The sequence below is a fragment of the Streptomyces sp. NPDC085866 genome, assembly GCF_044541035.1.
Taxonomy (GTDB): Bacteria; Actinomycetota; Actinomycetes; order Streptomycetales; family Streptomycetaceae; genus Streptomyces.
Genome location: NZ_JBITSQ010000014.1, coordinates 57,672 through 255,236, shown reverse-complemented (window position 1 = coordinate 255,236; position 197,565 = coordinate 57,672). Strand labels below are relative to the sequence as shown.

Sequence of the window (197,565 nt, the reverse complement as noted above, 5' to 3'; positions counted from 1 at the left end):
CCTCCGTGCGGTGAAGATTCGACACCTCCACCACACACGGGGGCCTTCGCCACGATCAAGACCGGCCAGCGTTAACAACGCTCGTGATCAATACAACTAGGGCGCCAGGATGTCCAGTTCCTGGAGGGCGCCCACGGTGATCTCGCGGGTCAGCTGTTCGGCGCGGGCGGCGTCGCCCGCGCGCACCGCCTCCGCGACCTGCACGTGCAGGGTCACGGCGGCCGGGTCGGGGTCCTCGAACATCACCTCGTGATGGGTGCGCCCGGCCAGCACCTCCGCGACGACGTCGCCGAGGCGCGCGAACATCTCGTTGCCCGAGGCCGTGAGGATGACCCGGTGGAAGGCGATGTCGTGGACCAGATACTCCTCCAGCCGGTGGCCGCGCGAGTTGGACACCATGCCCAGTGCGCACTCGGTGAGTTCGGCGCACTGCTCGGCCGTGGCGTTCTTCGCGGTCAGGCCCGCCGCCACCGGCTCGATCGCCGAGCGCAGCACGGTCAGGGAACGCAGCTGGTGCGGGCGGTCGGCGCCCGCGAGGCGCCAGCGGATGACCTGCGGGTCGTAGACGTTCCACTCGGCCTTGGGACGGACCGTCACGCCCACCCGGCGACGGGACTCGACCAGGTGCATGGACTCCAGCACCCGAACTGCCTCGCGCATCACGGAACGTGACACCTCGAAGTGCTGTGCCAGCTCGTCGGTGCGCAGAACGCTGCCCGGCGGGTACTCGCCCGCGGTGATCGCGGGACCGAGGGTGTCCAGTACGTGGCCGTGCAGCCCTCGGCCCGGTGTGCTCATGCACTCAGAGTACGGCGTGGATCACAGAGCCAAAAAGTCAGACTTATATGTCACACACTCTTGAATTAGTCGTACCTAATGGGTTTCAGTGTGGCGACGCCGGACGTCGGCGTCGGATGTCGAGGAAGACAGCGAGGCAGCCATGCGCACCCCCCAGGTCGTCGTCGTCATGGGCGTCGCCGGGACGGGCAAGACCACGATCGGTCCTCTGCTCGCCGCCCGGCTGGGCGTCCCGTACGCCGAGGGCGACGACTTCCACCCCAAGGCCAACATCGACAAGATGTCGGCCGGGATCCCGCTTCAGGACGCCGACAGATGGCCGTGGCTCGACGCCATCGGTCACTGGGCGCACGGGCGGGACGGGCTCGGCGGGGTGGTCAGCAGCTCGGCGCTGAAGCGGTCGTACCGGGACCGGCTCCGGGCCGTGGCGCCCGGGATCGTGTTCGTGCACCTCACGGGCGACCGGAGGCTCATCGAGGACCGGATGTCCCACCGGCAGGGTCACTTCATGCCGACCGCCCTGCTGGACTCCCAGTTCGCCACGCTCCAGCCCCTGGAGTCCGACGAGCCGGGAGTCGCCGTGGACGTCAGCGGCAGCCCCGAGGAGATCACCGGCCGAGCCGTGAAGGCACTCGACGCGCTTTCCGAGACCTCCGCGTAACACCCCACCCCCGTCCCCCGTACCTGCAAGGGAACCCCCGTGACCAGACTCAGTGTCGAGATGCTGGCAGCGGACACCGTCCAGCCCATCACCTCGGCCGGCCACGCGCAGCTCGGCATCGCCGTCCTGGCGGGCATCGCCGTCATCGTCCTGCTCATCACCAAGTTCAAGCTCCACGCCTTCCTGGCGCTGACCATCGGGTCGCTGGTCCTCGGGGCCGTCGCCGGGGCACCGCTGGACAAGGCCATCACCAGCTTCACCACCGGGCTCGGCGCCACGGTGGCCGGCGTGGGCGTCCTGATCGCGCTCGGGGCGATCCTGGGCAAGCTCCTCGCCGACTCCGGCGGCGCCGACCAGATCGTCGACACGATCCTCGCCAAGGCGGGAGGACGTGCCATGCCCTGGGCGATGGTGCTGATCGCCTCCGTCGTCGGCCTGCCGCTGTTCTTCGAGGTCGGCATCGTGCTGCTGATCCCGGTCGTGCTGATGGTCGCCAAGCGCGGCAACTACTCCCTGATGCGCATCGGCATCCCGGCGCTGGCCGGTCTGTCCGTGATGCACGGCCTGATCCCGCCGCACCCCGGCCCACTGGTCGCGATCGACGCGGTCGGCGCCAACCTGGGCGTGACCCTGGCGCTCGGCATCGTTGTCGCCATACCGACGGTGATCATCGCCGGTCCGGTCTTCTCCCGGTTCGCCGCCCGCTGGGTGGACGTCCCGGCCCCCGACCGCATGCTCCCGCAGCGCACGACCGAGGAGTTGGAGCGCCGGCCCGGCTTCGGCGCGACGCTCGCCACCATGCTGCTGCCCGTGGTGCTGATGCTGGCCAAGGCGCTGGTGGACATCGTCGTCGACGACCCCACCGACATGACCCAGCGGGTCTTCGACGTCGTCGGCTCCCCGCTGATCGCGCTGCTCGCCGCGGTGATCGTCGGCTTCTTCACGCTGGGCCGGGCCGCCGGGTTCGGCAAGGACCGGCTCCAGCAGACGGTCGACAGGGGCCTGATGCCCATCGCGGGCATCCTGCTGATCGTCGGCGCGGGCGGCGGCTTCAAGCAGACGCTGATCGACTCCGGCGTCGGCCAGATGATCCTGGACATCTCCAAGGACTGGTCGATCCCGGCGCTGCTGCTGGCCTGGCTGATCGCGGTGGCGATCCGGCTGGCCACCGGCTCGGCGACGGTGGCGACGATCTCCGCGGCCGGTCTGGTCGCGCCGCTCGCCGCCGACATGTCGACCACCCACACCGCCCTGCTGGTCCTCGCCATCGGCGCCGGCTCGCTCTTCTTCAGCCAGGTCAACGACGCCGGCTTCTGGCTGGTGAAGGAGTACTTCGGGCTGAGCGTCGGACAGACCGTCAAGACCTGGTCGGTGATGGAGACGATCATCTCGGTGGTCGCCGGCGGCCTGGTCCTCCTGTTGTCCCTGGTGATCTAGGAGCGGTACGGCGATGACGGCTCACCCCCTCTTCGACATCGACGGCCGTACGGCCCTGGTCACCGGCTCCAGCCGCGGTATCGGCCTGGCGCTGGCCCGGGGCCTGGCGGAGGCCGGCTGCACGGTGGTCCTCAACGGGCGCGACCCGGACCGGCTGGCCGAAGCGGCCGCGGAACTCCCCGGTGACCGCATCCGCACGGCGGCCTTCGACGTGACCGACGGTCCGTCCGTGGCCGCAGGGATCGCGGACGTCGAGGAGCGGGTGGGCCCGCTCGACATCCTGGTCAACAACGCGGGCATGCAACTGCGAGCCCCGCTGCTGGAGTTCACGGACCCGGACTGGCACCGGATCCTGGACACCAACCTCACGAGCGCGTTCCTGGTCGGCCGAGAGGTGGCCCGGCGGATGACGGAACGCGGCCACGGCAAGATCATCAACATCTGCTCGCTGCAGAGCGAGGTGGTACGGGCCGGTATCGCGCCCTACGCCGCCACCAAGGGCGCGCTGAAGATGCTCACCAAGGGCATGTGCGCCGACTGGGGCCCGTACGGCGTCCAGGTCAACGGGCTCGGACCCGGCTACATCGAGACCGAGCTGACCCGACCCCTCGTCGAGGACGAGGAGTTCAGCGCCTGGGTGCGCCGCCGCACCCCGGCCGGCCGCTGGGGCCGTACCGAGGACCTGGTGGGCGGGGTGCTCTTCCTCGCCTCGCCCGCCGCGGACTTCGTCGCCGGGCAGATCCTGTATGTCGACGGCGGTATGACGAGCGTGCTCTGAGAGGGGCGGCGGACATGCTGGGTTGTGTGATCCACGGCGCGGGGGAGCTGCGCGTGGCGGAACTGCCGGACCCCGAACCCGGGCCCGGCCAGGCCCTGGTGGCCGTCCGGTACGGCGGTGTGTGCGGCTCCGACCTGCATTACTGGCGGCACGGCGGTGTCGGGGACTTCCGGCTCAGGGAGCCGATGGTGCTCGGACACGAGGTCGTGGGCACCGTGGTCTCCTACGGCTCCGGAGCCACCGGTCCGGCTCCGGGTACGGCCGTCGCCGTGAACCCCGCCACCCCCTGCGGGCGGTGCCCGGAGTGCGGTGCCGGGCGGGCGAACGTGTGCCGGGACACCCGGTACCTCGGCAGCGCCGCCCGCTTCCCGCACGTACAGGGCGGGTTCGCCGGTCAAGTCGTGGTACCGGCCGGGCAGCTGAGGCCCCTTCCGGACGGGCTCGGGCTGCGGCGAGCGGCGCTCGCCGAACCGCTCGCGGTGGCGCTGCACGCGGTGCGACGGGCCGGGGACGTGTCCGGCCGGCATGTGCTGGTCACCGGGGCCGGCCCGATCGGATGCCTGGTCGTCGCCGCGGCGAAGGCGGCCGGCGCGGCACGGGTGACGGCGACCGACCTGCTGCCCGAGGCGCTCGGGTACGCGGCCCTCGCCGGCGCCGACACCCTCGTCCGGGCCGACGACCCGGACGACACCGGGTGGCCGGCCGAGGCGGACGTGGCCGTCGAGGCGTCCGGAGTCGCGGCCGGCCTCGACACCTGTCTACGGCTGGTGCGGCGCGGCGGCGTGGTCGTCCAGCTGGGGATGCTGCCGCCGGGACGGTGCCCCTTCCCCGGGAACCTCCTGGTGAGCCGGGAGATCGAGCTGCGGGGCGCGTTCCGCTTCGACACCGAGTTCGACGAGGCGCTGCGGCTGCTCGCGGCCGGCGGGGAGTTCGACGGGCTGATCAGCGCGGTCGTTCCGGTACGGCAGGCCGAGGCGGCGTTCGACCTGGCCGCCGACCGGAGCCGGTCCTGCAAGGTGCTGCTCGACTTCGGGCACTAGACGGCCGCTCGAGCGCCCGGCATCGGCAGCGGCGGCAGCGCCGCCCCGTACACCCACGCCTCGAACAGCCCGTCCACCGGCTCGTCCGCGAACCGGGCCACGTGCGCCGTGAACGCCGACGTCGTCACCGAACCGTTCCGGTGCAGCCGCACCCAGCTGCGCACCATGAGGAAGAACGCCTCGTCGCCCAGCGCGCAGCGCACCGCGTGCAGGGTCAGCCCACCCCGCTCGTAGAGCCGGTCGTCGAACATCGACTTGCGGCCCGGGTCGGCCAGCCGGAGGTCCTGCGGCAGCGTGGACAGCAACCGGTGTGCGGCGGCGGCCAGTTGCTGGGCACTGCGACCGCCCGAACGCTCGGACCACAGCCACTCCGCATACTTGGCGAAGCCCTCGTTCAGCCAGATGTGCCGCCAGTCGGCGATGGACACGCAGTTGCCGAACCACTGGTGTGCCAGCTCGTGCGCCACCAGCCGTTCCGACCCCCGCGCCCCGTCCACGTGGTTGGAGCCGAACAGCGACAACCCCTGTGCCTCCACGGGCACATCGAGTTCCTCCTCGGTCACCGCGACCGCGTACTCGTCGAACGGGTACGGTCCGAACAGCTCCTGGAACTGCTCCATCATCGCGGGCTGCCGCGCGAAGTCCCGGGAGAACTCGGGCAGCAGATGCGCCGGGATGTGTCCGTGCTGCGGGACGCCGCCAGGTCCCGGGTCGCCCAGCAGCACCGTCTGGAACTTGCCGATCGCGAGACCGACCAGATAGCTGGACGTGGGCGCGGCCTGCTCGTACACCCAGGTGGTCGTCGAGGCCTTCGTCGTACGGGTCAGCAGACGCCCGCCCGCGACCACCGCGTACGCGGACGGCGTGGTGACCGAGATCAGGTACGACGCCTTGTCGGCGGGCCGGTCGTTGCACGGGTACCAGGACGGCGCCCCGATCGGCTGGCTCGCCACCAGCGCCCCGTCCGACAGCTCCTCCCAGCCGATCCCGCCCCAGGGGCTCGACACCGGGCTGGGGTTGCCGGACCAGTGCACCTCGACCGTGAAGGCGGCCCCGGCCCGGATCGGCTTGGCAGGGCGGATGCGCAGCCTGTCGCCACGGTGCGTGTAGTGCGGCTGCCGGCCGTCCACCCGCACCCGGCCGATCTTGAAGTCGGCCAGGTTGAGCTGGAACTCCGTGAGCGCCGTCCGTCCCGCGATCGCGTTGATCCGGGCGGTGCCCGCCAGCCGGTTCGGACCCGGGCGGTAGTCCAGCGTGAGCTCGTAGCGGTGCACCCGGTAGCGGGAGTCACCGTTGTCCGGGAAGTACGGGTCCGGGCCGACCGGCTGCTGAACTGCCACTGCTGTGTCCGCTCCCTGCGCTGTGCCACCACTCCGTGCCGGTGCACCGCCCACCGGCCCCGAAAGGGCTGCGCTCACGGACGCCATGCCTCGATCGGGTTGCCGAGCCAGCGGGTGTCGTCCGGGACGGACTCCGCGGCCATGACGAGCGACGCGGGGCCCAGGGTCGTACGGGCCCCGACCGTGCTGCCGGGCAGCACGATCCCGCCAGGGCCCAGTGTGGCGCCCTCACGGAGGACCACAGTATCCGTCCGCAAGATCCGGTCGTGGAAGAGGTGAGTCTGCAGGACGCAGCCGCGGTTCACGGTGGCCGCGTCCTCCAGGGTCACCAGGTCCGTCTCCGGCAGCCAGTAGCTCTCCACCCAGACGCCCTTGCCGATGCGGGCGCCGAGCCCGCGCAGCCACGCCGTCATCACCGGGGTCCCCGGCACGGCCCCGGCCAGCCACGGCACGGCCACAACCTCGACGAACGTGTCCGCCAGCTCGTTGCGCCACACGAAGGAACTCCACAGCGGATGCTCCCCGGTGCGGTGCCGCCCCACCAGCAGCCACTTCGCCACGACGGAGGTGAGCGCGGCCGCGGCCCCGGCCGCGAGCAGCACCAGCCCCGACAGCAGCGGCGCCCACGGCCCCAGCGCACACAGCGCCGCCACCGTCAGCGCGGCCAGCGCCGCCGAGCAGAACACCGGCACGATCCGGCACAGCTCCACCAGACCGCGCGCCCACAGCAGCCGGGCGGGCGGGTCGTAGGTGCGGCTCTGGTCCCCGCCGGCGGCACTGCGCGGCAGCTTCACCGGCGGCAGCCCCAGATACGAGGTGCCCTTCTTCGCCTTCTTGGGCGTCGCCGACAGCACGCCGACCAGGCCGCCGTCCGGCACGCTCCGCCCCGGCGCGGTCATCCCGGAGTTCCCGAGGAAGGCCCGCCGCCCGATCTCCGCGTGCCCGATCCGCACCCAGCCGCCACCCAGCTCGTACGGCGCGGTCAGCGTGTCGTCCGCCAGGAAGGCCCCGTCGCCGACCGTGGTCAGGCTCGGCAGCGCGAGCACGGTCGACACCTCGGCGCCCCGTCCGACGCGCATCCCCAGCAGCCGCAGCCACACCGGCGTGACCAGCCCGGCGTACAGCGGGAACAGCGTCTCCCGGGACCGGTCCATCAGCTGTGTCACGGTCCATGCCTGCCAGCCGACCCGGCTGTGCGTCGGGTGCGTGCCCTCGCGCAGCGCCAGGCTGAGCAGGCGTACGGCGACCAGGATCAGCAGCGCGTACGCCAGCCCGTAGGCGAGCGTGGCCGGGACGAGCCCGAGCGCGGCCCCGCGCAGGGTCCGGGCGAGGGAGGCGCCGGGCGCCACGAAGACCCGGGCGACCAGCAGTGCGGCCACGCCCGCGACGAGGGGCAGGGCATTGAGCGCGATGCCCGTCACGCCGTACATGAACCGCCAGTACGTGCCCCGCTGCGGCCGGTCCTTCGGCCAGTTGCGCTTGGCCTTGCCGAGCTTGACCGCGGGTGCGCCCGCCCACCGCTGACCGGTGGGCACCTGCCCGGTGACCGCCGACCCCGGCGCCACCTCGGCCCGCTTGCCGACCCGCGCGCCCGGGAACAGCATGCTGCGCGTCCCGACGACGGCGTGCGCGCCGACCCGCACCGGACCGACCTCCAGCCGGTCACCGTCCAGCCAGTACCCGCGCAGGTCCACCTCGGACTCCACGGCGGCCCCGCGCCCCAGCCGGAGCAGGCCGGTGACCGGCGGCAGCGAGTGCAGGTCCACCTCGGGCCCGACCCGGGCACCCAGCGCCCGCGCGTACCGCTCGAGCCACGAGCCGGTCAGCGCGGTGGCCCCGCTGAACTCGGCCAGCCGCTCGGCCGTCCACAGCCGCAGATGCAGGCTCCCGCCGCGCGGGTACCGCCCGGGCTGCAGGCCCCGCAGCAGCAGCCGCGCCCCACCCGCCGCGAGTGCGATCCGGCCGGGCGGGCTGAAGAACAGCAGGGCACCGGCCGCGAGCAGCCACCAGGGGGCGGTCGGCAGCCAGGTGTAGGCGGGCAGCAGGTTCCCGACGGCGGCCAGGACCACCGTCCAGCGCAGCCCGAGCAGGGTGAGCAGCGGGACGAGCAGCAGGAGCTGGACGGCCTGGGCGCCCAGCGGCACCGGCGCGACCGTCCGCCGCGCGCCGTCGTCCTGCGCCGAGGCCTCCAGGCGCCGGGCCAGCTTGCGCAGGGTGGGCTGCTGGTAGATGTCGAGGACGGCGGCGCTCGGGTAGCGGGTGCGCAGCCGGGTGGTGAGCTGGGCGGCGGCCAGGCTGCTGCCGCCGATCGCGAAGAAGTCGTCGCAGGCGCCGGTCACCGGGATGCCCAGCACCTCGGCCCACTGCTCGGCGAGCCAGGCCTCGGTGCCGTACAGATCGGCCTTGGGGGCCTCCACGCCCTCCAGCGGCCACGGCAGGGCGTTCCGGTCCACCTTCCCTGACGTCCGGGTCGGCAGCTCGGCGACGGGCGCGAGCAGCGGCACCAGCGCGGCGGGCAGCTCCGCGCGCAGCTTCTCGACGGCGGCCGCCCGGTCCCAGCCGTCCTGGGTGACGACGTACCCGACGAGGAGCTGGTTGCCGCTACGGGCGGTCCGCACGGCCGCCGCGGCCCCCGCCACACCGGGCAGCGCCTGCAGCGCGGCATCCACCTCGCCGAGCTCGATCCGCCGCCCGCCGAGCTTGATCTGCTCGTCGGCCCGCCCCAGGAAGATCAGTCCCTCGGGCTCGGCCTTGACCAGGTCACCACTGCGATACGCCCGCTCCCAGCCCAGCGACTCCAGCGGCGCGTACTTCTCCGCGTCCTTCTCCGGATCGAGATACCGCGCGAGCCCGACCCCGCCGATCACGAGCTGCCCGCTGCCCCCCAGGGCCACGGGCTCCCCGCTCTCGTCGACGACAGCGAGCTCCCACCCGTTCAGCGGCAGCCCGATCCGCACCGGCTCCTCACCCGTCAGGAGCGCCGCACAGGCCACGACGGTCGCCTCGGTCGGCCCGTAGGTGTTCCACACCTCGCGCCCCTCCGTGACCAGCCGCTGCGCCAGCTCGGGCGGGCAGGCCTCGCCGCCGAAGATCAGCAGCCGTACGTCGTTGAGGGTCTCGGGCTCCCACAGCGCGGCCAGCGTGGGCACGGTCGACACGACCGTGATCTCCTGCTCGACCAGCCAGGGCCCCAGATCGGCACCGCTCCTGACCTGCGACCGGGGCACGGGCACCAGACAGGCGCCGTACCGCCAGGCCAGCCACATCTCCTCGCAGGACGCGTCGAACGCGACGGACAGCCCCGCCATGACCCGGTCGCCGGGCCCGATCGGCTCGTCGGTGAGGAAGAGGGCCGCCTCCGCGTCCACGAACGCGGCGGCGCTGCGGTGCGTGACGGCCACGCCCTTCGGCTTCCCGGTGGACCCGGAGGTGAAGATGATCCAGGCGTCGTGCTCGACACCGGGCCGGGCGGCGGGGGAGCCGGTGGTGCCCTGGGTGGTGACGGTGTGACCGGCCCCGATGACGGCCCGTACGGCCGCCTCCCCGAACACCAACTCGGCCCGCTCGTCCGGATCCTCGGCGTCCACGGGGACGTAGGCGGCGCCGGCGGCGAGCACGGCGAGAATCGCCACGTACAGCTCATTGGTCCCGGAGGGAACCCGCACCCCGACCCGGTCCCCGAGCCCGACGCCCGCCTCGGCGAGCCGCCGCCGCAACCGCTCCACCTCCACGGCCAGACCGCGGTAGGTGAGGCGGTGGGTGCCGTCGTCCAGGGCGAGTTCGTCGGGGTACGACCGCACGGAGGCGTCGAAGACGTCGACCAGCGTGCGCGGTGAGGCGGCGGGCCCCGCGGAGAAGCGTGCCCTGTCGCCGAACTGCGTGCGGAACTCTTCGTCGAGCAGGCCGAGAGCACTGCTCTCGTCTATGGCTGCCATCGGTCCTCGCGTCTCGATCCCGGAAGCCTCCGGGGCGCTGGCGGGCCCGCAGGTCTGCCTGGGGTTGTCCGGCTCCAGCTCGGTAACAAGCCGGAAATATTAGTACGACGCTAGGCTTCGCCTCTTGGTCAAGCCACTCGGGAAGGCCGTCCGGGTGAGCGGGAGCGGACCGGACCGACAGCACTGACCTGCTGTTTTCATGCTCCACGAGAGATGCCCCACACGCACCGCAAGGGAGCGGACACACAGGGCAATTCGTGTCGCGCCGTTCGAAGTTCCGCACATGCAGCCGGTCGACGAAGCCGTAGCGGTGCGTCAGCTGCGCCCGCAGGAACACCTGCCCGCGCAGCACCGGCTGTACCTGCTCGGTGCGTACGTAGTCGCGCCGCGGGGCGTGCGGGACGGCGGCGGCGCAACCGGCGCTGCCCTTCAGTCACTTCCTGGTGGCCGGGTCGCCGAAGGGCGGCCGGGTGTCGCCACTCTCCGCTGCGCCGGTACTCCATGAACCAGCAGAACGGGCGGTAACAGGGAAAAGCAGAGGGCCCCTGATGAACAGGGGCCCTCACTGGTGTCCGAGGGGGGACTTGAACCCCCACGCCCGATAAAGGGCACTAGCACCTCAAGCTAGCGCGTCTGCCATTCCGCCACCCGGACAAGGTGTCTGTCGTGCGGGGTTTCCCTCGCGGCGACGAAGGAAACATTACCAGGCTTTCGGGGGTGGCTGATCACACCCCGTCCGCCGGTCCGGTTGCGCGTGAACGGCGTGTGACGGGCCGGGACCGGTCTTGGGCCCGGGGCCGGGCCGGAGGGAGGATGAGGGGGACCACCAGCAGACAGCGGAAGGACGCAGCGTGAGCGAGACGGACACGGCCAAGGGCGTCACCGGCGAGGACGAGGTCGTGGACCTCTGCCGCGAGCTGATCCGATTCGACACCAGCAACTACGGTGACCACTCGGGTCCCGGCGAGCGCAAGGCCGCCGAGTACGTCGCGGAGAAGCTCGCCGAGGTCGGGCTGGAGCCGAAGATCTTCGAGTCGCACCCGGGGCGCGCCTCCACCGTGGCCCGGATCGAGGGCGAGGACCCCTCCCGGCCCGCGCTGCTCATCCACGGCCACCTGGACGTCGTACCGGCCAACGCCGACGACTGGACCCACCACCCGTTCTCCGGTGAGGTCACCGACGGGTGCGTGTGGGGGCGCGGGGCCGTCGACATGAAGGACATGGACGCCATGACCCTCGCGGTCGTACGCGACCGGCTGCGCAGCGGGCGGCGGCCGCCGCGGGACATCGTGCTCGCCTTCCTCGCCGACGAGGAGGCCGGCGGCACGTACGGCGCCCGGCACCTGGTCGACAAGCACCCGGACCTGTTCGAGGGCGTCACCGAGGCGATCAGTGAGGTGGGCGGCTTCTCCTTCACGGTGAACGAGCAGCGGCGGCTGTACCTGATCGAGACAGCCCAGAAGGGCATGCACTGGATGAAGCTGACCGTGGCCGGCACTGCCGGACACGGGTCGATGATCCACCGGGACAACGCCATCACCGAGCTGTCCGAGGCAGTCGCCCGGGTCGGCCGGCACAAGTTCCCGGTGCGGGTCACCAAGACCACCCGGGCCTTTCTCGACGAACTCGGCGACGCGCTCGGCACCGAGCTGGACCCGGAGGACATGGAGGCCACCCTGGCCAAGCTCGGCGGGATCGCGAAGCTGATCGGCGCATCCCTGTCCAACACCGCCAACCCCACCCAGCTGAACGCCGGTTACAAGGTCAACGTCATCCCCGGCGAGGCCACCGCACACATCGACGGACGGTTCCTGCCGGGCCACGAGGAGGAGTTCCTCGCCGACATCGACCGGCTGCTCGGGCCCAACATCCGCCGCGAGGACGTGCACGCCGACAAGGCGATCGAGACCACCTTCGACGGGGCGCTCGTCGAGGCCATGCAGTCCTCGCTGCTGGCCGAGGACCCGACCGCCAAGGCGATCCCCTTCACGCTCTCCGCCGGCACCGACGCCAAGTCCTTCGACGACCTCGGCATCCGCGGCTTCGGCTTCGTGCCGCTCAAGCTGCCGCCGGAGCTGGACTTCGCCGGCATGTTCCACGGCGTGGACGAGCGGGTGCCGGTGGACGGGCTGAAGTTCGGCGTGCGGGTGCTCGACCGGTTCATCGACGCGTCGTGAAGTCTTGGGCCCAGGTAATTCGGGCGCCCGTACGAGATCGACTGAGAAGAGTGAATGCGACGATAAGCTCGTAGCTCCATTACTCCCTCCTCGTTACAGGTGATGCGATGCCGCACTGTGGATCGCATTTGCCTACAAGGAGGAATAATGATCAAGAAGGTCGTCGCTGCCGCCGCTGCCACCGGTGGTCTGGTTCTCGCCGGTGCGGGCCTGGCCGTTGCCGACTCGGGTGCCCAGGGTGCCGCCGTGCACTCGCCGGGTGTCATTTCCGGCAACGTCGTCCAGGTGCCCGTGCACGTCCCGGTGAACGTGTGCGGCAACACGATCAACGTGATCGGGCTCCTGAACCCCGCCTTCGGCAACACCTGCATCAACGACTGACGCCGACTTCCTGAGGGGCGTCTATCACGAGCCGTCGGCCTCGGGGCGCACATCATGCGCTGCGAGGCCGACCGGTCTTTTTCCGCGGAACTCCTTTTCGCGGAACGCACGGAGAATCGAAGGCAGGGGGGAATCCAGAAATGCGACAGGGCACCCGCAAGACCCTGATGACCATGGCGGCCGCCACCGGTGTGATCGCCGCCGCGAGCGGCTACGCACAGGCCGACTCGGGCGCGATCGGCTCTGCGGCCGGCTCGCCCGGCGTACTGTCCGGCAACACGGTGCAGGCACCGGTGCACGCGCCGGTGAACGTCTGCGGCAACACCGTGAACGTGGTCGGGCTCCTCAACCCGGCCGTTGGCAACAAATGCGCCAATCATGGCGGCGGCGATGCTGGGGGATACGGCGACTCGAGCGGCTCCGGCGGTTCCCACGCGGGCGGCCACACCGGTGACTCGCCGGGCGTCGGCTCGGGCAACACCGTCCAGGTGCCGATCGATGTCCCGGTGAACGTGTGCGGCAACAGCGTCGACGTCGTCGGGGCGGGCAACGCCACCACGGGCAACGACTGTGCCAACGGCGGCGGTCAGCAGAGCCTGCCGCCGGGCGGCGGGCCCGGCAACCCCGGGCATCCGGGCGAGCCGGGGCACCCCGGACATCCGGGTCAGCCCGGTCACCCCGGTACGCCGGGCCACCCCGGCACGCCCGGTCACCCGGGTACGCCCGGTCAGCCTGGGCACCCGGGGACTCCGGGCCACCCGGGGACCCCGCCCGGCAACGGCGGCCGCACCCCCCACGGCTCGTCCCAGGTCGAGCAGCAGGGCGGACACTCCAGCACGTACCTGAGCACCGCCCAGCTCGCCCACACCGGCAGTGACCTGCCGCTGGGCCTCGCACTGCCGGCGAGCGCGGGCGCGCTGCTCGCGGGCGTCGTGCTGTACCGCAAGGCCCGGGCCTCGGCGTAGCGCGACAGCACCCGGAAAACGGAGCGGGCCCTGCCAGGACGGCGGGGCCCGCTCCGTTCATGCGTGCTGTCTCACCACGTGGCCCGCACCTGGCGGATGATCCGTCGGCGCAACCGCACCCTGCGGCTGCCGTCTCGCAGCAGGCTCAGTCGGTCCAACTCCCAGTGTCCGTACTCGGCATGGTCCGTCAGCAGACGTGTCGCCTCCTTGCGGGACACCCCGCGCGGTACGTACACGTCGACAAATTCGTATTCCGGCATCGCATCTATTGTGCGGGCTGGTGCCCGGTACGGATAGCGTCTGCACTATGTCTGATGCTGCGCAGCCCACCGCTGCCGAGGTACGCGCCGCCGCCGAGGCGGTCAAGACCGCGCTCGACCGTCACCTGGCGGCGGTCGAACGCAGGTCGGGGGAGGACGACCCGGCTGTCTACGAGGCGTTCAACGAGCTGGCCGCGGCCGCCGAGGTGTACGACGAGCTGCTCTACGACCGCTACGACGAGGTCACGCCCTTCGAGATCCCCGGTGCGGACGACTCGCTGCCGCCGTACGCGGGCCCCGAGGAACCGAACGCGATCAGTGTCCTGATCCGACGCGACTACGCCGTGGCGGAGCCCCAGCGGCTGCTGGCACAGGCCCAGCGGGTCGAAGCGGTGGAGTACGAGGACGACGGCGGCGCGGGGGAGGACGCCGCCGGTACGGTCCACGGGGCGCTGGGTGTCCTGTTCGGCGAGTTCGAACCGGACGAGATCGCTTCCCGGCACAAGGAGTTCGGCCTGGAGGAGGGCGACTCCACGCTCTGGGTCACGGCCGCGGACGAGCCGGCCGAGCCCGGGGAGTGGCTGGAGGCGCCGTTCGAGCAGGTCGACCCGCAGCGGGTGGTGTGCCGGTTCGACGTCAGCGCGGTGTTCGACGAGGACGTCTCCGACGACGTCGACGAGGAGGACGACCTCGAGTTCGACGGCGAGGAGGACGAGGACCTGGAGCCGCTGGACGCCGAGCGGTGACGTGAGGCGGCGGTGCCGTGGGGCCGGACGCCCCGTACGGCACCGCCGGAATCCGCCGTTGTGGCTGATCGACCCTGCGGTTCGATCGCCGTTGCGGCGGAGAAGACGTCAGCCGGCCGACGGGACCTGCGTGCGCAGCAGCGTCTGCAGGCGCGTCGTACGGGGCTTGGCCAAGACCTCGGCGACCGCCTTCGGCAGGGCCTGCTCCACACCGTGCACCACCGACAGGTGCCGCTCCGCCCGGCCGAACGCCGTGTACACCCAGGGTCTGCTGAGCGTCTGCGCGGCGTCGCCGGGCAGCACGACCACCGCGGCCGGCCAGCGACCGCCCACCGCCTGGTGCGCGGTCAGCGCCCAGCCGTGCCGTACGCACTGCTCCACCCGCTCCCGCGGTACGACGACGGGAGCGCCCGCGCACTCCAGGTGCAGCCCGTCGGCGTCGGCGTTCACCACTCGGCCCGGCACCGTACGGCCCGGGGCGGGGGAGTAGGCGATCCGGTCGCCGGCGTCGAAGCCGCCGAAACGGCCGGGTCCCGGGTTGAGGCGTTCCTTCAAAGCGGAGTTGAGTGCCCGGGTGCCCGCAGCGCCGCCGTGGCCCGGGGTGATCACCACGGTCTGCTCGGCCGGCACACCGATGGCCCGCGGCACCGAGTCCGCGACCAGCTGCACGGTCCGGTGCACGGCCTCGCCGGCGTCCCGCACCGGGACGATCACGATCTCCTTGCCGGGCGCCTCGACCTGGTTCAGCTCGCCGACGCCGATGGCGGAGACCAGCTCGCCGAGCGGGCCGGGGTCCGGGGTCCGGGAGGCGATCTGCGGGCAGGCACGGGCCGCGAGCAGGTCGGCGAAGACCCGCCCGGGTCCGGCCGACCACAGCACCGCGGGGTCGCCGCTCAGCACCAGACGGGCGCCGTCGGACAGCGACTCCACCAGCATCGCGGCGCTCTCCACGTCGAGTTGGGGCGCGTCGAGCACGATCAGCAGGTCGAGGTCCAGGGCGCCGTCCGCATCCCGGCCGGGGCCCTCGGCGCCGGACAGGAGACCGGCGACGGTGCCCACGGCCCCCTCCGCTCCTGCGCCCACCAGCGCGGCGAGGCGACGGCTGCCGTCGGCGGTGTGGCAGACGGCGAAGGCCCGCAGACCGGCGGCGCGGGCTGCGCCGAGCAAGGCGGCCGGTTCGGCGCGGGCCGCCTCGGCGCCGGTGTGCAGCACCAGGCCGTGCCCGGCGACCGCACGGACCAGTTCGGCAGCACCGCCGGCCGCCCCGGCCGCGGCCGCCTCCCACCGCTCGGCAGCTTCCTCGGACGGCGAGTTGACCAGGCGGGCCAGGCCGTCGGCGAGGCTCTCCTCGGCGAGCGCGTACCGCTCGAGGCCGACGAGGACGCGGACCGGGCGCTCCTCCTCCTCGTCGTCCTCCTCCTGCGGGGCCGGGGCGCCGGGCTCCTCCAGGGCGTCCTGGAAGACCAGCGCCTCGCCCTCGGCGATGGTGTCCTGCACGGCCGCGTCCGCGTCGGGCACGCCCCGCTGGGCCAGGGCCGCGGTGAGCGCCGGCAGTTCCAGGGTGGTGTGCCCGGCCAGCGCCGCCTGCTCCAGCAGCCAGACGGTCACCGCGCGGACCCGCCGCTCGTCGTCCGGACCGCAGGCCGCCCCGAGCAGCGCCCGCGCGAACCCGTCGGCCTGCTCCGGCCGGACGCCGCCGATCCGCAGCAGCTGCCAGGGGTCCTCCCGGAGCGCGGTGTCGGCGCCCTCGCCGAGGGCTGTCGCCACCTGGGGCGCGAGGGCCTCGGGTGCGCCGCCCTCGCGCAGCACACGCCGCACGGTCTCGACGGCCTCGGCGGCGGGGGCGGCGGGTGCGGTGGCGGCCGGGGCGGGCTGGGGACGCCGTACGGGTTCCGGGGCGGGGCGGCGCGGGGCCGGCTCAGGCTCGGCGAAGGCCGTGGCGACCGGCTTCTCGCCGCTCTCCACCGCGCGGACCGCGGCGAGCAGGTCGGCGGCCTTGCCGCTCAGCTTGGTGCCGCTCTCGATGGGCCCCTTCTTCTCGGCCTTGCGTCGCTCGATCCGCTCCCGCTCGATCTGCTGCGCGGCCAGCTCGGCCTCGGCCTCCGACCGCCCGGGCGCGGCTTCGCCCTCGGCCGTCCCGCCGGCGGTGGTCTCGCCCTCTGCGGTCTCGGCAGCAGTGGTCTCGGCAGCGGTGGTCCCACGGCTGTCGTCGGCCGCCGTGTCCTGCTCCGGGGTTTCCGGGCTCTCCGGGTTCTCCGGGGTCCCCGGCCCGGCGTCCTCCGTGGTCTCCGGCTCCGTGCTCACAGCGTGCTCCAGTCGTGATCGGGATAGCGGTGCACGGGCGCCGACACATCGTCGAGCGCCCGGCAGATCTCGTCAGGAAGATTAAGCGCCTCCACTGACAACGCCGCCGTGAGCTGCTGCGCGTTGCGCGCGCCGACGATCGGGGCGGCCACTCCGGGCCGGTCCCGGACCCAGGCGAGGGCCACCTGGAGCGGGGTGACCGCGAGCCCGTCGGCGGCTGTCTGCACCGCGTCCACGATGCGCGTCGCGGTGTCGTCGAGATACGGCGCGACGAACGGCGCCAGGTGCTCGGAGGCGCCGCGCGAGTCCGGGGGAGTGGTGTGCCGGTACTTGGCGGTCAGCACGCCGCGGCCCAGCGGGGAGGAGGGCAGCAGGCCGACGCCCAGGTCGAGCGCGGCGGGCAGCACCTCCCGCTCGACGCCGCGCTGGAGCAGCGAGTACTCCAGCTGCGTACTGGCCAGCCGGGTCCGGGTGCCCGGTGCGGCGAGCTGCCAGGTGGCCGCCTTGGCGAGTTGCCAGCCGCAGAAGTTGGAGACGCCCGCGTACCGGGCGCGACCGCTGCTCACCGCCAGGTCGAGGGCCTGGAGCGTCTCCTCTAGCGGGGTGTCGGGGTCGAAGGCGTGGACGTGCCAGATGTCGACGTGGTCGGTGCCGAGCCGGGCCAGCGAGGCGTCCAGCGCGGCGAGCAGATGGCCGCGGGAGCCGTCGAAGCGCCGGTCGGGGTCGGGGACGCTGCCCGCCTTGGTCGAGATCACCAGGTCCCGGCGCGGTACCAGTCCGTCCATCAGCTGTCCGAGCAGATACTCCGCCTCGCCGTCGCCGTAGACGTCCGCGGTGTCGACGAGGGTTCCGCCGGCCTCCCAGAACGCCTTCAGCATGTCCGCGGCGTCGTGCTCGTCGGTGTCCCGGCCCCAGGTGAGGGTGCCGAGTCCGATCCGGGACACGCGCAGGCCTGTGCGGCCGAGATGCCTCTGCTCCATGTGCGCGAGATTACTGGCCAGAACTGGTGCGGTGGGTTGCCTGTGGACAACTCCGTCCGGTGTGATCGGCCGGGCCGGGCGGCTCCGATCCCCGGCATGCCCTGCCCGCCGGCCCCGACCCCGCGCTATGGTCTCCGCCAAGGGACGTTACTCACGGGTAAGGGGAATCGGCCATGCAGCTCGGGATCAACCTCGGCTACTGGGGTGCCGGGATGGACGCGGACAATCTGGCCGTGGCGCAGGAGGCCGAGCGGCTGCGCTACTCCGTGTGCTGGGCCGCCGAAGCGTACGGCTCGGACGCGGCCACGGTGCTCACCTGGGTCGCCGCCCAGACCGAGCGCATCGACGTCGGCTCGGCCATCTTCCAGATCCCGGCCCGGCAGCCGGCGATGACGGCGATGACCGCGGCGACGCTGGACTCGCTCTCCAAGGGCCGCTTCCGGCTCGGCCTCGGCGTCTCCGGGCCGCAGGTCTCCGAGGGCTGGTACGGCGTCAAGTTCGACAAGCCGCTGGCCCGCACGCGCGAGTACGTGGAGATCGTCCGGAAGGCGATGACGCGCGAGCGGCTGTCGTACGAGGGCGAGCACTGGACGCTGCCGCTGCCCGGCGGTCCGGGCAAGCCGATCAAGCTGACCGTGCACCCGGAGCGCGAGCACATCCCGCTGTACATCGCCGCCATCGGCCCCAAGAACCTGGAGCAGACCGGTGAGATCGCCGACGGCGCGCTGCTGATCTTCCCCTCGGCCGAACACCTCGAGGACACCGCGGTCAAGTACCTGCGGGCGGGCCGGGAGAAGGCCGGCAAGACCCTCGACGGGTTCGACATCTGCCCGACGCTGCCGCTCGCCGTCGGCGACGACAAGGACGTGCCCCGGCTGGCCGACACCTTCCGCCCCTACACGGCGCTGTACGTGGGCGGCATGGGCAGCCGCAAGCAGAACTTCTACAACCAGCTCGCCCAGCGCATGGGGTACGAGAAGGAGGCCGCCGAGATCCAGGACAAGTACCTGTCCGGGGACAAGGAGGGGGCCGCGGCGGCCATCCCGCAGGACCTCATCGACAAGACCACGCTGCTCGGCTCGGTGGAGCGCATCGCCGACCGCATGAAGGCCTACGCCGCCGCCGGGGTCACCACCCTCACCCTCGCCCCCGCCGGCTTCACGCTGGACGAGCGGCTCGCTTCCCTGCGGGCCGGCACCGAGGCCATGGAGCGCGCCGGGCTCGCCTGACAGGGGGAGTTTCCGCGGCCGTGGTGGGGGCTCGGGGGTCTTCCCCGCCACGGCCGTCACGGGGAACAACGCGCCGGGCGCCGCGCGGTTACGACCCCGGCGCTCCGCCTTTCGGCCGAGTCGACCTGCACAGCTGTTGCGGCTCCCCTCTGTCCGCATTTGACTCGTTCTTGGCGGAATCCTGCAGAGAGGTGTCTGCCATGTTCTCGGCCAAGAGTCTGTTCCAGGAGATCCTCGACGACGACGAGTCCTTCCGGCTCTTCTGTTCCATCGCCGCCAGCGGGGAGTCCCAGGGCGGCTGGGAGAACGGTCGGATCTCCGTGCTGGTACCGCAGAGCGAACAGGCGATGGCCCCCAAGATCGCCCGGCACGGCGCCGACGAGGACAAGCACGGGCGCATCTTCGACGCCCTGCTGAAGAAGCGCGGCCTCATCCCGGTCCCGGTCCCGCCCGAGACCGACTACACGATGCTCCTGGAGCGCGAGGGCATCGGTCTCGCCCACGAGAAGCTCAAGCGGGACGAGCCGCTCACCGTGCGGGACCTCATCGTCTACCTCTCGCACAGCCGGGTCACCGAACAGCGGGCCTCCGAACAGATGGAGATGCTCCGCAGGCACTTCGGCGACCATCCCGAGGTCGGCAGGGCGGTACGGATGATCTCGGGCGACGAGGACAACCACCTCGCCTACGCGCACGAGGAACTGCTCCGCTTCGCCGCCGCCGGACACGGCCGCCTCATCCAGCGCACCCTGCGCGAGTGCGCGCTCGCCGAGATCCGCGTCTACCGCGACGTCAGCCTCGCCGTGATGGCCCACATGGGCCGCGTCCTCGGCTGGCCGCGGGCCAGGTCGGCGGCTCTGGCTGCCGGTATCCACGCCGTGTACGCCTACGAGCGGCTGGCCGGCTGGCACCGCATGGTGAGCCTGCGCATGCCCGAGCGCCGCAACGCCCTCGGCGGGCCCGCCACCCCCGCCCCCGAGTACGCCTGAGTCGCGCTCACAGCCAGCCGCGCCGCTTGAAGGTCCGGTACAGCAGCACCTCCAGGGCGGCCATCAGCAGGATCACCGCCGGGTAGGACCACAGCCAGTGCAGCTCGGGCATGTGGTCGAAGTTCATGCCGTAGATCCCCGCCATCATGGTGGGAACGGCTGCCATCGCCGCCCAGGCCGAGATCTTCCGCATGTCGTCGTTCTGCCGCACGCTCATCTGCGCCAGATGTGCCGACAGGATGTCCGACACCAGCCGGTCCAGGCCCTCCACGGACTCGTTCACGCGCGCGAGGTGGTCGTTCACGTCCCGGAAGAAGGGCCGCGCCTTCTCGTGCACGAAGGGCACCGCGATGCCGAGCGTGCCGGTACCGGCCAGCCGGGTCAGCGGCACCGCCAGCGGCACGGTGGCCCGGCGGAACTCCAGGATCTGCCGCTTGAAGGTGTAGATCCGGGACGCGGTGTGGCGGGTGCCGCCGCGCTCCGGCTGGAACACCTCGGCCTCCAGCTCCTCCAGGTCCGTCTGCAGCTCCGTCGCCACTTCCAGGTAGTGGTCGACGGTGGCGTCGGCGATCGCGTACAGCACCGCTGTGGGGCCCTTGGCCAGCATCTCCGGGTCCTCCTCCAGCCGGTGCCGCACGGCCGCGAGCGGCGAGCCCTCGCCGTGCCGCACGGTCACCACGAAGCCGTCACCGACGAAGACCATGACCTCGCCGGCCGAGACGGTGTCGCTCTTGGGCTCGTACACCACCGGTTTGAGGACCATGAACAGCGAGTCGTCGTACACCTCCAGCTTGGGCCGCTGGTGCGCCTTCAGGGCGTCCTCGACCGCCAGCGGATGCAGCGCGAACTCCTGGGTGACCAGGTCGAACTCCCGCTCCGACGGCTCGTACAGCCCGATCCACACGAAGCCGCCGGCCGCCCGCGCCTCGTCCAGGGCGTCGGACAGTTCCTCCGGGCCCTCGGTACGGTGACCGTCCCGGTAGATGGCGCAGTCCACGATCACGGAGCGCATTCTCCCCTCGACCGGCCGCCTGCGCATGTCGTGATGCGCTTACGCTGGGCGGCATGCCCACGCTGATCCTCGTCAGGCACGGACGGTCGACCGCCAACACTTCGGGTGTGCTCGCCGGGTGGACGCCAGGCGTCGCCCTCGACGAGCGGGGGGCCGCACAGGCCGCCGCACTGCCCGGCCGCCTCGCGGGGCTGCCGATCTCCGAGGTCGTCGTCAGCCCCCTGGAACGCTGTCGGGAAACCGTACGGCCGCTGCTGGAAGCCCGGCCCGGGCTGCGCGCCCACACCGACGAACGGATCGGTGAGTGCCACTACGGCGACTGGTCCGGCCGCAAGCTCGCCGAGCTCAAGGACGAGCCGCTGATGGAGGTCGTCCAGGCACACCCCTCGGCCGCGGCCTTCCCCGGCGGCGAGTCGATGCGGGCCATGCAGACCCGCGCCGCCGAGGCCGTACGCGAGTGGAACGCGCGCGTGGAGCGCGACCACGGCGCCGACGCCGTCTACCTGATGTGCTCGCACGGCGACATCATCAAGTCACTGGTCGCGGACGCCCTCGGACTGCATCTCGACCTGTTCCAGCGGATCTCGGTGGAACCGTGCTCCGTCACCGCGATCCGCTACACCCGCCTCCGGCCGTTTCTCGTTCGTCTCGGCGACACCGGCGATTTCGCCTCCCTTGCCCCGCGCGAGGAACCTCCGGGGGAAGACGCACCGGTCGGGGGCGGTGCGGGCGCACCGTGATCGTCGGGCGCAGTAGGGTGAAGCGATCCGCACAGTCGTCTTCACGCACGGCCCGCACCGCACCCGCTCTCGAATCCCATGGAGACAGGACGTGTCCCGTCAGGTGTTCCTCTACGATCCGCCGGACCGCTTCGTGGCGGGCACGGTAGGACTGCCCGGACGCCGTACGTTCTTCCTCCAGGCCACCGCAGGTTCCCGGGTGACCAGCGTGGCTCTGGAGAAGACCCAGGTGGCCGCGCTCGCCGAGCGCATGGACGAGCTGCTGGACGAGGTCGTACGCCGTAGTGGCGGCAGCGCTGCCGTCCCCGCCATGGCCCCCACCGAGGTCGCCGACACCGGCCCGCTGGACACCCCCATCGAGGAGGAGTTCCGGGTCGGCACCATGGCCCTGGCCTGGGACGGCGAGGAACAGCGCATGATCGTGGAGGCCCAGGCCCTCGTGGAGCTGGACGCCGACACCGAGGAGGACCTCGCCGAGGCCGAGGAGCGGCTGCTCCAGGACGAGGAGAACGGGCCCCCGATGCTGCGGGTCCGGCTGACCGGCGCGCAGGCCAGGGCCTTCGCCAAGCGCGCCCTGGACGTCGTCAACGCCGGGCGGCCGCCGTGTCCGCTGTGCAGCCTCCCGCTCGACCCGGAAGGACACGTATGTCCGCGCCAGAACGGATACCGCCGCGGAGCGTGACCGCCGCCGAACTGCTCACCAGTGGTGAGCTGAAGGTGCGCGGCCGCATCCGCGAGGCGTCCAACGCGGCGCTGTTCTGCACGGTCGCCTACGACGGGCAGGAAGCTTCCTGCGTGTACAAGCCGGTCGCCGGCGAGCGCCCGCTGTGGGACTTCCCCGACGGCACCCTGGCCGGCCGCGAGGTGGCCGCCTACGAGGTCTCCGAGGCCACCGGCTGGGGGCTCGTCCCGGCGACCGTGCTGCGCGACGGTCCCTACGGCGAGGGCATGTGCCAGCTGTGGATCGACGTGAGCGCCGAGGCCGAGCTGCTCGCCCTGGTCGACGGCGAGGAGCCCGAGCCCGGCTGGAAGGCGATCGGGTTCGCCGAGGTCGGCGAGGGCCGCACCGCGCTGCTGGTGCACGCCGACGACGAGCGGCTGCGCCGCCTCGCCGTCCTGGACGCGGTGATCAACAACGCCGACCGCAAGGGCGGCCACCTGCTGCCCACCGTGGACGGCCGGCTCTACGGCATCGACCACGGGGTCGCCTTCAACGTCGAGAACAAGCTCCGCACGCTGCTGTGGGGCTGGGCCGGTGAGCCGCTCACCCCGGAGGCCGTCGAGGTGCTCCAAAGGCTGAGGACGACCCTTGCCGACGGCGGGGAGCTGGCCGTGCGGCTGGCCGGACTCATCACGACGGCCGAAATCGATGCCACGCGCGCGCGTGTCGAGGGGCTGCTGGCCGCCGGCCACCACCCGGAGCCGAGCGGGGAGTGGCCGGCGATCCCCTGGCCACCGGTGTAAGCACATCCGGGGCCGATGTACAAGAAGGCCCGACAGGCCATCCGGCCTGATCCCGTTCGTATCGGCAGCGCGTGGCCGGTTAGGCTCATGTACATGCATGCCTGGCCCGCTTCCGAGGTCCCCGCCCTGCCTGGTCAGGGCCGCGACCTGAGGATCCACGACACCGCGACCGGCGGCCTCGTCACCCTCGACCCCGGTCCCGTCGCCCGTATCTACGTCTGCGGCATCACGCCGTACGACGCGACCCACATGGGTCACGCGGCGACCTACAACGCGTTCGACCTCGTTCAGCGCGTGTGGCTCGACACCAAGCGGCAGGTTCACTACGTCCAGAACGTCACCGACGTCGACGATCCGCTGCTGGAGCGCGCGGAGCGGGACGGCGTCGACTGGGTCGCCCTCGCCGAGCAGGAGACGACCCTCTTCCGCGAGGACATGACGGCCCTGCGGATGCTCCCGCCCCAGCACTACATAGGCGCCGTCGAGGCGATACCCGGGATCGTCCCGCTCGTGGAGCGGCTGCGCGACCTCGGCGCGGCCTACGAGCTGGAGGGCGACGTCTACTTCTCCGTCGAGTCCGACCCGCACTTCGGCGAGGTCTCCAACCTGGACGCGGCCGCGATGCGGCTGCTGTCCGCCGAGCGCGGCGGCGACCCGGACCGCCCGGGCAAGAAGAACCCGCTCGACCCGATGCTGTGGATGGCCGCCCGTGAGGGCGAGCCCAGCTGGGACGGCGGCTCGCTCGGCCGCGGCCGCCCCGGCTGGCACATCGAGTGCGTGGCCATCGCCCTCGACCACCTCGGCATGGGCTTCGACGTCCAGGGCGGCGGCTCCGACCTGGCCTTCCCGCACCACGAGATGGGCGCCTCGCACGCCCAGGTGCTCACCGGCGAGTTCCCCATGGCCAAGGCGTACGTGCACGCCGGCATGGTCGCCCTGCACGGCGAGAAGATGTCCAAGTCCAAGGGCAACCTCGTCTTCGTCTCGAAGCTACGCCGGGACGGTGTCGACCCGGCCGCCATCCGGCTGTCCCTGCTCGCCCACCACTACCGCTCCGACTGGGAGTGGACCGACCAGGTGCTCCAGGACGCCGTGGACCGTCTCGGCCGCTGGCGCGCGGCCGTCTCCCGGCCCGACGGCCCGTCCGCCGACGCACTGGTGGAGGAGATCCGCGAGGCCCTCACGAACGACCTGGACGCCCCCGCTGCGCTCGCCGCCGTGGACCGCTGGGCGGCCCGCCAGGAGGCGGAGGGCGGCGCCGACACCGCCGCGCCCGGTCTCGTGACCCGGGCGGTGGACGCGCTGCTCGGCGTGGCCCTGTAACCGCAGATACGACGAAGGGGCGGTTCCCGGCAAGGGAACCGCCCCTCTTTCGTTGTCCCGATCCGTCGGCTCAGTCCTCCGACGTGTCCGCGTCGCCGCCCTCGGACGAACCCTCGGCGGAGCCATCGGCGGGACCGTCGGCGGAATCCTCCGAGGAGCCTTCCGTGGTCCCGGAGGCTCCCGGCCTCGGCGGCCGGGGCGGCCGGGCCTTGCCGCCGGGGCTGTCCCGCAGGTACGTGGCGTCCCCGCCGTCCGCCGTGGCGTGCCCGCCCGGCGGGCTGACGTCCCGGCGCCGCAGATACCGCTCGAACTCGCGGGCGATCGCCTCGCCGGAGGCCTCCGGCAACTCGGCGGTGTCCCGGGCCTCCTCCAGCGTCTGGACGTACTCGGCGACCTCGCTGTCCTCGGCCGCCAGCTGGTCCACGCCCACCTGCCAGGCGCGCGCGTCCTCGGGCAGCTCGCCCTGCGGGATGCGCAGGTCGAGCAGGTCCTCCAGCCGGTTCAGCAGAGCCAGCGTGGCCTTCGGGTTGGGTGGCTGGGAGACGTAGTGCGGTACGGCCGCCCAGAGCGACACCGCCGGGACGCCCGCGTGCGTGCACGCCTCCTGCAGGACACCGACGATGCCCGTCGGGCCCTCGTACTTGGTCTCCTCCAGGTCCATGCGGCGGGCCAGGTCCGGGTCGGACGTGACGCCACTGACCGGGACCGGACGCGTGTGCGGGGTGTCACCGAGCAGAGCGCCCAGGATGACCACCAACTCCACACCCAGCTCGTGCGCGAAGCCGAGCAGCTCGTTGCAGAACGAGCGCCAGCGCATGGACGGTTCGATGCCGCGGACCAGCACCAGGTCCCGCGGCTTCTCGCCGCCGACCCGAACCACCGACAACCTTGTCGTCGGCCACGTGATCTTGCGCACTCCGCCGTCCATGAACACCGTGGGGCGGTTCACCTGGAAGTCGTAGTAGTCCTCGGCGTCGAGCGCCGCGAACACCTCGCCCTTCCACTCGCGTTCCAGATGCGCGACCGCCGTGGAGGCGGCGTCGCCGGCATCGTTCCAGCCCTCGAACGCGGCCACCATGACTGGGTCGATCAGCTCGGGAACCCCCTCCAGCTCGATCACCCAGTGCCTCCTTCCGACGTGCCCTCGCCTGACGTCCCAACCTTACGGCGTCCGGCGGGGGCGTCCGCAGCCCCCCGGGCCGGGGGATGCACGGATCACTGCCCCGTTCGCCACCTCGGAACACCCCAGCGCTGTAGTCGGGCAAGTGGGCCGACCCAAGGGGCGCGGGGAACTGCGCGACCAGCCACAACGAACCGGTACCGACAAGACGGCCCGCACCTCGGCGGCGCCTCCCCCGGCCGAAGTCACAGCGTGGACCGCAGCCACTGCTCCACGCTCGCGATGTGCACGGTGGCCCAGGAGCGGGCCGCCTCCGCGTCCCGGTCGCGCAGGGCGGCGAGGATCGCCCGGTGTTCGCGCAGGGTGCGGCTGACCGCGTCCTCCTGGGTGAGCCCCCGCCAGATCCGGGCCCGGGTGGTGGGCCCCGACAGGCCGTCAAGCAACGAGCACAGCACCGAGTTGCCCGCGCTCTGCACGATGCCCCGGTGGAACTCCAGGTCGCAGGCGACCAGTTCCTCCACCGACGGCTCGGCGCCGAGCGCGTCCAACTGGGCCGAGAGCGAGTCCAGTTGCTGCTCGCTGATCCGCGAGGCCGCCATCGCGGTCGCGGCCGGCTCCAGGATCCGGCGCACGGCCAGGAACTCCAGCACCGTGTCGTCACGGTGGAAGTCCACGACGAAGCTCATCGCCTCCAGCAGCAACTGCGGATCGAGGCTGGTGACGTAGGTGCCGTCGCCCTGTCGCACGTCCAGGATCCGGATCAGCGACAGGGCCCGTACGGCCTCCCGCAGCGAGTTGCGGGACAGGCCCAGGTCGGCGGCGAGTTCGCTCTCCTTCGGCAGCCGGTCACCGGGGCGCAGGGCACCGGAGACGATCATGTCCTTGATCTTCTCGATCGCCTCGTCGGTGACTGCCATGACCGGCCTCCCAGTGGCTCAGACATCGGATGTCTCAGCACATTATGGGGGCACTGGGGGGAACGTCGGTGAGGACCGTCAGCCGAAGGCCTTCACGGCCTGGTAGTACGTCCACGCGGTGCTGGTGCAGGCGGTCTTCGTGGCGCCGCTGTAGTTGGCGCACACGCGCTTGAGGTCCTCGTACAGGGCGCTGTCGAGGCGGGCCTTGTTGGTGCTGAAGGTGCCGGCCGCCTTGTAGTTGCGGTAGCCGAAGTCGTGCCGGGCGCAGGACATGGCGAAGGGGAAGCCGAACGGGTTGTCCGGCGAGTCGGAGCAGTAGTCGGTCGACCAGTCGAACCCGTAGGCGGACCAGGCCGACTGGTTGGCGCGCGCCGCGGCCCAGGCGTTGTAGCTGGACGAGGTGGTCTGGGTGAAGTCGGTGAGCACCTGGGGCTTGTCGGCCGGAGCCGCGGTGGCCGCGGTGGCGCTGGCCGTGACGGTGATGAGGGCCAGGGCCGAGGCGGCGAGGCCGGTGGCGAGTCTGCGGTGCATCCCACACCTCCATGAAGAACCGCGATCCGTCCGTCGGATCGCGGTTCATGACCATGGAGGTGGCGGCTATAGCCCGCCTTTACCGCCACAAGAGCGCGGCTTCACTGCTCCGGGCGCAATGCGTGCATGCGAAGAGGGGCGGCTCCGTCGGCGCGGAGCCGCCCCTCTCGTCGCTACGGCTCCTCGTGCGGGAGGAGCCGTCCCTCATCCGTTCCGGCCCCGGTCAGGGGGAGGGGCCGGCCGGGGCCTACTTCTTGTCGAGCAGGCCCTGGACCTTGTCGCGGACCTCGTCCGTGGCCAGGCCACGGATGGTCAGCGTGGTGCGGCGGCGCAGCACGTCGTCCGCCGTCTCGGCCCACTCGTGGTCGCGGGCCCACACGACCTGCGCCCAGATCTCCGGGGCGTCCGGGTGGACGCGCTCGGCCAGCTCCGGGCTCTCGTTCGCCAGTCGGGCGATGTCGAAGGCCAGCGAGCCGTAGTGGGTGGCCAGGTGCTTGGCGGTGTCGGCGGCCATGCGCGGGCCGGGCGCCGGGTGGTCCACCAGGAGGCGGTGGGCGACGGCGCGCGGGTTGGCGACACCGGGCAGCGGGAGCTTCTTCGGCAGCGAGGAGATGGGCTCGAAGTCGTCGCCGAGCGGGTGGCCCGGCAGCTCCTCCAGCTTCTGCATCACCGTGCGGCCGATGTGACGGAAGGTCGTCCACTTGCCGCCGGCGACCGACAGCATGCCGGCCTTGCCCTCGGTGACGACGGTCTCGCGCTTGGCCTTGGCCGTGTCACCGGGACCGCCCGGCAGCACACGCAGGCCGGCGAAGGCGTAGGTGATCAGGTCGCGCTGCAGCTGCTGGTCCCGGACGGAGAACGCGGCCTCGTCCAGGATCTGGGCGATGTCCTTCTCGTCGACCGCGACGTCCGCCGGGTCGCCCTCGTACTCCTCGTCGGTGGTGCCGAGCAGCAGCATGTCCTCCCAGGGGAGGGCGAAGGTGATGCGGTACTTGTCGATGGGGGTCGCCAGCGCGGCCTTCCAGGGGGAGGTGCGCTTCAGGACCAGGTGCGCACCCTTGGACAGGCGGATGGACGGGGCCGCGTTCGGGTCCTCCATCCGGCGCAGGTGGTCGACCCAGGGGCCGGTCGCGTTCAGCACCAGGCGGGCGTTGGCCCCGAACTCCTCGCCGGATATGCGGTCCCGGAGGTCGGCGCCGGTGACCCGGCCCTTGGTGAAGCGCAGGCCGGTGACCTCGGCGTGGTTGAGGACGACCGCGCCCGCCTCGACGGCCGCGCGGACCGTCATCAGCGCCATGCGCGCGTCGTTCATCTGGTCGTCGCCGTACACGGCCACGGCCTTGAGGTTCTCGGTGCGCAGCTCGGGCACGTCCTGCGCCGCCTTGGCGGGGGAGAGCAGGTGGCCGACGCCGTCGCCGAACGCGGAGAGCGCGGAGTAGGCGAAGACGCCCGCGCCGAGCTTCGCCGCGCCGTGCGGCCCGCCCTTGTACACGGGGAGGTAGAAGGTGAGCGGGTTCGCCAGGTGGGGGGCCACCTGGCGGGAGACCGCACGGCGCTCGAAGTGGTTCTCCGCCACCAGCTTCACCGCGCCGGTCTGCAGGTAGCGCAGACCGCCGTGGAGCAGCTTGGAGGAGGCGGAGGAGGTGGCGCCGGCGAAGTCGCCGGCGTCGACCAGCGCCACCCTGAGTCCGGACTGCGCGGCGTGCCAGGCGGTGGAGATGCCCAGGATGCCGCCGCCGATCACAAGAAGGTCGTACGACGCCTTGGAGAGCTGCTCCCTGGTCTCGGCCCGGCTCGGGTTGGAGCCGGAGGCCGGGTGCGTCCCCAGGGCAGGCACGGACTTCAGGGTGGACTGACTGGTCATGTCGGGTACTTACTCCTCGTCAGAGCTGTCTGAGCGGTTCGGGCCGCTCAGTCCTCGTCCTCGATCCAGCCCATGGTCCGGTCGACGGCCTTGAGCCAGTTCTTGTACTCACGGTCGCGGGTGTCCGCGTCCATCTGGGGGGTCCACTCGGCGGCCCGGCGCCAGTTGGCACGCAGTTCGTCGGTGCTGGACCAGAAGCCGACGGCCAGGCCGGCGGCGTAGGCGGCGCCGAGGCAGGTGGTCTCGGCGACCATCGGGCGCACCACCGGTGCGTCCAGGACGTCCGAGAGCGTCTGCATCAGCAGGTTGTTGGAGGTCATGCCGCCGTCGACCTTCAGGGCCACCAGCTCGTCGCCGGAGTCCTTGACCATCGCGTCGGCGATCTCCCGGGTCTGCCAGGCGGTCGCCTCCAGGACCGCGCGGGCGAGGTGCGCCTTGGTGACGTACCGGGTCAGGCCGGCGATCACACCGCGGGCGTCGGAGCGCCAGTGCGGGGCGAACAGGCCGGAGAAGGCCGGTACGAAGTAGGCGCCGCCGTTGTCCTCGACCGAGAGCGCGAGCGTCTCGATCTCGGCGGCGGTGGAGATCAGGCCCATCTGGTCGCGCATCCACTGCACCAGGGAGCCGGTGACGGCGATCGAACCCTCGAGGGCGTACACGGTCGGCTGGTCGCCGATCTTGTAGCCGACCGTGGTCAGCAGGCCCGCGTAGGAGTTGATGATCTTGTCACCGGTGTTCATCACCATGAAGGTGCCGGTGCCGTAGGTGGACTTGGTCTCGCCCTCGGAGAAGCAGGTCTGGCCGAACAGGGCCGCCTGCTGGTCGCCGAGCGCGGAGGCCACCGGGATGCCGCCGAGCAGGTCGCCCAGCTTGCCGCCGGTGACCTCGCCGTAGACCTCGGCGGAGGACCGGATCTCGGGCATGATCTGCAGCGGCACGCCGATCGACTCGGCGATCTTCTCGTCCCACTGCATCGTGTGCAGGTTCATGAGAAGGGTGCGGGAGGCGTTGGTGACGTCGGTGACGTGCTTTCCGCCGTTGACACCGCCGGTCAGGTTCCAGATGACCCAGGTGTCCATCGTGCCGAAGAGGATGTCGCCCGCTTCGGCGCGCTCGCGCAGGCCCTCGACGTTGTCGAGCAGCCACCGGGCCTTCGGACCGGAGAAGTACGACGCGAGCGGCAGACCGGTCTCGCGGCGGAAGCGGTCCTGGCCGACGTTGCGGCCCAGCTCCCGGCAGAGGGAGTCGGTGCGGGTGTCCTGCCAGACGAGGGCGTTGTGGACGGGCTCACCGGTGTTCTTGTCCCACAGCACGGTGGTCTCGCGCTGGTTGGTGATGCCGATGGCCTTGATGTCGTCACGGGTGATGCCGGCCTTCTGGATGGCTCCGGCGACGACTTCCTGGACGTTGGTCCAGATCTCGTTTGCGTTGTGCTCGACCCAGCCCGGCTTCGGGAAGATCTGCTCGTGCTCCTTCTGGTCGACGGAGACGATACGGCCGTCCTTGTCGAAGACGATGCAGCGCGAGGAAGTCGTGCCCTGGTCGATGGCCGCGATGAACGGGCCTGCGGTGTGGGCGTCGGTCACTGTGTGCTCCTGAAAGATCCGTGGTGATGGGGCTGTACGTACGGCGCGTGCTGGAAGACTCGGTTCTTGTCTCGGTTCTTCTTAAGCAAAGGCGACGTTGTAGATGCCTGCAGCGATGGCGGCGCCGATCAGCGGACCGACCACCGGGATCCAGGCGTAGCTCCAGTCGGAGCCGCCCTTGTTGGGCAGGGGCAGGAGGGCGTGCACGATGCGCGGGCCGAGGTCACGGGCCGGGTTGATCGCGTAGCCGGTCGGGCCGCCGAGCGAGAGGCCGATGCCGACGACCACGAAGGCGGTGATCAGGGCGCCCAGGGTGCCCAGGCCGTTGCCCTTGTCGTTCAGGCCCTGCGTGAGAACGGCGAGCACCAGCACCACGGTGCCGATGATCTCGGTGAGGAGGTTCTGCACCGCGTTCCGGATCTCGGGACCGGTGGAGAAGACGCCCAGGACCGGGCCGGCGCCCGTCTCCTGTGCCTCGACGGCCTTGGCCGCCGTGGCCTGCGCACCCGGACCGCCGACGATCTCCTTGTCGGTGAGGTGCGCGTGGAACTGGCCGTAGTAGGCGACCCAGACCAGGGTGGCACCGATCATGGCGCCGAGCAGCTGACCGCCCCAGTAGACGGGCAGGTTGCTGAAGTCCTTGTCCTTGATCGCGAGTGCGAGCGTCACGGCCGGATTCAGGTGGGCGCCGGAGAGCGGCGCCGAGGTGTAAACGGCCGTCAGTACGGCGAAACCCCACCCGAAGGTGATGGCGAGCCAACCGGCGTTACGGGCCTTGGAGGCCTTCAGCGTGACGGCGGCGCAGACGCCGCCACCGAGCAGGATGAGTATGGCGGTACCGATGGTCTCGCCGATGAAGATGTCGGAGCTGGACACCCGCGACTCCTTTGTCCTTCGTCCAGGGAAGCCGAACCCCGGGTCCCACCGGGGGTTCTGGCGCCCTCGGGGGTGAGAGCGATTCCGGCCCTTGGCGTTGTCACACTCTAGCGCGTATTGCCGGTAGGTGTTCGACAATGCCGACCGATGGACGGGAGTCTTGCTTCGGCGTTACGTATGCGTCAAGGGTTCTGTTATCGAAAACAGGATCGTTATTGATCGCTGCCGGTTATCGCTCTTCGTGCGCTGACGTACCTTCTTGCCCTTTTTGTCCATTTCAGGGTATGGCGAGAACCGGAACGCCGCCTAGCGTCCCGGTCGTCCCCCGGTGGGTCATCCGCTGGTCAGCGGCACATCGCCCGGTCGCTCAGAACCGTCCCGCGCCCAGGTCGCGGGAGACCGCGCGGGCGCAGTCCCGTACCGCCGCGATTAGTTCGGGGCGCAGTTCGCCGTCCCGGCCGAGCCGTTCCACGGCGCCCGCGATGCCGACGGCGCCCACGGGCATCCGGCGCCGGTCGTGGATGGGCGCGGCGACCGAGGCCACGCCCTCCCAGGTCTCCTCCACGTCCGCCGCGTACCCACGCGCGCGCGTGATGTCGAGGATGTGCTCGAAGTCCGCCTGCTCGCACACCGTGCGGTCCGTGAAGGGTTTGCGGTCGGCCTCCAGGGCCTCGCTGTGCGCCACCGGGTCGTACGCCGACAACACCTTGCCCAGCGCCGTGGAGTGCAGCGGCTGCATGGCCCCTATCTCCAGCACCTGCCGGCTGTCGTCGGGCCGGAAGACGTGGTGCACGATCAGTACGCCCTGCTGGTGCAGGACACCCAGGTACACGCTCTCCCCGCTGGCCCGGGCCAGGTCGTCGGTCCACACCAGGGCCCGGGCGCGCAGCTCGTGCACGTCGAGGTAGGTGGTGCCCAGGCGCAGCAGCTCGGCGCCCAGTTGGTAGCGCCCGGAGGCGTCGTCCTGTTCGACGAAACCCTCCTGCTGGAGGGTGCGCAGGATGCCGTGGGCGGTGCCCTTGGCGAGGCCCAGCGACGAGGCGATGTCCGACAGACCGAGCCGTCGCTCGCCGCCCGCGAGCAGCCGCAGCATCGCGGCCGCCCGTTCGAGCGACTGGATGTTCCGTGCCATCGCCGTCCTGCCCTCCGTCCCCTTCGATCATCGACGAACAGCATCGACGACACCGTTCGGCAATGTCGAACACTACCGGTCCATGTCGGCCTCCCGCTAATGGTCGACCGACACCTGTTACATCTCCTGTGGCCTGCGAGCGGCGCCGCGGCCATCCAGAGTCCACCACTTGAGTCCGCCTCGTGGACGCCGCTGCCCATCCAAGCCCACTGCCGGTTACTCTGACGCCGTGCCCCTTGCCCGGCAGCGCCGGGGAAGCCGCATAGCCGACAGCCGTCGCACTCCAGGGAGCCCCTTCATGGCCTCGTTGCCAACGACCCCTTCCGCCGACAGCCGGACCCGTGCGTCCGCGCTCCGAGAGGCACTCGCCACCCGTGTGGTGGTCGCCGACGGAGCCATGGGCACGATGCTCCAGGCCCAGGAACCGACGCTCGAGGACTTCCAGAACCTCGAGGGCTGCAACGAGATTCTCAACCTCACCCGCCCCGACATCGTCCGCTCCGTCCACGAGGCGTACTTCGCCGTGGGCGTCGACTGCGTCGAGACCAACACCTTCGGTGCCAACCACTCCGCGCTCGGCGAGTACGACATCCCCGACCGCGTCCACGAGCTGTCCGAGGCCGGCGCCCGCGTGGCCCGCGAGGTCGCCGACGAGTTCACCGCCGAGGACGGCCGGCCCCGCTGGGTCCTCGGCTCCATCGGCCCCGGCACCAAGCTGCCCACCCTCGGCCACGCCCCCTACACCACCCTGCGCGACGCCTACCAGCGCAACGCCGAGGGCCTGGTCGTCGGCGGCGCCGACGCGCTGCTCGTGGAGACCACCCAGGACCTGCTGCAGACCAAGGCCGCCGTCCTCGGCGCCCGCCGGGGCCTGGACGCCCTCGGCCTGGACGTGCCGGTGATCGTGTCGGTGACCGTCGAGACCACCGGCACCATGCTGCTCGGCTCCGAGATCGGCGCGGCCCTCACCGCGCTGGAGCCGCTCGGCATCGACATGATCGGCCTGAACTGCGCCACCGGCCCGGCCGAGATGAGCGAGCACCTGCGCTACCTCGCCCGCACCGCCCGGATCCCGCTGTCCTGCATGCCCAACGCGGGCCTGCCGGTCCTCGGCAAGGACGGCGCCCACTACCCGCTGACCGCGCCGGAGCTGGCCGACGCCCAGGAGACCTTCGTCCGCGAGTACGGCCTCTCGCTGGTCGGCGGCTGCTGCGGCACCACCCCGGAGCACCTGCGCCAGGTCGTCGAGCGCGTCCGGGGCCTCACCCCGCCCGAGCGGCAGCCGCGGCCCGAGCCCGGTGCCGCCTCCCTCTACCAGAGCGTGCCGTTCCGCCAGGACACCTCCTACCTGGCCATCGGCGAGCGCACCAACGCCAACGGCTCCAAGAAGTTCCGCGAGGCCATGCTGGGCGCCCGCTGGGACGACTGCGTGGAGATGGCGCGCGAGCAGATCCGCGAGGGCGCGCACATGCTCGACCTGTGCGTCGACTACGTCGGACGCGACGGCGTCGCCGACATGGAGGAGCTGGCCGGCCGCTTCGCCACCGCGTCCACCCTGCCGATCGTCCTCGACTCCACCGAGGTCGACGTCATCCAGGCGGGCCTGGAGAAGCTCGGCGGCCGCGCGGTCATCAACTCGGTCAACTACGAGGACGGCGACGGCCCCGACTCCCGCTTCGCCAAGGTCACCCGGCTGGCCCAGGAGCACGGCGCCGCGCTGATCGCGCTGACCATCGACGAGGAGGGCCAGGCCCGCACCCCCGAGAAGAAGGTGGAGATCGCCGAACGGCTGATCGACGACCTCAGCGGGAACTGGGGCATCCGCGAGGAGGACATCCTCGTCGACACCCTGACCTTCACCATCTGCACCGGTCAGGAGGAGTCCCGCAAGGACGGCATCGCCACCATCGAGGCGATCCGCGAGCTGAAGCGGCGGCACCCGGCGGTGCAGACCACGCTGGGCCTGTCGAACATCTCCTTCGGCCTCAACCCGGCCGCCCGCATCCTGCTGAACTCCGTCTTCCTGGACGAGTGCGTCAAGGCGGGCCTGGACTCGGCGATCGTGCACGCCTCCAAGATCCTGCCGATCGCCCGCTTCGACGAGGAGCAGGTCAACACCGCCCTCGACCTCATCTACGACCGCCGCAGCGAGGGCTACGACCCGCTGCAGAAGCTCATGGCCCTGTTCGAGGGCGCCACCGCCAAGTCCCTGAAGGCCGGCAAGGCCGAGGAGCTGGCCGCCCTCCCGCTGGAGGAGCGCCTCAAGCGCCGCATCATCGACGGCGAGCGCAACGGCCTGGAGGCCGACCTGGACGAGGCCCTCCAGGACCGGCCCGCCCTGGACATCGTCAACGACACCCTCCTGGACGGCATGAAGGTCGTCGGCGACCTCTTCGGCTCCGGCCAGATGCAGCTGCCGTTCGTCCTGCAGTCCGCCGAGGTCATGAAGACGGCCGTCGCCCACCTCGAACCGCACATGGAGAAGTCGGACGCCGAGGGCAAGGGCACCATCGTCCTCGCCACGGTGCGCGGCGACGTGCACGACATCGGCAAGAACCTCGTCGACATCATCCTGTCCAACAACGGCTACAACGTCGTCAACCTGGGCATCAAGCAGCCGGTCTCCGCGATCCTGGAAGCCGCCGAGGAGCACCGGGCCGACGTCATCGGCATGTCCGGCCTCCTGGTGAAGTCCACGGTGATCATGAAGGAGAACCTGGAGGAGCTGAACCAGCGCGGCCTCGCCGCCCGCTTCCCGGTCATCCTCGGCGGCGCCGCCCTCACCCGCGCCTATGTCGAGCAGGATCTGCACGAGATCTACGAGGGCGAGGTCCGCTACGCCCGCGACGCCTTCGAGGGCCTGCACCTGATGGACGCCCTGATCGGCGTCAAGCGGGGCGTGCCCGGCGCGCAGCTGCCCGAGCTGAGGCAGCGCCGGGTCCGCGCGACGGCCGCCGTCCAGGTCGAGGAACGGCCCGAGGAGGGGCACGTCCGCTCCGACGTCGCCACCGACAACCCGGTGCCGACCCCGCCGTTCTGGGACACCCGCGTCATCAAGGGCATCCAGCTCAAGGAGTACGCGAGCTGGCTGGACGAGGGCGCGCTGTTCAAGGGCCAGTGGGGGCTGAAGCAGGCCCGCACCGGGGACGGGCCGACGTACGAGGAGCTGGCGGAGACCGAGGGCAGGCCCCGCCTGCGCGGCCTGCTCGACCGGCTCCAGACGGAGAACCTGCTGGAGGCGGCCGTGGTCTACGGCTACTTCCCGTGCGTCTCCAAGGACGACGACCTGATCATCCTGGACGAGCAGGGCAACGAGCGCACCCGGTTCACGTTCCCGCGCCAGCGCCGCGGCCGCCGGCTGTGCCTCGCCGACTTCTTCCGCCCGGAGGAGTCCGGGGAGACGGACGTCGTAGGCCTCCAGGTGGTCACCGTCGGCTCCCGCATCGGCGAGGAGACGGCGAAGCTCTTCGAGTCGAACTCCTACCGCGACTACCTCGAACTGCACGGCCTGTCCGTGCAGTTGGCGGAGGCGCTGGCCGAGTACTGGCACGCCCGCGTCCGCTCCGAACTCGGCTTCGGCGGCGAGGACCCGGCCGACATCGAGGACATGTTCGCCCTGAAGTACCGGGGCGCCCGCTTCTCCCTCGGCTACGGCGCCTGCCCCGACCTGGAGGACCGCGCCAAGATCGCCGAACTGCTCCAGCCCGAGCGGATCGGCGTCCACCTGTCCGAGGAGTTCCAGCTCCACCCCGAGCAGTCCACCGACGCGATCGTGATCCACCACCCGGAGGCGAAGTACTTCAACGCCCGGTGAGGCGCGTCGCACAGCACACTGATCGGATAAGTCGTACACTGGTCGGTCCACCGCAGGCCGGTTCCCTGTCCGGGAACCGGCCTGGTCGTCCCTCAAGGAGGTGCGCCAGGATGACCAGTACGGTCCCCGCGCTCGGAACCCGTACGGCCGAAGGCTCAGCCCTGCAGGCCGTGCTCCTCGACATGGACGGCACCCTGGTGGACACCGAGGGCTTCTGGTGGGACGTGGAGGTCGAGGTCTTCGCCGCCCTGGGCCACGCCCTGGACGAGACCTGGCGCCACGTCGTGGTCGGCGGCCCCATGACCCGCAGCGCGGGGTTCCTGATCGAGGCCACCGGCGCCGACATCACCCTCGCCGAGCTGACCACGCTGCTCAACGACGGGTTCGAGGACCGCATCGGCCGCGCCCTGCCGCTGATGCCGGGCGCCGGGCGGCTGCTCGCCGAGCTGTACGAGCAGGAGATCCCGACCGCCCTGGTCTCCGCCTCCCACCGGCGCATCATCGACCGCGTGCTGGCCGCCCTCGGTCCCCAGCACTTCGCCCTGACCGTGGCCGGCGACGAGGTGTCGCGCACCAAGCCGTACCCGGACCCGTATCTGCTCGCCGCCGCCGGGCTCGGTGCCGATCCGGCCCGGTGCGCGGTGATCGAGGACACCGCGACCGGCGTCGAGTCCGCGGAGGCCGCGGGCTGCCGGGTGGTCGCCGTTCCCTCGGTGGCCCCCATCGCACCGACCGACGGGCGCACGGTCGTGAGCTCGCTGGAAGAGGTCGACCTGGCATTTCTGCGCAGCCTGATGACGGAAATGCGCTAGCCGTTCACCCAGCGTGCGAAGTCCATTGGACGCGTTGGACAAAATTCCGGGGAAGTACACCGGGGTGGAATTCGAAGCGGGCCGCCCGACCTAATTCCGGTAACCGCCAACCCAGTTGGAAGTGTGACGTTCCCCACGCATGACGGGCTCGACAACGTTGCCCACGTGTGCTGATCGCCCCGGTTCGGGGTCGTCGGGCGTGTCCTTGTGTCCCGATTGATGGGATGCTGCACCAAACCTGCCACTGTCGGGTTTTCGGTGCGTCCACACCCGGTTTCACTGCGTGATGGGGTCTCAACTCGCGCGGCTGTGAACCCTCCTGCGGGCGCGGTCTAATCTCGTCGCGAGAACATCGCCGCAACCCCCGTGATCCGCTGCAACCACCCTTGCATGTCGGGTACACGGATTCGAACAGCCCTGGAGAAAGTCCCGCATGAACCGCAAGACTTTGGTGCTGCCGGCAGTCGCCGGCCTGCTCACGCCGGTTCTCGCCGCGTGCGGCGGATCCGACAGCGGGAGCAAGAGCGGGAACGCCATCGTCGTCGGCACCACGGACCGGTTCACCGTCACGAGCGACGCGCCAGCGCCGATCGACCCGGCCTACGCCTACGACGTCGGCACCTGGAACATCCTGCGCCAGACGGTGCAGACCCTGATGACCCAGCCCAAGGGCGAGGGCGAACCGGTGCCGGAGGCGGCCGAGAGCTGCTCCTTCACCGACAGCGGCAACGAGCGCTACGCCTGCAAGCTGCGGGACGGCCTGACCTTCGCCAACGGCGACAAGGTCACGGCCCAGGACGTCAAGTACTCCATCGATCGTGCCCTGCGCATCAACGCCGACAGCGGTGTCGCCACCCTGCTGAACACCATCGACACGATCGAGACCCAGGGCGACCGCGAGGTCATCTTCCACCTCAAGACGGCCGACGCCACCTTCCCGTACAAGCTGTCCACCCCGGTCGCGGGCATCATCGACCCCAAGGACTACGACCGGCGCAAGCTGCGCGACGGCTTCGAGGTCGACGGCTCCGGCCCGTACACCTTCAAGGCCGACGTCAAGGACAACGCGATCGTCAGCGCCACCTTCACCAAGAACCCGTCCTACAAGGGCAGCGTGCAGGTGAACAACAGCGAGGTCGTGCTGCGCACCTACGACGACGCGGACGCCATGGGCGCCGCGATCGACAAGGGCGACATCGACGTCATGACCCGCGCCATGTCGCCGGCGCAGATCACCAAGCTGGACAGCGGCTCCGACGCGAACGTCGACCTGGTCGACATGCCGGGCCTGGAGATCCGCTACCTGGCCTTCAACACCAACGCGCCGACGGTGAAGAGCAAGGCCGTCCGCCAGGCCATGGCCCAGGTCATCAACCGCGGCGAACTCGTCTCCAAGGTCTACGGCACCCAGGCCCAGCCGCTCTACTCGCTGGTCCCGGCGAGCCTCACCGGCCACTCCAACTCGTTCTTCAACAAGTACGGCGACCCCAACGTCGGCAAGGCGAAGAACCTGCTCGCCAAGGCCGGCATCACCACCCCGGTGAAGCTGACGCTGCACTACACCACCGACCACTACGGCTCGGCCACCAAGCAGGAGTTCCACATCCTGCAGCAGCAGCTCAACGGCAGCGGTCTGTTCGACGTCACCATCCAGGGCCACCCCTGGGCGTCCTTCCGGCCCGCCGAGAAGAAGGGCCAGTACGACGTCTACGGCATGGGCTGGTTCCCCGACTTCCCGGACGCCGACAACTTCATCGCGCCCTTCCTCGACAAGGGCAACTTCCTGGGCTCGCCGTACTCCAACGGCACCGTCCAGCGCACGCTGATCCCGGAGTCCCGCCGCGAGGCCGACCGGCTCAACGCCACCAAGACCCTGACCGAAATTCAGGACATCGTCGCCGAGGACGTCCCCGTGCTGCCCCTGTGGCAGGGCAAGCAGTACGTCGCCGCACGGAACGACATCACGGGCGTCTCCTACGCCCTCAACTCCTCCTCGACGCTTCAGCTGTGGGAGCTCGGCCGCGGTGTGAGCGGCTGACGTTTCTCCTTGTCCGGGGCACGGAACGGGGGCCTCGGATCGACGAACCGACGACAAGGCACACAGTGAACATGCGCAACCAGTGGCCAGTTCTTCCCATCGTGGCGGGGCTGGCCTCCGGCCTGCTGACCGGCTGCGGCACGGAAGACGGTGCATCCGGGGGTACCGGCTCCTCCGTGGTGATGGGGATGTCCGACGACGTCCTCGCCACGGACCCGGCTTCCGGTTACGACCCCGGCTCCTGGCTGTTGTTCAACAACGTCTTCCAGTCGCTGCTCAGCTTCCCCAAGGGCGGCACGGAGCCCGAGCCGGAGGCGGCGAAGCAGTGCTCCTTCACCGACACCCGGGCGATGGTGTACAGGTGCGAGCTCAAGGACGGCCTGACGTTCAGCAACGGTGACGCCCTCACCTCCGAGGACGTGAAGTTCTCCTTCGACCGCATGCTGAAGATCAACGACTCCGCCGGCCCGGCGATCATGTTCCCGATGCTCGACAAGGTCGAGGCACCGAACGCGAAGACGGTCGTCTTCCGGCTCAAGGTCCCCGACGCCACCTTCCCGAGCAAGATCGCCTCCGGTGCCGGTTCCATCGTCGACCACCGGCAGTACGACGCGAACGGCCTGCGCACCGACGACAAGGCCGTCGGTTCCGGGCCCTACAAGCTGGACTCCTTCGACAAGGACGAGGCGGTCTTCTCCGTCAACTCGAACTACAAGGGCACCGCCGAGGTCAAGAACTCCGGCGTCACCCTGAAGTTCTTCCACGGCGACCGGGCCGGCCTGAAGAAGGCCCTCGAGAGCGGTGACGTCGACATCGCCTACCGTGGTCTGTCCGCGACCGACATCGCCGACCTCGACCAGCAGGACGGCAAGAAGGGCGTCGACGTCATCGAGGGCAGCAGCGCCGAGGTCCAGCACCTGGTCTTCAACATGAAGGACCCGGTCGCCGGCAAGCTCGGCGTCCGCAAGGCCATGGCCTACCTCCTCGACCGCGACGCCCTGGTCAGGAACGTCTACCGGGGCACCGCCACCCCGCTGTACTCGATCATCCCGGCGGGCATCGCGGGCCACAACACGGCGTTCTTCGACACCTACGGCGCCCGCCCCTCCAAGGAGAAGGCCGCCGCCGCGCTGCGCGCCGACGGCATCACCGGCAAGGTGAAGCTCACCCTGTGGTCCACGCCGTCCCGTTACGGCCCCGCCACCGACGAGGAGCTGCAGGCCATCGCCGGCCAGCTCAACGCGAGCGGACTGTTCCGGGCCGACGTCAAGTCCGTCGGCTTCGACCAGTACGAGAAGGACATCGCCCAGGGCAAGTACGGCGTGTACGTGAAGGGCTGGGTGCCCGACTACCCGGACGCCGACAACTTCACGGCGCCCTTCTTCGGCAAGGGCAACGTGCTGGGCAACAACTACAGCAACACCACCATCACCGGCTCCCTCATCCCCGGCACGGCCGCGCAGAGCGACCGCTCCGCGACCGACAAGGACTTCGGGAAGCTGCAGGACATCGTCGCCGACGAGCTGCCCGTGCTGCCGGTCTGGCAGGCCAAGCAGTACGCGCTCGCCCGCGACGGCGTCTACGGCCTGGAGTACTGCCTGGACGCCTCGACGGTGTTCCGGTTCTGGGAACTGAGCAAGAGCTGACGGCTCCGGTCCCGGCCGTGCGAAAGGGCGCCCTTCCCCACGGGGAGGGCGCCCTCGGCGTTTCGTGCCGCCTGCGCGCTACTGCGCTCCGGGCCGCACCAGGCCGCTCTCGTACGCGTACACCGCGGCCTGCACCCGGTCCCTGAGGCCGAGCTTGGTCAGGACGTGCCCGACGTGCGTCTTGACCGTGGTCTCGCTGACGAACAGGTCGGCGGCGATCTCGGCGTTGGACAGCCCGCGCGCCACCAGCTTCAGCACCTCCACCTCGCGGTCGGTGAGGGTGTGCAGGGTGTCCGGCACGGGCTCCTCGCCGGAGGGAAGATGCGTGGCGTACTTGTCCAGCAGACGGCGGGTGATGCTCGGCGCCAGCATGGCCTCGCCGGCCGCCACGACCCGGATCGCCTGCACCAGCTCGTTGGCGGGCGCGTCCTTGAGCAGGAAGCCGCTCGCCCCGGCCCGCAGCGCCTCCACCACGTACTCGTCGAGGTCGAACGTGGTCAGTACGAGCACCTTCGCCGGGCCGTCCCGACCCGGCCCGGAGATCTGCCGGGTCGCCTCCACCCCGTCCATCCGCGGCATCCGGATGTCCATGAGCACGACATCGGGCTGCAGGGCGCGCACCTGGTCGAGGGCCTGCAGACCGTCACCGGCCTCGCCCACGACCGCGATGTCCTGCTCGGCCTCCAGGATCATGCGGAAACCGGTACGCAGCAGGGGCTGGTCGTCGACCAGTAGGACGCGGATGGCCACGTGACACTCCTTCGCTAGTCCCGGCCCATTCTGCCCTGCTGCCCGGCCTCCGACTCGGGCGCCCTCACGGGCAGCGGATAGGGCGGGGGAGTGCCGCCGAACTCCGGGCAGTGCGCCTGGTGGTCGCACCAGCCGCACAGCTTGGTCGGCCGGGGCCGCCACTCGCCGGTGTCGGTGGCCCGCCTGATGGCCTCCCACAGGGCGAGCAGCTTGCGCTCCACGCGCTCCAGGTCGGCGAGGACGGGGTCGTACGTCAGCACGTCGCCGCTGCCGAGATAGACCAGCTGGAGCCGGCGCGGGACCACCTGCTTCAGCCGCCACACGACGAGGGCGTAGAACTTCATCTGGAACAGCGCGCTCTCGGCGTACTCCGGCCGCGGTGCCTTGCCCGTCTTGTAGTCGACGATCCGCACCTCGCCCGTGGGCGCCACGTCCACCCGGTCGATGATCCCGCGCAGCCGCAGCCCCGACTCCAGCTCGGCCTCCACGAACAGCTCCCGCTCGGCCGGCTCCAGCCGGGACGGGTCCTCCAGCGTGAACCAGCGCTCCACGAGCTGTTCGGCCTCGCCGAGCCAGCGGGCCAGCCGCTCGCCCTCGGGGTCGTCGGCGAACAGCTCGCCGACCTCGGGCCTGCTCTCCCGCAGCCGGTCCCACTGGCCCGGGATCAGCGCCTTGGCCCGGGGCGCGGTCCGCTCCCCGGCGGGCGCGTCGAACAACCGCTCCAGCACGGCGTGCACCAGCGTGCCCCGGGTCGCCGCCTCGCTCGGCTTCTCCGGCAACCGGTCGATCACCCGGAACCGGTACAGCAGCGGACACTGCATGAAGTCACCGGCACGCGACGGGGACAACGACGTGGGCGCCATGGCGGCGCGCTCACCCACCGAACCGGTGGCGTCACCGCTGACGCCGGCTGTCCCTGTGTCCTCGACCGCGCCGGGCCGTGCCCCCGCGTCCTCGATGCTGCTGTCCATGACCCCAGACCATACGGCCCGGCACTGACAGTGACCCAGCCGCGGGCCGCGTCGAGCGCGCGACGGCGGGGCAAACACAGGGGGTGCCGGGGCGGAACGTGTCACCACGGCCGCATACCATCGACCCAGACCCTTCCGCCCGGTTGGCGCGGAAGACGCTTCGAACGAGGGGACAGCGTGGACGTGAGCGGCGGGAGCGGGCAGCCGCGGTCCGGCAACGACGAGCCGGCCGAGCACCCCGCAGGTCCTACGGCCCCGACGACCGGAACCACCGACCACTCCGGGCCGGAGCCCCACGACGCCCCGACGCCCCCGCCTCCAGCGGACCGGGACCCCCACCGGGACCCCGACACTGGCGAAGACACCCCGACCGAGCCCCCGCGCCCGACGACCGGCGAGGACGCCGGAGACACCGGGGCCGGTGAAGAGGCGCCCGCCGCGGGCACCCGTACCGGGTCCGGCGAGCACAGGACCCTCGCCCACTCCGGGATCGCCAAGGGGGAGCCGCCCCAGCCGCCGGCCAAGGAACCCGGTGGCGGCCTGCTCATGGGCCGGCCCTTCGGCGTGCCGGTGTACGTCGCGCCGAGCTGGTTCCTGGTCGCCGCGCTGATCACCTGGGTCTTCGGCGGCCAGCTGGACCGTGTGCTGCCCGAACTGGGCGCCGCCCGCTACCTGGTGTCCCTGTTCTTCGCCGTCGCCTTCTACGCCTCCGTGCTGGTCCACGAGCTGGCCCACACGGTCGCCGCGATCCGCTTCAAGCTCCCGGTCCGCCGCATCCAGCTCCAGTTCTTCGGCGGTGTATCCGAGATCGAGAAGGAGGCCGAGACCCCGGGCCGGGAGTTCGTCCTGGCCTTCGTCGGGCCGCTGCTCTCGCTCGTCCTCGCCGGGATCTTCTACCTGGCCATGAAACCGGTGGAGCCCGACACCGTCCCGGGCGTCCTGCTGGCCGGCCTGATGATCTCCAACCTCATCGTCGCCGCCTTCAACCTGCTGCCCGGCCTGCCCCTGGACGGCGGCCGCATGCTCCGCGCCGTCGTCTGGAAGATCACCGGCAAGCCCATGAGCGGCACCGTCGCCGCCGCCTGGGTCGGCCGCGCCCTCGCCATCTCGGTCCTGGTCGGTCTCCCGCTGCTCAACCAGTCCGGCGCCCTCGGCGGCGGCAGCGAGGAGATCAGCGGCATGGACACCGTCACCGACGCCCTGCTCGCCGCCATCCTCGCCGCGATCATCTGGACCGGCGCCGGCAACAGCCTGCGCATGGCCCGGCTGCGCGAGCACCTCCCCGAGCTGCGGGCCCGCACCCTGACCCGGCGGGCCGTACCGGTGGAGACCGACACCCCGCTCTCCGAGGCCCTGCGGCGCGCCAACGCCGCCGGCGCCCGCGCCCTGGTCGTCGTCGACGCCGAGGGCCACCCCCTCTCCCTCGTCCGTGAGGCCGCCATCGTCGGCGTACCCGAGCACCGCCGCCCCTGGGTCGCCGTCAGCGGCCTCGCCCAGGAGCTGAGCGACGGCATGCGGGTCTCCGCCGAGCTGTCGGGGGAGGAGCTGCTGGACGTCCTGCGGGCCACCCCGGCGACCGAGTACCTGGTGGTCGAGGAGACCGGCGAGATCTACGGCGTCCTGTCGGCAGCGGACGTCGAACGCGCCTTCGTGAAGGCCATGGCGAGGCCGTCCTAGTGGTCGGCGGCCCCCTCAGGTGCCGGTAGGCTGGTCACATGTCCGAACCGACCGGTGCCGCCCGCAGGCGCGGGCCCTTCAAGGTCGGGGACCAGGTTCAGCTGACCGACCCCAAGGGCCGCCACTACACGTTCACGCTCGAAGCCGGGAAGAACTTCCACACCCACAAGGGCTCCTTCCCGCACGACGAACTGATCGGTGCTCCCGAGGGCAGCGTTGTCCGCACCACCGGCAACGTGGCCTACCTCGCGCTGCGCCCCCTGCTCCCCGACTACGTCCTGTCCATGCCCCGCGGGGCAGCCGTCGTCTACCCCAAGGACGCGGGGCAGATCCTCGCCTTCGCCGACATCTTCCCCGGCGCCCGCGTCGTGGAGGCCGGTGTCGGCTCCGGCTCGCTCAGCAGCTTCCTGCTGCGCGCCATCGGCGACCAGGGCATGCTGCACTCCTACGAGCGCCGCGAGGACTTCGCCGAGATCGCCCAGCAGAACGTGGAGCGCTACTTCGGCGGCCCGCACCCCGCCTGGCAGCTCACCGTCGGCGACCTGCAGGACAACCTGTCCGACGCCGACGTGGACCGCGTCATCCTCGACATGCTCGCCCCCTGGGAGTGCCTGGAGGCCGTCTCCAAGGCGCTCGTGCCCGGCGGCATCCTGTGCTGCTACGTGGCCACCACCACCCAGCTCGCCCGGACCGTCGAGTCCATCCGGGAGATCGGCTGTTTCAACGAGCCGACCGCCTGGGAGACCATGATCCGCAACTGGCACATCGAGGGCCTGGCCGTCCGCCCGGACCACCGGATGATCGGCCACACCGGCTTCCTGCTCACCGCCCGCCGCCTCGCGGACGGCGTCGAGCCGCCCATGCGCCGCCGCCGCCCCGCCAAGGGCGCCTACGGCGAGGACTACGCCGGCCCCAACGCCGACGGCGGCTCCGGCCGCTGACCCGCTCCCACCGAGCACAACGCAAGGGCGCCGTGCCCGAGTTCCCGGCCGATCCGGGGAACTCGGACACGGCGCTCGTCCGTTGACACGGCACCAGGACGGGTACGGCCCCACGCGCGTGTGTGCACTTCGTCGGCGGAAATCCCGTACCGACCCCGCCGTTCCCCCGCACTGTGACGTGTGGCACCATGCAGGCCACCCCCCCCCACCGGCACAGCCCTCACAGGAGACACTCCTAGTGCAGCAATCCGCCGTTCCGGAGCTCGCCCACACGCACGCCGGGCCCATCCACTGGGTCGCCACGGCCACTGCGGTCGCCGGCGTGATCGCCCTGTCCTCCGTCGTGCAGCCCGGTTCGGCCACGGCCGCCCAGCCGGCCCCCGGCACCGAGGCCAGGTCCGCCCCCGCCGCCGTCGCACCGCCCAGTACGACGGGCGTGGACTTCCCCCTCGACTGCGGACCGGTGAAGGAGCTGGTGGTGAAGCAGGCCGCCGGTGACCTGGACGGCGACGGCAGACCGGAAACCGTCGCGGTCGTGCACTGCGACGCCCCCATGGGCACCCCGCCCGACGGCGTCTACGTCCTCACCCGGGGCGCGGACGGCGGCAAGGCCCGCGTGGTCGCCACGCTCGTCGACCCCAAGGACCGCTTCACCGTCACCGACTTCGCCCTGCGCGCGGGTGCCGTCAGCGCCACCCTGCTCGGCTACTCCTCGTCCGACGTGCCCAGTTGCTGCCCCGACGTGAAAACCCCGGCCAAGTGGCGGTGGAACGGCACCGCGTTCCTCCGCTCCACCCCGGCCGGGGCTCACAGCGTCTGACCCAGGGCCTGTCCGAGGCCCGACTCACTCCGCGTCGGGCCCGTACACCTCGACCTTGTCCGAAACCCGGCGTACGTGGATGCACTCGCCGGGGCACTCCTTCGCCGAGTCCACGACGTCCGTGAGCAGCGGCAGCGGCACCGGGGTCGTGGCCCCCTGGTGCACGAGCAGCTCGTCGTCCGCGCCCTTCACATAGGCCAGCCCGTCGATGTCCAGCTCGAACACCTCGGGGGCGTACTGGGCGCAGATCCCGTCGCCGGTACACAGGTCCTGGTCGATCCAGACCTCCAGCGCCTCGCCGCCCGGGGCCTCCTGCTGCACGGTCATCTCTCCTGCCGTCGGTTCGCCGGGCGGTGCCCTGGGCGCGAAGGCCAGCCGGGTCCGCTCCAGCGGCTGTTGAACACCTCGACCCTACCTCCGCCCGCTTTGCGCCGGTGTTCGACGGGGGCCGGGGTTTCCTCCCAGGACCCCTCGGGTACGACCGCCCGACCGGGGAAGGGAGCCCCGGTGGACCGGGGGAGCACTTCAGGCCACCCCGATGGTTACGCCGACCGTTCGCGCCATCGCTCTGCGTGATGATCGCAGGAGCGTTCACAGGCCTGCCCGCGTACCGGCCGACCGGCCCGGAAGAGACAACTCCAGCCAGTCCTGAAGGGTCTTGACCGTCCCCGACAAGGAACAACCCGCTTCTGAATCACGTTGAGTGGGTATTCCCTCCCTGCGAGAGGGAGCGCACCGGGTGACCGACGACACACCTTGACAGTCTTTGTGATCTAGGGGTTTCAATCGTCACCCACCCAGGTAGGGTCTGGAAGCGTCCAGCTCCCCTTGGAGGAGGTGAGGACCGTGGCAGCCCACGACGACGACATGAACCGCGGCATCCGCCCGGGACGAGGGTCCGACGACCCGGCCGGGCAGATCGCCTACCTTGAGCAGGAGATCGCCGTCCTGCGACGCAAGCTCGCCGACTCTCCGCGGCACACGAGGATTCTCGAAGAGCGGATCGTCGAGCTGCAGACCAACCTGGCCGGCGTCTCCGCGCAGAACGAGCGGCTGGCCAACACGCTCCGCGAGGCCCGCGACCAGATCGTGGCCCTCAAGGAGGAGGTCGACCGGCTCGCCCAGCCGCCGGCCGGCTTCGGCGTCTTCCTGCAGGCCATCGAGGACGGCACGGCCGACATCTTCACCGGCGGCCGCAAGCTGCGGGTGAATGTCAGCCCGAGCGTCGAGCTCGACGACCTCAGGCGCGGCCAGGAGGTCATGCTCAACGAGGCGCTCAACGTGGTCGAGGCCATGGAGTACGAGCGCGTCGGCGACATCGTCACCCTCAAGGAGATCCTCGAGGACGGCGAGCGCGCCCTCGTGCTGGGGCACACCGACGAGGAGCGGGTGGTGCGGCTCGCGGAGCCGCTGCTGGACGTCACCATCCGCCCCGGCGACGCCCTGCTGCTCGAGCCCCGCTCCGGCTACGTCTACGAGGTCGTGCCCAAGAGCGAGGTCGAGGAGCTCGTCCTCGAAGAGGTCCCCGACATCGGCTACGAGCAGATCGGTGGCCTGGGCAACCAGATCGAGGCGATCCGCGACGCGGTCGAGCTGCCGTACCTCTACCCGGACCTGTTCAAGGAGCACGAGCTGCGGCCGCCGAAGGGCGTCCTGCTCTACGGGCCTCCCGGCTGCGGCAAGACGCTGATCGCCAAGGCCGTGGCCAACTCTCTGGCCAAGAAGGTCGCCGAGGTGACCGGCCAGGCCGCCGGCAAGAGCTTCTTCCTCAACATCAAGGGCCCCGAGCTGCTCAACAAGTACGTCGGCGAGACCGAGCGGCAGATCCGCCTGGTCTTCCAGCGTGCGCGTGAGAAGGCCAGCGAGGGCACCCCCGTGATCGTCTTCTTCGACGAGATGGAGTCCCTCTTCCGCACCCGCGGCTCCGGTGTCAGCTCGGACGTGGAGAACACCATCGTCCCGCAGCTGCTCGCCGAGATCGACGGTGTGGAGGGCCTGCAGAACGTGGTCGTGATCGGCGCCTCCAACCGTGAGGACATGATCGACCCCGCCATCCTGCGCCCCGGCCGGCTCGACGTGAAGATCAAGATCGAGCGTCCGGACGCCGAGGCGGCGAAGGACATCTTCGGCAAGTACCTCACCGAGCGGCTCCCGCTGCACGCCGACGACCTCGGCGAGCACGGCGGCAGCAAGGAGACGACCGTCCAGAGCATGATCCAGACGGCGGTCGAGCACATGTACGCCGAATCCGAGGAGAACCGCTTCCTGGAGGTCACCTACGCCAATGGCGACAAGGAAGTCCTCTACTTCAAGGACTTCAATTCCGGCGCCATGATCGAGAACATTGTGGGCCGCGCCAAGAAGATGGCGATCAAGGACTTCCTGGAGAAGAACCAGAAGGGTCTCCGCGTCTCCCACCTCCTCCAGGCCTGTGTGGACGAGTTCAAGGAGAACGAGGACCTGCCCAACACCACCAACCCGGACGACTGGGCCCGGATCTCCGGAAAGAAGGGCGAGCGGATCGTGTACATCCGTACGCTCATCACCGGAAAGCAGGGCGCGGACACCGGCCGATCGATCGACACGGTGGCGAATACCGGTCAGTACCTGTAAAGGCAGGGCGGCTGCGGGTGCCCTCGGCGGGTGCCCGCAGCCGACTGTTTTTCTGGCCACGACCGGAGCAGGCAATGACGCAAATGATCTCCCCACCAGCGCAAAGGCGTTCTAGGCTCTTTCCTACCGCCGAGTCGCGCAGTGCGGGGACGGGCACCGCACACGCACCGGAGCTCCAGCGGTACTTGAGCGGCGCCCACGACCGAGGGTGCCGCCGGGCAAGGAGGGCCGCATGACCGTACGGCGAGTAATGGGCATCGAGACGGAGTACGGGATCTCCGTCCCCGGCCACCCGAACGCCAATGCCATGCTCACCTCGTCCCAGATCGTCAACGCCTACGCGGCGGCGATGCACCGGGCTCGCCGGGCCCGCTGGGACTTCGAGGAGGAGAACCCGCTGCGGGACGCGCGAGGCTTCGACCTGGCCCGGGAGGCCGCCGACGCCAGCCAGCTCACCGACGAGGACATCGGCCTCGCCAACGTGATCCTCACCAATGGCGCGCGCCTGTACGTGGACCATGCCCACCCCGAGTACAGCGCCCCCGAGGTGACCAATCCACGCGACGCCGTCCTCTGGGACAAGGCCGGCGAGCGGATCATGGCCGAGGCCGCGGAGCGGGCCGCCCAGCTGCCCGGCGCCCAGCCGATCCACCTCTACAAGAACAACACCGACAACAAGGGCGCCTCCTACGGCACGCACGAGAACTACCTGATGAAGCGGGAGACCCCCTTCTCGGACATCGTGCGTCACCTCACGCCCTTCTTCGTCTCCCGTCAGGTCTTCGCCGGAGCGGGCCGCGTGGGCATCGGTCAGGACGGGCACGAGCACGGCTTCCAGCTCAGTCAGCGTGCGGACTACTTCGAGGTCGAGGTGGGTCTGGAGACCACCCTCAAGCGCCCGATCATCAACACCCGGGACGAGCCCCACGCGGACGCGGAGAAGTACCGCCGCCTGCATGTGATCATCGGCGACGCCAACCTGTCCGAGATCTCCACCTACCTCAAGCTGGGCACGACCGCCCTGGTCCTGTCCATGATCGAGGACGGCTTCATCGCGGTCGACCTCGCGGTGGACCAGCCCGTGCGCACGCTCCACCAGGTCTCGCACGACCCGTCCCTCAAGCGTGTCGTCACCCTCCGCAGCGGCCGGACACTCACCGCGGTCCAGTTGCAGATGGAGTACTTCGAGCTGTCGCGCAAGTACGTGGAGGAGCGCTTCGGGGCGGACGCCGACGAGCAGACCAAGGACGTGCTCTCCCGCTGGGAGGACACGCTCAACCGGCTGGAGAACGACCCGATGAGCCTGGCCGGCGAGCTGGACTGGGTCGCCAAGCGGGAGCTGATGGAGGGCTACCGCCGTCGTGACGGCCTCGACTGGGACGCCGCCCGGCTGCACCTGGTCGACCTGCAGTACGCCGACGTACGCGCCGAGAAGGGCCTCTACAACCGTCTGGTGGCCCGCGGGCGCATGAAGCGGCTGTTGGACGAGTCCGAGGTCGACAGGGCCCGTACCAAGCCGCCGGAGGACACGCGCGCGTACTTCCGCGGCCGCTGCCTGGAGCAGTACGCGGACGACGTGGCCGCGGCCTCCTGGGACTCGGTCATCTTCGACCTGCCCGGCCGGGACTCCCTCCAGCGCGTTCCAACCCTCGAACCGCTTCGCGGAACGCGAAATCACGTCAAGGAGCTGCTGGACCGCTGCCGCACGGCGGAAGACCTGGTCAAGGTCCTGTCAGGCAGCTGATCGCGACCAGCCGGTACACGTACCGGCCCGGGCGGACAGGGTGGAAATCCCGCCGCCAGGGAATCATCGAGGTGGTCCCCGCATGTTGTCGAAACTGCGGGGCCGATGTCGGACCCGGCTTGTAGGGTCTGATCATCACCGATCGGCAGGAATGCCGACCCGTCGACCATGTCGGGCGAACTGAGCGGGGTGAGGGTTATGGCAACCAAGGACACCGGCGGCGGCCAGCAGAAGGCCACGCGCTCCACCGAGGAGGTCGAGGAGCAGGCGCAGGACGCGCAGGCTCAGGGCGACCTCAAGGAGCGGCACGAGAAGCTGTCCGACGACGTGGACTCCGTCCTGGACGAGATCGACGACGTCCTGGAGGAGAACGCAGAGGACTTCGTGCGTTCCTTCGTGCAAAAGGGCGGTCAGTAGACCGACCTTGCCTTCGAATCCAAGGTTCGAGGGTGGGGGCGTCGTGAGTGGCCGATGAGTGGACGACGAAGCGCTGCTCGCGGCCGGAGGAGTCCGGGCCGCGGGCAGTCTTCGTTCTGGGTATCGGCTCCGGCCGAGCATGTGGATCACCGTCACGAGCCGGGTAAGGTCCGTGACATACCGCTTACTTGGAAGGAAACTTGTGGAAGCCAATACTCGTGGCACCGGGCGTCTACCAGCTGCCTTCCTGACGCCGGGCTCTTCTTCGTTCATGGACTTCCTCGCCGAGCACCAGCCTGAGCTGCTGCCCGGCAAGCGGCAGCTGCCCACCCAGGGGGTGATCGAGGCGCCGCACGGAACGACCATCGTGGCCGTCACGTTCCCCGGCGGTGTGGTGCTGGCCGGTGACCGCCGCGCCACCATGGGCAACGTCATCGCCCAGCGGGACATCGAGAAGGTCTTCCCGGCGGACGAGTACTCGGCCGTCGGTATCGCCGGCACCGCCGGTCTCGCCGTCGAGATGGTCAAGCTCTTCCAGCTCGAGCTGGAGCACTTCGAGAAGGTCGAGGGCGCCCAGCTGTCGCTGGAGGGCAAGGCGAACCGGCTGTCGACCATGATCCGTTCCAACCTCGGCATGGCCATGCAGGGCCTGGCCGTGGTGCCCCTGTTCGCCGGGTTCGACCTGGACCGGGAGAGGGGGCGCATCTTCTCCTACGACGTCACGGGCGGTCGCTCCGAGGAGCACAACTTCGCCGCGACGGGCTCCGGCTCGGTCTTCGCCCGGGGTGCCATGAAGAAGCTGTTCCGTGACGACCTGACCGAGGAACAGGCCACGACCCTGGTGGTCCAGGCCCTGTACGACGCGGCAGACGACGACTCGGCGACCGGTGGTCCCGATGTCGCCCGCCGGATCTACCCGATCATCACCGTGATCACCGAGGACGGCTTCCGCCGACTCTCAGATGACGAGTCCTCCGGGCTCTCCCGCGCGGTGCTCCAGCGTCGCCTGGAGGAGCCGGACGGTCCCAAGGCCGCCCTGCTATGAGCGCGGGCCCGGTTCTTATCAAGGTGATCCAGTGAACATGACAGAAAGGGACGGATAACCGGTGTCGACGCCGTTCTATGTCTCACCCCAGCAGGCCATGGCCGACCGGGCGGAGTACGCCCGCAAGGGCATCGCCCGCGGCCGCAGCCTGGTCGTGCTGCAGTACGCCGACGGCATCGTCTTCGTCGGCGAGAACCCGTCCCGCGCGCTGCACAAGTTCAGCGAGATCTACGACCGGATCGGCTTCGCGGCCGCCGGCAAGTACAACGAGTACGAGAACCTCCGCATCGGCGGCGTGCGCTACGCCGACCTGCGCGGTTACACCTATGACCGGGACGATGTGACCGCCCGCGGTCTCGCCAACGTCTACGCCCAGACGCTGGGCACGATCTTCTCCAGCGCCGCCGAGAAGCCGTACGAGGTGGAGCTGGTCGTCGCCGAGGTCGGGGCCACCCCCGAGGGCGACCAGATCTACCGGCTGCCGCACGACGGCTCGATCGTCGACGAGCACGGCTCGGTCGCGGTCGGCGGCAACGCGGAGCTGATCAGCAACTACCTGGACCAGCGCCACCAGGACGGCATGAGCCTGGCCGAGGCGCTGAAGCTGGCCGTGCAGGCCCTGTCCCGCGAGTCGAACGGCACCCAGCGGGAGATCCCCGCCGAGCGCCTGGAGGTCGCGGTGCTGGACCGCACCCGCCCGCAGACCCGCAAGTTCAAGCGCATCGTCGGCCGCCAGCTCGCCCGCCTCCTGGAGGAGAACGGCGCGGCCACCGAGGCGGAGAGCTCCGAGGAGGAGAGTTCCGAGGAGTAGCCCCGTCCGCATCCCGCTCCCGTGTGCCCCGACCGGTCCGCCGGCCGGGGCACACGGCGTTCAGGACGCGCGAGGCGGCGCCGTGGACCCCCGTACGACCAGTTCCACCGGAATGTCCCCGCGCTCGGGCTCGCGGCCCTCCAGGACCGCCAGCAGGGCCTCCATCCCGCGTTCCCCGAACAGCTCGGCGTCCAGTCGTACCGTCGTCAGCTCGGGGTCGAGGGCCGTGGCCAGGGCCAGGTCGTCCAGGCCGGTCACCGAGACGTCGTCCGGCACGCGCAGGCCCAGGCGGCGCAGGGCCTTGTAGGCGCCGGCCGCCAGCTTGTCGTCGTCGCAGACCACCGCCGTCGGCCGGGGGCCGGGCACGGTGAACGCGGCCTCGGCGGCGGCCAGGGCGCCCTCGATGGAGATCGGCGCCGGGGCCGTACGGATCTCCGTCCCCGGCACGGCGGCCAGACGCGCCGCCAGCTCCCGCGCACGCATCTCGAACGTCCAGGAGGGCACGTCGGCGGCCAGGTGCAGGACGCGGCGGTGGCCGAGGCCCAGCAGGTGCTCGGCGACCTGCCGCACGCCGTCGGCGATGTCCAGGTTCACCGTGGCCGCGCCCAGGCTGCCCTCGGGGTCGCTGTCGAGCATGACCAGCGGCAGCTGGTCGCCGCGGATCGCGGTGAGGGCGTCCGCGGCCATCGAGGAGGCGATGACGCCGTCCAGGGCGGCCTGGGCGGAGGCGAAGGGGTCGCGGGCCGGGCCGATGCCCTCGGGGGAGGGGTACAGCACGACGCCGAAGCCGTGCCGGGCCGCCACCCGCGCCGCGCCCGTGTAGACACCGGCGAAGAACTCGGTGGTCAGCGCCGGCACCACGAGCAGGATTGTGCGGGTGCGGCCCAGGCGCAGATTGCGGGCCGCCAGGTTGGGCCGGTAGCCCAGCTCGCGCGCGGCCTCCCGGACCCGCTCGGCGGTTGCCTCCGAGACCCGGCCACGCCACTTGTCGCCCAGCACGAGCGAGACGGCCGCCTGGGAGACCCCGGCAGCCTGCGCTACGTCACGGCTGGTCGGGCGCGTACTGCTGCGTGCCACGGCGGGGGCCTGCTCCTTCATGTGGACGTGTGAACAGCGCACATGGTACGTATGAGTGGGGACGTTATACGTAACACTAGGAGGCAGGACATGGCCGCGGGATACCTGGAGATCCTCAGGGCGAAGCACGCGGCCCGTCTGCTGACCGGAACCCTGGTGGGCCGGCTGCCCAACGCGACCGCCGCGATCGCCCTGGTGCTGTTCGTCCGCGGCGAGGGCGGCACGTACAGCCTGGCGGGCGCCCTCGCGGCCGTGTACGGCGTCGCCAACGCGGTGGGCCAGCCGGTGCTGGGCCGTCTCGTGGACCTGTACGGCCAGCCGCGCGTCCAGCTGCCCGCCGCCGTCCTCTCCGCCCTCGCCATGACGGCCTTCGCCTTCTCCGGAACCGACCCGCTGCCCTTCGCCTACGCCGCCGTCGCGGCCGCCGGCCTCTTCACGCCGCCCCTGGAGGGCGGCCTGCGCGCCCTGTGGCCCTCCGTGCTGCGCCGCCAGGAGCAGGTGCACACCGCGTACGCCATGGACGCCGTCGCGCAGGAAGTGATGTTCACCGTCGGCCCGTTGCTCGTGACCCTGTGCGTGTCCCTGTGGTCGGAGCGTGCGGCCCTGCTGGTGCTCAACGCCGTCGGCGTCCTCGGCGCCCTCTCGGTGGTCGTCTCGCCGCCCTCGCGCGCATGGCGCTCGGCCCCGCGCGAGGCGCACTGGCTCGGCGCCCTGCGCTCGCCCGGCCTGCTCGTGCTCCTCGGTGCCTTCCTGTTCGTCGGCATCGCGCTCGGCTCCATCACCGTGGCCTCGGTGCCGTACGCCGACGACCACGGCGGCGACGCCGTCTACGGCTGGCTGATGGCAGCGCTCGGCCTCGGGGCCCTTCTCGGCGGCACCGTCTACGGCGCGCGCCGGTGGAGCGGCACGCCCGAGCGGCGACTGCGGACCCTGGTGGCGCTTCTGGCGGTGTGTTACCTGCCGCTGATGCTGATGCCGGGTGCGGTCGCCATGGTGCTGCTCACCGTGGTCTCCGGAGTGTTCCTCGCCCCCTGCATCGCCTGCGCGTTCATCATCGTCGACCGGCACGCGCCGAGCGGAACCGTCACCGAGGCGTTCTCCTGGCTCGTGACGACGTTCACCGTGGGTGCCTCGGTCGGAACGGGGCTGGCGGGCCCGGTGGTCCAGGCGGGTGGCGCACTGTGGGGATTCGCCCTCCCGGGTGTCGCGGGGGCCGTGTCCCTGCTGGTCCTGCTCGCCACCGGACGGGTCCTCGCAGCTCCCGCGCGGAGCGGGGTTGTTGCGGCTTCATCGGAAAATGATCCAAATCGTGCTGCCGAACCCCGTTTCAGCTCAGGGGATCGGGCGTAATGTTCAGTCATGGACCGCCGCATTTTCGGGCTGGAGAACGAGTACGGCGTCACGTGCACGTTCAGGGGACAGCGGCGCCTGTCTCCTGACGAGGTGGCGCGGTACCTCTTCCGCCGTGTCGTGTCATGGGGCCGCAGCAGCAATGTCTTTCTGCGAAACGGCGCCCGGCTCTATCTCGACGTGGGGTCACATCCGGAATACGCGACACCCGAATGTGACAACGTGATCGAACTGGTCACCCACGACAAGGCCGGCGAGCGCATTCTCGAAGGACTCCTGGTGGACGCGGAACGACGCCTGCACGAGGAGGGAATCGCGGGCGACGTCTACCTCTTCAAGAACAACACCGACTCGGCGGGCAACTCCTACGGCTGCCACGAGAACTATCTGGTGGCACGGCACGGGGAGTTCTCCCGGCTCGCGGACATCCTCATCCCCTTCCTGGTGACCAGACAGCTGCTGTGCGGCGCGGGCAAGGTCCTGCAGACCCCGCGCGGCGCCGTCTACTGCGTCAGCCAGCGCGCGGAGCACATCTGGGAGGGCGTCTCCTCGGCGACGACCCGCTCCCGGCCCATCATCAACACCCGCGACGAACCGCACGCGGACGCCGAGCGCTACCGCCGCCTGCACGTCATCGTGGGCGACTCGAACATGTCCGAGACGACCATGCTGCTCAAGGTCGGCGCCACCGACCTGGTGCTGCGCATGATCGAGGCGGGCACCGTGATGCGCGACCTCACCCTGGAGAACCCGATCCGGGCGATCCGCGAGGTCAGCCACGACATCACCGGCCGGCGCAAGGTGCGCCTGGCCAGCGGCCGGGAGGCCTCCGCGCTGGAGGTGCAGCGCGAGTACTTCGACAAGGCCGTGGACTTCTGCGACCGCCGCGGCATCCGCACCGGCACCGTCGCGCAGGTCCTGGAGCTGTGGGGCCGCACCCTCGACGCGATCGAGACCGAGGAACTCGACCGCATCGGCACCGAGATCGACTGGGTCATGAAGTACAAGCTCATCGAGCGGTACCGGGCCAAGCACAACATGACCATGTCGCACCCGCGGGTCGCCCAGATAGACCTCGCCTACCACGACATCCACCGTCGTCGTGGTCTGTACTACCTGCTGGAGAAAAGGGGCCAAGCCGCCCGGATCTGCAACGACTTGAAGATCTTCGAGGGCAAGTCGGTTCCCCCGCAGACCACTCGGGCCCGGCTGCGCGGCGACTTCATCCGCAGGGCACAGGAACAGCGCCGGGACTTCACAGTCGACTGGGTGCACCTGAAGCTCAACGACCAGGCGCAGCGCACCGTGTTGTGCAAGGACCCGTTCCGTTCGGTGGACGACCGGGTGGAGAAGCTCATCGCCGGAATGTGACAAAGGTACGTGAGTCAAGCGTTTCCGCATCGAATTGCCGGAACGCCACACGGGCGTCGTACGTTTCCCGTACGGCGCCCTTCTCGCGTCGTAGAGTTGCGCGCACGCCAATCCACAAGATCGACCGATTACGAGGCATCTCCGTGCGCCGACGCTCCCTCCTCCTCGCCGCTGTACCCGCAGGACTGGTCACGCTCGCCGCGTGCGGCGACGACAAGTCCGACTCCAGCAAGGCCAGTGCGTCGCCGTCGCCGTCGGCGTCCACGCCCCCGCCCAAGATCGTGGAGGGACCGCTGCCGGCGATCACGGCGGGCACGAAGTTCGGTGAGAAGCCCACCGTCGCCAAGGGGCCGGGCGAGCCCTCGAAGAACCTCGCGGTCAAGACGGTCATCGCGGGCAACGGCCGCACGATCGCGGAGAACGACTTCATCCAGGCGAACTACCTGGGCCAGATCTGGAGCACCGCCAAGGTCTTCGACAACTCCTACGACCGCAACCGCCCGCTGGTCATCCAGCTCGCCCAGGGCAGCATCATCGACGGCTGGCGGTACGCGATCGCGGGCAAGAAGGTGGGCAGCCGGATCGAGCTCGCCGTCCCGCCGGAGCTGGGCTACGGCAAGTCGGGCAACCCGCAGGCGGGCATCAAGGGCACCGACACCCTGGTCTTCGTCATCGACCTGATGGACTCCTTCAACTCCAAGAGTTCCGCCCAGGGCAAGCCGGTCCCACAGAACGACGCCGCCCTGCCCAAGGTCGGCACCAACACCGACGGCAAGGCGCCCGAGATCACCGTCCCGAAGTCCGAGCCGCCGAAGAAGCTGGTGTCGACCTACGTCCTGGAGGGCGACGGCGACGAGATCAAGGCGAACCAGACGATCCTGTGCCAGTTCAAGGCCGTGGTCTGGGACAGCGGCAAGACGTTCCAGCAGACGTACGGCTCCGGGCGGCTCAGCCAGTTCTCGCTGGAGCAGATGCAGCAGGCCGTCAAGGGCCTGGCCGAGGGACTGACCGGCAAGAAGGTGGGCAGCAGGGTCCTCGTCGTCATCCCGCCGGAGCTGGGTTACGGCGACAACCCGCCGAGCGGCGGTGTCGTCAAGAAGGGCTCCACGCTGGTGTTCTCGGTGGACATCCTGGCCGCGATGTAGCCGTGCCGCGCCGTGGTGGCGGCGGGCGGCAGACCAGCGGGGATGAAAGACTGTACGTGTTTCGTGTCGTACACAAGCAGGAGCTTTTGACGTGAGCATCGACAAGCCCGAGATCGACTTCCCGGGCGGCGAGCCCCCGGCGGACCTCGAGATCAAGGACATCTGGGAGGGTGACGGCCCCGTCGCGGAGGCGGGCCAGAACGTCACCGTCCACTACGTGGGTGTTGCCTTCAGCACGGGCGAGGAGTTCGACGCCAGCTGGAACCGCGGCACGCCGTTCCGCTTCCCGCTGGGTGGCGGCCGGGTCATCAAGGGCTGGGACCGCGGCGTGCAGGGCATGAAGGTCGGCGGCCGCCGCCAGCTGACCATCCCGGCGCACCTCGCCTACGGCGACCAGAGCCCGACTCCGGCGATCAAGCCCGGCGAGACGCTGATCTTCGTCGTGGACCTGCTCGCGGTCTGATCGTCGTACGGCCAGTTTTCGGGATCCGACCGGACCCGATCGACTGGGGCCCATGCCTGTCCGGGCATGGGCCCTCGGCTTTGCCAGGCCACTTCTGAGCGGTACGGTCATCGTCCGTAAGCACCCCAGGAAGGCGAAGGGCGTCGATGGCCATTGCCAAGGCAGAGCGGCTGATGAACCTCGCGCTGTGTCTGCTCGGAACACGGCGGCCGCTCAGCAAGCGGGAGCTTCGCGACTCCATCGAGGCATACGTCGAGGCCGCCAGGCCGGAAAAGGGCGCAGCCGGCTCGGACGACTCCTTCAACCGGATGTTCGAGCGGGACAAGGACGACCTGCGCGAGCTGGGCCTGGTCATCGAGACCGTCGAGAACCTCGACGGAGAGGTCGGCTACCTCGCCCGCCGCGACAGCAACCGCCTGCCCCCCATCACCCTGGACGCCGAGGAGGCCGCCGCCCTCGGCCTCGCCGCCAAGGTCTGGCAGCAGGCCCGCCTGGCCGGAGCGGCCAGCGGCGCCCTGCAGAAGCTGCGCGCGGCGGGGTTGCCCGAGGACGTCGACCCGTACGAGGCCCACGGTGCCCTGGAACCGCGCATCCCGGTGCACGAGGCCGCGTTCGAGCCGCTGATGCTGGCCTGCCGCGACCGTCGCCCGGTCGTCTTCGACTACCGCAAGGCCTCCGCCGCCCGCCCCGAGCCCCGGCATGTCGAGCCGTGGGCGCTGGAGTGCTGGCGCGGCCACTGGTACCTGGCGGGCTGGGACCGCGACCGGGGCGCCGAGCGCGTCTTCCGGCTCTCCCGGATCACCGGCCGGGTGCGCTCGCGGGGCACCGGCTTCACCGCGCCCGTTCCGGACGTCGTCACGGTGCGAGAGACCGTCGCGGGCTGGGCGGGCGAGATCGCCGACCGTTCGGCGCTGATCAGGCTGCGTTCCGGCGCCGGGTACCCCCTTCGGGCGAAGGCCGCCAGGGTCCGGGAACTCGGTGACGGCTGGGACGAGTTGGAGATTCCGTACGGGCACGGCCTGGACGCCTGGCTGGTGGAGTTCGGGCCGGACGTGATCGTCGTGGAGCCGGCCGAGCTGCGGGCCGACGTGGTGGACCGGCTGCGTGCCGTGGCCAAGGGCTGAGGGGGAGCGGAGCAGAACCATGGCAGGCAAACCGATCAGGCCCGTGAACGCCATCGACCAGACCCGGCGGATGCTCTCCCTGGTCACCTACCTCAGGGAGCGCCCCGGCGCCCGGATCGCGGACGTCGCGCGCGCCTTCGGCATCACCGAGGACGAGCTGGTCTCCGACCTCGATCTGCTGCCCATGTGCGGCACCAGCTTCCGCGGCGGCGACCTGCTGGACATCGACACCGACGGCGAGCGCATCTGGTGGCACAACGCGGCCGCGCTCGGCGAGGAGGCGGCCGAGCCGCTGCGCCTCGCCGCCGACGAGGCCACGGCCCTGCTGGTGGCCGCCCGCGCGGTGTCGACCCTGCCCGGCCTGCGGGAGGGCGACCGTCAGGCCCTGCTGCGGGCGACGGCCAAGGTGGAGGCAGCTGCCGGTGAGGCCGCCGGCGCCAGCTCCCGTCTCTCGGTGACCTTCGAGTCCGAGGGCGGTGTCTTCGCCGACGTCGACCGGGCGATCTCGGAGCGCCGCCGGCTGTGGATCCGCTACTACTCACCCGCCCGTGACGAGGTCACCGAGCGCGAGATCGACCCCATCCGCCTGGTCAGCGTCGGCCACACCTATGTGGAGGCATGGTGCCGCCGCTCCGAGGCCCGGCGCACCTTCCGGCTCGACCGGGTCGCCGAGATCAGGATCCTGGACGAGCCCTCGGCACCGCCGGAGATCGAGCTGCGGGACCTCTCCGAGGCCCTGGTGCAGCCGGCCGCCGAGGACCCGGAGGTCGTGATCGAGGTCGGGCCCGGCGGCCGCTGGGTGGCCGAGTACTACCCGCACGACAGCGCCGATGAGCTTCCCGACGGCGGGCTGCGTATCACTCTGCGCACCCCCGATCCGGCCTCCCTGCGCCGGCTGGCCCTGCGCCTGGGCCGCGACGGCAGGATCGTCTCGCCGCTCGAGCTGGCCGACAGCGCCCGCACGGCGGCCCGCGAGGCCCTGGCGGCGTACGACACACCGCCGACGGCGGCGCACGGTGGTCACGACGGTGGGAACGACGGGCAGTACGAGAGGCAGGAGCGAGGGCTTTGAACGAGTCTCCGGGGTCCGGTGCTGGGGAAATGACGGTGGCAGCCGCTTTCGCCGGGATGAAGAGAGTGGTCCCCGTGGTGTTCAAGGCCGGCTGCCCGGACTGCCGGGGCCGTTTCGAGCTCGCCGCGAGCGCCCTGCGCCTCGCCATCGGTGCCACGAGCCGGACGACGTTCTACTCCTTCACCTGCCCCGACTGCGGTTCCTCGGTGCGCAAGCCCGCCGGGGAACGCATCGTCGAGCTGCTCACCGGCGGCGGCGTCAGGACCCTGCGGCTGCACTCCACCGTGTAGGACCGTCTAGGCTCGACGTCATGTTCTGGCCGATGTTCGCGGTAGCCGTGGGTTTCCTGGGTCTCGCCGTCCTGGGGGTGCTCGCCGTCCGGGTCTTCCTGGAGGCGCGGCGCCTCGGGGAGCAGGTCTCGGCCTCCGCCCGCCGTATCAACAGGGCGGCCGAGGACCTGGAGCGGGCGGCGGTCAGCGCGGCCCGCGCCGTGGACACGCTGTGAACGACACTCCCGGAATCTGTGAGTCGCGCACGGGATGCGCTTTGGGCCACTTCGCCCTGTCATGCTGACTGCCGGGACAGGTACGCTCTGATCGCGGTGCGAAGAGCGAGGCGCGTACCGCGGACCGGGAGTACGCATGGGGATTGCCTCACGTTCACCCCTGAGCGTTACGATCGCTGCCAGCACGATGTTTCGGACAAGTGTCCGACTGGTCGGACAGGCCCGTCGCCCCGCCTCGGTGAGAAGGTGAAGATTTATGTTCCGCAACGGACTTGAGCCGTGGCACCTGCTGATCCTCGTTGTGGTCATCCTCCTCGTGTTCGGTTCCAAGAAGCTGCCGGACATGGCGCGCTCGCTCGGCAAGTCCGCCCGCATCCTGAAGAGCGAGGCGAAGGCCATGAAGGAGGAGGGCAAGCAGTCCGGCACCGCCGAGTCCGCCGAAGAGCCCGCTCCCGCTCAGCGCACGATCCAGGCCGCGCCCGGCGACGTGACCAGCTCCCGCCCGGTCAACGAGCCGACGGACACGACCCAGCGTTGACGCGAGGACCGGGGACATCCGGTCCGCTGTACGAGATGAGGATGTGGGTTGCCCAAGTCTGCCCGCAAAAAGGAGAGGGATCCCGAGGGCCGGATGCCGCTCGCGGATCACTTGCGTGAGCTGCGCAACCGGCTTGCCAAGGGTGTCCTGGCGATCCTCGCCGTCACGATCGTCGCGGCCTTCTTCTACCGGGACATCATCGATGTCATCACCAAGCCGATGCTCGACGAGATCGGCTGTGGCCAGACCTTCGGGGAACTGGCCAAAGCCAAGAACGTTCACTGCGCGCACATCACCGTCAGCGGCCTGCTGGCTCCGTTCACCCTGGCTCTGAAGGTCGCCCTGATGGCCGGTGTCGTGCTCGCGTCGCCGGTCTGGCTGTACCAGCTGTGGGCGTTCGTCGCGCCGGGCCTGCACCGCAACGAGAAGAAGTACGCCTACGCCTTCGTCGGCTTCGGCTTCCCGCTCTTCCTCACCGGTGGCTACCTCGCGTTCCACGTGCTGCCCACCACGGCCAAGGTGATGATCGGCCTCACACCCGACGGCGCCGAGAACCTGTTGCCGCTGGACGACCTGCTGGACCTGGTCACCCGCATGATCGTCGTCTTCGGTCTCGCCTTCGAGATGCCCTTGCTGCTGGTGATGCTCAACCTCACCGGCGTGCTGTCCGGGCGACGCATGCTGGGCTGGTGGCGCGGCATGGTCATCGGCATCACCGTCTTCGCGGCCGTGGCCACACCCAGCCCCGACCCGATGACGATGCTGGCGCTGGCGGCGCCGATCTGGGGGCTCTACTTCATCGCCGTGGCCATCGCGCTGCTCAACGACCGGCGCCGGGCGCGACGCGAGGCAGAGGGACCGGGCGACGACGAGGCCTCCGAGCTGGACCTCACGCCGGAGGCCATCGGCGAGGTCGAGCCGGTCTCCGCGGGCCGGGCGGTGCCTGAGCAGGCGGGCCCGGACCGGGTCAACGGATACGACGACGTGACCTGACAGGTCCTTTCATCCGGCTCACGAGCGGTGCCCGCGTCCTCGAGGACGCGGGCACCGCTCGTTGTGGTTGTCCCACGTTCCGGATAATGATCGTCCTGTTGTCAGTGCCGCCCGGTACGCTCGAAAGCACGATGACAGAGGATCTCTCACCGGCCGAGCGGTACGCGGCAGCCCGGAGGCGGGCAGTCGAGCAGGCCACCGCGCTCGCGTCCTTCCGCGAGATGTACGACTTCGGCCTCGACCCCTTCCAGATCGAGGCCTGTCAGGCCCTCGAAGAGGGGAAGGGCGTGCTGGTGGCCGCCCCCACCGGGTCGGGCAAGACGATCGTGGGCGAGTTCGCCGTCCACCTCGCCCTGCAGCAGGGCAAGAAGTGCTTCTACACGACACCCATCAAGGCGCTGTCGAACCAGAAGTACGCCGACCTGTGCCGCCGCTACGGCACGGAGAAGGTCGGCCTGCTCACCGGCGACAACAGCGTCAACTCCGATGCCCCGGTGGTCGTGATGACCACCGAGGTGCTGCGGAACATGCTGTACGCGGGCTCGCAGACCCTCCTCGGCCTCGGCTATGTGGTCATGGACGAGGTCCACTACCTCTCCGACCGCTTCCGCGGCGCCGTCTGGGAGGAAGTGATCATCCACCTGCCCGAGTCGGTGACCCTGGTGTCGCTGTCGGCGACCGTGTCCAACGCCGAGGAGTTCGGTGACTGGCTGGACACCGTCCGTGGTGACACCGAGGTGATCGTCTCCGAGCACCGGCCCGTGCCGCTGTTCCAGCACGTGCTCGCCGGCCGCCGGATGTACGACCTGTTCGAGGAGGGCGAGGGCCACAGGAAGGCCGTCAACCCCGACCTCGTCCGCCTCGCCCGCATGGAGTCGACCCGGCCGTCGTACCAGGACCGCCGGCGCGGCCGTGCGATGCGCGAGGCCGACCGCGAGCGGGAGCGCAGACAGCGCTCGCGCGTGTGGACGCCGGGCCGGCCCGAGGTCATCGAGCGCCTCGACTCCGAGGGCCTGCTGCCCGCGATCACCTTCATCTTCAGCCGCGCCGCCTGCGAGGCCGCCGTCCAGCAGTGCCTGTACGCGGGCCTGAGGCTCAACGACGAGGAGGCGCGGGAGAAAGTACGCGCGCTGGTCGAGGAGCGCACCGCCGCGATCCCGTCCGAGGACCTGCACGTCCTCGGCTACTACGAGTGGCTGGAGGGCCTGGAGCGGGGCATCGCCGCCCATCACGCGGGCATGCTGCCGACCTTCAAGGAGGTCGTCGAGGAGCTGTTCGTACGCGGACTGGTCAAGGCCGTGTTCGCGACCGAGACCCTCGCCCTGGGCATCAACATGCCCGCCCGCTCGGTGGTCCTGGAGAAGCTCGTCAAGTGGAACGGCGAGCAGCATGCCGACATCACGCCCGGTGAGTACACCCAGTTGACGGGGCGTGCGGGCCGGCGTGGCATCGACGTCGAGGGTCATGCCGTGGTGCTGTGGCAGCGCGGGATCAGCCCCGAGCACCTCGCCGGTCTCGCGGGCACCCGCACGTACCCGCTGCGCTCCAGCTTCAAGCCGTCGTACAACATGGCGGTCAACCTGGTCGAGCAGTTCGGCCGGCACCGCTCGCGCGAACTGCTGGAGACCTCGTTCGCGCAGTTCCAGGCCGACAAGTCGGTCGTCGGGATCTCCCGGCAGGTGCAGCGCAACGAGGAGGGCCTGGAGGGCTACAAGGCCTCCATGACCTGCCACCTCGGCGACTTCGAGGAGTACGCGCGGCTGCGCCGCGAACTGAAGGACCGTGAGACCGAGCTGGCCCGCCAGGGCGCCAACCAGCGGCGGGCCGAGGCGGCCGTGGCCCTGGAGAAGCTCAAGCCGGGCGACGTCATCCACGTCCCCACGGGCAAGTACGCCGGTCTGGCCCTGGTGCTGGACCCAGGCCTGCCCGCCGGCCGCTCCAACGGCCACCGCGGCTTCGACCACCACGACGGCCCGCGCCCGCTGGTGCTGACCGCCGAACGGCAGGTCAAGCGGCTGGCGTCGATGGACTTCCCGGTGCCGGTCGAGCCGCTGGACCGGATGCGGATCCCGAAGTCCTTCAATCCGCGCTCGCCGCAGTCCCGTCGGGACCTCGCCTCTGCCCTGCGCACCAAGGCCGGGCACATCCCGCCGGAGCGGGCCCGCAAGAAGCGCTCGCAGGCCGCCGACGACCGCGAGATCGCCCGGCTGCGCACGGAGATCCGGGCGCATCCGTGCCATGGGTGCAACGACCGTGAGGACCACGCCCGTTGGGCCGAGCGGTACCACCGGCTGATGCGGGACACCTCGCAGCTGGAGCGGCGCATCGAGGGCCGCACCAACACCATCGCGCGGACCTTCGACCGGATCGTCGCGCTGCTGACCGAGCTGGACTACCTGCGCGGCGACGAGGTCACCGAGCACGGCAAGCGGCTCGCCCGGCTCTACGGCGAACTCGACCTGTTGGCCAGTGAGTGCCTGCGCGAGGGCGTCTGGGAGGGCCTCGGCCCGGCCGAACTCGCCGCCTGCGTATCGGCGTTGGTGTACGAGGCCCGGGTCGGCGACGACGCCATGGCGCCCAAGCTGCCCTCCGGCAAGGCGAAGGCCGCGCTCAGCGAGATGGTCCGGATCTGGGGCCGGCTGGACGGTCTGGAGGAGGAGTTCCGGATCACCCAGAGCGAGGGTGTCGGTCAGCGCGAGCCCGACCTCGGCTTCGCCTGGGCCGCGTACATGTGGGCCTCGGGGACGGGGCTCGACGAGGTGCTGCGCGAGGCGGAGATGCCCGCGGGTGACTTCGTGCGGTGGTGCAAGCAGGTGATCGATGTGCTGGGGCAGATTTCGGCGGCTTCTCCTGTGGAGGGGTCGACCGTGGCGAAGGCCGCGCGCAAGGCGGTCGATCAGTTGCTGCGGGGTGTGGTGGCCTACTCGTCGGTGGGGTGACCTGTTCTCTGGCGGGTGCGGGTGCGGGTGCGGGTGCGGGTGCGTTGTGGCTGGTCGCGCCTGCGCGGCGGAGCCGCATATCTGCTCAGCCCCGCGCCCCTGAGCAAGTTGTCCTCAGCGGTGTTTCAAGAAGTTCCGCCAACTGCCGTAGGCGGTGATGTCCTCGGCCTCCTGCAGAGCGCTCGGTTCGCACAGGAAGCCGGGAACGTGGGTGCCGTCTGCCAAGTGCACGCTGCCCAGGGTCATCGGGCGCGGCAGCATGGTCAGGAGGCGGCCCAGGCCCTCTGCCGGGAGGCGCCAGACCTCTGTCTCGATCGAGGCGCCGCCCTCGCCCACGTGTACCAGGCCCGGCTTCGGTGGGTCGGTGGGCAATGCGTGCAGATGGTAGAGCGGGGCCGTGGTCGTCGTATGGTCCAGGCGGGCGCCCAGTGACAGGAGCTGGGGGTTCAGGGGCTGGCCCGTCAGGTGGGCGCCGACCACGGCCAGGCGGGTATCCGGCTCCAGGGTGCGGGCGAGGGCGGCCAGGCGCCCGTCGGTGAACGCCGGGCCGATCAGCATCACGCCGAAGGGGAGTCCGTCGACCTCGCCCGCGGGTACGGCGACCGCCGCCAGGTCGAAGAGGTTCGTGGAGTTGGTGAAGCGGCCCAGACGGGCGTTGGCGCCCAGGGGATCGGCGGCCACCTCGCCGAGCGTGGGGTGGCCCGGTGCGGTCGGGAGCAGCAGGGCGTCGGCGTCGGCCAGTTCGGCGAGCGCCCTGGAGCGCAGGTCGGCGAGGCGGGCCTGGTCGGTGAAGAGCTGGTGGGCCGGTATGTCACGGGCGCGGGTGATGATGCCGGCGACCGTGGGATCCAGACCGTCCCCGCCCTGGGCGATCAACTTGTCGACAAAGGTGCCCACGGCTGTGTAACGCTCGGCCACGAACGCGCCTGCGTAGAGCATCGCCGCCGCCTCGGTGAAGGGCACGAGGTCGATCTGCCGTACCGCCGCGCCCGCCTCACGGAGCCGCTCCACGGCGCGCTCGTAGGCCTCGGCCCAGCCCGCGTCCAGCTCGCCGAGCCCCTCTCGGGACGGGACCGCGATGCGCCAGGGGCCGGGGGTCCGCGGAGGGAGGGGCGGCAGGGCGCGGGCGGGTGGCGACGCCATGACGGACAGGGCCTGCTCGGCCTCCGCGAGCGTACGGGCGAACACCGTCACGCAGTCGATCGAGGCACAGGCCGGGACAACGCCCTGCGTCGGGACGAGGCCGCGGGTGGGCTTGATGCCGACGATGCCGTTGAAGGCGGCCGGCACCCGGCCCGAGCCCGCGGTGTCCGTGCCGAGCGCGAGGTCCACGATGCCGAGGGCCACCGCGACCGCCGAGCCGGAGCTGGAGCCGCCGCTGATCCTCGCCGGATCGTGGGCGTTCCGTACCGCGCCGTAGGGGGAGCGGGTGCCGACCAGGCCCGTGGCGAACTGGTCGAGGTTGGTCGTCCCGAGGACGATCGCGCCCGCCGCGCGCAGACGCGCGACGACCGGGGCGTCGGCCGCGGGGTCGTAGGCGTACGCCGGGCAACCCGCCGTCGTGGGCAGTCCGTGGACGTCGATGTTGCCCTTCGTGGCGAACAGGCGGCCGGCGAGGGGGAGGTGCTCCCCGGCGGCCGCGCGCGCGTCGAGCGCCCGCGCCTCCGCCTCGACCTCCTCGCGCGGACGCAGGTCGATCCAGATGTCGGGGCGGTCGACGGCCTCGATCCGGTCGTACGCGGCGCGCACCCGGGACACGGTAGGGGTCATGCGTGCTCCTCGACTTCCAGTGTGCGCTCTTCGACTCGGCCTGCGGCCGGTGCCAGGATGATCAAGGCCGTGCCGGCCTCGACCTGGTCGCCGGGACTCACCAGGACCTCCGCGACCACGCCGTCGGCGGGTGCGTGCACCCTGGACTCCATCTTCATCGCTTCCAGGGCGAGGAGCGGCTGTCCCGCCGCCACCGTGTCACCCGGAGCCACGTTCACCTGCCACACGGACGCGGCGAACTCGGCCTCGACCAGTCGCCCGCCCGGCGGTACGACCACCTCGGCCGGCGGTGCGGCCGGCGCGGCCGCCGCCTCGGCCCGGGCGAACTCGCCCGCCGCCTCCCAGGCGTCCCGTTCCGCCGCGAACGCGGCCCGCTGCCGGGCCCGGAACTCCGCGACGGAATCGGCGTGTTCGGCCAGGAAGGCCTCGTACCCGGCGAGCGAGAAGGTGCCCTCCTCGATGCGCGGGACGAAGCGGCCGGACGTGATGTCGGCCCGCAGGTCCAGGAGTTCGTCCGGCTGCACCGGATACCACTTGATCCGGTCGAAGAAGCGCAGCAGCCACGGCGAGCCCGGCTCGAACGCGCCCCGCTGCTGCCATCCCGACCACACCTGGGTCGTACGGCCCACGAACTGGTAGCCGCCGGGGCCTTCCATGCCGTAGATGCACAGATAGGCCCCGCCGATGCCGACCGAGTTCTCGGCGGTCCAGGTGCGCGCGGGGTTGTACTTCGTCGTCACCAGGCGGTGGCGCGGGTCCAGCGGGGTGGCCACCGGGGCGCCCAGGTACACGTCGCCCAGGCCGAGGACGAGGTACTCCGCGTCGAAGACCGTGCGGAACACGTCCTCGACCGATGCGAGGCCGTTGATCCGGCGGATGAACTCGATGTTCCACGGGCACCAGGGGGCGTCGTCGCGGACCCCCGCCATGTAGCGGGCGATGGCCTCGCGGGTGGCCGGGTCGTCCCAGGAGAGCGGGAGGTGGACCGTGCGGGAGGGGACGGTCAGTTCGGCCGTGGCGGGCAGGGCCGCCGTGATCCGCCGCACGGCGGTGAGGAGCTCGTGCTGGGGCAGGACGCCCGGGTCCGTCCGGATCTGGAGTGAGCGAATGCCCGGCGTGAGATCCGTGACCCCGTCCAGGCCGGCCGCCGTCACCGCCTCCATCAGGGCGTGCACCCGCATGCGCAGCGCCAGGTCGAGCTGCATCGGGCCGAACTCGACGAGCAGGTTGTCGTCGCCGCTGCGGCGGTAGGTGACGTCACCGTCGCGAGCCAGTACCCCGCCGTCGGTGATCTCCGGGCGACGCGTGCCCGTCACGTCCACGGGCACGAAGCGCACCGTGTCGCCAGGCCGTAGCTGCCCCAGCTTCCACCGCTCGCCGCTGAGCACGGTCGCCGGGCACACGAACCCGCCGAGCGAGGGTCCGTCCGGGCCGAGCAGCACCGGCATGTCACCGGTGTAGTCGACCGCGCCGACCGAGTACGGGGTGTCGTGGATGTTGGACGGGTGCAGTCCCGCCTCGCCGCCGTCGGTGCGGGCCCAGCGGGGCCCCGGGCCGACCAGGCGGACGCCGGTGCGCGCCGAGTTGAAGTGGACCTTCCAGTCCGCCGCGTAGAAGTCGCGGATGTCGTCCTCGGTGAAGAACTCCGGTGCCGCGTGCGGCCCTTCGACGGCGCCGATGTGCCACACCGCGGTGAACTCGGGGCGGTCCGTGACGGGCGTGCCCGGGGCGACCGCCCCGCCGTGCAGGACGTCGCCGGTGCGCAGCGCACGCCCGCCGTGGCCGCCGAACCGACCCAGCGTGAAGGTGCTCGCGCTGCCCAGGAACGGCGGCACGTCGAGACCGCCGCCCGCGAAGAGGACGTAGGTGCGCAGGCCGTGTTCGAGGGGCGCGCCGACCTCCAGGACCGCGCCCGCGGGGACCGTGACCGGCTCCCACTGCCCGACCGGTGTGCCGTCCACGGTCACCGGGGCCGGTGCACCGGTCACACAGACCGTCGTGGCGTGGCTGAACCGCAACGCCGGCCCCTGGAGCGTGCATTCGAGCCCGGGCGCGCCCTCGGAGTTGCCGAGCGCTCGGTTGCCCTGCCGGAAGGAGTGGTCGTCCATGGGTCCGCACGGCGGCACGCCCACCTGCCAGTAGCCGGTGCGGCCCGGCCAGTCCTGGACCGTGGTGAGCGTCCCGCCGGAGACCACGTCGATGCGCGGGGTGGGATCGGTGACGCCGGTGAGGGTGGCCGTGGAGTGGGCGGCGGCCCGGAAGTCCGGTGCGGTGAGTGCCGCCCGCACCAGGCCGAGGTTCGTCTCGATGCCGTCCACGCGGGTGCGGGCCAGCGCCTCGTCCAGCCGGCGCAGCGCGTGCGCGCGGTCGGGGCCGTGGGCGACGACCTTGGCGAGCATGGGGTCGTACGACGTCGTCACCTCGGTGCCGGTCTCCACCCAGCCGTCGACGCGCACGCCCGCCGGGAACTCCACCCGGGTCAGCAGCCCCGCGCTGGGCCGGTGCCCGCGCGAGGGGTCCTCGGCGTACAGGCGGGCCTCGACGGCGTGGCCGCGCGGCCGGCCGGGGTCGCGGACGACGTCCCTCTCGCCGCGCGCCAGGCGCAGCATCCACGCGACCAGATCGACGCCGTAGACCTCCTCGGTGACCGGGTGCTCCACCTGGAGGCGCGTGTTGACCTCCAGGAAGTACACCTCTTCGCGGGCCGCGTCGTACACGAACTCGACCGTGCCGGCGGACCGATAGCCCACCGATGCACACAGGTCCCGGGCGGCCTCGGCGAGCCGGGTTCGGACGTGGTCGGGCAGCCCGGGTGCCGGGGCCTCCTCGACCACCTTCTGGTTGCGGCGTTGCAGGGAGCAGTCGCGGTCTCCGAAGGTGACGACCTTCCCCGCGCCGTCGCCGAAGACCTGGACCTCGACATGGCGGGCCCGCTCGACCAGGCGCTCCAGGAACACGCCCGCGGAGGAGAAGGACGCGGCGGCCACCCGGTGCACCCGCTCCCAGGCTTCGGTCAGTTCGGCGGCGGAGCGACACGCCGACATACCGATACCGCCGCCCCCGCCGGTCGCCTTCAGCATGACGGGATAGCCGATGCGGGCGGCCTCCCGCAGGGCCTCGGGCAGGTCGGTCAGCAGCCCGGTCCCCGGCGCCAGCGGCACGCCGGCCGCCTCGGCCGCCGCGCGGGCCGTGTGCTTGGCGCCGAACAGCTCCAGTTGCTCGGGCGTCGGCCCCACGAACACGGTCCCGGCGTCCTCGCAGCGCCGGGCGAAGGCCGCGTCCTCGGACAGGAAGCCGTACCCGGGATGGATCGCGCCCGCCCCGGTGTCCTTGGCCGCCTTCAGCACCAGGTCCGCGTCGAGGTACGACTCCTTCGCGGGTGCCGGGCCGAGCCGCACCGCCTCGTCCGCCAGCCGGACGTGCGGTGCCGAGCGGTCCGGGTCGGAGTACACGGCGACGGTACGCAGGCCCAGTTCGCGGGCGGTGCGGATGATCCGGACGGCTATCTCGCCCCGGTTGGCGACCAGTACCTTCCCGAAACTCATGCTGTGCCCTCGTCTCCGACGGGCCCCGCGATCGTCATCTCCACGGCCGTCGGCCGGAAGCCGTTGCAGGGGTTGTTGATCTGGGGGCAGTTGGAGACCAGTACCAGGACGTCCCGCTCGGCCCGCAGGGTCAGGGAGAGACCGGGCGCCGAGATGCCGTCGACGATGCCGAGGGTGCCGTCCTTCTCGACCGGCACGTTCATGTACCAGTTGATGTTGGAGACCAGGTCCCGCTTGCCCAGGCCGTACTTCGCGCCCTCCGCGAGGAAGTTGTCCACGCAGGCGTGCTGGGTCCAGGTGTGGTGGCCGTAGCGGAGGGTGTTGGACTCCTTGGAGCAGGCGCCGCCGACCGTGTCGTGCCGGCCCACCTCGTCGGCGACGACCGTCATCAGCGGGGTGTGCTCGTTGGACAGCAGCACGCTGCCGGTGGTCAGGAAGATGTTGCCCTGCGCCTGGACGGTGTCGGGGGCGCTGTAGCGCACGGACGTGTCGTGGGCGTCGTAGACGAGGAAGTCGACGGCCTGGTTGCCGTGCAGGTCCGTGATGGTGAGCGTGCCGCCGGTGCGGACGACGGACGACCAGGCGGCGCGGGCCGGAACCACGGTCTTCATGCGAGCCCCCTCGCGGCGAGGAATTCGACGGTGTTGAGGAAGGCACGGCGGCCCTCGGGGGTGGCCTCCCACAGCGGGTCGCCGGGCGCGGTCGGCGCGCCCCGCCAGGCCAGCACCTCCAAGGGGGTGCTGACGTACTCGGGGCGCGGGTCCACCGGATGCGGCACGTTCGCGATCAGCACGATCACGTCCTGTTCCGCGCGGAGCGTGACGCTGCCGCCGGGTCCGGTCGAGCCGGTGAACTCCACGGCGCCGTCGTCGCGCACCTCGACGCCCTGGAAGAAGGAGAGGGAGGGCGGCAGATCGCGCGGCTCCAGGCCGTTCTTGGCGGCGGCGAGCTTCAGCAGCTCACGGCCGGCCGGGGAGGGACCCTGCGGGGTGCCGTCGCCGTACCGCGCGGTGTTGCGGACGAGGGTGGAGGTGCCGCACAGCGCGTCGTGGCGCCCGGAGGCGTCGGCGACCACGCTCGCGAGCACCCGCCCCTGGTCGGACAGGAGCAGCTGCCCCTCGCCCAGATAGGCGTTCCACTGCACCTTCACCGTGTCTGCCGTGTTCAGCCGTTCCCAGGGGCGGCCGTCCACGTACAGCAGCAGATGGGCACAGGCGTCGCCGCGCGGATCGGTCAGGCGCAGCTCGGTGCCGCGGGCCAGCACCCGGTGCGTGTAATTGCCGCCCGCGACCGTCTCGGCCCACACCAGATGGCCCGCCTCGCAGGGTGGTTCGGGCCAGTCCCGGGCCGGTACGACGGGCATGGCCTCGGCACGGGTGCCCTCCTGGGCGCGGGCGTGGGCACGGGCTCCGTGGGTGGTCGCTGTCGCCATCGCGGGACCTCTCGCCGTGAGGAGTGGATTTCTGTCGCGCGACAGAAATTAGAGGCGGGCCGGGTCACCGGCATTGCGGGTGTGTTGCCGGGCGGTTATCGAGTCCTCACCGAGATCGCCGGACCAGGGGGTGTGCGAGGATCGAACGCATGGGAACGGACAGCAGTCGCCGGGTCGGCCGGCCGCGGGCCGCGCAGCGGCCGGACAGCGGCCTCGAGCCGCGTGCCGAACTGCTCGCCGCGGCCGCCGAGCTGTTCACCACCCGCGGATACGCGGCCACCACCACCCGGGCCGTCGCCGAGCGCGCGGGCATGCGGCAGGCGTCCATGTACCACTACGTCTCCGGCAAGGAGGAGTTGCTCGCCGAGCTGCTGGAGTCCACCGTCACACCCTCGCTGGCCCGGGCCCGTGAGCTGCTCGCGGACGACTCGGCCCCGGCCGGGGACCGGCTGTGGCAGCTGTGCCGCACCGACGTGGAGCTGTTGTGCGGCGGGCCGCACAACCTCGGCGGGCTCTATCTGCTGCCCGAGGTGCGCACCGAGCGGTTCGCCGGCTTCCATGCCGTGAGGGCCGAACTCAAGGACGCCTACCGGCAGTTGCTGGCCGCCACCGCCGCGGGCGGAGCGCTCGCCAAGAGCGAGCTGGATCTGCGCACGGATCTGGTCTTCGGTCTGATCGAGGGCGTCATCCTGGTGCACCGTTCCGAACCGGAGCGCTCTGTCGAGGAGTTCGCCCACGCCACCGCCGATGCGGCGCTGCGGATCGCCGGGGTCTGAGCCGGCTTTTCACTCATCACGGTGAGTAGTTTTCGTACGCCCGAACGCCGTCACGTGTCGTGTTCGAATGATCGCCCAGCGTGCAAATGGGGACGAGCGTACTCCTGTTGTGTGGGCGATTTCAGGTGCTTGCCGAATATGACACAGCGATGATCCGGTCGGACTAAGCTCGCCCGCGGCGCACCGAGTTGCGATGAATTCGTGCGCCTGTTCCCAAACTTCCCGATGATCCCTTCGGTTCCATGACTCTTCCCCCCGCAAGCTCCCCTGACACCCAGCCGACTCGTCTCAGAAGGCATCCATGGTGAGTGTTCAAAAGCCTCCAGGCGGCCGTGAACGTCCTTATGCGCGCGTGCTGTTGCTGCCGGCCGTAGCGATGACCGCGGCGACCGCGGCGGCGGTCGCCCTGGCTCCGGCCTCGGCCCGGATCGCCGTCGGCGGGTGCGGGGCCGTGGCCCTGCTGCTGGTCCTGGCCACGGCCGCCGAAGCCGCCCGCCGCGGACGCAAACTCCGTGAGGCGCAGGCCGAGCACGCCCGTCACACCGCGTATCTGGAGCGCCGCCTCGCCGCCCACGACGCGGAGATCGTCCGCCTCGGCGGCGACGTCCTGCCCACCGCGCTTCTCCGGTTGCGCCACGGAGAACCGCTCAGAGAGGTGATGCGCAAGGTCGTCGACAACGACCCCGAACTTCGCCACATGCCCGAGTCGCAGCGCACCCTGCTGCGCACGGCGCTGAAGGGCGCCGACTTCGAGATCTCGATGCGCGACGCCACCGAGCGCTCCTACGTCAGCATCGCCCGCCGCATCCAGGCCATCGTCCACCAGCAGGCCAACGAACTGCGGGAGATGGAGGAGGACCACGGCCGCAACCCCGAGGTCTTCGACGACCTGCTGCGCATCGACCACGGCACCGCGCTGATCGGCCGCCTCGCCGACACCATCTCCGTGCTCGGCGGCGGCCGCCCCGGCCGTCAGTGGCCGCTGCCCGTCTCGCTCTACAGCGTGCTGCGCGGTGCCATGTCCCGGATCCTGGAGTACCGGCGCATCGAGCTGAACTCCATCGTCAACATCAACATCAAGGGCACGTCCGTCGAGCCGCTCCTCCACGCGGCCGCCGAACTCCTCGACAACGCCACCCGCTACTCGCCGCCGTCGACCAAGGTGCACGTCACCGCCGCCGAGGTGCAGTCCGGCCTCGTCATCGAGATCGAGGACGCCGGCGTCAGCCTCAGCGAGGAGGGCCGCGCCCGCATCGAGAAGGCGATCCACGACGCCATGGCGGGCGACGACGCGGAGAACCTGGGCTCCAACCCGCGCCTCGGCCTCGCCGTCGTCGGCCGGCTGTGCAAGGCCTTCGACATGCAGGTCTCGCTGCGCGCCTCCGCCTACGGCGGCGTCCGCGCGATCCTCGTCGTACCGCGCGTCATGACCACCACCGAACCCGGTGTCGGCGCCGCCCACGGTATCGGTGCCACCGGCGTGCCCAAGCCCGAACTCGGCGCGGTGGAGGGCCCGAAGCGCAGGCCCAAGAAGCGCCGCCCCACCAGCCCCCGCATCCCCGCCGGGATCTCGATGGAGGACGACGTCCCCGAGGTCACCGAGTGGACGGCGGGCGGTCTGCCGCAGCGCCGCAGCCGGGTGAAGACCCCGCTCAGCCAGCGGTACGCCGAACAGGCCGCCATCGAGCGCGCCGAGCGCGAGGGCAGGCCGACCATCTGGTCCCAGCACAAGCCCGAACCCGAGCCCGAGCCCGAGATCGACCCCGAGATCCAAAAGCTCCGGGACCGGCCGCCGGGCATGTGGGTCGACGACTTCTGGAACGGTCTGCGCAAGGGCATGCCCGAGGACGCCACCGCGCCCGAACTGACCGACTTCACGCGGAACCCCACCAAGTACCTGCACCTGCTCAACGATTCGGACACCGCCATCGAGGGCGCCACCGACGACGAGGGGAACCTCAAGTGATCCAGCAACGAGGCAACTTCGACTGGATGCTCAAGCAGCTCAACGACGGCGTACCGGGCGTCCAGATGATCGTGGTCCTCTCCGCCGACGGACTGCGCATCGCCCGCTACGGCGGCGACCCCGACGCGGCCGACCGGGTGGCCGCCGCCTGCGCGGGCGTTCAGAGCCTCGCCGGTGCCATCATTCAGGAGATCGACGGAGCCGGCGACATGAAGCTCGTCGTCATCGAGATCGAGGGCGGCTACTTCTACCTCATGGACGCCGGCGCCAACGCCTACCTGGCCGTGCTCGCCGACGTGACCTGCGAGCCGGGCCGGATGGCCGGCATGATGCGCGACCTCGTCGTCCGGATCGGAGCCCATCTCACCAGTCCGCCCCGGCGGAACGGGCAGACCGTATGACTCCTCCGCAACGCAAACGGCGCCTGCCGCAGCAACTGCCGCCTCCACCGCCGCTGCCCCCCGCACCGGCGGACGGCGAGGAGAAGCCCGGGAACCCCGAACGGCTGTACGCCATCGCCGACACCGCCGACGGCCGCCGGGCCGAACTCGACCTGGTCACCTTAATCGTGGCGCGATCCGCGCCACCACCGTCGGCCTCACCGGAGGAGGCGGCCGTGATCCAGCTCTGTACCGCCCCTCTGTCCGTGGCCGAGCTCTCGGCCTACCTCAACCTGCCGTTCAGCGCGATGACCGTCCTGATCACCGAGCTGATCACGAACGAACTGGTGCAGGCGCGCGCCCCGATCGCCCGCAAGGCGCTCCCGGACCGGTCTCTCCTCGAAGCGGTGATGCATGGACTTCAACGGCTCTGACACCATCCCCGGCCCACGCACCGAGGATCACCTCCCGCAGACGGCCCAGGCCGCGGTGAAGATCGTGATCGTGGGCGGCTTCGGTGTCGGCAAGACCACCATGGTCGGTTCGGTCAGCGAGATCAGGCCGCTGACCACCGAGGAGACCATGACCCAGGCCGGTATCGGGGTCGACGACAACTACGGCTCCGAGTCCAAGACCGCCACCACCGTGGCCATGGACTTCGGCCGCATCAGCATCACCGACAAGCTGGTGCTCTACCTCTTCGGCACCCCCGGCCAGGAGCGCTTCTGGTTCCTGTGGAACGGCCTGTTCGAAGGCGCGCTCGGCGCAGTCGTCCTGGTCGACACCCGCCGCCTGGAAGTCAGCTTCGACGTCATGGGACGCCTGGAGGAACGCGGCGTTCCGTTCGTCGTCGCGGTCAACTCCTTCCCCGACGCGCCTCGTTACCCGATCGAGGAACTGCGCACCGCGCTGGACCTGGCCCCGGAGATCCCGATCATCGACTGCGACGTGCGCCGCCGGGCCTCCAGCAAGGACGTGCTGATGACCCTGATGCGTTTCCTGCACTCGCTCGCCATGTCCGGCGTCCTCACCTGACCGGCATCCGACCGACCCCCACACCTTCCGCTCCGGAGCGACACTGTGACGCCTGAACCCCAATCCCTCACCGGCACCGATGCCACCGACGCCACCGCCGGCCCGCCGCCCGGCTGCCCGGCGCACGGCCTCGGTCCCGGAGGACTGCACCGGCTCTACGGCCCCGACGCGGCGGACCTGGGCGACCTCTACGAGCGGCTGCGGGAGGAGCACGGCACCGTCGCGCCCGTGCTGCTCCACGAGGACGTACCGGTGTGGGTGGTCCTCGGGCACTCCGAGAACCTGCACATGGTCCGCAGCCCCTCCCAGTACGCCCGCGACAGCCGGATCTGGACCCCGCTGCAGGAGGGCATGGTCAAGCCGGACCACCCGCTCATGCCGCACATCGCCTGGCAGCCCATCTGCGCGTTCGCCGAGGGCGACGAGCACCAGCGGCTGCGTGCGGCGGTCACCGGCGCCATGTCGACCATCGACCACCGCAGCATGCGCCGCCACATCGGCCGCTACACCCAGGAGCTGGTCAACGACTTCTGCGAACGCGGCCGGGCCGACCTGGTCGCCCAGTTCGCCGAGCACCTGCCGATGGCCGTCATGTGCGAGCTCCTCGGCATGCCCGAGGAGTACAACGACCGGATGGTGCAGGCCGCCCGCGACGCGCTCAAGGGCACCGAGACCGCCATCCAGAGCCATGGCTACGTCATGGAAGCGCTGAGCCGGCTCACCACCCGTCGCCGCGCCCGGCCCGACGACGACTTCACCAGTCACCTCATCATGCACCCCGCGGGGCTGACCGACGACGAGGTCCGCGAACACCTGCGCCTCGTCTTCTTCGCGGCCTACGAGGCCACCGCCAACCTGCTCGCCAACGCGCTGCGCATGGTCCTCACCGAGCCGGGTTTCCGCGCGCAGCTCAACGGCGGTCAGATGACCGTGCCGGAGGCGATCGAGCAGTCCCTGTGGGACGAGCCGCCCTTCAGCACCGTCCTCGGGTACTTCGCCAAGCAGGACACCGAGCTGGGCGGCCAGCGCATCCGCAAGGGCGACGGGCTGCTCTTCGCGCCCGCCCCGGGCAACGTGGACCCGCGGGTGCGGCCCGACCTGTCCGCCAACATGCAGGGCAACCGGTCCCATCTCGCCTTCGGCGGTGGCCCCCACGAGTGCCCGGGCCAGGACATCGGCCGTGCCATCGCCGACGTCGGCGTGGACGCCCTGCTGACGCGGCTCTCGGACATCCAGCTGGACTGCGCCGAGGAGGACCTGCGCTGGCGGTCGTCCATCGCCTCCCGGCACCTGGTGGCCCTGCCGGTGCGCTTCGAACCGAAGCCCCAGCAGGACGCCGGCCTCCCGCCCAGCGCGTCGCACATCCCGACCCAGCGCGCCACCTGGCAGGTCGGCTCCGTGCGCCCGGAACCGGCCCCCACGCCGGAGCCCACCCCGGCGATCCCGAGCCCCGCCCCCGAGCCGGCCCCCGCGGTACCGGTGCAGCCTCGCCGTCGGAACGTGTGGCAGCGGATGCTGCGCTGGTGGCGGGGGGAGTGAGCGCGGGGAGCTCGGTCAGGCCTCCCGGCCGGCCCACCGCTCGGGCGAGCGCCAGGCCTCCAGCGTCCGCCCGCTGACGAACGAGTGCTCCGCCCCCGTCACCGGATCGGTGAACTCCAGCCTCCGTGCCAGCAGTTGCAGCGGACGCCGGAAGTCACCGGGCGGTACGGGGGCGGTCACCTCGGGGTACAGCGGGTCGCCGAGGATGGGGATGCCCAGCGCGCTCAGGTGCACCCGCAGCTGGTGGGTCTGCCCCGTCTCCGGGACGAGCCGGTACCGGCCCAGCGCGGCCCGGTGCTCGGCCAGCTCCACTCGCGTCACGGCGTTCGGCTCGCCCTCGACCTCCCGCGCGGCCGGGATGCCGCGCTCCTTCAGGATCCGGCTGCGCACGGTCCGGGGCAGGGCGAGCGAGGGGTCGTACGGTGCGATCGCCTCGTACTCCTTGCGGACCGATCGGTCCGCGAACAGCGTCTGATAGGCGCCGCGCTCCACGGGCCGCACCGTGAACAGCACGAGGCCGGCGGTGAGCCGGTCCAGCCGGTGCGCGGCGGACAGGGTCGGGATGCCCAGCTCGGTCCGCAGCCGGGCCAGCACGGTCTGGGTGACATGCGTGCCGCGCGGGGTCGTCGCGAGGAAGTGCGGCTTGTCGGCCACGACGATGTGCGCGTCCTGGTGGACCACCTCCACCGGGAACGGCACCGGTACCTCGGCGGGCAGCTCCCGGTGGAACCACACGAACATCCCCGGCTCGTACGGCGCGTCCGGCGCCACCGCCCGCCCGTCGGCCCCGACGACCTGCCCCGCGTCCAGCATCGCCCGAACCACCCCGGGCCCGGCCCCGGACAGCCGCTCCACCAGATACTCGCCCACGCTGGCCCACGACCCGTCCATGGGCAGCCGAACCCGCACCGGGTCCACCCCGTCACGCTGGGGCAGGGGAGGGGCCGGGATACGGGTTCTGCGTCTCATCACCGCCCAGCGTAGGTGCTACACCGCGACCGCCTCCGCCGCCTCCGGCTCCACCATCGCCGTACGCGCGCGGTACCTCCGGTAGGCCGCCCCCGCCGCGACTGTCCCGCCGAGGAACAGCACCGTGAACCACTGGAAGTACCAGTGCCCGCCCGCCGGGTCGTACACCGCCGCGCGCGGCCAGGCCAGGTTGACCGTCATCGCGAGGCCGTAGAGGAGGGCCAGGGCGTTGACCGGGATCCCCCAGCGGCCGAGGGAGAAGAGAGGGGCGCCCGTCTCGTCCGTGCCGGTCGAGGAGAACCGTCCGCGCAGGCGGCTGAGCAGCAGCGGGCCCGTCACCATCGCGTAGGCCAGGTACAGCATCACGATGCAGGTCGTGCCGATGGCCAGGAACGCCTCCGGTGAGGCGAAGTTGAGCAGCAGCAGGACGGCGGCCAGGACGCCGACCACCAGGGCGGGGGCGCCGGGCATGCCGGTGCGGGGATCGACCCTGGCCAGACGGCGGGCGAAGGGCAGCTGTCCGTCGCGGGCCATGGAGAACAGCATGCGGCAGGCCGCTGTCTGGATCGCGAGCGTGGCCACGGCGATCGCCACCACCACATCGGCCAGCAGCACCCGGCCCACCCCGTCGCCGAGGCTGCTGGTGAGGACGTAACTCAGCCCGTCCACAGCCAGTTTCCCGTCGGTGAGGCTGGGCGCGGCGAGGATGCCGCCGAGGACGACGAGGCCACCGAGCAGGCCGGCCGCACCGAGGGCGGTGAGGATGGTGCGCGGTGCCGTGCGGCGTGGATGGTGGGTCTCCTCGCTCATCTCGCCCGCGCTGTCGAAGCCGATCATCACGTACGCCGCCGTGAAGGAGCCGATCAGCAGCGCCCCGGACAGGCCGGTCCCGGCACCGCCCGTGGTGTGGAAGGTGATGCCGGGGGAGCGCCGCGAGTGGGTCAGCAGGAGGACCACGATCAGCAGGGCGCCGATGATCTCGGCGGTCACGCCGACCCGGTTGACCATGGACATCACGCGGTTGTCCGCGAGGTTGACCAGTGTGGTCAGTGTCAGCAGGGCCACGCCGAGCACCGCCGCGTTGGCGGCGCCGTCGGCGGAGACGGGCGAGGAGTCGGTGCCGATCAGCTGGAAGCCGGACCAGAGCGCCGGCAGCACCATCTGCAGGGCCAGCGCGGCCGCCGCGACCACCACGATCTGCCCGATCACCATGATCCAGCCGGCGAACCAGCCGAAGGCGGGGGTCGCCAGGCGCGAGGACCACTGGTAGATCGCCCCGGAGATGGGGTAGCACGCGGCCAGTTCCGCGAAGCAGGCGGCGACCAGCAGCTGGCCGATCAGCACGGCCGGCCAGGCCCAGAAGAAGAGCGGCCCGCCGAAGGAGTAGCCGAAGGCGAAGAACTGGAAGACGGTCGTCAGGACGGAGATGAAGGAGAACCCGGCAGCGAAGGAGGCGTACCGGCCCAGGCTGCGATGCAGCTCTTGGCGGTAGCCGAACTCCTCCAGGGAACGGTCGTCGGTCGTCGTCACGGCGGCACCTGCCTAGGGGCGCGGGGAGTGAGTTCCTGTCGAGCGACAGAAATTAGGGATGCGCTGTTTCCTCCGCGTCACACGGGCGTGTCCGGGACGGGCCCAAGTCCTCACGCACCGGCGCGAGGCCGTCGGTGCGAGCATGCGAGAGCGGCGGCACCCCGTCGGGGTGCCGCCGCTCTCGAAGGGTTCAGGCCGCCGCCGCGCCGCCGCTCTCCTGCTCGGCCTCGATGCGGGCGTTCCAGTCCCGCTTGGAGGCCTGCCAGCCGTCCTCGTTGTGACCGAGGCGCCAGTAGCCGGAGATCGACAGGTCCTCGCGCGGGATCTGCAGCTCGACCCGGAGCAGCCGGCGCAGCTCCTTCACGAAGCTCGCCTCGCCGTGCACGAACGCGTGCATCCGGCCCTCGGGGAACTCCAGCGCACGCACGGCCTCCACCAGGGCCTCGCCCACCGGCCGGTCCCCGCGGTGCACCCAGACGACCTCCACCCGGGAGTCGATCTTCTGCTCCTCCTCGGGGCCGGACACCTCCACGAAGGCGTGCGTCCGGGCGTCGGAGGGCAAAGTCTCCAGGGCGCGGGCGATCGCGGGCAGCGCGCTCTCGTCGCCGGCGAGCAGATGCCAGTCGGCGCTCGGGTCGGGCGCGTACGCACCTCCGGGGCCCATGAAGCGCACGCTCTCGCCCGGCTGCACGCGGGTGGCCCACGGCCCGGCCAGACCCTCGTCGCCGTGGATCACGAAGTCCAGGGTCAGTTCGCGGTGCTCGGGATCCCAGGCGCGCACGGTGTACGTCCGCGTCACCGGCCACTGCTCACGGGGGAATTCCTCGCGGATCCGCTCCAGGTCGAAGGGCTCCGGGTAGGTCACGCCGGGAGGGCCGAACAGCAGCTTCACATAGTGGTCGGTGCAGGTGTCCGCGGCGAAATCGGCGAGGCCCTCGCCGCCGAGCACCACACGCTGCATGTGCGGGGTGAGCCGCTCGGTGCGCACCACCTGGGCGGTGCGGGGCTTGCGCGGCTTTCGTCCCGGACGCTCTGCCATCACGGCCTCCTGCTGCATTGGTTAGGTTTACCTAAGTTAGCATCTCTCTCTGGTCAACACGGCTTCCACGAGGCCTCGATGAACGCGTTTTGCCGGAATATTCCGGTCGGACTCACTCTCCCAGTGTCGTCAGCAGCCGCTGCAGGGAGCCACCCAGCCCCCAGCGCGCCGCCAGCGCCTCCAGTCCGGCCGGATCCCGCGGGGTGTGCGGCAGCGCGGTGTCGACGTCCGGCAGCGGGACGTCGTCGGCCACCCGCACCACCTTCGGCGCGACGGCGACATACGGCCGGGCCTCGGTCAGCCGCTTGCGCTGCGACGGGGTGAGCTTCGCCTTCGGGTCGTCGACCGCCGCCATGATCCCGGCCAGGTCGCCGAACTCGGCGAGCAGCTTGGCGGCCGTCTTCTCGCCGATCCCGGGCACGCCCGGCAGGCCGTCGCTCGGGTCGCCGCGCAGCAGTGCCAGATCCGCGTACCCCCGCCCGTCGACCCCGTACTTCTCGCGCAGCGCGGCCTCGTCGGTCAGCTGCAGCGTGCCGACGCCCTTCAGCGGGTACAGCACGCGGATGCCGCGCTCGTCGTCGACGAGCTGATACAGGTCGCGGTCGCCGGTGACGATGTCCACCGGTCCGTCGGCGCGTGCGGTGAACGTGCCGATCACGTCGTCGGCCTCGTAGTCCGCGACCCCGACCCGGGCGATGCCGACCGCGTCCAGCACGGCCTCGATGACCGGCACCTGCGGCGTGAGCGTGTCCGGCACCTCCTCCGCGTCCGGCGCGCCCTCGTGCTCCTCGGCGACCCGGTGCGCCTTGTAGGTGGGGATCAGGTCCACCCGCCACTGCGGCCGCCAGTCGGCGTCCATGCAGGCCACCAGCTTCGCCGGCCGGTGGTCCTGGACCAGCCGGTCGATGAAGTCCAGCAGTCCCCGCACGGCGTTCACCGGTGTGCCGTCGGGCGCCCGCACGGAGTCCGGCACGCCGAAGTAGGCGCGGAAGTACAGCGAGGCGGTGTCGAGAAGCATGAGTCGTCCGGTCACGGTCGCATCATGCCGTACGGCACTGACGGTCACCTGCCGCCACGGATCCACCCCTGTGAGCTGGGTCACTTAAAAGTTTGACCAAAGCGGTCCTGGGGAGGCGCGGCCTCTGTTGTGTCCACCGTGACGAGAGGTACGCGTGTCATCCAGGCTTGAGGCGGAACACCTGTTCAAGGTGTTCGGCAGACGACCGGACCAGGCAGTGGAACGGCTGCGCCAGGGCGCCGACCGGGAGGAGCTGCGCGCCGACGGCACCACCGCCGCCGTCATCGACGCCTCCTTCGAGGTCGAGGCCGGCGAGATCTTCGTCGTCATGGGCCTGTCCGGCTCCGGCAAGTCCACCCTGCTGCGCATGCTCAACGGCCTGCTGGAGCCGACCGCCGGCCATGTCCGCTTCGACGGCCAGGACCTGACCGCGCTCAGCGACCGCGCCCTGCGCGAGCTGCGCTCGAAGAAGATCAGCATGGTCTTCCAGCACTTCGCGCTCTTCCCGCACCGCAGCGTCCGCGACAACGCCGCCTACGGCCTGAGCGTGCAGGGCGTGCCCCGCGCCGAGCGCGAGCGCCGCGCCGACGAGGCGCTCGCCCTGTGCGGCCTGGCCGGCTGGGAGGACTCCTGGCCCGACGAGCTGTCCGGCGGCATGCAGCAGCGTGTGGGCCTGGCCCGCGCCCTCGCCACCGACGCCGACCTGCTCCTCATGGACGAGTCCTTCAGCGCCCTGGACCCGCTGATCCGCCGCGACATGCAGGACCAGCTCCTGGAGCTGCAGAAGACCCTGAAGAAGACCATCGTCTTCATCACCCACGACCTCAACGAGGCCATGCGCCTGGGCGACCGCATCGCCGTCATGCGTGACGGCCGCATCGTGCAGACCGGCACCGCCGAGGACATCCTGCTGCGCCCCGCGAACGACTACGTCGCCTCCTTCATCCAGGACGTCGACCGTTCCCGCGTGCTGACCGCCGCCGCCGTCATGGACACCGACGTCCGCGGCGACGAGGCCGACTGCGACTGCGAGACGGCCGCCCCGGGCACGCCGTTCGCGGAGCTGTGCGCGATCAGCGCCCGCCTGACCCACCCGGTCGCCGTCCTCGACGCGGAGCGCGCGCTCGTCGGCGTCGTATCCAGGCAGCGTCTCGTCGGCCTCCTCGGCGACGAACCGGCCGAGCCCACGGCGTGCGGCAGCAGCGGGAAGAAGGTGATCGCCCGTGCCTAGGCTGCACCTCGGCGACTGGGTCGACTCGGGCGTCGACTGGCTGGTCGCCCACCTCTCCTGGCTGTTCGACGCGGTCCGCGCGGTCGTGGAGGGCATGTACGACGGCATCGACGCGGTCCTCACCGCGCCCGCACCCCTGCTTCTGGCGGGCATCCTCGCGGTCGCCGCCTGGTGGCTGCGCGGACTGGCCGCGGGCGTCCTCGCCTTCGCCGGGTTCGCCCTCGTCGACTCGCTCGACCTGTGGGACCGGGCCATGTCCACCCTGGCGCTGGTCCTGGTCGCCACGGTCATCGCCCTGGTGATCTCGATCCCGCTGGGCATCTGGGCCGCCCGCTCCCGCGCGGTCAGCGCGGCCGTACGGCCCGTCCTGGACCTGCTGCAGACGATGCCCTCGATGGTCCTGCTGATCCCGGCCATCCTCTTCTTCGGCCTGGGCACCGCCGCCGGTGTCATCGCCACCCTGATCTTCGCGCTCGCCCCCGGTGTCCGCATGACCGAGCTGGGCATCCGCCAGGTCGACGCCGAACTGGTCGAGGCCGCCGAGGCGTTCGGCACACCCCCGCGCGACACCCTGCTGCGCGTCCAGCTGCCGCTCGCCCTGCCGACCATCATGGCCGGCGTCAACCAGGTGATCATGCTGGGCCTGTCCATGGTCGTCATCGCCGGCATGGTCGGCACGGGCGGCCTGGGCGGCGCCGTCAACGAGGCCATCGGGCAGCTCGACATCGGCTTCGGTTTCGAGGCGGGCGTCGGCATCGTCGTCCTCGCCATCTACCTGGACCGCATGACCGGCGCCCTCGGCACCCAGCTCTCCCCGCAGGGCCGCAGGGCCGCCGCGAAGGACCGGACGACCATGTGGTCGTACAGCCCGCGCCCGCAGGTCGCCGTCGTCGGCGTGGTCGTCCTCGCGCTCGTCGCCGCAGGCATGGGGATCTTCGGCTCCTCCTCCGGCACCTCGGAGGCCTCCGCCACGAACGTCGGCAAGGGTAGGGAGATCAGGATCGGCTACATCCCGTGGGACGAGGGCATCGCCTCCACCTACCTCTGGAAGGAGCTGCTGGAGGAGCGCGGCTTCAAGGTGACGACCACCCAGTACGCCGCCGCCCCCCTCTACACCGGCCTCGCCACCGGCCAGGTCGACTTCCAGACCGACTCCTGGCTGCCCACCACGCACGCCGAGTACTGGAAGAAGTACGGCGGCGAGCTGGACGACCTCGGCAAGTGGTACGGACCCACCTCCCTGGAGCTGACCGTCCCGTCCTATGTCAAGGACGTGAACTCCCTGGCGGACCTGAGGGACCACGCCTCCGAGTTCGGCGGGAAGATCGTCGGCATCGAGCCCAGCGCGGGCATGATGGGCCTGCTCAAGACCAAGGTCCTCAAGGAGTACGGCCTCGAGGGCACGTACGACGTCGTCGACGGTTCCACGCCCGCCATGCTCGCCGAGCTGAAGCGCGCCTACGCCAAGAAGCAGCCGGTCGTCGTCACCCTGTGGTCCCCGCACTGGGCGTACAGCGACTACGACCTGAAGAAGCTGAAGGACCCGAAGGGCGCCTGGGGCGCGGGCGACGGCGTGCACACCCTGGCCCGCAAGGGCTTCGCCGCCGACAACCCCGAGGTCGGCACCTGGTTGAAGAACTTCTCGATGACCGAGGAGCAGCTCACCGGCCTCGAGGCCCAGATCCAGAAGTCCGGCAAGGGCGGGGAACAGGACGCCGTGCGCAGCTGGCTCAGGCAGCACCCGGACCTGGTCGACCGGTGGGCGCCGGTGACCCGCAAGGGTGCCGGGAGCGGGGCGGCCGGGTGACCTGACCTCCCGGACCGCCACCCGAGCGAGGGGTGGGCGGCGCCGTACGCCTGCGGGCGGGCGCCGCTCACCCCTCGTGGCGTATCCGGGCGTCGTCCTCCGCGGGATTCCGCTACGGGAAGGATCCGGCCAACCACGGAGCGCCATGGGCCCTGCCCCGGTGGGAACACAGAGGCCCGCTCCGGCCTTGAACCAGGGGAGACCCGTCCCGCACGGCGAGCGGCCGCACTGGCGCGAACCATGGGGGTGCGGGCCCACCGGCATGTCGGGGATGTGACAGCCGCATGAAACGGTTTGCCGAACATGCGTAGGGTGCAGACAACTCTTCAGGGGTGTGTCCGGCGGTGGACACCCTGTCGGCGGCACGACGAGTGAAGGAGGGAGCCGGAGCGATGGGCGACCACAAAGAGCAAGCGCCCGTGCGGGTGGGCGCGGCCGTCCGGCGGCGTCGCCGTGCGCTGGAACTCACCCTCGCCGTCGTGGCCGAGCGCAGTGGCCTCTCGGTGCCCTTCCTCAGCCAGGTCGAGAACGACCGGGCCCGCCCGAGCCGCACGTCCCTGGAGAAGCTGGCCGACGCCCTGCGCACCACGGCCGTGGAACTCCTCGCCGCCGCCGACCCGGCCTGCAGCGTGGACGTCGTCCGCGCCGAGCCCTGCGACGAGGCCGACTTCGACCCGCGCACCCGCTCCCTGGTGCGCGGCCACCACCAGCTGCACGCCTCCGAGTTCACCGGCGACCACGACGCCGGCCGCGAGTTCCAGCACCGCAACGACGAGCTGATGTACGTCGCCGACGGCGCGGTCGAGATCGAGGCCGAGGGCCGCGCGTATCGCCTCGGGCGAGGGGACACCCTTTACCTCACCGGCGGAGTCAGGCATCGCTGGCGGGCGACCGTCCCCGACACGCGGGTCATCGTGGTCGCGGTCGCCGAACACATCGAGGCCGTGCAGGACCGGCCCCGTTAGTGCGCGTCGTCTCCCTGGTCCCGTCGCTCACCGAGGCCGTCGCCGTGACGCTGCCCGGAGTCCTCGTCGGGGCCACCGACTGGTGCAGCCGTCCCGCGGACCTCGACATCGGCCGGATCGGCGGCACGAAGAACCCGGACACGGAGCGGATCCTCGGCCTCGCCCCCGACCTGGTGATCGCCAACGAGGAGGAGAACCGCGCCCCCGACCTGGACGCGCTGCGCGCGGCGGGCCTCGAGGTGCTGGTCACCGAGGTGCGGACCGTGCCGCAGGCCTTCCGGGAGCTGGAGCGGGTGCTGACCGCGTGCGGCGCGGCGGCCCGGCCGCCCTGGCTGGACGAGGCGGAGGCCGCCTGGACGGGGCTTCCCGAGCCCGGCAGCCGTACGACGGCGGTCGTGCCGATCTGGCGCCGCCCCTGGATGGTCCTGGGCCGGGACACCTTCGCGGGTGACGTGCTGGCCCGTCTCGGCGTGCACCACCTGTACGCCACGCACCCCGACCGCTATCCCCGCGTACCCCTGGACGAACTGCGGGCGGCGGCCCCGGACGTCGTGGTGCTGCCGGACGAGCCGTACCGCTTCACCGCCGACGACGGCCCCGAGGCCTTCCCGGGCCTGCCCTGCGCCCTGGTCAGCGGACGGCATCTGACCTGGTACGGACCGTCGCTGGCAGAGGCGCCACGGGTGCTGGCCGAGGCCCTGCGAGCAGCTCACCGCTGAGCAGCCCCCGCACGGTCCCCGACGCGGCCGCGAGCCATGCGGCGACCAGGATGCCGTACAGGCCGACGGCGAGGGCCTCGTACGCGGCGAGCCCGGTGTGCCGGGCCAGGGCGGCGGCACCGGTGACACAGGTGCCCACGGGGAAGGTGAACGCCCACCAGGTCATGGCGAAGCCCATGCCCTGACGCCGGGCCCGCACCACGTGCACGGCCGCGAGCGCCAGCCACAGCAGCGCGAACCCCATGACAGGTACGCCGTAGAGCAGCGCGAACACGGCGAAACCCCGGTCGTACGGGGCCGGTACGACCCGGGGAGCCGCGTCCGCGATCAGGCCGACGGCGGTGGTGGACTGCCCGAGCGGACCGAGGACCAGGAACAGGGTCGGGGTGAGGGCGAGCGGCAGCGGGCCCGAGGTGATCAGCCGGGCGAAGACGAGCGGCAGCATCAGCAGCGTCGCCAGCAGGCTCAGCCCGAACAGCGCGAAGCACGCCAGCAGCAGCGTCTCCCGGGGCTGCCCCGGCGGCAGATGCGGCACCAGCAGCGGGCCGAGCGCGGCGGAGACCATCGGCGCGACGAGCGGCAGCAGCCAGACCGGGGTGGCCTGGGCGGCCTGGACGCGGTGGTGCACGGCCATCAGGTACGGCACGGCCACGGCGGCCGCGAGCCCGACCGCCGTACCGACGCCGAACAGGACCGTGTCGAGCGCGACGGCCGGACCGGTGCCGATCCAGTCCCGGCCGACCGTCAGGGCACCGCCGCCCACCGCAAGCAGGGCCATGGACAGGCAGCCGTAGAAGGGGACCATGGCCGGGTCGAGGAGGTGGGCGCGGGCCTGGTCGCGGTGGTGGGCCCAGTGCCGGGCGCGGGCGGTCAGCAGGGTCAGCAGCATGAGCAGGGCCAGAGCCCAGACGGCCGTGCACACCTCGCGCAGCCCAGGAAGGTGCAGGGGCAGTGCGGCACCGGCCGTGCCGACGACGGAGGTCCCCATGACGGAGGCGTACCAGTTGGGACCGAGGTGCCGGACGCGAGCGGCGGGCAGGGAATGGGCTGCGGTGACCATGACCCCACCGTCCCGCCCCCTGACGGCGCTGACCAGGGAGTTCATGTCTATGAGGGCATAAACTGGCCTTATGAGCGAGGAGTACGCGACGGACGACGGCAGGCCCGCCGGCTCACTGGCGCACCGGGTGCCGGACCTCGGCGCGCTGGAGCTGCTGCTGGCCGTGGCCCGCCTGGGCAGTCTCGGGGCGGCGGCGCGGGAGGTCGGCATCACGCAGCCGGCCGCCAGCAGCCGCATCCGCTCCATGGAACGGCAACTGGGCGTCGCCCTGGTCGACCGCTCCCCGCGCGGCTCCCGGCTCACGGACGCGGGTGCCCTGGTGACGGACTGGGCCCGCCGGGTGGTGGAGGCGGCGGCCGCCTTCGACGCGGGTGCGCGGGCGCTGCGGGACCGGCGGGACTCGCGGCTGCGGGTGGCGGCGAGCATGACCATCGCCGAGTACCTGCTCCCGGGCTGGCTCCTCGCCCTGCACGCCGAGCGCCCCGACACCGCGGTCTCGCTGCTCGCGGGCAACTCGGCGAAGGTCGCGGAACTCCTGCTGGCCGACGAGGCGGACCTGGGCTTCGTGGAGGGCCTCACGCTCCCGGCGGGCCTGGACTCCACGGTGATCGCCCGCGACCGCCTGATCGTCGTCACGGCCCCCGGCCACCCCTGGGCCCGCCGCCGGCGCCCGCTCACCCCCGAGGAGCTGGCCGCCACGCCCCTGATCCTGCGCGAACGCGGCTCCGGCACCCGCCAGGTCCTGGACACGGCCCTCGGTGGCCTGGCCCGCCCGCTGATGGAACTCTCCTCCACCACGGCCGTGAAGGCCTCGGCGGTCAGTGGCGCGGGCCCCTCGGTGCTCAGCGAACTGGCCGTGGGGGAGGAGCTGGCGATGCGACGGCTGGTGAGCATCCCGGTCGAGGGGGTGTCGTTGCGCCGGGATCTGCGCGCGGTGTGGCCGACGGGGCATCGGCCCACGGGGCCGGCGCGGGAGCTGCTGTCGCTGACGAGGGGGTGACCTCAGGACGCGGCCAGCACCAGAGCCCGCATCACCCGCAGGTCCTCGCCCATCTCCGGATGCCACTGCACCCCGAGCACCCATCCCTCGCCCGACGGCAGTTCGATCGCCTCCACGGTCCCGTCCGCCGCGTAGGCCGAGGGCGCCAGCCCCGTACCGAGCCGTTCCACCGCCTGATGGTGATACGTAGGCACCGTCGTCTCCTCGGGCACGATCCCCGCGTACAGCGTGCCCGGCACGGGCTTCACGGCATGCCCCCCGAACGCGCCGACCACCTCCGCGTGCCCGTCCATGTGCTGCACCAGCGTTCCGCCGAGCGCCACGTTCAGCAGCTGCATCCCCCGGCAGATCCCCAGCACCGGCACCCGCGCCGCCAGCGCCGCCTCGATCAGCGCGAGTTCCCACGCGTCCCGCTCCGGCGCGGGCGGCCCCGTGCGCGGCGACCGCTCGGCCCCGTACCGCGACGGATCGACGTCCGGCCCGCCCGCGATCACCAGCCCGTCCAGCCGCTCCACCGCCTCCGCGGCCCGCTCGGGCGCGTCCGGCGGGAGCATCGCGGCGAGCCCCCCGGCCCGCTGCACCAGCCTCGGATATCCGGCCGGCAGCAGCGCGGCGTCCAGCTCCCACACGCCCCAGCGCGCACCGGCCTCCAGGTACGTGCTCACACCGATCAGCGGTCGTACGGTCATGCCGCCCTCCCAGGAATTCAAAGGTTCACGTGCATACCTTTGCAGAGCGGGCTCACGCCAGGAAGCCCCGCAGCAGCGCCGCCGTGCCCGCGCAGTGCTCCCGCATCATCTCCCGCGCCCCGTCCGCGTCCCCGTCCAGTACCGCCTCCACCAGCGCGATGTGCTGCCGCTGCGAGTGCTCCAGGTTGCGCACCAGCAGCGGGATGCAGTCCAGCAGGTCGTTGACGGTCGCCCGGACCGCCGCGTACTGCGCGGTCAGCGACGGCGAACCGCACAACTCGGCCAACGTCAGGTGCAGCAGGGTGTCCAGCCGCCGGTAGTCCGCGAGCGGTGCCTCATGGGTCCGGTCCAGCGCCTCCCGCAGCCGGTCGGCCTGCTCGGCGGTCAGCCCGTGCGCCGCGCACAGCCCTGCCGCTCCCACCTCAAGGACCTCGCGGAACCGGAGTACATCTTCGATGTCGACCTCGGCGATCCGCCGCCGCAGCTCGTCCTCGCCGCCCGCGTCCGCGCGCGGCAGCACGAACGTTCCGCCGTACCGCCCGCGCCGCGCCTCCACCAGTCCCTGGTCATGCAGCACCTTCAGCACCTCGCGCAGGGTCACCCGGCTGATCCCGAGCCGCTCCGCCAGCTCCCGCTCGGCGGGCAGCCGCTCGCCGCCCGCCACCAGGCCGAGCCGTACGACCTGCAGGATCTGCTCCAGCGCCTCCTCGAAGCCGTTGCCCGCCCGCACCGGCCGCAGCACCGGGGCGAGCCGGTCGTCGACTCCCTGCGCAGGCACGCCCTGCGCGTCCGTCTCCTGCGACATCCGGCCGTACCCCCTTCCCAAGCAATGGTTCTCCGCAATACCTTATGGCTCCCGGCCCCGCCGTAAAACGCGAAGCAGCCTAAGGAGGCTCTCCCGTGGCAGACCGCACACCCCCACTGAGCGTCGAGGAGCTGCACGCCCTCGTCGCCGGTGGTGAGATCGACACTGTCGTCCTGGCGTTCCCCGACATGCAAGGGCGTCTCCAGGGCAAGCGGTTCGCCGCCCGATTCTTCCTCGACGAGGTCCTGCAGCACGGCACCGAGGGGTGCAACTACCTCCTCGCCGTCGACACCGAGATGAACACCGTCGACGGCTACGCGATGTCCTCCTGGGACCGAGGCTACGGCGACTTCGCCATGCACCCCGACCTCGCCACCCTGCGCCGCATCCCCTGGCACCCCGGCACCGCCCTGCTCGTCGCCGACCTCGCCTGGAACGACGGCGCCCCGGTCGTCGCCGCCCCGCGCCAGATCCTGCGCCGGCAGCTCGACCGGCTCGCCGAACTCGGCTACACCGCCCAGGTCGGCACCGAGCTGGAGTTCATCGTCTTCAAGGACAGCTACGAGCAGGCCTGGGACGCGAACTACCGCGACCTGACCCCGGCCAACCAGTACAACATCGACTACTCGATCCTCGGCACCGGCCGCATCGAGCCCCTGCTGCGCCGCCTGCGCAACGACATGGCCGCCGCCGGCCTCACCGTCGAGTCCGCCAAGGGCGAGTGCAACCCCGGCCAGCACGAGATCGCCTTCCGCTACGACGAGGCCCTGCGCACCTGCGACCAGCACGCCCTGTACAAGACCGGCGCCAAGGAGATCGCCGCCCAGGAGGGCGTCTCGATCACCTTCATGGCCAAATACAACGAGCGCGAGGGCAACTCCTGCCACATCCACCTCTCGCTCGCGGACGCCGACGGCGACAACGCGATGGCGCGGGACGGCGGGATGTCCGACGTCATGCGGCACTTCCTCGCCGGACAGCTCGCCGCCCTGCGCGACTTCTCCCTCCTCTACGCCCCCAACATCAACTCCTACAAGCGGTTCCAGCCCGGCTCCTTCGCGCCCACCGCGGTCGCCTGGGGTCACGACAACCGCACCTGCGCCCTGCGCGTGGTCGGCCACGGCCGCTCCCTGCGCTTCGAGAACCGCCTCCCGGGCGGTGACGTCAACCCGTACCTCGCCGTCGCCGGACTGGTCGCCGCCGGCCTGTACGGCATCGAGCAGAAGCTCGAACTCCCCGAGCCCTGCCCCGGCAACGCCTACACCGCCGACTTCGAGCACGTCCCGACCACCCTGCGCGAGGCTGCCGAACTCTGGGAGAACAGCCCGATCGCCAAGGCCGCCTTCGGCGACGAGGTCGTCGCGCACTACCGCAACATGGCACGCGTCGAGCTGGAGGCCTTCGACGCCGCGGTCACCGACTGGGAGCTGCGCCGCTCCTTCGAACGCCTGTGATTCGAACGCCTGTGAAAGGTCATCACGTGTCCGACCCGCACGAGCTGAAGGTCCTCAACCCCGCCACCGAGGAGGTCGTCGCCACCGTCCCCGCCGCCGACACGGCCGAGGTGGACGCCGCCGTCGTACGGGCCTCGCGCACCCAGGAGAAGTGGGCCGCCCTCCCGCCCGCCGACCGCGCCCGCCTGCTGCGCCGCTTCGCCGACGTCGTCGACACCCACATCGACGAACTGGCCCGGCTGGAGGTCCGCGAGGCCGGTCACACCCTCGGCAACGCCCGCTGGGAGGCCGGCAACGCCCGCGACCTGCTGCTGTACGCGGCCGGCGGCGCCGAACGCCTCCTCGGCAGGCAGATCCCCGCACCCGGCGGCTGGGACGTCACCTTTCACGAACCCCTGGGCGTCGTCGGCGTGATCGCCCCCTGGAACTTCCCCATGCCGATCGCCGCCTGGGGCTCCTTCCCGGCCCTCGCCGCGGGCAACGCGGTCGTCCTCAAGCCCGCCGAGACCACCCCGCTGACGGCGCTGCGGCTGGCCGAACTCGCCCTGGAGGCGGGCCTGCCCGAGGGGCTGTTCCAGGTGCTCCCCGGCTACGGCCACACCGCGGGCCGCGCCCTGGTCGACCACCCCGACGTCGCCAAGATCGTGTTCACCGGCTCGACCCGCACCGGCCGTGAGGTCATGGAGCGCTGCGCGAAGCTCGTCAAGCCGGTCACCCTCGAACTCGGCGGCAAGAGCCCCAACGTCGTCTTCGCCGACGCCGACCTCAAGGCCGCCCTCGACCCCTTCTCCTTCCTGGACAACTCCGGCCAGGACTGCTGCGCCCGCACCCGCATCCTCGTCCAGGAGTCGGTGTACGACGAGGCCCGCGACTTCCTCGCCCACGCGCTGGCCGGCGTCGTGGTGGGCGACCCGGCCGACGAGAAGACCCAGATGGGCCCGCTGATCTCCCGTCAGCAGCTCGACCGCGTACGGTCGTACGTCCCCGAGGACGCCCCGGCCCTGCGCGGCAGCGCCCCCGACGGACCCGGCTTCTGGTTCCCGCCGACCGTCCTCACGGGGGAGCGGCCGGGCAGCGCGGCGGCCCGCGAGGAGATCTTCGGCCCCGTCGCCGTCCTGCTCCCCTTCACCGACGAACAGGACGCGATCCGCCTCGCCAACGACACCCCCTACGGCCTCTCCGGCTCCATCTGGACCCGGGACGTCGGCCGCGCCCTGCGCGTCTCCCAGGCCGTCCGCGCGGGCAACCTGTCCGTCAACTCCCACTCCAGTGTCCGCTACTGGACCCCGTTCGGCGGCTTCAAGCAGTCCGGCCTCGGCCGTGAGCTGGGCCCGGACGCCCTGACCGCCTTCACCGAAACCAAGAACGTATTCATCAGCACGGAGGGCCCCGCACTGTGACCGACAACACCGTTTGCCGCCGCCTGGTCGGCCGTACCGCCGTCGTCACCGGAGCCGGCAGCGGCATCGGCCTCGCCGCCGCCCGCCGTCTCGCCTCCGAGGGCGCGCACGTGGTCTGCGGCGACGTCGACGAGGCCCGCGGCAAGGCCGCCGCCGACGAGGTCGGCGGGATCTTCGTCAAGGTCGACGTCACCGACCCCGAGCAGGTCGAGGCGCTGTTCAAGACCGCCTACGACACCTACGGCAGCGTCGACGTCGCCTTCAACAACGCCGGCATCTCCCCGCCCGACGACGACTCCATCCTGGAGACCGGCCTAGAGGCCTGGAAGCGGGTCCAGGAGGTCAACCTCACCTCCGTCTACCTGTGCTGCAAGGCCGCCATCCCGTACATGCGCCGCCAGGGCAGGGGCTCCATCATCAACACGGCGTCCTTCGTGGCCCGGATGGGCGCGGCGACCTCGCAGATCTCGTACACGGCCTCCAAGGGCGGCGTGCTCGCCATGTCCCGGGAACTGGGCGTGCAGTTCGCCCGCGAGGGCATCCGGGTCAACGCCCTCTGCCCGGGCCCGGTGAACACCCCGCTCCTGCAGGAGCTGTTCGCCAAGGACCCGGAGCGGGCCGCCCGCCGCCTCGTCCACATCCCCCTCGGCCGGTTCGCCGAGGCCGAGGAGATCGCCGCCGCCGTCGCCTTCCTGGCCAGCGACGACTCCTCCTTCGTCAACGCCACCGACTTCCTGGTGGACGGCGGAATCTCGGGCGCGTACGTCACGCCCCTGTAGGGACAAAGGTGTACGGTCCGCGCGTATGCGACAGCATCTCGCGTGGACCCTGGCAGCGGCCGCCGTCCTGGCGGCCGCGCCCACCGCATCGCCGGCAGCCGCACACAACTGCCCCCGGCTGACCAGTACCTGGTACGGCGCCAACCGCGCCCGGCTCCAGCAGGTCATCGACGCCTACGGCACCTGCTCCGGTCACCGGGGCGCGGTGGCCACGTTCGACTGGGACAACACGGTCACCAAGAACGACGTCACCGACGCCGCTCTCTCCTGGGCCCTGCGTCACGACCGGCTCCTGCGCCCGGCCCGCTGGAAGGACACCAGCGCCTGGCTGACCGACACCGCCGACCGTGCCCTCACGGCCGCCTGCGGCACCGGCGCGGGCACACCCCTGCGCAGCTCGGCCCGCCCCCGCTGCACGGACGAGATCGTGCGGATCCGCGAGTCCGGCACCACGACGAGCGGCGCCCCCGCCTTCGCCGGCCACTGGAACCACCGGCGCACGGTCCCGCAGTACGCCTGGGTCCCCCAGCTCTTCGCCGGCCGTACCCCCGCCGAACTGGCCTCCTACGCCAGGTCCGCCCGCCGCGAGGCCCTGACCGCCCCGGTCGGCGCGACCCGCACCCTGGGCACCCGCACGGTGCCCGCCTACGTCCGCTACTACGACCAGCAGCGCGACCTGATCCGCACCCTGCGGCGAGCCGGTTTCGAGGTGTACGTCGTCTCCGCGGGCGCGGAACCCGTCACCGAGGTCTGGTCCCGGGCGGTCGGCGTCGACGCGGCCCACACCATCGCCATCCGCCCGGTCCTGGACCGCCGGGGCCGGATCACCGTGTGGAACGAGGGCTGCGGCGGTGTCCCGGCGACCCGGGGCGCGGTGATCCCGTACATCGACGGCAAGCGTTGCTGGATCAACCAGGAGGTCTACGGCGTCCGGGGCGCCACGGCCTGGAAACAACAGCCCTGGAAACGGAGGCCCGCGCTCGCGGCCGGTGACGCCGACACCGACGTCACCTTCGTCGGGGACGCCACCGGCGCCCACCTCGTGATCAACCGCAACAAGCCGGAGCTGATGTGCCGGGCGTACGACGACGCCGACGGCCACTGGCTGGTGAACCCCATGTTCATCGCCCCGCTGCCGCGCCGGCCCGAGCCGTACCCGTGCGCGACCACCGCCCGCACCCACCCCGACGGCACGCTCGGACCGCTCCGGCGCGCCGACGGCTCGGTGGTGCCGGACCGGGCCGACACGGTCTACTGAGCGGCGCTCAGAGGAAGGTCTGCCCCTCACCCCGGTAGGTGGGCACGGTCGCCGTCACCGCGTCCCCCTCGATCAGATGCAGCGTGTCGAACCGCTCGCACAGCTCACCCGCCTTGGCGTGCCGGAACCACACCTTGTCGCCGATGAGCAGATCGTCGGCGACCGAGCCCAGCAGGGGCGTCTGCACCTCGCCGGGGCCCTCCTGCGGGTCGTAGCTGAGCCCCTCCGGCAGGTACGGCACCGGCAGCCGGTCGGGACCGGCCGCGCCGGAGGCCGGATAGCCGCCGCCGAGCACGGTGACGACACCCACGCCCGGCCGCCGGACGACGGGCTGGGCGAACAGGGCGGCCGGACGGCCGCTGAAGGACGTGTAGTTGTCGAAGAGCCGCGGCACGTACAGACCGGACCCCGCCGCGATCTCCGTGACCGCGTCCTCGGCGGCGGTGTGCTGCACACTGCCCGTGCCACCGCCGTTGACGAACTCCAGGTCGGGCGCCACGGCCCGGACCGCCCGCACCACGGCGGCGCGCCGCTCGACCAGCTCCCGCTTCGCGGCGGCCTGCATCAGCCGGATCGCCCGCGAGCGGAAGGGCCGTCCCGCCACGGAGTCCCCGACCCCGGCGATGTGCCCCTCGTACGCCATGATCCCCACCAGCTTGAAGCCCGGCCGCCGAGCCACGGCCCGGGCCAGCTCCGCGAGTTGGGCGGGCGAGCGCAGCGGCGAACGCAGCGCCCCCACCCGGACCCGGCCGCCCAGCAGCTTCAGCGAGGTGTCCAACTCCAGGCAGACCCGCACCACTTCACGCCCGCCGTCGCGGGCCGCGTCGATGAGGTCGAGGTGGGCGACGTCGTCGATCATCACGGTGACGGCGCCCGCGAGCTTGGGATCGGCCGCCAGCTCCGCGAAACCGGACCGGTCGGCGGACGGATAGGCCAGCAGGACGTCGTCGAACCCGGAACGCGCGAGCCACAGCGACTCGGCGAGGGTGAACGACATGATGCCCTGGAATCCGTCCCTGGCCAGGACACGTTCCAGCAGGGCCCGGCAGCGAACCGACTTGCTCGCGACCCGGACCGGCTTCCCGGCGGCGCGGCGGACCAGATCGTCCGCGTTGGCGTCGAAGGCGTCCAGATCCACGATCGCCAGCGGGGCGTCGAGATGGGCGGTGGCCCGGTCGTAACGGGCCCGATCAGCGGCAGGCGCAGTCATGACGGAAGCCTGCCAGACAGGATTACCGCAGGGTAGGGGGACGTTCCGGGCAGATGCCCCGGGCTCGTGGACTGGTTCTCTTTCTCTCCCGGACAACCCGTAGAGTGACGCGCAGGTACGGCGGAACGTGCCCGGCCACTTCACTGAACCGGGATGCCGGTCCAGCCGTACGGGTATGCGTGCCCGGACGGAGTCTCCGCACCGGGCGCGGCCGAGGAGCACGACGGCCCGCGTACGAGGAAACGGCCCGGGCACGAGGAAACGGGGGGTGCATGAGCACGGAAGCGCGCCGCGCCCCCGTACCGCCACGCCCGACGGATCCGCCGCCCGGCCCCACCCCCGAACCCCCGTCGCCGACCACGCCCGCAGGGGCACCGACGGCCGGACCGTCGGCACCGACGGGCGCCCGCGAACCGGCCGGGTACCGGACGGTTTCCGCAGGGCCGGCGCCGATCCCGGCCGTACCGGGCTCCGAGGACCTCGACGAAGAGCCCTCCGTCTTCGCACCCCGCGCCATCCGGAACGCGACCACACGGGCGCCGGGGGAGGAACAGTCCGACCGCCCGGGGCAGGCGCCCGGCGCGGGCCCCACCCGCTTCGCCGCCTTCCGGCCTTCCGCCGTGCCCGAGGCCCCCGACCTGGTGAGCCCGCCGCCGCCCCCCGCCTCGGCCCGCTTCCCCGACGCCCCGCCGAGCGCGGGCCGCCTCCCCGACACGGCACCGAGCACGGGCCGCAAGGCACGCGCCGAACGGGCCGCCACGACCCTGCCGCCCCGTGCGGGAGCACCTGCGGAGTCCCTCACGGAGACGACGACCCGGCTCCGCCCGATCCGCCCGACGCCCGAGCCGCAGCACCCCGGCCCGGCGGCCACGCCGTCCGCGGGCCGTTCGGGGGAGTCTGCTTCGGGTGGTGCGGGTTCTGCGTCCGCGTCGTTCGCCGGTCGTTCGGGGGAGTCTGCTTCGGGTGGTGCGGGTTCTGCGTCCGCGTCGTTCGCCGGTCGTTCGGGGGATTCCGTTCCCGGCCGTCCGGGTTCCGTGTCCGCGCCGTCCGCGGGCCGTCCGGAGGAGTCCGCTCCCGGCCGTGTCGATTCCGTGGCGACGCCGTACCCGGGCACCCCGCCCCGCCGACCCGCGGCGCCCGCGGAGTCCCTCTCGGAGACGACGGCCCCGCTGCGGCCGATCCGGTCGGCGACCGAGCCGCAGCACCCCGGCCCCGCGTCCGCGTCGTTCGCCGGTCGTCCGGGGGAGTCTGCCTCGGGTGGTGCGGGTTCTGCGTCCGTGTCGTCCGCGGGCCATCCGTTGGAGCCTGCTCCGGGCCGTGCGGGTTCTGCCTCCGCGCCGCTCGCCGGTCGCCCGGGGGAGTCCGTTCCCGGCCGTCCGGGTTCCGCGGCCACGCCGTCCGACGGCCGTCAGGCCTCCGCGCAGGCCCCCGCCGGCACCCGCCCGACCTCTCCGCTGCCACCCCCAAGGCCCCCGGCGCGCGGCCTCCGGAGTGCCTGGAGCCCGAACGACCCCGCGCACCCCGTGAGCCCTCCGCCGTCCTCGCCGGACCCGGCCCTCTCCTGGAGCGCCGGGACCGCCGCTCGGCCCGTCGTGTCGTTCGGGGAACCCGAGGGGTACGACGAGCGGATGCGGGCGCGGCCGCTGGGCGTGCGCGTAGGTCCCCGGACCGCCGCTGCCGCCGCCTGCCTGGTCCTCGGACTCGGCCTCATCGGCGGTGCCGTGACCGGGAGTTGGCTCACCGGGGACGGCGGGGACGGCCCGGCCGGGAACGGGTTCACCGCGGCCGCGACGCTGTGGCACAACGTGCCCGTCGACCGGCTCTTCCCGCCCACCCTCCAGGGCACCGGCGCCGGACCCGGCGGTGCCGACCGGACCTGGACGCGGATCGCCGTCGCCCCGGACACCAAGTGCGCCGACGCCTTCGACCCCCTGCTGCACAAGGTGCTCGCCCCCGTCGGCTGCCAGCGGCTCCTGCGCGCCACCTACACCGACGCCACCCAGACCTACGTCACCACCGTCGGCCTGCTCTTCACCAAGGGCGACTCCGCCGCCATGTCCTCGCTCGCCGCCCGCTTCCGCGACGAGCACCTGGACCGCCGCAGCGACCTGATGCCCCGGCCGTACGCCGCCAAGGGCACCGCCGCGGCCGGCTTCGGCGACAAGCAGCGCGCCAGTTGGACCCTCTCCGTCCTCACCGACGCCCCCGTCGTCGCCTATTCCGTCTCCGGATGGGCCGACGGCCGCACCGTCGACTCGCCCCAGCCCGCCGCGGACGCCCTCCGCTCCGGCGCCACCTCGGCACCCGCCCAGGCCGGTCTCGGCAACGAGGCCCAGGGCCTGGCCGACCGCGTCGAACGGCGACTGCGCCAGACCGTCAGCTCGGCCACGGAGAAACCGTCATGAGGCGAACGATGCGCGGCCACCGCCGCGCGCGGGTGACCGGGTCGGCGGTGAGCCTCCTGCTCGCCGGCTCCCTCGTCCTGCTGCCGTCCGCCGAGGCCCATGCCGACGGCATCCGCGCCCAGCAGTGGGGCCTGTCCGCCCTCCACCTCGACGAGGCCTGGCGCACCACCAAGGGCCAGGGCGTCACCGTCGCCGTCCTGGACACCGGAGTCGAGGCCGACCACCCGGACCTCGCCGGCAACGTCCTGTCCACCAAGGACATGATCGGCTTCGGCGCCGAGCCCGGCGACCGCACCTGGGCCCGGCACGGCACCGCCATGGCCGGCATCATCGCCGGGCACGGCCACGGACCCGGCAACACCGAGGGCGTCATGGGCGTCGCGCCCGAGGCGAAGATCCTGCCCGTGCGGGTCATCCTCGAGGACGGCGACCCCGCCCGTGCCAAGGCCCGCACCACCCGCGGCGACGCCCTCGCCGACGGCATCCGCTGGGCCGCCGACCACGGCGCCGACGTCATCAACCTCTCCCTCGGCGACGACTCCAACTCCGCCCACCCGGAGCCCAGCGAGGACGAGGCCGTGCAGTACGCCCTGAAGAAGGGCGTGGTCGTCGTGGCCTCCGCGGGCAACGGCGGCGACAAGGGCGACCACGTCTCCTACCCGGCCGCCTACCCCGGCGTCATCGCCGCCACCGCCGTGGACAAGTTCGGCACGCGTGCCTCCTTCTCCACCCGCCGCTGGTACGCCGCGGTCAGCGCGCCGGGCGTGAACGTCGTGATCGCCGACCCCGACCACAAGTACTACGAGGGCTGGGGCACCTCGGCCGCCTCCGCCTTCGTCTCGGGCGCCGCGGCCCTGATCAAGGCGGCCCACCCCACCCTGACCCCGGCCCAGGTCAAGAAGCTCCTCGAGGACACGGCCCGCGACGCCCCGGTGGGCGGCCGCGACGACTCCCGGGGCTTCGGCATGATCGACCCGGCGGCAGCCCTCAGGGCAGCGGCCGAGCTCAAGCCGAAGGGCCTGCGCCCGGCGTCGTACGACAAGAAGTACTTCGGCCCCGGCCCGGACACCCCCAAGTCCACCACGTCCACCTCCGACTGGGCGGGCCCCCTGGCGGGCAGCATCGGCGGAGTCCTGCTGGTGGCGGCCGTGGTCCTGTGGAGAAACCGCAGGACCTCTTCCTAGGACGAGGCGAACGAAGACACCGCCGCCTTCGCAGCAGCCTCCACCAACGCGATCCCCTTCGCCTGACTCACCGTCCCCTTGGACAACACGGCCACCAGGTAGTCGGAGCCGTCCACCGTCACCCGCCCGATGCTGTTGACGTCCCACAGCCCCGTCGTACTACGCGCCAGCCACCCGTTCTTCAAAGCCCACGAGGACCCCACGGCGGCAGCCGAAACCCCCCACTGCTGATCGGCCTCCACACCCTTCATCAGCCCCTGCACATACGTCCGCGAGGCCGCACTCAGCAACGACTCCTCCCCGAACACCTGCTGAAGCAGCATCAGTTGATCGGCCGCCGTGGTCTGAGTCAGCCCCCACAGCTCACCGTCACCACCCGAGGTCGCCGAAAGACCGAACCGCTCGTTCGCCGCGTCCAGCCCGTCCGCCCGCCCGATCGTGTGCCACAGGGCCGTCGCGGACGCGTTGTCACTGTTCTCGATCATCTTCGTGGCGTAGGCCTTCTCGGAAGCCGTCAGATGCCGCCCGGCCTCCTGCGCCTGCAGCAGCAGCGTCGCCAGGATGTCCACCTTGACGATGCTCGCCGTGTCGAAGGCGGCCTCGCCGTACCCGGCGCTCTCCCCGGAGTCCACTTCCAGCACCGCCGTCGACACCTCCGCGCCGGACGGCACGCTCACCGCGGTCATGGCCTTGGACAGCAGCGCCTTCCGGTCCACGGCCGACGCCGAAGTCGCGGGTTCCACCGATGCCTCCTCGCCCGCCGTGACCGAGGTGGAGGCCGACGGCGACCCCGCCGACGATACGGCCCCGGCACCGGAGTGCGCCCGCGCCTTCACATAGACCGTGCCGCCCGCCGTGACCCCGCCGACGGTGACCACGGCCAGCGCGGTGAAGAGCAGCGGGCGTCGGGAGCGGCGGGCACGGCGGCGGCGACTGGCTCTGGGGGACTCCATGCCCGCGATGCTCGGGGCGGGGACTGTGCGCTCCGTTAGACGGACGTTAGATCTGCGTCAGGGAATGCTGAGATTCCTGTGAGGCCGGTGACGGCCCGGTTTCCGGCCCCGCACAAGCCCAGCAGCTTCCCCCCTATAGGGTCGGTGACCGTGGCGAACAAGAACATTCCCGACCCCGGCTTCTCCGACGACGACGGCTCCGCCGACCCCCGGCTGAGCGCCGCGCTCGCCGCCTGGGCCGAGGACCGCACCGCCGTCGGCCCCGTCCTGGAGGCGCTCAAGGGCGCCCGGCTGCTCGTGCCCGTGGTGGCCGTGCTCGGCGAGGTCGAGGAGGACGAGAACGGGCTGCGCCGCGAGAAGACCAGCGACATGGCCGTACCCACGCTGAAGGCAGGCGACCGCACCGCCCTGCCCGCCTTCACCTCCACCGACTCCCTGGCCCGCTGGGACCCGGCGGCCCGCCCGGTCGCCGTACCCCTGCACCAGGCGCTGCAGGCGGCCGCGCACGAGAAGGCGGACACGGTCGTCCTGGACCTGGCCGGACCGGTGCCCTTCGAGCTGACCGGCCCCGCGCTGCTCGCCCTCGCCGAGGGCCGGACCAGCACGGACCCGCTCGCCGACCCGGCCGTCGTCGAGGCCGTACGCGCCGCCGTGGCCGCCGAGCCCGCCGTCCTGCGCGCGCACCTCGGGCCCGGCCGGGCCGACGGCACCCTCGCCCTCGTCCTCGACCCGGCCGCCGCGCCCGCCGAGGCCGCCCGAACGGTCGCCGAGCGGTTGGCCGCCGACGAAACACTGCGGGCCCGCCTGGTGCGCGGCCTCGACCTGGCACTGCTGCCGGCCGGGACCACGCCTCCGGGCGAGCCCTTGTTCGTGCGGGGATGAGTCGCCGTACGGGACGAGCCGGCGTACGGGGACCGGTCAGCCGTGGCCGGTCTAGCCGTAGACCGGTCCGGTGTACTTCTCGCCCGGACCCTGGCCCGGCTCGTCCGGGACGATCGACGCCTCGCGGAACGCCAGCTGCAGCGACTTCAGGCCGTCCCGCAGCGGGGCCGCGTGGAAGGAGCTGATCTCGGTCGCGCTCGCGTCCAGCAGGCCGGCGAGACCGGTGATCAGCTTGCGGGCCTCGTCCAGGTCCTTGTACTTGTCGCCCTCCTCGCTCAGCCCGAGCTTCACGGCGGCGGCGCTCATCAGGTTGACGGCGACCGTCACGATCACCTCGACGGCGGGGACCTCGGCGATGTCCCGGGTCATCGCGTCGAAGTCGGTGTTCTCAGGAGGGGTCTCACTCATGCTCCACACGATAGGCGAGGGCGGGCGGGTGTCTGCATCAGCCCCACCCGGCCTCAATTAGCCCTTGTCAAGCGATCCTGCTAATCTGGTGGGCGACCGGTTGGACATGACTGTGCCCAACCAACAAGTGGAGGCTCCGATCTCCCACCTGACCGTCCTGAGGGACGGCGGGTCATCCGGTCAGGCGGCCACCATCGTTCCGTACGGACGATGGAGTCGCCCGATGTGCGCCCCGCGGTCATCGCGGCGGTGCTCCGGTTGTCTTTTGGAGCCCCGCCTGTGATCGTCCGGGGCATTTTTTGTGCTTCGGCGCGGTTAGGTCTAACGAAAAGAGACATACGCGGCTGTCCGCCAGACCGCCGTGTGGTGCTACCGAGGAGGATCCATCAGCGCCGAGCCCCGCATCAACGACCGGATTCGCGTTCCCGAGGTGCGACTTGTCGGTCCCAGTGGCGAGCAGGTGGGCATCGTCCCGCTGGCGAAGGCACTGGAGCTTGCGCAGGAGTACGACCTGGACCTGGTCGAGGTCGCGGCGAACGCCCGTCCGCCCGTGTGCAAGCTCATGGACTACGGGAAGTTCAAGTACGAGTCGGCCATGAAGGCCCGTGAGGCGCGCAAGAACCAGGCGCACACGGTCATCAAGGAGATGAAGCTCCGGCCGAAGATCGACCCGCACGACTATGACACCAAGAAGGGTCACGTCGTCCGGTTCCTCAAGCAGGGCGACAAGGTCAAGATCACGATCATGTTCCGTGGTCGCGAGCAGTCCCGGCCGGAGCTCGGCTACCGACTGCTGCAGCGGCTGGCGGAGGACGTCCAGGAGCTCGGTTTCGTCGAGTCGAACCCGAAGCAGGACGGCCGCAACATGATCATGGTTCTCGGTCCGCACAAGAAGAAGACCGAGGCGATGGCCGAGGCGCGTCAGGCGCAGGAGGCCCGCAAGGCCGAAGCGAAGGCGAACCCCGGTCGTTCGCAGAACGCCGCCGACGCTCAGCCTGAAGAGGATCCGGCCGAGGCTCCGGCCGAGGCTTCCGCCGAGGCGTGATCCCGGGGGACGCGAGTCCCCGAGGATGTAACCGATACAAGAGCGACGTTCCACCGTGCCCGGTTTCGCGACCGGGCACCGGAACGCCACCGACGAGGAGAGAACGGCGCTATGCCGAAGAACAAGTCGCACAGCGGTGCCAGCAAGCGCTTCAAGGTCACCGGCTCCGGCAAGGTGCTCCGTGAGCGCGCCGGCAAGCGCCACCTGCTCGAGCACAAGTCGTCCCGCGTGACGCGTCGCCTCACCGGCAACGCCGAGATGGCCCCGGGCGACGCCGCGAAGATCAAGAAGCTTCTCGGCAAGTGACGTCGCGGCGCCGTCCGAGCGCCGTACGTCTGGACCGGGACCCAATCGTTTCCGGGTCGTGTGAGCACCCCCACGGCCCCGCTACAAGGAGTTAACAAGTGGCACGCGTCAAGCGGGCAGTCAACGCCCACAAGAAGCGCCGGGCGATCCTCGAGGCGGCCTCCGGCTACCGCGGTCAGCGCTCGCGCCTGTACCGCAAGGCCAAGGAGCAGGTCACCCACTCGCTGGTCTACAACTACAACGACCGCAAGAAGCGCAAGGGCGACTTCCGTCAGCTGTGGATCCAGCGCATCAACGCCGCTGCCCGCGCCAACGGCATCACGTACAACCGCTTCATCCAGGGTCTGAAGGCCGCGAACGTCGAGGTCGACCGCAAGATCCTGGCCGAGCTGGCCGTCAACGACGCGGGTGCCTTCGCCGCCCTCGTCGAGGTCGCCCAGAAGGCGCTGCCGGCGGACGTGAACGCCCCCAAGGCTGCGTGACGCCGCGCCGGCTCCAGGCCGACGTGACTGAAGGGACCCGCAGGCTGCGGAAGCCTGCGGGTCCGCTTGTGTTTCGAAGCAGAGGTGACTTTCATGCCCCCCGTCAGCCCCGAGCTGATCTCACCCCGGTCCGCCCGTGTGAGCGCCGCGCGGCGGCTTGCCAAGCGGAACTTCCGGGGTAAGGACCGGCTGTTCCTCGCCGAGGGGCCGCAGGCCGTGCGGGAGGCCGCCGGGCATCGGGCCGGCGGGCAGGCGACCCTCGTCGAGCTGTTCGCCACCGTGGAGGCCGCGGAGCGGTACGCCGACATCGTCGGAGAGGCCCGCGGCGCCGGAGCCCGGGTGCACCTCGCCTCCGAGGACGTCATCGCCGACATCTCCACCACTGTCACCCCGCAGGGACTGGTCGGTGTCTGCCGGTTCCTGGACACCCCCTTCGAGGACGTCCTCGCCGCCCGGCCCAAGCTCGTCGCCGTGCTCGCGCACGTCCGCGACCCGGGCAACGCCGGCACCGTGCTGCGCTGTGCCGACGCCGCCGGAGCCGAGGCGGTCGTCCTCACCGACGCCTCCGTCGACGTGTACAACCCCAAGGCCGTACGCGCCTCCGTGGGCTCCCTGTTCCATCTGCCGGTCGCCGTCGGCGTACCCGTCGAGCACGCCGTGGCGGGGCTGAAGGACGCCGGCGTGCGGATCCTCGCCGCAGACGGAGCCGGTGACCGCGACCTGGACGAGGAACTGGACAAGGGCACGATGGGCGGACCCACCGCTTGGGTGTTCGGCAACGAGGCCTGGGGGCTCCCGGAGGAGACCCGCGACCTCGCCGACGCCGTCGTCCGCGTCCCCATCCACGGGAAGGCCGAGAGCCTGAACCTCGCCACGGCCGCCGCCGTATGTCTCTATGCGTCGGCCCGTGCACAGCGCGCCTCCGGAGGGTGCCGCACCGTCACCGAGAGCTAGTAGGGTGGCCAGCTCGAGGCCCTGCGCCGTCTGAGAGGTGGGGTACGGGGATGAGTGTGGTCGGCACCAGCACTGCGCCGGACGGGCGGGACGTGCGCCGCACCCCCGCGCCCCGGCACGGCGACGGTGCCGAGACCGGCCTCGGCATCGACCCCGACCAGCTGCCCGACGGCCTGGTCGTCGCCGACGACCGCGGCCGGGTGATCTGCTTCAACGCCGCCGCCGAACGCATCACCGCCGTCCGTGCCGCCGACGCCCTCGGGCAGCAGCTGGACAGGGCCCTGCCCCTGGAGGACCTGGAGGGCAGGCGCTGGTGGCAGCTCACCGACCCCTACGGCGGTCTCGCCATCCGGGTACGGCAGCCCGAGCGCAACCTGCTGCTGCCCGGCGGGCGGGAGGTGCTGGTCTCGGCCCGGTACGTGCGCGCCGAACCCCTCGGGGCCGTCCACCGTGTCGTCATCTCCCTGCGGGACACCGAGGCCCGCCGCCGCACCGAGCGCAGCCACGCCGAGCTGATCGCCACCGTCGCCCACGAGCTGCGCTCCCCGCTGACCTCCGTCAAGGGCTTCACCGCCACGCTCCTCGCCAAATGGGAACGCTTCACCGACGACCAGAAACGGCTGATGCTGGAGACCGTCGACGCCGACGCCGACCGCGTCACCCGGCTCATCGCCGAGCTGCTGGACATCTCGCGGATCGACAGCGGGCGGCTGGAGGTCAGGCGCCAGCCCGTGGACATAGGCGCGGCCGTCGGCCGGCACATCCAGGCCTACGTCGCCGCCGGGCAGCCCGCCGACCGCTTCCTGCTGCGCATCGAGCAGCCGCTGCCCGCCCTGTGGGCCGACCCCGACAAGGTCGACCAGGTGCTCAGCAACCTGCTGGAAAATGCCGTGCGGCACGGCGAGGGAACCGTCACCATTGATGTCACACCCTCGGCATCCCCGCGCGAAGGCGAGGAAACCGGCACGTCGGTCACGGTGAGCGACGAGGGGCCCGGCATCCCGGAGGAATCCATGAACCGCGTCTTCACCCGCTTCTGGCGGGGCAGCAAGCGCGGCGGCACGGGTCTGGGGCTGTACATCGTCAAGGGCATCGTCGAGGCCCACGGCGGCATCATCACGGTCGGCCGCGCCATCGGCGGCGGCGCCGAGTTCCGATTTATCTTGCCCGTGGCAGCCCCGGCGTATCTCGCCTAGCGGCCCACGGGCCATTCGTCCACCCCCACCCCGTTAGACTCGGCCTTTGGCACCTTTGTGTCCTTCACGCGGCCCTCACGAGTCGGTGACGGGGACCATCCGCCAGCCCATCGGAAGCACGGGAAGAGATGTCCGCACCCAATAAGTCGTACGACCCTGTCGAGGTCGAGGCGTTGAAACCGGAAGAGATCGAGCGGATGCGGGACGAGGCGCTCGCCGCCTTCGCCGCCGCGGACTCCCTCGACGCGCTCCACGAGGCCAAGGTCGCCCACACCGGCCCCGCCTCCCCGCTGGCCCTCGCCAACCGCGAGATCGGCGCCCTGCCCCCGCACGCCAAGGCCGAGGCCGGCAAGCGCGTCGGCATGGCCCGCGGCGCCGTGAACAAGGCCCTCGCCGCCCGCCAGGGCGAGCTGGAGGCCGAGCGCGACGCCCGCGTGCTGGTCGAGGAGGACGTGGACGTCACGCTCCCCCACGACCGCGTCCCGGCCGGCGCCCGGCACCCGCTGACCACGCTGTCCGAGCGCATCGAGGACGTCTTCGTGGCCATGGGCTACGAGGTCGCCGAGGGCCCGCAGGTCGAGGCCGAGTGGTTCAACTTCGACGCCCTCAACATCGGCCCGGACCACCCGGCCCGCGGCGAGGCCGACACCTTCTTCGTGGAGGGCCCGGACGGCACCGCCGAGTCCGGTGTCGTGCTGCGCACCCACACCTCGCCCGTCCAGATCCGCTCCCTGCTCGACCGCGAGCTGCCGGTGTACGTGATCTGCCCCGGCCGCGTGTACCGCACCGACGAGCTGGACGCCACGCACACCCCGGTCTTCCACCAGGTCGAGCTGCTCGCCGTGGACGAGGGCCTGACCATGTCCGACCTCAAGGGCACCCTGGACCATATGGTCCAGGCGCTGTTCGGTGAGGGCATGAAGACCCGGCTGCGGCCGAACTTCTTCCCGTTCACCGAGCCGTCCGCCGAGATGGACATGCTCTGCTACGTCTGCAAGGGCGAGTCCGTCGGCAACCCCGACCGGCCCTGCCGCACCTGCTCCAGCGAGGGCTGGATCGAGCTGGGCGGCTGCGGCATGGTCAACCCCAAGGTGCTGGCCGCCTGCGGCGTCGACCCGGAGAAGTACAGCGGTTTCGCGTTCGGGTTCGGCATCGAGCGGATGCTGATGTTCCGCCACAACGTCGAAGACATGCGAGACATGGTCGAGGGTGACGTCCGGTTCACCCGGCCGTTCGGGATGGAGATCTGATGCGGGTCCCGCTTTCTTGGCTGCGGGAGTACGTCGACCTGCCGGCGACGGAGACCGGCCGCGACGTCCAGGCCAAGCTCATTTCCGCAGGTCTTGAGGTCGAGACCGTCGAGCACCTCGGCGCCGACCTCAAGGGCCCGCTGGCCGTGGGCCAGGTGCTGACCATCGAGGAGCTGGAGGGCTTCAAGAAGCCGATCCGCTTCTGCACCGTCGACGTCGGCCAGGCCAACGGCACCGGCGAGCCCCAGGAGATCGTCTGCGGCGCCCGCAACTTCGCCGTCGGCGACAAGGTCGTCGTGGTCCTCCCCGGCGCCACGCTGCCGGGCGGCTTCTCGATCTCCGCCCGCAAGACCTACGGCAAGACGTCCCACGGCATGATCTGCTCCACCGAGGAGCTGGGCATGGGCGACGACGGCGGCCACGGCATCATCGTGCTGCCGCCGGAGACCGAGGTCGGCAAGGACGCCATCGAGCTGCTGGAGCTGGTCGACGAGGTCCTCGACATCGCCGTCACCGCCAACCGCGGCGACTGCCTGTCCATCCGCGGTGTCGCCCGCGAGACCGCCATCGCCTACGGCCTTCCGCTGCGCGACCCGGCGCTGCTCGACGTGCCCGGCCCGAACGCGTTCGGCTACCCGGTGCAGGTCTCCGACCCGGCCGGCTGCGACCGCTTCACCGCCCGCACCGTCACCGGTCTGAGCCCCGAGGCACGCTCCCCGATCTGGCTGCAGCGCCGGCTGCAGAAGGTCGGCATGCGCCCGATCTCGCTCGCCGTCGACGTCACGAACTACGTGATGATGGAGCTGGGCCAGCCGCTGCACGCCTACGACCGGGGGCTGGTCCAGGGCACGATCGGCGTGCGCCGGGCCGAGGAGGGCGAGAAGCTCCTCACCCTCGACGGCGTGGAGCGCAAGCTGCACGCCGAGGACCTCGTCATCATCGACGAGCGCGGCCCGATCGGCCTCGCCGGTGTCATGGGCGGCGCCAACACGGAGATCGCCGACCACGACGACCTCGAGAACGCCACGTCCGACGTGGTCATCGAGGCGGCCCACTTCGACGCCGTCTCCATCGCGCGTACGGCCCGCCGCCACAAGCTGTCCTCGGAGGCCTCCCGCCGCTTCGAGCGGGGCGTCGACCCGCAGGCCGCCGCGGCCGCCGCGCAGCGGACCGTGGACCTGCTGGTGCTGCTCGCGGGTGGTACGGCCGAGGCCGGTGTCACCGAGGTCATCGCGCCCTCCGCCCCGCACACGATCACCGTTCCGGCGAACCACCCGGACAAGGTCGCGGGCGTGGAGTACGGCCGCGAGACCGTCGTCCGCCGCCTGCAGGAGATCGGCTGCGACGTCTACGGGCAGGACGAGCTGATCGTCACCGTCCCGTCCTGGCGGCCCGACCTCCTCGAGTCGAACGACCTGGCCGAAGAGGTCATCCGGCTGGAGGGCTACGAGAACCTGCCCTCCACGCTGCCCAAGCTCCCCTCGGGCCGCGGCCTGACCCACCGCCAGCGGCTGCACCGCCGGGTCGGCCGCGCGCTGGCCGGCGCGGGCTACGTCGAGGCGCCGAACTACCCGTTCGTCGGCGAGCAGGTCTTCGACCAGCTCGGCCTGGAGGCCGACGACCCGGCCCGCCGCGTCGTGAAGCTGGTCAATCCGCTCAACGACGAGGAGCCCGCGCTCCGTACGACCCTGCTGCCGGGCCTGCTGGGTGCCCTGCGGCGCAACCACGGCCGGGGCTCGCACGACCTGGCGCTCTTCGAGACGGGCCTGGTCTTCCAGCCCCGCGAGGAGCGGCGTGTCGCCGGGCACCTGCCCGTGGACCGGCGTCCCACCGGGGAGGAGATCGCGGAGCTGAACGCCGCGCTGCCCGACCAGCCGCGGCACGTGGCCGTCGTCCTCGCCGGCGCTCGCGAGCAGGCCGGCTGGTGGGGCGGTGGTCGTCCGGCCGGCTGGGCGGACGCGGTCGAGGCGGCGCGCGCTGTCGCGCGTGAGGCCGGTGCGGAACTGGTCGTGCGCAAGGGGCAGTACGGTCCCTGGCACCCCGGCCGCTGCGCCGAGCTGGTCGTCGTAGCCGACGGCACGGAGCAGGTCGTGGGCCACGCCGGTGAGCTGCACCCGCGGGTCACCAAGGCGCTGAGCCTGCCCGAGCGCACCTGCGCGATGGAGCTGGACCTGGACGGGCTGGAGGCGGTGGGCGACGGCGTTCCGCAGGCCCCGTCCATCTCGTCGTTCCCGGTCGCCACGCAGGATGTCGCCCTGGTGGTCGACAAGCCGGTGCCGGCCGCGGAGGTCGAGGCGGCGCTGCGTTCCGGTGCGGGTGAGCTGCTCGAGTCCATTCGGCTGTTCGATGTGTACGAGAACGCGGAGCAGCTGGGTGAGGGGAAGAAGTCTCTCGCCTATGCGCTGCGGTTCCGTGCGGGGGATCGGACGCTGACTGTGGACGAGGCGTCTGCTGCTCGGGATGCGGCTGTTGCCCTTGCGGGCGAGCGGACCGGGGCTGTGCTTCGGGGCTGATCGCCGTCGGGAGTTCTGTCGTCGGCCGGCTGCGGGTTCGTCGTGGCCGGCCGCGCCCACGCGGCGGAGCCGCATAGTGAACACAGCCCCGCGCCCCTGGGGAGTTGACCCCGCTGTCAGCTGCATAAATGCGGGTTGGCCTGGGAGTTCTCACTCGTTCGGGTGGGAATCGGCGGGGATCTGGCCCTGCCGAGCCATGCCTCTCGACAGAATCGGACCGGCCTTTCGGGGTCGGTCCGTCTGCTCTGTCAGGGCCCACATGGGGGACCAGAGGCATGATCCGCATCAAGGCACGGCCACCCACCGCGCGGGGAGCGGTACTGCCCACGGTCTGGGGAACCGTGGCGGTCACGTACAAGTTCGGCTGCCCGCTCGCGCAGCAGGACGGGCTCGGCGCACGCATCGTCACCAGCGCCGTGTTCTTCGCCGTCGGCACCGGACTGATATTCCATGTCCGCCATGCCCTGCTGCGCGAACTGAGGCAGGTCCGCCGGGTCGCCGGCGCCGCCCAGAGCGTGCTGCTACGGCCTCTGCCGCCCCGCCTCGACGGGCTGAACATGGCGGCGGCCCAGCTGTCCGCCGACCGCGGCGCGGCCATCGGCGGTGATCTGTACGAGGCCGTCGCCACCGAGTACGGAGTCCGCGTGGTCATGGGCGACGTACGCGGTCATGGACTCGCCGCTCTCGGGACCGTCGCCGCCGTCCTCGGCAGCTTCCGTGAGGCCGCCCATGACGAGGCCGAACTCGGCCATGTGCTGCGGCGGTTGGAGCGGGCGCACGCCCGTCATCTGCGTGAGCGGTCCCGTGCCGACCACCCGGCGAACGGGCAGGACCCGGGTCCGCCGGTCGCCGAGGAGTTCGTCACCGTCCTGCTCCTGGAGATCGCCCGGGACGGTGAGGTGCGCGCCCTCAACTGCGGTCACCCGTGGCCGTACCTGCTCAGCGGCACCCGGGTGGAGCCCCTCACGGGCGCCGACCCGCTCCCGCCCCTGGGCCCCTTCCCGCTCCCCGCCGAGTTGGAGGCGGCCTCGTGCGGCCGTCTGCTCCCGGGCGAGTCCCTGGTCCTCTTCACGGACGGAGCGGAGGACGCCAGAGACGCCCGCGGCCGGTTCTTCTCGCTGCCGACAGTGCTGCGAGAGGTCGTGAGCGATCAACCGGTGACGCCCCAGACGGTCCTGCGCACGGTCTTCACGGCCCTCCTGCACCACACGGCCGGCAGACCCGCGGACGATGTGGCGGTACTGGTCCTACGGAACGACCGAAGGACGTTCGAGCTGTCCCGACAAGGCACCGCCAGAGGCCAAGCCGCCGCTTTCTGAGGGGGAGCCGGCGGCTTGGCCGGCCTCTTGCGAGGACTCTCAGTCAACCCGCAGAACACGCTCCGCGACAGCGTGCACACACTGCGGATGCGCGCACTCCGTTCACACCCCGTGTGAAAGCGGACGCACTACGCTGACTGGCACCAGGCCACCCGGGGGGCAACCCATGCAGCCCAACGCTCTGCTCGACGCGATCCTGGACGAGGCGGGGATCTCACACGCCGGTCTCGCCGCCCACGTCAACCAGGCGGGCCGGCGACGGGGCCTCGCGCTCCGGTACGAACACACCGCTGTGGCACGGTGGTTGAAGGGCCAGCGGCCGCGCGGCCAGGTGCCCGACCTGATCTGTGAGGTGCTCGCCGGGCGGCTGCACCGGCCGGTCACCCTGGACGACATCGGCCTCGGGGTCCCCGGCGAGCCGAGCACCCCGCACACCGGGTCGCTCTCCGGCTTCGTGGAGCGTGCCACCGCCCTGTGGCGCTCCGACGAACAGCAGCGCCCCCATGTGCTGGGCGCTCCCGCGGTGACCGGCACCCCGGCGGTCATGCCGGTGTGGGAGTGGGAGAACCCGCCCGAGGACGTGGACGTCTCCCGGGGCGGCCGGCACCGGGTCACCGCGGCCGACATCGAGATGCTGCGGGCCGCCCGCACCCACTACGAGCAGATGTACCGCAAGGCCGGCGGCATGGCGACCCGCACCCGCATCGTCGGGTTCCTCAACGCCGAGGCGGCTCCGCTGCTGCGCGGCAGCTACACCGACGCCACCGGCCGGCAACTGCACCGGGCCACCGGCGGGTTGGTGGCGATCGCGGGCATCTGCGCGTACGACTCCGACGCGCACGGTCTCGCCCAGCGCTACTTCCATCAGGCGCTCAGGCTGGCAAAGGCCAGCGGGGACCGGGGACTTGGCGCGTACGTGATCGCGCTGCTCGTCAACCAGGCCCTGTTCATGAAGGAGTACCGGCAGGCCGTCGCCTTCGCCGAGGCCGCGCTGCGCGCCGCCGGCAAGCACATCACCCCGGCGCTCGCCTCCGACCTGTACGCGATGCAGGCCAAGGCGTACGCCCACCTCGGCGACAGCAGCAGCGCCCTGTCCTGCATCCGCCGGGCCGAGACGGCCGCCGACCGCATCCGGCGCGGGTACGAGCCCGACGAGACCGGCTATGTCCAGCCCGGCCTGGTCAACGTCCAGGTGGCCGAGGCGCTGCTCAGCCTCGGTGAACTCGCCGCCGCGCGGGAGCACGCGGCGGCCGCGGTCGACAACCCCGCGCACGACCGGGGCCGGGTGCACCGGCTCGCCATGCTCAGCACGATCGAGCTGCGTCAGGGCAACGCCGACAAGGCGGTGGTCACCGCTGTGCAGATGGCCGAGCAGGCCCGCGGGATGGAGTCCCAGCGGCTGCGCGACAGACTCCGCGCGGTACGCGAGCACTTGGTGAACTGCGGCTCGGCCGGAACCACCGAGGCCGCCGAACTCATCGACGGCGCACTGCGCGTACCGCTGTAGCCCCCGGGCCGGGGTCTGCGCTGTAGGCCTGGAGAGTCCCTGCTGCGATATTGCCACTTACTCGTCGGAAGGTGGCAGAACCGTGCAGTGGACGAAACAGAACGAACAAACTGTGTATGAAAACCGCTGGTTCAGCGTCAACCTCGCAGATGTCGAGCTGCCGGACGGCCGGCACCTCGACCACTTCCTGATCCGGCTGCGGCCGGTCGCCGTCGCCACGGTGGTCAACGAGGCCAACGAAGTCCTGCTCCTGTGGCGCCACCGGTTCATCACCGACAGCTGGGGCTGGGAACTGGCCGCGGGTGTGGTGGAGGACGGTGAGGACATCGCGAGCGCGGCCGCCAGGGAACTGGAGGAGGAGACCGGCTGGCGGCCGGGGCCCCTGCACCACCTGATGAGCGTGGAGCCGTCCAACGGCCTCACCGACGCCCGGCACCACATCTACTGGTCCGACCGGGGCGAGTACGTCGGCCACCCCGTGGACGACTTCGAGTCGGACCGCCGGGAATGGGTCCCCCTCAAAGTCGTCCCCGACCTGATCGCCCGAGGGGAGGTCCCGGCCGCCAACATGGCGGCCGCGTTACTCCTGCTGCATCACATGAGGCTCGCGGACGGTTAGTGGGCCAGTGTCTGCCAGACCGTCACGACCAGCGCTCCCAGAGCCGTGAGCGCGGCGACCGAGGGCAGCGGCCAGCGTGCGTGTTCCAGCGAACTCATGCGTGTGTGCAGCTCGTCCAGTTCCTTGGCGGTCTCCTCGGTGCGATGACTGAGCAGGGCGAGTCCTCCCTCGACTCGGGCGTACGCCACGTCGAGGCGGCGCCGTAACTCTGCGAGTTCTCCATGGACCACGGGATGCTCCGGATCGGCGGTCACGGGTCCACTCCTTTCCGTAGTCGAATCTGGTTGTTCCGCATCCCTTGCATGCGCATGAGGAGTCAACTCGCCTGGTGGGCGCGTGGGGAGCGTGTGCGAAGGGCATATGCGTGCCCGGCGTACACACGGTGTGCGAAACAGATGGGCCCGGCACCGAAATTGGTGCCGGGCCCACAGGTGTAGCGGACGGTAATCAGCCGTAGGTGTAGAAGCCCGAGCCGGTCTTCCGGCCGAGCCGGCCCGCCTCGACCATGCGCTGGAGCAGCGGGGGAGCGGCGTACAGCGGCTCCTTGTACTCGGCGTACATCGAGTTGGCGATGGACACGATGGTGTCCAGACCGATCAGGTCGGACAGCTTCAGCGGGCCCATCGGGTGGGCGCAGCCCATCTCCATGCCGTTGTCGATGTCCTCGCGGCTCGCGATGCCGGACTCGAACATCCGGATCGCGGACAGCAGGTAGGGCACGAGCAGCGCGTTGACGACGAAGCCGGAGCGGTCCTGGGCGCGGATGGCGTGCTTGCCGAGAACCTTCTCGGCGAACAGCTGGGCGCGGCTGAGCGTGCCCTCGGAGGTGGTGAGCGCCGGGATCAGCTCGACCAGCTGCTGCACCGGGGCCGGGTTGAAGAAGTGGATGCCGACCACGTGGTCGGGGCGGGAGGTGGCGACCGCCAGCTTCACCAGCGGGATGGAGGAGGTGTTGGAGGCCAGGATCGCGTCCGCGCGGGTCAGCACCTGGTCGAGCACCTGGAAGATCTCCGTCTTCACCTGCTCGTTCTCGACGACCGCCTCGATCACCAGATCGCGGTCGGCGAACTCGCCGAGGTCGGTGGTGAAGCTGAGGCGCGCCAGCGTGGCGTCCCGCTCCTCCTCGGTGATCTTGCCGCGCTCGGCGGCCTTGGCCAGGGAGTTGTACAGCCGGGTACGGCCGATCTCCAGGGCCTCGCCGGTGGTCTCGGCGACCTTCACGTCCAGTCCCGCGCGGGCGCACACCTCGGCGATGCCCGCACCCATCTGGCCGCAGCCCACGACTCCGACGCGCGCAATGTCTCCCGATGGGAAGTCCGTCACATCGTCCCCTTCGCTGGTTTCCGGCTCTGGCAGACCTCCGGGTTCGGCGCCTGCTCCGAACGTGCACGTTACCGCCAAGTATCGATGATCGATCGTCCGGGTGGGGGCATCCTGGGGCGCGGAACGATCCGTGACGGTGCGGATCCGGAGCGTATGGGGGTGTGCGGATGGGGCGACCGACACGACGTGCGTTCGCGTTGGCGGCGCTGTCGACGCTGGTGACGGCCCAGGGCGCGGCGGCGACGCCGGGGCGGCCGGACCCGCGCCGGCCGTGGCCGCGCGCGGCCACCGAGATGCGGGGCGTGTGGCTGGCGACCGTGTCCAACCGCGACTGGCCCTCGAAGACCGGCCTCACGGCCGACGCGCAGCGCGCGGAGCTGATCGCCCACCTGGACCGGGCGGTCCGCGACCGGCTCAACACGGTGATCCTCCAGGTCCGGCCCACGGCGGACGCCCTGTGGCCCTCGCCGTACGAGCCGTGGTCCCAGTACCTCACCGGCACCCAGGGCCGGGACCCGGGCTGGGACCCGCTGGGTACGGCCGTGCGGGAGGCGCACGCCCGCGGCCTGGAACTGCACGCCTGGTTCAACCCGTACCGGGTCGCCAATCACACCGACCCGACCCGGCTGGCCGCCTCGCATCCGGCCCGCAGGCACCCGGACTGGGTAGTGCCCTACGGCGGGAAGCTCTACTACAACCCGGGCCTGCCCGAGGTCCGTGCCTTCGTGGAGCAGGCCATGCTCGACGCGGTCGTCAGGTACCCGGTGGACGCCGTCCACTTCGACGACTACTTCTACCCGTACCCGGTCGCCGGGCAGACCTTCGACGACGACGTGGCGTACGACGAGTACGGCGGCGACTTCGACACCCGGGCCGCCTGGCGCCGCGACAACATCGACAAGCTGGTGCAGGAGACGGCCGCGGCCGTCAAGCAGGTACGGCCCGGCACCCGGTTCGGGATCAGCCCCTTCGGGGTGTGGCGCAACGCCACGACCGACTCGCGCGGCTCGGACACCCGGGCGGGCGTGCAGACGTACGACGACCTGCACGCCGACACCCGCAAATGGGTGCGCAACCACTGGATCGACTACATCGTCCCGCAGCTCTACTGGCACATCGGTTTCGCCGCCGCCGACTACGCGACGCTCGTCGACTGGTGGGCGAAGGTGGCCGAGGGCACCAGGACGCGGCTCTACATCGGCGAGGCGCTGTACAAGGCGGGTGCCGCCGGGCAGCCCTCGGAGTGGCAGGACCCGGTCGAGCTGTCCCGGCACCTCACGCTCGGCGCCGGGTACCCGCAGGTGCGCGGGCACGTGTTCTTCGCCGCCAAGGACGTGGCGGCGGATCCGGTCGGAGCGATGGCGCGGGTGGTCGCCGACCACTACGGGCAGCCGGCGAAGCCACCGCGCTGAGCTACGACGGTCGGATCTCCTTGTGCCGGATCTCGGTGTCGGGGCCGGGGGAGCAGATGCCCACGTGCCCGTCCTCGAATTGGACGCGGTACGGCGGCTCGCCCTTCTGGCCCATCACTTCGACGATCTTGCCGATCTTGTCGTGTTCGCCGACCACCCTGCCGTGCTGGACAAGCTGGTCGCCGACGGTTGCGCGCATCAGGCCCTCCTCGCGGTCACGACCGTTGGGTGACGGCGATGCAGACGAGCACGGCGACGGCGGTCAGGGGAGCGGCCGCCGTAAGGTGCTCGCCCAGCAGCAGCGCCGACCACACCAGTGTGAGCAGCGGCTGGGCCAACTGCAACTGGCTGGCCTTCGGGATCCCGATGGCCGCCATTCCCCGGTACCAGACGACCAGTCCGAGGAACTGCGACACCACCGAGACCCAGAGCAGACCCGTCACCCCGTGCCAGGTGAAATGCACCGGCTCGTACGACAGCGCCAGCAGGGCGGCCGGCAGGCTCAGCGGCAGGGACAGCACCAGCGCCCAGCCGATGACCTGCCAGCCGGGCATGACCCGGGCCAGCCGCCCGCCCTCGGTGTAGCCGGCCGCGCACACCAGCAGGGCGGCGAACAGGTAGCCGTCGGCGGCGGTCAGCGAGCCGCCGCTCTGACCGACGGTGAACGCGAGCACGGCCGCCGCGCCCGCCAGCGCCGCCAGCCAGAACCGCCGCGAGGGCCGGTGGCCCGTGCGCAGCGCCGAGCAGGCGGCGGTGGTCAGCGGCAGCAGGCCCACCACGACGGCGGCGTGCGAGGTGGTCGAGGTCTGCAGCGCGAGCGTGGTCAGCAGCGGGAAGCCGAACACCACCCCGGCGGCGACGACCGCGAGGCCCGGCAGATGCCGGCGGTCGGGCAGCGGCACCCTCCCCCACCCCCAGCAGACACCCACCGGCGACCAACGCCGCGAGGACGCTGCGCACCGCCACCAGGGACCAGGGGCCGAAGCTCTCCAGACCCCAGGCGGTGGACGGGAAGGTCAGGGAGAAGGCGGTCACGCCGAGGGCGGCCATCCCGATGCCGAAGGACCGGTGCTCGCGGGGAGCGGTGACCGCTATCGTGGTCGCGGTAGTAGCGCTACTCTGTGCTCTCATGCATGAGCGTAGCAGCGTCGGCGAACTGGCAGAACAGCTGCGACGGGAGCTGGACTGCTACTCACCAGGTGGAAAGCTCCCGTCGAGCAGGGCCCTGGTCGAGCGGTTCCGGGTGAGCCCGGTGACCGTCTCCCGGGCCCTGGCCCAGCTGGCCGCCGAGGGGCTGGTGGTGACCCGGCCCGGCGCCGGCGCCTTCCGTGCGCGGCCGCACGCGGTCGCCGAGCCCGCCGGGGACACCTCCTGGCAGGAGGTCGCGCTGAGCGCCGACGGCATGACCGATCTCGTCCCGCGCACGGTGGATGCCTCCGGGGTCACCGTCTCGCTCACCACCCCGCCCCCGGGCGTACTGGAGTTCAACGGCGGCTATCCGCACCCCTCGCTGCAGCCCGAGCGAGCCATGGCCGCGGCCCTCGCCCGGGCCGGGCGGCGGCCCGGCGCCTGGGGGAGACCGCCGCTGGAGGGGCTGCCCGAACTGCGCGAGTGGTTCGCGCGCGGCATCGGCGGGGCGGTCACCGCGGCCGAGGTGCTGATCGCCGCGGGCGGCCAGGCCGCGCTGGCCACGGCCCTCAGGGCGCTGGCCCCGCCCGGCGCCCCGGTCCTCGTGGAGTCGCCCACCTACCCGGGCATGCTGGCCCTCGCCCGCGCGGCCGGACTGCGCCCGGTCCCGGTGCCGGTCGACCCCGACGGTGTACGCCCCGACCTCCTCGCCGACGCCTTCCGGGCCACCGGCGCCCGGGTCTTCGTCTGCCAGCCCCTGTTCCAGAACCCGACCGGCGCGGTCCTGGCCCCCGACCGGCGCGCCGAGGTGCTGCGCATCGCCCGCGCCGCGGGCGCGTTCGTCATCGAGGACGACTTCGTACGGCGCCTCGTGCACGCGGACTCCGGCCCGCTGCCCCGCACGCTGGCCGCCGACGACCCCGACGGTGTGGTCGTCCACGTCGGCTCACTGACCAAGGCGACCTCGCCCAGCTTCCGGGTGGCCGCGCTGGCCGCGCGCGGGCCCGTGCTGGAACGCCTGCGCGCGATCCAGGTCGTGGACAGCTTCTTCGTCCCCAGGCCGCTCCAGGAGGCGGCACTGGAACTCGTCGGTTCCCCGGCCTGGCCCCGCCATCTGCGGGCTCTGTCGGCCGAGCTGAAGACCCGTCGCGCCACCATGACGACCGAGCTGGCCCTCCACCTCCCCGAACTCGCCCTGCCCCACATTCCCTCCGGCGGCTACCACCTCTGGCTCCGTCTGCCCGACGGCGCCGGCGGCACCTCCCAGGCTTTCGGCTCCGGGGGAGAGTCCGCCCTGACCGCGGCCGCTCTCCGCGCGGGCGTCGCCCTCACTCCCGGCCGCCCCTACTTCAGCGCCGAACCCCCCGCGGCCCACCTCCGGCTGAGCTTCGCGGCGGTGGCGGGGGCGGGGGAGATCAGGGAGGGGATCCGGCGGCTGCGGGTGGCGTGCGACGAGGTGCTCTGAGGCAGGGTGTTCTCAGGCGGGAAGAGGGTCGTACCACCGGGCAAAACGATTCGACGCCGGCCGTCCGTCCTGTGAGGATCCCCGCATGAGCGACGCACCCGATCTTCCCGACGGCTACGAGTTCTCCGCCGACACCGCCCGTGTGGACGTCGACCGTGTCCACGGCTGGCTGTCGACCGACGCGTACTGGGCGATCGACCGCCCGCGGGAGAAGCAGGAGCGCGCGATGGCGTCCTCGATCAACTTCGGTGTGTACGCGACGGCCACCGGCGAGCAGGTGGCGTACGCGCGCGTGGTGACCGACCAGGCCCTGTTCGCCTGGCTCGCCGACGTGTACGTCGACCCTTCGGTGCGCGGCAAGGGAGTCGGCACGGCGTTCGTCGGCCGGATCCGGGACCACCTGCGGCCCTTCGGCCTGCGGCGCATCCTGCTGGCCACGGAGGACGCCCAGGGGGTGTACGAGAAGGTGGGCTTCCGGCCGCTCGACCGCCCCGGCCAGTGGATGATCCACCCCTTCGAGTAAACGCGCGCACACCCCGGGTAACTCACAGGTAACGGCCCTTGACCTGCGCACACCCGAGGCTCACCATCACCGCATGCCACTTCGGGTCACGTTTGTCGCCGCCGCGCGCAGTTCCCCGCTGCTCGCGGAGCGCTTCGAGGACGACCGGCCGCTGGACCAGGCCGGCTGGGAAGAGGTGCAGCGCATGGCCTGGGACCTGCTGCCGCTGCGGGCCGCCGACCTGCGTTACTGCTCCCCGACCCCGCGCAGTCGTGCCACCGGCGACGCCCTGGGATACGCCCCGCTGGTCCAGCTCGCGCTGCGCGACTGCGACATGGGCCGCTGGCGCGGGCTGACGCTGGGCGAGGCGATGGCCCGTGAACCGGACGCCGTGGATGCCTGGCTCGCCGATCCGCGCTCCACCCCGCACGGCGGGGAGTCGCTGCTGGGCTTCATCTCCCGGGTCGCCGCCTGGCTCGACACGCGCCCGGTGGGCGACGGCGGCCGGATCGTCGCCGTCGCCGAGCCCTCGGTGATCCGCGCCGCCCTGGTGTACGCCCTGAAGGCGCCGCCCGCGACGTACTGGAACATCGACGTGCGCCCGCTGTCCACGTCCACGGTGACGGGCCACTCGGGCCGCTGGAACCTCCGCCTGGACGGCGGGTCCACTCAGCCCTCGCGTACGTAGTCGGTGGTCAGCACCAGATCCTTCGCCGGTCCGCCGACCCGCCACACCGAGCGCCAGTGGTCGGCGTCCGTGACCGTGAACTCGCCCCGGTAGAGGTCGGCCGCACAGGGGTGGCCGGCGATGCACCGTCCCGAGGTCAGGTCCAGGTCGTGGAAGGGCCGGCCGTCCGCGAAACGGACGTCGGCCGTGCCGGGCGAGGCCCCGGGCAGGAAGCGCAGGGTGCGGGTCGCGGGCCGTGCCACACCCTGCCAGGTGAAGGTCCCCGACTCCTCGTGCAGCAGCCCGCCGCCGTCGAGCGGGCTGAAGACGGTGACTCCCTCGAAGCGCCCTTCGTCCCCGCTCGCCAGATCGCGCACGGTCCGCTCCACCCGCCAGCGTCCGGCCAGGTGGGCCAGGACGTCGGCCACGGGCCAGAACCCGCCCATCATCACCCCTGTCTGTCCGCCCCATTGACGTGCTCATACCCCTTCCCTATCTTGCCGTTCGAAGTGCTGACCACTGTCTGATATTTCGAACGAACTCAGAGCCGCGGAGTATCCATGTCACGCACCACCCGCACCAGGCTGGGACTCGGCCTCGCGGCAAGCGCTTTCTCGCTGGCTGCCACCGTCGTCCCGGCCCCCGCCCACGCCGCCGACGTCGCCGACTACTCGATCACCGTCGACCCCAGCGCCCGGGGCGCCGAGATCGACAGGACGATGTACGGCGTCTTCTTCGAGGACATCAACCGCGCCGCCGACGGCGGCCTGTACGCCGAACTCGTGCAGAACCGGTCCTTCGAGTACTCCACCGACGACAACAGGTCGTACACGCCCCTGACCGCGTGGACGGTGTCCGGCGCCGGGCAGGTCGTGAACGACGCTGGCCGCCTCAACGACCGCAACCGCAACTACCTGTCCCTGGGGGCCGGTTCGTCCGTCACCAACGCCGGCTACAACACCGGCGTCGCGCTGGAGGACGGCAAGAAGTACGACTTCTCGGTCTGGGCGCGCGCGGAGGCCGGCAGCACGCTCACCGTGACCCTGCAGGACGCGGGCGGCACCCTGGCGACCGTGCGGCAGATCGCCGTCCGGAAGAGCGGTTGGGCCCGCTACCGGGCCGCCTTCACCGCGACCCGCACCAGCACCACGGGCCGCCTCACCGTCGCCTCCTCGGCCGCCGCCGCGCTCGACATGGTCTCCCTCTTCCCGCGCGACACCTACCGGCACGAGCCGAACGGCCTGCGCAAGGACCTCGCCGAGAAGGTCGCCGCCCTGCACCCGGGCTTCGTCCGCTTCCCCGGCGGCTGCCTGGTCAACACCGGCTCCATGCAGGACTACAGCGAGGCCTCCGGCTGGCAGCGCAAGCGCTCCTACCAGTGGAAGGACACCGTCGGCCCGGTCGAGCAACGGGCGACCAACGCCAACTTCTGGGGCTACAACCAGTCCTACGGCCTCGGCTACTACGAGTACTTCCGCTTCGCCGAGGACATCGGCGCGATGCCCCTGCCCGTCGTCCCGGCACTGGTGACCGGCTGCGGCCAGAACAAGGCCGTCGACGACGACGCGCTGCTCGAGCGGCACATCCGGGACACCCTCGACCTCATCGAGTTCGCCAACGGCCCGGCGACCTCGAAGTGGGGCAAGGTGCGCGCCGACATGGGCCACCCGAAGCCCTTCCACCTCACCCACATCGAGGTCGGCAACGAGGAGAACCTGCCGAACGAGTTCTTCGCCCGCTTCCAGCAGTTCCGCGCGGCCGTCCAGGCCGAGTACCCGTACATGCAGGTCATCTCCAACGCGGGCCCCGACGACTCCGGCGCGACCTTCGACACGGCCTGGAAGCTCAACCGGGACGCCAAGGTCGACATGGTCGACGAGCACTACTACAACAGCCCGCAGTTGTTCCTGCAGAACAACGACCGCTACGACTCCTACGACCGCAGCGGCCCGAAGGTCTTCCTCGGCGAGTACGCCTCCCAGGGCAACGCCTTCAGGAACGGCCTCGCCGAAGCGGCCTACATGACCGGCCTGGAGCGCAACGCGGACGTCGTCGAGCTCGCCTCCTACGCCCCGCTGTTCGCCAATGAGGACTACGTCCAGTGGCAGCCGGACCTGGTGTGGTTCAACAACCACGCCTCCTGGGGCTCGGCCAACTACGAGGTCCAGAAGCTGTTCATGAACAACGTGGGCAGCCGGGTGGTGCCGTCTACCGCCAGCACCACCCCGGCCGTCAGCGGCCCCGTCACCGGCGCCGTCGGCCTGTCCACCTGGAACACCAGCGCCGCGTACGACGACGTGTCGGTCACCGCCGCCGACGGGAGCACCCTGCTCGGCGACGACTTCTCCGGTGACGCCTCGAAGTGGACCCACACCGGCACCGGCAGCTGGAGCGTCCAGGACGGCGCCTACGTCCAGACCGACGACGCCGCCGAGAACACCATGGTCCAGGCGGGCGACCCGTCCTGGCACGACTACGACCTGCATGTGAAGGCCACCAAGAAGTCCGGCAAGGAGGGCTTCCTCGTCGCCTTCGGCGTCAAGGACACCGGCAACTACTACTGGTGGAACCTGGGCGGCTGGAACAACACCCAGAGCGCGGTCGAGCAGGCCGTGGACGGCGGCAAGTCCACGCTGATCTCCAGGGCGGGCTCGGTCGAGACCGGCCGGGCCTACGACATCGACATCAAGGTGCGTGGCCGCCAGGTCACCCTGTACCTCGACGGGCAGCAGTGGGGCAGCTTCACCGACGACAGGCCGGCCGAGCCGTTCCGCCAGGTCGTCACCCGGGACGCGAGGACCGGTGAGCTGATCGTCAAGGTCGTCAACGCCCAGGCCTCCGCGGCCCGTACGGCGATCGACCTGGGTGGTGCGAAGGTCGCCTCCGAGGCCGCCGTGACCACGCTCGCCGCCGCCCCCGACGCGGTGAACACCGAGACGTCCACGACGGTCGCCCCCGAGACCTCCAGGCTCACCGGAGTGGCGGGGAAGTTCACGTACACCTTCCCGGCGAACTCCATCACCTTCCTGCGGATCAAGCAGAGGTAGCCATGGTGTCGCCCGCGGGCTGCTGTCCGAGCGGCAGCAGCCCGCGCTCGGCGAAGACCTTCTTCGCGGCGAAGGTCGCGTTCAGCGCCTTCGGCATGCCGCAGTAGACGGCGGAGTGCAGCAGCGCCTCGGTGATCTGCTCGGCCGTGAGGCCCACGTTGAGCGCCGCGTTCACGTGCACGTCCAGCTGGGCCTCGCAGCCGCCGAGCGCGGTGAGCATGCCCAGGGTGACCAGCTGACGGTCGCGCGGGGCGAGCCCGGGCCGGTCGTAGACCTCCCCGAAGGCCCACGCGACGATCTGGTGCCCCAGCTCCGGGCTGATGTCGGCGAGCGAGTCGACGACCCGCTGCCCCGCCTCGCCGTCGACCTTCTTCAGAACCTCCAGGCCGTGCGCGAAGCGCTCGTCACGCGTGGTGCTCTCGCTCATGTGAGGCCGTCCGTTCCCGGCTTCCGCTCGTGCAGCAGCCGTTGGTAGTGATCGATCTTGTCGTCCAGCGTGACCGCGTTGCGCCTGAGCTCCCGGATGCGGTCGGCCAGCTCGGCGCGGTGCTCGCGGAGCATCTCCAGCCGGTCCGCGACCGTCGCGTCCCCCTGTGCCCGCAGCCGGGCGAAGCGCTGCATGTCGGCGATCGACATGCCGGTCTCGCGCAGCCGCAGCAGGAACTCCAGCCAGGCCAGGTCGGCAGCCTGATAGCGCCGCTGGTTGCCGGTGGTCCGGCCGACCCTTTCGATCAGGCCGGCCTTTTCGTAGTAGCGCAGCGTGTCGTGCGAGAGGCCGGTGCGTTCGACCACCTGGGCGATGGTCAACGAGGGCTCCCGGTCCTGCGGGAGAGGCTGTCCGCTGGTCATGACCACAACCGTAGAACCTGGAGTGCGCTCCAGGTCAAGCGTTGCTCGGTTCACCTTGAAAACACCGTCCGGAAAGCATTTGTTTTCCTCGTCGTCATGAAATTCACACGGTGTTTCCCGTATTCGGAAGAAGTGGCCTCACTTTTCGATGAGCGCACAACCAACAGGAAACGTGTCCCGTCTAAGACGTCGAATCGACGAGGCGTACATTCCGTGGGGGAGCACCGAAAATGCATTGCATCGCGCGGCGGCACCCGGACAGGAACAGGGTGTGAAAGAGATATCCCGGCCGAGGCGGGCCGCCGCGCTGCTCGCCGCGGCCGTCACGATCACGGCGTTCTGCGTCGCCGACGCCCTTGCCCGCAGCTACCCGTTCGGCCCCCGCACCCGCAGCGTCAACGACCTGGGCAACCAGTACGTGCCCTTCCACGCCCACCTGTGGGACCTGCTGCACGGAGGGGCCGACGGCGGTCTCCTCGTCAACTGGCAGTCCGGCTACGGCTCCAGCTTCCTGCCCGACCTCGGCACCTACCTCGGCAGCCCGTTCGCGCTGCTCGTGGCTCTCTTCCCGCGGGACGAGATCGACCTCGCGGTGTACGTCGTCACCGGTCTGAAGACCGCGGCCGCCGCGGCCGCCATGGCCTGCCTGCTGCTCACCCTGCGCCCCGGCCGCTGGTGGGCGGCCGGCCTGCTCGGTGCCTCCTACGCCCTGTGCGGCTGGAGCGTCGCCGACGCCTCCTACAACCCCATGTGGCTGGACGGCCTCATCGCGCTGCCGCTGCTGTGTCTGGTCGGCGAGTGGGTCGTCGCCGGGCGCCGGCGCTGCCTGGGCGTCCTCGTCGTGGCGCTCGCCTGGACGGCCAACTTCTACACCGCCTACATGGCCACCCTCGGCGCGGCCCTGGTCCTGCTGCTCCGGCTGCTGCTGGCGGACCTGCCCCGGCGGCGGGCGTTCGCGGCGGTCGGCCGCGCCGTGGTCACCGTGGTCCTCGGCGTGGGTCTCGCCGCCCCGCTGGTGACGGTCGTCTACTTCGGCACCGAGCACGCCTACCCGGGCCGCGTCCGCCAGTTCGCCCCGGTGGCGAGCGAGGACGTGCTGGCCCGGCTGCTGCCGGCGACGTACGGCTTCGGCTCCCCGGCCGTCTACGTGGGCATCACGGCCCTGCTGCTCGCCCTCGCCCTGCCCTTCCACCGCGCGGTCCCGGTCCGGGTGCGTGCCGGCTGGACGCTCCTCGTGCTCGCGGTGACCCTGTCGCTGCAGTGGGCGCCGACCCACCTGGTCTGGCACGCCTTCGCCACCCCGCAGGGCAGCCCCTACCGCCAGGCCTTCGTGCTCTGCGGGCTGCTGGTGATCGCCGCCTGGCACGCGCTGTCGTACGGGCCGCCCGACCGGCGCGCGCTCACGGCGGCGGCCGGGCTGCTCGCCCTGATCGCCCTCGTGGCGAGCCGCAGCGACCTGGTGCGGGCCTTCGCCTGGCCGGTGCTGCTGCTCGCCACCGCCGGCGCCCTCGGCGGACTGGCCCTGCTCGCCCGCGCCGATGCGGGGCAGCGCACCCGGCTGGCCGGTCTGGCCGTCGTCCTCCTGCTCGGTACGCAGCTCGGCGAGACGGCAGCCACCTCCGCCGTGGCCACCCGACTGCGCCTCGGGCACCTGGACGACTACGCGCCCTGGGGGCAGCGGCAGCAGCGGCAGGCGAACGCCATCGCGGGGGCCGACGGCTGGCCCCGGTACCGGACCGACCCCGGACGCGAGCAGACCGTCGGCAACGACCCGATGCTGGTGGGCGGCCAGGGTGCCCAGTACTACAGCAGCCTGACCTCCGACGTCCTCAGCCGGACGCTCACCGCGCTCGGTGACGGCTGGACCTCGCGTGGCCGCAGCGTACAGAGCTTGGACAACGCCGTCACCGACGTGCTCTTCTCGGTCGGCGCCCGGGTCCATTCGCCGCCGGACCCGCACCAGAAGCACCAGCCGCAAGGCGGCGGCCGGGTGACCGTGACCCGGCGCGACGTGCCGCCGCCGGTGACCGTGCGGAACGCTCCCGACCGGGCCGCCTTCGGGCCGTCGCCGTACCGCAACCAGGAACTGCTGCTCGGCAGCCGCGTCTACACCGTGCCCCGACTCGCCGTGCACGGCGACACCGGAAAACCGGCCCGGGGAGGCCGGGTCGGGTCCGGGAGCGCCGTGACGAGCCCGACCATCACGGCCCGCTGCCCGGCCGGGACCCAGGTCTACCTGTGGGCCCCGCACTACTCGGGCACGGCACGGCAGCGCGGCGCCGGCACCACCGCCCGCTTCCACTTCGAGTACCCGCGCAACCGCGCCGCCATGGCGCCGCTCGGCCCGGCCCCGGCGTCCGGCCGGCTGCGCATCGAGCTGACCCCGGAGCGGCCCGGCCGCATCCCGGGCGGTGCGATCGGCTGCCTGGACACCGCACGCCTGCGCACCGCGGCCGCCCGTCTGAAGGCCACCGGCGCCACCGAGGTCACCGTCTCCGACGGCACCGTCCGGGCCCGACTGCCCGCGGGCAGCAAGGGGATCGCGGTCGTCGCCGCACCCCGGATCGCCGGCTGGCGGTGCGCCACCGGCGACGGTCCGGCCCGGCCGGCGGGGGAGTACCACGGGCTGATCGCCGTCCCCCTGGACGGCACCGCCGGGACCTCGACCTCGCTGACCTGCACCTTCCACCCGCCCGGCCTGCGGCTGGGCACGGCCGTCGGGGGCGCTTCGCTGCTCACGCTCGCGCTGCTCGGCACCCTCGCCGCCGTGCGCCGCAGACGCGCCCCGGCACCGTCCACGACCACACCACCGCGCGAGCGCGTGACCACCGCCCTCTGACCGCGCCCCTGGGGGGAACGCCATGCTGATATCGATCGTCGCGCCCTGCTACAACGAGGAAGACGTCCTCGAACGCTTCCACGAGGAGGTCCAGAAGATCGCGGACGAGCTGCTGCCGCTCGGCCACGACATGGAGTTCGTGTACGTCGACGACGGCAGCCGCGACCGCACGCTCGCCGTGCTGGGGCGCCTCGCCGACTGCGACTCGCGGGTGCGGTACGTCTCCTTCAGCCGCAACTTCGGCAAGGAGGCGGCCCTGCTCGCGGGCCTCAGGCACGCCTCGGGCGACTCGGTCGTCGTCATGGACGCCGACCTCCAGCACCCGCCGGAGCTGATCAAACGGATGGTGGAGCTGAGCGGCCGGGGCTACGACCAGGTCATCGCCAAGCGCAGCCGCACCGGCGACCGCCTCACCCGCACCGTCACCGCCCGCCTGTACTACCGGCTCATCAATCGCATGGTCGACGTCGAACTCGTCGACGGCGTGGGCGACTTCCGCCTGCTGTCGCGCCGTGTGGTGGACGCGGTCCTGAACCTCACCGAGTACAACCGCTTCTCCAAGGGCCTGTTCGCCTGGGTGGGCTTCCCGAGCACCACCTTCGAGTACGAGAACGCGACACGCGAGGCCGGCAGCAGCTCCTGGTCCTTCCGCAGCCTGCTCAACTACGGCCTGGACGGCCTGCTCTCCTTCAACAACCGGCCGCTGCGCGCCGCCCTCTGGCTCGGCATGGCCCTGCTGCTGTGCGCCGGGCTGTACACCGCCTGGATCGTGGGCGCCGCGCTCGTCAACGGGGTTCAGACGCCCGGCTATGTGACCATCATCACCGCCGTCACAGCCCTCGCCGGCGTGCAGATGGTCATGCTGGGAGTCATCGGGGAGTACACCGGCCGCATCTACTACGAGGTGAAGGGGCGCCCGCACTTCCTGGTGAAGGCGACCAATGTGGAACGGACGAAAGACCTCATTCCTTGAAGCGACAGATCGTCACCTTTGCTGCGGTCGGTGTGATCAACACCGCCACTTATTACTGTCTCTACCTGTTGTTCCTCATGTGGCTGCCCTACCTGGCCGCGCATATTCTCGCCTTTCTGCTCAGCATGATCGGATCCTTTTTCCTCAATGCGCGCTTCACCTACCGGACACGGCCCACCTGGCGTAAATTCCTGCTGTTCCCGCTGACCAACGCCACCAATTTCCTGATCACGACCGCCGGGGTGTACGTGATCGTCGACATGCTGCACGCCGGCAGCCGCTTCGCCCCGCTGCTCGCCTCTGCGGCCGCCATCCCTGTCACGTTCGTCGTGTCCCGCTGGGTGATGCTCCCCCGATCGATTGCATAAACGTGCATCGATACGTATAGTCATGCCATCCAGAGGAGGGTGGACATGGCGGTACGTGCGGCGGTGGCCGGAGCGAGCGGATACGCGGGCGGAGAGGTCCTGCGCCTGCTCCTCGCGCACCCCGAGGTCGAGATCGGTGCCTTGACCGGCAACTCCAACGCCGGGCAGCGGCTCGGCGCGCTCCAGCCGCATCTGCTGCCGCTGGCCGACCGTGTGCTGACCGAGACCACGGCCGAGGCGCTCGCCGGGCACGACGTCGTCTTCCTGGCGCTGCCGCACGGGCAGTCCGCCGCCGTCGCCGAGCAGCTCGGCCCGGACGTCCTCGTCGTCGACATGGGCGCCGACTTCCGCCTCGCGGACGCGAGCGACTGGGAGAGGTTCTACGGTTCCCCGCACGCCGGTACCTGGCCCTACGGCCTCCCCGAACTTCCGGGCGCCCGCGCCGCGCTGGAGGGGTCCAAGCGCATCGCGGTGCCCGGTTGCTACCCGACCGCCGTGACCCTCGCCCTGTTCCCGGCCTACGCGGCCGGGCTCGCCGAGCCCGAGGCGGTGATCGTCGCCGCGTCCGGCACCTCCGGCGCGGGCAAGGCGCCGAGGCCCCACCTGCTCGGCAGCGAGGTCATGGGCTCCATGTCGCCGTACGGCGTCGGCGGCGGCCACCGGCACACCCCCGAGATGATCCAGAACCTCAGCGGGGCGGCCGGGGAGCGGATCGCCGTCTCCTTCACCCCGACCCTCGCGCCGATGCCCCGCGGCATCCTCGCCACGTGCAGCGCGTCCGCCCGGGACGGGGTGACCGGTGAGGCCGTGCGCGCCGCCTACGAGAAGGCCTACGCCGACGAGCCGTTCGTCCACCTGGTCCCCGAGGGACAGTGGCCCGCCACGGCGTCCGTCTACGGTTCCAACGCCGTTCAGGTGCAGGTCGCGTACGACGCGGCGGTGGACCGCATCATCGCGATCAGCGCCATCGACAACCTGACCAAGGGCACCGCGGGCGGTGCCGTACAGAGCATGAACATCGCCCTGGGTCTCGACGAGACCACCGGGCTTTCCACGATCGGAGTCGCACCGTGAGTGTCACGGCAGCCAAGGGATTCCAGGCGGCGGGCATCGCCGCCGGGATCAAGGAGAACGGCAACCCCGACCTGGCCCTCGTGGTCAACAACGGGCCGCGCCGTGCCGCCGCGGGCGTCTTCACCTCCAACCGTGTGAAGGCCGCGCCGGTGCTCTGGTCCGAGCAGGTCCTCAGGAGCGGCCAGGTGACGGCCGTGGTCCTCAACTCCGGCGGCGCCAACGCCTGCACGGGCCCCAAGGGTTTCCAGGACACGCACGCGACCGCCGAGAAGGCGGCCGAGGTGCTCGGCCGGGGTGCCATCGAGGTCGCCGTCTGCTCCACCGGCCTCATCGGTGTCCTGCTGCCCATGGACAAGCTGCTCCCGGGCGTCGAGACGGCCGCGGCCCAGCTCTCCGAGCACGGCGGCGAGAAGGCCGCCATCGCCATCAAGACCACCGACACCGTCCACAAGACGTCCGTGGCGACCAGGGACGGCTGGACCGTCGGCGGCATGGCCAAGGGCGCGGGCATGCTCGCGCCGGGCCTGGCCACCATGCTGGTCGTCCTCACCACTGACGCCGACCTCGACGACGAGGTGCTGGACCGGGCGCTTCGCGCCGCCACGAAGGTCACCTTCGACCGCGTCGACTCCGACGGCTGCATGTCCACCAACGACACGGTGCTGCTGCTCGCCTCCGGCTCCTCCGGGATCACCCCGGAGTACGACGAGTTCGCCGAGGCCGTGCGCCAGGTCTGCGACGACCTCGGCCAGCAGCTGATCCGGGACGCCGAGGGCGCCGGCAAGGACATCAGGGTCGAGGTGATCAACGCCGCGTCCGAGGACGACGCCGTCGAGGTGGGCCGCTCCATCGCCCGCAACAACCTCCTCAAGTGCGCGATCCACGGCGAGGACCCCAACTGGGGCCGCGTCCTGTCCGCGATCGGCACGACGAAGGCCGCCTTCGAGCCGGACCAGCTGAACGTCGCCATCAACGGCGTCTGGGTGTGCAAGAACGGCGGTGTCGGCGAGGACCGCGAGCTGGTCGACATGCGCTACCGCGAGGTGCACATCGTCGCCGACCTCGCGGCCGGCTCCGAGACCGCCACCATCTGGACCAACGACCTCACCGCCGACTACGTCCACGAGAACAGCGCCTACTCCTCATGAGCACCGGAACGACGCGTAAGCACACCGCCCTGCCCAAGGCCCGGACCCTCATCGAGGCGCTGCCCTGGCTGACCCGGCACCACGGCAAGGTCGTCGTCATCAAGTTCGGCGGCAACGCCATGGTGAACGAGGACCTGAAGGCCGCCTTCGCCCAGGACGTCGTCTTCCTGCGGCACGCCGGCCTCAAGCCGGTCGTGGTGCACGGCGGCGGCCCCCAGATCAGCGTCGCCCTCGACCGGCACGGCATCGTCAGCGAGTTCAAGGCGGGCCTCCGGGTCACCACCGAGGACGCCATGGACGTCGTACGGATGGTGCTGGCCGGGCAGGTGCAGCGCGAGCTGGTCGGGCTGCTCAACCAGCACGGACCGCTCGCCGTGGGCCTGACGGGCGAGGACGCCCACACCATCACCGCCACCAAGCACCAGCCCGAGATCGACGGCGAACTGGTCGACATCGGGCGGGTCGGCGAGATCACCGCGATCGACACGGGCGCGATCGAGGCCCTGCTGGCCGACGGCCGCATCCCGGTCGTGTCGTCGATCGCCCGATCCCAGGACGACGGACATGTCTACAACGTCAATGCTGATACGGCGGCTGCGGCACTCGCTGCGGCACTGGGGGCCGAGACCCTCATGGTCCTCACCGACGTCGAGGGCCTCTACGAGGACTGGCCGAACTCCGACGAGGTGATCAGCCGCCTCACCGCGTCGGAGCTGGAGAAACTGCTGCCGGAGCTGTCTTCCGGCATGGTGCCGAAGATGGAGGGCTGCCTGCACGCCGTACGCAACGGCGTCACCACCGCCCGCGTCATCGACGGCCGGGTCCAGCACTCGATCCTGCTGGAGATCTTCACCGACGAGGGCATCGGCACGATGGTCGTGCCCGACGAAGCCGAGGGGGAGCAGTCATGACGGACACCACGACCAACGCAGAGCTGACCGCGCGCTGGCAGGGCGCGCTCATGAACAACTACGGCACCCCCCGACTGCCCCTCGTGCGCGGCGAGGGCGCCAAGCTGTGGGACGCCGACGGCAAGCAGTACCTGGACCTCGTCGGCGGCATCGCGGTCAACGCGCTCGGCCACGCCCACCCGGCCGTCGTCGAGGCGGTCGGCCGGCAGATCGGCTCGCTCGGGCACGTCTCCAACCTGTTCATCGCCGAGCCGCCCGTCGCCCTCGCCGAACGCCTCCTGCAGGTCTTCGGCCGGGACGGCAAGGTCTTCTTCTGCAACTCGGGCGCCGAGGCCAACGAGGGCGCCTTCAAGATCGGCCGGCTGACCGGGCGCACCCACATGGTGGCGACCACCGGCGGCTTCCACGGCCGCACCATGGGCGCCCTGGCGCTCACCGGCCAGCCCGGCAAGCAGGCGCCGTTCCTGCCGCTGCCCGGCGACGTCACCCATGTGCCCTACGGCGACGCCCAGGCGCTGGCCGCGGCGGTCACGGAGGAGACGGCGCTCGTCATCATCGAGCCGATCCAGGGCGAGAACGGGGTCGTGGTGCCCCCGTCCGGGTACCTGAAGGCGGCCCGGGCGATCACCGCGGCCACCGGGGCGCTGCTCGTCCTGGACGAGGTGCAGACCGGCATCGGCCGTACCGGCAACTGGTTCGAGTACCAGGCCCACGAGGGTGTCCTGCCCGACGTCGTCACGCTCGCCAAGGGCCTCGGCGGCGGACTGCCGCTCGGCGCCACCGTGGCCTTCGGGCGCGCCGCCGACCTGCTCCAGCCCGGCCAGCACGGCACGACCTTCGGCGGCAACCCGGTCGCGTGCGCCGCAGGGCTCGCCGTCCTCGACACCATCGCGGACGAGGGGCTGCTGGAGAACGTGAAGCGGCAGAGCGGGGCGCTGCGTGAGGGAATCGAGGCTCTCGGCCACCCGTCGATCGATTATGTCCGGGGCGCGGGCCTCCTCCTGGGTATCGTGCTCACCGGGCCGCTCGCAGCGCAGGTGCAGCAGGCGGCCCAGGAGGCCGGGTTCCTGGTGAACGCGCCCGCTCCCGACGTCGTGCGGCTCATGCCGCCGCTGAACCTGAGCGACGACGAGACAGGCGCCTTCCTTCGGGCGCTGCCCGGCATTCTCGACGCAGTGAGCCCGGCGAACGGGGACGGACGATCCGGAGAATGAGACGACGATGAGCCAGGCGCAGGACCACGAACACGCGGCGGGCGCCGGGCCCGCCGTGCCGCAGACCCGCACCGCACGGCACCGCCGGATCGTGGACATCCTCAACCGGCAGCCGGTGCGGTCGCAGAGCCAGCTGGCGAAGCTTCTCGCCGACGACGGGCTGAGCGTGACCCAGGCGACGTTGTCGCGGGACCTCGACGAGCTGAACGCGGTCAAGATCCGCAACAACGACGGCGACCTGATCTACGCGGTGCCGAGCGAGGGCGGCTTCCGCACGCCCCGGGCGCCGCTCGGGGAGTCGGCGAAGGAGGAGCGGATGCGGCGCCTGTCCCAGGAGCTGCTGATCTCCGCCGAGGCCTCCGCCAACCTCGTGGTCCTGCGGACCCCTCCCGGGGCTGCCCAGTTCCTCGCCTCCGCCATCGACCAGGCCGAGCTGCACGACATCCTCGGTACCATCGCGGGCGACGACACGTTGCTGCTGATCAGCCGGGATCCCAGCGGCGGGCAGGCCCTGGCGGACCATCTCCTGCGGCTGGCCCAGAACGGCCACTGACGGGCGCCGCCGGGGGTACGGGCGGAGAATAGGGATGTGATCTTCCGCCGCGAAGGCCGGGCAATCTCCTGGCGGGGGCGGACCGTATATGGAGGTATGCAAGGGATTCGGTTCCCGGTGGGCCGGCTCCCGGACGAGGCTCTGCTGTCCGGGCTCGCCACCGGTGACCCGGAGCTCGCGGCCACCTTTGTACGGAGGTTCCAGCACACGGTCTTCGGCGTCGCCATCGCCGTCACCGGGGACCCGCAGCTCGCCGAGGACATCGCCCAGCAGACGTTCGAGCGCGCGTGGCGTCATGCCCAGATCTACGACCCGCGCCGTGGCTCGGTGGCGACCTGGCTGACGACCATCGCGCACAACCTCGCCGTCGACGCACTCCGGTCGCGGCGGAGCGAGCCGATGGCGCCGGAGGACCTCGACGTGCTCCTCGACGTCGTCAGCGAGACGCCCGAGCAGTGGGCGCTGGCCGACGAGGCCTCGGCCCGGCTGCGGGCCGCCGTGGCGGAACTGCCGCGGGAACAGGGTCGTGCCCTGGTGATGGCGGGCATCTACGGAATGACGGCTCAGCAGATCGCCGACTGGGAGAAGATCCCGCTGGGAACCGCCAAGACGCGGATCAGAACCGCGATGGCAAAGCTGCGGAACACGCTCACGTCTCCGAAGCGAGGCGACCATGGCCAGTGACGTGACCTGCGAGAGGCTCCGGGAGAGCGGCGCCGAGCTGGCACTCGGCGTGCTGTTCGGGCGTCAGCGGGCCGAAGCGGTCGAGCACCTGGAGCGATGCGCGGACTGCCGGGAGCACGTCGAGCATCTGACCCTCGTCGGCGACCGGCTGCTCGGCCTGCTGCCGCCGGCCGAGCCGCCGAACGGGTTCGAGACCCGGATGGTGCGCGGACTGACCCGCGCCGCGACCGCGCCCGAGAGCCGCGCGCACACGCACCCGTGGGCAGCCGAGCACAAAGGCTTTCGCGGCCGCGCCCGGCGGGCCCGGCTGGGGCTGGCCTCCGCCGTGACCGCGCTCGTCATCGCCTGCGGCTTCGCCGGCTGGGGGATCGGTACCGCCGTCGAGGCGATCACGGCCCCGTCGGCCCCCGCCGTCGAGACCGAACCGGTCCTGGTCGGGGACCTGACCTCGTCCCACGGGGCCGGGCCGCCGGCCGGCGAGATCTACGCCCACCCCGGGCCCCCCGGCTGGCTCTTCATGTCCGTCGACCTCAACGGCACGCACGCCTCGTACACCGGCATGGTCACCTGTCTCCTGGAGCATGCGGACGGCACCACCACCCACGCCGGTGACTTTGCCCTGCGCGACGGTCAGGGTCACTGGGGCGGGACATCCCCCATCGATCCCACGACGGTCACGGGCGCCCACCTGAGCGCGCCCGACGGCACCGTCCTGGCCACGGCCGACCTGCACGTCGGGCAGGTCCAGACCCCCGAGGGGGCGTGAACCCGGCCCACCCCGGGACGGCCTCAGGCGCCCGCGGTGTGGCGCCGATGGCCGGGCGCCGTCGCGTCGAGGGCGGCGGCCAGCTCGCCGACGGTGGGCCGGGACGCCGGGTCGGCGCGCAGACAGCCGTCGACGGCGGCGCCGAGAGCGGTCGGCAGCCGCCGCCGGGACGCGATGGGCGGGGCGCTGCGCTCCAGCTGCGGACAGCGGTCCGCCCACTGCCCCTCGCAGGACTCGTCCACGGTCCCGCCGCCGTCGAACGGGGCGTCACCGCAGGCGAATTCGTACAGCGTGATGCCGATGCCCCACACGTCGGCCGCAGCCGTCAGCGACCCGCCGCGGGCCTGCTCCGGAGCCAGGTAGGGCAATGTTCCCAGGCCCGCGGGCGCGCTGCCGGGCGGCCGCGCGACGCTCAGGTCCAGCACCTTCGCGTGGCCGCAGTCCACCACCACGTTGGACGGCTTGAGGTCCAGGTGCAGCAGGCCCTGTCCGTGCAGGTAGTGGACCGCGGAACACAGCTGCACCCCGAGGAGCGCCACGTCGGCGGCGGCCGGCCGCCGCGGCAGCCGGTCGATCAGGTGGGACAGCGTCTCACCGGTCAGTGTCTCCAGGACGACGAGCGGCTCGGGCGACTCGAAGGTCTCGTAGGCGCGCACCAGGTGGGGATGGGTGAACGCGCGCAGCCACCGGCCCTCCCGCAGCAGCCGCGCCCGCAGCTCCTGCTCGCCCAGCCGGTCGGGACGCACCGTCTTGATCACACAACGGCAGGCCCGGTCCTCGCTCCAGGCGTCGTAGATGTCCAGCCAGCCGGTGCGCGTCAGGTGTGCCAGGACCTCGTAGCCCGGGGCCGGTCTCGCGCCCGGTGCGCGGGGAGGCGGGGCGGAGTCGCTCACGACAGGACGCTCCCCTCCGGCGCGTGCAGCCGGTGGAGCCGGGCATACCTGCCGCCGCGCCGCAGCAGGTCGTCGTGGGTGCCGTACTCGACCACCCGGCCGCCGTCCAGCACCACGATGTGCGTGGCGTCACGGACGGTCAGCAGGTTGTGGGAGATGACGACGGTCGTCCGCCCGGCCATGAGCCGGCGCAGCGGGTCCATGATCCGCCGTCCGGACCGGACGTCCAGCCCCGTGGTCGGCTCGTCCAGCAGCAGCACGGGCGCGTCCCTGATCATCGCGCGGGCGATCGCCAGGCGCTGGCGCTGTCCGCCGGAGAGCGTACGGCCGCGCTGGCCGACCAGCGTGTCGTAGCCGTCCGGGAGCGCCTCGATGAACTCGTGGGCGTCCGCGGCGCGCGCCGCCGCCACGATGTCCGCCTCCGTCGCCTCCGGCCGGCCGTAGGCGATGTTCTCCCGTACGGTGCCGTGGAAGACGAGCGTCTCCTGCAGCACCACCGCGACGCTCTCCCGTACGTCGGCCAGGCGCAGCGAGCGCAGATCGGTCCCGTCGAGGCGGACCGCTCCCCGGTCGGGGTCGTAGAAGCGCAACTGCAGTTTCGCGACCGTGGACTTGCCGGCCCCGCTGGCCCCGACCAGCGCCAGCGTCTCACCGGGTGCCACGTGGAAGGACACGTCGGACAGCGCCCAGGACGGGATGCCCGGATAGCGGAACCAGACGCTGTCGAACTCCAGGTCACCGTGGGCCCGGCCGATCCGCCCGGCGCCCGCGGCCTCGGTCACCTGCGGCCGCTGGTCCAGCAACTCGATGATCCGTTCCGCCGAGGCGGACGCCGCGTAGAAGGTGGTGCCGAGGCGGGACAGGCTGCGGACCGGGCCGTAGAGCTTGCCGATCAGTGCCAGAAAGACCAGCAGCCCGCCCAGCGTGAGCTGACCCTGGGCCAGCTTCCAGGTGCCCAGACCCATGACCGCGAGCCCGCCGGCCACCTCGATGACGTCGACGAGGGGTCGGTACACACCACGGATCCGCGCCGAGGTCATCGCTGCCCGGAACCTGCCGATGTTCTCCCGCTCGAACCGCTGCTCCTCCCAGCCCTGCCGGTTGTACGCCTGCACCAGTGCGACGTTGCTCAGCGACTCCTCGGCGATCGCGCTGATCGAGCCGCTACGGCGCCTGCGCTCCCGCGACGCCGCCTTGATCAGCTTGGAGAAGTGCCGGGCCGTGCCCCAGAACAGCGGCACGATGACGAGCGCGAGGAGGGTGAGATCCCACTGCAGGTAGAACAGCAGTCCGAGGAACACGCCCAGGCTGATCACGTAGTAGAGGGCGTCCGCGATGCCGGAGAGCAGGAACGTCTCGACCGCGTCGACATCGCCCGTGACACGCGAGAGCACGTCCCCGAGCCGCCGGCGTTCGAAGAATCCGAGCGACAGCCCTTGGACGTGCCGGAACACATCGGAGCGAAGAGTCAGCAGGAAGCGTTCGCCGACCCAGGTGGACGTCACGTCGTCGGCGTAGGCGAGCACGCCGGAACCGACGATGAGCCCCAGATAGGTCGGCGCGATCCACAGGAGCGGCCGGAGATCACGAGGGACGAGGACGTCGTCCACGACGATCTTGAAGAGCCAGATCTCCCCGGCGTCGACGGCGGGGCCGATCAGGCTGAAGAAGACGATGGGCACGAGCCAGCGCCGGCCACCGCGGGTGTACGGCCAGAACCGCCGGAACACCTCACGCGGGGGTACCGGAGGCGCGGCCGCCACCACGGCGTCGGACGTCTCGCCCACCGACAGCAGCCGCCGCAGGGCATGGACCATGGCGTGCGTTCCTCGGGGATCGGCGAAGCGGACCGGGTCCTGTCGAATCCGGTCCGCTCAGCCTCCGTGTGCGATCAGTAGCCGCCGTGGCCGCCGTGGCCGCCGTGGTCACCGTGGTCGCCGTGGTCGCCGTGGCCGTGACGGTCGCCGTGGTCGCCGTGGTCGCCGTGGTTGTGACGGTCGCCGTGCCCCGAAGAACCGTGGCCCGACGAGTCGCCGCCATGGTCGTGGCGCTTCGCCGGCATGAGACTGCTGAAGATGGCCATATTCGTTCCTCCTGAAACTTGCCCCACAGGGGATACGTCCCAACGCGGAAGTTGGATGGCGTAATAGGGACAACTTGGTAGAAACGTCAAAAATTCCTTGCCCGGGGTCGATGTTCAGCCTCGGGGTCGATGTTCAGCCGAGCCTCGCCGCCAGCCCCCCGGTGCACCGCACCTCGTCACCCGCCGTGATCAGCAGTGCCTCCACGTCCGGCAACGACTCGAGCCACGCCAGCCCCGCCCGCGACCCCATCGCGAACGCCGCCGTGGCCCAGCAGTCCACCCACGTCAGCCGGGGCCCCACCACGGTCACCGCGACCAGGTCCGTCACCGCGGACCTGCCGGTACGCGGATCCACGATGTGGTCGCCCCGCTCCGCCGTGCCGGACGTCGCCACCGACAGCTCGTCCACTCCGGCCGCCGAGATCACCGCCGCCAGCCCACCGGGGCGGAGCGGATCCGACACCCCGACCCGCCACGGCCGCTGCGGCTCGGGCGCGCCCAGCATCTGGACGTCACCGCCCCCGTTCACGCTGACCCCGCACACCCCGTCGACCGCCGCCAGCAGCCGCGCCGCCCGCTCCGCCGACCAGCCCTTCACGATCCCGGTCGGATCCAGCGACCCGCGGTACCGGGTGCTGAACCACCCGTCGCTCACTCGCTCCGCCTCGGCCGCCAGCTCCAGCACCTCGGCCACCTCGGGAGCGCACTGCGCCACGGTCAGCTCACCCCGGGCAAGGCGCGACACCTCGCTGTCCTCGCGGTAGGTGGAGAAGAGCGCGTCGACCCGGTGCAGGCCCGCGACCGCCTCGTCCAAGGCCCGCCGTACCGCACCGGATTCCCCGCCGCGGACGTCGAAGGAGAAGACGGTCCCCATGACCTCCTCCGCATGACGCACCGCGGCGGGAGCTTCAGCCGACTCGGCCACCGCGTCAGCCACCGGCCTGGTCGAGCGCCGACTGCAGCGACTGCTTGTAGCCGGTGCTGGTGTAGGTGGCCCCGGAGACGGAGTCGATGTTCGCGGTCCCGGCCGTCACGGCCTCCTGGTTGAGCTTGGGGACGGCGAGCTGGGTCTTCTGGTCGCTGAGCCCGCCCTTGGGCGCCTGGACGGCGTCCGCCTTGGTGATCTTCCCGTTGCTGACCGTGATCCGGACCTGGACCGTGCCGTACTGGGTCTGGACGGCCTTGCCGGTGACGGTACGGGCCTGCGCCGCGCCCGATCCGGCGGAGGAGCCGGAAGACGAGCCGGCCGATGACCCGGAAGACGAGCCGGACGACGTCCCCGAGGACGCCTTCATCTTGTCCAGCGCCGACTGCAGCGACTTCTTGTACCCCGTGCTCGTGTACGTCGCCCCGGACACCGCGTCGATCTGCGCACTCTGCGCCGTCACGGCCTCCTGGTTGAGCTTGGGGACGGCGAGCTGGGTCTTCTGGTCGCTGAGCCCGCCCTTGGGCGCCTGTACCGCCTCCGCCTTGGTGATCTTGCCGCCCGCGACGGTCAGCCGCACCTGGACGGCCCCGTACTGGGTCTGCGCCGCGTCTCCGGTCACCGTGCCGGTCCCGGCGGCCTGCGCCCCGCCCTGCGGTGACTCCTGCGCCGCCGCCGTCTGCTGGGGTGCAGCGCCCGCCGCCGAAGCGGCCGCCGGATCCGAGGCGGGCTTCAGCGACAGCAGCAGCACGACACCGGACACGGTGGCGGCCGTGGCCAGCACGACGCGCCGAATGGGGTGGCTCTTCCTCATCGCTTCGCAGCTCCCGCTCACATCTCGAACGACTCGTGGTGGATACGTCGCGCGGGGACTCCCGCGCCGCGCAGTGCCTCGTACACAGACTGCGCGAACCCGGGCGGGCCGCACATGAAGACATCGTGGTGATCGATGTCCGGGATCTTCCGCTGGAGGTTCTCCGCCGAGATGTCCGGCCGCTCGCCCTCGGGGCTGTTGACCGCGTACATCAGCCGGGCGCCGCGCTCCTCGGCGATCGCAGCCAGCTCGTCCCACAGGGCCAGGTCCTGGGTGGTGTTTGCCCGGTAGAGCAGGGTGATGTCACCGGCCGCGCCGGGCAGCGTCTCGAACAGCGCCCGCATCGGCGTGATGCCGACCCCGCCCGCGACCAGCAGCACCTTGCCCTTGCTGCGCCGCTGGGCGGTGAGCGCGCCGTACGGACCCTCCGCCCACACCCGGGTGCCGGGCGTCAGTTCGCGCAGTCCGGCGCTGTGGTCGCCGATCGCCTTCACCGTGATCCGCAGCATGTCGGGGCGGGGCGCCGCCGACAGCGAGTACGGGTGCGAGCTGAACCGCATCCCGGGAGCGAGGAACCGCCAGCGGAAGAACTGGCCCGCCTCCGCGCCCATCCGGTGCAGCTTCCGGCCGCCGATCAGCACGGACACGATGCCCGGTGTCTCCTCGATGACCGCTTCCACACGCATGCGGTGCCGGAGGTTCAGCCGGATCGGGGTGAGGATGCGGTACCAGAGCACCAGCGCGGTGACGGTGCCGTAGAGCACGTACCAGAAGGTCTTGGCGGACGGCTCGACCGCGAAGTCGTTGCCGGTGGTGATCTGGTGCCAGAACGTCAGGAACACGGCCGCGTACGTCAGCAGGTGGACGTGGTACCAGGTGTCGTAAGGCAGCCGGCGCCGGACCGGGCCGATCGACGTCAGGCCGATGACCACGAACAGGCCCGTGCCGATGGCGGCCTTGCCCATGTCCGGCAGCTGGTTGATGGAGTCGATGGTCTGCTGGACGATGTCGCCGAGCGACTTGCCGGCCTGGAGCGCGTACCCCCACATGGTGAGGAAGACGTGCGCGACGATCAGGCAGAGCGTGTACCGACCGCTCATCGCGTGCCAGCGGGCCACCCGGTCGGAGCCGACGCGCCGCTCCAGCGCCGGTACGCGCGCCATCTGCAGCACGACCAGCGCCATCAGGTAGCCGGCCAGCAGGCCGGTGATGCGGCCCGCGTTCAGGATCCTGCTGTTGTCGTCGGCGATGGACGGTGTGTTGTGCCACCAGAGCCACAGCACGGCCGCCGCACCGGCCCAGACTGCGAGCAGCAGCGGAACGGCCGGTGAGCGGCGCGGGCGGATACGGCGCATCGTCTGGCGGCGGGCGGCACGTCCGCCTGCGAGCGTGGTGGTCACGGTTCCTCCGTGGGGACTTGACCCTTGGCCCACAGATACGTGCCGCATGCGCTGAGTGTTCAGAGGCCCGCGGAGTCGAGGGCGGACTGGAGTGACTGGCGGTAACCCTCGCTGGTGTACGTGGCTCCGGAGACCGTGTCGATCTGCGCGCTCTGGGCGGCCAGCGCCTCGCGCCGCAGCTGCGGCAGGGCGTAGCCGTTGATCTCCTGGTCGCGCGGGTTGTCCTGCGGATAGCTGACCGCCGTCACGTCCGTGAGCTTGCCGCTCTCGATCGTCACCCGCACCCGGACCGGTCCCCACCGGGTCTGGACGGTGTCGCCGGTGACGCTCTTGGTCCCCGAGCTGGAACGGGCCCTCGGGCTCGAGCTGCTCGACGTCGTGGGTGACTTGGTGCTCGCCGTCGCCAGCGTGGGGCTCGTGTGCGGCTTCAGCGACAGCAGCAGCACCATCCCGGAGACGGTGGCGGCACTCGCCAGCACGATGCGGCGGAGGGGACGGTTCTTGTTCAACGCGTGCACGCGGGCCTCACAGCTCTCACAGTTCGAACGACTCGTGGTGGATACGACGGTCCGGGACGCCGGCCGCCCGCAGCGCGCCGTACACGTCCTGGGCGAAGCCGTGCGGGCCGCAGATGTACACGTCGTGGCCCGCCAGCCCGGGGAAGGTCGCGCGCAGCGACTCCGCCGTGATGTTCGGCCGCTCCCCACGCGGCCCGTTGAGCGCGTACAGCACCTGCGCGCCCCGCCAGCGGGCGATCGCCTCCAGCTCGCGGCCCAGCGCCAGGTCCTCGGCACCGCGCGCCCGGTAGAGCAGGGTGACCTCGCCGGGCAGCGTCTCGAACAGCGCCCGCAGCGGGGTGATGCCGACCCCGGCCGCGATCAGCAGGGACCGCTGCCCGGTGGCCCGGTCGGCGGTCAGGGAGCCGTACGGGCCCTCCGCCCACACCCGGGTGCCCGGCCGCAGCAGCGGGACGGCCGCGCTGTGGTCGCCGAGCGCCTTCACCGTGATCCGCAGCCGGTCAGGGCGCGGTGGTGCCGACAGGGAGTACGGCGTCGACGTCCAGCCCATGCCCTCGCCGAGGAACCGCCAGCGGAAGAACTGACCCGATCGCGCGCCCAGCTCGTCCAGGTGCCGCCCGTGCACGACGACCGAGTACACCCCCGGTGCCTCCTTGTGCACCGACTCCACCCGCAGCCGGTGCCGCCGGTTGAGCCGGACCGGGGCGAGGACGCGGAACCACAGCACCAGGGCCGCCACCCCGAGGTACAGCGCGTACCAGAAGGCGGTGGCCACCGGCTTGCCGTTGAACTCCTCGCCCAGCGCCAGCTGGTGCCCGAAGGCGAGGAAGACGGCCGCGTAGGTGAGGAGGTGGACGTAGTACCAGAACTCGTAGCTCGTGCGGCGGCGAGCGGCGCGCACCGAGGTGACGCCGACCGCGAAGAGGATCACCGTGCTGGCGGTGGCCTTGAGCATCTCCGGGTAGTCCAGCACGACGGTGACCGCCTCGTGCCACAGCGAGGCCCGGTCCTGGGCGGCGTACCCGGCCAGGATCAGCACGACGTGCGCGACGAGCAGGCAGACGGTGTACCGGCCGGCCATCGCGTGCCAGCGGGCCACCCGGTCGGAGCCGATCCGCACCTCCAGCAGCGGCACCCGCGCCATCAGGCCGACCAGCACCGCGCAGGCGTAGCCGCACAGCAGCCCGGCGATGCGCCCGGCCCCGGTCAGCCAGCCCGCCGTACCTACCACGGCGCCGGTGTCCGCCCACCAGAGCGCGACCACGGCCGCCGCACCCGCCCACAGCACGGCCAGCAGGGGCCCCGCGGGGGAGCGCCGTGCGGTCAGGGGCAGGGGCGGGGCCGCCCGCCCCGCATCCACGGTGGTCATGAATACGTCGTCCCTTCGTCCGTCGTGCCATGCCACTGTGCGGCCCGAAGCTCTGAGGCACCTCTGAGCGGGCGCCCCACCCGGCCGGCTCAGAGGAAACTCAGAGCTGCCCGGGCAGCCGGCGACCCCGCGCACGAGCGATGCTGGTAGACGCGATGAACACCACCCGCTCCGGCCGCCCGGCCCTCACCCGACCCGACGGCACCCCGCTGCGCGTCCTCGTCGTCGACGACGACCCCGACCTCGCGGAGGTGCTCACCGGCGCTCTGCGCTACGAGGGCTGGGAGGTGCGCGCGGCCGGCGACGGCGCCTCGGCGGTCGCCACCGCGCGCGAGCTGCTGCCCGACGCCGTCGTCCTGGACGTGATGCTCCCGGACACCGACGGCTTCGCCGTGTTGCGCCGTCTGCACGAGGTGAAGCCGGACGTCTGTGTGCTCTTCCTCACAGCCCGGGACGCGGTCGAGGACCGCATCGCCGGCATCACGGCGGGCGGCGACGACTACGTCACCAAGCCCTTCAGCCTGGAGGAGGTCGTCGCCCGGCTGCGCGGACTGCTGCGCCGCGCCGGCATGGCCCGCCAGCAGGAGGAGGGGCCGCGGCTGACCGTGGGCGAGCTGGTCATGGACGAGGAGGCCCGCGAGGTGACCCGGAACGGCGAGCTGATCGAACTCTCGCCGACCGAGTTCGAACTCCTCCGCTTCCTGATGCGCAACCCGCGCCGGGTGCTGAGCAAGGCGCAGATCCTCGACCGGGTGTGGTCGTACGACTTCGGCGGCCGGGCCCACGTGGTCGAGCTGTACATCTCCTACCTGCGCAAGAAGGTGGACGCGGGCCGCGAACCCATGATCCACACGGTCCGCGGCGCGGGCTACGTCCTGAAGCCGGTGCCCCGGTGAGGGCCGCACGACGCCTGCCCCGGCCCCGCACCCTGCGTGCCCGGCTCACCTTCGGGCTGGTGATCCTCCTCGCCGTGAGCTGCGCGGCCGTGGGACTCGCCGCGGTCGTCGAGCTGAACGGCTTCCTCACCCAGCGCCTCGACGAGCAGCTCACCCAGGTCGGCACCCGGTTCCCGGAGAGCCTGGAGCACAACCGCCCGGGGCAGGCCGGCCGGGTGCCCGACGACCACGACGGCGACGAGCAGGGCGACACCCGACGCCTGGCCACCGGCACCTTCGGTGCCCGCCTGCTGAACGGACAGGTCACCAACAAGGGCCTCATCCGCTCCGGCGACCCGTCCGCGGACCTGGGCGTGAACCTCACCGACAGGGACCGGAAGCGGCTGGCCGCCGTACCGGCCGACGGCAGACCGCACACCGTCGAACTCTCCGCCCTGGACGACTACCGGGTCGTCGCCATCCCGGGCCGGGACAGGGACGTGCTGGTCGTCGGCCTGCCGCTGGAGCCCGTCCAGTCCGCCGTCCACCGCCTCGAACTGGTGGCCGGCATCGTCTTCGGCCTCGCCCTGGTGGCGACCGGCGTGGCCGGGGCCTTCTGGGTCCGCTGGTCGCTGCGTCCGCTCAGCAGGGTCGCGGCGACCGCCACCCGGGTCAGCGAGCTGCCGCTCGCCAGCGGCGAGGTGGCCCTGCCGCCGCGCGCCCCGGAACCCGACTCCCGCAGCGAGGTCGGCCGGGTCGCGGCCGCCTTCAACCGCATGCTGGGCCATGTCGAGGACGCCCTGACCAAACGCCACGCCAGCGAGGAGCGGCTGCGCCGCTTCGCCGCCGACGCCAGCCACGAGCTGCGCACCCCGGTCGCCTCGGTCCGCGGCCACGCCGAGCTGGCCCTGCTGCACCCGGGGCCGGTCCCACCGGAGGTGACCCGCGCCCTGGAGCGCATCGCCGCCGAGTCCTCCCGGATGGGCGAGATGGTCGACGACCTGCTCCTGCTGGCCCGCCTCGATGCGGGCCGCCCGCTGGAGCGCCGCCCCGTCGACCTGACCCACCTGGTCCTGGACGCGGTGACGGACGCCCGGGCCGCCGGCCCCGACCACCGCTGGACCCTGGACCTTCCGGAGGAACCGGTCACGGTCCTGGGCGACACCCACCGCCTCCAACAGGTCTTGGCCAACCTGTTGGCCAACGCGCGTGTGCACACACCCGTCGGCACCAAGGTGACGGTGACCCTCGGAACCGAGGACGGCTCGGCCCACCTCTCGGTCCACGACGACGGCCCCGGTGTCCCCGAGGAAGTTCAGCCAGGCGTCTTCGAACGCTTCACCCGCGCGGAACACCGCCGCCGCAAGGACGCCCCCGGCGGCGGCGCGGGCCTCGGCCTGTCGATCGTGGCGGCGGTGGCGGAGGCGCACGGGGGGAGCGTCGGGCTGGAGAGCAGGCCGGGGGCGACGACGTTCACCGTACGGCTGCCCCTGGGCGAGGTCAGTAACGGGTGATGGCCGTGGCGCCGTCCGTGGTGCCGATCGCGACATGCGGCTTCCTGTCGGGGTCCGCCCACGTCAGGATCCGCTGCATCGCGTCCTCGGGTACGGACACGCAACCGGCGGTGGCCGCCTTCCCGTTGACGTGCAGAAAGATCCCGGCCCCGCGCCCCCGCACCGGCTCGTCGTAGTTGAACCCGATGACAAGCCCGTACGCGTACTGCGTCCCGTAGGAGCTGAGCTGCTCGGACTCCGAGGCCCGGCAGTCGGCCGGAAGCGGATCCACCCAGCGGTTGTACGAGGTGGAGTCGACGTCCTCGCACCACCAGGAACTCTCCTTCACCGCCCGGTACTCGGTCCGCGTCCCGCTCGGCGCCGCCTTGATGCCGAAGGCGAACGGAAGGCGGTACAGCCCGGTCGGCGTGGTGTTCGTCCCCTGCTTCCGCGACTGCCCCTCCACCAGCCCCTTCGCCCCGAACCGCGCGGGCGCGGACCCGGCCTGGACCCACTGCCCGTCCCGCAGGTCCCACCACGTGACCGTGCCGGACGTCGCGTCGGTGTCCGGCGCCTGAGCGGTGATCAGCTGGGTGCCGCCCCCGGTGTCCGCCATCTGCGAGGGCAACGGCACCGGCCCCGGCCCGGGCGTGAAGCCGAGCACGCAGACGGACGCGGACACGAGGGCGACGACGACACCGGGGCGCATGGCTCAGACGGTAGACGGCGGGAGCGGCAACGGCAGCCCGGGTAGTCCGTCCAGGCTTGTCGCGATGTGCTCCTTCTTGGTGAAGTAGGCGCTCAGCGAGTCGTCGTCCTCGCGGGCGAACCGCTTGGCGTGCAGATCGCGGTCCTCCTCGTAGGTCATGTAGGGGACGGCGTATCCGCAGCTGTCCCGCACCAGTTCGGCGTGGACGACGATGACCGCGCGCAGGCCGTGCAGGCTCGGGTCGATGTCCGGGAAGTGGGCGACCAGTTCCTGGAAGCGCGGGTCGTCCCGGAAGACCGCCTCGCCCCGGCCGTGCACCCGCACGATGTTCGGCGGGCCCTGGAAGGCGCACCACATCAGGGTGATGCGCCCGTTCTCCCGCAGGTGCGCGACGGTTTCGGCGTTGGACCCGGCGAAGTCGAGGTAGGCCAGCGTGAGTTCGTCGAGCACCACGAACGAGCCCTTGAGGCCCTTGGGGGAGAGGTTGACCGTTCCGTCGCCGGAGAGTGGCGCGGTCGCCGTGAAGAAGAGTGGCTGCTCCTCGATGAACGTCCGGAGCCTTCCGTCTATGCGCTCATAGATCTTTCCCATGTCTAACGATTATCGACGGAAGTCGTTCGGCTGTCTAAGGAATTGCCGGATCTGCTCGGTCGGATCTGCTCGGTCGGTTCCCCTCGGCCGGATCCGCTGGGCCGGATCCACCGCGGCCGCCCCGGCCGGCGCTGTCCCACGGGGCGGCCACGGCTGACTGTCACCTCACTTGGTGAGCGTGCAGGCGGCCAGCGCGTCCAGGCCGGTCGGCCTGGCCGAGGTGCGGCCGATGGCGATGGCGATGCGGTCGACGGTCGAGACCCGCTTGTCCTTCAGCGGGCCGAGGATCGCGTTGTTGACGAAGTTCGGTCCGCCCTGGCCCACGGTGTTCTTCAGCCGTGTGTCGGCTTCCTGGATCTGCGTCTGCAGCAGGGCCAGGTTGCGGTCGACCTCGGCCTTCGCGGAGGCCGGGACGGCCGGCAGTCTGGAGGCCACGTCCGGGCAGGTGATCGTGGCCGCCGCCGTGCTCCCGCCCGCTGCGGCCCCGCCCCCCGACTGCTGGTCTGCCGCGGTGCTCGGGGCCGCGGAGGCGGACACCCGGCCGCCGCCCGTGTTCGCGCCACCGCCCCCGACCCCGCCGGCGTTCAGGGTGCAGGGCGCCAGCGCGTCCAGCCCCGTCGGCTTGGTCACCTTGCGGCCGATGGCGATGGCGATGCGGTCGATGGTCGAGACGCGCTTGTCCTTCAGGGGGCCGAGGATCGCGTTGTTGACGAAGTTGGGCCCGCCCTGGCCCACGGTGTTCTTCAGTCGTGTGTCGGCCTCCTGGATCTGGGTCTGGAGGAGGGTGAGGTTGCGGTCGACCTCGGCCCGGGCGGAGGCCGGAATCGCCGGCAGCTTCGACTTCACGTCGGGGCAGGTGATGGTGCCGGGGTCCGCCAGCGTGCGCGCGCTCTGGGCGGTACCGCTCTTGGACGACTCCCCGGCGAGGGCGGAACCGGCGATCACCGCGCCGGAGAGCACCACGGCGGCAGCGCCGCCGATGATCGCCACGCGACGCTTGTTGTACTTCGGAAGTGCCCTGGACATGCGACTGCCTCACTTGGGTCAGGAGTGGGTTGTGATCAACGCGGCGCCGGCGTTCGGTGGGAAGTACGAGAAAGCGGTTGCCATTGTTCAAGCGGTCCGAGAATTGACGAATCATGCAGAGTTCTGCATACTCATGCATGTCAGCAAGTGCAGTGTGAGGAGAAACCCGTGACCGAGCGCGTCGTACTCGCCTATTCGGGCGGTCTGGACACCTCCGTCGCCATCGGCTGGATCGCCGAGGAGACGGGCGCCGAGGTCATCGCCGTCGCGGTGGACGTCGGCCAGGGCGGCGAGGACCTGGACGTCATCCGCAAGCGCGCCCTCGCCTGTGGTGCTGTCGAGGCCGAGGTCGCGGACGCCAGGGACGAGTTCGCCGACGAGTACTGCCTCCCGGCGATCAAGGCCAACGCCCTCTACATGGACCGCTACCCGCTGGTCTCCGCACTCTCCCGGCCGACGATCGTCAAGCACCTCGTCGCCGCCGCCAAGAAGCACGGCGCCACCACGGTCGCCCACGGCTGCACGGGCAAGGGCAACGACCAGGTCCGCTTCGAGGCCGGCATCGTCGCTCTCGCCCCCGACCTGAAGTGCATCGCCCCGGTCCGCGACTACGCGATGACCCGGGACAAGGCGATCGCTTTCTGTGAGGAGAAGCAGCTCCCGATCGCCACCACCAAGAAGTCCCCGTACTCCATCGACCAGAACGTCTTCGGGCGCGCGGTCGAGACGGGCTTCCTGGAGGACATCTGGAACGCGCCGATCGAGGACATCTACGAGTACACGCAGAACCCGGCCGTGGCCCGCGACGCCGACGAGGTGATCATCACCTTCAAGGAGGGCGTCCCCGTAGCCGTCGACGGCAAGCCGGTCACCGTCCTGCAGGCCATCCAGCAGCTCAACGAGCGCGCCGGCGCCCAGGGCATCGGCCGGATCGACATGGTCGAGGACCGCCTCGTCGGCATCAAGTCCCGCGAGGTGTACGAGGCTCCCGGCGCGATCGCCCTGATCACCGCCCACCAGGAGCTGGAGAACGTCACCGTCGAGCGCGAGCTGGCCCGCTACAAGCGGCAGGTCGAGCAGCGCTGGGGCGAACTGGTCTACGACGGCCAGTGGTTCTCCCCGCTCAAGCGCGCCCTGGAGGGCTTCATCGACGAGGCCAACCAGCACGTCTGCGGCGACATCCGGATGACCCTGCACGGCGGCCGCGCGGTCGTCACCGGCCGGCGCTCGGACTCGTCCCTGTACGACTTCAACCTCGCCACCTACGACACCGGCGACACCTTCGACCAGGCGGCGGCCAAGGGCTTCATCGACATCTACAGCCTGTCGTCGAAGATCGCGGCGCGCCGTGATCTTGCAGGCGGAGCCTGACGTGGACCTCGCACAAGCAGCCAACGCACATTCCGTGACTCTCTAGGAGCAGCGCAAGTGAGCAGCAACAGCGGTGACGTACGGCTCTGGGGCGGCCGTTTCGCCGACGGTCCCGCCGAGGCCCTGGCGAAGCTGTCCGCGTCCGTCCACTTCGACTGGCGGCTCGCGCCCTACGACATCGCCGGTTCACGCGCCCACGCGCGCGTGCTGCACAAGGCGGGGCTGCTCTCCGAGGACGAGCTGACCCGCATGATCGCCGGGCTCGACGAGCTGGAGGCGGACGTCGCGGACGGCTCGTTCGTGGGCACGATCGCCGACGAGGACGTCCACACCGCCCTGGAGCGGGGCCTGCTGGAGCGGCTCGGCCCCGACCTCGGCGGCAAGCTGCGCGCGGGCCGGTCGAGGAACGATCAGGTCGCCACCCTCTTCCGGATGTACCTGCGGGACCACGCCCGGATCATCGGCGGCCTGATCGCCGACCTCCAGGACGCGCTGATCGGCCTCGCCGAGGCCCACCCGGACGTGGCCATGCCCGGCCGCACCCACCTCCAGCACGCCCAGCCGGTGCTCTTCGCCCACCACGTGCTGGCCCACGTCCAGTCCCTGTCCAGGGACGCCGAGCGGCTGCGCCAGTGGGACGAGCGGACGGCCGTGTCGCCGTACGGCTCCGGCGCCCTCGCGGGTTCCTCCCTGGGCCTCGACCCGGAGGCGGTGGCCGAGGACCTCGGCTTCGAGCACGGCAGCGTCGGCAACTCCATCGACGGCACGGCCTCCCGTGACTTCGTCGCCGAGTTCGCCTTCATCACCGCGATGATCGGCGTGAACCTCTCCCGGATCTCCGAGGAGATCATCATCTGGAACACGAAGGAGTTCTCCTTCGTGACCCTGCACGACGCGTTCTCCACGGGCTCGTCGATCATGCCGCAGAAGAAGAACCCGGACATCGCCGAGCTGGCGCGCGGCAAGTCGGGCCGTCTGATCGGCAACCTGACCGGTCTCATGGCCACGCTCAAGGCCCTGCCCCTCGCCTACAACCGTGACCTCCAGGAGGACAAGGAGCCGGTCTTCGACTCCTGTGACCAGTTGGAGGTCCTGCTCCCCGCCTTCACCGGCATGATCGCCACACTCACGGTCAACCGTGAGCGCATGGAGGAGCTGGCCCCGGCAGGTTTCTCGCTCGCCACCGACATCGCCGAGTGGCTGGTCAAGCAGGGCGTGCCGTTCCGCGTGGCCCACGAGGTCGCGGGGGAGTGCGTGAAGGTCGCGGAGGCCGACGGCAAGGAGCTGGACGAGCTGACCGACGAGCAGTTCGCGAAGATCTCCGCCCACCTCACTCCCGAGGTCCGCACGGTCCTCAACGTGCCCGGCGCCCTCGCCTCCCGCAACGGCCGCGGCGGTACGGCACCCAGCGCGGTCGCCGTCCAGCTCACCGAGGTCAAGGCGGACGTGGCGGCACAGCACGTGTGGGCGACGGCCAAGCAGGCCTAGGACACGCGCACCGCAGCAGGTTGAAGGGCCCGGACGCTCGTCCGGGCCCTTCTCGCTGTCCTGCCCGTGCGGTAACAGATGGGATTCGGTCAGTGGCCGAATCCTTGACCCACCGCTACCCGGAGGTAATTATTCCGCTTATCGCGGTCGGCATTGCCGAACGCTGGTCGATCACAGCCGAGCATGAAAGGGACGTCATGCGCGCGAGACGTACTCGACGAACGGCCCGACTCCTCGCCGTCGCCGCGGTGGCCGCACTGTGCGCCGTAGGCCTCACGGCCCCCGCGGGCGCCGCCGACACTCCGCCACCCGGCGCCAACGACTGGTCCTGCAAACCGGACTCCGCCCACCCGCAGCCCGTGGTCCTGGTGAACGGCACGTTCAAGACCTCGTACGAGAACTGGCTGACCCTCTCGCCCACGCTTGCGAACGCCGGTTACTGCGTCTTCTCCTTCGAGTACGGCGACCTGGAGACCGCCCCCATCCCCGACTCGGCGGCAGAACTACGCGACTTCGTGAACGCCGTGCTCGGCGCGACCGGCGCCAAGAAGGTCGACATCGTCGGCCACAGCCAGGGCGGAATGATGCCCCGCTACTACGTGAAGTTCCTCGGCGGCGCCACCAAGGTCGACGACCTCGTGGGCATCGTTCCCTCCAATCACGGCACCTCCAACCCGCTCGCGCTCGTGGCAGGCGCCACCGTCTGCCCCTCCTGTGTCGACCAGACCGCCGGCTCGGACTTCCTGAAGAAGCTCAACTCCGACCCGGAGACCCCGGTCGGCCCCGACTACACGGCGATCGCCACCAGGTACGACGAGGTCGTGGTGCCGTACACCAGCGCCTTCCTCAGTGGCCCGGACTCGTACGTGACCAACGTCCTCCTTCAGGACCGCTGTCCGCTCGACACCACCGAACACGACCAGGCGCCCAAGTCACCGCTCGTGGAGCAGTGGGTGCTCAACGCCCTGGAGCGCGACGGACCGGCCGACCCCGCCTTCGTGCCGCGCTGCGTCTAGGGCGGGCTGAACCGCACGCGGCTGGGTAGATTGGTGCGGGATCCCCACTCCTGGTGCGGGATCTCCGTCGCCGATCGTGCAGGGAGCCGCCATGCCCTTCAGTCGCCTGGCCCACGCGACCACGCCCACCGCGCACATCGGACTCGGTCTCGCCGCCGTCGGCCGTCCGGGCTACATCAACCTCGGCCGGGAGGAGGACCTCCCGGCCGGGCGCAGCGTCGACGCCCTGCGCGACCGCACCCATGACCTGCTCGACGCCGCCTACGCCCAGGGCGTGCGCTATTTCGACGTCGCCCGCTCCTACGGCCGCTCCGAGGAGTTCCTCGCCGACTGGCTGAACGCCCGCCCGGACATCGACGACGTGGTCGTCGGCAGCAAGTGGGGCTACACCTACACCGCCGGCTGGTCCACCGACGCCGCGCAGCACGAGGTGAAGGACCACAGCCTGGCGACGTACGAACGCCAGCGTGCCGAGACCGACGCGCTGCTCGGCGACCGGCTCGACCTCTACCAGATCCACTCGGTGACCCCCGACAGCCCGGCCCTCACCGACAAGGAACTCCACGCCGAACTCGCCGAGGCCGCGGCCGGGGGCCTGACCATCGGCTTCTCCACCAGCGGCCCCGCCCAGGTCGACGCGATCCGCGCCGCCCTCGCCGTGCGGGTCGACGGCGAGCCGCTGTTCCGTACCGTCCAGTCGACGTACAACGCCCTCGAGACCTCGGCCGGACCCGCGCTCGCCGAGGCGCACGACGCCGGACTGACCGTGATCGTCAAGGAGGGCATGGCCAACGGCCGCCTCGCCGCCCAGAACGCCCCGGACGTGCTGAAGGCCGTGGCCGAGGAGACGGACCTCGGCTGCGACGCCGTCGCCCTCGCCCTGATCCTGCGGCGGCCCTGGGCGGGTGTCGTCCTCTCCGGCGCCGCGACCGTCACCCAGCTCGCCTCCAACCTGCACGCGCCCGTCGTGGACCTGGACGCCGACCAGCTGACCCGCCTCGCCACGCTGGTGGAGGACCCGGGCACCTACTGGGAGCGGCGCGGACAGCTGCCCTGGCACTGACCGATCACCTCTGCTGACCAGCGACTACGAGTCACGCATGCCTATGGTGAGACAAAGATGTCTCACATGGGTTATGTTTGTCTCATGGCCCTGGATCGTGACCACGTGCTGCGCAGCGCAGCCGCTCTGCTGACCCGCAAGTCCACGGCGACCATGGACGAGGTCGCCAGGGCCGCCGGGATCAGCCGGGCCACGCTGCACCGCCACTTCGCCGGGCGCGACGCGCTCGTACGGGCGCTGGAGGCGCTCGGCATCGCTGAGTGCGAGGCGGCGCTGGACACGGCCCGTCTGGACGAGGGTTCCGCGGGCGAGGCCGTGCACCGCCTGGTCCGGGCGTTCGAACCCTCGGCCGGCCTGCTCGCCTTCCTCTACACCGAGAACCAGCTGTTCGAGGGCGAGGAGCAGAACCAGGGCTGGGCCCGCATCGACGAACGCGTCACGGCCCTGTTCCGGCGCGGGCAGGAGAGCGGCGAGTTCCGTATCGACCTCACTCCGGTCTGGCTCACCGAGGCGCTGTACGGCCTGCTGGCCTCCGGCGCCTGGGCGGTCTCGGAAGGCCGGGTCGCCCGCAAGGACTTCACCCACATGATCGTCGAGCTGCTGCTCGGCGGCGCACTACGAAGAGAGGAATCATGACCAGCACCCTGCAGCATGGGGGTCCCGCCTGCTCGAGCGAAGTCGAGAGCTCGGGGGAACGTGCGGCGGAGGTGGAGAAGCGCCCGGGCCGCTGGCTCGCGCTCTCCGTCCTCGTCCTGGCCGTGCTGCTGGTGGCCGTCGACGCCACCGTCCTCGGCCTCGCGACCCCGTACATCAGCGAAGACCTCAACCCCTCCGGCACCCAGCTCCTGTGGATCGGTGACGTCTACTCCTTCGTCATCGCCGGTCTGCTGGTCTCCATGGGCAGCCTCGGCGACCGCATCGGCCGCAAGCGCATCCTGCTGGTCGGCGCCACGGCGTTCGGCGCGATATCCGTCCTGAACGCCTACGCGACCACCCCTGAACTCATGATCCTGGCGCGGGCCCTGCTCGGCGTCGCCGGCGCGACCCTGATGCCCGCCACCCTCGCCCTGATCCGCAACCTCTTCCACGACCCGCGCGAGCGCAGCCTCGCCGTCGGCATCTGGGGCGCCACCGCCTCCGCCGGCACGGCCGTGGGTCCCATCGCCGGCGGCTTCCTCCTGGAGCACTTCTGGTGGGGCTCGGTCTTCCTGATCAACCTGCCGGTGATGGCGGTCCTGGTACTCGTCGGCATCCGCACGCTGCCCGAGTCCCGAAACCCGAACCCCGGCCCCTGGGACCTGATCAGCGTCGTCCTGTCGCTGGTCGGCATGATCGGCCTGGTGTACGCGGTCAAGGAAGCCGCCACTCACGGCTTCACCTGGCCCACGCTCGCCGCGGCCCTGCTGGGCGCGTCGGCCCTCTACGGCTTCGTGCACCGCCAGCTCACCATGCCGGCCCCGCTGCTGGACATGCGTCTGTTCCGGCACCGTGGCTTCAGCGGAGCGGTCCTCGCCGACCTGCTGACCGTGCTGGGCATGTCCGGTCTGGTGTTCTTCCTCTCCCAGTTCCTGCAACTGGTCCAGGGCAGGAGCCCCTTCGAGGCGGGCCTGGCCGAACTGCCCGCAGCCGTAGGCGCGGTGACGGCCGGCCTGATCGCGGGCGGTGCGGCCCGCCGCTTCTCGGTACGGGCCGTGGTCTCGGGCGGTCTGGCCGCCGTGGGCATCGCCCTCGCCGTCCTCACGACCGTGGGCCGGTCGACGGGCTACCCGGTTCTCGGCGCCGCGCTCCTGGTCGTCGGTATCGGCGCCGGCTTCTCCTTCACGGTGACGGCCGACGTGATCCTCTCCAGCGTGCCCAAGGACCAGGCGGGCGCCGCCTCCGCGGTCTCCGAGACGGCGTACGAACTGGGCGCGGCCCTCGGCATCGCCCTGCTCGGCTCGATCGTGACCGGCGTCTACCGTGACTTCACGGGCCCGGCCGGAACCCCGGCAGCGGCCCACGAGTCACTGGGGGCGGCGGTGGAGGCCTCGACGACGATGCCCCCGCACACGGCGGAGTCCCTTCTGGACGCGGCAAGCAGCTCCTTCGTCCAGGGCCTGCAGCTCGCCTCCGGCGCAGGAGCGGCAGTCCTGCTGGCAACGGCGGCGGCAGCATGGTTCCTGCTGAAGGGGCAGAAGCTGGAAAGCGCCGGGTGAGCCGAGTGCCTCAGGGGCGCGGGGAACTGCGTGTACAACCACAACGCACCCCGCGCCCGCCCCACGGCGAGGAACCCTTACGACGCTCAGGCAGCCTTCGCCTTGGTGGCGTAGATGTCCACGTACTCCTGTCCGGACAACCGCATGACCTCAGCCATCACGGAGTCGGTCACGGCCCGCAGCACATACCGGTCCCGGTCCATCCCCTCGTACCGGGAAAACTCCATCGCCTCGCCGAAGCGAACGGTGACCTTCCCGGGCCGCGGCATCCCCGCCCCACCCGGCTGCAACTTGTCCGTGCCGATCATCGCGAACGGAACCACCGGCGCACCGGTCATCAGCGTCAGTCGCGCGATACCGGTGCGCCCCCGGTACAGCCGGCCGTCGGGCGACCGCGTCCCCTCGGGGTAGATCCCGAAGACCTTCCCCTCCTCCAGGATCCGCCGCCCGGTCATCAGCGCGGCGACGCCACCGTTGGCCCCGTCCCGGTCGACCGGGATCATGCCGACGCCGGTGAAGAACCACGCCATCAGCCGGCCCTTGAGGCTCTTGCCGGTGACGTACTCGTCCTTGCCGATGAAGTACACCTGCCGCTTGGTGACCAGCGGCAGCACCAGCGAGTCGATGAAGGTCAGGTGGTTGCCGGCCAGGATGACCGGTCCGTCCCCGGGGATGTGCTCCGCGCCCTCCACCTGTGGGCGGAACATCAGGCGCATGATCGGTCCGAGCACTGCCTTGATGAGCGCGAAGCGGGACAACGGGTCCTCCGATGTCGAGGGAAGCGATAGGTGTCTGTGCAGGTGAGGACATTACTCGCGGCTCCGGGGGATGCGCACATCGGGTGCGGCCGGTTCACCGAGGTCTTACGCACTGTTGACACTGGTTTACCTGCGGTGACGTCCCGGTGTCCGTCAGTGACGTACTGCGACAGTGTGACGGAGGTCGCGCGGAGCGCCCGCGATCGAAGCCGACGGGCCGTCATGTCTCGCCTCGCACACGACAGACGGCGTCACCCGTGTGTTCGAACCGAGGTCTCCCGTCGGTCATGTGTACGCCCCTACGATCGGCGCGCATCGAAGAGGCAGGACAGCGGGAGGGCGCTCATGGACAGCGACCAGACGAACGAGCAGACGCAGGGCACGGGACGGCGGGCGCTCCTCGGCGCAGCGGTGCTCGGCGCGGGCGGAGCGGTCTTCGGGCTGCCCGGAACCGCCCGAGCGGCCGACGCCCGGACGGCCGGGTACGGCCGCCGCGGGCTGAAGAGCCTGCCGGTACCGACGATCATCGGCCACCGGGGTGCCAGCGGCTACCGCCCCGAGCACACCTTCGGGTCGTACAACCTGGCCCTCGACCTCGGCGCCGACGTCGTCGAGGCGGGCGACCTGGTGCCCACCAAGGACGGACACCTCGTCTGCCGCCACGAGCCGGAGATCGGCGGCACCACGGACGTCGCCTCGCATCCCGAGTTCGCCGACCGCAAGACCACCAAGGTCCTGGACGGCGTCCCCACCACCGGATGGTTCACCGAGGACTTCACCCTCGCCGAGCTGAAGACGCTGCGCGCGGTCGAGCGGATCCCGGCCAACCGTCCGCACAACACCCTCTACAACGGGCGCTGGGAGATCCCCACGTTCGAAGAGGTCCTGAAGTGGCAGGACGAGCAGACCCGCAAGCGCGGCAAGCAGGTCTGGATCTACCCCGAGACCAAGCACCCCACCTACTTCCGCAAGCTGGGCCTGGGCCTGGAGGAGCGGGTGGCGAAGCTGCTGCGCAAGTACGGCAAGGACGGCCGGAACTCGCCGGTCATCCTGCAGTCCTTCGAGCCGAGCAGCATTCAGAAGCTGAACCAGCTGGTGGACAACCCGCTCGTCGTGCTGCTCTCCTCGGCCACCAGCCGCCCCTACGACTTCGTCGAGGCGGGCGACCCGCGCACGGTCGCCGACCTGATCACGCCCCAGGGTCTGCGGGAGATCGCCGGCTACGCGCAGGGCATCGGCCCGACGCTGGACCTGGTCATCCCGAAGAACGCCGACGGCACCCTGGCCCGGCCGACCACACTGGTCTCCGACGCGCACAAGGTGGGTCTCGTCCTGCACCCCTACACCATGCGCAACGAGAACCCCTTCCTCCCGGCCGAGTACCGCAAAGGCAGTGCCGCGGACGCCTACGGCGATGTCTTCGGTGCCTTCAAGACGTACTTCGCCACCGGCATCGACGGCGTCTTCACCGACAACGCCGACACCGGCGTGCTGGCCCGCGCCGACTTCCTGGCCGGCTGAGCCGCGCCGTCCTCGTCAACACCAAGGGTGTACCGCCACCCTTTGGGGGTGACTCCGCGCCGCCCCGGAAACCTGCCGCCGGGGCGGCGCGTCGTTCCGCATATGACGCACGACTTGGTGGTCACCCTGCGCCCGCTGCTCGCCGCCGAGGCCTCCGCCGAGGCATATGCCTCCGGAGGTGAGCCGGGTGATCTGGAGCAGGCCGTCTGGCTCCGTCTCCTGGAGCGCCTGGAGAGCGCCGGGCCGCCGCCCGACCCGCAGGGCTGGCTGCGCAAGGCCGTCCGCGCGGAGGTCCGCCGCAGCCGTCGTACCGCCCGCCTCGAACGCCCGTACGACACCGAGCCGGCCGACGACACCCTCCCCGGCCCCGAACAGCTGGCACTCACGGCCGCCCGGTACCGCGCCCTGCGCGATGCGATCCGCCGGCTGCCCGGCCGCTGCCCCCGACTCATCGAGGCGCTGCTCTCTCCGAAAGACCTGACATACCGGGAGATCGCGGGGGAGTTGGGTATCTCACAGGGCAGTCTCGGACCGGAACGTTCCAGATGTCTGGGATGTCTGCGCCGATTGCTCACGCCGGAGGTTGCGGCCCGCGAAGTGCGGGGATAGGAGTGGGGGACGACAGGCGATCAGGTGAGCGGGAGGCATGCGCACATGGGCATGAGCGTGACCATCTCGGTGGCGACCGAGCAGGACACGGAGCAGATCTTCAAGCTCCAGTACCTGTGCTTCCAGAGCGAGGCGGCGTTGTACGGCAACTACCGCATCGACCCGCTCGTCCAGAGTCTCGACTCGGTCCGTCAGGAGGTCGTCGCCGACTGCGTCTTCGTGGCCCGCCTCGGCGACGAGGTGGTCGGCGCGGTGCGCGGCAAGGTGACCGAGGACGGCGCCGCCGCCATCGGCAAGCTCTGCGTCCACCCGCGCCTCCAGGGCCACGGCATCGGCGCGCGCCTGCTGCGCGCGGCCGAAGCGGCGCTGGCGGAGGAGCGGGGTGCCACCAGGTTCCGCCTCCACACCGGCCACCGCAGCGAGGGCAACCTCCGGCTGTACCGCCGGTCCGGCTACGAGACCGTGGGCAGGTCCAAGGGTTCGGACGGCGTGGAGATGATCATCCTGGAGAAGCCGGCCGGTACTTACGCGACTACGGCGTGACAAGTACCTGAAGGGGCGCGGGCCGTATCAATATGCGGCTCCGCCGCGTGAGCGCGACCAGCCACGTCCGGCCCGCAGACGTCCACGCCCCTCAGGCCGCAGCCCTCTGCCGCGCCTCCACCTTCCGCAGCCAGTACAGCGCGGACAAGGGCAGCAGCACAGGGATGAAGATGTAGCCCATCCCGTAGTCGGACCACACGGTCGCGTCGGGAAACGCCGAGGGCTCCACGAGCGTCCAGGTGCCGACGACCAGCACGCCGACCAGCTCGGCTGCGCAGCAAACTCGCGCCGCCCTGCGGGCCGTCTCGCCGCCACGGACCAGCGTGTACGTGATGAACCCGTACACGAGACCCGCCACCGCCGACAACGAGTAGGCGAGCGGCGCCCGCTGAAAGTCCGTCGCGATCTGGTACGCCGAGCGCGACACCGCGCCGACCACCATCACGCCGTAGAACCAGACGAGCAGCATCCCCGGCCCGCTGATCAACCGGGTCGGCTTCTCCTCGACAGCCGTCATCTCAGCCTCCCCAGATGTCGTAGAGCCGTACCTCGAGCACGGCCAGGACCACGCCGCCGGCCGCCACCGTCACCGAGCCCCAGCGCGTCCGCTCGGCCAGGGACATGAAGGCCGCCGCCGGCACGCACGCGAACGCGCCCAGCAGATAGGCCACGAAGATGGTCGTGCCCTGCTCCGGCTTCTCGCCCCGGGCCAGCAGCACGATCCCGACCACCAGCTGGATCACGGCCACCAGCGACACCACGGCCATGCCGATGAAGTGCCAGTCCTTGGTCGGCTGGTCCCGGTAGGCGGCCCAGCCGCACCAGGCGGCGAGCAGCAGCGCGGCGACTCCGGTCACCAGCGTCAGGGCGTTGAGCATGCGGTGACCTTATTACGGCCGAAATGGCCCGACGCCGCCGACCCCGTCGTACGCCGTAGGGTCTAGACCATGACGATCCATGCGCGCGCCCTCCTGTTCGACAACGACGGCACCCTCGTCTCCTCCCTCGACTCCGTCGAGCGCTGCTGGACGTGCTGGGCGCGGGAGTACGGCGTCACGGCCGAGGAGTTCAGGCGCGTCGCGCTGCACGGGCGGCCCGCGGCCGAGATAGTCGCCGACCTGCTGCCCGCCCACCTCGTGCCGGAGGCGGTCGCCCGGGTCGAACAGCTGGAGGTGGAGGACGTACCCGACGGGGGCGTTCAGCTCCTGCCGGGGACCCGGGACTTCCTCGACTCGCTCCCCGCCGACCGCTGGGCCGTCGTCACGTCCGCCACCCGGCGGCTCGCCGAGGCCCGCCTCGACGCTGTCGGCATCGTGCCCAAGACGCTCGTCGCCGCCGACGACATCACCCGCGGCAAGCCCGACCCCGAGCCCTACCTGCTCGCCGCCGGGCAGCTCGGCGTGGATCCGGCCCACTGTGTCGTCTTCGAGGACGCCCCCGCCGGACTCCGGGCGGGCCGCGCGGCCGGCATGACCACCGTGGCGTTGGCCACAACCCACCGGGCCGAGGAGTTGGACGCCGACCTGGTGGTGAAGGACCTGTCGGCCCTGTCCGCACTGGTCACCGATGCCGGAGTGGAGATCTCCGTTCGCGACTGAGAACTGTCCGCCGCTGTCCAGTATGCGGACAGCGGCGGCCGGTCAGCACCGTAGGTCTGGTTTACTGATCGCATGACCACGACGAGCTGCCGCACCCTTGCGACCGAGGCGACCCTGACGCCCGGTGCTCGTTGTATGTGTTCGTGCCGAATGTGCGCTTTCTAGAGGGCCCCCGCACCACCTGAGCCTCGCGCCCCGAAGCGAGAGCCGTGGCCTGTCCCACGCCGGATCCCCGGCCTGCGTGACGCACGCCGCCCCGCGCACACGACGTTCTCCCCGGTTCACCGCCTCGGCGAGAACCGTGCCGCGTCCCTGAACGAATGCAATGAATGCACCCGTGCCCGGGCACACCCACGCCCGCGTACTCGACAGTGACGGAAACCCCTGTGATCACCACATCGGGCCTGACCAAGGTCTACCGCTCCCGCGGCCGCGAGGTCACCGCCCTCGACGGCGTCGATCTCCACGTCCGCGAAGGCGAGGTCTACGGCGTCATCGGCCAGTCCGGCGCCGGAAAGTCCTCGCTCATCCGCTGCGTCAACCTGCTCGAGCGTCCGACATCCGGGACGGTGAGCGTCGCCGGACAGGACCTCACCGCGCTCGCCGGCCGCGGCCCCCGCGCGGGCAAGGAGCTGCGCCGGGCGCGCAGCCGCATCGGCATGGTCTTCCAGCACTTCAACCTGCTCTCCTCGCGAACCGTGCAGGACAACATCGAGCTGCCGCTGGAGATCCTCGGCAAGTCGGGCAGGGAGCGTTCCCGCAAGGCGCTCGAACTCCTCGACCTGGTGGGCCTCGCCGACAAGGCCAAGGCCTACCCCGCCCAGCTCTCCGGCGGCCAGAAGCAGCGTGTCGGCATCGCCCGTGCGCTCGCCGGCGACCCCAAGGTGCTGCTCTCCGACGAGGCCACCAGTGCCCTCGACCCGGAGACCACCCGCTCCGTCCTCCAGCTGCTGCGCGACCTGAACCGGCAGCTGGGCCTGACCGTCCTGCTCATCACGCACGAGATGGACGTCGTGAAGGCCGTCTGCGACTCCGCCGCCCTTATGGAGAAGGGCAGGATCGTGGAGTCCGGCACGGTCAGCGAGCTGCTGGCCACCCCCGGCTCCGAGCTGGCCTCCGCCCTGTTCCCGGTGGGCGGCGAGGCCACGGGCGCCGACCGGACCGTTCTCGACGTCACCTTCCACGGCGAGGCCGCCACCCAGCCGGTCATCTCCCAGCTCTCGCGCACCTACAACATCGACATCTCGATCCTCGGCGCCGCCATCGACACCGTCGGCGGTCTCCAGATCGGCCGCATGCGCATCGAACTGCCCGGCCGCTACGAGGAGAACGTGGTGCCCATCGGCTTCCTGCGCGAGCAGGGCCTGCAGATCGACGTCGTGGGCCAGGAGCCCGTGCTGGTGAGGGAAGGTGCCAAGTGACCTGGACTGATTGGTCTGCGATGCAGCCGCTGCTGTCCCAGGCGTGTAGCGAGACGTTCGCCATGGTGGCCTGGTCCACCCTGATCGCCGTCGCCGCCGGCCTTCCCCTCGGCATCCTCCTCGTCCTCACCGACCGGGGCGGCCTGTTGCAGAACGTCGTCGCCAACAAGGTGATCGGCCAGGTCGTGAACGTCGGCCGCTCGATGCCGTTCATCATCCTGATGGTCGCCCTGATGAGCTTCACCCGCTGGGTCACCGGGACGACGATCGGCACCACCGCCGCCATCGTGCCGCTGGCCATCGGCGGCATCCCGTTCTTCGCCCGCCTGGTCGAGACGGCTGTCCGCGAAGTGGACAACGGTCTCGTCGAGGCCGTACAGGCCATGGGCGGCAACTCCTGGACGATCGTCCGCAAGGTCCTCGTCCCGGAGGCCCTGCCCTCGCTGATCGCCAGCACGACCACCACGATCATCGCCCTGATCGGCTACTCCGCCATGGCCGGCACGGTCGGCGGCGGAGGCCTCGGCGACCTCGCGGTCCGCTACGGCTACCAGCGCTTCGAGACCGAGCTGATGTGGATCACCGTCGCGATCCTCGCCGTGGTCATCTCGCTCATCCAGTTCGCCGGCGACTACGCGGCCCGCTCCCTGCACCACCGCGGCGCCCGCTCCGGCCCGGCCACGAAGCTGCGCCTGCTGAAGGCCGAGGAGCCCGAGGCAGCCGACATCGCCAAGGTCGCCTGAGCGCCCCTGCGCCCTGAGCACCCCTCACTCAAAGACTCCCCGTACGCCCACCCGTCGCCCGACCACCACCCCTCAACGACGGCGCTTCGCGCCGACGCCCCCCAATCGGGGTCGCACCACCCTTAAGGAAAGGCACTTTTCGTGCGTAACACCGCCAAGCTCACCACCGCCGTCCTCGCCGCCGGAGCCCTCACCTTCGGGCTCACCGCCTGCGGCTCGGAGAAGGGTTCCTCCTCCTCTTCCTCCGCCGACTACAGCGGACCGCTGGTCGTCGCCGCGAGCCCGACCCCGCACGCCGAGATCCTGAACTTCGTCAAGGAGAACCTGGCGAAGAAGGCGGGCCTCGACCTCGAGGTCAAGGAGTTCACCGACTACATCACGCCGAACACGGCGACCGAGGACGGTTCGGTCGGGGCCAACTACTTCCAGAACCAGCCGTACCTGGACGACTTCAACAAGAAGCGCGGCACCCACATCGTGCCCGTCGTCACGGTGCACCTGGAGCCGCTCGGCCTCTACTCCCACAAGGTGAAGAGCGCCGACGCCCTCAAAAGCGGTGCGACCGTCGCCGTCCCGAACGACGCCGTCAACGAGGCCCGCGCGCTGAAGCTGCTCGCCGCCAATGGCCTCATCACGCTCAAGGACGGCGTCGGCACCGAGGCCACCCCGCAGGACATCGCCAAGAACCCCAAGAACCTCAAGTTCAAGGAGGTCGAGGCGGCCCAGACCCCGCGCTCCCTGGACGACGTGGACGCCGCCGTCGTCAACGGCAACTACGCGATCTCCGCGGGCCTCAAGCCCGCGAAGGACGCCCTCGTCCTGGAGTCCGCGAAGAACAACCCGTACGGCAACTTCCTCGCGGTCGAGAAGGGCAACGAGAAGGACCCGCGGGTGAAGAAGCTCGCCAAGCTCCTCACCTCGCCCGAGGTCAAGAAGTTCATCGAGGACAAGTACCAGGGCTCGGTCATCCCGTCCTTCTGAACCTGACGGCTCGTCCGACGGCACGTATACGGCGTATCGCCACGCACGGGGTCCACTCCCTCACCCGGGGTGGGCCCCCTCGTGCCGTTCAGTGGTTTCATGCTGCATGCTGGGCAGTTCAGCGGGGCCCTGACGGTCCTGATGCTCTCTCAAGGATTTTCCGAAGGTTACGGAGTGGCGCATGACTAGCACCTTCCCCAACATCTCCATCAGCACGGAGCGGTTGGTGCTGCGTCCCCTGGACGAGGACGACGTGCCCGCCCTGGCCGAGATGATGAACGACGAGCAGATCGGTGCCTGGACCGACGTCCCCCCGCCGTTCACCGAGGACGACGCCCGGCACTGGATCAGCGAGTACGCGCCCACCGAGCGCACCGCCGGCCGCGGCCTGGACCTCGCCGTCACCGAGTTCCTCACCCAGCGCCTCGTCGGCATCGTCCAACTGGGCAAGACCAACTGGCACATCCGCTCCACCGAGCTGTCCTACATCGTCGCCCCCTGGGCCCGCGGCGAGGGCTACGCCTCCGAGGCCGCCCTCGCCACCGCCCAGTGGCTCTTCGGCGACCAGAAGTTCGAGCGCATCGAGATCCGCACCGCCGCCGACAACACGGCCTCCCAGCAGGTCGCCCAGAAGATCGGCTGCATCAGCGAGGGCGTGCTGCGCAACGCCTGCATAGTCCACGTCCGTGCCGAGGACGGGACCTGGACCGACCTGCGCACGGACTTCATCGTGTGGAGCCTCCTCCCGGAGGACCTCGAAGGCGCCGACGGGCAGCTCGCCGACACCGGCGGCTTCACCTCGTACGCCGACTGGAACTGACCCCGGTGAGGCGCGCCCGGATCCGCGCACGGCCCCGCCGCACCGCGCGTCCGCTACCTTCACCAGGTACTCTCACGGAGCCCGCCCGACGGGCCCGTACCCCTGACGAGCTGCGAAAACCTGGAGACTGACGACGATGGCCGACCGGGTCACGGTGATCGGCTGGGACGGCTCTCCGCTGACCGCCACGGCACGCGCCGCCCTCGGCGCCGCCACGCTCGTGGCCGGAGCGGCCCACCACCTGGCACTCCCCGAGGTCCCGCCCACCGCCGAGCGCATCCGCCTCGGCAGCCTCGCGCTGGCCGCCCGCCGCATCGCCGCCCACCGCGGCACCGCGGTCGTGCTCGCCGACGGCGACCCCGGCTTCTTCGGCGTCGTACGGGCCCTGCGCGCACCGGAGTTCGGCCTGGAGGTCGAGGTCGTCCCCGCCGTCTCCTCGGTGGCCGCCGCCTTCGCCCGCGCCGGCATGCCCTGGGACGACGCCCAGGTGGTCGTGGCCCACCGGCGGACCCTGCGCCGCGCCGTGAACGTGTGCCGTGCCCACACCAAGGTCGCCGTCCTCACCTCACCGGGCGCCGGCCCCGCCGAACTGGGTCTGCTCATGGACGGGATCCACCGGACCTTCGTCATCTGCGAGGAACTGGGCACCGAACGCGAGCAGGTCTCCGTCGTCACCTCCGACAGGGCCCCCGACCACACCTGGCGCGACCCGAACGTCGTCATCGTCATCGGCGGCCCGGCCGTGGCCGCCGAGAGCGGCGGCTGGATCGCCGGACGCGACCCGGGCACCGGCCCGCGCGGCTGGGTGCAGCCGGACGAGGAGTACGACGCGTACGGCGGCGGCCTCGGCGAAGGGGAGACCCAGCTGCTCCGGGCCGCCCAACTCGCCCGCCTCGGCCCCCGGGTCGGCGACCTCGTCTGGGACATCGGCTGCGGCAGCGGCGCCTTCGCCACCGAGGCCGCGCGCGCCGGAGCCGCCGTCATCGCCGTCGACCGGCTGTCCGACGCCTGCGCCCGGACCGAGGCGGCCGCCCGCCGCTTCGGTGTCCAGCTCCAGGTGGTGCGGGGCACCGCTCCCCATGTCCTCGAAAACCTGCCCGAACCGGACGTCGTACGGGTCGGCGGCGGGGGAGCGGCCGTGGTCTCCGCGGTCGCCGACCGCCGCCCGCAGCGCATCGTGACCCACGCCGCGACCCGTGACGAGGCCGAACTCGTCGGCCGTGGCCTGACCGAACACGGATACCGGGTCGAGTGCGCCCTGCTCCAGTCCGTCGAACTCGACACCAGAGCCTGGACGGAGACCGAGCGGAACGTTGCGTTCCTGCTCAGCGGGGTTCTGCCGGATCGCGCCCCGTGATCCTGTTGTCGTACTGCGCGCGGTAGGCTGGCCGATCGTTGTACCGCATCGGTGGTCCGGAACTTCGTTCGCCAATGTCCGGAAAACGTGCCCGTTTTGGGGTGGGTGTGGTACGGCAGAACCCGAGGACGCGCAACGTGGCGCAGTCCACAGCGGGCTGTCGCGGATCATGCTGTCGCGACGGCTGAACGGCCGGGACAATGCCACTGAATGGCTTTGTCGCCTTTTTTGGGCGGGTCGTTCGTGCCGCTGGGCACGCACGCTCGTTCTTCACTACGGGGCGGTCGGTGCGCCGTTCCGGGTGAGCTGGTCGTAGAAGCACTAACCGATGGGCGAGGGGTACGCATGACCGACACCGGCCAGGTCCCGGGCGAGGGACAGCCGGAGAGCGCAGGCATGGTGGAACAGCCGGGCGCCCCCGCGCACGGCGCGTACACCTACCTCTCCGAGGCACCCGCCGAGGACGAAGACCTGTTGCTGCCGGGAGCCCAGGGCGCGTGGGGCAACGAAGTGCAGCCCCCTGCCCCGGAACCGGTCGTCGAGGCCGTCCACCAGCCGGGCCCGCACGAGACGGCCGGCCGGGACAGCGGTTCCGTCGACCTCAGCGGCGTCCGACTGCCGAATCCGACACCGGCGTCCGTGCCGCCGTCACCCATCCTCTCGGCCCCGCACGATGCGGCGGCCGCGCCGCAGCAGGCGCGCCGGCCGCTGCATCTCGGTCCGCCGATCCCCAACACCACCGCCGGCCCGGTCCGCTCCCTCGCCGACCGCGGGCCCGCCGGAGCCCCGGTACGGCAGCCGGGACCGGCCACGACCGGACCCGAGTACCTCGACGCCCAGCCGCTGGGCGACATGGCTCCGCAGAACGCGGCCCCCTGGGGCGCCGCGCCGGTCGCCGTGGCCCAGGTCGGCACGGAGGCCCAGGCCGCCGAAGCGGTTGGTCCGGCCGCGGCCCCCGAGGCCGTCGCCGACGTGCCCGACGCCGCCCAGGCCACGATGACCCGCCTCGCCACGCAGGCGGCCACGCAGGTGCCCGGCGAGGCGGTCCGGACGCAGGCCGTGCACGGTCATGACGGGGTGCAGCCGGTGCACGGTCACGACGGTGTCTACGTCCCCCAGGGGGATCTGGACCTGGGCCAGGGGCCCGAGGCCGCCGCCGCTTTTGATGCCGCCGGTGGCGGTGCCGCTGACGGCGGGGTCGTTCCTGCGCCCGAGGCCGAGGTCGCCGAGGCGGTCCATGCCGCGGAGACCGGCCAGGTGGCCCCTGCGGCCGGCGTGGTGGAGCAGGGCGCTCCGGTTCAGCCGGCGCAGGGCGAGGCCGTACCGGTCCAGGCGCCGGAGGCCGTACCGGTCCAGGCGCCGGAGGCCGTACCGGTCCAGGCGCCGGAGGCCGCGCCGGTCGCGGAGTCCACGCCGGTGGCGGAGGTCGTGCCGGTGGCGGAGGTCGCGGAGCCCGTCCAGGTGTCCGAGCCCCTCCAGCAGCCGGAGCTCATCCAGCAACCGGAACCCGTTCAGCAACCGGAACCCGTTCAGCAGGCCGAGGTCGTTCAGCAGGCCGAGGTCGTTCAGCCGGTCGAGGCCGTTCCGCCGGTCGAGGTCGCGCCCGTCGCCGACGCCGTGCAGGCAGAGGTCCCCGCGGCTGCGGACGCGCCGGCCGAGGCGGTCGTCGCCGCTCCGGCGCAGGCCGTGGCCGGGGAAGCCGACGCTGCCGCTCAGGGCGTCACCGAAGCCGCCCCGGTCGCTCCGGCCCAGCCCGTCCCGCACGCCGCCAACCCCGTCGAGGCCCAGCCCGCCGCTGTACCCGACCCCGCCGCCCAGGTCCCGCCCGCCGCCGAGCCGGCGCAGGCGCCCGAGCCCGTGGCAGCCGCCGAGCAGGCACCAACGCCGGAGCCGGCGCACGCAACCGAACCGGCAGAGTCCCCGGAGCCCCTCGCCCCGGCGCAGGACACCGTGCAGGCCCCGCTTCCGGAGGTCGCGCCCGAGGCGCCCGAGCCCGCCCTCCCGCAGGCCCAGGGCCCGCAGCTCGCGGGTCCCGTCCCGCCGGACGGCGATGCCGTGACCGCCCCGCAGCAGCCGCAGCCCCAGGCGCCGGACGCCGCCGAGCAGGCCGTGGTGGCGCCGGCCCCGGACAACGGCTTCGCCGCACCCGCCGGCCCGCAGCTCCAGCCCGCCGAGGCCGTTCCGATGGCACCCGAGGCCGTGACGCCGTCCGCGCCGGCCGTTGGGCCGGACCCGGCCGCAGAGGCCGCGCAGTCCACCCCCGACACCACCGAGCCGCTGCCCTCCGGCGTCCCGCTGCAGCCGCACCCCGAGCAGACGCTCGGGCAGTTCGTGCCCGTCGAGGGCCAGGTGCCGACCACCCCGCATCTGGCGCCGACCCCGCCGCATCCCCTCGTCCTGCCCGCCCAGGAGCAGCAGGAGCCCGTCGCCACGGTCCCCGCGCCGCGCGAGGCCGAGCCCGCTGCCGGACCGGACACATCGGACGACGAGCACGCCCCCGACGTCGTACAGCACGCGGAGGACCTGGAGACCAGGGCCGCCGACCAGGAAGAGAGCACGGCCGCAGTGGAAGAGGCAGGACAGTCCACCGGACCGGCCGCTCCGGCCTACGAGGACGCCGAGCGCGAGGCCGTCCTGAAGGTGATGCGCGAGCGGCGCGACATCCGCAACGGCTTCCGCAGCGACCCGATCCCGCACGAGGTGCTGCTGCGCGTCCTGGAGGCCGCCCACACGGCGCCCTCCGTGGGCCACTCCCAGCCCTGGGACTTCGTCGTCATCCGGTCCGCCGACACCCGCCGCACCATGCACGAACTGGCCATGCGCCAGCGCGAGGCGTACGCCAAGTCGCTGCCCAAGGGCCGGGCCAAGCAGTTCAAGGAACTGAAGATCGAGGCCATCCTCGACACCCCGGTGAACATCGTCGTCACCGCGGACCCGACCCGTGGCGGCCGCCACACCCTCGGCCGGCACACCCAGCCGCAGATGGCGCCGTACTCCTCCGCGCTCGCGGTCGAGAACCTCTGGCTCGCCGCGCGCGCCGAAGGCCTCGGCGTCGGCTGGGTCAGCTTCTTCGACGAGCGGGAGATGGTCCGCGCGCTCGGCCTGCCCGAGCACCTCGAAGTCGTCGCCTACCTGTGCGTCGGGTACGTCGACGAGTTCCCGGACGAGCCCGAGCTGATGCAGGCCGGCTGGTCCAAGCGACGCCCCCTGTCCTGGGTGGTGCACGAGGAGACGTACGGCCGCCGCGCCCTGCCCGGAGAGGAACCCCACGACCTGCTTGCCGAGACCGTCGCACAGATCCGCCCGCTGGACGCCAAGGCGCTCGGCGAGGCCTGGGAGCGCCAGAAGCGCATGACCAAGCCGGCCGGCGCGCTCGGCATGCTGGAGATCATCTCCGCACAGCTGTCGGGCCTGTCCCGGCAGTGCCCGCCGCCGATCCCGGAGCCCGCGGCCGTCGCCATCTTCGCCGGCGACCACGGGGTCCACGCCCAGGGCGTCACTCCCTGGCCGCAGGAGGTCACCGCCCAGATGGTGGCCAACTTCCTGGGCGGGGGAGCGGTCTGCAACGCCTTCGCCAACCAGGTCGGCGCCGAGGTGTGCGTCGTGGACGTCGGTGTCGCCGCCGACCTGCCGGCCACGCCGGGTCTGCTGCCCCGCAAGATCCGCGGCGGCACGTCCGACATGACCACCGGCCCCGCGATGACCCGCGAGGAGGCCAAGGCGGCCATCGAGGTGGGCATCGAGACCGCCCGCGACCTGGTGGCAGCGGGCAACAAGGCGCTGCTCACCGGTGAGATGGGCATCGCCAACACGACGGCGTCCGCCGCGCTCATCTCCGTCTTCACGGGCGCAGACCCGGCGGAGGTCACCGGCCGGGGCACGGGCATCAACGACGAGACCCTGGCCCGCAAGACCGAGGTCGTCCGCCGCGCGCTCGAAGTCCACCAGCCGGACCCGGCCGACCCGATCGGTGTCCTCGCGGCGATCGGCGGCTTCGAACACGCGGCGCTGGTCGGCCTGCTCCTGGGCGGAGCCTCCCTCCGTACCCCGGTGATCCTGGACGGCGTCAGCGCCGGCGCCGCGGCTCTGGTCGCCCGCGCGATCGCCCCCGAGGTCCTCGCCGCCTGCATCGCCGGCCACCGCAGCGCCGAGCCCGGCCACGTCGCCGCCCTCAACAAGCTGGGCCTGCGCCCCCTGGTCGACCTCGACCTCCGCCTCGGCGAGGGCACGGGCGCCCTCCTGGCCCTGCCCCTGGTGCAGAGCACGGCCAGGGCGATGCACGAGGTGGCGACCTTCGATTCGGCGGGGGTCACCGAGAAGTAGGGGCGGCTTCGGGCCGACGGTCGGTCAGGCGTGGTCCGTGCCCACCCGTTCCGCCCTGCGGAACGGGTGGGCACGGACCACGCAGCCGCACCCGGCCCCCCTGTTCAGCCACCGGACGCCTGAACCGCCTTTCCTGCAGTCAACGTAAAATCCGCACGTCAGGGCCACCGCAACGCCGCAGAGGCCTCGCACTGCACAGCAGCAAGAGGAGCCGCCCCTCATGGCCGAACACCCCGCCTACCCCGTAGGCCTGCGCCTCTCCGGTCGCCGAGTGGTCGTCCTCGGCGGCGGTCAGGTCGCCCAGCGCCGCCTCCCCGCACTGATCGCGGCAGGCGCGGACATCCTCCTCGTGTCCCCCGAGGCGACCCCCTCCGTGGAGGCGATGGCGGACGCGGGCGAGATCACCTGGGAGCGGCGCCGCTACGCGGACGGCGACCTCGCGGCCGCCTGGTACGCCCTCATCGCCACCAGCGACCCCGAGGCCAACGCCCGGGCCTCCGCCGAAGCGGAGCGCCACCGCGTCTGGTGCGTCCGCTCCGACGACGCCGACCAGGCGACGGCCTGGACCCCGGCGACCGGCCACAGCGAGGGCGTCACCGTCGCCGTCCTCACCACGGACGCCAAGGGCCGCGACCCCCGCCACACCGCCGCCATCCGCGACGCGGTCGTCGAGGGTCTGCGCGACGGCACCCTCGTCGCCCCGCACCACCGCACCCGTACCCCCGGCGTGGCCCTGGTCGGCGGCGGCCCCGGCGACCCGGACCTCATCACCGTCCGCGGCCGGCGCCTGCTCGCCGAGGCCGACGTCGTCATCGCGGACCGGCTCGGCCCGCGCGACCTGCTCGCCGAACTCCCGCCGCACGTCGAGGTCATCGACGCCGCGAAGATCCCGTACGGCCGGTACATGGCCCAGGAGGCCATCAACAACGCGCTGATCGAGCACGCCAAGCAGGGCAAGTCCGTGGTACGGCTCAAGGGCGGCGACCCGTTCGTCTTCGGCCGGGGCATGGAGGAGGTCCAGGCGCTCGCCGAGGTCGGCATCCCGTGCACGGTCGTGCCGGGCATCTCCAGCTCGATCTCCGTCCCCGGCGCGGCCGGCATCCCGGTCACCCACCGCGGTGTCGCCCATGAGTTCACCGTGGTCAGCGGCCATGTCGCTCCCGACGACGAGCGCTCCCTGGTCGACTGGCCGTCGCTGGCCAAGCTGACCGGCACGCTCGTGATCCTGATGGGCGTCGACAAGATCGGGAAGATCGCCGAGACGCTCGTCGCGCACGGCAGGTCGCCCGAGACCCCCGTCGCCCTCGTCCAGGAGGGCACGACGGCCGCCCAGCGCCGTGTGGACGCGACCCTCGCCACGGTCGCCGAGACCGTACGCGCCGAGGACGTGAAGCCCCCGGCGGTCATCGTCATCGGTCAGGTCGTGAACGTCGGTCCGGAGCCCGGGGCTTGATGCGTTCGCCCTTGCCGGCGGAGCCGGCGCGTAACCCGGGGTAACACAACCCGTTCCCAGCCGTTGGCAGCACACCCAGGACAAGGCAGTATCACCCTGTGGCCGATCTCATCACCGTTGAGGATCCCGACGACCCGCGCCTGCGCGACTACACGGGCCTGACCGACGTCGAACTGCGCCGCAAGCGCGAGCCGGCCGAGGGCCTGTTCATCGCCGAGGGCGAGAAGGTCATCCGAAGGGCCAAGGAAGCCGGCTACGAGATGCGCTCCATGCTGCTCTCGGCCAAGTGGATCGACGTCATGCGCGACGTCATCGACGAACTCCCGGCCCCCGTGTACGCGGTCAGCCCGGAGCTCGCCGAGCAGGTCACCGGCTACCACGTGCACCGCGGCGCCCTCGCCTCCATGCAGCGCAAACCGCTGCCGACGGCGGCGGAACTGCTCCGCTCGGCCCGCCGGGTGGTGGTCATGGAGTCGGTCAACGACCACACCAACATAGGCGCGATCTTCCGCTCGGCGGCCGCCCTCGGCATGGACGCGGTACTGCTGTCGCCCGACTGCGCCGACCCGCTGTACCGCCGTAGCGTCAAGGTCTCCATGGGTGCGGTGTTCTCCGTGCCGTACGCCCGCCTGGAGACCTGGCCCAAGGGGCTGGAGTCGGTGCGCGAGGCGGGCTTCACGCTCCTCGCCCTCACTCCGGACGAGAAGGCCAGGAGTCTGGACGAGGCCGCCCCGCACCGGATGGACAGGGTCGCGCTGATGCTCGGCGCCGAGGGCGACGGCCTGTCCACGCAGGCCCTGGTCGCCGCCGACGAATGGGTGCGCATCCCCATGTCCCACGGGGTCGACTCCCTCAACGTGGGGGCGGCGGCCGCGGTGGCCTTCTACGCGGTGGCCTCGGGACGGCCCGGGTCCTGAGCCGGTCCGGGGAGCTCAGTTCCCCGAGCCGGACCCGGACTCGAAGGTCGACTCGTACCGCTGGGACATCGCCTTCCCGTCGTCCAGCGGCGTGAAGCTCGGCTGTACGTGCTGCTGCCGGCGGCCGTCGCCACCATCGTCGCCGAGCCCGCGGGCCGGGCCCTGACAGCCCTGTGCCACCGCGATACCGAGCGCCACCAGCAGCGTCACCACCACGAACACGAACAGCCGCTGGCGCAGCAGCCGGGGATTGGCCGGCCGGCGGCCGGTCCCCGTGGAGCGGGGCGCCGGACGCCCGGTACCGCTGCGCGGAGCGGGCCGGCTCCCGCTGCCCGAGCGGGTGCCGCCGGAGCGGGGCGCCGGAGTGGGACGGGCCGTGCCCGGCCGGGAGGGGACGCCCCCGCCGCGCGAGGCGCTGCCGCCCCGCGAGGGGGTAACGCCCCGGGCGGGCGTGCCGCCGCGCGGCACCGGGGTGCCGGGGGCGGTGCGCCGCTGGGCGCGCTGCGGCTCGGGGTAGGTGTCCACCAGCCGTCCGGTCGGCCGGTCGGCCTCCGCGGCGCGCGGCGCGGGCGGCCGTACGTCGGCCAGGCCCTGCGCCTCACGGGCGGCGATCTCCTTGAGCCGCAGCGACAGTTGGAGGGTGCTGGGCCGGTCGTCGGGATCCTTGGCCAGGCAGGCCCGCACCAGCGGGGCGAGGGCGTCCGGAACGCCGTACAGCTGCGGCTCCTCGTGCACCACGCGGTACAGCATCACCTCGGAACTGCCCTGCCCGAAGGGCGAGTCGCCGGTCGAGGCGTAGGCCAGGGTCGCGCCGAGGGAGAAGACGTCCGTGGCCGGGGTGACGGCCGCGCCGCGCACCTGCTCGGGAGCGAGGAAGCCGGGGGAGCCGACGGCGGTGCCGACGTGGGTGAGCGTGGAGGCGCCGGTGGCCCAGGCGATGCCGAAGTCGATGATCCGCGGCCCCTTGGGGGACAGCAGGATGTTGGAGGGCTTCAGGTCCCGGTGGACGACACCGGCCTCGTGCACGGCGACGAGTCCCTCGGACAGGGCCGCGCCGACCGCCGCCGTCTCGGCCGCGCCGAGCGGACCCTCGTCGGCGACCTTGTCGTGCAGGGAGGGCCCGGGCACGTACTGCGTCGCGAACCACGGCCGGTCGGCCTCCAGGTCCGCCGCCACCAGGCGTGCGGTGCAGCCGCCCCGGATGCGCCGGGCCGCCGAGACCTCACGGGCGAACCGCGAGCGGAACTCCTGATCCTCCGCAAGATCGGGCCGGATCACCTTCAGCGCGACCCGCTGCCCCTTCTTGTCGGAGCCGAGGTAGACCACGCCCATTCCGCCCGCGCCGAGCCGTCGGTGAAGCCTGAACGAGCCGACGACGCGCGGGTCCTCGCGCCTCAGGCGCATCATCGCCATGTTCATCCCCGCTGCCCGGTCCCTGTGACGTGGCACAGCTTACGTTTCCACAGCCGCCTGCGCGCAGAGGCCGCGCCCTCTGGGGCGGATGGATTGTGCGCGGCGGGAGCGCGAGGTGAAAGACGGTCAGGAAGCCGGTCTCTGCGGTGTCTTTGGGGCACCTGTGACTTCAACATACGGACGTGGCAGGGAGGTTGACCCCGGCCGGAGTGACCATGGACGGGGATGAGCGCCCACGGAAGGAACACGGTGCCCGCCCTCCCAGCCGCCACCCGGAACCGGCCACCGTGCGGACGCATCACACCCCCTCACCCCGCTCGAAGTGATCGAAGTCACTCGCCCCACCCGTCGAATGGTCCGGAAATGAGTGGACACGGCGGGCGACCCCTCCGGGAAGACCCCGAGACCTAGGACCTCGTCTCCACCCAGGGGAGTACTCCGCAGGTCATGGCTCATCCTCCGGGAGGCCCGCGATTCGGTACGAAGGCATGACGCCCTTCGGGGGCCGCGTGCCTAGATTTGAGGTCAAGCGGCGGGTGCAGCACTCGTCCCCCGAGGTCAGGCACCCGCCGCTGCAAAAACGACAACCGAGACGGTCAGGAGAGGGACCATGGCCCACCCGGCACCGCGACGCACGACGTTCGCCCCTCGCCGGACGGGTCGTCGCCACCCCCTGGTGGCGACGCTCATGGCCCTTCCCCTGGCGGCCCTGCTCCTCCTCGTCTTCGACGGCTGGGAGACAGTGGCCACACAGGCGTCGTCCGTGGGTGCGATGCTGGGGCGCTGAGCGGCGACCCCAGGCCCGGAAGAGCGGTCCGGGCGGGGACATCGATCCATGAAACCCCGTGGGGACGGGGGTGCGACGGACGGCACAAATGCCGGCGCAGCTGGGGAGCTGCGCCGGCATTGCGCCGTTTCGGGCCTTCGTCATTTCCCCTGCGGGACGGTGGGGGCTGATCGCGCAGTTCCCCGCGCCCCCGGGGAGTTGCCGTCCCCGTACCTGTGCAGCACCACCGCAGCCCCCTCCCGCGCCCCGCGTACGCTCACCCCGGACACCCCACCCACCGAGGCCTCCGTGAACCTGCTCGCCGCTCTCACCGCAAGACTCGCAGCCACCGCCCACCCCCGAACCGGCGGAGCCACCTGCGCCTGTGGCACCACCCCCCTGGCCGACCGCCCCGACGCCACCGTCGTCCGTCACGCCGACACCGTCGCAAAGGCCCACGCCCCGGACACCGATCCCGCCGAACTGACCCTCCGCCTCGCCGCGGCGGCCCGGCTCCCGGACGTCCTCCTCGCCCCGCTCACCACCACCCCCGTCACCCTCCACAACCGCCTGGTGACCTTCTGGCCGTACGGTGCCCCCGTGGACCCGGACGACCCGGCCGCCGCCCCCTGGGAAGCCGCCGCCACACTCCTCGCCCGGCTGCACCGGACGCCCCCTCCCGCCCCCCTGCCCCCGATGCGCGGCCCCGCCAAGGCCGCCCACGCCATCCACCGCCTGCGTACGGCCGTGGGCACCGCGCCCCATCCCGCCGCACCCCCCGTCCTGCAGGCCTGGCACACCCTCCCCGCCTGGGCCCGCGCCGAGGCCCCCATGCCCGGCACCCCGGCCCTCTGCCACGGCGACCTCCACCTCGGTCAGCTGGTCCGCCGTCCCGCACCCGACGGCCCCTGGCGGCTGATAGACGTGGACGACCTCGGCGTCGGCGTCCCCGCGTGGGACCTCGCCCGCCCCGCCTCCTGGTACGCCTGCGGACTCCTCCCGCCCGACGAGTGGGCCCGCTTCCTGGCCGCCTACCGCGAGGCCGGCGGCCCCGCCGTACCCGCCGACGGCGACCCCTGGCCCGCCCTCGACGCCCCGGCCCGCGCCCTGACCGTGCAGACCGCGGCCCGCGCGCTCACCAAGGCGCTGGCGGCGGACCGCCCGCTGGACGAGGTGGAACAGGCCCTGGTGGACGCCTGTGCCCGAATGAGTTCCATCCCCCACCAGTTGACGCACGGATTCCGGGCGTAGGGTGCAACCGACCAGGGCCGGACGGAGTCTGTCCTGGGGAAACACGAAGCAGGACCAACCGGCGAGGAGTTGAGCCGACCATGCAGTGTCCGAAGTGCCATGCGCCGATGCACACCTACAACCGCAACGGCGTCCAGATCGAGCAGTGCAGCGGCTGTCGCGGCATCTTCCTCGACTACGGCGAGCTGGAGGCCCTGACCCAGCTGGAGGCCCAGTGGGTCAAGCCCGTCCCGCCGACCGCCCCGCAGGCGTACCCGGCGCCGCCCGCGCCGGCCTGGGGCGCCCCGCACGGCGGTCACCACGGCGGCCACGGTCATCATGGCCACCACGGCCACCAGAAGAGCTGGGCGCACATGCTGTTCTCCAGCTGAGTGCACGAAGAAGCCCCCGGTCGTGAGACCGGGGGCTTCCTGGCGTGTGGACGATACTGGGATTGAACCAGTGACCTCTTCCGTGTCAGGGAAGCGCTCTCCCGCTGAGCTAATCGTCCGCAGGCTGTGACATGGGAGTCACAGTCAGTGCGCGATACTGGGATTGAACCAGTGACCTCTTCCGTGTCAGGGAAGCGCTCTCCCGCTGAGCTAATCGCGCGGGTTCGGATCTTCGAGAAGATCCAGTGGACGATACTGGGATTGAACCAGTGACCTCTTCCGTGTCAGGGAAGCGCTCTCCCGCTGAGCTAATCGTCCTTGGAGGTGGAGACGGGATTTGAACCCGTGTAGACGGCTTTGCAGGCCGTTGCCTCGCCTCTCGGCCACTCCACCAGGAGTGTAGGGGATCGGGAAGACCCCTTCTTCCTTCGAGCGGACGACGAGGCTCGAACTCGCGACCTCAACCTTGGCAAGGTTGCGCTCTACCAACTGAGCTACGTCCGCTTGTCGTTTCGGTCCGCTCTCGCGTCCCGGCGACGTGTTGAACTCTAGCGGATTCCCGGGCCAGTACAAAAACGCGTTTGCGCAGCGTGCTGCGCTGCACTCCACGGAGCGCGTGGTCAGGGCCCCCGAGGGGACATGCCCGGGCCACCTTTCGGCCACCCGCCCTAGACTCGACCACGTGCTCGACCTCCCTTCCGGCCTCCCTCCTCTCGCCCGCTTCGGCGCCCGCCTCGCCACCGGCCTCCTCGACGTCACCGACGATCCCGCCGCCCTGGACTCCTCCGGCTTCTGGGCCGTCTGCGCGGACTTCGAGGGCCGGCTGACCTGCGCCCGCTTCGCGCACGTACGGGAGGAGCCGGTGCCCGCCCCGGTGCCCGGCGGCTGGCACGGCCCGGCGGTGGGGGACTGGACCACCTCCCTGGACCGGGCCGCCTACACCGCGGCCGTCGGCCGGATCCGCGAGCACATCGCGGCCGGCGAGGTCTACCAGGCCAACCTCTGCCGGGTGCTCAGCGCACCCGTCGCCCCCGGCGCCGACGTGGACGCCCTGACCGCCCTGCTGGCCCGCGGCAACCCGGCGCCGTACGCCGGCACGATCCGGCTGCCGGAGCACGGCGTGGAGATCGCCACCGCCTCGCCCGAGCTGTTCCTGCGCCGGGACGGCCGTACCGTCGAGTCGGGACCCATCAAGGGCACCGGGCGGACCGAGGCGGACCTCCTGGAGAAGGACTACGCCGAGAACGTGATGATCGTGGACCTGGTCCGCAACGACATCGGGCGCGTCTGCGCCACCGGCAGCGTGACCGTCCCCGACCTGTGCGCCGTGGAGAAGCACCCCGGCCTGGTCCACCTGGTCTCCACCGTCCGCGGCGAGCTGCGTGACGGCACCGGCTGGCCCGAACTGCTCGCCGCGGCCTTCCCGCCCGGCTCGGTCACCGGCGCCCCCAAGTCGAGCGCGCTGAGGATCATCGAGGCGCTGGAGACGGCACCCCGTGGCCCGTACTGCGGCGGCATCGGCTGGGTCGACGCCGACCGGGGTGCCGGCGAGCTGGCCGTGGGCATCCGGACGTTCTGGATCGACCGGTCCTCCGAGGGTGCCGCGATGCTCCGCTTCGGCACCGGCGCCGGCATCACCTGGGGATCCGATCCCGAGGGGGAGTGGCGCGAGACCGAGCTGAAGGCGTCCCGGCTGCTCGCGGTAGCGTCGGGGACGTACGAGGTGAGTGGAGGGGCTCTGTCATGAGGATCTGGCTGGACGGCACGCTGCAGGACCTGGAGTCGGCCCGGGTCTCCGTCTTCGACCACGGGCTGACCGTCGGAGACGGCATCTTCGAGACGGTGAAGGCGGTGGACGGGCAGCCCTTCGCGCTCACCCGCCACCTCGACCGGCTGACCCGCTCGGCCCGCGGCCTGGGCCTGCCCGACCCCGACCACGCCGAGGTCCGCCGCGCCTGCGCGGCCGTCCTGGAGGCCAACCCGATGCCGCTGGGCCGGCTGCGCATCACCTACACCGGCGGCCACGGCCCCCTCGGCTCCGACCGCGGCGAGCACGGCCCGACCCTGGTGGTCGCGCTCGGCGAGACCACGCGCCGCCCCGACTCCACGGCCGTGATCACGGTCCCCTGGACCCGCAACGAGCGCGGCGCACTCACCGGCCTGAAGACCACCTCGTACGCCGAGAACGTCGTCGCTCTCGCCCGCGCCCACCAACACGGCGCCTCCGAGGCGCTGTTCGGCAACACGGTCGGACAGCTCTGCGAGGGCACCGGGTCGAACGTCTTCGTGGTCCTGGACGGCGAGATCCACACCCCGCCGGTCGCCTCCGGCTGCCTGCCCGGCATCACCCGCGCCCTCGCCGTCGAGTGGACCGGCGCCAAGGAGACCGACCTGCCGCTGGACGTGCTGGAACGCGCCGAGGAGGTCTTCCTCACGTCCACCCTCAGGGACGTCCAGGCCGTGCACCGCGTCGACGACCGGGAACTGCCCGGTGCGCCGGGCCCGGTCACCGCGAAGGCGATGCGGATCTTCGAGGACCGGGCCGGGGAGGACCTGGATCCCTGACAGAAGCCGGAAATTCGGCTGCCCCGGGGCTCCGGAGCGGGTAGAAAACCCGTGATGACGACGACCCTGCGGCCGACCGAGCCGCTCCAGCACAACACCGACGGGACGTGTTCCCGCCGCTACCAGGTGTGCGTGAACAGCCGCCCGGTCGGCTCGATGCATCTCGGGACGTCAGCCGCCTTCGGTGACCGGATGGCCCGGATCATGGACCTGCGCATCGACGAGCCGGACCGCCGTCGCGGCCGGGGCACGGTGGCCGTGCTCGCCGCCGAGGAGGTGGCGCGCAGCTGGGGCTGCCAGCAGATCGAGACAGGCGTAGACGGGGCCGCCGGGGCCGCCGGGGCCGCGCTGCGGCTCTTCGAGGCGCTCGGCTATGTCCATCGCAGCCGCGGCATGGAGAAGCCGCTCGGCGAGGTCCCGCCCGAACTGCCCGTCGGCAGCCTGGAGCGCCCCATGGGCGCGGCCGAGTTCGAGGCGTGGCTCGCATACGAGTCGGAGGGCTACGCACGCGTCTGGATCGAGCGGGGCGTGCCCGAGGCCGAGGCGTACGCCAAGTCGCGCCACGACCACGAGACCCTGCTGCCGCACGGGCTCGCCACCGAGGACATGCTGTTCAGCGTGCTCGAGCACGAGGGTGTGCGGGTGGGCACGTTGTGGGTGTCCCTGCAGGACGGCAAGGCCTTCGTCTTCGACGTGGAGGCCGACGGGGCGCACCGCGGCCGAGGCCACGGCCGTACGCTCATGCTGCTGGCGGAGCGGCAGGCGATCGCCGCCGGCCGCCGCACCCTCGGCCTCAACGTCTTCGCGGGCAACACCCCGGCCGAGCGGCTGTACGAGTCGCTCGGCTACGAGACGACGCGGTACTCCCTGTACAAGGACCTTCTGTAGCGAATTCCTCCTGCGGCCGCTCAGGCCTGCGGTCGGGCCAGCAGCCGGTCCGCGATCTCCTCGATGCGCTCGCGCAGCCCCTCCTGGCTCTTGCCGCCGTCGAGGCGCTCGCCGCCGATGACATAGGTCGGCGTGCCGGTGACGCCGATCGCCTTGCCCTCGGCCTGGTCGGCGTCGACGATCAGGATGTGCCGCCCGTCGATCAGTGCGGTGTCGAACTCCTCGGCGTCCAGCCCCAGTTCGCGGGCGACCTCGACCAGGAAGGGCTCTCCCTCGCGGTCCAGCTCCTCGACCCGGCCGAGTACCGCCTCGACGTAGGCCCAGCCCTGCCCCTGCTCCAGCGCCTCCTCGGCGGCCTGGGCGGCGGCGAAGGCGTGCTTGTGCTTCTCCAGCGGGAAGTGCCGCAGCCGCAGCTCCAGCCGGTCGCCGTAACGGGCGCGCAGGGCGCGGAGGTCGTCCAGGGCGCTGCGGCAGTCGGGACACTGGAGTTCGCACCAGACGTCGAGGACGGGCGCTTCGGTGCGTGCGGGGGAGGAGTCGCTCATGCGCACCAGTCTTCCAGGCCGGACCCCGGGTACCGAATCGGACGGTAGGCGTCCACCGGCACCTCGGGAGGAGGCGACCCGGAGATCTCCCTGATGTCGGGCCGGAGCATGGCATCGCGGGGACCGGGCGGTGCAGGATGGAAGGGACGAAGCGCACCCCGCGCCCCGCCGTGCCCCATCGAGCCCGCCAGGAGGACCGGATGATTGCCGAGACCGTGTGTTCCGCCGTCTCCGCGGCCGGCCTCGGCGTCGCCGCGGTCACCGCCTACCGCAAGCGTTTCCTGGCCGCCGCGCGCATCACCGCCTACGCGCTCGTCCCGATCGGCCTGGTGATGACGGGCGTCGTCGGCTGGCTGGCCGACACTGCGTTCAGCCCGACGGCCTGGGCCGGCTTCGGTGTGCTGGGCGCTGCCTGGGCACTGTTCGCGACGACACGGGCCGTGGAGCGCAGGCGCGGAGGCACCCGCGCGGAGCGCAGGGCGGCTCGGGCCGCCGGACGCGACGCGGTGGCCCCTTCCGCCTCGGCCCCCTCGCTGGGCCCGGCGGCCCGGCCTGCAGCTCGCCCCGCGGGCGCGCCGCCCGCCAGCACCTCCGCCGACGACTTCAGCGACATCGAGGCCATCCTGAAGAAGCACGGCATATGACCTGAAACCGTTCATAACCGGAAGCAAGTCGAACGGACCGGTACGGAAATCGGTGAAGTACCGCACTTGAAGCCGTGGTGATCGCCAAGGGGGCATCCCCTGGGTCATCATCACCGCGAGATGCTGGACACGAGACAGAGCGAGGCCGCGCCGCCGAAGGACGAGCCGCGCGGATGCCTCTTCGCCCTTTCCCAGCCACCGCTGATGATCTTCCTTGCGGTGATCGGGTGTCTGCTCCTCATGGCTGCGCTGCACGACCTGCTGTTGCTGTGAGCCGTACACGTCCGTCCCGGCGTCACCCGCCGGGACCGGCGTCGACGAGGTGTGTCCCCGGGGGTCAGCCCGCCGCTTCCTTTCGCCGGGCCCGGTAGGCGGCCACATGCAGCCGGTTCCCGCAGGTGCGGCTGTCGCAGTAGCGGCGCGAGCGGTTGCGGGAGAGATCCACGAAGGCACGCCGGCAGTCTGGCGCCTCGCAGCGCCGCAGCCGCTCCTGCTCCCCGGCCACCACGAAGAAGGCGAGCGCCATCCCGCAGTCGGCCGCCAGGTGGTCGGCCACGGAGGCGCCGGGGGCGAAGTAGTGCACGTGCCAGTCGTAGTCGTCGTGGTCCGTCAGCCGAGGGGTGGTGCCGGCCGCTGCGACCAGCTCGTTGATCATCCCCGCGGCGGACCGGGCGTCCGGAGCCGCGAAGATCCCCGCGAACCTGCCCCGGACCTTGCGCACCGCCGACAGGTCGAACTCCGACAGCACCCCGACATCGCTGATCGCGTGACTGCGCACGAAGTCAGCGAGAGCCGCGACGTCCGACAGCCCGTCCGCCGCCGAGTCGTCCTCCGGCGCGGTGTTCACCAGATCCACCACGGTGTCTAGGGCACACCGGGTGTCGTGGGTGATCAGCACGTTTCGCTCCCTGGCCTGAGGGTCGGGCGGGCGCCCGCCGATGCTGGCCGATGGTAGCGACAACCGCGCCCACCGCACCGGGGGCCGCCCACCGGCGATTGCCCGGTAGAACGCCTCCGTGCCCTCGGCGGTTCCCGACTGCGTCCCGTGCCTGCACGATATGCCTCGATGTGGCCGGAAAACAGGCCGACGCCGCCCCGTGAGCACTCACGGTGACGGCGTCGGCCTGTGCCGTATGCGGTTGTCTTGGCCCGAGCCGTCTCCCCGAGTGGACGGCGCCGGGCGGCTTTGAGGTGGCCGCGGCCTAGCTCTCCGCCAGGATGTGCGAGAGCTCCTGATCCAGATCGAAGTGCCGGTGTTCCGTGCCGGGCGGCACGGCGGCGTCGGTTCGCTTCAGGAAGGACTCCAGGGCCCGTGCCGGGGCTTCCAGCAGGGCTTCCCCTTCCGGAGAGCTCAGGGCGATGCAGACGACGCCCTGACCGTGACTGCGGGACGGCCAGACGCGGACGTCGCCGGTGCCGGTGGGCCGGTGAAGCCCCTCGGCGAGGAGGTCGCGGGCGAACACCCACTCGACGGTCTCCTCGGCTCCGGTGTGGAAGGTGGCGTGCACGGCGTAGGGGTCGGCCGTGTCGTACCGCAGGCCTGCGGGGACAGGCAGGGATGACTCGCTCGACACAACGAGGCGCAGGTGCAGCTCGCAGCTGACCGTGGTGTTCATAAGCGCCAGGGCCTTTCGCTCAGTGTGCGCTCGGGGATTCGCACGTCGGCGAAATCGACATGCCACCTACGGTGCCGTTGTAAACCCCTCTGAGGGTTTTGCGTGTCTTTACGTAACTCTTCCGGCCGAGAACTCGTACGAGACCTACGACCATTCCGGTGACTGGATTCACTCCGGTAGGGTTTGTCTGTATGAATACGGGGAGTGACGAGCCGGGCGAGGTCGCCGTGGCGGCGGACAACACGGACAAGGCTGACAAGGCGGACGTGCCGGCGGGCGCGGAGCAGTCCGAGCAGGGGCTGGGATCCCGGGCGCCGGCCTTCATCAAGGCCCGCCGGGTCCTGCACCTGAGCTGGCAGGTCGGCATCTTCGTGGTCGGCCTCGCGGTCGTGGTGGTGGGCATCGTCATGCTGCCGCTCCCCGGCCCGGGCTGGGTGGTGATCTTCGCGGGCATGGCGATCTGGGCGACCGAGTTCGTCTGGGCCCAGCTCGTGCTGCGCTGGACGAAACGCAAGGTCACCGAGGCGGCCCAGAAGGCCCTCGACCCCAGGGTGCGGCGCCGGAACATCACGCTGACGGTGATCGGCCTGGTGATCGTGGGCGCGCTGGTCGGGGTCTACCTGTGGAAGTTCGGCATCGTGATGCCGTGGAAGATCAAGGACCAGTGATCGCGGACCCGGGCGTGGTCGGAGGCACCCCCTGACATGGGGTAATGTTCTTCCTGCGCCCGGGCGATTAGCTCAGTGGGAGAGCGCTTCGTTCACACCGAAGAGGTCACTGGTTCGAACCCAGTATCGCCCACCCGGAACCGACGGCCCACCTGCGAACAGCAGGTGGGCCGTCGTCGTGTGCGCGCTCCCCAAAGGTTTCCGTGGGCGTTACGCCGTCCGGTTGATCATCGTTCCGACTTCACTCTGTCACCCAGTCGGTCCGCAGGGTCGGATCCCGGACGATCCGGAGCACTGAGGCGGGCTGTCGGGCGACGCTCGACCCGGCTGATCCCGAGGCCGTGCAGCGGAGCACCGACCGGGCCGGCCTGCGGAGCCGTGGGGACACCTGCATCCGGATCCGGCAGTCCAGGCCCGGGCCGTGAGCAGGGATCTGGAGCCGCTGCGGTTCGAAGAGCGGATCTGCCCGGCCGCGGTACCCGCCGCCCGGTACGTCGCCACGATCCTCCCCGGCCCTCGCACGGCGGCCGTGGGCTCGTGCCCGCGCACCGGCGACACCTTCCGACTGCATCCCCCCCGGGGAGAGCCGCTGAGTCGGCTGGATGCCCTCCTCGCCGCGCGGCCGAGAACGTCGAGGCCGCCGAGATTCGGGTGGCTGGCCACCCCGGACGAGGAGGCCCTGCTTGCGTCTCGCCCGGCGTTCTGCCAGGCCGTGGCCGCACTCCTGCGCGACGACGACCCCGAGGTGTCCACCGACGTGTTTCCGGCCGGCCTGCCGGGCCCCGCCGCCCCGCTCCGGACGGCTGTGGCCACTTCGTCCAGTGGGAGCACTCCGCGGAGGCCACGACTTCCTGGCGACCGGCTTCCCCGCCCGCCTGGCAGCCACCCCTGACCTGTGCAATCGCCCCGCCCAGGGGCCCTCACGGCCCGGCCGGCCGCGCCGCGCCCCGCCCCCCGTCCCGAAGAAAATCCTGTCCGAATCATTGACGCACCTCCGGCCCCTCCGTAACTTGTGCCAGCAAGCGCTTACTTGAAACGATTCATGGCGGCGGCGACGACGCTGCGGGGAGGGGCCCGACTGTGGGAACCAGCAGGAATCTTGAGAGGCGTACGATCCTGAAGGCGGCCGGGGCCTCGGCCGCCGCGCTCGGGCTCGCCGCGACGACCGGGTGCGGTGGCGAAAGCGGTTCCGGGAACGGGACGGTGACGATCCGTTACTCGTGGTGGGGTGCCGAGGAGCGGGCCAAGAAGATCAACCAGACGATCGCGCTCTTCGAGAAGAAGTACCCGAAGATCAAGGTCAAGACCGACTTTCAGACGTACCAGTCGTTCTGGGAGAAGTTCCAGACGCAGGCGGCCGGCGGAAATCCCCCGGACGTTTTCCAGAACGCCGTCACATTTCTTCGGAAGTACGACAAGCGCGGAATTCTTCTGGATCTCGAGTCGCAGGTGCAGGCGGGCAATCTGAGCCTGGATCACTTCCGCGCGGGTGTCACGAAGGTCGGCGAGGTCGACGGCAAGCAGCTCGGCGTTCCCGTCGGCTCCAACACCATGGCGCTCGTCATCGACAAGAAGGTCTTCCGGGAAGCGGGCGTCGAGCCGCAGCCGGGCTGGACCTGGGACGAGTACTTCAAGGCCCTGAAGACCGTCCACGACAAGACGAAGGTGGCCGGGGACACCGGGTACTTCGCCATCATGTACCTGTACGACCTCTACCTCCGCCAGAACGGGAAGGCCTTCTTCACCAAGGACGGACTCGGTTTCGACAAGACCGACCTGACGGAGTGGTGGACGGACGGCTACAACCGCGTCAAGGCCGGCATCGTCACCGACCCGAAGGTCGTCCAGCAGGACATGCCCAAGTCCTCCCTCTCCGCTGGCCACGGCGCCTCGGAGTTCACCTGGGACAACTTCACCGTCCGCTACTCCGCGGAAGGCGACAGCTCCTACGGCCTCGCCCCGATCCCCACCACCGACGGCAAGAACACCGGTCAGTACCTCGCATCCCTGATGCTCAGCGCCTCCGCCCGCACCGCCCACCCCAAGGAGGTCGCCCAGTTCATCGACTTCATGGTCCACGACCCCGAGGTCGGCAAGATCATGGGCTACGACCGGGGCATCCTCGCGAGCACCGAGCAGTACGAGGCGTTCAGGCCGACCGACGCGGTGAACAAGGAGATCGCGCAGTACGAGGAGGACATCGCCAAGTCCGGCGTCCTCGGCACGATCACCCCGCACCCCTCCGGCGCCGACACCGTCGAGGCCGCCTTCCTGCGCCTCGGCGGCGACCTCGGACAGGGAAAGACCAAGGTCGCGGATGCGGTGAAGCAGTTCTTCACCGAGTCCGAGGCAGCCTTCCAGGCCTGATGGGACGTGCCGTGACGCTCGTCAAGGACTCCGCGCCCGCCACCCGCAAGGCGCGCCCGGCCGCCCGCACCACCGCGCGGCGGCCGGGCCGCCGCCGGGAGAACCTCGCCGGCTACCTCTTCATGTCCCCGTGGATCGCCGGCTTCCTGCTGCTGACCGCGGGCCCGATGGTCGCCTCGCTGTACTTCGCGTTCACCGACTACAACCTCTTCAACACCCCGAAGTGGGTCGGGTTCGCCAACTTCACCAAGATGCTCGACGACCCGCGCTGGCAGAAGTCGGTGGAGGTGACGGCCAAGTACGTCGTCATCGGCACTCCGCTGAAGCTGCTGCTCGCCCTCGGAGTCGCCCTGCTCCTCGCGCAGAGCCGCCGCGGCCAGTCCTTCTACCGGGCCGCCTTCTACGCGCCCTCGCTCATCGGCGCGAGCGTCTCGGTCGGCTTCGTCTGGCGTTCGCTCTTCTCCGACGGCGCCGTCGTGGACCGTACCCAGACCTTCCTCGGCTTCCATGTCGGCGGCTGGGTCGGCAACGCGGACTGGGTGCTGTACTGCCTGGTCGCGCTGACCGTCTGGCAGTTCGGGGCCCCCATGGTCATCTTCCTGGCCGGGCTCAAGCAGGTGCCCAGGGAGCTGTACGAGGCCGCCGAGATGGACGGGGCGGGACCGTTGCGGAAGTTCTGGAACATCACCCTGCCGATGATCTCCCCGGTGCTGTTCTTCAACGTGCTCCTGGAGACCATCCACTCGTTCCAGATCTTCGGCTCGGCCTACGTCGTCTCCAACACCTACTGCGGACCGGCCGACGCCACGCTCGTCTACACCTGTTACCTGTACCAGCAGGGATTCAAGAACGCCCAGATGGGCTTCGCCGCCGCGATGGCCTGGATGCTGCTGCTCGCAGTGGCCCTGGTGACGGCCGTCCTCTTCTGGTCCCAGAAGAAGTGGGTGCACTACGAGGAGGACGCCCGATGAACGCGGTCGGCCGCAAGCGCGCCGGTTCCCTCGCCTGGCACCTCGGCGCCCTGCTGATCCTCGCGGTCATCCTCTACCCGGTGGTCTGGGTGATCGGCGCCTCGTTCAAGCCCAGCAAGGACATCATCAACAGCCTCACGGTGTTCCCGTCCCATCCGATCCTGTCCAACTTCAAGGGCCTGGCCGACGGCATCGCGGACATCGGGATCTGGACCTTCTTCCAGAACTCCCTCTTCTACGCCGTCGGTGCCGTCGTCGGCGTGCTCATCTCCTGCTCGCTCACCGCCTACGCCTTCGCCCGCATCCGGTTCGCCGGCCGCGACCTGCTCTTCTCCCTGATGATCGGCACCCTGCTGCTGCCGTACCACGTGCTGCTGATCCCGCAGTACGTGATGTTCCAGAAGCTGGGCTGGATCAACACCTACACCCCGCTGCTGATCGGCAAGTACCTCGCGACCGAGGCCTTCTTCGTCTTCCTGATGGTGCAGTTCATGCGCAACCTGCCCCGCGAGCTGGACGAGGCCGCCCGGCTCGACGGCTGCGGCCACCTGCGCATCTACTGGTCGATCGTGCTGCCGTTGTGCCGGCCCGCGCTGATCACCAGTGCGATCTTCACCTTCATCAACGCCTGGAACGACTTCATGGGCCCGCTGATCTACCTCAACGAACCCGGCAAGTACACCGTCTCCCTCGGCCTGATGATGTTCCGCGACTCCGACGGCGTGGCCGCCAACTACGGCGGCATGATCGCCATGTCCCTGGTCGCGCTGCTGCCGGTGCTGCTGTTCTTCCTCGCCTTCCAGCGGTACCTGATCGACGGCATGGCGACCTCCGGACTGAAGGGCTGAGGCAGCCACCATGGCGGAAGCACGTGTGAAGCCGCGCAGGGAGTCCGTGGTCGCGGAGAGGTTCGGGGTCTTCGCCGAGTGTCTGCTCACCGGTGTGTGGATCGCGGTGGCCTCCCTCGGAGTCGTCACCTACCCGGCAGCCTTCGCCGCCGGTGCCCGGCATCTGCGCCGTTGTACGGCGTATGAGGGCGGCGGCCGGCGGGAGTTCGCCGCCGACTTCCGGAGCGCGCTGCGCGGTGGCTGGGCCGTCGGGGCCGTCGGGTGGGTCGCGGTGGCGCTCGGCTGGGTGGACGTCCAGGCCGTGCGCGCGGGGCTGCCCGGCGGGCCGCTCGTCGGTGCCGGGGGTCTGTTCGCGCTGCTCGGCCTCGCCGTGGCCGCGCTGCGCGCGGCGGCCGTGTGGACTCCGGGCAGCCGCTGGCGCGCCCTGCTCGCCGACGCGGGCCGCCGTACGGTCCTCGACCCCGCCGGATCCTTCCTGCTCGTCGGCGGAGCGGTCCTGACCTGCTGTTCCGCTCTGCTCATCGCACCGCTGGCGGTCCCTGTGCTCGGGGCCGTCGCGGCGGCGGCCGTCGCCGTGGAGGAGCGGTACCGGCGCCGCTGAGCCCGCGGTGCTCTCGATCAAGGTCGGTGCCCCCGGCGCCGTACCCGTATCTGTCATGCCCCTGATCAGTTCGCATGTGCCCGCACGGAAGGAAAGACCATGTCTCCCATTCCCCGCAGGTCCCTCCTGAAGGCGGCCGCCGTCGCCGGAGCCGCCGCCCAGTTCAGCTGGGCACTGGGGGCGAGCGACGCGCAGGCCGCGCCCGCGGCAGCGGCCGACGGCGCCGACCCGGTCACCCTGGACTGGCTGGAGGACGGCGGCCTCGGCGCCGCGCCCGGCTCCACCGTCGGCGTGCCCTGGCCGATGGGCGCCTACCAGGAGGACCAGAGCTTCGCGCTCACGGACGCCGACGGCAAGGACGTCCCCGTACAGACCTGGCCGCTCGCCCACTGGCCCGACGGCTCCCTCAAGTGGACCGCGCACGCGGTCAGTTCGGGCTCCGGCAAGCTCACCCTCACGGCCGGCACCCCCAAGGCCCCCGACCGGAAGGTCACCGTCGACAGGAGCGGCGGCACCATCGACGTCTCCACCGGTGTCATCACCGCGAAGATCGGGAAGAACGGCTCGACCCTCATCAGGTCGGTCACCCGGGGATCGACCGAGATCGCCAGGAACGGGCGGCTCGTGCTCGTCCGGCAGCCCGAGGCCGAGGACGAGGACCAGGGCACGGTCAGGACGGAGCGCTTCGACGGCGCGATCGACGACGTCACCGTCGAACAGGACGGCCCGGTCCGCGCGGTGGTCCGCATCGACGGCAAGCACCGCAAGGGAGACCGCAGTTGGCTTCCCTTCTCGATCCGGCTGTACTTCTACGCCGGTTCCGAGTCCTTCCGCATGGTGCACACCATCACCTACGACGGCACGCTGGAGCCCGGCAAGGCCGGCGGCGACTTCATCCGCGGGCTCGGCGTACGGTTCGCCGTGCCGATGCGGGACGCGGCCTACGACCGGCACATCCGCATCGGCGGCGAGGGCACCGGCCTGCTGCGGGAGGCCGTACAGGGCATCACCGGACTGCGCCGCGACCCCGGCGCCGCCGTCCAGGCCGCCCAGTACGCGGGCCGGAAGCTGCCCGACCCGTCCACCTGGGACCAGCGTGTCACCACCCGCCTGCAGTACATCCCGCACTGGGGCGACTACACGCTCTCCCAGCTCTCCGCCGACGGCTTCACCCTGCGCAAGCGCACCAAGAAGGGCTACGGCTGGATCACCGCCGGCGGCGGCGGGCGGGCCTCCGGCTTCGGCTACGTCGGCGGCGCCAGCGGCGGATTCTCCTTCGGCCTCAGGGACTTCTGGGAGAAGTTCCCGGCCCAGCTCGACATCCGCGACGCCCACACCGACGAGGCCACCGTCACCCTCTGGCTCTGGTCGCCCGAGGCGCAGCCCATGGACCTGCGCTTCTACCACGACGGCATGGGCCAGGACACCTACGCCGAGCAGCTCGAAGGCCTCAACATCACCTACGAGGACTACGAGCCGGAGTTCGGCACCCCCTACGGCATCGCCCGCACCTCCGAACTCCTCTTCTGGGCCAACGAGTCGACGCCCGCGGCCGAGACCCTCGCCGACCAGGTGACGGCCGTACGCACACTGCCGCAGCTCGCCGCCCCGCCCAAGCAGCTCATCAAGGCCAAGGTCTTCGGCCCCGGCCTCTACTCCGAGCCGGACCGCTCCACCGCCGCCAAGGCGAAGATCGAGGACCACCTCGACTTCCTCTTCACCTACTACAAGGACCAGGTGGAGATGCGCCGTTGGTACGGCTTCTGGGACTACGGCGACATCATGCACACCTACGACTCGGCCCGGCACGTGTGGCGGTACGACATCGGCGGCTATGCCTGGGACAACTCCGAGCTCTCGCCCGACCTGTGGCTCTGGTACGCGTACCTGAGAAGCGGCCGCTCCGACATCTTCCGCTTCGCCGAGGCGATGACCCGGCACACCGGCGAGGTCGACGTCTACCACCTCGGCAAGTGGGCGGGCCTCGGCACCCGGCACGGGGTCCAGCACTTCGCCGACAGCGCCAAACAGCAGCGCATCGCCAACACCACCTACCGGCGCTTCTACTACTTCCTCACCGCCGACGAACGCGTCGGCGACCTCATGCGCGCCAACGTCGACTCCGACGAGACGTTCCTCGTCCTCGACCCGCAGCGCAAGGTCCGCACCGACCCGTACACCCCCGACCCGCACGCCCTCTCGATCGGTTTCGGCACCGACTGGAGCGGACTGGTGTCGGCGTGGCTGACCGAGTGGGAGCGCAAGGGCCCCAAGTGGGAGAAGGCCAGGGCGCGGGTCCTGTCCACCATGGAGACCATCGCCGCCCAGCCCAACGGCTTCGTCCAGGGCAGCGGCCTGTACGACATCGACACCGGCAGGTTCGCCGTCGCCGACAAGCCGGTCGTGGCGGTCTCCCACCTCTCGGCCGTATTCGGCCTGGGCGAGCTGTGCGCCGAGCTGATCCACCTGGTCGACCTGCCGAAGTTCAAGGAGGCCTACCTCGACTACTGCCGCTACTTCAACGCCACCAAGGCCGAACAGGCGGCCCGTTACGGCAGCAACTTCGGCACCCTGCTGCTCTTCCAGGGCCACTCGCGCCTGGATGCCTACGCCGCCGTACAGACCGGTGACGCGACACTCGCCGAGCGCGCCTGGACCAAGTTCTACAGCTCCGACGGCTACACCGAGTCCTCGCCGTGGAAGACCGAGAAGCTGACCGGACCGGCCACCCTGGTCGCCGGGAGCGAGGCGAGCTGGGTGTCGACCAACGACACCGCGCTGTACGGCCTCGCGGCCATCGAGAACCTGGCCCTGCTCGGCGACCGGATGCCCGGCTGACGGCGTTGGGGGAGCGCCGTCGCACGGGCGGCGGCGCTCGTCCCCCGAGTGTGGTTCGCGTCATGGGGCGGCGCATGAGTACGCGTACTCAGATCAAGGCGCCCACCAGGGCAGACTCTGCCCATGGACTGGTCCCGCTACCGCTTTCGCAGCCTGTGGTCCCTGCCCGCCCCGCCGGCCGCCGTGTACGCCGTGCTGGAGCGGCCCGAGGGCTATCCCGACTGGTGGCCGCAGGTAAGGGCGGTGACCCGGCTCGACGACAGCACCGGCGTCATCACCGTCCGCTCCCTGCTGCCGTACGCCATGACCTTCACCGCCCGCGAGACACGCCGCGACCCGTCCGCGGGTGTCCTGGAGATCGCCGTGTCCGGAGACATCGAGGGCTGGGCCCGCTGGAGGGTCACGGCCGACGGTGCGGGCACGCTGGCCCGCTACGACCAGGTCGTCGACGTCACCAAGCCCCTGCTCAGACGGCTGGCCGTGCCGGGACGCCCCGTCTTCCGCCTCAACCATCGGCTGATGATGGCGGCCGGGCGGCGCGGACTGCTGCGTCACCTGGAAGCGGTTTGAAGTAACACCGCAGGGACCTGTATTGTTCAGTGCGTTCCCGGGCGATTAGCTCAGTGGGAGAGCGCTTCGTTCACACCGAAGAGGTCACTGGTTCGAACCCAGTATCGCCCACCGGGAAAGAGCCGGTCCGCACAGCGGACCGGCTCTTTTGACGTCAGGGGGGCGTCGTGGGTACGGAACAGGGCAAGGAAGGACCGAGAGTTGACGCGCGACTGCGTCAGCGCCGGACCCGCAGCCTGATCGGCATCTTCTTCCTCACGCTGCTGCTGGGCGGTCTCGTGGCGCTGGCACGGGTCGGCGGCAACAGCGAACGTGTCACCACCATGTGGGTCGGCGCGCGGATCTCCGCCGACGGCAGCGCCCGCATCACCGAGGTCGTCGACTACGACTTCGGATACCCCGACACCGAACGGCACGGCATCTACCGCGACCTGCCCGACCTGCCCTACGACGAGGACGAAGCCGACGTCGCCGTCACCCTGGACGGCCACCGCGTCCCCTGGGAACTCACGGTCGGCGACTACTACCTCGAACCCAACGGCCACCGGGAGATCGCCACCCGCATCAAGGTGGGCGACCCCGACCGGGCCGTCACCGGCGTGCACCGGTACCGCATCCGGTACACCCTCCGGGACGTCGTGAAGAAGGGCCGGCTCGCCTGGGACGCGGTGGGCACCGGCTGGACCGTCGACCGCTCCCGCGTCGAGATCCACGCCGTCGCCCCCTACGGCCTCACCGGTCCGCGCTGTGTCCAGGGCACCGACGGATCCCGGAAGAAGTGCACCGCAGAGCAGACCGATCCGGGCAGCCTCACCGTGAGGGTCGACCGGCTCCGGGGGAAGCAAGGGCTCACTCTCTACGCCACCCGCGGCGGTGCCACCAGCCCGGCGGCCCTGCCCGCGCCGCCCGGCGGCGAGGCCGTCGGAACCACCGTCACCCATCCACTGCGGATCGCCCTCTGCTCCGTCGCGCTCGCCCTCGCCGTGGCCCTGGTGACGATCGGACTGCTGCGGCTCGCCGGCCGCGACCGGCCCGCACCGGCGGGGGCCGACGGGAGCCCGGGCACGCCCGCGCCGAGCCTCCTGCCCCCGCAGGACCTGAGCCCGGCCCAGGGCGGGATCCTGGCCGCCGAGCAGGTCGAACCCGCGCACCAGGCCGCCTGGCTGCTCGGCCTCGCCGCCGACGGCCACCTCACCCTCGGGGGCGCCGAGCACGCCCCGACCCTGCGGCGCCCCAACCGTGGTGCGGGGGCGGACGACCCGGTCACCGGGGAGGTCCTGCGCTACATGTTCGCGGGCCGCGCGGAGATCACCCTGGGCCAGTACGACTCGTCCTTCGAGACGGGCTGGCGGGCGCTCGCCCGGCACCTGACGCAATGGCAGGCCGACTCCGGCCTGTGGGACCCGGCCGCCGTACGCCGCGCCCGCCTCGCCCGGCCCGTGGGCATCGCCGCCACCGTGCTCGGTCTGCTCGCCGGCGCGGTGGGCGCCGCACTGGGCGGCGGCCGCCACGCGGTCGGAGGGCCGCTGCTCGGCGCCGGCGTGATCGTCTTCGGTGTCGGCCTCGCGCTGTGGCGGCGCGGCTGGGAACTGCACCGGCGTACGCCCGAGGGCAGCGCCCAGCTGCTGCGGGTCGAGGCGTTCCGACGCTGTCTCGCGGACCCTTCGGCGTTTGCCGACACGGAACCGCTCGACGACGACCAGGTACGGCTCTGCACGGCGTGGGCCGTCGCACTCGGCCTGGGCGACACCTGGCGGCACGCCGTCGAGTCGTCCGCCGTGTCCACCCGGCGGCGCGCCTCGCCGGCCGTGCGGTTCGGTCCCGCGCTGGCCCTCGGCATCGTCGTCACCGCCGCGATGTCCTCCAGGGCACCCTCCTCCAGCGGCTCCGGAAGTTCCGGTGGCAGCGGCGGCGGCTCCTCCGGTGGCGTCGGCGGGGGAGCGGGCGGCGGTGGCGGAGGCTCCTGGTGAACTCCCGTACCCGCCAAGCCCCTACGCCGCCGCCGGCAGCTCCGGCCTGAGCGGCCAGTCCGTGCTCACCGTCTCCTCCGAGCCGCTGCGCGCGAACCACGCCTGAAGACCGCGGGCCTGCGCCGCGTGCCAGGTGGCCTGGAGCGTGTGCAGCTCGGCAGGGCTCAGCCGCTCCAGCCGGGTCGCGAAACGGCGGCCCACGGCGCGTACGACGTCCAGTGCGGCCATCGCGTCCGCCGCCGCGTCGTGCGCGCCCTCCAGGGTCACGCCGTAGTGCGCGCACAGGTCGGTCAGCGTGCGCCGGCCCTTGCGGTAGCGGTCCAGGTGCTTGTCCAGGACCCGGGGATCCAGCACGTGCAGCGGGCTCGTCTCGAACCAGCGGTCCAGTGACGAGGCGCGGTGCCGGCGCAACTCCCGGTCCAGCAGCGTGAGATCGAACGGCGCGTTCATCACCACCAGCGGACGGCCCATCGCCGCGTGCTCGGCCAGCTGCTCGGCTATCTCGAACATCACCGGCGCCGGCCAGCGGCCGTTGTGCTGCAGATGTTCGTCCGTCAGACCGTGCACCGCCGTCGCCCCCTCCGGCACCGGCACACCCGGGTTCACCAGCCACCGGATGATCCGGGGCCGGGTACCCGGCGCGTCCTGGACGACGACGGCGGCCGACACGATCCGGTCGGTCTCCACGTCGACGCCCGTCGTCTCCGTGTCGAAGGCGGCCAGCGCCCCCTCGTACCAGCACGTCATCCCAACCCAACTCCTCGTTCACCCACGGCAGATGAAGTTCCGTCTTCTGCCCGTTTGGTGATACCCGGGCCGTTTGCGCCGTACGCCGCGAGGACACAACAGGAGTGCGGGTCTTTGCAGTTCAGCAGCCCGCAGCGGGGAAACTCTTGGCTTGGAAGGCTGTTGGTCATGGCCATAGCGCAGCCCGAGCGGGGCGGGCTGCTGCCCGACCACTCGGGCACCGTCCGCGGCACGCTCGCCACCACCGCCTGCATGGAGACACTGCAGGTCGGCTATCTGCACGCGGTCGCCGCCGCGGCGGGCTGCTCGCTGTCCCAGCCCTTCCCGGACAACGGCATCGACTGGCACGTCAGCCACGGCGCACCCGGACACACCGTCGACGACGAGGTCACCATCAAGGTGCAGCTCAAGTGCACCTACCAGGTCCCGCCGAACCCGCCGGGCCGCTTCTTCTCCTTCACCCTCGACAACGACCACCTGCGCAAACTCGCCCGCACGCCCGTCTCGGTGCACAAGATCCTGGTCGTCATGCTGGTCCCGCGCTCCCAGGACGACTGGCTGCGCGCCAGCCACGACCGGCTCGACCTCAGGCACTGCTGCTACTGGGTCAACCTCGCCGGCCATCCGGTCACCGGCCGGCACCGGACCACCGTGCGGATACCGACCTCGCGCATCTTCGACGACCGTGCGCTGTGCGAGATCATGACGCGGGTCGGGACGGGAGGCAGGCCATGAGGATCCGCCCGTACGACGAGCCGGCCCGGCAGGTCCGGCCGCACCCCGACGACCTGGCCTGGACCCGGCCGCCCGACCCCGCCGAGGTCGACCCCGCCGTGCTCGGCGCCCTGCTGCGCCGGCACGGCTGGCAGCGGCGCGGGGGAGCGGCCGGGCGCTACGGCCGCTGGACCCCGCCCGGGCCGGGCAGCGGCGGGACCAGCCTGCTGGTGCCCGAGAGCCGGGCCTTCCCGGACAGCGACGACCTGCTCGGCGAGGCCCTCGACGCGCTCGCCCGCAGCGACACCCCCGCCGCGCGCGAGGTGCTGATCTCCCTCGCCGTGCCCAGCGACGAGATCCGCTGGTGGCGGGACACCCCGAGCGGGCCCGTCGGCGCCTCCCCCTGGGCGGCCGACGAGCGCCTGCGCACCGCGGCCCGCCAGATGCTCCTCGCGGCCGCGCTCGCCACGCGCGCGCGTGCCGGCTACTACGGCGCCCGGCACCGCCGGTCCGCCGCCGGCCTCCTGGAGAACGTCCTCGTCGGCCCCACCGCCGAGGGCCACCGGCTGACCGCCTTCGTGCCCGTGCCCACCGGCCGCTCGCTCGCCGTCCGCCTCCACCAGGCCCTGTACGCGGCCCGCGAGGCCATCGACTACCAGCGGGCCACCGGCGGCATGGACGCCTTCGACGGCGCGGTCGAGGCCGGCGTCAGCCGCGAGCTGACCGAGGCGCTCACCACGCTCGTCCGCGGCACCGAGGGCGCCCGCATCGCCATCGACTGGGCCCCCGGGGCCGGAGTGCCCGAGGGCTGCGCCGCCTCCGCCGAACCCGTCGAGTTCTCGCCCGGCGACCTGCCCGTGCTGAACGCGGCCGGCGCCCGCTACGTGCAGGGGGAACCCTCCGTGCCGGTCCGGATCACCGGCACGGTGGTCCGGCTGCGCCGCTCCGGGCCGCGCGGCGCGGGCACCGTACGGCTGCGGGTGCTCGCGGGCGCCGAGGTCCCGCACGTCCGGGTCACCCTGGCCGAGGAGGACTACCGCATCGCCGGCCACGCACATCTCGTCGGGCTCCCGGTGCGGGTGCACGGCCGCCTCGAGCGCCGGGGCGGCTTCCGCAGGCTCACCGGCGCCTGCGGGGTCGTCCCCGTGCAGGTGGACGACGCCGAGCGGGACCGGCTGATGAAGTCACTGCAGGGGACCGATGAAGAAGGGGCCTTCTTCGAGGAGGCGTGCGGGGAGGTGTACGGGGGCGAGGACTGAGGGTGACCGTTTAGCGGTCGGTGGTGTCGGGTCGGTACGATCCCTTGTGCGCGCGCTCCTGGTATGGCGCCGCACCCCACCTTCAGTCAGGAGAGACCGGTGTCAGACGTCCGTGTGATCATCCAACGCGATTCCGAGCGGGAAGAACGCGTGGTGACGACGGGCACTACGGCCGCCGACCTCTTCGCGGGCGAGCGGTCGATCATCGCCGCGCGCGTGGGCGGCGAGCTGAAGGACCTCGCGTACGAGCTGTCCGACGGTGACGAGGTCGAGGGCGTCGAGATCTCCTCCGAGGACGGCCTGAACATCCTGCGCCACTCCACCGCGCACGTCATGGCGCAGGCCGTGCAGGAGCTGTTCCCCGAGGCCAAGCTGGGCATCGGCCCGCCGGTCAAGGACGGCTTCTACTACGACTTCGACGTCGAGAAGCCGTTCACGCCCGAGGATCTCAAGGCCGTCGAGAAGAAGATGCAGGAGATCCAGAAGCGCGGCCAGCGCTTCGCCCGCCGCGTCGTCACCGACGAGGCCGCCCGCGAGGAGCTGGCGAACGAGCCGTACAAGCTGGAGCTGATCGGCCTCAAGGGCTCGGCGTCGCACGACGACGGCGCGGACGTCGAGGTCGGCGCCGGTGAGCTGACGATCTACGACAACCTGGACGCCAAGACCGGCGACCTGTGCTGGAAGGACCTCTGCCGGGGTCCCCACCTGCCGTCGACCCGCCTGATCCCGGCGTTCAAGCTGATGCGCAACGCGGCCGCCTACTGGCGCGGCAGCGAGAAGAACCCGATGCTCCAGCGCATCTACGGCACCGCCTGGCCGTCCAAGGACGAACTGAAGGCGTACCTCGACTTCCTCGCCGAGGCGGAGAAGCGTGACCACCGCAAGCTGGGCAACGAGCTCGACCTGTTCTCCATCCCCGAGCAGATCGGCTCCGGCCTCGCCGTCTTCCACCCCAAGGGCGGCATCGTCCGCCGCGTGATGGAGGACTACTCGCGCCGCCGTCACGAGGAGGAGGGCTACGAGTTCGTCTACACCCCGCACGCGACGAAGGGGAAGCTCTTCGAGACGTCCGGCCACCTGGACTGGTACGCCGAGGGCATGTACCCGCCCATGCAGCTCGACGAGGGCGTGGACTACTACCTCAAGCCCATGAACTGCCCGATGCACAACCTGATCTTCGACGCGCGCGGCCGCTCGTACCGCGAACTGCCGCTGCGCCTGTTCGAGTTCGGGACCGTGTACCGGTACGAGAAGTCGGGCGTGGTGCACGGCCTCACCCGTGCCCGCGGCTTCACCCAGGACGACGCGCACATCTACTGCACCCGTGAGCAGATGTCGGAGGAGCTCGACAAGACGCTCACCTTCGTCCTCGGCCTGCTGCGCGACTACGGCCTGACCGACTTCTACCTGGAGCTGTCCACCAAGGACCCGGAGAAGTTCGTCGGCTCCGACGAGGTCTGGGAGGAGGCGACCGAGACGCTGCGCCAGGTCGCCGAGAAGCAGGGCCTGCCCCTGGTCCCGGACCCGGGTGGCGCCGCCTTCTACGGCCCGAAGATCTCCGTCCAGGCCAAGGACGCGATCGGCCGCACCTGGCAGATGTCGACCATCCAGCTCGACTTCAACCTGCCCGAGCGCTTCGACCTGGAGTACACCGGCCCGGACGGCGCCAAGCAGCGCCCGGTGATGATCCACCGCGCACTCTTCGGCTCGATCGAGCGCTTCTTCGCGGTGCTCCTGGAGCACTACGCGGGCGCCTTCCCGGCGTGGCTCGCCCCGGTCCAGGCGATCGGCATCCCGATCGGCGACGGGCACGTCGAGTACCTGGAGAAGTTCGCCGCGGCGGCCCGGAAGAAGGGTCTGCGCGTCGAGGTGGACTCCTCCTCGGACCGCATGCAGAAGAAGATCCGCAACGCCCAGAAGCAGAAGGTGCCCTTCATGGTCATCGCGGGCGACGAGGACATGTCGAACGGCTCGGTGTCCTTCCGCTACCGCGACGGCTCGCAGGAGAACGGCATCCCGTTCGACGAGGCCATCGCGAAGATCGCGCAGGTCGTGGAGGAGCGGACCCAGGTCTGATCCGTACCGATCGTCAGGGCCCCCGGGGATCACCGCCTCGGGGGCCCTGCCTCGCCCTCGCGCGTGAAGGTCTGCATCACCCAGGACGAGAACGAACCGGTCACCGCGCCGAGCAGGCCCACTCCGCAGGCCATCATCCCGGTCGCGATCACCCGGCCGAGCGTGGTCACCGGGGTGATGTCGCCGTAGCCGACCGTGGAGAGGGTCGATGCGGCCCACCACACGGCGTCCCCGAAAGTCTTCATGGTGGCGCCGGGCGCCCCGCGTTCCTGCTGGTAGACCGCGAGCGCGCCGGAGAAGCCGAGCAGCAGGGTGGAGAGGCTCGCGTAGGCGCTCACGCGGGCGTACAGGGACAACCGGGGCTCGCCCTGTCGGCGCTGGATGGCGTCGTAGAGCGGAACGATCCGCAGCGGGCGCAACA

177 protein-coding genes, 8 tRNA genes and 1 pseudogene (1 of these 186 cut by a window edge) are annotated in these 197,565 nt (G+C 71.3%); 121 read left to right on the top strand and 65 right to left on the bottom strand.

Annotation, left to right across the window (positions count from 1 at the left end; translation table 11 throughout):
* Positions 1-96 precede the first annotated feature (96 nt).
* Positions 97-798 (bottom strand): FadR/GntR family transcriptional regulator, encoded by a 702-nt coding sequence (locus tag ACIF83_RS33030; RefSeq protein ID WP_393476250.1) that lies wholly within the window; start codon positions 796-798, stop codon positions 97-99.
* A 142-nt stretch (positions 799-940) separates the two neighbouring features.
* Here ACIF83_RS33030 and ACIF83_RS33025 point away from each other — a divergent pair, with 142 nt between their 5' ends.
* From ACIF83_RS33025 to ACIF83_RS33010, 4 genes are read left to right on the top strand one after another with little or no spacing between them, the layout of a single operon-like run.
* Positions 941-1,459 carry a gluconokinase gene (locus ACIF83_RS33025; RefSeq protein ID WP_393476247.1) on the top strand — a complete coding sequence of 173 codons (519 nt, stop codon included), beginning with the start codon at positions 941-943 and terminating at the stop codon, positions 1,457-1,459.
* A gap of 39 nt (positions 1,460-1,498) precedes the next feature.
* A complete protein-coding gene (locus ACIF83_RS33020) occupies positions 1,499-2,896 on the top strand; it encodes a GntP family permease (protein ID WP_393476244.1) in 1,398 nt (465 codons plus the stop codon).
* Positions 2,897-2,909: 13 nt separating this feature from the next.
* Positions 2,910-3,674: an SDR family oxidoreductase gene (locus tag ACIF83_RS33015; RefSeq protein WP_393476241.1), complete on the top strand. Its 765-nt coding sequence runs from the start codon at positions 2,910-2,912 to the stop codon at positions 3,672-3,674.
* A 14-nt stretch (positions 3,675-3,688) separates the two neighbouring features.
* Positions 3,689-4,714 (top strand): L-idonate 5-dehydrogenase, encoded by a 1,026-nt coding sequence (locus tag ACIF83_RS33010; protein ID WP_399732411.1) that lies wholly within the window; start codon positions 3,689-3,691, stop codon positions 4,712-4,714.
* On the opposite strand, the gene ACIF83_RS33005 is transcribed toward ACIF83_RS33010, so the two are convergent.
* The 3 genes from ACIF83_RS33005 to ACIF83_RS32995 form a co-directional block, all read right to left on the bottom strand.
* Positions 4,711-6,054: a M1 family metallopeptidase gene (locus tag ACIF83_RS33005; protein WP_398140774.1), complete on the bottom strand. Its 1,344-nt coding sequence runs from the start codon at positions 6,052-6,054 to the stop codon at positions 4,711-4,713. The two genes, ACIF83_RS33010 and ACIF83_RS33005, sit on opposite strands and share 4 nt — an antisense overlap.
* Positions 6,055-6,128: 74 nt before the next feature.
* Positions 6,129-9,989, bottom strand: coding sequence for a Pls/PosA family non-ribosomal peptide synthetase (locus tag ACIF83_RS33000; protein ID WP_398140773.1), 3,861 nt, complete (start codon positions 9,987-9,989; stop codon positions 6,129-6,131).
* Positions 9,990-10,555: 566 nt separating this feature from the next.
* Positions 10,556-10,643, bottom strand: a tRNA-Leu gene (locus ACIF83_RS32995).
* A 197-nt stretch (positions 10,644-10,840) separates the two neighbouring features.
* On the opposite strand from ACIF83_RS32995, the gene ACIF83_RS32990 reads away from it, so the two are divergent.
* From ACIF83_RS32990 to ACIF83_RS32980, 3 genes are all read left to right on the top strand, one after another.
* Positions 10,841-12,166: a M20/M25/M40 family metallo-hydrolase gene (locus ACIF83_RS32990; protein ID WP_393476230.1), complete on the top strand. Its 1,326-nt coding sequence runs from the start codon at positions 10,841-10,843 to the stop codon at positions 12,164-12,166.
* 147 nt (positions 12,167-12,313) lie between these two features.
* On the top strand, positions 12,314-12,547 hold the full coding sequence (chpH, locus tag ACIF83_RS32985; RefSeq protein ID WP_094216784.1) for a chaplin ChpH: 234 nt from the start codon (positions 12,314-12,316) through the stop codon (positions 12,545-12,547).
* 140 nt (positions 12,548-12,687) lie between these two features.
* The gene (locus ACIF83_RS32980) at positions 12,688-13,512 is read left to right on the top strand and encodes a chaplin family protein (protein WP_393476227.1); all 825 of its coding nucleotides are present in this window, start codon (positions 12,688-12,690) and stop codon (positions 13,510-13,512) included.
* Between the two features lie 71 nt (positions 13,513-13,583).
* On the opposite strand, the gene ACIF83_RS32975 is transcribed toward ACIF83_RS32980, so the two are convergent.
* Positions 13,584-13,772: a DUF5703 family protein gene (locus tag ACIF83_RS32975; protein ID WP_014671721.1), complete on the bottom strand. Its 189-nt coding sequence runs from the start codon at positions 13,770-13,772 to the stop codon at positions 13,584-13,586.
* 47 nt (positions 13,773-13,819) lie between these two features.
* On the opposite strand from ACIF83_RS32975, the gene ACIF83_RS32970 reads away from it, so the two are divergent.
* Positions 13,820-14,518 carry a hypothetical protein gene (locus ACIF83_RS32970; protein WP_393476224.1) on the top strand — a complete coding sequence of 233 codons (699 nt, stop codon included), beginning with the start codon at positions 13,820-13,822 and terminating at the stop codon, positions 14,516-14,518.
* Between the two features lie 108 nt (positions 14,519-14,626).
* Here the strand turns inward: ACIF83_RS32970 and ACIF83_RS32965 are convergent, their stop codons facing one another.
* Complete coding sequence (locus ACIF83_RS32965; RefSeq protein ID WP_399732404.1) at positions 14,627-16,822, bottom strand: helix-hairpin-helix domain-containing protein; 2,196 nt, start codon at positions 16,820-16,822, stop codon at positions 14,627-14,629.
* The gene (locus ACIF83_RS32960; protein WP_393476218.1) at positions 16,819-17,802 is read right to left on the bottom strand and encodes an aldo/keto reductase; all 984 of its coding nucleotides are present in this window, start codon (positions 17,800-17,802) and stop codon (positions 16,819-16,821) included. Before ACIF83_RS32960 ends, ACIF83_RS32965 begins: the two co-directional genes overlap by 4 nt.
* 173 nt (positions 17,803-17,975) lie before the next feature.
* Here ACIF83_RS32960 and ACIF83_RS32955 point away from each other — a divergent pair, with 173 nt between their 5' ends.
* Both ACIF83_RS32955 and ACIF83_RS32950 read left to right on the top strand, forming a co-directional pair.
* The gene (locus ACIF83_RS32955; RefSeq protein WP_399732401.1) at positions 17,976-19,031 is read left to right on the top strand and encodes an LLM class F420-dependent oxidoreductase; all 1,056 of its coding nucleotides are present in this window, start codon (positions 17,976-17,978) and stop codon (positions 19,029-19,031) included.
* 200 nt (positions 19,032-19,231) lie between these two features.
* Positions 19,232-20,020, top strand: a complete 789-nt coding sequence (locus ACIF83_RS32950; protein ID WP_399732399.1) for a ferritin-like domain-containing protein — start codon at positions 19,232-19,234, stop codon at positions 20,018-20,020.
* A 7-nt stretch (positions 20,021-20,027) separates the two neighbouring features.
* On the opposite strand, the gene corA is transcribed toward ACIF83_RS32950, so the two are convergent.
* Positions 20,028-21,023 carry a magnesium/cobalt transporter CorA gene (gene corA, locus ACIF83_RS32945; RefSeq protein WP_393476209.1) on the bottom strand — a complete coding sequence of 332 codons (996 nt, stop codon included), beginning with the start codon at positions 21,021-21,023 and terminating at the stop codon, positions 20,028-20,030.
* A 62-nt stretch (positions 21,024-21,085) separates the two neighbouring features.
* Here corA and ACIF83_RS32940 point away from each other — a divergent pair, with 62 nt between their 5' ends.
* The 4 genes from ACIF83_RS32940 (at position 21,086) to mshC (ending at position 24,559) form a co-directional block, all read left to right on the top strand.
* On the top strand, positions 21,086-21,772 hold the full coding sequence (locus ACIF83_RS32940) for a histidine phosphatase family protein (protein WP_393476206.1): 687 nt from the start codon (positions 21,086-21,088) through the stop codon (positions 21,770-21,772).
* A gap of 91 nt (positions 21,773-21,863) precedes the next feature.
* Complete coding sequence (locus ACIF83_RS32935) at positions 21,864-22,454, top strand: DUF3090 domain-containing protein (RefSeq protein WP_386574682.1); 591 nt, start codon at positions 21,864-21,866, stop codon at positions 22,452-22,454.
* On the top strand, positions 22,418-23,236 hold the full coding sequence (locus ACIF83_RS32930) for an SCO1664 family protein (RefSeq protein WP_399732395.1): 819 nt from the start codon (positions 22,418-22,420) through the stop codon (positions 23,234-23,236). Before ACIF83_RS32935 ends, ACIF83_RS32930 begins: the two co-directional genes overlap by 37 nt.
* A 93-nt stretch (positions 23,237-23,329) precedes the next feature.
* Positions 23,330-24,559: a cysteine--1-D-myo-inosityl 2-amino-2-deoxy-alpha-D-glucopyranoside ligase gene (mshC, locus tag ACIF83_RS32925; RefSeq protein WP_393476200.1), complete on the top strand. Its 1,230-nt coding sequence runs from the start codon at positions 23,330-23,332 to the stop codon at positions 24,557-24,559.
* 70 nt (positions 24,560-24,629) lie between these two features.
* Here mshC and ACIF83_RS32920 read toward each other — a convergent pair whose 3' ends face one another.
* From ACIF83_RS32920 to ACIF83_RS32890, 7 genes are all read right to left on the bottom strand, one after another.
* Positions 24,630-25,679: a PAC2 family protein gene (locus ACIF83_RS32920; RefSeq protein ID WP_398139571.1), complete on the bottom strand. Its 1,050-nt coding sequence runs from the start codon at positions 25,677-25,679 to the stop codon at positions 24,630-24,632.
* Positions 25,680-25,924: 245 nt separating this feature from the next.
* On the bottom strand, positions 25,925-26,596 hold the full coding sequence (locus tag ACIF83_RS32915) for a FadR/GntR family transcriptional regulator (protein ID WP_398139570.1): 672 nt from the start codon (positions 26,594-26,596) through the stop codon (positions 25,925-25,927).
* 78 nt (positions 26,597-26,674) lie between these two features.
* On the bottom strand, positions 26,675-27,127 hold the full coding sequence (locus ACIF83_RS32910) for a phospholipase (RefSeq protein ID WP_393476191.1): 453 nt from the start codon (positions 27,125-27,127) through the stop codon (positions 26,675-26,677).
* A 247-nt stretch (positions 27,128-27,374) separates the two neighbouring features.
* A complete protein-coding gene (locus ACIF83_RS32905; RefSeq protein ID WP_393476188.1) occupies positions 27,375-28,991 on the bottom strand; it encodes an FAD-dependent oxidoreductase in 1,617 nt (538 codons plus the stop codon).
* Positions 28,992-29,038: 47 nt separating this feature from the next.
* Positions 29,039-30,577: a glycerol kinase GlpK gene (gene glpK / locus ACIF83_RS32900; RefSeq protein WP_393476185.1), complete on the bottom strand. Its 1,539-nt coding sequence runs from the start codon at positions 30,575-30,577 to the stop codon at positions 29,039-29,041.
* 81 nt (positions 30,578-30,658) lie between these two features.
* A complete protein-coding gene (locus tag ACIF83_RS32895) occupies positions 30,659-31,453 on the bottom strand; it encodes an MIP/aquaporin family protein (RefSeq protein WP_386574691.1) in 795 nt (264 codons plus the stop codon).
* Positions 31,454-31,820: 367 nt separating this feature from the next.
* On the bottom strand, positions 31,821-32,585 hold the full coding sequence (locus ACIF83_RS32890) for an IclR family transcriptional regulator (protein ID WP_393476182.1): 765 nt from the start codon (positions 32,583-32,585) through the stop codon (positions 31,821-31,823).
* A gap of 298 nt (positions 32,586-32,883) precedes the next feature.
* Here ACIF83_RS32890 and metH point away from each other — a divergent pair, with 298 nt between their 5' ends.
* The 4 genes from metH to ACIF83_RS32870 all read left to right on the top strand — a co-directional run bounded on the left by metH (position 32,884) and on the right by ACIF83_RS32870 (position 40,895).
* Complete coding sequence (gene metH / locus ACIF83_RS32885; protein ID WP_398139569.1) at positions 32,884-36,399, top strand: methionine synthase; 3,516 nt, start codon at positions 32,884-32,886, stop codon at positions 36,397-36,399.
* A gap of 110 nt (positions 36,400-36,509) precedes the next feature.
* Complete coding sequence (locus ACIF83_RS32880) at positions 36,510-37,211, top strand: HAD family hydrolase (RefSeq protein WP_393476176.1); 702 nt, start codon at positions 36,510-36,512, stop codon at positions 37,209-37,211.
* Positions 37,212-37,644: 433 nt separating this feature from the next.
* The gene (locus ACIF83_RS32875) at positions 37,645-39,249 is read left to right on the top strand and encodes an ABC transporter substrate-binding protein (protein WP_393476173.1); all 1,605 of its coding nucleotides are present in this window, start codon (positions 37,645-37,647) and stop codon (positions 39,247-39,249) included.
* 65 nt (positions 39,250-39,314) lie between these two features.
* Positions 39,315-40,895, top strand: a complete 1,581-nt coding sequence (locus ACIF83_RS32870) for an ABC transporter substrate-binding protein (protein ID WP_393476170.1) — start codon at positions 39,315-39,317, stop codon at positions 40,893-40,895.
* A gap of 78 nt (positions 40,896-40,973) precedes the next feature.
* Here ACIF83_RS32870 and ACIF83_RS32865 read toward each other — a convergent pair whose 3' ends face one another.
* Positions 40,974-41,645 carry a response regulator transcription factor gene (locus tag ACIF83_RS32865; RefSeq protein ID WP_094216819.1) on the bottom strand — a complete coding sequence of 224 codons (672 nt, stop codon included), beginning with the start codon at positions 41,643-41,645 and terminating at the stop codon, positions 40,974-40,976.
* Positions 41,646-41,659: 14 nt separating this feature from the next.
* The gene (locus ACIF83_RS32860; protein WP_398139567.1) at positions 41,660-42,616 is read right to left on the bottom strand and encodes a RecB family exonuclease; all 957 of its coding nucleotides are present in this window, start codon (positions 42,614-42,616) and stop codon (positions 41,660-41,662) included.
* A gap of 177 nt (positions 42,617-42,793) precedes the next feature.
* Here ACIF83_RS32860 and ACIF83_RS32855 point away from each other — a divergent pair, with 177 nt between their 5' ends.
* From ACIF83_RS32855 to ACIF83_RS32845, 3 genes are all read left to right on the top strand, one after another.
* Entirely contained in the window at positions 42,794-44,293 is a 1,500-nt protein-coding gene (locus ACIF83_RS32855) for a site-2 protease family protein (RefSeq protein WP_399732384.1), read from the top strand.
* Positions 44,294-44,331: 38 nt separating this feature from the next.
* A complete protein-coding gene (locus tag ACIF83_RS32850; protein ID WP_393476160.1) occupies positions 44,332-45,234 on the top strand; it encodes a tRNA (adenine-N1)-methyltransferase in 903 nt (300 codons plus the stop codon).
* A gap of 238 nt (positions 45,235-45,472) precedes the next feature.
* Positions 45,473-46,054: a hypothetical protein gene (locus ACIF83_RS32845; protein ID WP_393476157.1), complete on the top strand. Its 582-nt coding sequence runs from the start codon at positions 45,473-45,475 to the stop codon at positions 46,052-46,054.
* A 24-nt stretch (positions 46,055-46,078) separates the two neighbouring features.
* Here the strand turns inward: ACIF83_RS32845 and ACIF83_RS32840 are convergent, their stop codons facing one another.
* Positions 46,079-46,381, bottom strand: a complete 303-nt coding sequence (locus ACIF83_RS32840; RefSeq protein WP_393476154.1) for a ferredoxin — start codon at positions 46,379-46,381, stop codon at positions 46,079-46,081.
* A 519-nt stretch (positions 46,382-46,900) separates the two neighbouring features.
* Here ACIF83_RS32840 and arc point away from each other — a divergent pair.
* From arc to prcA, 5 genes are all read left to right on the top strand, one after another.
* A complete protein-coding gene (gene arc, locus ACIF83_RS32835; RefSeq protein ID WP_393476151.1) occupies positions 46,901-48,667 on the top strand; it encodes a proteasome ATPase in 1,767 nt (588 codons plus the stop codon).
* Between the two features lie 232 nt (positions 48,668-48,899).
* Positions 48,900-50,411, top strand: a complete 1,512-nt coding sequence (gene dop, locus ACIF83_RS32830) for a depupylase/deamidase Dop (protein ID WP_393476148.1) — start codon at positions 48,900-48,902, stop codon at positions 50,409-50,411.
* A gap of 198 nt (positions 50,412-50,609) precedes the next feature.
* A complete protein-coding gene (locus ACIF83_RS32825; protein WP_030744708.1) occupies positions 50,610-50,828 on the top strand; it encodes a ubiquitin-like protein Pup in 219 nt (72 codons plus the stop codon).
* Positions 50,829-51,030: 202 nt separating this feature from the next.
* Positions 51,031-51,873: a proteasome subunit beta gene (prcB, locus tag ACIF83_RS32820; RefSeq protein WP_399732378.1), complete on the top strand. Its 843-nt coding sequence runs from the start codon at positions 51,031-51,033 to the stop codon at positions 51,871-51,873.
* A gap of 61 nt (positions 51,874-51,934) precedes the next feature.
* Entirely contained in the window at positions 51,935-52,684 is a 750-nt protein-coding gene (gene prcA, locus ACIF83_RS32815) for a proteasome subunit alpha (RefSeq protein ID WP_393476142.1), read from the top strand.
* Between the two features lie 60 nt (positions 52,685-52,744).
* Here the strand turns inward: prcA and ACIF83_RS32810 are convergent, their stop codons facing one another.
* A complete protein-coding gene (locus tag ACIF83_RS32810) occupies positions 52,745-53,761 on the bottom strand; it encodes a LacI family DNA-binding transcriptional regulator (RefSeq protein ID WP_399732375.1) in 1,017 nt (338 codons plus the stop codon).
* Positions 53,762-53,851: 90 nt separating this feature from the next.
* On the opposite strand from ACIF83_RS32810, the gene ACIF83_RS32805 reads away from it, so the two are divergent.
* From ACIF83_RS32805 to ACIF83_RS32755, 11 genes are all read left to right on the top strand, one after another.
* Positions 53,852-55,111, top strand: a complete 1,260-nt coding sequence (locus ACIF83_RS32805; protein ID WP_393476136.1) for an MFS transporter — start codon at positions 53,852-53,854, stop codon at positions 55,109-55,111.
* A gap of 9 nt (positions 55,112-55,120) precedes the next feature.
* Positions 55,121-56,482 carry a Pup--protein ligase gene (gene pafA, locus ACIF83_RS32800; RefSeq protein ID WP_097255646.1) on the top strand — a complete coding sequence of 454 codons (1,362 nt, stop codon included), beginning with the start codon at positions 55,121-55,123 and terminating at the stop codon, positions 56,480-56,482.
* 143 nt (positions 56,483-56,625) lie between these two features.
* Entirely contained in the window at positions 56,626-57,627 is a 1,002-nt protein-coding gene (locus ACIF83_RS32795; protein WP_399732372.1) for an FKBP-type peptidyl-prolyl cis-trans isomerase, read from the top strand.
* 91 nt (positions 57,628-57,718) lie between these two features.
* Positions 57,719-58,090: an FKBP-type peptidyl-prolyl cis-trans isomerase gene (locus tag ACIF83_RS32790; RefSeq protein WP_393476129.1), complete on the top strand. Its 372-nt coding sequence runs from the start codon at positions 57,719-57,721 to the stop codon at positions 58,088-58,090.
* A 146-nt stretch (positions 58,091-58,236) separates the two neighbouring features.
* Positions 58,237-59,214 carry a helix-turn-helix transcriptional regulator gene (locus ACIF83_RS32785; protein ID WP_393476126.1) on the top strand — a complete coding sequence of 326 codons (978 nt, stop codon included), beginning with the start codon at positions 58,237-58,239 and terminating at the stop codon, positions 59,212-59,214.
* Between the two features lie 19 nt (positions 59,215-59,233).
* A complete protein-coding gene (locus ACIF83_RS32780) occupies positions 59,234-60,286 on the top strand; it encodes a helix-turn-helix transcriptional regulator (RefSeq protein WP_393476123.1) in 1,053 nt (350 codons plus the stop codon).
* 29 nt (positions 60,287-60,315) lie between these two features.
* Entirely contained in the window at positions 60,316-60,576 is a 261-nt protein-coding gene (locus ACIF83_RS32775; protein ID WP_398139562.1) for a hypothetical protein, read from the top strand.
* A 20-nt stretch (positions 60,577-60,596) separates the two neighbouring features.
* Positions 60,597-60,791: a hypothetical protein gene (locus ACIF83_RS32770; RefSeq protein WP_094216835.1), complete on the top strand. Its 195-nt coding sequence runs from the start codon at positions 60,597-60,599 to the stop codon at positions 60,789-60,791.
* A 256-nt stretch (positions 60,792-61,047) separates the two neighbouring features.
* Entirely contained in the window at positions 61,048-61,329 is a 282-nt protein-coding gene (gene tatA, locus ACIF83_RS32765) for a Sec-independent protein translocase subunit TatA (RefSeq protein ID WP_393476117.1), read from the top strand.
* 48 nt (positions 61,330-61,377) lie between these two features.
* Positions 61,378-62,322, top strand: a complete 945-nt coding sequence (gene tatC, locus ACIF83_RS32760) for a twin-arginine translocase subunit TatC (protein ID WP_398139561.1) — start codon at positions 61,378-61,380, stop codon at positions 62,320-62,322.
* Positions 62,323-62,408: 86 nt separating this feature from the next.
* The gene (locus ACIF83_RS32755) at positions 62,409-65,261 is read left to right on the top strand and encodes a DEAD/DEAH box helicase (protein ID WP_393476111.1); all 2,853 of its coding nucleotides are present in this window, start codon (positions 62,409-62,411) and stop codon (positions 65,259-65,261) included.
* A 114-nt stretch (positions 65,262-65,375) separates the two neighbouring features.
* Here ACIF83_RS32755 and atzF read toward each other — a convergent pair whose 3' ends face one another.
* From atzF to ACIF83_RS32735, 4 genes are read right to left on the bottom strand one after another with little or no spacing between them, the layout of a single operon-like run.
* Positions 65,376-67,031, bottom strand: a complete 1,656-nt coding sequence (gene atzF, locus ACIF83_RS32750; RefSeq protein WP_399732364.1) for an allophanate hydrolase — start codon at positions 67,029-67,031, stop codon at positions 65,376-65,378.
* Positions 67,028-70,576 carry a 5-oxoprolinase/urea amidolyase family protein gene (locus tag ACIF83_RS32745; protein WP_399732361.1) on the bottom strand — a complete coding sequence of 1,183 codons (3,549 nt, stop codon included), beginning with the start codon at positions 70,574-70,576 and terminating at the stop codon, positions 67,028-67,030. Before ACIF83_RS32745 ends, atzF begins: the two co-directional genes overlap by 4 nt.
* Complete coding sequence (locus ACIF83_RS32740) at positions 70,573-71,187, bottom strand: urea amidolyase associated protein UAAP2 (protein WP_393476102.1); 615 nt, start codon at positions 71,185-71,187, stop codon at positions 70,573-70,575. Before ACIF83_RS32740 ends, ACIF83_RS32745 begins: the two co-directional genes overlap by 4 nt.
* Positions 71,184-72,008, bottom strand: coding sequence for an urea amidolyase associated protein UAAP1 (locus tag ACIF83_RS32735; RefSeq protein ID WP_399732358.1), 825 nt, complete (start codon positions 72,006-72,008; stop codon positions 71,184-71,186). The genes ACIF83_RS32740 and ACIF83_RS32735 overlap by 4 nt, the downstream gene beginning before the upstream one ends.
* A gap of 149 nt (positions 72,009-72,157) precedes the next feature.
* On the opposite strand from ACIF83_RS32735, the gene ACIF83_RS32730 reads away from it, so the two are divergent.
* The 6 genes from ACIF83_RS32730 to ACIF83_RS32705 all read left to right on the top strand — a co-directional run bounded on the left by ACIF83_RS32730 (position 72,158) and on the right by ACIF83_RS32705 (position 77,704).
* Positions 72,158-72,784: a TetR/AcrR family transcriptional regulator gene (locus tag ACIF83_RS32730; protein WP_399732354.1), complete on the top strand. Its 627-nt coding sequence runs from the start codon at positions 72,158-72,160 to the stop codon at positions 72,782-72,784.
* Positions 72,785-73,085: 301 nt separating this feature from the next.
* On the top strand, positions 73,086-74,750 hold the full coding sequence (locus ACIF83_RS32725) for a sensor histidine kinase (RefSeq protein ID WP_398139558.1): 1,665 nt from the start codon (positions 73,086-73,088) through the stop codon (positions 74,748-74,750).
* Entirely contained in the window at positions 74,747-75,151 is a 405-nt protein-coding gene (locus ACIF83_RS32720) for a roadblock/LC7 domain-containing protein (protein WP_393476090.1), read from the top strand. The genes ACIF83_RS32725 and ACIF83_RS32720 overlap by 4 nt, the downstream gene beginning before the upstream one ends.
* Positions 75,148-75,564, top strand: a complete 417-nt coding sequence (locus ACIF83_RS32715; protein WP_393476087.1) for a DUF742 domain-containing protein — start codon at positions 75,148-75,150, stop codon at positions 75,562-75,564. Before ACIF83_RS32720 ends, ACIF83_RS32715 begins: the two co-directional genes overlap by 4 nt.
* Complete coding sequence (locus tag ACIF83_RS32710) at positions 75,545-76,165, top strand: GTP-binding protein (protein ID WP_399732350.1); 621 nt, start codon at positions 75,545-75,547, stop codon at positions 76,163-76,165. Before ACIF83_RS32715 ends, ACIF83_RS32710 begins: the two co-directional genes overlap by 20 nt.
* 45 nt (positions 76,166-76,210) lie before the next feature.
* Positions 76,211-77,704, top strand: coding sequence for a cytochrome P450 (locus tag ACIF83_RS32705; RefSeq protein ID WP_399732347.1), 1,494 nt, complete (start codon positions 76,211-76,213; stop codon positions 77,702-77,704).
* A gap of 15 nt (positions 77,705-77,719) precedes the next feature.
* Here the strand turns inward: ACIF83_RS32705 and ACIF83_RS32700 are convergent, their stop codons facing one another.
* The 4 genes from ACIF83_RS32700 to ACIF83_RS32685 form a co-directional block, all read right to left on the bottom strand.
* Positions 77,720-78,673, bottom strand: coding sequence for a pseudouridine synthase (locus ACIF83_RS32700; RefSeq protein ID WP_399732344.1), 954 nt, complete (start codon positions 78,671-78,673; stop codon positions 77,720-77,722).
* Between the two features lie 18 nt (positions 78,674-78,691).
* Positions 78,692-80,203 (bottom strand): amino acid permease, encoded by a 1,512-nt coding sequence (locus tag ACIF83_RS32695; protein WP_399732341.1) that lies wholly within the window; start codon positions 80,201-80,203, stop codon positions 78,692-78,694.
* Between the two features lie 190 nt (positions 80,204-80,393).
* Positions 80,394-81,242 carry a siderophore-interacting protein gene (locus ACIF83_RS32690; protein WP_399732338.1) on the bottom strand — a complete coding sequence of 283 codons (849 nt, stop codon included), beginning with the start codon at positions 81,240-81,242 and terminating at the stop codon, positions 80,394-80,396.
* A 112-nt stretch (positions 81,243-81,354) separates the two neighbouring features.
* Positions 81,355-82,275, bottom strand: coding sequence for a 5'-3' exonuclease H3TH domain-containing protein (locus ACIF83_RS32685; RefSeq protein WP_399732335.1), 921 nt, complete (start codon positions 82,273-82,275; stop codon positions 81,355-81,357).
* Positions 82,276-82,414: 139 nt separating this feature from the next.
* Here ACIF83_RS32685 and ACIF83_RS32680 point away from each other — a divergent pair, with 139 nt between their 5' ends.
* From ACIF83_RS32680 to ACIF83_RS32665, 4 genes are all read left to right on the top strand, one after another.
* The gene (locus tag ACIF83_RS32680; protein WP_399732332.1) at positions 82,415-83,491 is read left to right on the top strand and encodes a glycine betaine/L-proline ABC transporter ATP-binding protein; all 1,077 of its coding nucleotides are present in this window, start codon (positions 82,415-82,417) and stop codon (positions 83,489-83,491) included.
* Positions 83,484-85,298 carry an ABC transporter permease/substrate binding protein gene (locus tag ACIF83_RS32675; protein WP_399732329.1) on the top strand — a complete coding sequence of 605 codons (1,815 nt, stop codon included), beginning with the start codon at positions 83,484-83,486 and terminating at the stop codon, positions 85,296-85,298. Before ACIF83_RS32680 ends, ACIF83_RS32675 begins: the two co-directional genes overlap by 8 nt.
* Positions 85,299-85,690: 392 nt before the next feature.
* Positions 85,691-86,263: a helix-turn-helix domain-containing protein gene (locus tag ACIF83_RS32670; RefSeq protein ID WP_393476060.1), complete on the top strand. Its 573-nt coding sequence runs from the start codon at positions 85,691-85,693 to the stop codon at positions 86,261-86,263.
* The gene (locus ACIF83_RS32665) at positions 86,263-86,982 is read left to right on the top strand and encodes a helical backbone metal receptor (protein WP_399732326.1); all 720 of its coding nucleotides are present in this window, start codon (positions 86,263-86,265) and stop codon (positions 86,980-86,982) included. The genes ACIF83_RS32670 and ACIF83_RS32665 overlap by 1 nt, the downstream gene beginning before the upstream one ends.
* On the opposite strand, the gene ACIF83_RS32660 is transcribed toward ACIF83_RS32665, so the two are convergent.
* Positions 86,894-88,042: a TDT family transporter gene (locus tag ACIF83_RS32660; protein WP_398139583.1), complete on the bottom strand. Its 1,149-nt coding sequence runs from the start codon at positions 88,040-88,042 to the stop codon at positions 86,894-86,896. The two genes, ACIF83_RS32665 and ACIF83_RS32660, sit on opposite strands and share 89 nt — an antisense overlap.
* A gap of 70 nt (positions 88,043-88,112) precedes the next feature.
* Between ACIF83_RS32660 and ACIF83_RS32655 the strand changes: the two genes are divergently transcribed.
* Positions 88,113-89,042, top strand: coding sequence for a LysR family transcriptional regulator (locus tag ACIF83_RS32655; protein WP_398139551.1), 930 nt, complete (start codon positions 88,113-88,115; stop codon positions 89,040-89,042).
* A gap of 2 nt (positions 89,043-89,044) precedes the next feature.
* Here the strand turns inward: ACIF83_RS32655 and ACIF83_RS32650 are convergent, their stop codons facing one another.
* Together ACIF83_RS32650 and ACIF83_RS32645 are read right to left on the bottom strand one after the other, a co-directional pair.
* A complete protein-coding gene (locus tag ACIF83_RS32650) occupies positions 89,045-89,731 on the bottom strand; it encodes a gamma-glutamyl-gamma-aminobutyrate hydrolase family protein (RefSeq protein ID WP_398139550.1) in 687 nt (228 codons plus the stop codon).
* 52 nt (positions 89,732-89,783) lie between these two features.
* A complete protein-coding gene (locus ACIF83_RS32645; RefSeq protein WP_393476048.1) occupies positions 89,784-90,536 on the bottom strand; it encodes a FadR/GntR family transcriptional regulator in 753 nt (250 codons plus the stop codon).
* A gap of 95 nt (positions 90,537-90,631) precedes the next feature.
* Here ACIF83_RS32645 and ACIF83_RS32640 point away from each other — a divergent pair, with 95 nt between their 5' ends.
* From ACIF83_RS32640 to ACIF83_RS32625, 4 genes are read left to right on the top strand one after another with little or no spacing between them, the layout of a single operon-like run.
* Positions 90,632-91,990, top strand: coding sequence for a glutamine synthetase family protein (locus ACIF83_RS32640; protein ID WP_393476045.1), 1,359 nt, complete (start codon positions 90,632-90,634; stop codon positions 91,988-91,990).
* A 26-nt stretch (positions 91,991-92,016) separates the two neighbouring features.
* The gene (locus tag ACIF83_RS32635) at positions 92,017-93,390 is read left to right on the top strand and encodes an aldehyde dehydrogenase family protein (protein ID WP_399732321.1); all 1,374 of its coding nucleotides are present in this window, start codon (positions 92,017-92,019) and stop codon (positions 93,388-93,390) included.
* Positions 93,387-94,169, top strand: coding sequence for a 3-oxoacyl-ACP reductase (locus tag ACIF83_RS32630; protein ID WP_399732318.1), 783 nt, complete (start codon positions 93,387-93,389; stop codon positions 94,167-94,169). The genes ACIF83_RS32635 and ACIF83_RS32630 overlap by 4 nt, the downstream gene beginning before the upstream one ends.
* A 25-nt stretch (positions 94,170-94,194) precedes the next feature.
* Positions 94,195-95,427 (top strand): haloacid dehalogenase-like hydrolase, encoded by a 1,233-nt coding sequence (locus ACIF83_RS32625; protein WP_399732315.1) that lies wholly within the window; start codon positions 94,195-94,197, stop codon positions 95,425-95,427.
* Positions 95,428-95,434: 7 nt separating this feature from the next.
* Here the strand turns inward: ACIF83_RS32625 and ACIF83_RS32620 are convergent, their stop codons facing one another.
* Positions 95,435-96,637: an amino acid deaminase/aldolase gene (locus tag ACIF83_RS32620; RefSeq protein ID WP_399732312.1), complete on the bottom strand. Its 1,203-nt coding sequence runs from the start codon at positions 96,635-96,637 to the stop codon at positions 95,435-95,437.
* A 1,523-nt stretch (positions 96,638-98,160) separates the two neighbouring features.
* Between ACIF83_RS32620 and ACIF83_RS32615 the strand changes: the two genes are divergently transcribed.
* Both ACIF83_RS32615 and mycP read left to right on the top strand, forming a co-directional pair.
* On the top strand, positions 98,161-99,042 hold the full coding sequence (locus tag ACIF83_RS32615) for a hypothetical protein (RefSeq protein ID WP_393476032.1): 882 nt from the start codon (positions 98,161-98,163) through the stop codon (positions 99,040-99,042).
* Positions 99,039-100,226 carry a type VII secretion-associated serine protease mycosin gene (gene mycP, locus ACIF83_RS32610; protein ID WP_398139548.1) on the top strand — a complete coding sequence of 396 codons (1,188 nt, stop codon included), beginning with the start codon at positions 99,039-99,041 and terminating at the stop codon, positions 100,224-100,226. The genes ACIF83_RS32615 and mycP overlap by 4 nt, the downstream gene beginning before the upstream one ends.
* Here mycP and ACIF83_RS32605 read toward each other — a convergent pair.
* The gene (locus ACIF83_RS32605; RefSeq protein WP_399732308.1) at positions 100,223-101,179 is read right to left on the bottom strand and encodes a serine hydrolase; all 957 of its coding nucleotides are present in this window, start codon (positions 101,177-101,179) and stop codon (positions 100,223-100,225) included. The two genes, mycP and ACIF83_RS32605, sit on opposite strands and share 4 nt — an antisense overlap.
* Before the next feature lie 150 nt (positions 101,180-101,329).
* Between ACIF83_RS32605 and ACIF83_RS32600 the strand changes: the two genes are divergently transcribed.
* On the top strand, positions 101,330-102,061 hold the full coding sequence (locus tag ACIF83_RS32600; RefSeq protein WP_393476023.1) for an SseB family protein: 732 nt from the start codon (positions 101,330-101,332) through the stop codon (positions 102,059-102,061).
* A 51-nt stretch (positions 102,062-102,112) separates the two neighbouring features.
* On the opposite strand, the gene ACIF83_RS32595 is transcribed toward ACIF83_RS32600, so the two are convergent.
* Positions 102,113-102,469, bottom strand: coding sequence for a DUF1844 domain-containing protein (locus ACIF83_RS32595; RefSeq protein WP_145881329.1), 357 nt, complete (start codon positions 102,467-102,469; stop codon positions 102,113-102,115).
* A gap of 361 nt (positions 102,470-102,830) precedes the next feature.
* On the opposite strand from ACIF83_RS32595, the gene infC reads away from it, so the two are divergent.
* The 10 genes from infC (at position 102,831) to ACIF83_RS32545 (ending at position 113,660) form a co-directional block, all read left to right on the top strand.
* Positions 102,831-103,514 (top strand): translation initiation factor IF-3, encoded by a 684-nt coding sequence (gene infC, locus ACIF83_RS32590; RefSeq protein ID WP_393476020.1) that lies wholly within the window; start codon positions 102,831-102,833, stop codon positions 103,512-103,514.
* A gap of 111 nt (positions 103,515-103,625) precedes the next feature.
* A complete protein-coding gene (gene rpmI / locus ACIF83_RS32585) occupies positions 103,626-103,820 on the top strand; it encodes a 50S ribosomal protein L35 (protein ID WP_004933563.1) in 195 nt (64 codons plus the stop codon).
* Between the two features lie 98 nt (positions 103,821-103,918).
* Complete coding sequence (gene rplT, locus ACIF83_RS32580; protein WP_018549117.1) at positions 103,919-104,302, top strand: 50S ribosomal protein L20; 384 nt, start codon at positions 103,919-103,921, stop codon at positions 104,300-104,302.
* A 93-nt stretch (positions 104,303-104,395) separates the two neighbouring features.
* Entirely contained in the window at positions 104,396-105,256 is an 861-nt protein-coding gene (locus ACIF83_RS32575; protein ID WP_399732303.1) for a TrmH family RNA methyltransferase, read from the top strand.
* A gap of 50 nt (positions 105,257-105,306) precedes the next feature.
* Positions 105,307-106,452, top strand: coding sequence for an ATP-binding protein (locus tag ACIF83_RS32570; protein ID WP_393476012.1), 1,146 nt, complete (start codon positions 105,307-105,309; stop codon positions 106,450-106,452).
* Between the two features lie 128 nt (positions 106,453-106,580).
* Complete coding sequence (gene pheS, locus ACIF83_RS32565; protein ID WP_393476009.1) at positions 106,581-107,702, top strand: phenylalanine--tRNA ligase subunit alpha; 1,122 nt, start codon at positions 106,581-106,583, stop codon at positions 107,700-107,702.
* Entirely contained in the window at positions 107,702-110,215 is a 2,514-nt protein-coding gene (pheT, locus tag ACIF83_RS32560) for a phenylalanine--tRNA ligase subunit beta (protein WP_399732300.1), read from the top strand. The genes pheS and pheT overlap by 1 nt, the downstream gene beginning before the upstream one ends.
* A 275-nt stretch (positions 110,216-110,490) precedes the next feature.
* On the top strand, positions 110,491-111,534 hold the full coding sequence (locus tag ACIF83_RS32555; RefSeq protein ID WP_399732296.1) for a PP2C family protein-serine/threonine phosphatase: 1,044 nt from the start codon (positions 110,491-110,493) through the stop codon (positions 111,532-111,534).
* Between the two features lie 166 nt (positions 111,535-111,700).
* Positions 111,701-113,041 carry a transcriptional regulator gene (locus ACIF83_RS32550; RefSeq protein WP_399732294.1) on the top strand — a complete coding sequence of 447 codons (1,341 nt, stop codon included), beginning with the start codon at positions 111,701-111,703 and terminating at the stop codon, positions 113,039-113,041.
* An 82-nt stretch (positions 113,042-113,123) separates the two neighbouring features.
* Positions 113,124-113,660 (top strand): NUDIX hydrolase, encoded by a 537-nt coding sequence (locus tag ACIF83_RS32545; RefSeq protein ID WP_393475997.1) that lies wholly within the window; start codon positions 113,124-113,126, stop codon positions 113,658-113,660.
* On the opposite strand, the gene ACIF83_RS32540 is transcribed toward ACIF83_RS32545, so the two are convergent.
* On the bottom strand, positions 113,657-113,914 hold the full coding sequence (locus ACIF83_RS32540) for a hypothetical protein (RefSeq protein ID WP_145881316.1): 258 nt from the start codon (positions 113,912-113,914) through the stop codon (positions 113,657-113,659). The genes ACIF83_RS32545 and ACIF83_RS32540 overlap by 4 nt on opposite strands.
* A 193-nt stretch (positions 113,915-114,107) precedes the next feature.
* Positions 114,108-114,983 (bottom strand): 3-hydroxybutyryl-CoA dehydrogenase, encoded by an 876-nt coding sequence (locus tag ACIF83_RS32535; protein WP_393475993.1) that lies wholly within the window; start codon positions 114,981-114,983, stop codon positions 114,108-114,110.
* 167 nt (positions 114,984-115,150) lie between these two features.
* Between ACIF83_RS32535 and ACIF83_RS32530 the strand changes: the two genes are divergently transcribed.
* On the top strand, positions 115,151-116,395 hold the full coding sequence (locus ACIF83_RS32530) for a glycoside hydrolase family 10 protein (protein ID WP_399732290.1): 1,245 nt from the start codon (positions 115,151-115,153) through the stop codon (positions 116,393-116,395).
* A 1-nt stretch (position 116,396) separates the two neighbouring features.
* Here the strand turns inward: ACIF83_RS32530 and ACIF83_RS32525 are convergent, their stop codons facing one another.
* Together ACIF83_RS32525 and ACIF83_RS32520 are read right to left on the bottom strand one after the other, a co-directional pair.
* A complete protein-coding gene (locus tag ACIF83_RS32525) occupies positions 116,397-116,594 on the bottom strand; it encodes a DUF1918 domain-containing protein (RefSeq protein WP_393475987.1) in 198 nt (65 codons plus the stop codon).
* A gap of 16 nt (positions 116,595-116,610) precedes the next feature.
* Positions 116,611-117,526: pseudogene (locus ACIF83_RS32520) on the bottom strand (DMT family transporter).
* Between ACIF83_RS32520 and ACIF83_RS32515 the strand changes: the two are divergent.
* The 3 genes from ACIF83_RS32515 (at position 117,525) to ACIF83_RS32505 (ending at position 120,178) form a co-directional block, all read left to right on the top strand.
* The gene (locus ACIF83_RS32515) at positions 117,525-118,988 is read left to right on the top strand and encodes a PLP-dependent aminotransferase family protein (protein WP_399732287.1); all 1,464 of its coding nucleotides are present in this window, start codon (positions 117,525-117,527) and stop codon (positions 118,986-118,988) included. The pseudogene ACIF83_RS32520 and the gene ACIF83_RS32515 sit on opposite strands and share 2 nt — an antisense overlap.
* Positions 118,989-119,073: 85 nt before the next feature.
* Entirely contained in the window at positions 119,074-119,511 is a 438-nt protein-coding gene (locus ACIF83_RS32510; RefSeq protein ID WP_393475978.1) for a GNAT family N-acetyltransferase, read from the top strand.
* A 73-nt stretch (positions 119,512-119,584) separates the two neighbouring features.
* Positions 119,585-120,178: a histidine phosphatase family protein gene (locus tag ACIF83_RS32505; RefSeq protein WP_393475975.1), complete on the top strand. Its 594-nt coding sequence runs from the start codon at positions 119,585-119,587 to the stop codon at positions 120,176-120,178.
* Here ACIF83_RS32505 and ACIF83_RS32500 read toward each other — a convergent pair.
* On the bottom strand, positions 120,160-120,603 hold the full coding sequence (locus ACIF83_RS32500) for a DUF6314 family protein (protein ID WP_399732420.1): 444 nt from the start codon (positions 120,601-120,603) through the stop codon (positions 120,160-120,162). The genes ACIF83_RS32505 and ACIF83_RS32500 overlap by 19 nt on opposite strands.
* Positions 120,604-120,717: 114 nt before the next feature.
* Here ACIF83_RS32500 and ACIF83_RS32495 point away from each other — a divergent pair, with 114 nt between their 5' ends.
* Positions 120,718-123,204: an alpha-L-arabinofuranosidase C-terminal domain-containing protein gene (locus ACIF83_RS32495; RefSeq protein WP_399732283.1), complete on the top strand. Its 2,487-nt coding sequence runs from the start codon at positions 120,718-120,720 to the stop codon at positions 123,202-123,204.
* Here the strand turns inward: ACIF83_RS32495 and ACIF83_RS32490 are convergent.
* The gene (locus ACIF83_RS32490) at positions 123,191-123,631 is read right to left on the bottom strand and encodes a carboxymuconolactone decarboxylase family protein (RefSeq protein ID WP_393475968.1); all 441 of its coding nucleotides are present in this window, start codon (positions 123,629-123,631) and stop codon (positions 123,191-123,193) included. The genes ACIF83_RS32495 and ACIF83_RS32490 overlap by 14 nt on opposite strands.
* Positions 123,628-124,053 (bottom strand): MerR family transcriptional regulator, encoded by a 426-nt coding sequence (locus tag ACIF83_RS32485; RefSeq protein ID WP_399732279.1) that lies wholly within the window; start codon positions 124,051-124,053, stop codon positions 123,628-123,630. The genes ACIF83_RS32490 and ACIF83_RS32485 overlap by 4 nt, the downstream gene beginning before the upstream one ends.
* A gap of 271 nt (positions 124,054-124,324) precedes the next feature.
* On the opposite strand from ACIF83_RS32485, the gene ACIF83_RS32480 reads away from it, so the two are divergent.
* The 10 genes from ACIF83_RS32480 (at position 124,325) to ACIF83_RS32435 (ending at position 134,583) form a co-directional block, all read left to right on the top strand.
* A complete protein-coding gene (locus ACIF83_RS32480) occupies positions 124,325-126,892 on the top strand; it encodes a YfhO family protein (protein WP_399732277.1) in 2,568 nt (855 codons plus the stop codon).
* Between the two features lie 22 nt (positions 126,893-126,914).
* The gene (locus ACIF83_RS32475; protein ID WP_393475960.1) at positions 126,915-127,865 is read left to right on the top strand and encodes a glycosyltransferase family 2 protein; all 951 of its coding nucleotides are present in this window, start codon (positions 126,915-126,917) and stop codon (positions 127,863-127,865) included.
* Positions 127,862-128,233 (top strand): GtrA family protein, encoded by a 372-nt coding sequence (locus ACIF83_RS32470; protein ID WP_393475957.1) that lies wholly within the window; start codon positions 127,862-127,864, stop codon positions 128,231-128,233. Before ACIF83_RS32475 ends, ACIF83_RS32470 begins: the two co-directional genes overlap by 4 nt.
* Positions 128,234-128,278: 45 nt before the next feature.
* Positions 128,279-129,307, top strand: a complete 1,029-nt coding sequence (gene argC / locus ACIF83_RS32465) for an N-acetyl-gamma-glutamyl-phosphate reductase (RefSeq protein WP_399732272.1) — start codon at positions 128,279-128,281, stop codon at positions 129,305-129,307.
* On the top strand, positions 129,304-130,455 hold the full coding sequence (argJ, locus tag ACIF83_RS32460; protein ID WP_393475951.1) for a bifunctional glutamate N-acetyltransferase/amino-acid acetyltransferase ArgJ: 1,152 nt from the start codon (positions 129,304-129,306) through the stop codon (positions 130,453-130,455). Before argC ends, argJ begins: the two co-directional genes overlap by 4 nt.
* On the top strand, positions 130,452-131,366 hold the full coding sequence (argB, locus tag ACIF83_RS32455; RefSeq protein ID WP_393475948.1) for an acetylglutamate kinase: 915 nt from the start codon (positions 130,452-130,454) through the stop codon (positions 131,364-131,366). Before argJ ends, argB begins: the two co-directional genes overlap by 4 nt.
* The gene (locus ACIF83_RS32450) at positions 131,363-132,580 is read left to right on the top strand and encodes an acetylornithine transaminase (RefSeq protein WP_399732269.1); all 1,218 of its coding nucleotides are present in this window, start codon (positions 131,363-131,365) and stop codon (positions 132,578-132,580) included. The genes argB and ACIF83_RS32450 overlap by 4 nt, the downstream gene beginning before the upstream one ends.
* Positions 132,581-132,587: 7 nt before the next feature.
* Positions 132,588-133,133 carry an arginine repressor gene (locus ACIF83_RS32445; protein WP_393475942.1) on the top strand — a complete coding sequence of 182 codons (546 nt, stop codon included), beginning with the start codon at positions 132,588-132,590 and terminating at the stop codon, positions 133,131-133,133.
* A gap of 96 nt (positions 133,134-133,229) precedes the next feature.
* On the top strand, positions 133,230-133,817 hold the full coding sequence (locus tag ACIF83_RS32440; protein ID WP_094216895.1) for an RNA polymerase sigma factor: 588 nt from the start codon (positions 133,230-133,232) through the stop codon (positions 133,815-133,817).
* Positions 133,807-134,583, top strand: a complete 777-nt coding sequence (locus tag ACIF83_RS32435; RefSeq protein WP_398139537.1) for a hypothetical protein — start codon at positions 133,807-133,809, stop codon at positions 134,581-134,583. The genes ACIF83_RS32440 and ACIF83_RS32435 overlap by 11 nt, the downstream gene beginning before the upstream one ends.
* Before the next feature lie 23 nt (positions 134,584-134,606).
* On the opposite strand, the gene ACIF83_RS32430 is transcribed toward ACIF83_RS32435, so the two are convergent.
* The 8 genes from ACIF83_RS32430 to ACIF83_RS32395 form a co-directional block, all read right to left on the bottom strand.
* Complete coding sequence (locus ACIF83_RS32430) at positions 134,607-135,476, bottom strand: serine/threonine-protein kinase (protein WP_399732264.1); 870 nt, start codon at positions 135,474-135,476, stop codon at positions 134,607-134,609.
* Positions 135,473-137,293: an ABC transporter ATP-binding protein gene (locus ACIF83_RS32425; RefSeq protein WP_399732261.1), complete on the bottom strand. Its 1,821-nt coding sequence runs from the start codon at positions 137,291-137,293 to the stop codon at positions 135,473-135,475. Before ACIF83_RS32425 ends, ACIF83_RS32430 begins: the two co-directional genes overlap by 4 nt.
* Positions 137,294-137,367: 74 nt before the next feature.
* Positions 137,368-137,559, bottom strand: a complete 192-nt coding sequence (locus ACIF83_RS32420) for a hypothetical protein (RefSeq protein WP_393475930.1) — start codon at positions 137,557-137,559, stop codon at positions 137,368-137,370.
* Between the two features lie 133 nt (positions 137,560-137,692).
* Positions 137,693-138,433, bottom strand: coding sequence for an FAD:protein FMN transferase (locus tag ACIF83_RS32415; protein WP_399732258.1), 741 nt, complete (start codon positions 138,431-138,433; stop codon positions 137,693-137,695).
* A gap of 55 nt (positions 138,434-138,488) precedes the next feature.
* The gene (locus tag ACIF83_RS32410; protein ID WP_399732255.1) at positions 138,489-139,298 is read right to left on the bottom strand and encodes an FMN-binding protein; all 810 of its coding nucleotides are present in this window, start codon (positions 139,296-139,298) and stop codon (positions 138,489-138,491) included.
* Positions 139,299-139,315: 17 nt separating this feature from the next.
* Positions 139,316-140,698 (bottom strand): ferric reductase-like transmembrane domain-containing protein, encoded by a 1,383-nt coding sequence (locus tag ACIF83_RS32405; protein ID WP_398139532.1) that lies wholly within the window; start codon positions 140,696-140,698, stop codon positions 139,316-139,318.
* 59 nt (positions 140,699-140,757) lie between these two features.
* A complete protein-coding gene (locus ACIF83_RS32400; protein WP_393475920.1) occupies positions 140,758-141,216 on the bottom strand; it encodes an FMN-binding protein in 459 nt (152 codons plus the stop codon).
* 16 nt (positions 141,217-141,232) lie between these two features.
* Positions 141,233-142,585, bottom strand: coding sequence for a ferric reductase-like transmembrane domain-containing protein (locus ACIF83_RS32395; protein ID WP_399732252.1), 1,353 nt, complete (start codon positions 142,583-142,585; stop codon positions 141,233-141,235).
* Positions 142,586-142,740: 155 nt separating this feature from the next.
* Between ACIF83_RS32395 and ACIF83_RS32390 the strand changes: the two genes are divergently transcribed.
* Positions 142,741-143,481: a response regulator transcription factor gene (locus ACIF83_RS32390; RefSeq protein ID WP_393475914.1), complete on the top strand. Its 741-nt coding sequence runs from the start codon at positions 142,741-142,743 to the stop codon at positions 143,479-143,481.
* Positions 143,478-144,974 (top strand): sensor histidine kinase, encoded by a 1,497-nt coding sequence (locus ACIF83_RS32385; RefSeq protein ID WP_393475911.1) that lies wholly within the window; start codon positions 143,478-143,480, stop codon positions 144,972-144,974. Before ACIF83_RS32390 ends, ACIF83_RS32385 begins: the two co-directional genes overlap by 4 nt.
* Here ACIF83_RS32385 and ACIF83_RS32380 read toward each other — a convergent pair.
* The 3 genes from ACIF83_RS32380 to ACIF83_RS32370 form a co-directional block, all read right to left on the bottom strand.
* Complete coding sequence (locus ACIF83_RS32380; protein WP_393475908.1) at positions 144,961-145,662, bottom strand: L,D-transpeptidase; 702 nt, start codon at positions 145,660-145,662, stop codon at positions 144,961-144,963. The genes ACIF83_RS32385 and ACIF83_RS32380 overlap by 14 nt on opposite strands.
* Before the next feature lie 3 nt (positions 145,663-145,665).
* Positions 145,666-146,253 (bottom strand): pyridoxamine 5'-phosphate oxidase family protein, encoded by a 588-nt coding sequence (locus tag ACIF83_RS32375; RefSeq protein WP_398139529.1) that lies wholly within the window; start codon positions 146,251-146,253, stop codon positions 145,666-145,668.
* Between the two features lie 165 nt (positions 146,254-146,418).
* The gene (locus ACIF83_RS32370) at positions 146,419-147,279 is read right to left on the bottom strand and encodes a hypothetical protein (protein WP_399732247.1); all 861 of its coding nucleotides are present in this window, start codon (positions 147,277-147,279) and stop codon (positions 146,419-146,421) included.
* Between the two features lie 168 nt (positions 147,280-147,447).
* On the opposite strand from ACIF83_RS32370, the gene ACIF83_RS32365 reads away from it, so the two are divergent.
* The 6 genes from ACIF83_RS32365 to ACIF83_RS32340 all read left to right on the top strand — a co-directional run bounded on the left by ACIF83_RS32365 (position 147,448) and on the right by ACIF83_RS32340 (position 154,412).
* Entirely contained in the window at positions 147,448-148,650 is a 1,203-nt protein-coding gene (locus tag ACIF83_RS32365; RefSeq protein ID WP_398139527.1) for an argininosuccinate synthase, read from the top strand.
* A 57-nt stretch (positions 148,651-148,707) separates the two neighbouring features.
* On the top strand, positions 148,708-150,138 hold the full coding sequence (gene argH / locus ACIF83_RS32360) for an argininosuccinate lyase (RefSeq protein WP_399732243.1): 1,431 nt from the start codon (positions 148,708-148,710) through the stop codon (positions 150,136-150,138).
* 197 nt (positions 150,139-150,335) lie between these two features.
* Complete coding sequence (locus ACIF83_RS32355; protein WP_399732240.1) at positions 150,336-151,154, top strand: alpha/beta fold hydrolase; 819 nt, start codon at positions 150,336-150,338, stop codon at positions 151,152-151,154.
* A 91-nt stretch (positions 151,155-151,245) separates the two neighbouring features.
* A complete protein-coding gene (locus ACIF83_RS32350) occupies positions 151,246-152,217 on the top strand; it encodes an aldo/keto reductase (protein ID WP_399732237.1) in 972 nt (323 codons plus the stop codon).
* An 84-nt stretch (positions 152,218-152,301) separates the two neighbouring features.
* A complete protein-coding gene (locus ACIF83_RS32345; RefSeq protein ID WP_393475887.1) occupies positions 152,302-152,853 on the top strand; it encodes a TetR/AcrR family transcriptional regulator in 552 nt (183 codons plus the stop codon).
* Positions 152,850-154,412 carry an MFS transporter gene (locus ACIF83_RS32340; protein ID WP_399732233.1) on the top strand — a complete coding sequence of 521 codons (1,563 nt, stop codon included), beginning with the start codon at positions 152,850-152,852 and terminating at the stop codon, positions 154,410-154,412. The genes ACIF83_RS32345 and ACIF83_RS32340 overlap by 4 nt, the downstream gene beginning before the upstream one ends.
* Positions 154,413-154,498: 86 nt before the next feature.
* Here the strand turns inward: ACIF83_RS32340 and ACIF83_RS32335 are convergent, their stop codons facing one another.
* The gene (locus tag ACIF83_RS32335; protein ID WP_399732230.1) at positions 154,499-155,170 is read right to left on the bottom strand and encodes a lysophospholipid acyltransferase family protein; all 672 of its coding nucleotides are present in this window, start codon (positions 155,168-155,170) and stop codon (positions 154,499-154,501) included.
* A gap of 345 nt (positions 155,171-155,515) precedes the next feature.
* On the opposite strand from ACIF83_RS32335, the gene ACIF83_RS32330 reads away from it, so the two are divergent.
* From ACIF83_RS32330 to ACIF83_RS32320, 3 genes are all read left to right on the top strand, one after another.
* Positions 155,516-156,691 (top strand): glycerophosphodiester phosphodiesterase, encoded by a 1,176-nt coding sequence (locus ACIF83_RS32330; RefSeq protein ID WP_393475881.1) that lies wholly within the window; start codon positions 155,516-155,518, stop codon positions 156,689-156,691.
* A gap of 102 nt (positions 156,692-156,793) precedes the next feature.
* A complete protein-coding gene (locus ACIF83_RS32325) occupies positions 156,794-157,300 on the top strand; it encodes an RNA polymerase sigma factor (protein WP_399732226.1) in 507 nt (168 codons plus the stop codon).
* Positions 157,301-157,345: 45 nt separating this feature from the next.
* Positions 157,346-157,843: a GNAT family N-acetyltransferase gene (locus ACIF83_RS32320; RefSeq protein ID WP_393475875.1), complete on the top strand. Its 498-nt coding sequence runs from the start codon at positions 157,346-157,348 to the stop codon at positions 157,841-157,843.
* Positions 157,844-157,934: 91 nt separating this feature from the next.
* On the opposite strand, the gene ACIF83_RS32315 is transcribed toward ACIF83_RS32320, so the two are convergent.
* A complete protein-coding gene (locus ACIF83_RS32315; protein ID WP_399732223.1) occupies positions 157,935-158,360 on the bottom strand; it encodes a hypothetical protein in 426 nt (141 codons plus the stop codon).
* A gap of 1 nt (position 158,361) precedes the next feature.
* Positions 158,362-158,721, bottom strand: a complete 360-nt coding sequence (locus tag ACIF83_RS32310; protein WP_399732220.1) for a hypothetical protein — start codon at positions 158,719-158,721, stop codon at positions 158,362-158,364.
* Positions 158,722-158,790: 69 nt separating this feature from the next.
* Here ACIF83_RS32310 and ACIF83_RS32305 point away from each other — a divergent pair, with 69 nt between their 5' ends.
* From ACIF83_RS32305 to ACIF83_RS32265, 9 genes are all read left to right on the top strand, one after another.
* A complete protein-coding gene (locus ACIF83_RS32305; RefSeq protein WP_399732217.1) occupies positions 158,791-159,441 on the top strand; it encodes an HAD family hydrolase in 651 nt (216 codons plus the stop codon).
* A 329-nt stretch (positions 159,442-159,770) separates the two neighbouring features.
* Positions 159,771-160,862, top strand: a complete 1,092-nt coding sequence (locus ACIF83_RS32300; RefSeq protein ID WP_399732214.1) for a methionine ABC transporter ATP-binding protein — start codon at positions 159,771-159,773, stop codon at positions 160,860-160,862.
* A gap of 20 nt (positions 160,863-160,882) precedes the next feature.
* Complete coding sequence (locus tag ACIF83_RS32295) at positions 160,883-161,605, top strand: methionine ABC transporter permease (protein WP_399732417.1); 723 nt, start codon at positions 160,883-160,885, stop codon at positions 161,603-161,605.
* A 141-nt stretch (positions 161,606-161,746) separates the two neighbouring features.
* Positions 161,747-162,586 carry a MetQ/NlpA family ABC transporter substrate-binding protein gene (locus ACIF83_RS32290; RefSeq protein ID WP_399732211.1) on the top strand — a complete coding sequence of 280 codons (840 nt, stop codon included), beginning with the start codon at positions 161,747-161,749 and terminating at the stop codon, positions 162,584-162,586.
* A 181-nt stretch (positions 162,587-162,767) separates the two neighbouring features.
* A complete protein-coding gene (locus ACIF83_RS32285) occupies positions 162,768-163,406 on the top strand; it encodes a GNAT family N-acetyltransferase (protein WP_399732208.1) in 639 nt (212 codons plus the stop codon).
* A gap of 136 nt (positions 163,407-163,542) precedes the next feature.
* Positions 163,543-164,763, top strand: a complete 1,221-nt coding sequence (gene cbiE / locus ACIF83_RS32280; protein WP_393475851.1) for a precorrin-6y C5,15-methyltransferase (decarboxylating) subunit CbiE — start codon at positions 163,543-163,545, stop codon at positions 164,761-164,763.
* 345 nt (positions 164,764-165,108) lie between these two features.
* Positions 165,109-169,086 (top strand): nicotinate-nucleotide--dimethylbenzimidazole phosphoribosyltransferase, encoded by a 3,978-nt coding sequence (gene cobT, locus ACIF83_RS32275; RefSeq protein ID WP_399732205.1) that lies wholly within the window; start codon positions 165,109-165,111, stop codon positions 169,084-169,086.
* A gap of 220 nt (positions 169,087-169,306) precedes the next feature.
* On the top strand, positions 169,307-170,539 hold the full coding sequence (gene cobA / locus ACIF83_RS32270; RefSeq protein ID WP_393475845.1) for a uroporphyrinogen-III C-methyltransferase: 1,233 nt from the start codon (positions 169,307-169,309) through the stop codon (positions 170,537-170,539).
* Positions 170,540-170,637: 98 nt separating this feature from the next.
* Positions 170,638-171,456, top strand: a complete 819-nt coding sequence (locus ACIF83_RS32265) for a TrmH family RNA methyltransferase (protein WP_393475842.1) — start codon at positions 170,638-170,640, stop codon at positions 171,454-171,456.
* A 15-nt stretch (positions 171,457-171,471) separates the two neighbouring features.
* On the opposite strand, the gene ACIF83_RS32260 is transcribed toward ACIF83_RS32265, so the two are convergent.
* Positions 171,472-172,875 (bottom strand): protein kinase, encoded by a 1,404-nt coding sequence (locus ACIF83_RS32260; protein ID WP_393475840.1) that lies wholly within the window; start codon positions 172,873-172,875, stop codon positions 171,472-171,474.
* A 604-nt stretch (positions 172,876-173,479) separates the two neighbouring features.
* Between ACIF83_RS32260 and ACIF83_RS32255 the strand changes: the two genes are divergently transcribed.
* From ACIF83_RS32255 to ACIF83_RS32245, 3 genes are all read left to right on the top strand, one after another.
* Positions 173,480-173,656, top strand: a complete 177-nt coding sequence (locus ACIF83_RS32255; RefSeq protein WP_393475837.1) for a hypothetical protein — start codon at positions 173,480-173,482, stop codon at positions 173,654-173,656.
* Positions 173,657-173,944: 288 nt separating this feature from the next.
* Complete coding sequence (locus tag ACIF83_RS32250; RefSeq protein ID WP_398139581.1) at positions 173,945-174,886, top strand: phosphotransferase family protein; 942 nt, start codon at positions 173,945-173,947, stop codon at positions 174,884-174,886.
* An 80-nt stretch (positions 174,887-174,966) separates the two neighbouring features.
* Positions 174,967-175,257 carry a zf-TFIIB domain-containing protein gene (locus tag ACIF83_RS32245; RefSeq protein WP_393475831.1) on the top strand — a complete coding sequence of 97 codons (291 nt, stop codon included), beginning with the start codon at positions 174,967-174,969 and terminating at the stop codon, positions 175,255-175,257.
* Between the two features lie 47 nt (positions 175,258-175,304).
* Here the strand turns inward: ACIF83_RS32245 and ACIF83_RS32240 are convergent.
* The 5 genes from ACIF83_RS32240 to ACIF83_RS32220 form a co-directional block, all read right to left on the bottom strand.
* Positions 175,305-175,376: transfer RNA gene (locus ACIF83_RS32240), tRNA-Val, on the bottom strand.
* A 29-nt stretch (positions 175,377-175,405) separates the two neighbouring features.
* Positions 175,406-175,477, bottom strand: a tRNA-Val gene (locus ACIF83_RS32235).
* Positions 175,478-175,503: 26 nt separating this feature from the next.
* A tRNA-Val gene (locus tag ACIF83_RS32230) sits at positions 175,504-175,575 on the bottom strand.
* Between the two features lies 1 nt (position 175,576).
* Positions 175,577-175,650, bottom strand: a tRNA-Cys gene (locus tag ACIF83_RS32225).
* A 38-nt stretch (positions 175,651-175,688) separates the two neighbouring features.
* Positions 175,689-175,761 (bottom strand) — tRNA-Gly (locus ACIF83_RS32220).
* Between the two features lie 178 nt (positions 175,762-175,939).
* Here ACIF83_RS32220 and ACIF83_RS32215 point away from each other — a divergent pair.
* From ACIF83_RS32215 to ACIF83_RS32205, 3 genes are read left to right on the top strand one after another with little or no spacing between them, the layout of a single operon-like run.
* The gene (locus tag ACIF83_RS32215) at positions 175,940-177,004 is read left to right on the top strand and encodes a chorismate-binding protein (protein ID WP_393475828.1); all 1,065 of its coding nucleotides are present in this window, start codon (positions 175,940-175,942) and stop codon (positions 177,002-177,004) included.
* The gene (locus ACIF83_RS32210; protein ID WP_393475825.1) at positions 177,001-177,822 is read left to right on the top strand and encodes an aminotransferase class IV; all 822 of its coding nucleotides are present in this window, start codon (positions 177,001-177,003) and stop codon (positions 177,820-177,822) included. Before ACIF83_RS32215 ends, ACIF83_RS32210 begins: the two co-directional genes overlap by 4 nt.
* A 54-nt stretch (positions 177,823-177,876) precedes the next feature.
* The gene (locus ACIF83_RS32205) at positions 177,877-178,710 is read left to right on the top strand and encodes a GNAT family N-acetyltransferase (RefSeq protein ID WP_399732198.1); all 834 of its coding nucleotides are present in this window, start codon (positions 177,877-177,879) and stop codon (positions 178,708-178,710) included.
* Between the two features lie 20 nt (positions 178,711-178,730).
* Here the strand turns inward: ACIF83_RS32205 and ACIF83_RS32200 are convergent, their stop codons facing one another.
* A complete protein-coding gene (locus ACIF83_RS32200; RefSeq protein WP_399732195.1) occupies positions 178,731-179,255 on the bottom strand; it encodes a DsbA family protein in 525 nt (174 codons plus the stop codon).
* A gap of 200 nt (positions 179,256-179,455) precedes the next feature.
* Here ACIF83_RS32200 and ACIF83_RS32195 point away from each other — a divergent pair, with 200 nt between their 5' ends.
* Together ACIF83_RS32195 and ACIF83_RS32190 are read left to right on the top strand one after the other, a co-directional pair.
* Entirely contained in the window at positions 179,456-179,899 is a 444-nt protein-coding gene (locus ACIF83_RS32195; protein WP_393475817.1) for a hypothetical protein, read from the top strand.
* A gap of 120 nt (positions 179,900-180,019) precedes the next feature.
* On the top strand, positions 180,020-180,172 hold the full coding sequence (locus tag ACIF83_RS32190) for a hypothetical protein (RefSeq protein ID WP_165289388.1): 153 nt from the start codon (positions 180,020-180,022) through the stop codon (positions 180,170-180,172).
* Positions 180,173-180,236: 64 nt separating this feature from the next.
* Here the strand turns inward: ACIF83_RS32190 and ACIF83_RS32185 are convergent, their stop codons facing one another.
* Entirely contained in the window at positions 180,237-180,797 is a 561-nt protein-coding gene (locus ACIF83_RS32185) for a CGNR zinc finger domain-containing protein (protein WP_393475814.1), read from the bottom strand.
* A gap of 304 nt (positions 180,798-181,101) precedes the next feature.
* Positions 181,102-181,515 (bottom strand): SsgA family sporulation/cell division regulator, encoded by a 414-nt coding sequence (locus ACIF83_RS32180; protein WP_004002642.1) that lies wholly within the window; start codon positions 181,513-181,515, stop codon positions 181,102-181,104.
* A gap of 191 nt (positions 181,516-181,706) precedes the next feature.
* Here ACIF83_RS32180 and ACIF83_RS32175 point away from each other — a divergent pair, with 191 nt between their 5' ends.
* From ACIF83_RS32175 to ACIF83_RS32130, 10 genes are all read left to right on the top strand, one after another.
* Positions 181,707-182,183 carry a TIGR02611 family protein gene (locus tag ACIF83_RS32175; RefSeq protein WP_399732190.1) on the top strand — a complete coding sequence of 159 codons (477 nt, stop codon included), beginning with the start codon at positions 181,707-181,709 and terminating at the stop codon, positions 182,181-182,183.
* 61 nt (positions 182,184-182,244) lie between these two features.
* Positions 182,245-182,316 (top strand) — tRNA-Val (locus tag ACIF83_RS32170).
* A 947-nt stretch (positions 182,317-183,263) separates the two neighbouring features.
* Complete coding sequence (locus tag ACIF83_RS32165; protein ID WP_399732187.1) at positions 183,264-184,550, top strand: ABC transporter substrate-binding protein; 1,287 nt, start codon at positions 183,264-183,266, stop codon at positions 184,548-184,550.
* A gap of 11 nt (positions 184,551-184,561) precedes the next feature.
* Positions 184,562-185,521 (top strand): carbohydrate ABC transporter permease, encoded by a 960-nt coding sequence (locus ACIF83_RS32160; RefSeq protein ID WP_399732183.1) that lies wholly within the window; start codon positions 184,562-184,564, stop codon positions 185,519-185,521.
* The gene (locus tag ACIF83_RS32155) at positions 185,518-186,369 is read left to right on the top strand and encodes a carbohydrate ABC transporter permease (protein ID WP_399732181.1); all 852 of its coding nucleotides are present in this window, start codon (positions 185,518-185,520) and stop codon (positions 186,367-186,369) included. Before ACIF83_RS32160 ends, ACIF83_RS32155 begins: the two co-directional genes overlap by 4 nt.
* A gap of 10 nt (positions 186,370-186,379) precedes the next feature.
* Positions 186,380-186,970: a hypothetical protein gene (locus ACIF83_RS32150; RefSeq protein WP_399732178.1), complete on the top strand. Its 591-nt coding sequence runs from the start codon at positions 186,380-186,382 to the stop codon at positions 186,968-186,970.
* Between the two features lie 99 nt (positions 186,971-187,069).
* Positions 187,070-189,808: a Tat pathway signal sequence domain protein gene (locus tag ACIF83_RS32145; RefSeq protein ID WP_393475795.1), complete on the top strand. Its 2,739-nt coding sequence runs from the start codon at positions 187,070-187,072 to the stop codon at positions 189,806-189,808.
* Positions 189,809-189,931: 123 nt separating this feature from the next.
* Positions 189,932-190,378, top strand: a complete 447-nt coding sequence (locus ACIF83_RS32140; RefSeq protein WP_393475792.1) for an SRPBCC family protein — start codon at positions 189,932-189,934, stop codon at positions 190,376-190,378.
* A gap of 39 nt (positions 190,379-190,417) precedes the next feature.
* Positions 190,418-190,489, top strand: a tRNA-Val gene (locus tag ACIF83_RS32135).
* Between the two features lie 56 nt (positions 190,490-190,545).
* Positions 190,546-192,348 (top strand): DUF2207 domain-containing protein, encoded by a 1,803-nt coding sequence (locus ACIF83_RS32130; RefSeq protein WP_393475789.1) that lies wholly within the window; start codon positions 190,546-190,548, stop codon positions 192,346-192,348.
* A gap of 21 nt (positions 192,349-192,369) precedes the next feature.
* Here the strand turns inward: ACIF83_RS32130 and ACIF83_RS32125 are convergent, their stop codons facing one another.
* Positions 192,370-193,095, bottom strand: coding sequence for a 3'-5' exonuclease (locus ACIF83_RS32125; protein ID WP_393475786.1), 726 nt, complete (start codon positions 193,093-193,095; stop codon positions 192,370-192,372).
* A 168-nt stretch (positions 193,096-193,263) separates the two neighbouring features.
* Between ACIF83_RS32125 and ACIF83_RS32120 the strand changes: the two genes are divergently transcribed.
* The 3 genes from ACIF83_RS32120 (at position 193,264) to thrS (ending at position 197,144) form a co-directional block, all read left to right on the top strand.
* Complete coding sequence (locus ACIF83_RS32120) at positions 193,264-193,830, top strand: DUF4365 domain-containing protein (RefSeq protein ID WP_393475783.1); 567 nt, start codon at positions 193,264-193,266, stop codon at positions 193,828-193,830.
* Entirely contained in the window at positions 193,827-195,068 is a 1,242-nt protein-coding gene (locus ACIF83_RS32115; RefSeq protein WP_393475780.1) for a hypothetical protein, read from the top strand. Before ACIF83_RS32120 ends, ACIF83_RS32115 begins: the two co-directional genes overlap by 4 nt.
* A 99-nt stretch (positions 195,069-195,167) precedes the next feature.
* Positions 195,168-197,144, top strand: coding sequence for a threonine--tRNA ligase (gene thrS, locus ACIF83_RS32110; RefSeq protein WP_393475777.1), 1,977 nt, complete (start codon positions 195,168-195,170; stop codon positions 197,142-197,144).
* A 29-nt stretch (positions 197,145-197,173) separates the two neighbouring features.
* Here the strand turns inward: thrS and ACIF83_RS32105 are convergent, their stop codons facing one another.
* A protein-coding gene (locus ACIF83_RS32105; protein ID WP_393475774.1) for a potassium channel family protein crosses the window boundary here: on the bottom strand, positions 197,174-197,565 show its 3' portion. It continues 268 nt past the right edge of the window; 392 of the gene's 660 nt are visible here — the last part of the coding sequence; its start codon lies beyond the right edge, outside the window; the stop codon is at positions 197,174-197,176.

What these genes read in the sequence shown, in the direction of transcription:
- ACIF83_RS33030 (WP_393476250.1), bottom strand. Translation starts at nt 798, where the DNA reads ATGAGCACACCGGGCCGAGGGCTGCACGGCCACGTACTGGACACCCTC.
- ACIF83_RS33025 (WP_393476247.1), top strand. Translation starts at nt 941, where the DNA reads ATGCGCACCCCCCAGGTCGTCGTCGTCATGGGCGTCGCCGGGACGGGC.
- ACIF83_RS33015 (WP_393476241.1), top strand. Translation starts at nt 2,910, where the DNA reads ATGACGGCTCACCCCCTCTTCGACATCGACGGCCGTACGGCCCTGGTC.
- ACIF83_RS33010 (WP_399732411.1), top strand. Translation starts at nt 3,689, where the DNA reads ATGCTGGGTTGTGTGATCCACGGCGCGGGGGAGCTGCGCGTGGCGGAA.
- ACIF83_RS33000 (WP_398140773.1), bottom strand. Translation starts at nt 9,989, where the DNA reads ATGGCAGCCATAGACGAGAGCAGTGCTCTCGGCCTGCTCGACGAAGAG.
- chpH (WP_094216784.1), top strand. Translation starts at nt 12,314, where the DNA reads ATGATCAAGAAGGTCGTCGCTGCCGCCGCTGCCACCGGTGGTCTGGTT.
- ACIF83_RS32980 (WP_393476227.1), top strand. Translation starts at nt 12,688, where the DNA reads ATGCGACAGGGCACCCGCAAGACCCTGATGACCATGGCGGCCGCCACC.
- ACIF83_RS32975 (WP_014671721.1), bottom strand. Translation starts at nt 13,772, where the DNA reads ATGCCGGAATACGAATTTGTCGACGTGTACGTACCGCGCGGGGTGTCC.
- ACIF83_RS32970 (WP_393476224.1), top strand. Translation starts at nt 13,820, where the DNA reads ATGTCTGATGCTGCGCAGCCCACCGCTGCCGAGGTACGCGCCGCCGCC.
- ACIF83_RS32960 (WP_393476218.1), bottom strand. Translation starts at nt 17,802, where the DNA reads ATGGAGCAGAGGCATCTCGGCCGCACAGGCCTGCGCGTGTCCCGGATC.
- ACIF83_RS32955 (WP_399732401.1), top strand. Translation starts at nt 17,976, where the DNA reads ATGCAGCTCGGGATCAACCTCGGCTACTGGGGTGCCGGGATGGACGCG.
- ACIF83_RS32950 (WP_399732399.1), top strand. Translation starts at nt 19,232, where the DNA reads ATGTTCTCGGCCAAGAGTCTGTTCCAGGAGATCCTCGACGACGACGAG.
- ACIF83_RS32940 (WP_393476206.1), top strand. Translation starts at nt 21,086, where the DNA reads ATGCCCACGCTGATCCTCGTCAGGCACGGACGGTCGACCGCCAACACT.
- ACIF83_RS32930 (WP_399732395.1), top strand. Translation starts at nt 22,418, where the DNA reads ATGTCCGCGCCAGAACGGATACCGCCGCGGAGCGTGACCGCCGCCGAA.
- mshC (WP_393476200.1), top strand. Translation starts at nt 23,330, where the DNA reads ATGCATGCCTGGCCCGCTTCCGAGGTCCCCGCCCTGCCTGGTCAGGGC.
- ACIF83_RS32915 (WP_398139570.1), bottom strand. Translation starts at nt 26,596, where the DNA reads ATGGCAGTCACCGACGAGGCGATCGAGAAGATCAAGGACATGATCGTC.
- ACIF83_RS32910 (WP_393476191.1), bottom strand. Translation starts at nt 27,127, where the DNA reads ATGCACCGCAGACTCGCCACCGGCCTCGCCGCCTCGGCCCTGGCCCTC.
- ACIF83_RS32905 (WP_393476188.1), bottom strand. Translation starts at nt 28,991, where the DNA reads ATGACCAGTCAGTCCACCCTGAAGTCCGTGCCTGCCCTGGGGACGCAC.
- ACIF83_RS32890 (WP_393476182.1), bottom strand. Translation starts at nt 32,585, where the DNA reads ATGGCACGGAACATCCAGTCGCTCGAACGGGCGGCCGCGATGCTGCGG.
- metH (WP_398139569.1), top strand. Translation starts at nt 32,884, where the DNA reads ATGGCCTCGTTGCCAACGACCCCTTCCGCCGACAGCCGGACCCGTGCG.
- ACIF83_RS32880 (WP_393476176.1), top strand. Translation starts at nt 36,510, where the DNA reads ATGACCAGTACGGTCCCCGCGCTCGGAACCCGTACGGCCGAAGGCTCA.
- ACIF83_RS32875 (WP_393476173.1), top strand. Translation starts at nt 37,645, where the DNA reads ATGAACCGCAAGACTTTGGTGCTGCCGGCAGTCGCCGGCCTGCTCACG.
- ACIF83_RS32860 (WP_398139567.1), bottom strand. Translation starts at nt 42,616, where the DNA reads ATGGACAGCAGCATCGAGGACGCGGGGGCACGGCCCGGCGCGGTCGAG.
- ACIF83_RS32850 (WP_393476160.1), top strand. Translation starts at nt 44,332, where the DNA reads ATGTCCGAACCGACCGGTGCCGCCCGCAGGCGCGGGCCCTTCAAGGTC.
- ACIF83_RS32840 (WP_393476154.1), bottom strand. Translation starts at nt 46,381, where the DNA reads ATGACCGTGCAGCAGGAGGCCCCGGGCGGCGAGGCGCTGGAGGTCTGG.
- dop (WP_393476148.1), top strand. Translation starts at nt 48,900, where the DNA reads ATGACCGTACGGCGAGTAATGGGCATCGAGACGGAGTACGGGATCTCC.
- ACIF83_RS32825 (WP_030744708.1), top strand. Translation starts at nt 50,610, where the DNA reads ATGGCAACCAAGGACACCGGCGGCGGCCAGCAGAAGGCCACGCGCTCC.
- ACIF83_RS32805 (WP_393476136.1), top strand. Translation starts at nt 53,852, where the DNA reads ATGGCCGCGGGATACCTGGAGATCCTCAGGGCGAAGCACGCGGCCCGT.
- pafA (WP_097255646.1), top strand. Translation starts at nt 55,121, where the DNA reads ATGGACCGCCGCATTTTCGGGCTGGAGAACGAGTACGGCGTCACGTGC.
- ACIF83_RS32785 (WP_393476126.1), top strand. Translation starts at nt 58,237, where the DNA reads ATGGCCATTGCCAAGGCAGAGCGGCTGATGAACCTCGCGCTGTGTCTG.
- ACIF83_RS32780 (WP_393476123.1), top strand. Translation starts at nt 59,234, where the DNA reads ATGGCAGGCAAACCGATCAGGCCCGTGAACGCCATCGACCAGACCCGG.
- ACIF83_RS32775 (WP_398139562.1), top strand. Translation starts at nt 60,316, where the DNA reads ATGACGGTGGCAGCCGCTTTCGCCGGGATGAAGAGAGTGGTCCCCGTG.
- ACIF83_RS32770 (WP_094216835.1), top strand. Translation starts at nt 60,597, where the DNA reads ATGTTCTGGCCGATGTTCGCGGTAGCCGTGGGTTTCCTGGGTCTCGCC.
- tatA (WP_393476117.1), top strand. Translation starts at nt 61,048, where the DNA reads ATGTTCCGCAACGGACTTGAGCCGTGGCACCTGCTGATCCTCGTTGTG.
- ACIF83_RS32755 (WP_393476111.1), top strand. Translation starts at nt 62,409, where the DNA reads ATGATCGTCCTGTTGTCAGTGCCGCCCGGTACGCTCGAAAGCACGATG.
- atzF (WP_399732364.1), bottom strand. Translation starts at nt 67,031, where the DNA reads ATGACCCCTACCGTGTCCCGGGTGCGCGCCGCGTACGACCGGATCGAG.
- ACIF83_RS32745 (WP_399732361.1), bottom strand. Translation starts at nt 70,576, where the DNA reads ATGAGTTTCGGGAAGGTACTGGTCGCCAACCGGGGCGAGATAGCCGTC.
- ACIF83_RS32740 (WP_393476102.1), bottom strand. Translation starts at nt 71,187, where the DNA reads ATGAAGACCGTGGTTCCGGCCCGCGCCGCCTGGTCGTCCGTCGTCCGC.
- ACIF83_RS32735 (WP_399732358.1), bottom strand. Translation starts at nt 72,008, where the DNA reads ATGGCGACAGCGACCACCCACGGAGCCCGTGCCCACGCCCGCGCCCAG.
- ACIF83_RS32730 (WP_399732354.1), top strand. Translation starts at nt 72,158, where the DNA reads ATGGGAACGGACAGCAGTCGCCGGGTCGGCCGGCCGCGGGCCGCGCAG.
- ACIF83_RS32725 (WP_398139558.1), top strand. Translation starts at nt 73,086, where the DNA reads ATGGTGAGTGTTCAAAAGCCTCCAGGCGGCCGTGAACGTCCTTATGCG.
- ACIF83_RS32715 (WP_393476087.1), top strand. Translation starts at nt 75,148, where the DNA reads ATGACTCCTCCGCAACGCAAACGGCGCCTGCCGCAGCAACTGCCGCCT.
- ACIF83_RS32710 (WP_399732350.1), top strand. Translation starts at nt 75,545, where the DNA reads ATGGACTTCAACGGCTCTGACACCATCCCCGGCCCACGCACCGAGGAT.
- ACIF83_RS32700 (WP_399732344.1), bottom strand. Translation starts at nt 78,673, where the DNA reads ATGAGACGCAGAACCCGTATCCCGGCCCCTCCCCTGCCCCAGCGTGAC.
- ACIF83_RS32690 (WP_399732338.1), bottom strand. Translation starts at nt 81,242, where the DNA reads ATGGCAGAGCGTCCGGGACGAAAGCCGCGCAAGCCCCGCACCGCCCAG.
- ACIF83_RS32670 (WP_393476060.1), top strand. Translation starts at nt 85,691, where the DNA reads ATGGGCGACCACAAAGAGCAAGCGCCCGTGCGGGTGGGCGCGGCCGTC.
- ACIF83_RS32660 (WP_398139583.1), bottom strand. Translation starts at nt 88,042, where the DNA reads ATGGTCACCGCAGCCCATTCCCTGCCCGCCGCTCGCGTCCGGCACCTC.
- ACIF83_RS32655 (WP_398139551.1), top strand. Translation starts at nt 88,113, where the DNA reads ATGAGCGAGGAGTACGCGACGGACGACGGCAGGCCCGCCGGCTCACTG.
- ACIF83_RS32650 (WP_398139550.1), bottom strand. Translation starts at nt 89,731, where the DNA reads ATGACCGTACGACCGCTGATCGGTGTGAGCACGTACCTGGAGGCCGGT.
- ACIF83_RS32645 (WP_393476048.1), bottom strand. Translation starts at nt 90,536, where the DNA reads ATGTCGCAGGAGACGGACGCGCAGGGCGTGCCTGCGCAGGGAGTCGAC.
- ACIF83_RS32625 (WP_399732315.1), top strand. Translation starts at nt 94,195, where the DNA reads ATGCGACAGCATCTCGCGTGGACCCTGGCAGCGGCCGCCGTCCTGGCG.
- ACIF83_RS32620 (WP_399732312.1), bottom strand. Translation starts at nt 96,637, where the DNA reads ATGACTGCGCCTGCCGCTGATCGGGCCCGTTACGACCGGGCCACCGCC.
- mycP (WP_398139548.1), top strand. Translation starts at nt 99,039, where the DNA reads ATGAGGCGAACGATGCGCGGCCACCGCCGCGCGCGGGTGACCGGGTCG.
- ACIF83_RS32605 (WP_399732308.1), bottom strand. Translation starts at nt 101,179, where the DNA reads ATGGAGTCCCCCAGAGCCAGTCGCCGCCGCCGTGCCCGCCGCTCCCGA.
- ACIF83_RS32595 (WP_145881329.1), bottom strand. Translation starts at nt 102,469, where the DNA reads ATGAGTGAGACCCCTCCTGAGAACACCGACTTCGACGCGATGACCCGG.
- rpmI (WP_004933563.1), top strand. Translation starts at nt 103,626, where the DNA reads ATGCCGAAGAACAAGTCGCACAGCGGTGCCAGCAAGCGCTTCAAGGTC.
- ACIF83_RS32575 (WP_399732303.1), top strand. Translation starts at nt 104,396, where the DNA reads ATGCCCCCCGTCAGCCCCGAGCTGATCTCACCCCGGTCCGCCCGTGTG.
- ACIF83_RS32570 (WP_393476012.1), top strand. Translation starts at nt 105,307, where the DNA reads ATGAGTGTGGTCGGCACCAGCACTGCGCCGGACGGGCGGGACGTGCGC.
- pheS (WP_393476009.1), top strand. Translation starts at nt 106,581, where the DNA reads ATGTCCGCACCCAATAAGTCGTACGACCCTGTCGAGGTCGAGGCGTTG.
- pheT (WP_399732300.1), top strand. Translation starts at nt 107,702, where the DNA reads ATGCGGGTCCCGCTTTCTTGGCTGCGGGAGTACGTCGACCTGCCGGCG.
- ACIF83_RS32555 (WP_399732296.1), top strand. Translation starts at nt 110,491, where the DNA reads ATGATCCGCATCAAGGCACGGCCACCCACCGCGCGGGGAGCGGTACTG.
- ACIF83_RS32550 (WP_399732294.1), top strand. Translation starts at nt 111,701, where the DNA reads ATGCAGCCCAACGCTCTGCTCGACGCGATCCTGGACGAGGCGGGGATC.
- ACIF83_RS32530 (WP_399732290.1), top strand. Translation starts at nt 115,151, where the DNA reads ATGGGGCGACCGACACGACGTGCGTTCGCGTTGGCGGCGCTGTCGACG.
- ACIF83_RS32525 (WP_393475987.1), bottom strand. Translation starts at nt 116,594, where the DNA reads ATGCGCGCAACCGTCGGCGACCAGCTTGTCCAGCACGGCAGGGTGGTC.
- ACIF83_RS32515 (WP_399732287.1), top strand. Translation starts at nt 117,525, where the DNA reads ATGCATGAGCGTAGCAGCGTCGGCGAACTGGCAGAACAGCTGCGACGG.
- ACIF83_RS32510 (WP_393475978.1), top strand. Translation starts at nt 119,074, where the DNA reads ATGAGCGACGCACCCGATCTTCCCGACGGCTACGAGTTCTCCGCCGAC.
- ACIF83_RS32505 (WP_393475975.1), top strand. Translation starts at nt 119,585, where the DNA reads ATGCCACTTCGGGTCACGTTTGTCGCCGCCGCGCGCAGTTCCCCGCTG.
- ACIF83_RS32500 (WP_399732420.1), bottom strand. Translation starts at nt 120,603, where the DNA reads ATGGGCGGGTTCTGGCCCGTGGCCGACGTCCTGGCCCACCTGGCCGGA.
- ACIF83_RS32495 (WP_399732283.1), top strand. Translation starts at nt 120,718, where the DNA reads ATGTCACGCACCACCCGCACCAGGCTGGGACTCGGCCTCGCGGCAAGC.
- ACIF83_RS32490 (WP_393475968.1), bottom strand. Translation starts at nt 123,631, where the DNA reads ATGAGCGAGAGCACCACGCGTGACGAGCGCTTCGCGCACGGCCTGGAG.
- ACIF83_RS32485 (WP_399732279.1), bottom strand. Translation starts at nt 124,053, where the DNA reads ATGACCAGCGGACAGCCTCTCCCGCAGGACCGGGAGCCCTCGTTGACC.
- ACIF83_RS32475 (WP_393475960.1), top strand. Translation starts at nt 126,915, where the DNA reads ATGCTGATATCGATCGTCGCGCCCTGCTACAACGAGGAAGACGTCCTC.
- argC (WP_399732272.1), top strand. Translation starts at nt 128,279, where the DNA reads ATGGCGGTACGTGCGGCGGTGGCCGGAGCGAGCGGATACGCGGGCGGA.
- argB (WP_393475948.1), top strand. Translation starts at nt 130,452, where the DNA reads ATGAGCACCGGAACGACGCGTAAGCACACCGCCCTGCCCAAGGCCCGG.
- ACIF83_RS32450 (WP_399732269.1), top strand. Translation starts at nt 131,363, where the DNA reads ATGACGGACACCACGACCAACGCAGAGCTGACCGCGCGCTGGCAGGGC.
- ACIF83_RS32445 (WP_393475942.1), top strand. Translation starts at nt 132,588, where the DNA reads ATGAGCCAGGCGCAGGACCACGAACACGCGGCGGGCGCCGGGCCCGCC.
- ACIF83_RS32440 (WP_094216895.1), top strand. Translation starts at nt 133,230, where the DNA reads ATGCAAGGGATTCGGTTCCCGGTGGGCCGGCTCCCGGACGAGGCTCTG.
- ACIF83_RS32435 (WP_398139537.1), top strand. Translation starts at nt 133,807, where the DNA reads ATGGCCAGTGACGTGACCTGCGAGAGGCTCCGGGAGAGCGGCGCCGAG.
- ACIF83_RS32425 (WP_399732261.1), bottom strand. Translation starts at nt 137,293, where the DNA reads ATGGTCCATGCCCTGCGGCGGCTGCTGTCGGTGGGCGAGACGTCCGAC.
- ACIF83_RS32420 (WP_393475930.1), bottom strand. Translation starts at nt 137,559, where the DNA reads ATGGCCATCTTCAGCAGTCTCATGCCGGCGAAGCGCCACGACCATGGC.
- ACIF83_RS32415 (WP_399732258.1), bottom strand. Translation starts at nt 138,433, where the DNA reads ATGGGGACCGTCTTCTCCTTCGACGTCCGCGGCGGGGAATCCGGTGCG.
- ACIF83_RS32410 (WP_399732255.1), bottom strand. Translation starts at nt 139,298, where the DNA reads ATGAGGAAGAGCCACCCCATTCGGCGCGTCGTGCTGGCCACGGCCGCC.
- ACIF83_RS32395 (WP_399732252.1), bottom strand. Translation starts at nt 142,585, where the DNA reads ATGACCACCGTGGATGCGGGGCGGGCGGCCCCGCCCCTGCCCCTGACC.
- ACIF83_RS32390 (WP_393475914.1), top strand. Translation starts at nt 142,741, where the DNA reads ATGAACACCACCCGCTCCGGCCGCCCGGCCCTCACCCGACCCGACGGC.
- ACIF83_RS32380 (WP_393475908.1), bottom strand. Translation starts at nt 145,662, where the DNA reads ATGCGCCCCGGTGTCGTCGTCGCCCTCGTGTCCGCGTCCGTCTGCGTG.
- ACIF83_RS32375 (WP_398139529.1), bottom strand. Translation starts at nt 146,253, where the DNA reads ATGGGAAAGATCTATGAGCGCATAGACGGAAGGCTCCGGACGTTCATC.
- ACIF83_RS32370 (WP_399732247.1), bottom strand. Translation starts at nt 147,279, where the DNA reads ATGTCCAGGGCACTTCCGAAGTACAACAAGCGTCGCGTGGCGATCATC.
- ACIF83_RS32355 (WP_399732240.1), top strand. Translation starts at nt 150,336, where the DNA reads ATGCGCGCGAGACGTACTCGACGAACGGCCCGACTCCTCGCCGTCGCC.
- ACIF83_RS32350 (WP_399732237.1), top strand. Translation starts at nt 151,246, where the DNA reads ATGCCCTTCAGTCGCCTGGCCCACGCGACCACGCCCACCGCGCACATC.
- ACIF83_RS32345 (WP_393475887.1), top strand. Translation starts at nt 152,302, where the DNA reads ATGGCCCTGGATCGTGACCACGTGCTGCGCAGCGCAGCCGCTCTGCTG.
- ACIF83_RS32340 (WP_399732233.1), top strand. Translation starts at nt 152,850, where the DNA reads ATGACCAGCACCCTGCAGCATGGGGGTCCCGCCTGCTCGAGCGAAGTC.
- ACIF83_RS32330 (WP_393475881.1), top strand. Translation starts at nt 155,516, where the DNA reads ATGGACAGCGACCAGACGAACGAGCAGACGCAGGGCACGGGACGGCGG.
- ACIF83_RS32325 (WP_399732226.1), top strand. Translation starts at nt 156,794, where the DNA reads ATGACGCACGACTTGGTGGTCACCCTGCGCCCGCTGCTCGCCGCCGAG.
- ACIF83_RS32320 (WP_393475875.1), top strand. Translation starts at nt 157,346, where the DNA reads ATGGGCATGAGCGTGACCATCTCGGTGGCGACCGAGCAGGACACGGAG.
- ACIF83_RS32315 (WP_399732223.1), bottom strand. Translation starts at nt 158,360, where the DNA reads ATGACGGCTGTCGAGGAGAAGCCGACCCGGTTGATCAGCGGGCCGGGG.
- ACIF83_RS32310 (WP_399732220.1), bottom strand. Translation starts at nt 158,721, where the DNA reads ATGCTCAACGCCCTGACGCTGGTGACCGGAGTCGCCGCGCTGCTGCTC.
- ACIF83_RS32305 (WP_399732217.1), top strand. Translation starts at nt 158,791, where the DNA reads ATGACGATCCATGCGCGCGCCCTCCTGTTCGACAACGACGGCACCCTC.
- ACIF83_RS32300 (WP_399732214.1), top strand. Translation starts at nt 159,771, where the DNA reads ATGCACCCGTGCCCGGGCACACCCACGCCCGCGTACTCGACAGTGACG.
- ACIF83_RS32295 (WP_399732417.1), top strand. Translation starts at nt 160,883, where the DNA reads ATGCAGCCGCTGCTGTCCCAGGCGTGTAGCGAGACGTTCGCCATGGTG.
- ACIF83_RS32285 (WP_399732208.1), top strand. Translation starts at nt 162,768, where the DNA reads ATGACTAGCACCTTCCCCAACATCTCCATCAGCACGGAGCGGTTGGTG.
- cbiE (WP_393475851.1), top strand. Translation starts at nt 163,543, where the DNA reads ATGGCCGACCGGGTCACGGTGATCGGCTGGGACGGCTCTCCGCTGACC.
- cobT (WP_399732205.1), top strand. Translation starts at nt 165,109, where the DNA reads ATGACCGACACCGGCCAGGTCCCGGGCGAGGGACAGCCGGAGAGCGCA.
- cobA (WP_393475845.1), top strand. Translation starts at nt 169,307, where the DNA reads ATGGCCGAACACCCCGCCTACCCCGTAGGCCTGCGCCTCTCCGGTCGC.
- ACIF83_RS32260 (WP_393475840.1), bottom strand. Translation starts at nt 172,875, where the DNA reads ATGAACATGGCGATGATGCGCCTGAGGCGCGAGGACCCGCGCGTCGTC.
- ACIF83_RS32255 (WP_393475837.1), top strand. Translation starts at nt 173,480, where the DNA reads ATGGCCCACCCGGCACCGCGACGCACGACGTTCGCCCCTCGCCGGACG.
- ACIF83_RS32245 (WP_393475831.1), top strand. Translation starts at nt 174,967, where the DNA reads ATGCAGTGTCCGAAGTGCCATGCGCCGATGCACACCTACAACCGCAAC.
- ACIF83_RS32210 (WP_393475825.1), top strand. Translation starts at nt 177,001, where the DNA reads ATGAGGATCTGGCTGGACGGCACGCTGCAGGACCTGGAGTCGGCCCGG.
- ACIF83_RS32205 (WP_399732198.1), top strand. Translation starts at nt 177,877, where the DNA reads ATGACGACGACCCTGCGGCCGACCGAGCCGCTCCAGCACAACACCGAC.
- ACIF83_RS32200 (WP_399732195.1), bottom strand. Translation starts at nt 179,255, where the DNA reads ATGAGCGACTCCTCCCCCGCACGCACCGAAGCGCCCGTCCTCGACGTC.
- ACIF83_RS32195 (WP_393475817.1), top strand. Translation starts at nt 179,456, where the DNA reads ATGATTGCCGAGACCGTGTGTTCCGCCGTCTCCGCGGCCGGCCTCGGC.
- ACIF83_RS32190 (WP_165289388.1), top strand. Translation starts at nt 180,020, where the DNA reads ATGCTGGACACGAGACAGAGCGAGGCCGCGCCGCCGAAGGACGAGCCG.
- ACIF83_RS32180 (WP_004002642.1), bottom strand. Translation starts at nt 181,515, where the DNA reads ATGAACACCACGGTCAGCTGCGAGCTGCACCTGCGCCTCGTTGTGTCG.
- ACIF83_RS32175 (WP_399732190.1), top strand. Translation starts at nt 181,707, where the DNA reads ATGAATACGGGGAGTGACGAGCCGGGCGAGGTCGCCGTGGCGGCGGAC.
- ACIF83_RS32155 (WP_399732181.1), top strand. Translation starts at nt 185,518, where the DNA reads ATGAACGCGGTCGGCCGCAAGCGCGCCGGTTCCCTCGCCTGGCACCTC.
- ACIF83_RS32150 (WP_399732178.1), top strand. Translation starts at nt 186,380, where the DNA reads ATGGCGGAAGCACGTGTGAAGCCGCGCAGGGAGTCCGTGGTCGCGGAG.
- ACIF83_RS32145 (WP_393475795.1), top strand. Translation starts at nt 187,070, where the DNA reads ATGTCTCCCATTCCCCGCAGGTCCCTCCTGAAGGCGGCCGCCGTCGCC.
- ACIF83_RS32140 (WP_393475792.1), top strand. Translation starts at nt 189,932, where the DNA reads ATGGACTGGTCCCGCTACCGCTTTCGCAGCCTGTGGTCCCTGCCCGCC.
- ACIF83_RS32125 (WP_393475786.1), bottom strand. Translation starts at nt 193,095, where the DNA reads ATGACGTGCTGGTACGAGGGGGCGCTGGCCGCCTTCGACACGGAGACG.
- ACIF83_RS32120 (WP_393475783.1), top strand. Translation starts at nt 193,264, where the DNA reads ATGGCCATAGCGCAGCCCGAGCGGGGCGGGCTGCTGCCCGACCACTCG.
- ACIF83_RS32115 (WP_393475780.1), top strand. Translation starts at nt 193,827, where the DNA reads ATGAGGATCCGCCCGTACGACGAGCCGGCCCGGCAGGTCCGGCCGCAC.